General features: G+C 62.4%; 178 protein-coding genes, 7 tRNA genes and 1 other RNA gene (2 of these 186 only partly in view). 119 read left to right on the forward strand and 67 right to left on the reverse strand.

What is annotated here, in order from left to right; all coding sequences use genetic code 11:
• The 3 genes from JSS27_06675 to hemW all read left to right on the forward strand — a co-directional run.
• A protein-coding gene (locus JSS27_06675; protein ID MBS0208624.1) for a segregation/condensation protein A crosses the window boundary here: on the forward strand, positions 1-381 show its 3' portion. The gene continues 369 nt to the left of window position 1, outside the view; the window shows 381 of its 750 coding nt (coding positions 370-750); the start codon falls outside the window, past its left edge; the stop codon is at positions 379-381.
• A 228-nt stretch (positions 382-609) separates the two neighbouring features.
• On the forward strand, positions 610-1,449 hold the full coding sequence (locus tag JSS27_06680) for a metal-dependent hydrolase (protein ID MBS0208625.1): 840 nt from the start codon (positions 610-612) through the stop codon (positions 1,447-1,449).
• A gap of 15 nt (positions 1,450-1,464) precedes the next feature.
• Positions 1,465-2,631, forward strand: a complete 1,167-nt coding sequence (hemW, locus tag JSS27_06685) for a radical SAM family heme chaperone HemW (GenBank protein MBS0208626.1) — start codon at positions 1,465-1,467, stop codon at positions 2,629-2,631.
• Positions 2,632-2,649: 18 nt separating this feature from the next.
• On the opposite strand, the gene JSS27_06690 is transcribed toward hemW, so the two are convergent.
• Together JSS27_06690 and JSS27_06695 are read right to left on the reverse strand one after the other, a co-directional pair.
• Positions 2,650-2,868 carry a hypothetical protein gene (locus tag JSS27_06690; GenBank protein ID MBS0208627.1) on the reverse strand — a complete coding sequence of 73 codons (219 nt, stop codon included), beginning with the start codon at positions 2,866-2,868 and terminating at the stop codon, positions 2,650-2,652.
• A gap of 172 nt (positions 2,869-3,040) precedes the next feature.
• The gene (locus JSS27_06695; GenBank protein MBS0208628.1) at positions 3,041-3,484 is read right to left on the reverse strand and encodes a YjbQ family protein; all 444 of its coding nucleotides are present in this window, start codon (positions 3,482-3,484) and stop codon (positions 3,041-3,043) included.
• Positions 3,485-4,231: 747 nt separating this feature from the next.
• Between JSS27_06695 and JSS27_06700 the strand changes: the two genes are divergently transcribed.
• Complete coding sequence (locus JSS27_06700; GenBank protein MBS0208629.1) at positions 4,232-4,447, forward strand: hypothetical protein; 216 nt, start codon at positions 4,232-4,234, stop codon at positions 4,445-4,447.
• 112 nt (positions 4,448-4,559) lie between these two features.
• On the opposite strand, the gene JSS27_06705 is transcribed toward JSS27_06700, so the two are convergent.
• Entirely contained in the window at positions 4,560-5,036 is a 477-nt protein-coding gene (locus tag JSS27_06705) for a hypothetical protein (protein MBS0208630.1), read from the reverse strand.
• Positions 5,037-5,119: 83 nt separating this feature from the next.
• Entirely contained in the window at positions 5,120-6,997 is a 1,878-nt protein-coding gene (locus JSS27_06710) for a hypothetical protein (GenBank protein MBS0208631.1), read from the reverse strand.
• A gap of 516 nt (positions 6,998-7,513) precedes the next feature.
• Between JSS27_06710 and JSS27_06715 the strand changes: the two genes are divergently transcribed.
• A complete protein-coding gene (locus tag JSS27_06715; GenBank protein ID MBS0208632.1) occupies positions 7,514-8,410 on the forward strand; it encodes a hypothetical protein in 897 nt (298 codons plus the stop codon).
• A 145-nt stretch (positions 8,411-8,555) separates the two neighbouring features.
• Here the strand turns inward: JSS27_06715 and JSS27_06720 are convergent, their stop codons facing one another.
• Positions 8,556-9,146: a hypothetical protein gene (locus tag JSS27_06720; GenBank protein MBS0208633.1), complete on the reverse strand. Its 591-nt coding sequence runs from the start codon at positions 9,144-9,146 to the stop codon at positions 8,556-8,558.
• Between the two features lie 218 nt (positions 9,147-9,364).
• Between JSS27_06720 and JSS27_06725 the strand changes: the two genes are divergently transcribed.
• The 3 genes from JSS27_06725 to JSS27_06735 are packed head-to-tail and all read left to right on the forward strand — an operon-like array spanning position 9,365 to position 14,598.
• Positions 9,365-10,057, forward strand: coding sequence for a TetR/AcrR family transcriptional regulator (locus tag JSS27_06725; GenBank protein ID MBS0208634.1), 693 nt, complete (start codon positions 9,365-9,367; stop codon positions 10,055-10,057).
• A gap of 4 nt (positions 10,058-10,061) precedes the next feature.
• Positions 10,062-11,330 carry an efflux RND transporter periplasmic adaptor subunit gene (locus JSS27_06730; GenBank protein MBS0208635.1) on the forward strand — a complete coding sequence of 423 codons (1,269 nt, stop codon included), beginning with the start codon at positions 10,062-10,064 and terminating at the stop codon, positions 11,328-11,330.
• A 28-nt stretch (positions 11,331-11,358) separates the two neighbouring features.
• Complete coding sequence (locus JSS27_06735; GenBank protein ID MBS0208636.1) at positions 11,359-14,598, forward strand: efflux RND transporter permease subunit; 3,240 nt, start codon at positions 11,359-11,361, stop codon at positions 14,596-14,598.
• 13 nt (positions 14,599-14,611) lie between these two features.
• On the opposite strand, the gene larC is transcribed toward JSS27_06735, so the two are convergent.
• Complete coding sequence (gene larC, locus JSS27_06740; protein ID MBS0208637.1) at positions 14,612-15,799, reverse strand: nickel pincer cofactor biosynthesis protein LarC; 1,188 nt, start codon at positions 15,797-15,799, stop codon at positions 14,612-14,614.
• 319 nt (positions 15,800-16,118) lie between these two features.
• Between larC and JSS27_06745 the strand changes: the two genes are divergently transcribed.
• The 3 genes from JSS27_06745 (at position 16,119) to JSS27_06755 (ending at position 20,143) form a co-directional block, all read left to right on the forward strand.
• Positions 16,119-17,141, forward strand: a complete 1,023-nt coding sequence (locus JSS27_06745) for a hypothetical protein (GenBank protein ID MBS0208638.1) — start codon at positions 16,119-16,121, stop codon at positions 17,139-17,141.
• A 153-nt stretch (positions 17,142-17,294) separates the two neighbouring features.
• On the forward strand, positions 17,295-18,587 hold the full coding sequence (locus tag JSS27_06750) for a hypothetical protein (GenBank protein MBS0208639.1): 1,293 nt from the start codon (positions 17,295-17,297) through the stop codon (positions 18,585-18,587).
• A gap of 230 nt (positions 18,588-18,817) precedes the next feature.
• Positions 18,818-20,143: a beta-ketoacyl-[acyl-carrier-protein] synthase family protein gene (locus JSS27_06755; GenBank protein MBS0208640.1), complete on the forward strand. Its 1,326-nt coding sequence runs from the start codon at positions 18,818-18,820 to the stop codon at positions 20,141-20,143.
• Positions 20,144-20,155: 12 nt separating this feature from the next.
• On the opposite strand, the gene JSS27_06760 is transcribed toward JSS27_06755, so the two are convergent.
• Positions 20,156-21,265, reverse strand: coding sequence for a Gfo/Idh/MocA family oxidoreductase (locus JSS27_06760; protein ID MBS0208641.1), 1,110 nt, complete (start codon positions 21,263-21,265; stop codon positions 20,156-20,158).
• A 273-nt stretch (positions 21,266-21,538) separates the two neighbouring features.
• Entirely contained in the window at positions 21,539-22,855 is a 1,317-nt protein-coding gene (locus JSS27_06765; protein ID MBS0208642.1) for a hypothetical protein, read from the reverse strand.
• A 713-nt stretch (positions 22,856-23,568) separates the two neighbouring features.
• Between JSS27_06765 and JSS27_06770 the strand changes: the two genes are divergently transcribed.
• The 4 genes from JSS27_06770 (at position 23,569) to JSS27_06785 (ending at position 27,073) form a co-directional block, all read left to right on the forward strand.
• A tRNA-Leu gene (locus tag JSS27_06770) sits at positions 23,569-23,654 on the forward strand.
• Positions 23,655-23,786: 132 nt separating this feature from the next.
• Positions 23,787-24,950, forward strand: a complete 1,164-nt coding sequence (locus JSS27_06775; GenBank protein ID MBS0208643.1) for an exo-alpha-sialidase — start codon at positions 23,787-23,789, stop codon at positions 24,948-24,950.
• 178 nt (positions 24,951-25,128) lie between these two features.
• Positions 25,129-25,698, forward strand: a complete 570-nt coding sequence (locus tag JSS27_06780; protein ID MBS0208644.1) for a sugar O-acetyltransferase — start codon at positions 25,129-25,131, stop codon at positions 25,696-25,698.
• 298 nt (positions 25,699-25,996) lie between these two features.
• On the forward strand, positions 25,997-27,073 hold the full coding sequence (locus JSS27_06785; protein MBS0208645.1) for an efflux RND transporter periplasmic adaptor subunit: 1,077 nt from the start codon (positions 25,997-25,999) through the stop codon (positions 27,071-27,073).
• On the opposite strand, the gene JSS27_06790 is transcribed toward JSS27_06785, so the two are convergent.
• Together JSS27_06790 and JSS27_06795 are read right to left on the reverse strand one after the other, a co-directional pair.
• Positions 27,070-28,620, reverse strand: a complete 1,551-nt coding sequence (locus tag JSS27_06790; protein ID MBS0208646.1) for a TolC family protein — start codon at positions 28,618-28,620, stop codon at positions 27,070-27,072. The two genes, JSS27_06785 and JSS27_06790, sit on opposite strands and share 4 nt — an antisense overlap.
• A gap of 245 nt (positions 28,621-28,865) precedes the next feature.
• Positions 28,866-30,236, reverse strand: a complete 1,371-nt coding sequence (locus tag JSS27_06795; GenBank protein ID MBS0208647.1) for a DUF1501 domain-containing protein — start codon at positions 30,234-30,236, stop codon at positions 28,866-28,868.
• Positions 30,237-30,588: 352 nt separating this feature from the next.
• Between JSS27_06795 and JSS27_06800 the strand changes: the two genes are divergently transcribed.
• The gene (locus tag JSS27_06800) at positions 30,589-30,774 is read left to right on the forward strand and encodes a Flp family type IVb pilin (protein MBS0208648.1); all 186 of its coding nucleotides are present in this window, start codon (positions 30,589-30,591) and stop codon (positions 30,772-30,774) included.
• Positions 30,775-30,810: 36 nt separating this feature from the next.
• Here JSS27_06800 and JSS27_06805 read toward each other — a convergent pair whose 3' ends face one another.
• On the reverse strand, positions 30,811-32,103 hold the full coding sequence (locus JSS27_06805; protein ID MBS0208649.1) for a Gfo/Idh/MocA family oxidoreductase: 1,293 nt from the start codon (positions 32,101-32,103) through the stop codon (positions 30,811-30,813).
• A gap of 318 nt (positions 32,104-32,421) precedes the next feature.
• Here JSS27_06805 and JSS27_06810 point away from each other — a divergent pair, with 318 nt between their 5' ends.
• The 5 genes from JSS27_06810 (at position 32,422) to JSS27_06830 (ending at position 37,866) form a co-directional block, all read left to right on the forward strand.
• A complete protein-coding gene (locus tag JSS27_06810) occupies positions 32,422-33,522 on the forward strand; it encodes a metallophosphoesterase (GenBank protein MBS0208650.1) in 1,101 nt (366 codons plus the stop codon).
• Between the two features lie 188 nt (positions 33,523-33,710).
• Positions 33,711-34,814: a substrate-binding domain-containing protein gene (locus JSS27_06815; GenBank protein MBS0208651.1), complete on the forward strand. Its 1,104-nt coding sequence runs from the start codon at positions 33,711-33,713 to the stop codon at positions 34,812-34,814.
• Between the two features lie 106 nt (positions 34,815-34,920).
• A complete protein-coding gene (locus JSS27_06820; GenBank protein ID MBS0208652.1) occupies positions 34,921-35,487 on the forward strand; it encodes a DJ-1/PfpI family protein in 567 nt (188 codons plus the stop codon).
• A 65-nt stretch (positions 35,488-35,552) separates the two neighbouring features.
• The gene (locus tag JSS27_06825) at positions 35,553-36,878 is read left to right on the forward strand and encodes a Gfo/Idh/MocA family oxidoreductase (GenBank protein MBS0208653.1); all 1,326 of its coding nucleotides are present in this window, start codon (positions 35,553-35,555) and stop codon (positions 36,876-36,878) included.
• A 103-nt stretch (positions 36,879-36,981) separates the two neighbouring features.
• Entirely contained in the window at positions 36,982-37,866 is an 885-nt protein-coding gene (locus JSS27_06830; GenBank protein MBS0208654.1) for a cysteine hydrolase family protein, read from the forward strand.
• Positions 37,867-38,062: 196 nt separating this feature from the next.
• Here the strand turns inward: JSS27_06830 and JSS27_06835 are convergent, their stop codons facing one another.
• On the reverse strand, positions 38,063-39,856 hold the full coding sequence (locus tag JSS27_06835) for an ABC-F family ATP-binding cassette domain-containing protein (protein ID MBS0208655.1): 1,794 nt from the start codon (positions 39,854-39,856) through the stop codon (positions 38,063-38,065).
• A gap of 255 nt (positions 39,857-40,111) precedes the next feature.
• Here JSS27_06835 and JSS27_06840 point away from each other — a divergent pair, with 255 nt between their 5' ends.
• From JSS27_06840 to JSS27_06850, 3 genes are all read left to right on the forward strand, one after another.
• Positions 40,112-40,957, forward strand: coding sequence for an amidohydrolase (locus JSS27_06840; protein ID MBS0208656.1), 846 nt, complete (start codon positions 40,112-40,114; stop codon positions 40,955-40,957).
• A gap of 395 nt (positions 40,958-41,352) precedes the next feature.
• The gene (locus JSS27_06845; GenBank protein ID MBS0208657.1) at positions 41,353-41,649 is read left to right on the forward strand and encodes a hypothetical protein; all 297 of its coding nucleotides are present in this window, start codon (positions 41,353-41,355) and stop codon (positions 41,647-41,649) included.
• A gap of 121 nt (positions 41,650-41,770) precedes the next feature.
• Complete coding sequence (locus tag JSS27_06850) at positions 41,771-42,469, forward strand: DUF1080 domain-containing protein (GenBank protein MBS0208658.1); 699 nt, start codon at positions 41,771-41,773, stop codon at positions 42,467-42,469.
• 731 nt (positions 42,470-43,200) lie between these two features.
• Here JSS27_06850 and JSS27_06855 read toward each other — a convergent pair.
• Genes JSS27_06855 through JSS27_06875 form a run of 5 tightly spaced genes read right to left on the reverse strand, consistent with a single transcriptional unit; the run spans position 43,201 to position 48,836 of the window.
• Positions 43,201-43,824 carry a hypothetical protein gene (locus tag JSS27_06855; GenBank protein ID MBS0208659.1) on the reverse strand — a complete coding sequence of 208 codons (624 nt, stop codon included), beginning with the start codon at positions 43,822-43,824 and terminating at the stop codon, positions 43,201-43,203.
• Positions 43,825-43,858: 34 nt separating this feature from the next.
• Positions 43,859-46,108 (reverse strand): urea transporter, encoded by a 2,250-nt coding sequence (locus JSS27_06860; GenBank protein MBS0208660.1) that lies wholly within the window; start codon positions 46,106-46,108, stop codon positions 43,859-43,861.
• 30 nt (positions 46,109-46,138) lie between these two features.
• A complete protein-coding gene (locus JSS27_06865; GenBank protein MBS0208661.1) occupies positions 46,139-47,521 on the reverse strand; it encodes an alanine racemase in 1,383 nt (460 codons plus the stop codon).
• Positions 47,518-48,564, reverse strand: coding sequence for an ATP-grasp domain-containing protein (locus JSS27_06870; protein ID MBS0208662.1), 1,047 nt, complete (start codon positions 48,562-48,564; stop codon positions 47,518-47,520). The genes JSS27_06865 and JSS27_06870 overlap by 4 nt, the downstream gene beginning before the upstream one ends.
• A gap of 26 nt (positions 48,565-48,590) precedes the next feature.
• Complete coding sequence (locus JSS27_06875; protein ID MBS0208663.1) at positions 48,591-48,836, reverse strand: PqqD family protein; 246 nt, start codon at positions 48,834-48,836, stop codon at positions 48,591-48,593.
• A 364-nt stretch (positions 48,837-49,200) separates the two neighbouring features.
• Between JSS27_06875 and JSS27_06880 the strand changes: the two genes are divergently transcribed.
• The 3 genes from JSS27_06880 to JSS27_06890 all read left to right on the forward strand — a co-directional run bounded on the left by JSS27_06880 (position 49,201) and on the right by JSS27_06890 (position 54,975).
• Positions 49,201-50,691: an MFS transporter gene (locus tag JSS27_06880; GenBank protein ID MBS0208664.1), complete on the forward strand. Its 1,491-nt coding sequence runs from the start codon at positions 49,201-49,203 to the stop codon at positions 50,689-50,691.
• 290 nt (positions 50,692-50,981) lie between these two features.
• The gene (locus JSS27_06885) at positions 50,982-53,756 is read left to right on the forward strand and encodes an MMPL family transporter (GenBank protein MBS0208665.1); all 2,775 of its coding nucleotides are present in this window, start codon (positions 50,982-50,984) and stop codon (positions 53,754-53,756) included.
• A 205-nt stretch (positions 53,757-53,961) separates the two neighbouring features.
• Positions 53,962-54,975 (forward strand): sugar phosphate isomerase/epimerase, encoded by a 1,014-nt coding sequence (locus JSS27_06890; GenBank protein MBS0208666.1) that lies wholly within the window; start codon positions 53,962-53,964, stop codon positions 54,973-54,975.
• Here JSS27_06890 and JSS27_06895 read toward each other — a convergent pair.
• Positions 54,972-58,406 (reverse strand): hypothetical protein, encoded by a 3,435-nt coding sequence (locus JSS27_06895; protein MBS0208667.1) that lies wholly within the window; start codon positions 58,404-58,406, stop codon positions 54,972-54,974. The two genes, JSS27_06890 and JSS27_06895, sit on opposite strands and share 4 nt — an antisense overlap.
• 742 nt (positions 58,407-59,148) lie before the next feature.
• On the opposite strand from JSS27_06895, the gene JSS27_06900 reads away from it, so the two are divergent.
• Both JSS27_06900 and JSS27_06905 read left to right on the forward strand, forming a co-directional pair.
• A complete protein-coding gene (locus tag JSS27_06900) occupies positions 59,149-59,595 on the forward strand; it encodes a TraR/DksA family transcriptional regulator (GenBank protein MBS0208668.1) in 447 nt (148 codons plus the stop codon).
• A 259-nt stretch (positions 59,596-59,854) separates the two neighbouring features.
• On the forward strand, positions 59,855-61,021 hold the full coding sequence (locus JSS27_06905; protein MBS0208669.1) for a trypsin-like peptidase domain-containing protein: 1,167 nt from the start codon (positions 59,855-59,857) through the stop codon (positions 61,019-61,021).
• A 21-nt stretch (positions 61,022-61,042) separates the two neighbouring features.
• Here the strand turns inward: JSS27_06905 and JSS27_06910 are convergent, their stop codons facing one another.
• Positions 61,043-61,978 carry a nucleoside hydrolase gene (locus JSS27_06910; protein ID MBS0208670.1) on the reverse strand — a complete coding sequence of 312 codons (936 nt, stop codon included), beginning with the start codon at positions 61,976-61,978 and terminating at the stop codon, positions 61,043-61,045.
• A gap of 260 nt (positions 61,979-62,238) precedes the next feature.
• Between JSS27_06910 and trpD the strand changes: the two genes are divergently transcribed.
• The 4 genes from trpD to JSS27_06930 all read left to right on the forward strand — a co-directional run bounded on the left by trpD (position 62,239) and on the right by JSS27_06930 (position 67,123).
• Positions 62,239-63,261, forward strand: a complete 1,023-nt coding sequence (gene trpD / locus JSS27_06915) for an anthranilate phosphoribosyltransferase (protein MBS0208671.1) — start codon at positions 62,239-62,241, stop codon at positions 63,259-63,261.
• A 47-nt stretch (positions 63,262-63,308) separates the two neighbouring features.
• Positions 63,309-63,953 (forward strand): bifunctional 2-keto-4-hydroxyglutarate aldolase/2-keto-3-deoxy-6-phosphogluconate aldolase, encoded by a 645-nt coding sequence (locus tag JSS27_06920; GenBank protein ID MBS0208672.1) that lies wholly within the window; start codon positions 63,309-63,311, stop codon positions 63,951-63,953.
• A gap of 198 nt (positions 63,954-64,151) precedes the next feature.
• Positions 64,152-65,900, forward strand: coding sequence for a hypothetical protein (locus JSS27_06925; GenBank protein MBS0208673.1), 1,749 nt, complete (start codon positions 64,152-64,154; stop codon positions 65,898-65,900).
• Between the two features lie 239 nt (positions 65,901-66,139).
• Positions 66,140-67,123 carry a hypothetical protein gene (locus JSS27_06930; protein MBS0208674.1) on the forward strand — a complete coding sequence of 328 codons (984 nt, stop codon included), beginning with the start codon at positions 66,140-66,142 and terminating at the stop codon, positions 67,121-67,123.
• 97 nt (positions 67,124-67,220) lie between these two features.
• Here the strand turns inward: JSS27_06930 and JSS27_06935 are convergent, their stop codons facing one another.
• The 9 genes from JSS27_06935 to JSS27_06975 all read right to left on the reverse strand — a co-directional run bounded on the left by JSS27_06935 (position 67,221) and on the right by JSS27_06975 (position 80,218).
• Positions 67,221-68,255 (reverse strand): hypothetical protein, encoded by a 1,035-nt coding sequence (locus tag JSS27_06935; GenBank protein ID MBS0208675.1) that lies wholly within the window; start codon positions 68,253-68,255, stop codon positions 67,221-67,223.
• Positions 68,256-68,571: 316 nt separating this feature from the next.
• Complete coding sequence (locus JSS27_06940) at positions 68,572-70,563, reverse strand: hypothetical protein (protein ID MBS0208676.1); 1,992 nt, start codon at positions 70,561-70,563, stop codon at positions 68,572-68,574.
• Positions 70,564-70,566: 3 nt separating this feature from the next.
• Entirely contained in the window at positions 70,567-70,986 is a 420-nt protein-coding gene (locus JSS27_06945; protein MBS0208677.1) for a biopolymer transporter ExbD, read from the reverse strand.
• 61 nt (positions 70,987-71,047) lie between these two features.
• Positions 71,048-71,887 (reverse strand): MotA/TolQ/ExbB proton channel family protein, encoded by an 840-nt coding sequence (locus tag JSS27_06950; protein MBS0208678.1) that lies wholly within the window; start codon positions 71,885-71,887, stop codon positions 71,048-71,050.
• Between the two features lie 51 nt (positions 71,888-71,938).
• Complete coding sequence (locus JSS27_06955; protein ID MBS0208679.1) at positions 71,939-74,971, reverse strand: tetratricopeptide repeat protein; 3,033 nt, start codon at positions 74,969-74,971, stop codon at positions 71,939-71,941.
• A gap of 121 nt (positions 74,972-75,092) precedes the next feature.
• Entirely contained in the window at positions 75,093-75,587 is a 495-nt protein-coding gene (locus tag JSS27_06960) for a hypothetical protein (protein ID MBS0208680.1), read from the reverse strand.
• 330 nt (positions 75,588-75,917) lie between these two features.
• On the reverse strand, positions 75,918-76,964 hold the full coding sequence (locus JSS27_06965; protein MBS0208681.1) for a BON domain-containing protein: 1,047 nt from the start codon (positions 76,962-76,964) through the stop codon (positions 75,918-75,920).
• A 655-nt stretch (positions 76,965-77,619) separates the two neighbouring features.
• Positions 77,620-77,895, reverse strand: a complete 276-nt coding sequence (locus tag JSS27_06970) for a hypothetical protein (protein MBS0208682.1) — start codon at positions 77,893-77,895, stop codon at positions 77,620-77,622.
• A 388-nt stretch (positions 77,896-78,283) separates the two neighbouring features.
• Positions 78,284-80,218, reverse strand: a complete 1,935-nt coding sequence (locus JSS27_06975; protein ID MBS0208683.1) for a redoxin family protein — start codon at positions 80,216-80,218, stop codon at positions 78,284-78,286.
• Positions 80,219-80,855: 637 nt separating this feature from the next.
• On the opposite strand from JSS27_06975, the gene JSS27_06980 reads away from it, so the two are divergent.
• Together JSS27_06980 and JSS27_06985 are read left to right on the forward strand one after the other, a co-directional pair.
• Positions 80,856-80,929 (forward strand) — tRNA-Ile (locus JSS27_06980).
• A gap of 133 nt (positions 80,930-81,062) precedes the next feature.
• Positions 81,063-81,135 (forward strand) — tRNA-Ala (locus JSS27_06985).
• 113 nt (positions 81,136-81,248) lie between these two features.
• On the opposite strand, the gene JSS27_06990 is transcribed toward JSS27_06985, so the two are convergent.
• Entirely contained in the window at positions 81,249-82,670 is a 1,422-nt protein-coding gene (locus JSS27_06990) for a glycosyltransferase family 39 protein (protein MBS0208684.1), read from the reverse strand.
• A 278-nt stretch (positions 82,671-82,948) separates the two neighbouring features.
• Entirely contained in the window at positions 82,949-84,121 is a 1,173-nt protein-coding gene (locus JSS27_06995; GenBank protein MBS0208685.1) for an ROK family transcriptional regulator, read from the reverse strand.
• A gap of 415 nt (positions 84,122-84,536) precedes the next feature.
• Here JSS27_06995 and JSS27_07000 point away from each other — a divergent pair, with 415 nt between their 5' ends.
• The 4 genes from JSS27_07000 (at position 84,537) to JSS27_07015 (ending at position 90,735) form a co-directional block, all read left to right on the forward strand.
• Complete coding sequence (locus JSS27_07000) at positions 84,537-88,244, forward strand: DUF1553 domain-containing protein (GenBank protein MBS0208686.1); 3,708 nt, start codon at positions 84,537-84,539, stop codon at positions 88,242-88,244.
• A gap of 70 nt (positions 88,245-88,314) precedes the next feature.
• Positions 88,315-88,725, forward strand: coding sequence for a four helix bundle protein (locus tag JSS27_07005; protein ID MBS0208687.1), 411 nt, complete (start codon positions 88,315-88,317; stop codon positions 88,723-88,725).
• Positions 88,722-90,254, forward strand: coding sequence for a DUF1501 domain-containing protein (locus JSS27_07010; protein ID MBS0208688.1), 1,533 nt, complete (start codon positions 88,722-88,724; stop codon positions 90,252-90,254). The genes JSS27_07005 and JSS27_07010 overlap by 4 nt, the downstream gene beginning before the upstream one ends.
• A 409-nt stretch (positions 90,255-90,663) precedes the next feature.
• Positions 90,664-90,735: transfer RNA gene (locus JSS27_07015), tRNA-Cys, on the forward strand.
• Positions 90,736-90,827: 92 nt separating this feature from the next.
• Here the strand turns inward: JSS27_07015 and JSS27_07020 are convergent.
• On the reverse strand, positions 90,828-91,730 hold the full coding sequence (locus JSS27_07020; protein MBS0208689.1) for a hypothetical protein: 903 nt from the start codon (positions 91,728-91,730) through the stop codon (positions 90,828-90,830).
• Between the two features lie 187 nt (positions 91,731-91,917).
• Between JSS27_07020 and JSS27_07025 the strand changes: the two genes are divergently transcribed.
• The gene (locus JSS27_07025) at positions 91,918-93,186 is read left to right on the forward strand and encodes a redoxin family protein (protein MBS0208690.1); all 1,269 of its coding nucleotides are present in this window, start codon (positions 91,918-91,920) and stop codon (positions 93,184-93,186) included.
• A gap of 43 nt (positions 93,187-93,229) precedes the next feature.
• On the opposite strand, the gene JSS27_07030 is transcribed toward JSS27_07025, so the two are convergent.
• Together JSS27_07030 and JSS27_07035 are read right to left on the reverse strand one after the other, a co-directional pair.
• Positions 93,230-93,442 carry a hypothetical protein gene (locus JSS27_07030; protein MBS0208691.1) on the reverse strand — a complete coding sequence of 71 codons (213 nt, stop codon included), beginning with the start codon at positions 93,440-93,442 and terminating at the stop codon, positions 93,230-93,232.
• 263 nt (positions 93,443-93,705) lie between these two features.
• A complete protein-coding gene (locus tag JSS27_07035; protein ID MBS0208692.1) occupies positions 93,706-94,308 on the reverse strand; it encodes a tetratricopeptide repeat protein in 603 nt (200 codons plus the stop codon).
• Positions 94,309-94,612: 304 nt separating this feature from the next.
• Here JSS27_07035 and JSS27_07040 point away from each other — a divergent pair, with 304 nt between their 5' ends.
• The 11 genes from JSS27_07040 (at position 94,613) to acpS (ending at position 103,625) form a co-directional block, all read left to right on the forward strand.
• Complete coding sequence (locus tag JSS27_07040; protein ID MBS0208693.1) at positions 94,613-94,954, forward strand: DMT family protein; 342 nt, start codon at positions 94,613-94,615, stop codon at positions 94,952-94,954.
• A gap of 262 nt (positions 94,955-95,216) precedes the next feature.
• Positions 95,217-95,462, forward strand: coding sequence for a MoaD/ThiS family protein (locus JSS27_07045; protein MBS0208694.1), 246 nt, complete (start codon positions 95,217-95,219; stop codon positions 95,460-95,462).
• 119 nt (positions 95,463-95,581) lie between these two features.
• Positions 95,582-96,025 carry a molybdenum cofactor biosynthesis protein MoaE gene (locus JSS27_07050; protein ID MBS0208695.1) on the forward strand — a complete coding sequence of 148 codons (444 nt, stop codon included), beginning with the start codon at positions 95,582-95,584 and terminating at the stop codon, positions 96,023-96,025.
• Entirely contained in the window at positions 96,022-97,176 is a 1,155-nt protein-coding gene (moaA, locus tag JSS27_07055) for a GTP 3',8-cyclase MoaA (protein ID MBS0208696.1), read from the forward strand. Before JSS27_07050 ends, moaA begins: the two co-directional genes overlap by 4 nt.
• A 4-nt stretch (positions 97,177-97,180) precedes the next feature.
• Positions 97,181-98,395, forward strand: coding sequence for an aminotransferase class V-fold PLP-dependent enzyme (locus JSS27_07060; GenBank protein MBS0208697.1), 1,215 nt, complete (start codon positions 97,181-97,183; stop codon positions 98,393-98,395).
• Positions 98,396-98,461: 66 nt separating this feature from the next.
• Positions 98,462-98,878 carry a YkgJ family cysteine cluster protein gene (locus JSS27_07065; GenBank protein ID MBS0208698.1) on the forward strand — a complete coding sequence of 139 codons (417 nt, stop codon included), beginning with the start codon at positions 98,462-98,464 and terminating at the stop codon, positions 98,876-98,878.
• 486 nt (positions 98,879-99,364) lie between these two features.
• Entirely contained in the window at positions 99,365-99,784 is a 420-nt protein-coding gene (locus JSS27_07070; GenBank protein MBS0208699.1) for an integration host factor subunit beta, read from the forward strand.
• 512 nt (positions 99,785-100,296) lie between these two features.
• Positions 100,297-100,515, forward strand: coding sequence for a hypothetical protein (locus JSS27_07075; protein ID MBS0208700.1), 219 nt, complete (start codon positions 100,297-100,299; stop codon positions 100,513-100,515).
• A gap of 235 nt (positions 100,516-100,750) precedes the next feature.
• Positions 100,751-101,689, forward strand: a complete 939-nt coding sequence (locus JSS27_07080; GenBank protein MBS0208701.1) for a dihydroorotate dehydrogenase — start codon at positions 100,751-100,753, stop codon at positions 101,687-101,689.
• Between the two features lie 310 nt (positions 101,690-101,999).
• A complete protein-coding gene (gene trpS / locus JSS27_07085; GenBank protein ID MBS0208702.1) occupies positions 102,000-102,959 on the forward strand; it encodes a tryptophan--tRNA ligase in 960 nt (319 codons plus the stop codon).
• A gap of 258 nt (positions 102,960-103,217) precedes the next feature.
• Positions 103,218-103,625: a holo-ACP synthase gene (acpS, locus tag JSS27_07090; protein ID MBS0208703.1), complete on the forward strand. Its 408-nt coding sequence runs from the start codon at positions 103,218-103,220 to the stop codon at positions 103,623-103,625.
• A gap of 91 nt (positions 103,626-103,716) precedes the next feature.
• On the opposite strand, the gene JSS27_07095 is transcribed toward acpS, so the two are convergent.
• Together JSS27_07095 and JSS27_07100 are read right to left on the reverse strand one after the other, a co-directional pair.
• A complete protein-coding gene (locus tag JSS27_07095; GenBank protein MBS0208704.1) occupies positions 103,717-104,001 on the reverse strand; it encodes a four helix bundle protein in 285 nt (94 codons plus the stop codon).
• Positions 104,002-104,149: 148 nt separating this feature from the next.
• Positions 104,150-104,223 (reverse strand) — tRNA-Met (locus JSS27_07100).
• A 36-nt stretch (positions 104,224-104,259) separates the two neighbouring features.
• On the opposite strand from JSS27_07100, the gene JSS27_07105 reads away from it, so the two are divergent.
• The 5 genes from JSS27_07105 (at position 104,260) to JSS27_07125 (ending at position 109,901) form a co-directional block, all read left to right on the forward strand.
• Entirely contained in the window at positions 104,260-104,412 is a 153-nt protein-coding gene (locus tag JSS27_07105) for a hypothetical protein (GenBank protein MBS0208705.1), read from the forward strand.
• Positions 104,413-105,113: 701 nt separating this feature from the next.
• On the forward strand, positions 105,114-106,934 hold the full coding sequence (locus JSS27_07110; GenBank protein MBS0208706.1) for a squalene--hopene cyclase: 1,821 nt from the start codon (positions 105,114-105,116) through the stop codon (positions 106,932-106,934).
• Positions 106,935-107,246: 312 nt separating this feature from the next.
• Entirely contained in the window at positions 107,247-107,789 is a 543-nt protein-coding gene (locus JSS27_07115; protein MBS0208707.1) for a TetR/AcrR family transcriptional regulator, read from the forward strand.
• A gap of 146 nt (positions 107,790-107,935) precedes the next feature.
• Positions 107,936-108,448, forward strand: coding sequence for a VOC family protein (locus JSS27_07120; protein MBS0208708.1), 513 nt, complete (start codon positions 107,936-107,938; stop codon positions 108,446-108,448).
• 19 nt (positions 108,449-108,467) lie between these two features.
• The gene (locus JSS27_07125) at positions 108,468-109,901 is read left to right on the forward strand and encodes a DUF1501 domain-containing protein (protein ID MBS0208709.1); all 1,434 of its coding nucleotides are present in this window, start codon (positions 108,468-108,470) and stop codon (positions 109,899-109,901) included.
• An 82-nt stretch (positions 109,902-109,983) separates the two neighbouring features.
• Here the strand turns inward: JSS27_07125 and JSS27_07130 are convergent, their stop codons facing one another.
• Positions 109,984-110,985, reverse strand: a complete 1,002-nt coding sequence (locus JSS27_07130) for a purine-nucleoside phosphorylase (protein MBS0208710.1) — start codon at positions 110,983-110,985, stop codon at positions 109,984-109,986.
• Here JSS27_07130 and ade point away from each other — a divergent pair.
• Complete coding sequence (ade, locus tag JSS27_07135) at positions 110,984-112,621, forward strand: adenine deaminase (protein MBS0208711.1); 1,638 nt, start codon at positions 110,984-110,986, stop codon at positions 112,619-112,621. The two genes, JSS27_07130 and ade, sit on opposite strands and share 2 nt — an antisense overlap.
• A gap of 36 nt (positions 112,622-112,657) precedes the next feature.
• On the opposite strand, the gene JSS27_07140 is transcribed toward ade, so the two are convergent.
• Positions 112,658-113,737: a hypothetical protein gene (locus JSS27_07140; protein ID MBS0208712.1), complete on the reverse strand. Its 1,080-nt coding sequence runs from the start codon at positions 113,735-113,737 to the stop codon at positions 112,658-112,660.
• Between the two features lie 690 nt (positions 113,738-114,427).
• Here JSS27_07140 and JSS27_07145 point away from each other — a divergent pair.
• The 5 genes from JSS27_07145 to JSS27_07165 all read left to right on the forward strand — a co-directional run bounded on the left by JSS27_07145 (position 114,428) and on the right by JSS27_07165 (position 121,027).
• Entirely contained in the window at positions 114,428-115,684 is a 1,257-nt protein-coding gene (locus JSS27_07145) for a PQQ-like beta-propeller repeat protein (GenBank protein MBS0208713.1), read from the forward strand.
• 50 nt (positions 115,685-115,734) lie between these two features.
• The gene (locus JSS27_07150) at positions 115,735-117,201 is read left to right on the forward strand and encodes a sulfatase (protein MBS0208714.1); all 1,467 of its coding nucleotides are present in this window, start codon (positions 115,735-115,737) and stop codon (positions 117,199-117,201) included.
• A gap of 425 nt (positions 117,202-117,626) precedes the next feature.
• Positions 117,627-117,872, forward strand: a complete 246-nt coding sequence (locus JSS27_07155; protein ID MBS0208715.1) for a hypothetical protein — start codon at positions 117,627-117,629, stop codon at positions 117,870-117,872.
• Between the two features lie 288 nt (positions 117,873-118,160).
• Positions 118,161-119,606: a neutral/alkaline non-lysosomal ceramidase N-terminal domain-containing protein gene (locus JSS27_07160; GenBank protein MBS0208716.1), complete on the forward strand. Its 1,446-nt coding sequence runs from the start codon at positions 118,161-118,163 to the stop codon at positions 119,604-119,606.
• 368 nt (positions 119,607-119,974) lie between these two features.
• Positions 119,975-121,027, forward strand: a complete 1,053-nt coding sequence (locus tag JSS27_07165) for a DUF1559 domain-containing protein (protein ID MBS0208717.1) — start codon at positions 119,975-119,977, stop codon at positions 121,025-121,027.
• Positions 121,028-121,071: 44 nt separating this feature from the next.
• On the opposite strand, the gene JSS27_07170 is transcribed toward JSS27_07165, so the two are convergent.
• Together JSS27_07170 and JSS27_07175 are read right to left on the reverse strand one after the other, a co-directional pair.
• Positions 121,072-123,228, reverse strand: a complete 2,157-nt coding sequence (locus JSS27_07170) for a protein kinase (protein MBS0208718.1) — start codon at positions 123,226-123,228, stop codon at positions 121,072-121,074.
• A 139-nt stretch (positions 123,229-123,367) separates the two neighbouring features.
• Positions 123,368-123,841 carry a hypothetical protein gene (locus JSS27_07175; GenBank protein ID MBS0208719.1) on the reverse strand — a complete coding sequence of 158 codons (474 nt, stop codon included), beginning with the start codon at positions 123,839-123,841 and terminating at the stop codon, positions 123,368-123,370.
• 420 nt (positions 123,842-124,261) lie between these two features.
• On the opposite strand from JSS27_07175, the gene JSS27_07180 reads away from it, so the two are divergent.
• The 10 genes from JSS27_07180 to JSS27_07225 all read left to right on the forward strand — a co-directional run bounded on the left by JSS27_07180 (position 124,262) and on the right by JSS27_07225 (position 132,478).
• Positions 124,262-124,696: a hypothetical protein gene (locus JSS27_07180; GenBank protein MBS0208720.1), complete on the forward strand. Its 435-nt coding sequence runs from the start codon at positions 124,262-124,264 to the stop codon at positions 124,694-124,696.
• Positions 124,697-124,849: 153 nt separating this feature from the next.
• Positions 124,850-125,125: a helix-turn-helix domain-containing protein gene (locus JSS27_07185; protein ID MBS0208721.1), complete on the forward strand. Its 276-nt coding sequence runs from the start codon at positions 124,850-124,852 to the stop codon at positions 125,123-125,125.
• A 576-nt stretch (positions 125,126-125,701) separates the two neighbouring features.
• Positions 125,702-126,184: a hypothetical protein gene (locus JSS27_07190; protein MBS0208722.1), complete on the forward strand. Its 483-nt coding sequence runs from the start codon at positions 125,702-125,704 to the stop codon at positions 126,182-126,184.
• A gap of 32 nt (positions 126,185-126,216) precedes the next feature.
• Complete coding sequence (locus tag JSS27_07195; protein ID MBS0208723.1) at positions 126,217-126,495, forward strand: hypothetical protein; 279 nt, start codon at positions 126,217-126,219, stop codon at positions 126,493-126,495.
• Positions 126,492-128,024 (forward strand): hypothetical protein, encoded by a 1,533-nt coding sequence (locus JSS27_07200; protein ID MBS0208724.1) that lies wholly within the window; start codon positions 126,492-126,494, stop codon positions 128,022-128,024. The genes JSS27_07195 and JSS27_07200 overlap by 4 nt, the downstream gene beginning before the upstream one ends.
• A 111-nt stretch (positions 128,025-128,135) precedes the next feature.
• Entirely contained in the window at positions 128,136-129,485 is a 1,350-nt protein-coding gene (locus JSS27_07205; protein MBS0208725.1) for a phage major capsid protein, read from the forward strand.
• Between the two features lie 10 nt (positions 129,486-129,495).
• Complete coding sequence (locus tag JSS27_07210; protein ID MBS0208726.1) at positions 129,496-129,999, forward strand: hypothetical protein; 504 nt, start codon at positions 129,496-129,498, stop codon at positions 129,997-129,999.
• 93 nt (positions 130,000-130,092) lie between these two features.
• On the forward strand, positions 130,093-130,341 hold the full coding sequence (locus JSS27_07215; GenBank protein ID MBS0208727.1) for a hypothetical protein: 249 nt from the start codon (positions 130,093-130,095) through the stop codon (positions 130,339-130,341).
• Positions 130,338-131,645, forward strand: a complete 1,308-nt coding sequence (locus JSS27_07220) for a phage portal protein (GenBank protein ID MBS0208728.1) — start codon at positions 130,338-130,340, stop codon at positions 131,643-131,645. The genes JSS27_07215 and JSS27_07220 overlap by 4 nt, the downstream gene beginning before the upstream one ends.
• A 20-nt stretch (positions 131,646-131,665) precedes the next feature.
• Positions 131,666-132,478 (forward strand): hypothetical protein, encoded by an 813-nt coding sequence (locus JSS27_07225; protein ID MBS0208729.1) that lies wholly within the window; start codon positions 131,666-131,668, stop codon positions 132,476-132,478.
• Between the two features lie 60 nt (positions 132,479-132,538).
• Here JSS27_07225 and JSS27_07230 read toward each other — a convergent pair whose 3' ends face one another.
• The gene (locus JSS27_07230) at positions 132,539-133,537 is read right to left on the reverse strand and encodes a toxin-antitoxin system HicB family antitoxin (protein ID MBS0208730.1); all 999 of its coding nucleotides are present in this window, start codon (positions 133,535-133,537) and stop codon (positions 132,539-132,541) included.
• Between the two features lie 139 nt (positions 133,538-133,676).
• Complete coding sequence (locus JSS27_07235; protein ID MBS0208731.1) at positions 133,677-134,072, reverse strand: hypothetical protein; 396 nt, start codon at positions 134,070-134,072, stop codon at positions 133,677-133,679.
• A gap of 192 nt (positions 134,073-134,264) precedes the next feature.
• On the opposite strand from JSS27_07235, the gene JSS27_07240 reads away from it, so the two are divergent.
• Complete coding sequence (locus tag JSS27_07240; protein MBS0208732.1) at positions 134,265-135,056, forward strand: DNA adenine methylase; 792 nt, start codon at positions 134,265-134,267, stop codon at positions 135,054-135,056.
• Between the two features lie 61 nt (positions 135,057-135,117).
• On the opposite strand, the gene JSS27_07245 is transcribed toward JSS27_07240, so the two are convergent.
• Positions 135,118-136,212, reverse strand: coding sequence for a hypothetical protein (locus tag JSS27_07245; protein ID MBS0208733.1), 1,095 nt, complete (start codon positions 136,210-136,212; stop codon positions 135,118-135,120).
• A 362-nt stretch (positions 136,213-136,574) separates the two neighbouring features.
• The gene (locus JSS27_07250; protein ID MBS0208734.1) at positions 136,575-136,922 is read right to left on the reverse strand and encodes a helix-turn-helix transcriptional regulator; all 348 of its coding nucleotides are present in this window, start codon (positions 136,920-136,922) and stop codon (positions 136,575-136,577) included.
• Positions 136,923-136,967: 45 nt separating this feature from the next.
• Between JSS27_07250 and JSS27_07255 the strand changes: the two genes are divergently transcribed.
• Positions 136,968-138,089, forward strand: coding sequence for a site-specific integrase (locus JSS27_07255; protein MBS0208735.1), 1,122 nt, complete (start codon positions 136,968-136,970; stop codon positions 138,087-138,089).
• A 75-nt stretch (positions 138,090-138,164) separates the two neighbouring features.
• On the opposite strand, the gene JSS27_07260 is transcribed toward JSS27_07255, so the two are convergent.
• Both JSS27_07260 and JSS27_07265 read right to left on the reverse strand, forming a co-directional pair.
• A tRNA-Phe gene (locus JSS27_07260) sits at positions 138,165-138,237 on the reverse strand.
• Between the two features lie 389 nt (positions 138,238-138,626).
• On the reverse strand, positions 138,627-138,974 hold the full coding sequence (locus tag JSS27_07265; GenBank protein ID MBS0208736.1) for a rhodanese: 348 nt from the start codon (positions 138,972-138,974) through the stop codon (positions 138,627-138,629).
• Positions 138,975-139,087: 113 nt separating this feature from the next.
• Between JSS27_07265 and JSS27_07270 the strand changes: the two genes are divergently transcribed.
• Together JSS27_07270 and JSS27_07275 are read left to right on the forward strand one after the other, a co-directional pair.
• Positions 139,088-140,362, forward strand: coding sequence for a CCA tRNA nucleotidyltransferase (locus JSS27_07270; protein MBS0208737.1), 1,275 nt, complete (start codon positions 139,088-139,090; stop codon positions 140,360-140,362).
• Between the two features lie 270 nt (positions 140,363-140,632).
• Entirely contained in the window at positions 140,633-141,799 is a 1,167-nt protein-coding gene (locus JSS27_07275) for a hypothetical protein (GenBank protein ID MBS0208738.1), read from the forward strand.
• Positions 141,800-141,827: 28 nt separating this feature from the next.
• On the opposite strand, the gene JSS27_07280 is transcribed toward JSS27_07275, so the two are convergent.
• The 6 genes from JSS27_07280 to JSS27_07305 all read right to left on the reverse strand — a co-directional run bounded on the left by JSS27_07280 (position 141,828) and on the right by JSS27_07305 (position 151,138).
• The gene (locus tag JSS27_07280) at positions 141,828-142,547 is read right to left on the reverse strand and encodes a YHYH protein (protein MBS0208739.1); all 720 of its coding nucleotides are present in this window, start codon (positions 142,545-142,547) and stop codon (positions 141,828-141,830) included.
• A 1,173-nt stretch (positions 142,548-143,720) separates the two neighbouring features.
• Positions 143,721-146,498, reverse strand: coding sequence for a protein kinase (locus JSS27_07285; GenBank protein MBS0208740.1), 2,778 nt, complete (start codon positions 146,496-146,498; stop codon positions 143,721-143,723).
• A gap of 6 nt (positions 146,499-146,504) precedes the next feature.
• Entirely contained in the window at positions 146,505-147,191 is a 687-nt protein-coding gene (locus tag JSS27_07290; GenBank protein ID MBS0208741.1) for a sigma-70 family RNA polymerase sigma factor, read from the reverse strand.
• Positions 147,192-147,555: 364 nt separating this feature from the next.
• A complete protein-coding gene (locus JSS27_07295; GenBank protein ID MBS0208742.1) occupies positions 147,556-147,873 on the reverse strand; it encodes a helix-turn-helix transcriptional regulator in 318 nt (105 codons plus the stop codon).
• 369 nt (positions 147,874-148,242) lie between these two features.
• Entirely contained in the window at positions 148,243-149,940 is a 1,698-nt protein-coding gene (locus tag JSS27_07300) for an AMP-binding protein (protein ID MBS0208743.1), read from the reverse strand.
• Between the two features lie 61 nt (positions 149,941-150,001).
• Positions 150,002-151,138 carry an LptF/LptG family permease gene (locus JSS27_07305; GenBank protein ID MBS0208744.1) on the reverse strand — a complete coding sequence of 379 codons (1,137 nt, stop codon included), beginning with the start codon at positions 151,136-151,138 and terminating at the stop codon, positions 150,002-150,004.
• 292 nt (positions 151,139-151,430) lie between these two features.
• On the opposite strand from JSS27_07305, the gene JSS27_07310 reads away from it, so the two are divergent.
• From JSS27_07310 to JSS27_07325, 4 genes are all read left to right on the forward strand, one after another.
• Positions 151,431-152,396 (forward strand): zinc ABC transporter substrate-binding protein, encoded by a 966-nt coding sequence (locus JSS27_07310; GenBank protein ID MBS0208745.1) that lies wholly within the window; start codon positions 151,431-151,433, stop codon positions 152,394-152,396.
• A gap of 33 nt (positions 152,397-152,429) precedes the next feature.
• Positions 152,430-153,191, forward strand: coding sequence for a metal ABC transporter ATP-binding protein (locus JSS27_07315; protein MBS0208746.1), 762 nt, complete (start codon positions 152,430-152,432; stop codon positions 153,189-153,191).
• A 162-nt stretch (positions 153,192-153,353) separates the two neighbouring features.
• Positions 153,354-154,625 (forward strand): metal ABC transporter permease, encoded by a 1,272-nt coding sequence (locus JSS27_07320; protein ID MBS0208747.1) that lies wholly within the window; start codon positions 153,354-153,356, stop codon positions 154,623-154,625.
• Entirely contained in the window at positions 154,622-155,965 is a 1,344-nt protein-coding gene (locus JSS27_07325; GenBank protein MBS0208748.1) for a metal ABC transporter permease, read from the forward strand. The genes JSS27_07320 and JSS27_07325 overlap by 4 nt, the downstream gene beginning before the upstream one ends.
• 52 nt (positions 155,966-156,017) lie before the next feature.
• Here JSS27_07325 and JSS27_07330 read toward each other — a convergent pair whose 3' ends face one another.
• The 3 genes from JSS27_07330 to JSS27_07340 form a co-directional block, all read right to left on the reverse strand.
• A complete protein-coding gene (locus JSS27_07330) occupies positions 156,018-158,447 on the reverse strand; it encodes a DUF1736 domain-containing protein (GenBank protein MBS0208749.1) in 2,430 nt (809 codons plus the stop codon).
• A gap of 127 nt (positions 158,448-158,574) precedes the next feature.
• Complete coding sequence (locus JSS27_07335) at positions 158,575-159,843, reverse strand: amidohydrolase family protein (GenBank protein MBS0208750.1); 1,269 nt, start codon at positions 159,841-159,843, stop codon at positions 158,575-158,577.
• 354 nt (positions 159,844-160,197) lie between these two features.
• On the reverse strand, positions 160,198-162,363 hold the full coding sequence (locus tag JSS27_07340) for a hypothetical protein (GenBank protein MBS0208751.1): 2,166 nt from the start codon (positions 162,361-162,363) through the stop codon (positions 160,198-160,200).
• Between the two features lie 580 nt (positions 162,364-162,943).
• On the opposite strand from JSS27_07340, the gene JSS27_07345 reads away from it, so the two are divergent.
• From JSS27_07345 to JSS27_07355, 3 genes are all read left to right on the forward strand, one after another.
• Positions 162,944-163,525 (forward strand): thioredoxin family protein, encoded by a 582-nt coding sequence (locus JSS27_07345; protein MBS0208752.1) that lies wholly within the window; start codon positions 162,944-162,946, stop codon positions 163,523-163,525.
• Positions 163,526-163,841: 316 nt separating this feature from the next.
• Positions 163,842-163,914, forward strand: a tRNA-Ala gene (locus JSS27_07350).
• 249 nt (positions 163,915-164,163) lie between these two features.
• A complete protein-coding gene (locus JSS27_07355; protein MBS0208753.1) occupies positions 164,164-166,623 on the forward strand; it encodes a CehA/McbA family metallohydrolase in 2,460 nt (819 codons plus the stop codon).
• A 204-nt stretch (positions 166,624-166,827) separates the two neighbouring features.
• On the opposite strand, the gene JSS27_07360 is transcribed toward JSS27_07355, so the two are convergent.
• Together JSS27_07360 and JSS27_07365 are read right to left on the reverse strand one after the other, a co-directional pair.
• Positions 166,828-168,642 carry an arylsulfatase gene (locus JSS27_07360; GenBank protein MBS0208754.1) on the reverse strand — a complete coding sequence of 605 codons (1,815 nt, stop codon included), beginning with the start codon at positions 168,640-168,642 and terminating at the stop codon, positions 166,828-166,830.
• Between the two features lie 67 nt (positions 168,643-168,709).
• A complete protein-coding gene (locus JSS27_07365; GenBank protein MBS0208755.1) occupies positions 168,710-170,185 on the reverse strand; it encodes a PQQ-like beta-propeller repeat protein in 1,476 nt (491 codons plus the stop codon).
• Positions 170,186-170,277: 92 nt separating this feature from the next.
• Between JSS27_07365 and arfB the strand changes: the two genes are divergently transcribed.
• The 8 genes from arfB to nrdR all read left to right on the forward strand — a co-directional run bounded on the left by arfB (position 170,278) and on the right by nrdR (position 179,607).
• On the forward strand, positions 170,278-170,706 hold the full coding sequence (gene arfB / locus JSS27_07370; GenBank protein ID MBS0208756.1) for an aminoacyl-tRNA hydrolase: 429 nt from the start codon (positions 170,278-170,280) through the stop codon (positions 170,704-170,706).
• Positions 170,707-171,395: 689 nt separating this feature from the next.
• A complete protein-coding gene (gene recA / locus JSS27_07375; GenBank protein ID MBS0208757.1) occupies positions 171,396-172,493 on the forward strand; it encodes a recombinase RecA in 1,098 nt (365 codons plus the stop codon).
• Between the two features lie 452 nt (positions 172,494-172,945).
• Positions 172,946-174,379, forward strand: a complete 1,434-nt coding sequence (locus JSS27_07380; protein MBS0208758.1) for a trypsin-like peptidase domain-containing protein — start codon at positions 172,946-172,948, stop codon at positions 174,377-174,379.
• A 200-nt stretch (positions 174,380-174,579) separates the two neighbouring features.
• An RNA gene (gene ffs / locus JSS27_07385) (signal recognition particle sRNA small type) lies at positions 174,580-174,678 on the forward strand.
• 166 nt (positions 174,679-174,844) lie between these two features.
• Positions 174,845-176,692 (forward strand): DNA polymerase III subunit gamma/tau, encoded by a 1,848-nt coding sequence (gene dnaX / locus JSS27_07390; GenBank protein MBS0208759.1) that lies wholly within the window; start codon positions 174,845-174,847, stop codon positions 176,690-176,692.
• A 246-nt stretch (positions 176,693-176,938) separates the two neighbouring features.
• Positions 176,939-177,541, forward strand: coding sequence for a recombination protein RecR (gene recR, locus JSS27_07395; protein MBS0208760.1), 603 nt, complete (start codon positions 176,939-176,941; stop codon positions 177,539-177,541).
• A 72-nt stretch (positions 177,542-177,613) separates the two neighbouring features.
• Positions 177,614-179,089: an RNA polymerase factor sigma-54 gene (gene rpoN, locus JSS27_07400; protein ID MBS0208761.1), complete on the forward strand. Its 1,476-nt coding sequence runs from the start codon at positions 177,614-177,616 to the stop codon at positions 179,087-179,089.
• A gap of 47 nt (positions 179,090-179,136) precedes the next feature.
• Complete coding sequence (gene nrdR / locus JSS27_07405) at positions 179,137-179,607, forward strand: transcriptional repressor NrdR (GenBank protein MBS0208762.1); 471 nt, start codon at positions 179,137-179,139, stop codon at positions 179,605-179,607.
• Between the two features lie 136 nt (positions 179,608-179,743).
• On the opposite strand, the gene moaC is transcribed toward nrdR, so the two are convergent.
• Positions 179,744-180,223, reverse strand: a complete 480-nt coding sequence (gene moaC / locus JSS27_07410; protein ID MBS0208763.1) for a cyclic pyranopterin monophosphate synthase MoaC — start codon at positions 180,221-180,223, stop codon at positions 179,744-179,746.
• Positions 180,224-180,361: 138 nt separating this feature from the next.
• Here moaC and JSS27_07415 point away from each other — a divergent pair, with 138 nt between their 5' ends.
• The gene (locus JSS27_07415; protein MBS0208764.1) at positions 180,362-182,092 is read left to right on the forward strand and encodes a hypothetical protein; all 1,731 of its coding nucleotides are present in this window, start codon (positions 180,362-180,364) and stop codon (positions 182,090-182,092) included.
• A gap of 289 nt (positions 182,093-182,381) precedes the next feature.
• Here the strand turns inward: JSS27_07415 and JSS27_07420 are convergent, their stop codons facing one another.
• The 7 genes from JSS27_07420 to JSS27_07450 all read right to left on the reverse strand — a co-directional run bounded on the left by JSS27_07420 (position 182,382) and on the right by JSS27_07450 (position 191,615).
• Positions 182,382-182,957 (reverse strand): helix-turn-helix domain-containing protein, encoded by a 576-nt coding sequence (locus JSS27_07420; protein ID MBS0208765.1) that lies wholly within the window; start codon positions 182,955-182,957, stop codon positions 182,382-182,384.
• A 900-nt stretch (positions 182,958-183,857) separates the two neighbouring features.
• Complete coding sequence (gene smc / locus JSS27_07425; GenBank protein MBS0208766.1) at positions 183,858-187,472, reverse strand: chromosome segregation protein SMC; 3,615 nt, start codon at positions 187,470-187,472, stop codon at positions 183,858-183,860.
• A gap of 86 nt (positions 187,473-187,558) precedes the next feature.
• Complete coding sequence (locus JSS27_07430) at positions 187,559-189,424, reverse strand: flagellar basal body P-ring protein FlgI (GenBank protein MBS0208767.1); 1,866 nt, start codon at positions 189,422-189,424, stop codon at positions 187,559-187,561.
• Positions 189,425-189,648: 224 nt separating this feature from the next.
• A complete protein-coding gene (gene yidD, locus JSS27_07435) occupies positions 189,649-189,888 on the reverse strand; it encodes a membrane protein insertion efficiency factor YidD (protein ID MBS0208768.1) in 240 nt (79 codons plus the stop codon).
• A complete protein-coding gene (gene rnpA / locus JSS27_07440; protein ID MBS0208769.1) occupies positions 189,885-190,247 on the reverse strand; it encodes a ribonuclease P protein component in 363 nt (120 codons plus the stop codon). The genes yidD and rnpA overlap by 4 nt, the downstream gene beginning before the upstream one ends.
• Positions 190,248-190,299: 52 nt before the next feature.
• Positions 190,300-190,650, reverse strand: coding sequence for a hypothetical protein (locus JSS27_07445; protein ID MBS0208770.1), 351 nt, complete (start codon positions 190,648-190,650; stop codon positions 190,300-190,302).
• On the reverse strand, positions 190,644-191,615 hold the full coding sequence (locus JSS27_07450) for a DnaJ domain-containing protein (GenBank protein ID MBS0208771.1): 972 nt from the start codon (positions 191,613-191,615) through the stop codon (positions 190,644-190,646). Before JSS27_07450 ends, JSS27_07445 begins: the two co-directional genes overlap by 7 nt.
• 188 nt (positions 191,616-191,803) lie before the next feature.
• Here JSS27_07450 and JSS27_07455 point away from each other — a divergent pair, with 188 nt between their 5' ends.
• Positions 191,804-193,330: a hypothetical protein gene (locus JSS27_07455; GenBank protein ID MBS0208772.1), complete on the forward strand. Its 1,527-nt coding sequence runs from the start codon at positions 191,804-191,806 to the stop codon at positions 193,328-193,330.
• Between the two features lie 13 nt (positions 193,331-193,343).
• Here JSS27_07455 and ppk1 read toward each other — a convergent pair whose 3' ends face one another.
• On the reverse strand, positions 193,344-195,572 hold the full coding sequence (gene ppk1 / locus JSS27_07460; GenBank protein MBS0208773.1) for a polyphosphate kinase 1: 2,229 nt from the start codon (positions 195,570-195,572) through the stop codon (positions 193,344-193,346).
• Positions 195,573-195,753: 181 nt separating this feature from the next.
• On the opposite strand from ppk1, the gene JSS27_07465 reads away from it, so the two are divergent.
• From JSS27_07465 to JSS27_07585, 25 genes are all read left to right on the forward strand, one after another.
• Positions 195,754-196,779, forward strand: a complete 1,026-nt coding sequence (locus JSS27_07465) for an alpha/beta fold hydrolase (GenBank protein MBS0208774.1) — start codon at positions 195,754-195,756, stop codon at positions 196,777-196,779.
• Between the two features lie 19 nt (positions 196,780-196,798).
• Positions 196,799-197,659, forward strand: a complete 861-nt coding sequence (locus JSS27_07470) for a triphosphoribosyl-dephospho-CoA synthase (GenBank protein ID MBS0208775.1) — start codon at positions 196,799-196,801, stop codon at positions 197,657-197,659.
• 46 nt (positions 197,660-197,705) lie between these two features.
• Positions 197,706-198,200, forward strand: a complete 495-nt coding sequence (locus tag JSS27_07475) for a 6-pyruvoyl tetrahydropterin synthase family protein (GenBank protein MBS0208776.1) — start codon at positions 197,706-197,708, stop codon at positions 198,198-198,200.
• A 474-nt stretch (positions 198,201-198,674) separates the two neighbouring features.
• Complete coding sequence (locus tag JSS27_07480; protein MBS0208777.1) at positions 198,675-199,097, forward strand: hypothetical protein; 423 nt, start codon at positions 198,675-198,677, stop codon at positions 199,095-199,097.
• 285 nt (positions 199,098-199,382) lie between these two features.
• The gene (gene fliG / locus JSS27_07485) at positions 199,383-200,378 is read left to right on the forward strand and encodes a flagellar motor switch protein FliG (GenBank protein MBS0208778.1); all 996 of its coding nucleotides are present in this window, start codon (positions 199,383-199,385) and stop codon (positions 200,376-200,378) included.
• Between the two features lie 233 nt (positions 200,379-200,611).
• Positions 200,612-203,239: a DNA mismatch repair protein MutS gene (gene mutS / locus JSS27_07490; protein MBS0208779.1), complete on the forward strand. Its 2,628-nt coding sequence runs from the start codon at positions 200,612-200,614 to the stop codon at positions 203,237-203,239.
• A gap of 30 nt (positions 203,240-203,269) precedes the next feature.
• Positions 203,270-204,085: a ComF family protein gene (locus JSS27_07495; GenBank protein MBS0208780.1), complete on the forward strand. Its 816-nt coding sequence runs from the start codon at positions 203,270-203,272 to the stop codon at positions 204,083-204,085.
• 74 nt (positions 204,086-204,159) lie between these two features.
• The gene (locus JSS27_07500; protein MBS0208781.1) at positions 204,160-204,483 is read left to right on the forward strand and encodes a hypothetical protein; all 324 of its coding nucleotides are present in this window, start codon (positions 204,160-204,162) and stop codon (positions 204,481-204,483) included.
• A gap of 43 nt (positions 204,484-204,526) precedes the next feature.
• Complete coding sequence (gene hemC, locus JSS27_07505) at positions 204,527-205,444, forward strand: hydroxymethylbilane synthase (GenBank protein MBS0208782.1); 918 nt, start codon at positions 204,527-204,529, stop codon at positions 205,442-205,444.
• A 292-nt stretch (positions 205,445-205,736) separates the two neighbouring features.
• Positions 205,737-206,492, forward strand: coding sequence for a flagellar hook basal-body protein (locus JSS27_07510; GenBank protein ID MBS0208783.1), 756 nt, complete (start codon positions 205,737-205,739; stop codon positions 206,490-206,492).
• 57 nt (positions 206,493-206,549) lie between these two features.
• Positions 206,550-207,356, forward strand: coding sequence for a flagellar basal-body rod protein FlgG (flgG, locus tag JSS27_07515; GenBank protein MBS0208784.1), 807 nt, complete (start codon positions 206,550-206,552; stop codon positions 207,354-207,356).
• Between the two features lie 15 nt (positions 207,357-207,371).
• Positions 207,372-208,463: a flagellar basal body P-ring formation protein FlgA gene (gene flgA / locus JSS27_07520; GenBank protein ID MBS0208785.1), complete on the forward strand. Its 1,092-nt coding sequence runs from the start codon at positions 207,372-207,374 to the stop codon at positions 208,461-208,463.
• Positions 208,460-209,125, forward strand: coding sequence for a flagellar basal body L-ring protein FlgH (locus JSS27_07525; protein ID MBS0208786.1), 666 nt, complete (start codon positions 208,460-208,462; stop codon positions 209,123-209,125). The genes flgA and JSS27_07525 overlap by 4 nt, the downstream gene beginning before the upstream one ends.
• Positions 209,126-209,163: 38 nt before the next feature.
• On the forward strand, positions 209,164-210,225 hold the full coding sequence (locus JSS27_07530; GenBank protein ID MBS0208787.1) for a flagellar basal body P-ring protein FlgI: 1,062 nt from the start codon (positions 209,164-209,166) through the stop codon (positions 210,223-210,225).
• 39 nt (positions 210,226-210,264) lie between these two features.
• A complete protein-coding gene (locus JSS27_07535) occupies positions 210,265-210,564 on the forward strand; it encodes a rod-binding protein (GenBank protein ID MBS0208788.1) in 300 nt (99 codons plus the stop codon).
• Positions 210,565-210,649: 85 nt separating this feature from the next.
• A complete protein-coding gene (gene flgN / locus JSS27_07540; GenBank protein ID MBS0208789.1) occupies positions 210,650-211,135 on the forward strand; it encodes a flagellar export chaperone FlgN in 486 nt (161 codons plus the stop codon).
• A gap of 96 nt (positions 211,136-211,231) precedes the next feature.
• Complete coding sequence (gene flgK / locus JSS27_07545) at positions 211,232-212,932, forward strand: flagellar hook-associated protein FlgK (protein MBS0208790.1); 1,701 nt, start codon at positions 211,232-211,234, stop codon at positions 212,930-212,932.
• Positions 212,933-212,945: 13 nt separating this feature from the next.
• Entirely contained in the window at positions 212,946-215,951 is a 3,006-nt protein-coding gene (gene flgL / locus JSS27_07550) for a flagellar hook-associated protein FlgL (GenBank protein MBS0208791.1), read from the forward strand.
• A gap of 205 nt (positions 215,952-216,156) precedes the next feature.
• Positions 216,157-216,597 (forward strand): flagellar assembly protein FliW, encoded by a 441-nt coding sequence (locus JSS27_07555; protein MBS0208792.1) that lies wholly within the window; start codon positions 216,157-216,159, stop codon positions 216,595-216,597.
• A gap of 125 nt (positions 216,598-216,722) precedes the next feature.
• Positions 216,723-216,989, forward strand: coding sequence for a carbon storage regulator CsrA (gene csrA / locus JSS27_07560; GenBank protein MBS0208793.1), 267 nt, complete (start codon positions 216,723-216,725; stop codon positions 216,987-216,989).
• 669 nt (positions 216,990-217,658) lie between these two features.
• Positions 217,659-220,712 (forward strand): hypothetical protein, encoded by a 3,054-nt coding sequence (locus tag JSS27_07565; protein ID MBS0208794.1) that lies wholly within the window; start codon positions 217,659-217,661, stop codon positions 220,710-220,712.
• 266 nt (positions 220,713-220,978) lie between these two features.
• Positions 220,979-223,774 carry a flagellar filament capping protein FliD gene (gene fliD, locus JSS27_07570; GenBank protein MBS0208795.1) on the forward strand — a complete coding sequence of 932 codons (2,796 nt, stop codon included), beginning with the start codon at positions 220,979-220,981 and terminating at the stop codon, positions 223,772-223,774.
• Positions 223,775-223,992: 218 nt separating this feature from the next.
• Positions 223,993-224,433 (forward strand): flagellar protein FliS, encoded by a 441-nt coding sequence (locus tag JSS27_07575; GenBank protein ID MBS0208796.1) that lies wholly within the window; start codon positions 223,993-223,995, stop codon positions 224,431-224,433.
• 227 nt (positions 224,434-224,660) lie between these two features.
• Positions 224,661-225,524 (forward strand): ABC transporter substrate-binding protein, encoded by an 864-nt coding sequence (locus JSS27_07580; GenBank protein ID MBS0208797.1) that lies wholly within the window; start codon positions 224,661-224,663, stop codon positions 225,522-225,524.
• A gap of 184 nt (positions 225,525-225,708) precedes the next feature.
• A complete protein-coding gene (locus JSS27_07585; GenBank protein MBS0208798.1) occupies positions 225,709-225,945 on the forward strand; it encodes a hypothetical protein in 237 nt (78 codons plus the stop codon).
• A gap of 207 nt (positions 225,946-226,152) precedes the next feature.
• Here JSS27_07585 and JSS27_07590 read toward each other — a convergent pair whose 3' ends face one another.
• A complete protein-coding gene (locus JSS27_07590) occupies positions 226,153-227,844 on the reverse strand; it encodes a sigma-70 family RNA polymerase sigma factor (GenBank protein MBS0208799.1) in 1,692 nt (563 codons plus the stop codon).
• Between the two features lie 118 nt (positions 227,845-227,962).
• The gene (dnaG, locus tag JSS27_07595) at positions 227,963-229,834 is read right to left on the reverse strand and encodes a DNA primase (GenBank protein ID MBS0208800.1); all 1,872 of its coding nucleotides are present in this window, start codon (positions 229,832-229,834) and stop codon (positions 227,963-227,965) included.
• 664 nt (positions 229,835-230,498) lie between these two features.
• On the opposite strand from dnaG, the gene JSS27_07600 reads away from it, so the two are divergent.
• Positions 230,499-230,686, forward strand: partial view of a leucyl/phenylalanyl-tRNA--protein transferase gene (locus JSS27_07600; protein ID MBS0208801.1) — the beginning only. It continues 508 nt past the right edge of the window; the window shows 188 of its 696 coding nt (coding positions 1-188); its start codon is at positions 230,499-230,501; the stop codon falls past the right edge of the window.

A 230,686-nucleotide genomic window follows, 5' to 3' on the forward strand; every position in this document is an offset into this window, starting at 1 on the left:
GGCGCCGCCGGGGCGCCGGGGCCGGCCAAGGAAACCCAGCCGATTCACGAGGTGGAGCTGTGGGATCTGGTCAGCGCGTTCGGCCGGATCATGAAGCAACACGAGCCGAGCCGGGCCACCAGCATTGTTTACGACGACACGCCGATCCATGTCTTCATGGAGCGGATTCACGAGCGGCTCGTCGCGCAAGGACACCTGGCGCTGGGCGACTTGTTCCAGCCTGGCATGCACAAGTCGACGATGGTGGGCATTGTGCTGGCCGTGCTGGAACTGGTCCGGCACCACTCGGTGCTAGCCGAGCAAGACGCCTTATTCGGCGAAGTCACCCTCTTTCCACCGACAGCGACGGAGCCAGCGCCGCCGGAAGCCAAGCAAGAGTGATGCAACGGCAGGCTTCTGGCCCTCCATTCATCACTCATCACTCCGCATTCATCATTTCCTGGCGTCGTGCCGTTGTGTCGTCGTGGTTGGTCTTCCCCTGATGCGGTTCATGCCACGGCTGGCTGGGTTGTCTCGGGCCAAATCAAGCGTAAACTGAGTGACTTGCGCCGCTGGGCCAGGCTGTGAATCGGCTGGCGGTTTTACCACGGGCCCGATGACTTCCGTCCGATGCTGCACAATGTTCCAGTCCGCACCCACGTTCACAAAAGCCTGACCATCGAAGGCTACTCGCGGGCGGCCGTGCAAAGTTACTGGCGGATTCCCGAGTTGAAGCTCGGCTTCGATCTGGGGGCGCAGCCTTGGACCTTTCTGGGCACTGGCAACTGGTTCGTCACGCATACCCACTTGGACCACGTGGCGGCGTTGCCGGTCTATGTGGCCCGACGACGGCTGATGAAGATGGAGCCGCCGACGATCTATCTGCCCGAGCATGCCGTCGAGACGGTTGAGAAGATTCTCAAGCTGTTCACGAAGCTCGATCGGGGGCGAATGCCCTGCACGTTGGTGCCGACCAAGCCCGGGGACGAGATCGAGCTGTCGCGCGAGCACGTGGTCACGGTGTCACAGACTTACCACACGATCCCGTCGCTGGGCTTCGTGGTTTGGGAGCGACGCCGGAAACTGAAGGCCGAGTATCAGCACCTGGGCGGCGCGCAGATTCGCGACTTGCGACTGGCCGGGACCGAAGTGACCGAGGAACGCCGGATGCCGCTGGTGGCGTACGTCGGCGACAGCACCGCCCAGGGGCTCGACGCCTGCCCGGCCATGTACGAGGCCCAGGTGTTGATCACCGAAATGACGTTCGTAGCGCCGACCCATCGAAAGGAAAAGATTCGCAAGTTCGGGCACATGCACCTGGACGACATTCTGGAGCGACGCGACAAGTTCAAGAACGAACTGATCATCGCCGGTCACTTGAGCACGCGGTACAATTCCAAGCAGGTCCGGCACTATGTCGAACGGGCCTGCCCCGATATGTTCGACGGCCGGTTGTTGCTGTGGCTCTAGCCGCGGCGCGGGCCGATGCTTGTTGATCGCGAGCCGACACCGGTGACCGTTACGACTCAGCCCCGCGCCGCCTACATTCACGTGCCGTTCTGCGCGCACCGATGCGGCTATTGCAACTTTACGCTAGTCGCGCGGCGCGACGATCTGATCGAGACGTACCTTGCCGCGCTCGCATGTGAATTGCAGGCGCTGGGCCAGCCGCGCGAGGTCGAGACGCTGTTCATCGGGGGCGGCACGCCGACTCATTTGGAGCCGGCGCAGCTCGAGCGGCTGTTGATGCTGGTGCGACAGTGGTTCCCGCTGGCCGCGGGATACGAGTTTTCGGTCGAGGCCAATCCGATCGACATCACGTCCGAGCGTGTGGGCGTCTTGAAAGCGCACGGTGTGAATCGGGTCAGCTTGGGGGCCCAGTCGTTCTCGCCTGACAAGTTGAGGCTCTTGGAGCGTGATCACACGCCCGAGCAGATTCGGACGGCGATTGAGTTATTGCGCCCGGTCGTCCATTCGGTGTCGCTCGATTTGATCTTTGCCGCGCCGGGTGAAACATTGCCCGAGTGGCAGGCCGACGTGGAACAGGCGTTGGCGTTGCGGCCTGACCATCTGTCGACGTATGGACTCACCTTTGAACGCGGCACGACGTTCTATGGCCGAAAGCTGCGGCACGAGTTGCTGGCGGTCGACGAAGAGACCGAAGCGGCCATGTACGAGTTCGCGCTGGAGCGTCTGCCGGCGGCGGGGCTTGCTCAGTACGAGGTGTCAAACTTCGCACGGCCGGGATATGAATGCCGGCACAACGAGGTGTACTGGGCGGCCGATGAATACTTCGCCGCCGGGCCAGGGGCGGCGCGTTATGTGGCCGGCACGCGGCAAGTGAACCACCGGAGCGTGAGCACTTGGATCAAGCGCGTGCTCGAAGGGCATTCACCAGTGGCCGAGGAAGAAACGCTCGACGCCGAGGATCGCGCCCGCGAGGCACTGGCGATTGGCCTGCGGCGCGTGGCGGGGGTGGATGTCGCCCGGTTCGCCGAGCGCTTCGGATTCAACGTAGAGGCGCTGATGGCGCGCGACTTGGCTCGCTATCGCGACCTGGGGCTGTTGGCGATCGAACATGGCGCGCTGCGACTCACACGGCGCGGCTTGCTGCTGGCCGACACCGTGTGCGGCAGTATTGTTCGCCAGTGAGTGCTATGAGCGCGTCGTTTAGCGCGTTTGGCCGGCCGGTTGGTTGCCGGCGTTTTGCAGATTCTTCTCGGCCTGCTCCAGCAAGTTGCCGCCGATCTGAGCAGCTTGTTTTTCGACTTGTTGCAGGCGGTTCTGGTCGACGTGAATGTTGATGTTGTCGCCGCTCTTTTGAACGGTCAACACGCCGGCCACGACCAGGCCGACGACAATCAACGCCAAGAAAAACAACGTGCGCATGGGACAGTCCTCCGTAACGTGGTTCGCATACTCTGCCGCATGTCGAGCGACCATGTGGCAGCGATGATTTGGGGCCGGGATGGTACGCCGCCCCGCGGGGCGCGGTCAACGCCAACCGTGCGGCGATAGCACAACGCGGTAGCGATACCATGACCGCACACCAAAGCCCGAGTCAATCGGCGAAGTCCCCTTGCAAAGTCAGGACGATCCGCCGGCTGCCGCCGCGATTGCGATGCTCGCACAAGTAGATCCCCTGCCAGGTGCCGAGGCAAAGTTTCCCTTCGTTCACCGGAATAGTGAGCGAGCAGCCCAGCAGCGCCGTTTTGACGTGGGCCGGCATGTCGTCCGGCCCTTCGACCGTGTGCGTGTACGGAAAATCTTCCGGTGCCAGACGCTCGAACATACTCAACAAATCGGCCGGCACGTCGGGATCGGCGTTCTCGTTGATCATCAATGCCGCGCTGGTGTGTTGCAGAAACACGTGCAGCAGTCCCACGCGGCAACGAGCGAGGTCCGGCGTGTGTTGCTCGACGTGCGAAGTGATCAAATGCAGTCCGCGCGGCTGGGCGGGGAGGCTGACATTTTTTTGACGCCAAGCAAATTTATTTGCGCTCATGATGTTTGTGGTTCATTCTGGGGGTGTGTTGCGGCTAGCACGAGGGGCATGCACTGCGCGCTCGTGCCGCTGGCGATTCGCAAAAGGTTCGTAATTCCTAGGCTTTAACCGCAGTAGCGCGCGGGGCGTTAACCGATCGGTGTTAAATTATGCGGGTGTTTTCGTTTGATACTGACATTCCCAAGCTGAATGCCGCACAGTATTAAGATACCGAAAATTTCTTGACATTCTGAAGTGGACGAACACAATAAGGGCCTAAATCGCAGCCGCAGATGTCCTGCGAACCACCCTATGCATGGCGATAATCGCCAACGCGGCGAAGTTCGCAATCGACGAATCGCACGGCCTTGGTTGCCGTGCGACGGAACAGACAAGTGCGGCAGCAAAGCGAGTCACCATTTTGTCGCGACATCCTTAAGCGGAGGTCGTGGCAGGTTCGCGAGCCGGTTTCCGGTGGCGGGCCGCCGCTTTGCCAAGCCGTTTCGCCCTTGCGGCAAGCTGCTTCGATTGAACGCGTCACGTGCCCCTGACAGACGCGCTCGCACCTGCAGGTGCTGTCCACCGGACAGTTCCCTGGCGTGGGCGGCGGTCTAGACCGAGTTGGCTGTGATGCTGAGGGGACGGAAGCGATGCGAAAGGAACGGAAGCCGAAAGAACGACGCAAAAATGCTGCGTCGGCCTGAACCTGGCCGGCGCGATTGTGATCTATATCGAGTGAGAGAGTTTTAACGTAAGGGAGAATGAACGATGCGGAATGTGTTTGACTGTATTGTCGAATGTGGCCACGACGAAGACTACCGGCCGACGATCAACGAAAGTTTTGTCGCCACCGACGCCCCGGCTGGCAGCCCCGAAAAGTTGGCCATCATGGCCCGCCGGATCGAAATGGGCTTGCCGTTGTGGCACCCGGAAGATCGGGCCGACTACAGCGGCCTGACCGGCGCCGTCCGCCCGCGCGAGTAAGTCTTGCCCGGCAATAGGCGTCGCCAACTCGTGACGTAAACGATCAAGCCCAGGGGTTCACCCCCTGGGCTTTTTTATGCGCCCGTGGCTTCTGCGTGCTCGCTGCCACGCACTATAAATACATCCCCAGATAGCCGCCGTGCTTATCGGACTCGGCTTGCAGCTTTTCGATTCGCTCGACCGCTTTTCGCAAGTCGCCCGCGGAAATATAGCGGTCGAACTCGACCATCACGGCCCGCGGCACTGTCTCGGTGAACCAGTCGACGATCGGCTGCTTGAGCCAATCGCAGGTCTCGCGTTCGAGTTTGACAGTCAAGTGCTCGCGATCGGTGCGGGCGTCGGCGTCGTCGGTCGTGACCACCCCTTCAAAGCTGAAGTGCAGCATGCCCTGGTCGGGCTGATTGGTCAGGTGGAAGATGCACCGGGCATTGTGCAGATAGTACGTGTTGAAGGTGCCGTGCTCGTCGAGCGCATGTTTCAGTCGCTCGCAGAAGGCCCGGAATTTCGGCGACGCGTCGAGCGGAATGTCGAGCCGGCCGATGGTCCGCAAAGGCAAGCAATCGAACTGGATTTCGACAAATTGCGACATGAGTGGTGTTTCCCTCTGGCAACGACGATCCGCTCGGCAGAGCCGTCATTCTAGCAGCGATCCGTCGCGAGAAAACACCGCCGCTATTCGCTCTCGGCCGAGCGGCGCGGCTGATCCGGTTGCTGCCAGCCGATGGCCAGCCAACCATCGTCGGCCACCAACTGATTGGCCGGCAAGGGATCGTACTGTTCCCAGTTGCCCTTCAACTCGAGCCCGTCCGAGACGATCGATTCGCGGAAAATGCGCGAGAACCGCTTTTGCAACATCCGCTTCAGAATCACCTGGCGCGTGCTCAACTTGTCGCCCGTATTGGGCTTGAAATCGGGCGGGTAGATTTCCAGGTCGCCCTGGCGCAGGGCTTCGATCCGACCCTTGTCGCGGGCCAGTTTGTACCGTGCCGTGATGTTCATCGCTTCAAACGGCTTGTGGTCTGATGTGTACTTGGCGCCGCGGATGGTGATGACCATCACATTGTCGTCCACGAACATCGTCACCGGTTCGTCGTCGGCAAAGGTGATCGACCAGGGTTTTTGAATCTCGTCGTCGCCGATCTCGGGAAGCTTGCCCGTCATGTCGAGCGACAATCGATCCATCTGTTCCTTGTCGAGCGTGCGGCCGGCCAGCATTCCCAGCGCCGTATTGTTAACCATCGATTCATGCAGCCGGAACGAGAAATCGGTTCCGGCGGCGATGGCCGGCGCCGGCGTGTTCGCGGCCAAAGTATGCTCGGGAGTTTGCTTGCTGACAACATTCAGCACTTCCTGCGTCGTGCTGAAGTGCAGATGCTCGGGGAACACGCCCATCCGGACCAGCGGGTTGCGAAAGCGGTTCTGGAAGCGGTCGTTGGCGTTCGTGATCAGTGGCTCGGCCTGGGCGTTAAAGCGACGCGCGAACATGGCTCGCGCGTGCTGCTGGGCCACGGCCTCGCCTTGCGCCTTGCGCTTGGGAACTTGCTTGGCGGCGATCTTCTTGACCAGACAATCGGCGACCCCCTTCTTGGTCGAGCCGATGCCGGTGATCTGGGTACGCGTCTTGACCACCGCTTCGGTCGGCAAGCCGCGCAGGCCTTCCGAGTCGAGAATCAGTTGCTTCTTGGCCGAAAGTTGCGACTCGCCGCGGCTGTAGATCAGGGCTGGGCCGTTGCGCCCGACGGTGCGGGCATGATTCACGCCGGTCATCACGGTTTGAATCACGGCGCGATTATCATCGGCAACCAACTCGCCGGTGACCTGGCCCACGGTGTGGCCAGTGCCGCTGATTTGCGTGCCCATGATGTTGTCGCGCAGCGGAGCGGTTTCATCGACAGGGCGCGACAGCCCGGTCGAGACAAGCTTGTTCGACACTTCGACCAGCATGTTCGGATGCGAGAACTGCTGACGCAGCGCCGCGACCAACTGGGGGGCATAGCCGTCCCGGTCGAGTTCAGCCGCCGCTTCGTTCAGCCGGCGACGATCTTCGTGCTTGGGATTGCCAAGAGTCTCCTCGATTGTCTTCAGGTTGGCCTGATAGTTCGATTCGGCCTGGGGGTCGCGGGCTGATTCGAGCGCGAACAGGTAGTCGCGAATCTCCTCGGCCACATCGACAAAGCGATGCCACTCGAGACCTTCCTCGGGGGCGGTAAGCTTGTGCAACAAGCCGCGCAGGACGGCGGTGTCGGCGGTTTCGACCGACAGGGTCTGAGTAACCAGCTTGTCCCAGTCCAGGTATTCGCGCCAGGCCTTGCCGCTTTTGGAGCGGCCCAGCGGCTTGTCGAGGGCCACCACGGCCACACGCAGTTCGGCCAAGCGTTCCTCAAGCGTTTCCTTGCTGACTGGGTGAAAGTCCTTTTTCGCCTCGGCTACCAGCTCGACCAGCGCGGGAGCCGGCGCCGGCTTGACGTCTGCTGCTAGGGCCAGCGACGTTTCGGCAGGCTCGGCAACCTGCGCAACCGGTGCGGGGGAGTCGGCACGATTTTTTTCCAAATCAGCCGCATTTTGCGCGTAAGCCAAGACCGCAAATACGGTTAGACCACAACATGGCCCCGCGAGCAGCATCCCTTTCAATCGCATAGTTTCCGCCTCCTTGGCAAACAGCAAGTGCCTATGGTCACGGTCGTTGGGTTTCCTTAATACCACCAAACCCCCGGTTTGAATAGCGAATTCCGGGTAGGCAACCGTATTTCACGCCGCCACCCCGGGTGGTTGCTTTCGAGACAGCTAGCTGTTAAATCGGGTCCAACTGCCGTCAAAGTCGGCCTAATCAGAACCGTCGACTTAGACCGCCAAGACGCCCTTTTCGACTTCAGGGTTGCCGCACGCCCGGCGGACCCAGAGGCAACGGACTGACTCGCACGCCGCGTCTTGGCAGGCGGGATGGAACCATCGGGCTGGCCCTCGCTTGGCCAGCCCGGATTTTTGCATCAATGCTGTGGCACCCTGCCAGTCTCTGGCGGGCGCATCGCCAGCCATCAGCAGATGCGCACTTATCAGGAGAGGCGAATGCCACGACAAGGAATCTGTCTGACACTATTGTTGTTGCTTGCTCCGGCCGGCTGGGTGGCAGCCGCCGACGCGGGGCACGAAGGTCGCACGGTTCGTCAGTTGAACTGGATGGCCGACTATGGCGACGCCATGGAATTGGCGCAAAAACACAGCAAGATGCTGCTGGTTCAGTTCTATGGGACTGATGAAAATACCGTCCGGGACCAGTTCGAGAATCAAGCCCTCGACCAAGACGACATCGGCGAAAAACTCGCCGACTATGTGCTGGTCCGGGTGCCGGCCGACGCCACGATTACCGCCGGTGGCAAAGAGGTCAACCTGCTCGATCACGAGTCGTTCCAGGATCTGCACGGCAAGGAAGGGCTGGCGATCATCGACTATGTGCATGTCGACGCTCAGTACTACGACCGGGTCGTCAATGTCTTTCCGCTGGTGGCGGGCAAGTTCTACCGCTACGAGCCCAGCCATTTATCGGTGATTCTCGACCTGCCGCCGGGGACGTTGACCCAACGGACCATGGTCTTTGCCGTCCGGATTCACCCCGAAGCCCCGGCCAGCACCCAAGGCCAGTGGTGTAACGTCCTGCGCGACGAGGCCACCAGCCATAGCGACCACCAAGCCGAAATCCGTGTCCAAGGCCACCACAACTGGGGGAGCCGCTTCCAGCGGATCCTGGGACGCATGCCGTCAGGCCTTCGGGCGCAAGAGGTTGTGGCCGAAAGCTGGCCGCACGAGAGCCTGGTCGACGCCGCAGTCGACTGTGTGGGCTGCTGGCGGCAGTCGCCCGGCCACTGGAGCGCTGTTCGCGCAAGTCAGCCCAGATTCGGCTACGATATGCGTCGCGGCACGAATGGAATCTGGTATGCTACAGGCCTGTTCGGCAACCGCCACTAAGCACTTGTTTGGCTGCCGGAACGAGTGAATCCAAGGCCAGCGTCAAGCCTCTGTCCGAGTCAGCAATGACTTGGGCGGGGGCTTTTTTATGCGCTGAGCAGCCCGAGGGCTGGGCCGATGCGAAGTCAAGCGGCACGACGGTCGCTCAATCGATTTCGCGGCGACGACGCAAGCCGAGAATCAACTCAACTTCGCCCAGCGGCGTGTCGGTCTCGGCAGCAATCGCCTCGGGCCGGGTGCCCCGGTCGGCCAGCGCGTAGATGTCGTCAAACGGTCGCGCGCCTTGCTTGGCCGTCGCCGTGGCGACCGCCGGTTCCATTGCCGTGACGGCGCGGCGGCTTTCGGAAACGGGCTGTTCGACATTCCGTCGTGATTCAGCGCCGAGCGGCGAAACGTCGCGAGATTCCTCGGTATTTTGCAGCTTTTCAAGCTGCATGATTCGCTCGTCGGCCATTCGCATCAACTGTTGCAGCGCGACCATCTTGCTGTCGAGCTGAGCCGACAGGTCACGGGCCAATTCGTGCATACCGACTTCCCAGCGGCGCACCTCGCCCGAGGCTTCGCCGACCATCTTGCCGGCAGCCTGGGCGGTTTGCTTGGTCGACGAACGCTTGGCCCAGGGGTCGCGCGTATCGGCGGCTGGCCGGCGCATTTTCATCAGCACCAGAAACACCACGCCGACCACCAGGATCAGGAAGAACGGCGTGCTGTTGGTTCCCTCGGCCAGTAGCCACATAGCGCAAGCACCTTGAACGTCGCCACGGGCGACAAATCTCGCGCGGCATTTCAACGCAAAACCGGTGAGAGGGCCAGAGCAGATTGGCCGCCCGGCGCGGTCGCCGCGCCGGGTGTCCGCCAGCCCCCTGAAACTGGCATTGCTGGGCCTGGGGAAGCTCCCTACTATTCGCGGACCATTTGGTCCGAAAAGTCAGCCGAGGCAGGCGGAGGTGGCTTATGTCAATACAGCAAAAGCGGTTAGGACGACCGCCCAATCGCGAGCTGCAAAGCCGACGGCGCGAGGAAATCCTCGACGGGGCCGCGTTGTTGTTCGCTGAGCGGGGCTACGACCACTCGGACACGCAATCGCTCGTGGCGGCTTTGGGCGTCGGCAAAGGAACCCTCTACCGGTATTTCGACAGCAAGCAGGAGCTGTTCCTGGCCGTCGTGAATCGGGCCATGGACCGTTTAGACGAGTGCATCGAGCAAGCCCTGGCCGCCGTGGCCGACCCGATCGATCGCTTTGAATCCGCCATCACCGCGTACCTGAAGTTCTTTGCCGAGAGCCCTGCCGTGGTCGAGTTGCTGATTCAAGAGCGGGCGATCTTTCGCGACACGCAGCGCCCGGTCTACTTCGAGCGCAAGGCCGCCAAGGCCGAACGCCGGCACCAGATGTTGGCCGAATTGATCGCCGCCGGTCGCCTGCGCCAGATGCCCGTCGACTGCATCGGCGAAGTGCTGGGCAATCAGCTCTACGGCACGATGTTCACCAATCACTTTGCCGGCCGCCGGCAATCGTTCGAAGCCCAGGTGCAAGACATTCTCGACATTGTGTTCCACGGCATCCTGACCGATGCCGAGCGCGAGCGCCGCGCCGGGCGTGCCGCGTCGCCCCGTCACGAAACAACCTCACCATCAGTTGACGAGTAACCTTATGCGTCTCGGTTTGTTCTTGCTGTTCACCGGTGTCGGCCTGCTGGCCGGCTGCTCGCATCCCAAGTCCGAGCCTGCCGCCGCGGCGCAGACACCGGCCGCCCCCAAGCCCGTCGCGGTCACGGTCGCGCCGGTCAGCGTGCGCCCGGTGCAGCGCACGGTCGAAGTGGTTGGCACCTTCCGCGGCATGGAAGAAGTCACCGTCGGTTCCAAGTCAGCCGGCCGCGTGGTCCGTGTGCATCACGACGTCGGTGACGTGGTGAAGCCGGGGGACTTGCTGCTGGAGATCGACGACACCGATTATCGGCTGGCCGTCGAGGAAGCGTCACGGCAGCTCGATTCCGAGTTGGCCAAGCTGGGCCTGAGTAAGCTTCCATCACAAGATGCGTCGGTGAACGAGTTGCCCACGGTGATCCGCGCGCGCCTACTGGCCGACAACGCCTTACGGCGGTTTCAGCGGAGCGAGAGCTTGTTTCAGCGCAAAGTGATTACTGACGACGAATTCGAAACAGCCAAGACCGATTACCAGGTCGCCGAGGCTGACTTCCAGCAAGCGGTGATCGACGCCCGCACCATTCTGAGCAGCGCCCGGCATCGCAACGCCACGCTGCTGACCACGATGCAAAAGCTGCAAGACACGCGGATCGTCGTGCCAACTCCGTCCGAAGCAGTGGCTGGCTCACAATTTGTCGTGGCGCGGCGCATGGTCTCGGCCGGCGAAATGGCGCAAAGCTCGCCACCGACCGAGGTGTTCAAGCTGGTGATGGACAACCCCCTGAAGCTCAAGGCCACTGTGCCCGAGCGGCACATCGGCGAGGTCCAGCAAAACCTGGCGGCTCAGATCGCCGTCGACGCTTATCCGGGGCAGAAGTTCTCGGGACACGTGTCGCGGATCAGCCCCACGGTCGATTCGGTGAACCGGACCTTTGAGATCGAAATGCTAGTCCCCAACCCCAAGGGGCAATTGCGGCCGGGCAGCTTTGCCAAGGCCTGGGTGCTGGTCAGTCAATCGGCCCAGGCGCTAACCGTGCCCCAAGACGCCTTGGTCACGTTCGCCGGCGTGCAGAAAGTCTTCGTCGTGCGAGGCGAACGCGCCGTGCCGATCGAAGTCCAACTGGGCGTGCGCGGCGAGGGCTGGCTCGAAGTCTTTGGCGCACTCGATCCGAATGACCAGGTCGTAACCTCGGGCTACACGCAACTGGCCGAAGGCACGGCGGTTCGCATTCGCACGGTGGAAACAGCCGAAGCCTCGTCGCCCGCGTCGCGATAAATCAGATCCTCTCCTCGGGAAGTTACGCATGTCGATCTGGGATATCTGCATCCGCCGGCCGGTCTTCACCGCCATGTTGGTGACGGCGCCCATTGTGCTGGGGCTGGCGTCATACTTTCGACTGGGGGTCGACCTGTTTCCGAACGTCGACCTGCCCGTGGTGACGATCTCGACCACCCTGCGCGGCGCCAGCGTCGAGGAAATGGAAACCCAGGTTACCAAGCCGATCGAAGAAATCGTCAACACGGTCTCGGGCATCGACGAGTTGCGGTCGACCACACGCGAAGGGATTTCGCAGGTTACGATCCAATTTGTCCTGGAAAAGAACGGCGACGTCGCGGCCCAGGAAGTGCGTGACAAGATTTCGACCATCATGGCCCAGTTGCCGCAAGGGACCGATCAGCCGATCATCGACAAGTTCGATATCGATGCCGCCCCGGTGATGACGATCGCCGTCTCGGGACGCCGCAATTTTCGCGAAGTGACCGAGATCGCCAAAAAGCAAATCAAAGAGGCGCTCGAATCGACCAGCGGCGTCGGGGCGATTGTCTTGGTGGGTGGACGTCAACGGGCGATCAATGTCTCGATTGACCCGGGTAAGTTGCTGAAATACGAAGACCTGTCGATCGAGAACGTGCGTCAGGCGCTGGTGCGCGAGAACCAGGAACAGCCCGGCGGCCGGCTCGATCAAGGTTCGCAAGAGCGCGTCGTCCGCACGATGGGACGCGTGGAAAGGCCCGCCGACTTCGGCAAGCTGATCGTCGCCAATCGTGGCGGCCAGCCGATTCGCATCGAGGACATCGGCCGCGTCGAGGACTCGTTTGAAGAACCTCGCGGGCTCAGTCGCCTTTGGTCGCGCGCCGTGGCCGAGGCCAACGGCGACACGCAACTCGCCGCCGCCGGTGACAACGCCGTGAGTTTGATCGTCCAAAAGCAATCGGGCACCAACACGGTGGCCGTGGTCGACGCGGTTCGTCGTCGGCTCAAGAACATCGAGGCCACGCTCCCCGGCGACATTCACACCGAAGTAATCCGTGACCAGTCCCGCTTCATTCGCAACTCGATCGAAGAAGTAAAGCTGCACCTGATTCTGGCCGCGGTGTTGGTCAGCGCCACGATCTTGATGTTCATTCGCGATTGGCGGACCACGCTGATTGCTACCTTGGCCATTCCGACGTCGATGGTGGCCACGTTCGCCTTCATGGATTTCATGGGCTTCACGCTCAATAACATCACGATGTTGGGATTGATCCTGGCCGTGGGCATCGTCGTCGACGACGCGGTCGTGATCCATGAAAACATCTTCCGCCACATGGAAGAATACGGCACCGGTCCCATGGAAGCCGCCAGCGCCGCCACGCGCGAAATCGCCCTGGCCGTCGTGGCCACCACACTGTCGCTGCTGGTGATCTTCGCGCCGATCGCGTTCATGCCCGGCCGCGTGGGACGATTCTTCAGCAGCTTTGGCATGGTCGTCGGCTTTTCGGTGCTGATGAGCATGTTCATCTCGTTCACCATGACGCCGGTCCTGTGCTCGCGATTCCTCAAGGTCGAAGACGGGCACAAGAAGAGCAAGGACGGCTGGATCTACCGCTTGGTAGATCGGAGCTATGGTGGCATTCTGGCGTTGTCGCTTCGGCATCGCTGGGCGATCGTCCTAATGACCGTCGGCCTGGTGTTTAGCATCCCCGTCACGCTGGCCATGGTGGGCAAGGACTTCGTGCCGCGCGACGATCAGAGCGAGTTTGAAGTGGCGGTTCGCTTGCCCGAAGGCTACACGCTGGCTCGGGCCGATCGCGTGCTGGGCGAGATCGAGCAGCGTCTGCGCCAGTTGCGCGGCGTGACGCATACGTTCCTAGTGGTCGGCGACACGACCGGTCGCGTGACCAAAGGGCAAGGGGACGTCACGACGGCCACGATCTACACTCGGCTGGTCGACTTGCGGCAGCGCGAGTACACGCAGTTCGCCGTGATGACCGAGGCGCGGCAGATTCTGGCTGACTATCCCGACCTGCGGGCCGCGGTGCAGGACGTTTCGGCTTTCCAGGGGACCGGCTTTCGCCAGGTGATGGTCGACTTGAATCTGCGCGGCCCCGACATGGAAAAGCTCCAGCAATACTCGACCGAAATCGCCAACTGGATGCGCAGCCAAAGCGTCTACGTCGACGTTGATACCAGTTTGTCGCTGCGCAAGCCCGAGTTGCGCATCCGCCCCGATCGCGAACGGGCCAGCGACTTGGGCATTTCGATCGAAACCATTTCGTCCACGGCGGGCGTGCTGTTGGGGGGCGAACCGGTCAGCAAGTACAAGGAGTTCGACGAGCAATACGACGTTTGGTTGCGGGCCGATCGGAGCTTTCGCGCTGACATTGGCGCCGTCGATCTGCTGACGGTCCCTTCGGCCAAGCCGGGCATCGGCGAGGTGCGACTGGCCAGCGTCGTGAAGCTGGAAGAAGCGCAAGGGCCGAACAGCATCGATCGTTTTGGTCGCCAGCGTCAGGTGGTGATCTCGGCCAACCTACAGAACGTGGCGCTCGGCGAGGGGATTCAACGCTTGAACGACTATGTCCTGTCGCTCGGCTTGCCCGCGTCGTACCAGTTCGAGTTCATCGGCCAGGCCAAGACCCTGAAGGAATCGAACAGCGCGTTTGCCGTGATCTTTGGCCTGAGCTTCTTGTTCATGTACATGGTGCTGGCCGCCCAGTTTGAAAGCTTTGTGCATCCACTTACCATCTTGCTCGCCCTGCCGCTGACGGTGCCGTTTGCGCTGCTGTCCCTGTTCTTCCTGCGGACGAACTTGGATATTTATGCGGTGTTCGGGCTGTTCATGCTGTTCGGCATCGTGAAGAAGAACGGCATCTTGCAGATCGACTACACGAACGTCCTCCGCGCTCGGGGCCTGCCCCGGGACCAGGCGATTCTCGAAGCCAATCACACTCGTTTGCGGCCGATTCTGATGACCACCGTGATGCTCGTGGCGGCCATGGTCCCGATGGCCATGGGGCAAGGCCCCGGCGCCGCGTCGCGCGCCGGCATGGCCAAGGTGATTATCGGCGGCCAGGTGTTGTCGCTGCTGCTCACCCTGCTGGTGACGCCGGTGGCCTACTCGCTGTGGGACGATGTGACGCAACTCGTCGCACGCTTGTTCCGCCGCGGCGGCAAGAAGAAAGAAGCAGTGGCAGCACACGACGAGAAGCCCACGGTGCTGCCGCTCGAGATCCCGCCGACGCATCGCCGCCCCGCGTCGGCCCACGCGGCTGGCTCGTAACGCCGCGGGACTATTACTTCGCCGCGTCTTTTGTTGCCTGCGCCACGAAGGCTTGCTGGGCGACTTCATAGACTTGGCGCAGCGGCACGTTGTGCTGCTGGGCCACGCGCTGGCAGCTTTCATACTCGGGCGAAAAGTTCGGCTCCTCGCCGGCGATCCAACCGAGCTTGCCGTCGACCGGTCCCCAAGGCGTTTCGACCTGCCAGGGTTTGCGCTCCATCTTGTGGCGCGCGGCCAGCCAACGGCGGATGCCCAGCGTGCCTGTCTCGCGAAACAGAATCCGCTCGACTTTGGCCAGCAACTCGGGCGCGCAGAGCACGGTGACCACCACGCCGGGACGGTTCTTCTTCATCTGCACGCCGGTATGATAGACGTCGAGTGCGCCCGCCTCGAACAGCTTGGCGGTCGCGTGGCCGATCACCTCGCCCGAGACGTCGTCGAGCGTCGTCTCGACAACCCACACCTGATCATCAACCGTGGCATCGGCGCTTTCGCCGACGAACAGCCGCAGCACGTTGGGTTGTTCGGCCATGTCGCGAGTGCCGGCCCCATACCCAATTTGCTGAACGGTCATCGTCGGCAGCGGCCCAAACTGATCGACCACCGTAGCCAGCAGGGCCGCTCCGGTCGGCGTGGTCAACTCGGCGTTCACGGCGCTGTGAACGATCGGAATCCCACGCAGCAACTCGGCCGTGGCCGGCGCTGGAATGCTGCAGCGACCGTGGGCGATATCGACGGTCCCCTGGCCGGTGGGAACGGGGGATGCCACGATTCGATCGACTCCCAGCAAGTCGAGCCCGATGGCCGCGCCGCAGATGTCGGCGATCGAGTCGACCGCGCCGACTTCGTGAAAATGAACCTTCTCGATGGTCGTGCCGTGGACCTTGGCTTCGGCTTCGCCCAGACGCTGAAAGATTCGCTTGGCCAGATCCTTCTGCCGCGGCGTCAGCGCGCCCCGGTCGATCATGGCCGTGATGTGGTGCAGGTGCCGATGCGCGTGCTCGGGCGGGTGTTCGACCTTGATGTGCCGGGCGCGAAAGCCGCGTCGCTTGACCTCCGACGGCACCAGCCGGCACTCGGCCAGCCCCATCGACGTGATGCCAGCCTGAATCGGTTCCAGCGGCACGCCAGCATCGACCAAAGCCGCCAGGGTCATGTCGCCGCTGATGCCGCTGGCGCAGTCAAAATAGGCAATCTTCACGCGATGCTCGTTTCTAACGGTGCAAAAGCAGAGTGATGCAACTGCTGGTGAATCTAGCAGATCGAGAAGCGCGATACAGCGGTTCGGGGGGTTAACACGATGCGTAGAAGTAAGAAATTCGACCACGACGACACAACGGGCACGACGCCGGAGAAGAACAGTTCAACTTTGGCCTTACGTCGTGTTCGTTGTGTCGTCGTGGTCGGTTTCCTGCATTTGATTGGGAATTGACGTGTTTTTCAGGGTTCGATACAGTACCGCCCCGCAAATCACACGTTCGCTGCTTGCGAATCGGTTCTGGCAAGGATGCCCTCTTTAGATGACCACGGTCGCTACCGCTTCTGATTGGAGTCGCGCCTTTGTCGGCTACGGCGCGTTGCCGCCGAAGTTGCGCGTGCTGCATGTCACGACGCTCGACCGAACCGGCGGCTGGCTGGCCGAAGCCCTGTCGGCGGACAGCGCCATGGTCGTGCTGTTGGACGAAGCGATGGGCATCGCCGCAGGCATGTCGCGACTGCGCGACGAAGCCTTCGACGCGATCCTGGTCAGTCACGACCCGCCCGGACTCGACGCCTTGGAATTGGTCGAGGGGCTGCGCGGCGCTGGGGCCGACGAGCCGATCATCGTCTTGGGCCAGGCGAGCGAGGCCGAGCTATTGCCGTTGTGCTACGAAGTCGGCGCCGACGCTTATGTGTGCGTTCACTCGGCGACGACGCGGCTCTTGATCTGGCAGGCCGCCCGCGCCGTCCAGCGCGCTCAGCTCGAACGCGACCACCGCCGGATGATGCAAGCCGAGCAGACTCGCCTGCGTCTCGAGCACGAAGAGGCAGAGCGGTTGCTGCAAGAGCAGCGTCACCTGTTGGCCGACCTGGAAACGCTGTATCGCGAGCATGGCGGCGACCCCGAAGGGGCCAGCGCGTGTCTATTGAACCAAGCGCTCCATTCGTCGACCGCGTGTGACAGTAGGCCCGACCTGCCCGAGCCGCTGGTGGCGATGTACCGCGAGATGCTGCGGACCTACGTGATCATGGGCTCGGGCAATCTGGCGACCGAAATGAATGCGCTGGCGAACTTCCTGGTTGACGCCGGCATCAGTACGCGCGAAACGCTGCAGCTTCACCTGCACGTGCTGGCCGAGCAGGTCCGCGGCCTGGGCGCTCGCAGCGCGCGGCACGTGATGACGCGGGCCGAGTTGTTGCTGCTGGAAGTGATGGTCCACGTTGGCGAAGGCTACCGGCTGCGGTACGTCGCGCGCCAGCATCCGCCGCGCCAGCAGATGCTCCCCGGTTTCGAGGATGTGGTGCCATCGGAGAAGCCGGTGGAGGAAGCAATTAGCGATTAGCGGTTAGCAATTAGCGGGAAACCGCTGATTGCTTTATCTAATCGCTAGCAGCTAATCGCTAATCGCTAGCTGGTCTTCCGCCAGCGGAAGACCAGCGCTATACTCCTGCACCATTTTTCGAGCCGGTGTCCGGCGCTTGCAGGAGTCTCTCGCATGTCCAGCCGATGCATTGCCGCGCTGCTGTTGTCGATCGTCATTGCTACGGGCGCGACCAGCGCGCTGGCCCAAGCGCCGCTTGACGATCGATCGTTTCCGCCGCCGGCTGCTCCCTTCGTTAGTCCTCCCGTGTCGCGCGGGCCGGTCGAGAATCCTCCGTCAGGTTACGTGCCGTCCACTAACAAGTCGGCCGAGGCCGATCCAGCCCGGGCGAACGACGACACTCACCCGCTGCTCGAACCAAGCCGGCCACTGAATCGCGAAGCCCGTCCGCCGGTAGCCGAGGTCAAGCACGGCTTGCCGCAATTGCCCGAGGAACATGGCCAGGTTTGGCGCGAATACAACTTGACGCCGTACACGGTTCGCGTCACCAGCACCAATCGGCCCGAACAAGCGGTGGTCGATTGGATTCTCCGCGAGACCGGCTATGAAGTCTGGCACGGCGAGCCGCTGGGCATCTTGAGCGCCAACAGCCGCACCTTGCGCGTCTATCACACGCCCGAAATCCAAGCGATCGTCCACGATGTGGTCGACCGGTTTGTCAACAGCGAAGCCGAGTCGTACGCCTTTGGTCTGCGCGTGGTCACGGTCGATAGCCCCAACTGGCGGGCGCGGGTCCATCCGATGTTGCGACCCGTCGCGGTTCAGGCCCAGGGTGTGCAAGCCTGGCTATTGGCCAAGGAAGACGCCGCGGTGCTGTTGGCCGACCTGCGCAAGCGCGGCGACTTTCGCGAACACAGCTCCCCTCATATGCTGGTCAACAACGGACAATCGTCCAGCGTGTCGGTCGTTCGCCCCAAGCAGTACATTCGCGACGTGATCGCCCGCCCCGAAGTCTGGCCCGGGTTCGAGAATCAGGCGGCCCAGTTCGACGAGGGGTTCACGTTGGAACTGAGTCCGCTGTTGTCGCTTGACGGCCGGACGGTCGACGCGGTGATCAAGTGCAACATCGACCAGCTCGAAAAGCTGGTGCCGGTGATGCTCGACGTGCCGACCGCCAACGCGCCGCGGCAGCGAACCAAGATCGAAGTGCCCCAGGCGACCCATTGCCGGCTGCACGAGCGCTTCCGCTGGCCGGCCGATCAACTGCTGGTGATCGACCTGGGCGTGGTGCCGCCGCCGATGCCGACCGATGCCAATCCGCTGAGCGGTTTGCCGCTGGTGGGCTCGCCATCCCGATCGAACTTGCTGGTCTTTGTCGAAAGCAAGGGCCGCGTGGCCGCGTCGCCCCAGCCGACAGCCACACCAGGCGGTGTCCGCGAAGCCAAGACCTATCGCGGCCGGTACTAAAGCGCTGCTCGATTCGATGTCGCATTGGCATTTCTGCCAAGCCGGCGGCTCTGCCACCGAGATCGGCGGCAGAGCCGCCGGCTTGGGGCGTCCACCCGGCAGCGAAATCGACGTTAAAATGCGTCAAACGCAGCCTTTGCTCCCCCTGTCCGACGCTTGGCTGGTGACGTACAATCGTCGGTTCCTGCTCCTGTTCAGTTCTCGTAACGGGTTTCCCCGGCAACGGTTACATGAGTTCCGATCGCAGCACACGCCGAGTCGTCATCACGGGCCTGGGGCTGGTTTCGCCGTTGGGCAACACGCCTGACGCGCTGTGGGAAGCCCTGACCACGGGGCGCAGCGGCGTGATCGCGCTGGCCCAGAATCCGGTGACGCCGGTCTCGCGATTCGGCTCCGAGGCCCATCCCTGGAACGGCGAGATCGACGATTTTGGCCCCTTGGAAGGGGAAAAGAAGAAGGCGATCCGCAAAGGGCTGAAGGTCATGTGCCGCGAGTCGCAAATGGGCGTCGCGGCCGCCCAGCGGGCGTTGCACGACGCGGGCTTGGGCACGTGCGGGCACGTGCCCGAACGAACCGGTGTGGTGTTCGGCTCGGACTACATGCTCTCGCCCCCCGAAGAGCTGCAAGCCGGCATCATGTCCTGCGTCGACCCCGAGCGGAAGTTTCACTTTGAACAATGGGGCGGGCATGGCATGACCCAGATGCAGCCCCTCTGGCTGCTCAAGTTTCTGCCGAACATGCCGGCGGCGCACATCACCTTTTACAACGATTTTCGCGGGCCGAGCAACTCGCTGACCCAGCGCGAAGCGTCGAGCAACCTGGCGATCGGCGAAGCGTTCCGCGTCATCCAGCGCGGCCATGCCGATATCATGATCGCCGGCGCGACGGGCACGCGCTTGCACGTGATGAAAGCGGTCCACGCCCTGCAAACTGAACCGGTGGCCGAGTTCAATCCCGACGCGCCCGAGAAGGCGTCGCGGCCCTTCGATCGCGATCGCACGGGGACGGTGTTGGGCGAAGGGGCTGGTTCCGTGATCCTCGAGTCACTCGAGTCGGCCCGGGCGCGCGGCGCGAAGATCTATGGCGAAGTCCTCGGCGCTGGCGCGGCGAGTGTCGCCACGCGGCGGCTGATCGCCGACCGGCGACAGGCATTCGTCAACGCGCTACGCATGGCCCTACGCGACGCGGGCTTGAAGCCCGAGCAGATTGGCCACCTCCAGGCACACGGCCTGGGGACGATCAGTTGCGACCAGGACGAAGCGGCGGCCATCAAGGAAGTGTTTGGTGCATACGCCAAGCAGCTTCCCGTCACGGCCGTGAAGAGTTACTCGGGGAACATCGGCGCCGCGAGCGGAATGGTCGAAATGATCGCCGGCTTGTTGGCTCTGGACAAGCAAAAGCTGTTCCCGGTGTTGAACCTGGCGCATCCCGACCCGGAAATCGCGTTGAATCTGGTTCGCAATGGCGCAGCCCAGCCGGGCGACACGTTCGTCAACCAGAGCGTCACGCCCCAAGGCCAGGCCGCCACGCTGGTCATCGCCCGCTGGCGCGAGTAAGTGGCGGTATGCTTATGCCTCAAGCAGCGTCAGCGGATTCTGCCGCGTCTTGAGCGGCAAAGTCACCGGGCCGCCCACGCGGTGCGACTCGAACACCGCCACGATCATCTCGGTCGCGCCGCGGGCCTGGTAGATGTTCCCCTTGGGGTCGCGGTTTTCTTTGATCGCCGCCAGCAAGTCCTCGATCGCCATCACGTTTAGCACGTGCAGGCCGCCGTCCTTCACCGGCTCGGGCTCGCCGATGCCCGCGGTCGAGACCTCGACCCATTGTTTCTTGCTGCGCGCGGGGGACCAGCCACTGTCGACCAATAGCTTGATCGTCGGTTGCACATGCCCGGTGATGATTTCGATCACGCCTTCGCTGCCATAGATTTGCAGGCCGAACCGCGACGTACGCCCCGTGGCGTTGCGGCGTGACGCGAAATACCCGGTCGTGCCGTCGGCCAGCCCGTACATCGCCCGCACGTCGTCACCGGCCAGCGGGCCGAGGCCTTCGTTCCCTTCAGCGACATCGCTCTTGGTGATCGGTCGGCCGTTCTGGTTGACTCGGGCAAAACACCACTCGGCGCCCCCCGAGAAGTTGCGGATCAGGTCCATGATGTGCGTGCCGAGCACCCACAGGTCTTCGCCGCCGCCGCGCTGATCGTCCTTGCCTCGGCCGCGATACTCGAGCACCTTGCCGATCTTGCCATTGGCGATCAGTTGCTTGGCGATCTCGATCCGCGGGCTGTAGCGCGTCTGGTGGGCGATGGCCAGCTTGGCGTGCGTGCGCTCGGCGGCCGCCACCAACTGGTCGGCTTCGGCCAGCGTGCGGCAAAACGGCTTTTCGGAATAGACGTGAATCCCGCGCTCCAGGCAGGCGAGCAGCATTTCATGATGCCGGTCGATCCAGCGTTGGCAGACGCTGACCACCTCGGGCTTCACCTCGTCGAGCAGCTTGCGATAGTCGGTGAACGCTTGCTCAACCTTCAGCTTCTTGGCCTCAGCCGCCAGTCCGGTCGGGTTGTCGTCGGCTACGGCCACCAATTCGACGTTGGGGACATCGAGCCAGGCGACGTCGAGCCCGTGACCATAGTTGCCGCGTCCGGTCGAGCCGATGACTGCTGCACGAACTTTGCTCATGGCGGCGTGACCTTGTTTGAGGATGAGTTGCGCGATTCGTCAAAGGCTCGGCGCGGCTAACAACGTACGAGGCGTGCGCGACAAACACCCCTCCCTGTCAGGGAGGGGCAGGGGGGAGGGTAAACGCGCCGCGGGCCGATACGCTTGGGGTTGGTGACTGTCCGTTGTAAGCCGGAGTCGATAGGCCTGCAACGCTTTTACCCTCACCCGCTTCGCTGCGCTCAGCGACCTCTCCCTTAAAGGGAGAGGTGAATGCCAGGACCGAACTTGCGCTCAGCCGTCGGCGACCGCGCCGGGGCCAGCGTCGGTCGGCTCGGCGACTTCGACCTGGCCCTTGTCATTCTTGCGCAAGGGGGGCAGGCCGTAGGCGTTCGGCCCTTCGTCGGTGTAGACGTCGTCCAACTCGGTGCCGTCGACGTCGCGCCGCAACAGGAAATAGATCGCCGTGGCCGAGGTCCAGAACGTGGCATAGACCGCGCCAGTCGCCAACAGCCGCACCAGCGAATTCCAGAACCAGGTGATTCGCTTTCCCCATTCGCCGACAGGCGTCAGCTCGCTGGGGCCGCCGCCGGTTCCCCAACTGGCTGCCCAAGTTGACAGATAGATCACCATCTCGGAAAAGAACAACGCCGCGATCCCCGCCAACAGATTGAACACCACCGCGACGGCTACGTAACCAAGGAGCGTTACCGAGCGCTGAAAGACATACGAGAACGATCGGCTCAGGCCGTCGAAGCTGTCGCTCGATTCGGTGCTGATGGCGGCAATCATCAACGGCCAGCCGAACCACAGCCCGATCACAAAGATCGCCAGCAAGAAACCGGCCAGTAGATAAACCGGCCACACGATCGCCAACAGCAACCCACCGATGTTCGTCCGCCCCAGCAACCCAACCACCGCCATCGGCAGCGCGAACAACAGCACGCCGACCAGCGGGAACAACGGCGCGGCAAACAGCGAACGCCAGCGGCCCAGGGCATGCCCCATGGCCTGGCCCCAGGAGATTTTTTCTTCGCGTGCGAGTTCCAGCGCCGCCATGCGGCAGATCGCGCCGCCGACCAGCGCCCAGACCGCGCTGGCCCAGGCCAGGGCCAGAATGCTAAACGCCAGGGTCTGAAAACCGGCTTGCAGGCTGAACGCGTCGCGCACTGGCCGCGACAGGGTGGCCCACACGTTCGGCGCGTTGGTAATCGTGGTCAGGCGCATCGACGGAGTGAATGCGCCATTGGATTGCATATCACGGGCCAGTTCGCGCTGGAACTGATCGGCAAGCACCTGGTTCATGGTGCGTGTGTCGATCGGCTCTTGCACCATGCAACCGCTGCTGAGCGGGCAATGGGCATAGGGCTGCAGCGCCGCTTTCAAATACGGGTCATCGGTCCCCGAGAACATCCAGGCGATGCACCACCAGCCCAGGAACGTCAGGAACACTCCCGCCGCCGCCGGCATGAACAGCCGCGACCGCAGCCCCAGCCGGGCCGCCCGTCCGATCAGCAGCACCGACGCCCAGCAGCGGCTGCCGCACGAGCCTTCGGCCTCGGCCGATGTTTCCTGGGGGGCGATGGATTGGGGCTCGCCGGACTCGGACATCATCGAAATTTCCTCGCTGCCCCGCGGAGACCCCGTGGTGCGTAAATTGCCTCGTTTAACTCACGGCGGCATTATACGTCGCCACCCCCCGGTTGCAACGCGGTGGAGCGGCGTGCAACGGCGATTTGGCGGACGATTCTCGCGGTGCGGGCAAAGCGATTAGAGCGTCGCAAGTGCCCGATGTTCGAAGGCCCCCGGTCATTGACCGGGGGCTAAAGTGAAATGAGCGTGCTCGACGCAAGAGGGTAGCACCGACAACTGGTTGTCGGTGTCGCGCAGCGACAAGAGGTCGAAGGGTAAATATCCCAGTCCCTCTTGCGGCTGCGCCGCCCAGACAAGCAAGTTGTCTGGGCCACCCCATGCAATCGCATGGCAGTGTTGACGGCCATTCAAGTTACAGCGAGTCGCGTTGTTTTCTTCAACAATGCGCGCCACGCCATTAGCCCCCGGTCAACGACCGGGGGCCATCGAGCCAGCGCGCCGAACAAGGTCGACAATCATCACAGAATCAGCGCCGATAAATCGTCGCTGTCACGCATCACTTGACGCCAGGAAACCACCGCCGGACACTAATGCGGGCGGAAATGAACCACGCGGAGTCTTAGTTCTTCGTGCAGAGACTTCATTTTCCGGGTACGCACCCGTGCGTACCATGAACGAAGGCGGCGCATCAGGCGCGCTCCGCGTGTGCGATTAGATTGATCGAATAATCAGGCCGAGTGGCGGAACAGGCAGACGCACGGGACTTAAAATCCCGTGTCCCGTAAGGGACGTGCGGGTTCGATCCCCGCCTCGGCCAATTGATTTATGAAGAGGCTGCGAGAAGAGGTTACCTCACCTGGGCAATGCACTATGAATGAACCGCTGCAACGTCTTCGATGAGTAAGATCGTGCCAGTGATCCGATAAACCACCGCAAGCAGAGCCACACTATGCTTGTCCTGCCTCGCCATACATCGTCGCGAATCGCTTTAGCTTGCGTACTTACTTGTTGCACAGCCCGATTCGCCGTCGCCGCCGAGCCCGGCTACACGATTCCGTTGGCTGATTTGGCCGACGAGCCCCAGCGGCGGGTGATCGTCGATCGTGAACCGGGGCAGTATCTCGGGCACCCGACGACCGTGTTGCTGGAAGACAACCGCACGATGCTGATTGTCTATCCCAAGGGGCACGGGCGCGGCCCGATCGTTCTGAAACGATCCACCGATGCCGGCCTGACCTGGTCGGCGCGACAACCCACGCCCGCCAGTTGGGATACCTCGCTGGAAACTCCCACCATCCACCGTGTGGTGGATCGCCAGGGCACCAAACGATTGATCATGTTCTCGGGCTTGTATCCGATCCGCATGGCGGTGTCGGAAAACGATGGCGTGAGTTGGAGCGAACTCAAGCCGGTTGGCGACTTTGGCGGGATCGTGGCGATGGGGGCTGTCGAACGATTGCAATTGGGCGACTACCTGGCCCTGTTTCACGACGATGGTCGCTATTTTGTCGCCGGTGGTAAGGCGAAATCGCCGCCCGTGTTTACGGTCTATGCGACGACCTCGTCCGACGGTGGCTTGACCTGGAGCGCGCCACGCGCGATTGCCACGCATGCCTCGGCCCACCTCTGCGAGCCGGGCATCATCCGTTCGCCCGATGGCAAACAGCTCGCGGTTCTGCTGCGTGAAAACAGTCGGCAGTACAACTCGTTTGTGATCGTGTCCGACGACGAAGGCCAGTCTTGGTCCCCGCCGAGAGAACTGCCGGCGGCACTGACCGGCGATCGCCATGTCGGCCGATACACCGCCGACGGTCGGCTGTTTGTCACCTTTCGCGACACGACCCGAGCGAGCACCACGAAGGGGGACTGGGTGGCGTGGGTGGGCCGGTACGAAGACATCACCGCCGGCCGTGAGGGAACGTGTCGCGTGCGGCTGATGAAGAATCACAAAACGGTGGATTGTGCGTACCCTGGCCTCGAAGTTCTGCCTGACGATACGATCGTCACGACGACCTATGGGCACTGGACCGCCGGGGAATCGCCGTACATTGTCAGCGTGCGGCTGAAACTGGCGGAGATCGACAAGAAGTTGGTGGCGCTGCCACGACATTGATTGCTTTCTTGCTGGCAAAGCCGGGAATGCCAAGGTAAGCAGCCCGCGACGAGTTCTTCGTCGAAATAGCTCCTCCCGTCATTCGTGTTCGTGGCGGTGATTCATTGGTCGCCGCAGGGGCGTAGAATGACGGCAGGGCCGCGCAGCTTGCCGGCCAATGCTTAATCAGCGGTGCGTTATGGCGACCGAGCGGGAAAAGATGCTGGCCGGCGAAATGTACGATTCGCTCGACGCCGAGCTTTGCGCCATGCGCGAGCGGGCACGCGATCTTTGCCAGTCCTTGAACGCCTCGCACGAGCGCGACCAGGCCGTCCGCCGCCAGATTCTGATCGAGCTGTTCGGCCAGGGTGGCGAGTCGGTCTATATGCAGCCGCCGTTCTATTGCGACTATGGCACGCATATCGAGCTTGGCGAGCGGGTCTTCTTCAACTTCAATTGCATCGTGCTCGATGTCTGCTCGGTGCAGATCGGCGACTACACCAAGTTCGGGCCGGCCGTGCAGCTTTACACCGCCATGCACCCGATGAACGCCGAGTTGCGCCGCAAGCAAGAGTACGGCAAGCCGATCGCAATTGGGGCCAATGTTTGGGTCGGCGGCGGCGCGATCGTCTGCCCTGGCGTGACGATTGGCGACAAGTCGGTAATCGGTGCCGGCAGCGTCGTGACGCGATCGATTCCGTCGGGCGTCTTTGCCGCCGGCAACCCGTGCCGCGTGATTCGCGAGTTAGGTGAGGAAGATTTACGATAGGGCGTCATGCCCGCCTGCGCGGGAATGACGGAAAGTGAGCGGTTCCGCACTCTCCAAGCTGGGGACGTAGCATTCTTCACCGGCTTCTCGCCTGGCTAGCTCGATGCCAGCAGCCGTCGAGGCGGAGACTTTCGGCGAGCCCATTCGATTGACGCAAGTTGAATTGCCAAAATCTATTAAGTGATCGTGCAAAAACAAGATTTTGAATGTTCAAAAATATTGATTGCATTAGTCATAAAAGCTGGCACAATGACGACGATTCGTGGCAATTCCTGGGTGTTTTCGTCGAAGTGTTATCATGCGTCGGGCGACTTGGCTGGTGGGGCTACTGTTCATCGCGGCTGGGTGTGGGCGGCAGTCGGCGGAGTGGTCGCTGGTGGCAAGCGCGGCCGCCGCCGAACCCGGGGCCGCCACACCCGCCCCGTCGGCCCAGACGTTGATTGTCTCGGGGACCAGTCTGCCAGCGCCGGGGCGCGTCTCGGAAATCGCCGCCACGGTTATGCACCCGGTAACCAAGGTTTACGTCAAGCCAGGCGACCAGGTTCGCGTCGGCGACCCGCTGGTGGAACTCGACGCCGATGAGCCCGAGGCCGATGTCCGCGCCCATCGGGCCGAGGTGACGGAACTGACGGCGGCGCTGGCCCGCTTGCGCGCCATGCCCCGCGGCGAAGAGCGCGCACAAGCCAAGGCCGAACTGGAAAGCGCGCAGATTCACACCCGCGCTTCGCAGGCCTATCTCGAGCGGCTGACCACCCTGCGCTCGCAAGAAGCGATCAGCGAGCGGCAACTCATCGAGCAACAGACGACAACCTTGCGGGCCATCGCTGATCAGCAAGCGGCTCAAGCCCGGCTTGATTACCTGCTCAAGCAGCCGATTGAGCTGGAAATCGCCGAAGCCGCGGCCAGTCTCAAAGCCGCCGAAGCCGAGCTCGAAGCGGTCGAAGCCGAGTTGGAACACTACGTTGTTTATGCGTCGATCGATGGCATCGTCTGCTGGCTCGATGTAACCCCTGGCACGGTCAGCCGGGCCGGCACCAAGGTCTGGGGCGAACTGGTCGATCTGCGTGAAGTCGACGTGCAGGTCGAACTGACGCCCAAGCAATTGAGCCAGGTCGATCTGAGCCAGCCGATCGAAGTGCGACTTGGCGAGTTGGGCACCGTGTGGCCGGCTCAATTCGTCTTTGCCGCGCCGGCGGCCAATCGCACGTCGGGCAAGATTCCCGTCACGCTGCGGGTGAAGAACAGCGGCGAGCCGCTGCGTTGTCACTTGCCGGTGACGGTCGAGTTTCGCCGGTTAGCGGAGAATCGTCCCGTCGAGCGCCCCTCGCAGGCGTCGCTGGCGGCGCAACCCGCCGGCGGCGCCGACGGCCGCTAGGGGAGCATGCGCTGTCCGACGACGGTGTTCAGCGTTAGCATGCTGCGGCGATGGGCCACCAGTGCATCGCGGTACTGGCGCACCAGCTCGTTGTACTCGCGCTGAGCGGCCAGATAGTTGAACATGCTCGTCTCGCCTTGCTGGTAAAGCTGCAAGTTCGCGTCGAGCACCTGCCGCGCCGCGGGGAGCAGTGCCTGTTCCAGCCGTTCGATCGTCGTTTGTGTGGTCTGGAAGTTCTGGAATGCTTGCTCGACTTCCAAGGTCACTTGCCGCTCGAGGGCCCGCAGCTCGATGACCGATTGGGTCTGGTTGATTTGCGCGCGGCGGATGTTCCCTTGGTTCCGATCGAACAGCGGCACGTTCATCGTCACGCCCGCCGCCCAACTAGTGGTGTTCGGCGTGCCGTTACCGTATTGGCGATTGTCCTGCACGGTGAACGGCTGGTAGACGACATAGACGTCTTGCATCCGATTGGCTCGGGCCAATTGGGCGTCGGCCGCGGCGCGACCCAGGCCCAATCGATAGGCCGCCAAATCGGGTCGCACCGTCGTGGCCAGCGACACCAGCTCTTCGCGCACCAGCGGCGTCGGCGATTTCAGGTGCAGATTGCCGCGCACTTCGAGCGCCGCTGCGTCGAGCGTGACCGCGTTCAGTTGCAGCGCCAGCGCACGTTTGGCGTTCTGCAAAGCTGCTTCGGCTTCGAGCAGTCCCAAGCCGGCGGCGTCGCGCTGGATGAGCAGTTGGTTGACTTCGGTGCGCGACTTGATGGTCTGCCGCTCCTGGGCCTTGGCCGCGGCCAGCAGTTTGTCCAGCCCGGTGATGCTGGCTTGGGCAAAGCGAACCGTCTCGCGGGCCGCCAGCACATCGACATAGGCGGTGTACAGGTTATCGATCGCCAAGCGGACGGCGTCTTGATACTGAGCGTGCAGCACTCGTTTGGCCTGGACGGCGACCACCGTTCGCGCGCGGCGCTTTTGGGTGACGTCGAGCGGCAGCGAAAGGTTCACGTCATATTGCGTCTGGCCGCCGGGGCGCTCGACCGGATCGAACGAACCGTAGGGAACCAGTTGCGCGTCGGCGAACATCAACGGGTTGGCCCGCAGACTGGCCGTCAGGATGTCAGCATCAGCTTGGGGAAGTTCGAGCTGCTTGGCCCGCAGATCCAGGTTCTCGCGGACCAGAATCTCAATCGCTTCGTCCAGGGTCAGCCCGCCGGCTGGGCCTTCGTCCCCCGTTTGAGTCGGAATCTCCAGCGGGCCGTAAGCCGGAGCCTCGGCGGCGCGCAAGCTGGGGGCTGGCAGGACTTCGGCTTGCGACTGCGAGATGCGATTCCAGCCACCTGGCTGGGCCACGGTCATCGGTACTCGACCGACGGCCGAGCCCACGCGGCCGCCGACCATGCCAGCGCCGGGCTCGAGGGCGCTGGTGCCCGAAGCGCCAATTTCGGGGCCGAGCGACGACGCAGGACGTTCGAACAATTCCAGCTCGGTGGGAGGCTGCGCGCAAAGACTCGCGCCGCGCGCCAACAGCGCGAGCGCGACAGCCAAGCTGATTTTCCATCGTGCCGCGCGGTTCAGCATCAACGATTGATCCGAGAGAAGGACTCTTCATTACGTCCCTCTTTCGACATCGACCGCTCACCAATTTGTAATTAACGAAACTAAAGGTTTTGATGGCTCAAAGATTCTCTGCGCGAAGCGCGGCGGCAAGCTTGCGCCGCTAGCGGGTGATAACAGCGAGCGGCGAATCGAAGTCGTCGAGCGCGCTCGCGCAAAAGAGCAGGCAAGCCCACTCACGCCAGCAAGGCTGGTATCACTTCCCCTTCGGGGACCAGGCGGTGCGGTCGTCCGAGGCGATCGTGAATTACTTCGGCGGGCGAAATGCCTAGCAGGTGATAAAGCGTGGCAATCACGTCGCCAGGGCGCGTGGGGTTCTGCGCCGGTAGTGCGCCGGTTGAATCGCTCGCGCCGTACACGACACCTTTGCCAAAGCCGCCCCCGGCCAAGAGGACACTATAACAGTTGTTCCAGTGGTCGCGGCCAGCAGCCTTGTTAACCCGCGGCGAGCGGCCAAAGTCGCCAAGCACCGCCACGATCGTGCGGTCCAGCAAATGGCGCTCGACCAAGTCGGTCAACAGCGAGGCAAAGGCCCGATCGAACTGCGGCAGCAGCGTTTCCTTGAGCTTAACGAAGTTGTTGCCGTGCGTATCCCACGTGGCGTTGGCGTCAGGGGCCCACGAGATGGTGGCCAGCCGCGTGCCGGCCTCGATCAGTCGGCGAGCTAGCAGCACGCTTTGCCCGTAGATGTTGCGGCCGTAGCGCTCGCGGACCTCGGGCGTCTCGGCGGCAATATCAAGCGCATGCTGCGCGGCATTGGAAGTCAGCAGATCAAACGCCCGCTGCTGAAAGCCCGAGACGTTTTCCAGGGCCGCATTGCGCCGCGGTTCGACGAACGACTCGGCCAGCGACGCCAGCAAATGGCGGCGGTCGTTCAAACGCGGCTGAGTCACATCGTCGCGCAGTGCCAGCTCGGGGACCGAGAAGCCGTCGGCGTTCGGATCGTTCAAGATGAACAGCGGATCGTATGACTTGCCCAACAGCCCGCCATAAAACCCTGGTTGCGGCGGCCCCTTGGCCCCTTCCTTGGTGATGTAGGGCAGACAGACGTGCGGTACCCGCCCGTTCGCCGGTGGCCGCAGATAGGTGAGCGCCGAGCCGATCGTGGGCTGGTCGTCCGATTCGGCCCCGACTAGCCGGTTGGCGTCGCCGCGGTCGTGACCGGTGATGCTGGTGTAGACGGCCGCGGCGTGCGAGTTGTTCACGCTGTGGTGCATCGAGCGAATCAGCGTGCAGCGGTGCATGTGCCGCGCCGAAAGCGGCAGATGCTCGCTGATCGGCGCGCCCGCGAGCGACGACGCGATCGGCTGAAACTCGCCGCGAATCCCCTCGGTGGCCTGCGGCTTCATGTCCCACATGTCGAGATGACTGGGGCCGCCGTTCAGGAAGATCACAATGCAGGCGTCGGCTTGTTGCGCAGGGGCCGCCGCGTTGCGCTGCGCATCGGCAGCCAACAGCCGCGGCAACGACAGCCCCGCCACGCTCAAGCTACCGACCTGAAGCAATCGCCGCCGCGTCAGCCGACCGAGCAGTCCATCACCGTCCATGATTCACCCCTCAAGGCAAAACGATCGTTAGCCTACTCGATTTGCCCGAGACGTGCCAACTTGTCCACGGCCGTCTCGCCCCGAGACCGGGGCGTATCGATTAAGAGGGCTGAACGAATTCCGAAATACACGAATGACGGTGTGGTGCCATCGATGGGGAGTGAAGCGTGTGACAGAATGTCCAATCGCACGGAATGTTTGGACTTTGCCAAGTCGTAATCTACCGTTGCGTGTCAACTGAGCACGTAAGGATCGCTCGGCCGAAGGCGGTTCGTCGCGAGTGGCGAATGTTGTGGGGGCCCAACGTAATCGACCTTCCAAGCCTTCTAGTTTTTGCTTTGGGAAACCGAACATGAAAGCGCTGTGGCAAAAGGGTTGGCAGTTCTTGCGCCGTGATGACGGCCCCACGGCCGTCGAGTACGCGGTGATGCTGGCCTTGATCGTCGTCGTCTGCATGACCGCGGTTCGGTCGATTGGCACCAGGTCCAAAAGCACGTTCCAGAAGGTCGCCAAGCAGTTGCATACGTCGTCGAGTTAGGCGACACACCCCGCTTCATTCGCCGCGATCGATGCGCTAGCCAATCTTCGGCAGCTCAAACCCCGCGCGGCGTTCGCGAACCAGCATGGCGTCGGCCTGGGGATCGCCGACGAACTTCTCGGCTTTCGCGTCCCACTGGAGTCGACGCCCCGCCTCGCGGGCGATGTTCGCCAGGTGGCACGTCGTGATCGAGCGATGGCCGATTTCGACGTCGGCCACCGGCAACTTGCGACTGCAGATACAGTCGAGCCAATCTTGCAGGTGCGCCCGGGCCTGCCAGAGGGCTGTCTGGTCACTCCACTTCTTTTCTTCCGCGGCGACGTCGACCGATTTGAGGATTTCCGCGGCGATCTCGGGCGGGTTCGAGACGACCTTGTTGCGGTTGATTTCCAGCTTGCCGCGCTCGCCGACGAAAACCGCGCCCCCCATCGGCCCGCGATCGAGGATAAACTTCACCTCGACGTCGTTGGCATAGCGCATGGCCACTTGCCCGTGTGAGCCTTCGCTCAGAGGCCAGATTTCCACCGGGCCAGCGCCGTCGGCGCCGAGCGCCCATTGAATCTGGTCGACGCCGTGCGCGCCCCAGTTGGTCATTTGGCCTCCCGAGAAATCACGCCAGGCCATCCAGCCCAGCCACTTCTTGTTGAACGGACGCATGACCGACTGGTTGAGCCACATGCTCCAGTCGAGCCCGGCCGTGACGGGCTCCTCGGCCGGCGCCGGCTCGGGCGCGGCGGCCGGCCCTGGGTAATTCACCGCACGAACTTCCAGCAGCTTGCCCAAGCCACCGTTACGGACAAATTCACAGGCCAACCGGTTGATGGCCATCGAGCGCTGCTGCGAGCCGACTTGCAGCACGCGGCCATAGTGCCGCACGGCGTCGGCCAGCGCGCGCCCTTCTTGCACGTACAGCGACAGGGGCTTCTCGGCGTAGACATCCTTGCCGGCCTGCAGGGCGTGAATGCACGGCAGCACGCGCTGGAACTCGCCGGTGCCGACGATCACGGCGTCGATATCCTGGCGGTCGAGCAATTGGCGATAGTCGGCCACGATGGGCCAGTCGCCTTGCTTGGCCGCTTTGAACGCCTCGGCCCGCGGCACGTTGCAATCAGACAACGCGACGATTTGGGCTCCCTCGGGCAACTGTTCAAGCAGCAACTTGGCGCGATTGCCAACGCCGATCGCGCCGACGCGAATCCGCTCGCTGGCCGGGCCGGCCTTCTCGGCCGCGCGCAACGTCGCGGGGCGGAGCGCGGCTGCGGCCAGTGCCGCGCCAGCCGAGGCCTGCAAGAAACTACGACGGTGAAGCGTGGCGGCGCGTCGTGGCATGGGGGTACTCCCGTGAAAGAGTCTGACTCGTTCCGAGTGGGTTGTTGTTTGACGAACGAAGTGTCGTGAATCCGCGGAAGCAGCGCAACCAAGCTTACACGTGATTTACCGGGCCTCAAAACTTGCTATTGAATCACAATTGGCTGTGCTGCCGGGCGAGAGGCGTAAGGTCGGGCGGGTACCATCGCGCCATGGCGCCGCCGATTTGGGCAACATGCATACTTGCTCCTCACAGACGTGGTCGTTAATGTCCAATCATACCAGGCCTGCGCACCTCGGTTAACGACTCGCCATTCTCCCTTCCTGAGGAGCTTTGTCATGTTTCGACCCACTCGTCGGCAAGTGCTGCGGTATGGCGCTGGTCTGGCCCTGGCGCCATCGCTGGGTGCGCTCGACGCGAATGTACTACGCGGGGCCGAACCGGCGGCCAAGCCGAAGATTGATCCCTACGCCGATGCCGTGCTGATTCCGGGCGAGCCTCCCGCGCTGACGGAAGGTTCGTTTACCGTCGCGGTGCTGCCCGACACCCAGCACTACAGCGAGAAGTATCCCGAGCAGTTCCATGCCCAGACCGAGTGGATCGTCGCGAACCGCCAGCGGCGAAACATCGCCTGTGTGCTGCATCTGGGTGACGTGACCAATCACAATACTGCGCCCGAGTGGGAAGTGGCTGCCAGCGCCATGAGCAAGCTGGACGGCGCCGTGCCCTATTTCATGACGCTCGGCAATCACGATTACGGCGAGCAAGGAAAGTGCGACCAGCGCTCAACCCAGTTTCAGCAGTATTTCCCCGCGGACAAACTCCGCGCGCAGCGCGGCTTTGGCGGCATCTATGACCGTGCGGCCGAGCGGCTGGATAACAGCTATTACTTGTTCTCGGCCGGCGGGCGCGATTTCCTGGTCTTGTCGCTGGAATTCGGCCCGCGCGGCGACGTCATCCGGTGGGCCAACGAAGTGGCTGCCCGACATCGCGATCGGCAGGCCATCCTGATCACGCACGCCTATATGTATTATGACGAGACGCGCTACGATTGGGTCCAGCGCGGCAAGGATCAAAAGTGGAATCCGCACTCGTATCCGCTGGCCGCGCATTCGACGGACATCAACGACGGAGAAGAGTTGTGGCAAAAGCTGGTGGGCAAGCAGGAGAACTTCATCCTCACGCTCAACGGTCACGTGCTGAATGACGGACTGGGGCGAACCGTCACGCCGACCGCCGCGGGACGCAACGTGCATCAATGTCTGGTCAATTTCCAGATGAAGCCCAACGGCGGCGATGGTTGGCTGCGGCTGCTCGAGTTCCGGCCCGATGGCACGACCGTCGAGGTTTACGACTACTCTCCCACTCGTGGCGAGCGGAATGAATCGAGCCAGAATCGCTTCACCATGAATATCGCCGCGCTAAAGAAGACGGTCTAGGCCAGCGTGCCGCATACCCCGACGTTGAGTCATGAGGTCGTCCCGGCGATTCGCGAGGGGGCAAGCTTCGCCTTCCGGCTGGCGAAAACCGCACGCAGAAAGCAGCGAGCGTGGCACGCGCCAAGAAAACCAAGTCGTTGCCCCACGTGGCGCTGCTGATCGAAACCTCGCGCTCATTCGCACGCGACATGCTGCGCGGCATTCATCAGTACATTGCCGAGCACGGTCCCTGGTCGGTGTTCATGGAACTGCGGTCGCTCGAATCGCGGCCGCCGTCATGGCTGGCCGGGTGGCGCGGCGATGGCATCATCACCCGCACGGTTAGCCAGTCGGTGGCCAACGCCATCGAAGCCACCGGCGTGCCGGCGGTCGAACTGCGGGCCACTCGGCTGCGCCACCGCTTTCCGTTCGTGGGCGTCGGCAATCGCGCCATTGGCCGGCTGATCGCTGAACACCTACTCGAACGCGGCTTCCGCCAGTTCGGCCTCTACGCGCTGAACACCGAATCGTACTTCGTCGAACGGAACGAGAACTTCATCGCCACGTTGCGCGCGGCCGGCTTTCCGTGCCAGGTGTTCCAGGCCGGCAGCCGCGAGCAGCCTGCCCAGTGGGAGCGCCAGCAAGACGCCCTGGTCCGCTGGGTGGCCGGGCTCGACAAGCCGGTCGGCATCATGGCCTGTACCGATCAATTGGGCTTTTGGCTATTGGATGCCTGTCAGCGCGCCAGCGTCTCGGTGCCGGAACAAGCGGCGGTGGTCGGCGTCGAAAACGATGAGTCGCTCTGCTCGATGGCGACGCCGCCGTTGTCGAGCATGGCGTTCGATGCCGTCCGCAATGGCTATACGGCGGCCCAGGCGTTGCATCGCCTGATGCGCGGCCAGCGCGTGCCGCGCACCCAGTTGATTCCGCCGCTGGGGGTGCGGGTCCGCGCTTCGAGTGACATTGTGGCGATGGACGACGCGGAACTGGCGGCGGCTTTGCGCTGGATTCGCGAGCACGCCTGCCAGGGGCTGGGCGTGCCCGAGTTGTTGCGCGCGGTGCCGGTGTCGCGCAGCCGATTGGAGCGTGGCCTGCGCGCGGCGCTGGGACGCTCGCCGCATGACGAGGTGCTGAGGATTCGCCTCGACCACGCGCGGCGGCTGCTCATTGAGACGGAGCTGTCGCTCGTCGAAATCTCGCGGCGGTCGGGCTTTTCGCGGGCTTCGTACTTCAACGAGGCGTTCAAGCGGCAATTCCAGACGCCGCCGGGGGGCTATCGGGCTGCCGCTCGCCGTGACAAAATATCGGAATGAGTTTCCGCAATATCGGAATGTCCTTCCGAGTGTTTCGCGATAGCCTAGATCGAAACGCCATCGAGCGCGCCAGTCACGCTACTTCATCCACGCGAGCCCTTCAGTCATGGAAAAAGTTCTGATCATCGTCGGCGATGCGACCGAAACGGTCGACACGCTGTATCCGTACTACCGTCTACAGGAAGCTGGCTTCGAGCCGGTCGTCGCCGGCCCCGAGGCCCGCAAGTTCCAAATGGTGATGCACGAGGTCCGGCCCGGTTGGACCATCACCCGCGAGTGGGAAGGCTATCAGATCGAAGCCAAGATCGCCTTCAAGGACATCCGCCCCGAACAGTACGCCGGCATCTTCTTCTCGGGCGGCCGCGCGCCGGAATACATTCGCGAAGACGAAGATCTGTTGCGGGTCACCCGGTACTTCTTCGAGCATAACCTGCCGATCGCCAGCGTCTGTCACGGCGTGGAAATCCCCGCCCGGGCCGGCTGTGTGAAGGGGCGGCGAATGGCCACCGTGCCCAAGTGCAAGTTCGACCTGGAAGTTTGCGGCGGCACGTTTGTGAATGAAGCGTGCGTCGTCGATGGCAATCTGGTCAGCGGCCGCACGTTTCACGACCACGGGTACTACATGGGGCCGTGGATCAAGCTGCTCGAAGCCGCCCGCGCCAAGAAGAAATAGCCGCGCCGAATCCCGCCCGTAACCCTTCCCCCGATATTCATCCTCCGCTGTAGGAGTCACGTCCCATGACCAAGCACTCGCCCGCCAATCGTCGCCAATTTCTCGGTTCCACGTTGGCCGCGGCCGCCGGCGCGGCGACGCCCTACTTCATGAGTTGGCCCGCCTTTGGCGCCGACGCCAGCTTGCCCAAGTCGAAAAATGACCGCTTTGGCATTGGCTCGATTGGCCTGCGCTATCAAGGTTCGGTGATCACGCGCCAGTCGTTGCCCCACGGGGACGTGGTCTGCATTGCCGACGTCGATAAGGACATCGGCGGCCAGGCGATCGCCTCGTTCGGCGGCACGCTGGTCGAGGATTATCGCAAGCTACTGGACCGGAAAGATGTCGACGTGGTGCTGATCGCCACGCCTGACCATTGGCACACCAAGATGGTTATCGACGCCTGCCGCGCCGGCAAAGACGTCTATTGCGAAAAGCCGATCACGCTGACGGTTGACGAAGGGAAGCTGCTGCGTAAGGTCGTCAAGGAAACGGGGCGCGTGGTGCAGGTCGGCACGTGGCAGCGGAGCGATTGGAAGTTCCGCCTGGCTTGCGAGCTGGTCCGCGCCGGTCGCGTCGGCAAGTTGCACACCGTGACCGTCACGACCAGCCCAAACCCAGTCGGGGGGCCGTTCGAGGTGACCAAGCCCTACGCGAACCTGAACTGGGACATGTGGCAGGGTCAGACGCCCGACGTCCCGTACATTCGCGAGCGCTGCCACTACACCTTCCGCTGGTGGTATGAATACTCCGGCGGCCAGCTTACCGACTGGGGCGCGCACGGCATCGACATCGCCCACTGGGGGATCGGTTGCGACTCGTCCGGGCCACTCGAGATCAACGGCTATGCCGACGTGTTGCCCAACGATCCAAACAGCTACAACGTGCCGCCGACGTTCCAGGTCGACTACAAGTACGCTGGCGATGTGACCTTGAAGATTCGCTGCGACGGGCGGGCGGGCATCTTGTTCGAAGGGGACCAGGGGCGAATCTTCGTCAACCGCGGCACCGTGGCCGGCAAGGCCGTTGACGAGTTGAAAGACAACCCGCTGCCGCACGAGCAGTTCAAGCTCTACGGCTTTGACAACCGCGAACGTCCCGAGCGGACGGGCAAGCTCGACGCCATTGTCAATCACATGGGGAACTTCTTCGACTGCGTGAAGGCCCGCAAGACGCCCATTTCGGACCTGGAAAGCCAGCACCGGGTGGCGACGACGTGTCATCTGGGGAATATTTCCATTCGGCTCCGTCGTCCGCTAAAGTGGAACCCGGAAACCGAGCTGTTCGTCGGCGACGACGAGGCGAACGGCTGGCTGCGCCGCGAGCAGCGGAAGAAGTACGCGATTACGTAATCGCCGCCGGCGTTGCAGCGGTTTCCTAACTGACAACCACAAGCCCAGGGGTTTCGCCCCCTGGGTTTTGCATTTCCCGTTGGACTTGGTAGAGAGAGCTATCATGCGCGCCGCGATCTACTCGTTGGGATTTATGCTCGCCTTCACGTCACTTGCCACGGCACAGGATCCCGCCATGTTGAATCTGCATCTGCGCTCGCGCACCGGCGGGATGAACGCCGAGGCCAAGTCGGAAATCGTCGAGAAGAAGGTCGTCTGGGATCCGTTGAAGACGGCGTTCATTGTCTGCGATATGTGGGACGCCCACTGGTGCCAGGGAGCGGCCGATCGCGTGGTCGAGTTGGCCGGGCCGATGAACCGGATGATCGGCAAAGCCCGCGATAAGGGCTGCCTGATCATTCACGCGCCGAGCTCGTGCATGGACTTCTACAAGGACTCGCCGGCGCGGTTGATCGCGCTGTCGGCGCCGTACAGCAAGCCGCCGATCGAGCTGTCGAAGCTCGAGCGTTGGGGAACCGCCTGGTGCTATCCCGATCCGCAGCGCGAGCCGGCCATTCCGATCGACGATTCTGACATGGGTTGCGACTGTGCCAAAAAGTGCGCGCAGGGGCATCCTTGGAAACGCGAGATCGACACGCTCAAGATCGACACCGGCGACGCGCTGACCGACAACGGGCAAGAGACTTGGAACCTGCTGACGGCGCAAGGCATCGACAACGTGGTGCTCTGCGGCGTCCATTTGAACATGTGCGTCCTGGGGCGGCCGTTCGCCATTCGCCAGATGGTCAAGCTGGGCAAGAACGTGGCCCTGGTCCGCGACATGACCGACACGATGTACAACCACGAAATGTCGCCGCACGTCAGCCACTTTGAAGGGACCGACCTGATGATCGGCCACGTCGAGCGCTACTGGTGCCCAACATTCACGAGCAGCGACCTGACCGGCGACCCGCCGTTCCGGTTCAAGGAAGACCCGCGCGGGAAATAGCAAGCTAGAGCGCTTCTTGCCACGTTCTAGCCTCTGGGTGGCACGCCCGTCCTTCGGGCGTGGGGAAGCACGTACCGGTCCCGATATTTGATTAACGATACCCCACGCCCTGCGCTGCGCTTGGGACGTGCCACCCCCGCTTCAGTCCCCTGAGAGCTGCTCTAACTCGCGCTGTCCTGCGCTTTGGCGGACTTGCCTATTCGTTCCCCTCGACTTCGGCTTGCAGTTCCAGCCAGCGTTCCTCGGCGGTCGACAATTGCTGGCCGATGGCGGTCAGCTCTTGATGCAGCCGGAGCGCTTCGGCGGCGTCGGTCGAGTTCATCAGCCGGGCGTTGATGTCTTTCTTCTGCTCGTCCAGTTTGGCGATGTTCCGCTCGAGGTTCGTGATTTCCTTGCGCACGTCGCGCTCGCTGCGGCGCGGCTTGCCGGCCGGCTTGGCGGCGCTCTTCGGCGCGGTGGCTGGCTTGGACTTGGCTTTGGCGGCGGCTGCCTCGCGCTCGCCGGCTTCGATTTCCTGGTTGACCGAGTAGAGATACGCCTCGTAGTCGCCCCGGTAATTGGTCACATGGCCATCGCGGACTTCGACGATGCACGTGGCCACGCGCTTCATGAAGTGCCGATCGTGGCTCGTAAACACCACCGTCCCTTGGTAATCGAGCAGGGCGTTGGCCAGCGCCTCGACCGTTTCGACGTCGAGATGGTTTCCTGGCTCGTCAAGGACCAGGACGTTGTAGCTGCCGAGTAGCAGGCCCGCGAGACATAGCCGAGCCCGCTCGCCACCCGAGAGGACCGAAATCGGCTTATTCACATGATCGCCGCGGAACAGCAGCGCCGCCGCCATGTTCAAGATCACCTGGTCCTTGGTGCCCGAGGTGGCCATCCGTTCCAGGTAGCTGAGGACCGTGTGATTCTCGGGCAGACTGGTATACACGTGCTGGGCATAGACGCCGATCTGGCAGCCGTACCCCCAGCGAACTTCGCCGGCCAGCGGCGCCAGCGAGTCAACCACGGTACGCAGGAACGTCGTTTTCCCCTGGCCGTTGTCGCCCACCACGGCGGCGCGCCAGCCGTGGTCGAGTTCCAGGTCGATGTCGCGGGCGACTTCCCGCTCGGCGTAACCAATCGCCACTCCGCGGCAGCGCAGGGCGGGGCCTTTGCGGGGTTCGACCTGCGGAGCGCGAATCACCGCCGTCGGGTCGTCGACTTCGACCTCAGCGAATTCAAGTTTCTCTAGCTCTTTGCTCTTCGAGCGGGCGCGGGCGGCGGTGCTGGCCCGGGCGCGATTGCGGGCGATGAAGTCTTCAAGATGCCGCTTCCGCGCCATGACCGACGCGTTGCTCCGCTCGTCGTGTTCGCGCTGGCCTTGGACATAGTCGATGAACGCACTCACCTTGCCGGGGAACATCGTCAACTTACCGCGGGCCAGCCCCAGCGTGTGGGTGCAGGTCGCTTCCAGGAAAGCGCGATCGTGCGAGACGATCAAACAGGCCTCCTGAAAGTGCCGCAGGAAGTGCTCGAGCAGAATCTGGGTGCGCAAGTCAAGAAAGTTGGTCGGCTCGTCCAACAGCAACAGGTTTGGATCGTGCAGCAGTAAGGCCGCCAGCTTGACGCGCGTTTGCCAGCCCCCCGAGAGTTTGGCGACCGGACCTTCGAGCAGCGAACCTTTCAACTCGAACTCGCCGGCCACCTCGCCACAGCGCCAGTCGGGCTGGCCGCTGTCGCGGATCAGGAAATCGAGCGCCGATTCACCGGGCAAGAACGGGTCGTGCTGTCGGAGGTAGCCCAGTCGCAGCTTGGGGTGGCGAATCACCTCGCCGGTGTCGAGTTCCTCTTCTCCCAGCAAAACGCGGAGCAGGGTGCTCTTGCCGGCGCCGTTGCGACCGACAAAGCCGACTTTCACGTCGTCGACGATCGTAGTTTCAGCGCCGTCGAGCAGCACTTGCTCGCCGTAGCTTTTGTGAGCGTCTTTGATTTGCAGCAGGACAGCCATCGTGTGTTCCGTTCCTCTCGTGACGTCATGTTAGACGCCGAGAGTTATTTATCCCAGGGGGCTAGAGGTAGTCGCGTCGTGCGGCGTGCTTGCTAAAGCAGTTCTCAGAAGCATGTATCGTTTGCTTACCCAAGCCGGCGGCTCTGCCGCCGATTTTCGGTGGCAAAGCCACCGGCTTGGTAGATACGCACGCTACAATGAATCGAGAGTCGCTCTAGAATGGCGAGCACCACTTCACACAATGATGACACCACCATGACCGTTGACGTTCACTCCCACACGTGGCAGTACCCCCAGCACTTTACCGACGATTTTCGCCGGCAGGCTCAGCGTGCGCGCGCCGGTCGCGAAGTCGATCTGTCGGTGCGCTATGACGAATATCAAAAGACCGTGCCCCCCGGCACACGCACCGTGGTCTTCGGCGGCAAGGCCCGGCTGAGCGGCGTGTGGGTCGACGACGCCTACGTGGCCAGCTACGTCGCGGCGCACCCCGACACGCTGACTGGCTTTCTCTCGGTCGATCCGACCCAATCGGGCTGGCAAGAGGAAATGTGGCACGGGCACGAAACGCTCGGCCTGCGCGGCATCAAGCTGCTGCCGATGTACGCCGGGTTTCGCCCCGACGAAGCCCGGCTTGATCCGCTGTGGCAATACGCCACCGAGCATCGCTTGCCGGTGCTGCTGCACACCGGGACGACGTTCGTGGCGCAGGCCCCGCTCGAATGCACCCTGCCGCGCCACCTCGACGCGGTCGCCATCCGCTGGCCCGAGGTGCGGATCATCATGGCCCACCTGGGGCATCCGTACGAGGCCGAGTGCGTGGTGACGATTCGCAAGCACCCGAACGTCTATGCCGACATCAGCGCGCTTCACTATCGGCCGTTCCAGCTCTATCACAGCCTGATGCTGGTGCAAGAGTATGGCGTGTGGGACAAGCTGCTGTTCGGCAGCGACTATCCGTTCACGACGGTCAACGCTTCGATCGACGGGCTGAGGGCGCTCAACCAGATGACCGTCGGCACCGGCCTGCCGCGATTGAACGAAGCGGCGATCGAAGCGCTAATCAACCGCGACGCGCTCAAGATTCTGGGGATTGAGTAGAGGATTCCAAGCCCAGGGGCCGCATCTGCGCAAGAAGGTAGAATGTCCCGGTTATCCCCCCCCATAATCCCCTTCGGTAACGATGATATGAAACTAGATTTGGATTGGGGGACAGCAACTCCCGAAGGATACGATTGCGAAAACGGGGTAGCATTGCATGTCCTGAACGTGAATTTCATCGGGGAAGAAAATAGAAACCGAGTGGTGAAATTTGTAGTTGCTAGGGTATTGCACTTTCACAAGCACTTACCCAAAGGCAGTTCTCAGCGGGTCAGATTCGATTTGAGAGGGCAATTGGTCAGCAATAAGAATTTGGATTCTGCGCGGCAAACAATACTTCGCGAAGCTGCTAAACATAGTGTCAGCGTATCAATCGAATTCTTGACGAACTAGCAATGGCGTACAATTTTTCCGCTGAGAAACGTGGTCGCGAGGATCTGCAAGTCCTCCATCAAGCACTAAGGCACTTCGACTTATTCGAATTCTTTCCCATCGAAGTCAGCGACGAACTTTTGACTCTTGGCATTTCGATTCCGTTTAAGTCAATGGGCGACCCTCGATTTGAAGATGAACTGCAAGAAGTGATGACATACTTGGTTTTGAAGCATGAATTCAACATTACCGACCTTTTTACTGGAAATCCGATACTCGCTAGTAACATATCCGGTCTTGCCAAGCAGATTTCACGCTGATCGCGCGGCAAGAGGATAGACTGAGGGAACGTGTTAGTTTTTTGCGAGTCTGAAGCGACACTACGCTTGTTAACTGGCAAATTCATCGTCCGTAAACCGCACGCCCTGGGGAGAATCATTCATGTTCAACTTGCTGCACCGGTTTCTGATTATCGCATTGATCGTGTTGTCACAAAGCCAGGCGGTTCGGGCGGAAGACAAGGCCGCTCCCGAAGTGGCGCCGCGCGCAGAAACGAGCGAAACGATTGAGCTATTCAACGGGCGTGACCTGAAGGGCTGGGTCGGCCACGAGAAGTATTGGTCGGTCCAGGGCGGCGTGATCGTGGGTAAGAACACCGACCCGATTGCCGTCAGCACCTACCTGCTCACCGAGCGCAAGTTCACCGACTTCCGACTGGTGTTCGACTTCAAATTGGTCGAGTCGGAAATGCACTCCGGCATTTCGCTGTGGGGACGCGTGGCGCCCGAACGGGGCGATCCGTACACCTATGCGGGGCATCTGGTGATGTTCCCGTCGGGCTATGGCTTTTGGGATTTGTACGGCCGCTCGATGATTCACAAGAACGCCGAAGTGGCCAAGCCGTTGGGCAAACAGCACGACTGGAACCACATGGAGATTCTGGCCCAGGGCAACCGGATTCGCTTTGCGCTGAACGGCAAGCTGGTTTCTGACTGGCGCGAGCCCGAGCCTGACCGGATCAAGGAAGCGCCGATTGGTTTGCAGCTTCACTCGAACAAAGTGCCGCAAGAAGTGCAGTTCAAGAACCTGACGCTCGAGACGTTCCCGGCGGACAAGCTGCTGACCGTTGAAGGAAAATAGAGCGCTCTTCAAATTTCGTTGTAGTCGTCGATCTAGTGATCGATGTCAGGAAGTGAGTATTCTTTTCCGTAGCCCAGGCGTTCACGCCTGGGATTGCCGCGCCGAAAAATGCCGGTAGCCCGGTTCACCGGGCTTTCACGTACCCCAGCGGTGCGGTCACCGATAAGCCCCGTAGAACGGGGCTGAAATGCTGAAAACTCTTGCGTTCGCCCCAGGCGTAAACGCCTGGGCTACGGAAAAGTGTCAGCGTCATATCGTCACTCACACGTGTCACTGCACAGATGGCATCGATGGATAGATCGACCGGAAATGTGCCAATCTCGGCCGTTATTCCCGTGCAGGCCAGAACCCAGTTGGATCGTCGCACGCCTAGATTCCCGCCTGCGCGGGAATGACGGAACCTGGGCTAGTGCGCGTCTCACCACGTTATCGTGTCTGAGGTGGCACCGATGGCTTGGCCATCGGTGTTGCGCAGCAACAAGAAACTCGATGGGCACGCGCAACCCAAATGGAAACTCGCCACCGGCTCGGGCCGGCGCTCGAGGTTTCTTGTGGCCTTCGGCCACCCAGGTGCAAGCACCTGGGCCACCCACGCAGGCCGTCATTCCCGCGCAGGCGGGAATCTAGTGGTTGCGGTTACCCTCTAGATTCCCGCCTGCGCGGGAATGACGGAAGAAAGATGGGCTCCGGGCAACTGACAACCAACCACGGACAACGGACAACTGACCAAGTCACTTGGCGACCGTATTCGTCGCGGGCGTCAAATAGTACTTGGCGTTCGCGTTGTTCGGGTCGAGCGTCAGAATGCGCTCGGCAAAGGCCCGCACGTCGTTCTGGTTCGACGCCACGCTGACGAACATCTGCTCGGTCAGGATGGCGATGTCGGTGGGGTAATACTCCAGCAGTTGCGTGTTCAATTCCCGCGCCTGGCGGAATTTGCCCTGCATCCGCAGGGTGTACGTCAGCCGCACGCGGGCCGTGTAGTTGCTCGGGTCGATGGCCAGGATGGCGCGGACCGCCATTTCGGTCTCGTCGTACTTGCCCAGCGCCAGCGTCGGCAAGGTGAAGCCCAGCCGCGGCTCGATGGCCTTGGGCGAGATGCGCATCGCGTTCTGGTAATGACGCCGGGCTTCCTGGTAATCGGCGGCCTGGTACTTAAGCCAGCCGCGCCGCACCTCGGCCAGGTAAGTGGGTTTCTTGCCGTCGACGCCGTTCAAAACATCGAATGCCTTGGCATAGTCGCCGGCCCGTTCCGCCTCGTATGACTCCGAGAACGCGGCCATTTCCTTTTCCGACGCCCAGGCCGGCGCGACGGCCAGCAACGTGAGCGCCAGGGTCAGCAGCGTGGCTTTCATCGGTGGTTTCCTTGCGAGTGGTTGACGCATTGGATTATTCGGTGGCGATGGCCGATTCGTCGTGGGCCGAGTCGGCGACTGACACGACGTTGCCAGTGTCACGGCTCGCAGCGGGGCGGCTGCTCGGCTGAGCCGATCGGCTGACAACGTCGGTGTCATCGACAGGGCTTTCCTCGGTGAGCGTGTCGGCGGTGCGGACCAGTTCCAGCCCGCCGGTTTCAATCCACATCAAGCCGTCTAACTCGTCGACTTCGGCCGTGGCTTTCTGGGCGATACCCCACATGGCCGACGTGGCGACGGTTTCGATCACCCCTTCGGCCACGTAACGGTGCGAAGTGTGGGCCAGTGCCGCGCCGCCGAAGAATGGCGCGACCAGGTGGGCCAACGCCCGCCGCCAGCCCGAGGCGACCAGCCCAATGGGCACGACGTCGTTCCATTGCCAGCGCCCGGCGCGGACCAACGGCAAGCTTGGCAGTGCGCGATACATGGCCGCCAGCCAGCGGTCCGATCCATCGAGCCGGTAGCAGTAGAACGTCCCGTTGTGCTTGCCAAAGTACAACCGCCCGCCGGCCGATGACTCGAAGTACAGCGTCCCGTCGACGGCCATTTTGACAGCCAATTCCAGCTTGCCCGCTGGACGATCGTGCTCGAACAGATCGAAACAGAGCGTCTGGTTCAGCAGGTAGTCGGTCGCCGCGTCCAACGTCGGCAGCACGGCGGCCGGCTCGACACGCTCGCCGCATTGCGGCCGGGCGTCGGCAAAGAACGTCTGCTCGGTGGCGTAACGGACGAAGCTGAATGGGACCGTCGGGCTCCCGAGCGGCTCGGCCAGTTGCACGTGAATATGCAAGTGCGGCTGCGGCGAGTAGCCCGAGTTGCCGCACAGGCCGAGCAGATGCCCCGGCTCGACCCGATCGCCGACGCGGACCTTGATCGACTGATAGGCAAAGTGGGACAGCTCGACGTAGAAACCGCGATCGTCCAGGAGCAGCACATAGTTGCCCCAGTTGTGCGTCTTGTTGACCCGATTGATCGGATTGTCGGGCAGGTCGTCAACCACGGCCACCACTCGGGCGCGACACGGCGAGAGGACCGGCTTGCGGAAGCAGTAGTAGTCCTTTAGCTCGGTTCCGTCATCGGCGTGGGTGTTCCCCTCGTGATCGGTGATGACAAAGTCGAAAGCGTGCTGCCAGGGGCCCTTGTGCGTCCAGGGGCCGTCGCAACCTTGCCAGACGCTCCACGCGCCATGGAACGGCAACGCCAGTCCGCGGCCGGCATGGTCGAACCGCGCGCGACGGACCAGGTCGTTTTCCAAGGTTTCTTCCGGCGTCGCGCCAAAGTAGCGCGTCATTCCCTGGTACTGGCAGATTGTCAAGGCATAGACCACGCCCAGCGTCACCAGATTGAACGGCAGCGTATAGAACGGCACGGCAAAGGCGTAGCTAAAGACTTGCACCGCGTCGACCAGCACCATCGACACCGCCACGCCGACGGCAGCGATCAGAAACGACGACCAGCTTGGGACCAGGAATACGCCGCCGAGGGCCATCGCCACGAGCATGAAGTTGAAGTTCATCATGTCGCCGGCCGCTTGCTCGTACGAACCTACCAGCGAGCCGCGCAAGAGTACGCCGAACGCATAGCCCCCCACGGCCAGGAAGAACAAAATGCGCGAGCGCACCCAGAGGATGAGGCTGAAGACCATGCCGATCGGGACGCTGGGGACAAAGAAAATGCAGCCCAGTGTTTTGAAGAACGCCGGGATCAACAGGGGCAGTCCGAAATCACCCGCCAGGTACGGCGCCACGGCCCGGGGTTCGACCGGCAAGCTCGAATAATGGAGCGCCGCCACATGGGCCACGGCGCCGGCCAGCACGAACGGCAGCGTCAGCACCGGCAGGCTGAAATAATAGCGCAGCACGTGTACCGCCGCGGCGGTCAGCATGAACGTCATCATGCCAGCAATGGCGATCAGCACCGCCGTCAGCGGCGTGAGCGACAGCTTGGCCCCCAGCGACAAGCCGACGAGCAACGGGTTGTAAGTGTAAAAGCCGGATTCGAGCAGCCGGCTTCCCATGCCCACCAGCCGGGCGAACAAGCAAGCCGCCGCCACGGCGATCAACCCGCACACGCCGACGTTCCAGTTCAGCAACGTCCCGACCAGCAGCACCAGCCCGACGGTCGCGCGGCTGAGGAAGAAGACTTCGGCATAAGCGCGGACCAGCCCGCTGGCCAAGCGCCAGAGACGAACGAACGGCTCGGTAGCAAGCGAAACGAGAGGCATGGCGAACGATCACCGCAAGGAGAACAGTTTTCAGACGGCCCGCAATTGACGCGATGGCGACAGCTCGGGCGTTAATCGCTCGGGCAGCAGCTCGCGCCGCTCGATGTCGGACAAATCTTCGTGATGGCGGATCAACTCGACATCGCCATTTTCCATGACCATCACCACGTTGGGGCGATACTCGATGAACTGCAACCACTGGGTGTTGTTGTAGGCGCCGACTGGCGAGAAGACGAGCCGGTGGCCGCGGTCCAGCGGGGGCAGGCTGATCCCTTCGTCGATGGCGTCGATGTTCATGCACATGGGGCCGTAGACGACGCTGGTTTCCTGGGGGCCGGAAACTTCGCGATCGACCTCGACGTGGAACTTGTACCAGAACGACGTGAAGAGCAGATTGATTCCGGCGTCGGCCACATAGGCGCGCGTGCCGTCGGCCAACCGCTTCGAGGCCTGGATCGTCGTGACCAGGTAGCCCGCCTCGTCGACCAGCGTGCGGCCGGCTTCGACGATCAACCGCGGTCGGTGCCCCGGAGCCAGCGAATTGGCCAGCGCGTCGCAGACCTGCTCGGCATAGTCGTCGATCGAGGGGACCGACACATCCGGAGCCAGGTACGTCCCCTTCAGCTTGCTCCGCGAGGGGAAGCCGCCGCCGATGTCGAGATATTCAAGTTCGAAGCCGAACAGGTCACGTACCTCGTAACCAAAGCGGACCATCTTCTCGACCTGGCGCGCGTAGGCCGTTTCGTCCATCACGAACGTGCCTAGATGACAGTGCAGGCCATTGAGCCGCAGGCGGCCGCTGCGCGCGATGCGCTTGACGGCATCCATCGCCTGGCCCGATTCCAGATTGAAGCCAAACCGGGACCATTGCGGATAGATGCCGACGTCCATGTTCAGCCGAATGCCCACCGAAATCGTCCGTCCCAGCCGCGTGGCAATGCGATCGAGATCGTCGATCTCGTCCAGGTGGTCGACGTTGATCGTGGCCCGTTCGGCCACGGCGCGCATTAATACATCGGCCGGCTTGTAAGGGCCGTTGAAGATGATCTGCTCGCCTGGCACGCCGAGTGCCTTGGCCTTTTCGTACTCCATCTTCGAGACGATCTCGGCGTGGGCCCCTTCCTGGTGCATCAGGCCGCAGATCGCCTTAAGGTAGTTCGTCTTGTACGACCAGCCGAAGGTGACGTTCGGATAGCGGGTAGTGAAGGCGCTGTGCAATTGACGGTAGCGGCGGCGCAAGGCCCGTTCGCTGTAGACGAACAGCGGGGAGCCGTACTTTTCGACCAGCTCGGAGATCGCCACCCCTTCGATCGCTTTGCGCACGCGCTGGTTGCTGCGGCGCTGGGTGCCGAACTTGTTCATCAGCCGGCTTTGCAGCTTCATGATGAACGGTTTTTCGTACGTGGCTTTCATAGGGAACCTCCGCGCATCATCAGGCTTTGCAACCGCTGCATATCGGTGACCATTTCGTAGGTGTAACGCATGAACAACTGGCCCGCTTCGTAGTCGGGCAACTCGGCCACGGGCATGCCGCTGGCGTGGCGGATCATCCGACCGGGCAAGTTGATCCCCACGCCGGTGGCAAAGTACGACCAGGCCGGAAAGCGAGGATTGATTTCGATCAGGTACAACTCGTCGTCCGACGGATCGAGCATACATTCCAGCTCGAACGGCCCGCGCCAATTCAGCGCCGCGACCAACCGTTCGGCGGCTTGCTGCAGCGCGGCATTCTTCAAGGTGACCGCCGACCAGACTTTGCCTAGCGACGTGAGCGAAACCTTTTTCATCGCCACCGAGCCGAGCAGACCGCCGCGTCCGTCGCCGACGCCGACCAGGTTCACCTCTTCGCCGGTGATCACCTGTTGCACAATGACCGGGTAGCCCCACTCGGCGGCGATAGCGCGGAACTTGGCCACGGCCTCGAGCGCGGTGTACGCCCGGAACGCCTGGTAATAGGCCCCTTTGACCATCACCGGATAGCCGATCTTTTCGCAGGCCTCGTACAACATCTCTTCGCTCGACACGACAGCCGTCTTGGGAACGGCCATATCAATGCGGGCGGCGATCTCGGGCAACTTGTCCTTGCCGCGCAGACGGAACTGCGACATGGTCGGCAAGAAGGTTTGAATGCCGTTCCGCGCCAGCTCGTCGGCGTACTTGATGTAAAGGGGCAGTTCCACGTCGAGATTTGGAATCACCCAGTCGAGCCCTTCGCCGGCTTGGATTTCGAGCAACCGATCGAGGAACTCGCGTCCCTCGGTCGAAGGGTAGGGAAGCGTGAACGAGCGGTCGAACAGCCAGTCCATGTAAATGCCGGGCTCGAGCGCGTCGTACGCCAGCCCGATCAGCTCGACGTTCAGCTCGCGATCTTCTTTCAGGCTGCGGGCGATGCCGGTCCCTGGCCCCGGGTTGTCGGCGGCGTTGATGCCCGAGACGCCGATTCGCAACGTGCGCATGATGCGGACCTTTACAACGGGTGTGTTTACAGCAGGTGGAGCGAACGGAGCCGGACCATCAGGTCGGCGACGTCGCGGGTGGCTTCGGTCTCGGAAACTTCAAACCGGGTGGTCAGCGCGGCCACGGCGTCGGCTTCGTCGCCGCCGTCGCGCAGCGATTCGAGGACCGCGACCGCCACCGGGTTGGCGACAAAGCTGTCCCCCGAAGTCGGGTCAAACAGGAACCCATCGGGGTTGATCGTCAGATGCGAAAGTCGCGTCGGGTTGCTCATGGTTCAGTTCCTGGTTCTGTCGCCATTTATCCACCCGGGGTGCCAACGGGCATTCACCAAGCCGGCGACTCCGTCGCCACTTTTCGGCGGCATAGCCGCCGGCTTGGAAGAAAAGTTGGGGATGAACCCGGCGCAACCCCTCAGGGTGGGAAACGGGGGTGGCCGCCGGTTGTCTACTGGCGGGGCAGACTTTTCCGGCCAGGATGGCGGAACTTAAAGAATTGGGGTCATTCGTCCGGTTTTGGTCGGTCGCCCGAGGTCCGTTGGGCGGACTCTTGACCGGCCCCCAGTGGTGTGGTCAGATTCTCGCTCCGCACACGTTTTCCTGCCCCACATCGCCCGTCTTACATAGGTTCAACTGCTGATGGCCACCGCGATCGAACGTCCCTGGTACAAAGAACTTACCGGCTATCACTGGTTCGTGTTCGTGGTGGCCGCCCTGGGTTGGCTATTCGACTGCTTGGATCAGCAGTTGTTTGTCCTGGCACGACCGGCCGCCATGGCGGAGTTGGTCACGGGGATCGACGATCCGAAGTTACTGGAAATAGCGCGACGCGACGCGGGCAACTGGGCGACAAGTCTGTTTTTGATTGGCTGGGCGTCGGGTGGATTGTTCTTTGGCGTGCTCGGCGACCGGATCGGCCGCGCCAAGACCATGATGTGGACCATCATCCTATATTCACTTTTTACCGGGTTGAACTCGTTTGCCACCGGGCCTTGGACGTTTTCCCTCTTTCGTTTTCTGACCGGACTCGGCGTCGGTGGTGAGTTTGCCGTCGGTGTCGCGCTGATTGCCGAAGTCATGCCGGCGCGCGCGCGACCCTATACGCTGGGATTATTGCAAGCGCTTTCCGCGCTCGGAAATGTGAGCGCGGCACTGATCAATATGGGGCTCGGCGTGGCCGAAGAAGAAGGTTTGGTGACCAGCCCGTGGCGGATCATGTTTCTGGTCGGCGCGGTCCCGGCGTTGTTGGCCTTGGTCATTCGCAGTAAGCTGAAAGAACCCGAGCAATGGCAGAAGGCTTCGCATGACCAGGCGGTTGCCAAGCAGCTTGGTTCGTACTCCGAACTGTTTACCAACCCACGCTGGCGCAAAAACGCGATCATTGGATTGTTGCTGGCGTGTTCCGGGGTCATCGGCTTGTGGGCGGTCGGCTTCTTTGCGCCCGACCTGACGCGGTATGTCCAGCGCAAACGCGTCGCCACCGAAGTCTATACCGAACTGGCCGCCAAGGCCGACGCTGGCGACAAGAAGGACGTCGCCGCGAAGTATCGGCAATTGATCGATCTGGAGCGGGCGGCGGCCACGTCGGGATACCAGGTGCCCGAGGAGTTAAAAGCGGCTCGGAACGACGCGGAGCCAATCGTGCAAGGACGCCTTTCGCGCTGGGCTAGCTACACCTCGATCATGATCAATATCGGCGCCTTTTGTGGGATGTTCGGGTTTACGGCCTTGTCCCAAAAGATCGGCCGCAAGCCGACGTTCGCGCTGGCGTTGGTGGCGGCGTTTGTCAGCACCGCTTCGGTGTTCTGGTTCCTCAGCGAGTTTTGGCAGATCTTTGTGCTGGTGCCGATCATGGGCTTTTGCCAGTTGTCGTTGTTCGGCGGTTACGCGGTCTATTTTCCGGAATTGTTCCCGACGCGACTGCGCAGCACCGGCACGTCGTTCTGCTACAACGTCGGTCGCTTTGTGGCCGCCGGTGGGCCGTTGGTTAAATCGCAGTTGGAAAGCGCCTTTCGCGACACGCCCGAGCCGCTCCGGTATGCCGGCGTGGCGATGTGCGCCGTATTCCTGATCGGCTTGTTCGTCCTGCCATTCGCTCCGGAAACGAAGGGACAACCGCTGCCGGAGTAATGGGTTCATTCTCTACAGCATCGAAAGAGTGGCACTGACGGCAAGCCACCAGTGGCACTCCCGTCACTGTTCGATTTGCACACAAACTGATTCGCACTAAGGACTTGTTTCCTGGTGTGATCGCCCTCAACTCGTCTTGTCCCAGCCTGGGGGGGCCAGTAGAATCCGCCCCCTAGCTGCCAACCCGCCGGGTGTTGGCACTGCGTAGGAAATGGATTTCCTCGTAAGGGTCGGACATGTCGGCTGATAACTCTGGGCCGCACAAGGGCTCGTTCCTGACGGCGCCCTTGATGCTCTTCACGCGCCTCGCGCTGCGCTATCCCGTCGCTACTATTGCGCTCTCGATTGGCTTGGCGCTGGTTTGCACAGTCTATAGCGGCACTCGTCTGGGCTACCGGACCAGCCGCATCGACCTGATGAACCCCAACAGCGACTACAACCGGCTCTGGAACGAATACATCAACGAGTTCGGCGACGAAGACGACGCCGTCATCGTGGTCGAAGGCAAGAACCGCGATGCCGTGGTGCCAGTGCTGCAGGAAGTGTCGCAGCGGCTGTCGCGCGAGCAGCGGTTGTTCCATGCCGTGTTGCATGGCGTTGACCTGGAGAAAATACGCTCCAAGGGCTTGCATTATCTGTCGGCCGAAGACTTGGCTGGCATCGAACGCTTCTTGGACCAGTCGGGACCGATCATCGACGGCAACTGGGCCCAGTTAAACCTGGGCAACCTGGCGCAAGGCCTGGCGATGAAGCTCAATATGCTGTCGGCCAAACCCGACTCGCCCGAGCTAGCCGCCACGCAAGAAGAAGTCTCGCGCTTGGTCGACAGCCTGCAGACCATGCTCGCGCAGCGCAAGAATTACATCAGCCCCTGGCCCGGCATGCCTTCGAGCTTTGCCACCCTCAGCGAGTTGAGCGCTGAATACCTGCTGACCAACGAGGGGAAGCTCGGTTTCGTACTGTTGCGTCTGGCACGCAACGAAGACGGCTTTGCCCGCAATGACGAAGCCATCGACGAACTGCGCCGCTTGATCACCCAGATTGAAGCTCACCATCCCGGCACGCGCCTCGGTCTGACCGGCTTGCCCGTGATGGAAAACGACGAGATGCGGTCGAGCCAGTCGTCGATGATGTGGGCCAGCTTGGTCTCGCTGGCCGGCGTGGCCATTCTGTTCATCGCCGGTTTCGGCGGCATTCGGCATGCGTTGTTGGCCAACCTGATTCTATTGATCGGCATGGCCTGGACGTTTGGCTATGTGACGTTGTTCGTCGGGCACTTGAACATCCTCAGCGTGTCGTTCACCTCGACGCTGATCGGCATTGGCATCGACTATGGCGTGCATTACGTCGCGCGCTATTTGCAGTTGGCCGGCCGCTTGCGCGATCCGAAGAGCACGCTGCTCGAAACCAGTCACGGCGTCGGGCCGGCGATTCTGACCGGCGCGTTGACCACGGCGGTGTCGTTCTTTGCCGCCGGTTTCACCAGCTTTACCGGCGTGGCCGAACTGGGCATCATCGCCGGTGGCGGCGTGTTGATCTGTTGCGTGGCCGAGCTGTTGATCCTGCCGGCGGCGATCAGCCTGGTCGATCGCTCGGGTATCGGCCGTAAAATGCCCGAGCCCCTCGAAGTCCATCGCTGGATCGAGCCGGTAGTCCGCAACCCGCGGTTCGTGCTCGTGGCGACTGTCGCCTTCACGGGGCTGCTGGCATGTGGCATCACACGACTCTGGTACGATCACAATTTGTTGAACATGCAGGCCGAAGGGCTCGAAAGCGTCGAGCTCGAACGCCGCCTGCTGGAAGAATGCAATCAAAGCGTCTGGTTCGCCGTGTCGATCGCCGACAGCCGCGAAGAGTTGCTGGCTCGCAAGGAGCAACTGCTCAAGTTGCCCAGCGTCGAGCGGACCGAGGAAATCGTCTCGCTGTTGCCCAGCGATCGGGACGTAAAGCGCCCATTGATTGCGGGCATTCAGAAGCGGCTGGCGTCGCTCCCCGAGCGGCCGCCGTTGATTCCCGTCGATCATCCCGAGGAGTTGGGACGCGGCCTGGCTCGCCTGCAGCAATGGTTCGCCGATCATCGCGAGCCGCGCGCGGCCCGACAACTCGAACAGGTCCGCGACTCGCTCCGCAAGTTGCCGCTTAACGATTGCTACAATGTTCTTTCACAGTTCCAGCAGCACATGGCGGGCGATCTGCTCAGCCGGCTGTACGTGCTGCGAAGCATGTCGAATCCCGAGCCGCCGCAACTGAGCGACCTGCCGCAAAGCCTGGTCCACCGCTTTGTCGGCCAGCACGATCGCTACCTGCTCAAGATTTTCGGCCGCGGCAATATCTGGGACTTCGAGGCGTTGCAACGCTTTGTCCAGGATGTGCGGAGCGTCGATCCGCGCGTGACGGGCAATCCGCTGCAAGCCTACGAAGGCACGCTCGAGATGAAGGGAAGCTACGAGCGGGCGGCCATGTTTGCCCTGGTGATCATTTTGATCGTGTTGTGGATCGACTTCCGCAACGTGGGCTATACGTTGCTGGCCGCGCTGCCGTTGACGATTGGCGTGCTGCAGATGTTCGGCATCATGGGCTTGCTGAACGTGCCGTTGAACCCGGCTAATACGATCGCCCTGCCGCTGATCTTGGGCATTGGCGTTGATTATGGCGTCCATCTGATTCACGACTACCGCGAACAGACCGGGCGATTCCGCATGTCGCCGTCGACGGCGGTGGCGGTGCTGGTCGATTCGCTGACTACGATCGTCGGGTTTGGCGCGATGATGATCGCCACGCACCGCGGGCTGCAAAGCCTGGGGCGCGTGTTGACCATCGGCGTCACCTGCTGCCTGTTCACGTCGCTGGTGATGTTGCCGGCGCTATTGAGCTGGATGAGCTGGAAGCGCGGCGGCGAGGACGAGGCTCAGCCAACGCCCGAGCCGAAGCGATTGCGGCACGGATACGCCACCGGCGATCAACACCCCGGCGAACATGCCGACGAGCACGGCCATCCGATCGTGGCCGACGGACGCGTGGTGGGGCGCGAAATCAGCTTTCCCGAGCGCGAAAGCAAAGTCTAATCGCGAGCGCGGGCAGAATAAATACGCGCTTTAATCGTTGATTCGCCCGGATCGACTGCAATCAACGGCCAGAGGAAAGATGCTATGCCCCTTGCGACTGCGCTGGCGGCAAAGCACAATGCCTTTCCCGTGAATGCACTTTACGGCGCATCGCCCTTGATGAGCACGAGGGCCGCATCCATCCTTCTGACCAGCGGAAGTTCCCATGGCTGACAAGACCGGCGTGATCCTCAGCGGCCTGGCCGACGAAGCGGCAAACCAGAAAACGGCCGTGCAACAGTTCGCAGCCTTTGCCGCGCTGGGGTTGCAATACTACAGCTTGCGCTGGATCGACGTCGGCGAAGGCATCAAGAACGTGATGCAACTGACGACCAAGGAAATCACGCAGCTCCGCCACCTGGAAGATGAGTACGGCCTGAACGTGGCGTCGATCGCTTCGCCGATCGGCAAGATCAAGCTCGTCGACAAGGAAGATGGCACCAAGAACACGTTCGTGCCGTTCAAGAAGTATCTGGCCAAGGACGTCAAGCGCGTGTGCGAGTTGTCGCACGCCTTTGAGACGAAATTGATCCGCGGCTTTTCGTTCTATCCACCTAAGAATGAAGATCCCTGGAAGTACGTCGAGCAAGCGGCCGACTATCTGGGACAAATTGCCGAAGTCTGCCATCGTAGCGACCTGACCTTTGGTTTGGAAATCGAAGCCAACCTGGTCGGGCAGACCGCCGAGTTGCTCGTGGCGCTGCAAAAGAAGGTGAACCATCCGGCGATGGTGATGATCTTCGATGCGGCTAATGTCCTGTGCCAGGGCTACACCACGGCCCAGACATTTGAACAGTACACGTTGCTCAAGCCGTATATTGGCTGGCTGCACATCAAGGACTACAAACACCCCAAGCCGCCGGAGCGCGTGGGGCACGTCGACGAGGACGCGATCAAGAACTTTGTGCCGGCCGACCGTGGGCACGCAGGCCACGAGTTGATCTTGCGCGACTTTGCCGAGCTGGTTCCCAAGCTGCACGCCAAACTGCATCGCCGCGGGATTCCCGGCGTGTTCCTGGACTTGGAGCCACACGTCAAGGGTGGCGGCCAGTTCGGCGGCTTCAGCGGCCCCGATGGTTTTGGCGTGGCGCTGCGCGGTCTGTGCCGGGTGCTCGACTTTGTCGGCCTGGACTACCACCTGCGCGATTTCGGCGACATTCAGGACGCGCGCGGGTTCTAGGCCTTCTGATCGCGCTTCAGCTTCAGCGCCATGTTGAAGTACTTGCCGCCCCACAGCAGCGTGACGACCAGTCCGGCCAGCATGCCGTACAAGGCCATCGGGTGTTCCAGCACAAAGTGAATTCCCGCGGCGGCCGTCGTACACAAGCCGCCGACCAGCGCCAACAGCAGCGTGCCTGATTTCTTGCTGGTGATCTGTTGCTTGCGGTGAGCGCTGATCGCGTTCTGGGCGTTCATATTGGCCAGTTCGCGCATCGCCGACAGGTTAGCCGACATTTCGGGCGGCAGGGAACGGGGGGCCATCGCCCGCGGCGTCAGCGGCGCGTCGTTGTCGACGTTCGCTTCGGCCACGTCGGCAGGTTCGGGCAGTCGGGTGCGCGGCGCCGGCTTGGGCTCGGTAGGCTTGCTGCTGGGCTCTGATTTAGCGGCCGATTCCGACTTGCTGGCAGGCTCCGGCTTGCTGGCGGGAGCGGTGCTCGCAGCCGGTTGCGTTGAGCGTCCCCCATTGCGCGCCAACAACTGGGCCATGTAATTGCCGATGTCGTCTTCTTCGTTCTCGACAAGTGCAGCCGGAGCGGGCGCGACGGCTGCGGGTTCAACCGGCATATTGCGTTCGCTGGCCGAGCGGCGTGCGCTGCTGATCGATTCGAGCGACACTTGCCGCTGACGCGACGGCTTGGGTTCAGAGACCGCCTCGTCGTCGAAGTTGACGCCGTATTTGGCTAACAACGCGGCGCTCGACAGCCCCGAGCATTGGCCAGATGTGTTTTCGTTCGCGGGTTCTTCCGCGGATGGTTCGCTGGTCTCGTCGGCTTCGCTCGTCGACGGCTCCTCGTCGGTTTGCGCTGTGGCGGACTCTTGTTCATCAACAACACTCTCGGTCGCGGGTTCGTAACCGCTCGACGTGTCGTCGCCGAGCGTCTCTTCGTTCGCCACGTCGGCTGCCGCAGGCTGCTCATCGTCGAAACCCTGCGGCAATTGGACATCGTCCGTATGGTGGGACGATTCGCGCAATTGGCGGATGATCCGCTCGACGTCGGCCGCCGGGTCGTAGCCTCGCTCCGCCGATTGGCCGACAGCATCCCCTTCGGAGCGAGCGATCTGCACGCCGCGGTCCTCGATTGTCTTCTCACGCGCGGCCAATTCGGTGTCGAGCCGTTGGCGGCGTTCCTCGAGCGTCTGCTGCAACGATTCGAGCTGCCGTGTCTGGTCGGCTAGTTGTTGCGATTGGGCGCTCAGTTGCTGTTGGCGCAGCTCCACGTCGGCCCGCTCGATGGCCAGTTTTTGCTGTGTGTCGGCGAGCTCTTGCTCCTTGGCCGCCAGCGCCGTCGTGTCGACTGGTGTGCTGGCGCGCTCGGCCAATTGCTGGCTCCAATGTTCACGCTCAAGCTGAAGCGTCTCTTGCGCCGTTAACAGCTCGGCCGCGTCCCGCGCATAGGCTTCCTCGCGTCGGTTCAATAGTTGCTGCTGCTCGTCCAGCGTGGCTTCCATTCGTGTCAGTTCGGCCTGGCGGGCTTCAATCGCAGTTTGGCGTTCGGCCAACTCTCGCTGTTCGGTGGCCAGAGTTTCGTGAGCGGCGGCCAGTCGCGACTGTGCCTGTTCAATTTCGGTACGGTTGTTGGCCAGTTGCGTACGTTCGGCCACTAGCGCCTGTTGCTCGGCTTCGAGCGCGCCACGGTCAGCGGCCAGTTGTTGTTGCTGCTCGGCTAGCAGCCATTGCTGATCGGTTTTGCCCACCTGCTCTTCGGCGAGTAACTGACGATCGGCCTCTAAGGCAGCCCCTTGGCTTTGCAATGCAGCTTCCCGTGCGGTCAATTCCTGCTCGGTTGCCGCACACGCCTGTTGACGCGATTCGAATTCGGCCACTTGGGCAGCCAACGAACGCTCGCGCTCGGCCAAGGCCGCTTCGCGTTGTTGTGAGGCCAGCGTCCGCTCCACGTAGTCGTGCTCGGCCTGTTGCAACGAGCCTTGCCGCTCGGCCAGCGGCGCCATGAAGGCCGACTGCTGGGCCAGCAGTTCGTTGCGCTGGGCTTCCAGCTGTTGCTTGGCTTGCTCAAGACTCGCCGTGTCGCGCTCGTGCTGCTGGTGACGCTCGTCGATCTCGCGGGACCAGCCGTCGAGCTGGCGCTGGCGCTGCGCGACGTCTCGTTCCATCCCGGTCAGCTTGTCCTGCTGCTGGCGCAGGGTTTCGTCCCGCTCCAATGTTTGGACCGTCCAGGCAGCGCGTTCTTGTTCCCACTTGAGCCGCGCTGAGTCAAGTTCGGCCCGCAGGCGCGCGACGTCGGAACTCAGCGCCAATTGCGCTCCCTGGGCTTGTTGCTGGTTGGCCAGCGCCGCTTCGCGACGCGCCAATTCAGCTTCATGCTTGTCGAGCTCTTGACGCAGCGTGTCGCACTCGGCGCGGCGCTGTTCCACCTCGAGCTGCTGCGCATACCAGCCGGCGTTAAGCCGTTCACGCTCCGCCAACCATTGCAAGTGGTCCTGCTCCCAGACGCGTCGTGTGGCTTCCAACTCAGTGGACTGGCAGCGTAAATGTTCGGCTTGCTGGTTCAGGTCGTCCTCGCGGCGTGTCAATTCACGCCACGTCAACTCGGCTTCGGTTTGTCGGCGCGAGATGGCGGCCTGTTGTTCGCCCAGAGTCCGCTCGAATTGCTGACGATCGGAGGAGATGGTCGTCTGGGCCATCGCCAACGCGGCGAACTCGGCGTCGAGCTGCGTGTGGCGCGCCACAAGCTGCTGATGCCGGGCGTCGAGTTCGGTCTCGCGGACAGTCAATTGTTGTGCTTGCGCGGTGGTCCGCTCGGTTAATTGCGCCGCGTCCTGTTGCAACTGCCTCCGATGGGCGTCAAGGTCGACCCGGTGCAAGGCCAACTCGGCCTTCTGGTCGGCCAGCGCCGCGCGCTCGGCTTGCAACGCGGCCATTTCCTGGGCAATCTGCTGGCGGCGCGCGTCCCAGTCGGCCTGACGATGTTTCAACTTGCGCATCCGGTCCAGCAGCCGGCGCATCCGCCCGCGGGCCTGTCGGCGGGTCGTTTGCACGACTTCGGCCAATTGGGCCACCTGCCGCCGCGCGGATTCGGGATGAAAGGCCTCGTGGGCGTCGCTGGTCACCACTTCGAGTTCAACCGCGCCGAGTCCGATCCGGTCGCCAAGTTGCAACAGCCCGTCGCCGAGCGGCCGCTGGTTGAGCCGCGTGCTCCCCTGCCAGTTGCGAATCACCGTCCGTTGCTCGCCGCGCAGGATGACGCACTGCAACCGTTCGAGGCCGGCGCCGCGCAGGCGCAGCGTGCATTCTGGCCCCGAGCCGACCGTGCATTTGGCGGCGCTCAGTTGCACCGTCTTGCCGCGCTGCGAACCGTTCATCACGCGCAGCGCCAGTGGCGCCGGAGGGGCGCCAAGCATCGAAACCATCGACGTGTTCGATTGGACCATGGACTTTTGCCTTTGTCGGACCTGGACTCGGCTGGCCGCGCGCGAGCACGGCTACCTATTTGGGGGTCGCTGCGATGCCGAGCGGCCGAGGGCCTTTGCAGGCCCAAGGTTTACGCCGTCACCGCAGATTGGCCGAACCGCCTGCCCGAAGCTTGTCGGGCGCACCTTCCGGCCTGGGGCATGTACCTTACGCCAATGGCAAAGTCAAAACCGGAATGGCATAAGCACTTGCGCATGGCCTGCAACGACGTTTTGCTCGCTGACGAGCACCCCCGGCGGGAGCCCTTTGATCAAGAATGGCAAAATCGGCTGCATAACTAGGCGGATTTTGCCGATTATCCCAAAGCCAACGATGAACCAAGCTGTAGCGTGGGCCAGCAATGGCCTCAAGCAGCTTTGTTCAGCGGGCACAAGTGTCCAGTCGTGCGGTCGACATTGTGACAACCGTTACAAGCGTCGCGGCAGCCGACGCAACTTGCCTCGCGACAAGCGATTGGCTCGTTTGCCAGGCGACGCTGGCGTGCGCTGACGGACTGTCCCACCGGTGAGAACCGGCAGGGCTGGAACTGCGTAGTATATTTGCTCTGCGGATTGCACCAGGCGAAACGCCGTGGGCAGTTTGCCAGAGGTTGCGGAACTTTACAGGTCACCGTTTTCTCTCAAGGAATGTTCGAGGCAGGCAGATGCGGCAGGGGGGGCAATCCCTGACAGTCGGCCAGATCGGACAGAATCAGGACCAGGTATGGCACGCAAAGACGCGATCATGAACATGCGCGAAATCCTGCTAATGCGCCGCGATGCGCTGCGACAAGCTTTGGCCGGCGACCTTAGCCTGCTCAACCAGTTGCGCGAGCAAACCGCTGGCGACGTGATCGACTTCGCGCTTGACTGTGCCCAGGACGAAATCAACTCGCAGCTCGCCGAAGTGGAAAGCCGCGAATTGGCCTACATCGAAAACGCGCTCGAGCGGATGCGCACGGGCCAATATGGCGTCTGCGAAGGCTGCTCGACCAAGATTCCGGTGGCGCGGCTCAACGCGCTGCCCTATGCCACGACCTGCATCAAGTGCCAGCGCGAAGCCGAAGAGCGCGGCGAATCGGACCAGGACGGTCGCGACTGGGGCCGTGTTTCGGACGGCGGTGGCGACAACGATGTCTCGGTCAACGACCTGGAAATCGATGTGTCGTAACGCCGACCGGCAGTTGTAATCTTTCTCCGGTCTGTGGCGATATTCCCGAGCCGGCGAGCGGTCTGCCATGATTTGGCGTACCGGTTGCCGGCTCGAACTTTTGGTGGCGACCGGCGATAACAGCCCCCTCCGGGCCACCTCACCCTCGATTCACGCGGGTTTTGGTGTATGCTTATCGCAGCTAGCCGTTCCTGGCCGGCGGTTGCGCCGTGCCCCAAGTCACCAGTCAAGCGGCTGCCCAAGCTGCGGAGAGTATTTCATGGTTGGGCTTCCCCGTGTCGTGGTTCAAGCGATTGCGCGCCCGGCGGTCTTTGCCGCGGCCCTGGCCGCCTCGCTGTTGGCCAGCGCCAAGTCGCCGGCTCAGGCGATCCCGGCCACACCGGTCGCCGAACCCAACACAACCCTCACGCCGCAACAGCGCGAGGCCATGTTCGCCAAGCTAGCCAAGGAAGTCGATGAGTTCGAGCGGCAGCAGAACATCCTCAAGACGGTCGTCAAGCTCGTGTCACCTAACGTCGTGCATATCGACGCCGAAGTCCGCGAGGCCCCCAACCGATCGTACCAGCGGACCCTCCAGGAGACTGGCTCGGGCGTGATCATTGAACTCAAGGGAAGCTTCTACGTGCTGACCAATCGGCACGTGGTCCGCAACGCCAAGCTCGAAAACATTGTCATCCGCTTCGACGATGGCCGCTCGGCTCACCCGACCAAGGTTTGGACCGACGCCGACACCGACATTGGCGTGCTGGCGATCGAGTTCAAGAGCCTGATCCCCGCGCGCATCGGCAACAGCGACATCCTGGAAATTGGCGACACCGTCGTCGCCGTTGGCAGCCCGTTCGGCCTCAGCCATTCGGTCACCACCGGGATCATCAGCGCCAAAGGCCGCCGCGACCTTGAACTAGGCGAAGGGGGCGTCCGATTCCAGGATTTCATTCAGACCGACGCCGCGATCAACCCTGGAAATAGCGGCGGGCCGCTGTTGAATCTGCGCGGCGAGTTGGTGGGCATCAATACCGCCATCGCCAGCAGCTCGGGCCATTTCGAGGGAATCGGCTTCTCGATCCCCGTGAACATGGCCATGATCGTGGCCCGGCAATTGACCGAACACGGCGTCGTCTCGCGGGCTTACCTGGGCGTGCGACTCGATTCCAAGTTCAACGCCAACGACGCCGCCAAGATCGGCCTGCCGCGACTGCAAGGGGCTCGGTTGCTGCGGATCGAGCCAGGTTCCCCGGCCGAGGCCGTCGGTCTGCAAGAAGGGGACGTGATTATGACGTTCAACGGCATCCGCGTGGAAAGCGACACTCACCTGGTCAACCTGGTCGGGCTGACGGCGGTGGGCACCGAAGTGCCGATCGCCGTCTTTCGCGATCGGAAGCAGTTGAACATGAAGGTCCGTGTCGGCAACGCGAACCCCCAATAGCCGGCGCGTAGGCCACGGTGTTTAAGCCACGGCGTTTAGTTGCCGCACCAGCGAGTCCAGCAGCCCGGTGGCGTCGACTTCGGTGGCGACGTCAAAGTTCACCCGCCATTCGCGCTGGGGCCGGCGATCAAAGACCGTCATGCCGCGGGTCAGCTCGCCGTGCAATTCAACATCGCCCGCCATTCGCTCAAAGGTGAACCGCTCGGGCTCAATCAGTGCCCACAGCGCCACCACCCCGGGCAGCCAGATGCTCTCCATCCCCTGGTCTTGCCGATAGGCGCGAAACGCCACGGGGAGCAGATTGCGCAGCACACGTCCCAAGTTCGTCGTCAAGTCGGGCAGTTGGTCCAGGCGGTCGAGCCCAAACGGCACGCGCGTGGTCACGTCGCGCGGCACCAGCAGCTTGGTCAGCCGAGCGTGGAACAGATCGCGGGCCGCGACGGGATCGAAGAAAATATTGAACTCGGCAGCCGGTGTCACGTTTCCCGGCGCGGCCAAGGCACCGCCGCCAACGACGGCCCGGTCGATCATGGCGGCCAGCGTGGTATCGCGGCGCAGCGCTTGCCACACATTGGTTAGCGGCCCCAAGCAGACCAGCGACACTTCGTCCGGCGCGCGGCGAATCTCCTCGGTGATCACCTTTTCGGCCGGGTGCCGATGATGCAAGTCGGCCACCGCCAGGTTCGCGCCACCGAGTCCATCGGGCCCGTACTGAGCGCTTAGCAAGCGAGCAGCCGGCGCGGCTTCCGGTTCGCTGGCGGCGCCGATGCGCGGCCAGCGGGGGGGATCCAACTGTTCGACCAGCGCCACTACATTGCGGGTCGCTTGCTCGGCGGAAAGACTTCCCGCCACGGCCGTCACGGCCACGACGTCCAAGCGCGGATCGGTCAGCGCCACGGTCAGCGCCAGCGCGCCGTCGACGTGGGGGTCGATATCGAGAATCACCTTCCTTCGCATCGTTCGGACGATCTCCGTATCACGATTCACCCCCGGCTGGGGCGGTTCGGCGCGTCTGGTGGCTCGGCATGCCCCCAGAAGGGCCGCCTGGGCTCGACGCATTGTATAAGAGGACACCGGCCCGTTGGAAGGAAACTTGCCCCGGTTTTCGCCCCCGACTTGACGTGCAAGATGGAACGCTTATTGTCGGTTGAGGGCCTTGGCTACCCACCTGCGGTTCCTCATCAACTGACCCCGCACCCGCCAGCGACCGAGCGCGCATGACCGTCAATTCACGGCAGATTTTAGATCGCGTCAACGCGGGAGGGCACCTTTCCCAGGCCGAAACGGCCGACGTGATCGACTCGATCATGCGTGGCCAGTGGCAGCCCGAGGCGATTGGCGCGTTGCTGCTGGGCCTGCGCCAAAATGGCGAGACGGCCGAGGAAGTGACCGGCGCGGCCGAGGCGATGCGCCGACACATGACCCCGCTGGAGTCGCGATTTCGCAACCTGGTCGATACTTGTGGCACGGGTGGCGATGGCTCGGCCACGTTCAACATCAGCACCGCCGCCGCCCTGGTCACCGCCGCCGCCGGCCAGCCGGTGGCCAAGCACGGCAACCGTCGCGTCACCAGCCGTAGCGGCTCGGCCGACGTGCTACAGCAATTGGGCCTGAACATCGAGGCCGGTGTGGCCGAGGTCGAGGGACTGTTAAACGAACTGGGCATTTGTTTCTGCTTTGCCCCGCTTTACCACGGCGCCATGAAGCAGGTGGGAGCGGTGCGCCAGAGTCTGGGCGTGCCGACGATCTTTAACATCCTGGGACCGCTGGCCAATCCAGCCCGGGCGCCGTTTCAGGTCGTGGGCGTGGGGCGCGAGGCATTGCGCCCGCTGGTGGCCCATGCGCTACGGAAGCTGGGCACGCAGCGGTCCCTGGTCGTCCGAGGCGAGGACGGGCTCGACGAGGTAACTTGCTCGGGCACGACCCGCGTTTCTGATGTTACGCCCGAGGGAATCAAGGAATTCGTCTGGCAGCCAGCCGATTTCGGCCTGACCGCCAGTCCGCTCGACGCCCTGCGCGTTGATGGACCGGAAGCCAGCGCGGCCATGATCGACCGTGTGCTGCGTGGTGAACGCGGCGCGCCGCGCGATGTGGTGGTGCTGAACTCGGCGGCGGCCCTGTGGGTGACTGGGGCCGAGCGGAGCTTGCCGGCCGCGGCTGAACGCGCCGCGGCGGCCATCGACACCGGCGCGGCCCACGCCTTGTTGACGCGGCTGGCCAACCGCTCGCATGGACGTTAAGCTCGGCGGCATTGCTTTTTTCATTCGCCCAAGGCAGGAACGACGACATGTCCAAGCCAACTATCCTCGATCGGCTGCTCGAATCGGGCATTGTCGCCATTCTGCGAGCGCCCGACGGAAACAAGCTGGCCGACGTGGCCGAGGCGCTGTACGCCGGCGGCGTGACGGGTATCGAAGTCACCTTCACCGTGCCACAGGCGCACCGCGTGCTCGAGCAAGTCGCAAGCCGACTTGGAGATAAAATTACGCTTGGCGCCGGCACGGTGCTCGATACCGAAACGGCGCGGATCGCGATCCTGTCAGGGGCACAGTTCATCGTCACGCCGGTCGTCCGTCCCGAAGTGATTACCATGTGTCGTCGCTACGACAAGCCGATCATGCCCGGCGCGATGACTCCGACCGAGATCCTGACCGCCTGGGAAGCCGGGGCCGACGTGGTGAAAGTCTTCCCGTGCGATAGCCTGGGACCAAGTTACGTCAAAAACATCCGCGGACCATTGCCCCAGGTGCGACTGATGCCGACCGGCGGCGTGACGCTGGAAAACATCGGGGCGTTCATCAAGGCGGGGGCCTGTGCCGTGGGGGTCGGCTCGTCGATGGTCGAGGCCGACGCGATCGCCCGGGGGGATTTCAAGCGGATCGAAACGGTGGCCCGCGAGTACGTGGACGCGGTTCGCAGCGCCCGGGGCTAATTGCCTTTCGACAACCGTTCGGTGCGCTGCTTCCGCCACACCCCATTGCCAGCAGCTATCACCATTCCGTAACACCCTACCCCAGCATGGTTTGCGCCGCCGGCAAACTTGCGTCAATCGCTTCCCTCGCCTCAAGACGCAGGCTTTTTACGTCCGATAAATAGAAGGAGATAGTATCGGCATTTTGGGGGTGAGTGTATGCGTCGGCGGGCGGCCCATTGGTTGGCTTTGGCGTGCGTGGCCGCGTGCTGCGCCAGCGCCCAGGCCAACGGCCCGGTGCCGATACGAACCCGGACGGTGCCGATCACCTTCAACTTCGACGCCGCCCGGCCGACCGCACTTCCGACCGAAGTGCAATTGGACGTCTCGGAAGACCGAGGCGCGACCTGGCGGTTTGTCGAGCGCGCCCGAGCCGACGCCCGGCGCTTCATTTTCCAAGCGCCACACGACGGCGAGTTCTGGTTCGCGGTTCGTTCGCTCGACGCCCAGGGGCGGTTGCATCCCGAAGGCCAGCCGCAACCGAGCTTGCAAGTTCAGATCGATACCGAACTGCCGCAGATCGAACTCGACGCGCGGCGCGGACCCGCCAACGAAATCGAAATCCGCTGGCGGATTGTCGACGCTGATTTGAAGCGCCAATCATTCAAGCTTTCCTATCAGGCGGCGGGCGCGGCCGGCGAAGGTTGGCAGCCGATCGCCGTTGACCCGAACCGCTATCAGAACACCGGCGACCGGTTTACCGGCGAGACGACGTTGTGGCCCGATCGGACCCAGTCGTTGTCGATTCGCGCCGAGATTACCGACGTGGCCGGCAACCGGGCGATTGCCCAAGCCGAGGTCCAAGCCGCCCCACGCCAGCCAACACAAGTCCCCTTGGCACGCAACGGCGAGCCGATACAAACCGGGCAGCGTCACGTCGCCAGCGGTGAACCAATCGCCGCGCCGCGACCGGAAATGGGCCCGCGCATCGACGGCGAAATGATCGGTCGCGGCGTTCCAACGAACAACGTGCCGCACCTGCCGCGGACGTTTCCCGTTTCAAATGGCAACGATCTGCCGACGCCGACAACCAGCCAGCGCCCGGCCAACGCGCCGCTCGCGATCACGCCGAACAATTCGGGCTGGTCGCCGATTCGCTCTGAGCGGGCTTCGCCCACGGGGGACTTGGGACCGATTCGGATGTTGCCTGCCGAGGCACAGGCCGATCGCGCGGTTGAACTGTTGCCCGAGCCGCCGGCCAACCTGGCTGGGCCACGATTGTCGGGCGCGCCGGCTGCTTCGCAAGGCTCACACCTGCCCGCCGGCGTTCACGCGCCGATGGTCAACAAGCGGCGTTTCGAACTGGCCTATGACATCGCCAGCGTCGGCCCCGAAGGCGTGTCGAAGGTCGAGTTGTGGATGACCCGCGATGGCGGACTGAATTGGGATCTATGGCAAGCCGACGACGACAATCGCTCGCCGATGGTCGTCAGCGTGCCCGAAGAGGGAACGTACGGATTCCGCATTGTCGTCGAGACCGCTTCGGGCTTGCGCAGCTCGCTGCCGCGTAGCGGCGATCTGCCCGAGATTTGGGTCGGCGTCGATACGACCCCGCCCGAGGCGCAATTGGACGTGGACGTGGCGTCGATGACGGCGCGCCCCGGTGAACTGACCATTCACTGGCACGCGGCCGATCAGCAATTTGCGGCGCGGCCGATCAGTCTGGCCTATGGCCCCACGGCTCAAGGCCCGTGGACGACGATTGCCGCCGGCCTGGAGAACACCGGCAAGTACGATTGGCGGCTCGACAGCCGGGTGGCCGACGAGGTGTTCATTCGCCTGGAAGTGCGCGACGAAGCCGGCAACACAACAACCGTAGTGACACCCAAGGCGGTGTCCATCGAACGGGTGCGGCCGCAAGCCCGGCTGCTGAACGTCCGCCCGGTGATCGACGCCACGGATAAGTAGTTCGCTGTGGCATCAAACGGCGGGCGTACGCTATCCTAAGGCATCCTGCGCCAATCGCTCGTTAATTAGCTGGCCCCCTGCTCAGGGCCTCTCTTCCGCGGGAACCACTCCAAGAATCGCGCTACCAAGTGTCACGTCCTCACAAACCTGCACCCTGCCCCCCCGCACCGCCGGTTGATTGGAACCTTTGGCTACCGCGAGGGGTTCGCTTTGCTGCCGTCTTGGGGCAGGTGGCCACGGTGGCCGTGACGTGGGACTTGTGGCAGGTGCGCGAGTTCCCGCCGATGTTGCCCCTGCTGCCCCTGCCGCAGGTCGGGTTTGCCTTGCTGATGATCGTCACGGCGCTGTGGGTTTTGGCGCAGCCGCGCTGGGGCATGGTGGCGCACCTGGCGACGATCGTGCTGGCGATTGTCTGCGACCAGACGCGCGAACAGCCCGAGATCATCTCGATGGCCCTGGTGATGCTCGGCACGCTCGAAGCTCCGTCGGCGCGCTTCGTCGGTCGGGCCCACCTGATGACCATGTGGCTGTGGGCCGGCGGGCACAAGCTGCTCAGCGCTGGCTTCTACGATAACGTCGTCCCCTACCTGATGGACCCTTGGCTTGGAGAAGTCTCGGACGACCAAACCCGACCGCTGGGCATCGCCATGGCGCTGCCCGAACTGCTGTTCGGCGTGTTGTTGTGGTGGCCGCGACTGCGACGACCGGTGGTCGTGGCGGCCACGCTGTTTCACCTGGGCATCTTTCTAACCTTATCACCAGTAGGCTTGTACTGGAACGAATCGGTGTGGGCCTGGAACCTGGTGCTCGCCGTGGCTGGCTGGGGATTGTTCTGGCCGTGGCACGAGCCTGTGATGGTCGACTGGCGGCATGTGGCGCGGTGGGCTCAAGTCGCCGCCGTGCTGCTGCTGGTCTCGCCGATCGGCTATTACTTTGGCGTGGTCGACGCTTACCTGTCCCACTGCCTGTATTCGGGTAACACGCTCCATGCCGAGACAGTAGGAGCTGAGCCGGGCTTCGTGTTGCCCGGTGCCACGTGGGAAAAGCTGGCCGTGCCGGTGTCGCCGAGTTACCGCAACTTTCGCACGTATTTCCAGCGGGCGGGCAAGCCGGGACAGACGCTGCGGATCACCGACCCACGCTACTTCGCCGATTGGTGGGGCGGGCGCGTGCAAGAAGTTCCGCTCGATGCGCCGTCGGAAAACAAAGACGCGATCAAGTGAGAGCGTAATCACTGGCAAACACAAAGCCCCCGATCATTGACCGGGGGCTAATGTTTTGGTGCTGAGTCGGCGAAAGGTTCTGCAACTCGCGAGCCGACTACTTCGACAAGATGCCCAGTCGCTTACGCTGGCTATCGGTTAGCAACTTCAGCGCCTGGTCGCGGGCTTGTTCCAAGCGCGAATTGGCTTCGACGAGCAACTTTGCCCGATTACCGCGGCGATCGACTTCGGCCTCGCGCTTCAGCGCTTCGGCGTCTTCCAGGGCCTTTTCCACCAGCGCTGGCAGTTGCCGCCGTTGCTCGGTCGTAAACTCCAGGCTGTCGGCCACGCGCGGCAGCGCCAAGGCCCCCATGCCCAGCCGGCGATACAACTCGGCCGAATCGGCCGTGGGCCAGCGGCTGGCATATTGATTCAACTTGGTCAGCGGGCTCGAGGCTGCGTCGAGAATCGTGTGCAACCTCAACTGCTGATCGACGCGGAGCAATTCGACTGCGTGATTAAACAATGTTTGCGCATCGTCCTTCGAGTCGCCGCTGGCCAACGCACCAATTGCCCCTTGCTGGGCGCTGGTCAGATCAAGTATCCGAACCATTTCGTCATTGAGCAGATTGACCACATCCGGACCTTGTCGCAATCGGGCCCGCAGTTCATCGCTCATGCCGTTGTAGGCCGGCAACGCTTGCTTGTCGCTTTCGTTTGACTTCGACGGCCCAACATATTGCTGATAGGCGAACACCACGGTCAGCGCCGCCAACATGCCCAGCGTGGCGATCGCCAGCCAGGTTCCCTTGCGACGGGCCACCGGGATGCGGTTCGAATCAGTGATGTCGAACGTGGTGCCGCGTTCGTCATAGCTCAGCTCGCGAACCAGTTCGAGCCCAATCCGTGTCCGTGAACCGTCGCGTCCAAAGCGGGCCACTCGCACTTCCAGCCGGCGGTCGCCGACCTGGAAGCGCAACACCTCGCCGACATTCATCTCGTTCAAGTGATCAGCGGCCACCAGAAAGCCCGTGGCCGATTCGTTAACGACACTGACCGGAATGGCCTCTTTGCCGCGAACCAGCGTGCCGTTCCGCTGATTCGGTGGCAGTGGCGATCGAAAGGCGCTGCGGCGATCGGGTTGGGTAGCCATGATCTTCTGCCCGGAGCTCGCGCTTCGGGCCTGAATCAACAAAGAATCCGTGGTCGTTTTCGTCCACTAGTCGACCTTGCTGTCTTCACGCAAGCTCGACTTTGGACAAACGTAGGTCACCACTGGCGCCGCATTCGACAAACCAGATGGGGTGGTTTGCTTTTGCCGGCGAGAAACCGCCGCCCGTCGCTAATGTCGGCACAACCGGCATCGGCGGCATGACACTTTGTCGTTGCTCGGTGTCTGGCGACACGCCAGCCTGCATTCTACCGACTGTTGGGCGGCAAGCGAGAATGCCCCGCCGCGCCAGGCGCGCTTAGCGCCGCGTGCGATCAGCGCCGGCTGCCTCGATATGCAGCGGCAAATACCGGTAATAGACCTCGAAGCAGAGCGCCCCCAAGGCCGTCGCATAGACCCGGCCGCCGTGAGCGCCCCAAGTCGGGTCAGGATCCCAACTGCCGGCCAACGATCCGTCGCGACGCTGCAGGTCGAGCAACCGTCCGGACAGAGCCTGATTCCAACGACCCCAGCGCGAATCTTGCAACTGATACAACCCTAGCGTCGCGTAGTACCAGTAATAGAAGTTGGCCGGCGACGTGCCCGGCACTTCCTCGATCACAAAGTCAGCCGCCTCGGCCAAGGACGCCGGGCTGTTGTGGGATCCCAGGAACACGCGGCAGACGAGTCCCTCGGCCGTCATGGTGCGGCTCACCTGTTCGCCGGCGCGATAACTGGCTAGTCCGCCATGCTTGCCGGTCGAAGCGCTGGCCAGGAATCGCTGCATCAATTCTCGCGTGCCTGCCCCCAATGGTATACCTGCGAGGTCCGCGCTCTTCAGAAACATCAACTGCCAGCCGAACTGGCTCATATCGCCCACGTCGCCGGCCCGGTAGCGCCAGCCGCCGGTGGCCCTATTCTGGCTAGCCACGGTGTAGGCCACGGCCCGCTGTACCGGCGCGGCCAGGCGTTTATCGCCGGTCATGGCGTACGCTTCGCTCAAGGCGAGCGCCGCCATGCCGTGACAGTACATGAACTCGTAAACCGCGGCGTGGCCGCCCAACTCGCCGCGTGGCCCTTGCATCGCGATCAAATAGTTCAGGCCGCGAGCAACTTGCGGCTGGTATTCGCCTTGGGTGTGGGTCTGGCCAGAACCCAGGAACGCCAGCAAAGCCAATCCCGTGATCCCGGTGTCGGCCTCGGCCCCCGCGCCGCGGCGGTCTTGCCCTAGCAAGTGCGGCTCTTGCCCCGCGCCAAACCGGTCGGCGTCCCAGCGGCCGTCGGGGCTTTGCGCCTTGGCCAACCAGCGCAATGCGGCGCGAACCGACGCCTCGGTGTCCTCGGAGCCGCCGCTCTGTTCGGCCGTGGCGGCGCGGTCGGGCGAGAAGCGCAGATCGTAGATGTGCGGCCGGGCGTGGTCCGGTGTGACCGGGCCAGCCGTGACTTTGGGCAGCGACGCCCCAGCCGCGCCGAGCATCTGTTTGACGAGCGGGTCGTTGGCCAGCGGCGCTGTCGGCTGCTGATTCGACGCGGTCTCAGTGGTCGGCGCTGTGGTCGTTTCAGTCGGCGCTGGTCCAGGGCGATCGTTCGGATCGATGGCCGGCGGCGGCGCGGCCGCGGTCATGGTGGGACGCAATTCCGGCGTCGTGGGGGCGGGGCCCAGGTCCGTCGGCGCAGGATCGGGCCGCGTCATCCGCGTGACGTCAGGCGCTGGCTGATCGCTCGCGGCACGCGGCAACTCGGCCGGAGTCGCCGTCGGTAAGTGGGCCGCCGTTTTTTCGGGCACCGCGGCAACGGCTGTGGCCGGCGGAGCGGGGGTACGTTCCGGAGCTTCTAGCGGCGGCAATGTAACCGTCGGCGCGGAGGTAGCAATCGCGGCAACCGATTCAACCGCCGGGCGGTGTGCCGCGGCCGGTAGTGCCAGGGCCGCGTCGGTCGTCGTCAGACGTTCGAGCGTTTGCTCCGCCAGGTGTGGAATCTCTTCGGTCGAGAATTGCTCCCAGGGTGCTTCAAGGTCGGCCCCATCAAGGCCCGATGGCTCTGATGTCCCGTGTAAAGCGACCGTGGTGTACGAAGTGCCCGTGCCGGGCGGGTTGGTGGCAATGTGAATCGTGGCGGCGTATAGCGCCAACATCAAGTGAACCAGCAGGGACAGGGCCACGCACTTGTGCAGCGGCTCGGAGTGTCCCCAGCGCGTGAGCATGAGGACGACCAGGCCCGCGGTCACCAGGCCCAAGACGCCCCACAGCGCCAGCCAACCCCAGCCCAGGTTGACGGCCAGCAAGCTCGAGATGTGCAGCGCGGTCGGCATCGGTTAACGTCGTTCCTGGCTCAGTCGAACCGAAATCGCCAGCTCGGAAATCCCCGCCCGCTTGCAGGCGTTGAGCACTTCGGCCACGTTCTGGAACTGTCCCTGGCCATCGCCGCGCACCAACACGCCCAGGTCGTGATATTGCGAACGGGCCGAAGCCAGCGTCGCCGTCAACTCGTCGAGCGTGACCGGCTGACGATCGATGACGATCTGGCCATCGCGATAGACGTTGACGACTTTCTTTTCGGGGGCCGGCGACAGCGCGGCATGGTCGCTCACCTGGGGCACGCGCAGCCCGAGCTTCCGCTCCAACTCGGTGAACTTGGTGCCAGCCATAAAGAAGATGATCAGCAGGAACATCACGTCGAGCATCGACGTCAGGTTCAAGCCGGGCGCTTCGTCGACATGAGTTTTCAGCGGCATGGTCGTAGGCTACCGACGCGGAGGATGGATATTCGGTTCAGTGCGGCGCGCGGCAATGTGCCTAGGCGGCTTCGCGGCGCGAGCGGCTGCTTTTGGGCGTGGGGGTGCTTTGCAGCCCTTCGGCCGAGATGATGTGGACCACGTCTTGTCCCAGCGAGTCGATCGCCATGACCAACTGGTCGACGCGGCTGATGAAGAACAGATAGCAAGCCAGGGCCGGAATCGCCACGCACAAACCAGCAGCCGTGGTAATCAGTGCTTCGCTGATACCGCCGGCCAGCAATTCGGGCCGTCCCATCGCGTCGGACGAGGCGATCTCGTTGAACGCGCGGATCATGCCAAATACCGTGCCTAGCAGACCCAAAAGCGGGCTGATGGTAGCCACGCCGTTGAATACGCGGACGTATTTGCGCAGCCCGTTGACCGTGCGTTCCCCTTGATCGAGGACCGCTTGTTCAACTTCCACACCTGGGCGACCCCACTTGCGAATCGCGGCGCCAAACACCTCGGACACCGGGCTGCGGTTTTCCTGACACAGTTCCAGGGCTTCGTCCCGGTCGAGCTGCCCTTCGCGCAATTGGTGCAACAGCCGCTTGACGAACGGGCCAGGAATGACCCGCGACCGGCGCAGGGCCAGTCCTCGTTCGAGCGTGAACACCATCGTCAGAATCGAACAGAAGAAGATCGGAATCATCAGCACGCCGCCGGCCTGGATGATCTCGAGCAGATTCTTCGATGGAATCGAGCCGCCTGGCGCACCGTCGGCGGCCGCGGCACCCGGCGCCCCGTCGGCCAGACCGATACCCGTGTTGGCCAGCAAGATCGCCAGCGTCAGCGCCAGCGCCACGCCGTAGCGAATCAGATCCGTGCGGCGGTTGCGCGTTGGTTGTCGTGATTTCATCGCAAGGCTTTCCTCGTTTTCAAACAGACGATGCAATTGGAGTAAAAGCGTTTAACGCTTCTCGCCGGGTTGCTGGCTCGATTGCAGCAGCCGGGCCGCATCGGCCTGGTAAGGTGTGTTCGGGTAGTGTTTCAACAGGCGGACATAGCTTTCGACAGCCTGGGCCGATTGGCCCAGAGCGGTGTAACATTTACCGGCTTCGAGCAGGGCGGCAGCCTGCCAGTTGGGGTAGGCGTAGAGGATTTCCACGCGCAGGTATTCGCGAAGCGCTGACTCGTAGTTCTTCTGATGAAAATAAGTCTCGCCGATCATCCATTGGGCCATGGCCGCCGTCTCGGTTCGCGCGCCCTGATCGGAACGGACTACTTGCTGAAAGGCGGTTCGGGCTTCGTCGAACTGGGCTGCCGCCGCCAGGCAGCGACCGCGCACGTAATCCAACTCGTAACGAGGCTCGAAGTCCGGGCGCTCGGCCAGCAAACGATCGGCCAGCTCGCGGGCGTCGTCCCAACGCTTTTCCTGGGCGGCGATTTGCGCGCGACGCAGCGCCGTCATGTCGGCCGACGTATCGTGGGCCGGCTCTTTGGCCAAGGTGTCGAAGGCTGACGCGGCAGCCTTGATATCTCCCCGGCGGTACGAACGCTCGGCCAGCCAGAATCGGGCTAGACGTGCCAGTTGTACATCGGCAGTCTGAGCGGCTAGTTGTTCGAGTGGCTCGGTTGCCTCGTCCCAGCGGCCAGCACGAATGGCGCACTGTACCAGGAGGTACTGCGCGTGACGGCGAACCGACTCGCTGGGGTTCGCGCCCAGCAACTCGCCCAGCAGTTGCGAGCTGCGCACTTCATCGCCGGCCTGCAAGGCGTGCTCAGCCAGGCGGTAGACCGCATCGTGCCAGTATTGGCTGTCGGGAAACTTGACGTGCAGTCGTTCGAGCGCGCTGTCGGCCCCCTTGGCATCTCCCGCCTGGCGACGCGCCCAGGCCAGGCCATACAGCGCCGTGTCATGCTGCGCGGCGGCCGCCGACAGATTCAGCAATTGCTCATAGAGTCGCGCCGCGCGCTCGCTGTGTTCGAGTTGTTCTTCCAGTCGCGCCGCCGCCAGCAAGGCCGCCGGAACCCGCGGACTCGCCGGATCACGAATCGGCACGTTCAGGTAATGCTCAATCGCGGCCGCATGTTGCGTTTGCTGCTGGGCAATGTAGCCGAGCATGAACTCGGCTTCGGCCGCCTGAGCCGCCGAACCAAGCTTGGCCGCTTCGATGAACAACGGCCGGGCTGCGTCAAGCTTGCCGGCGTGATAATGCTGCCAAGCCTGGCCCAATAGCCCCTTGCTTCGCGCACTCGGCGCGCGCTCGGGAGCGGCCAGCCAGGCGAGCCAGGTCGCGGCCTTGTCGGTTTGGTTTGTTTGTTGAGCCGCTTCGGCCAGCGCCTCGGCGGCCGGCGTCAGGCGCGCGCTTTCGACTTGCATTGCCTCCAGCGACTTCCACACCCGCTCGGCCTCGTCAAGCCGGCCGGCGTAAGCCAGCGCGACACAACACTGGATATCGATCGTCGCGCGGTCGGGAGTGTTGATCGCCCAGTCGGCGTCGAGCAGCTTGTGGCAAGCCGCCAGTTGTGCCAGAGCCTCGTCCCAGCGTCCCAGGTCCAAACAAGCCCCGGCCCACAGATTCAACGCCTGGGCCTGCAGGGCGCCGGCCGAATGACCGGCGACGTCGGCCGCGATTTCGCGCGCGGCCGAGGGATCGGATGGGCGCCAGATGTGGGCGGCCAAAAGCTGCCTCGCCGGCCACTGTGACACCGGCAGCGAGGGTGACTCGCCGATCTCCTGCAACCGAGCCAATGCTTCGTCGGGCCGGTGCCGTTGAATCAGGATTTGCACGTCGAGTTGATCGGCAATCGCCGTCAGGTTCGGATCGTTAACGGCGGCGCGCAATTCCTCGGCCAGCAGTTTTGTCGCGGCAAAGTCGCCGCGGCCGAGGGCCAGGTTCACGCGAGCCAGTGCCGCCGCGCAGGCTTCGGCGCTATTGGGCCAGTCGCGAGTGACCCGGGCAAAGTGCTTGTCGGCGGCGTCACGCTGGCCAGCGGCCAATAAGGCCTGGGCCGCGCCGTGGCACAAAGCCGGCGCCAAACGATGTGGCGTATGCTTTTCCAATGCGGCCAGCCAGGTGGCTGCCGCGGCCTCGGACTCCCCTTCAGCCAGCAGGATCGAACCGAGCCAGTATTGTGCGTCGACCGAAAGCGTGGACGTACCGGGAACCTCGGCCAGCGTCTGACGCGCGGTGTGGTACTTGTGCAACTGGTACAGCGATTGGGCCTGACCCAGCCGGGCGCGATCGACGCTCGAGCTGCGCGCGAAGCGTTGCACCACGTCGGCGTAAGCGCGCTCGGCCGCGGCAAAGTCCCCCGCCTGGTAAACCATGTCGGCCTGCATCACCGCGGCGTCGTCGATTAAGTGGGACGGACCATGCCTGGCAATGTCGGCGATGAACGTCCGAGCCTCGGCCAAATGCTGCTCTTGCGATGGCTGCTCGCGTACAAAGACTCGCGCCAGTCCCAAACGAGCGTCAGGTGCCAGCGCCCCCTTGGGAAAGCGCTCAATGGCCTGGCGATAATTTTGCTCGGCGTCCGTTAGCCGGTCGAGTTCGAGATTGGCGTCTCCCAGATAGACCAGGGCGTAAGCCGCCAGCGGGTCGTCATTCCAGCGTGCCAGCCAGGCCGACAGATCGCGTTCGGCGGCCGACCAGCGGCGGGCAAAGTAGTTCGATTCGCCGGCGCGGAACAACGCCTTGCGGGCAATCACATCGCTTTTGGTCGCGGCGGCCAACTCGTGAAACAGCTCGATCGCTTCGTCCCAGCGCCGTAGTTGCACCAAGGACTCGCCCGTGAAGAACCGGGCGTCATCGGCCAGCCGGTGCGCGGCGAACTGTTGGCTGAAGTCTTGAAACTCGGTCCAGGCCAACTGCCAGCGATGGGCCTCGTAGTGCCCGGCCGCCACGCGGTATTGATCCTCGGCCACGTCGGCGCGGGCCAGCGCGGCCAACAGCCAGCCGAGAATCGCGATCGCGATCGTGCGATGGTTGGCAGGCATGATCGGCAAACATCCGGTGATTAAACGACGAAACCATGCTCCACATTTCGCGGAGCATGGTATCGGTCGAAAGCTTTCGGCAAAAGGCCGAAGCGCGGCCCGCTAGCAACGAATTGCTGGCTTACATGCCGGCTCCCGGGCCTTCGTCGACGTTCCCCACCATGTGCAGGTGGTTGTGGTCGATGTAGATGACTTCGCGAGAATCTTCGTCGACGTGGGTGTTGGGCAAGGGCCAGCCCACGCGGGTGACTTGCGTGTAGTAGATGGTGCACTTGTAGTGTGCGTGGTGCTGCTGGGCCGGCCCGATCAGCGGGTACACCCGTGGCGGATCGATATAGTCGGCGATCGGCTCGATGGTCATGCGCACGTTGTTACGCTGGATTTCAAACAACAGCGGCGTGCCGCCTTGCAGCGGCTGGGCCTTTTCCAAAGCCCGCATCACTTCGTCCGGCGACGGCGGATCGAGCGCCACGGCAGGACCGCCAGCGGTGATCGGCCCCAGGATGGGCACGCGCTCGTAGCGTTCCTTGTTCCAAAATTTGTCTTCCGGAACCTTCTGCCAGTACGGGCTAACCGGGATCGGAAAGGGGAAATGGACGACCGGCGACGCCCCCAGGGTGTTGAACGGCCAGGTGCAACCACTCGAGGTGGTCAACGTAGCCGCCGCCAAGAGCAGCAAGGCGAAGGTGAATCGTTTCGACATGGGCAAGCCCTTGACTCGTGAGCGGTGTGGGGACGGTTGTTCGCTAACCCCTTCGGTCGGAGAACGCTCGTTCCGGTCAGGCGTAACTATCGGCGCTGGTGGTGACGATCTTGCGGATTATTCCGAAAAATCCGGCAAAACCTCCGGCGTTGACTGCTAGCGGCCTCGGGTCGAACAAAAAAGCCTCGGCCGATCTGGTGATTCGGCCGAGGCTTCCGTTCGTTTCACACGCGCTGACATCGTTTAGTGATGGCAGTGCTTGTCTTTGAAGTCCAGGAACCACCACCCGTCGTCCCATTCCAGCGTGACCTTGCGCCAGCCGAGCGGCACTTGCGGATACGGGTAGAACGGTCCGATGTACGGCCACGCGGCGGCCGAGTACTGGTTCGGATAAGTCACCGCGGCGTAGTTCGGGTACGCGGCATACGACGGCCAGGCGTAGTTCGGCATGTGGGCCTGGTCGGACATGGCGCCGGCGCCACCCATCGAGCCCGCGCCACCGTAGGCGCCGCCACCCATCCCGCCGCCAGCACCACCATTGCAGGTGGCACAGGGAACTGGACCGCCGCCCACGTAACCGTGGTGGCGAATGCCGGTCTGCTGGACGGGAACTTGCTGAGCCCCTTGCGGCACGCGACGAATCGCGTTGGTCGCCGGCGTGCTCACGGCTTGAATGTTGCTAGCGGTCTGTTGCACCTGGCCGTTCGCACGGCCTTGGCCGGCCGGTCCACGAGTGACCGGCGCGGTGGCAAAGCGGCGCGAGTTGGTCGGAGCAAACTGGGCGTTACCCGAGCCGGCCAACGGGTCGCGAGGCTCACTGTAGTTGCTTTCGGCGGCAGCCATGGTTGGCTGGCCAGCGGTGCGAGCACGCGATTCCTGGTGAGCAACGATCTGGCCAGTGGCTGGTTCGCTGATCGGCTGGGGCTGCTTGTTGTTCAGGCCCAGGAAACTCATCGTCGATTGCTTCAGCGAGCGCGGCTGGCTGGGTTGGCCAGCTTCAGCCACATTCTTGGTCGGCCGAATTTCCAAGGCCGGCACCACTTGCTTGACGTAGGGCAGTTCGCTGGCCAGCGAGACGGCCTGCTGCATTTGTTCCTGGCTGGCCACGCGGCCGCTGATCCAGGCCGTGCCGTCTTCGTATTGCACTCCAATGCTGTAATCCGAGAGCCGGCCACTGGAGCGCAGCGCTTGTGCAATACGCTGAGCTGTTTCCGGATCGGCTGCCATCGCACCACTTGGGGCGAGGCCGGCCAGAGCGCTGAGCGCCATGCCGAGGAACAAGCGTCGCATAACCCCCTCCTTGAACGAACGGTTAGTCGCCAAAATTGTCGAGCAACGCGGCCCGGACTCTCCGGGCTGCCGCCGGCGATTGGATTCAAATCGCGCGAGCGGCGACGGGTGTTCCCGGCGCTGGCCGTGTTGTTGCCTGTCTCGCCCTATGCGGTGATCCATGCGCCGTAACTCGGCGCGGACTATCGAGGCTGCGCGTCTGGCGCGGTGGCCGACGATCGACCGTAATCACTCGCCCTGCCATTGCAGACCCGTGCGGCCTGGCCCGGCATTCAATTCGCCGCGCGATCGAGTGCTCGCCGCGCGTCGTGTTATGCCGAACTTACCGCCTGTACGGGCTAATAATGGTTTTCGGTCGCGGCTTGGACGTTTGGGAATATTTTTTTCGGATTTACCGAGTCAGCGGGTTTTACCGTGCATGCTCGGTGCGTGTCGGTGCGCAAGAGACGACGGGGATTGAAGTTGGCTACGAAACGCCGCGCCGCATGAAACGGCAAACAGAGACGCTAGCAACCCGATGAGCGGGTCAAGAGGCAACGTGCTAGCGGCGTTAAACTAAACGCAAGTTTCCACGCCGCGTGCTGGCGCGCCGAGATGAAACGCGCATCAACGCCCGGCGATCAACGAAACACCGGGCGGTATCTCCGCCGTGATCTCAGCTCACGAATTGCTTCTGCTGCGAAAAGTCCCACGTGGCGGTGAGGACCATGACGCTCAGGGTGGCGCCACACGAAATGCAGGCCCCCGGCCCGAACGACAGTGACAGCACCGTCAACGTCGCGACCAGGCTCAGGCAGAGGAAAAACAGCCGCTGGGCGAAGCCCTGGACCGATGAGCCTTCGCTGACGCGGGCCCACCAACCGGCGAATAGGCCGGCGACTTGGATCAGGACAAAGCCGTACAAGTACGTCTGCGCGGAGAAGGTCGGCATGCGAATCATTCGCTCCGAGAGGCAGGCGGCGCGCCAGCGACCAGAACGGCCACCGAAACGCCATTTGAGGCGGGGACGACATCCATGTCGTCGTTCGCCGCCACAATAATGCAATGACTGTGCCAATGTCACTGCTGGCATGGCGCGGCGAGCAATGCCCAGCGCGCCTCGGTCGCTGAATGAACCGCGATTTCGCGAGCGCGCCAACTTGAGCGATTTGCGAAAAGTTTTTTGTTCCGCGAGCCGCGCCTTGTAAGAGTTACAAGAAATGACGCGGGCCGTTGCGTGAACTTTGCAAAACGCGCCGAGCGTAAATGACAACGATCCGCGAGGCGTTACCGCCTCGCGGATCGTGTGCTCCCCCTGGGCAAATCGGTAACCTGCGGATTTACCGCAGCAATGCCCCAACTTCCTTGTCGAGTTCACCGGCCGTCGCGGCCCGATTGGCGACCCGACCTTGCTTGTCGATGACCATGATGCTGGGCAGCGTCAAAATGCCCAAGGCATTGGCCAACGGGGCGTCCAAGCCCCCATCGTCGTAGATCTGCACCCACGCCAGCTTGTTCTTCTTCAGAAAGTCCTCGAGCGCCTTGCGATTGTCGTCCAGGCTGATGCCGACGATCGCGACATTCTTGCCATACTTGGCTTGCAATTGCTTGAGCGTTTCCAAGTCCCCCAGGCACGTCGGGCTGTTGCTGGCCCAATAGTGCAGGACGATGACCTTGTCGCGGAACTGGCCCAGGTTGACCGCTTGGCCCGTCAAGTTTTTGCCAGCCAGTTGGATCACCTTGCCGACCGAGTCAAGCCGCGCGATGGCGCCGGTCGCCTTTTTGGCGGGCTGGCTTTCGGGAAAGCCGGCCACGAGCTGGCCATAGACCTTCTTGGCGTCGTCTTCCTGGCCCGCGAACTCCTTGGCCACAGCCAATTGCAACAACGCATCGGCCGTGTCGGCGACCTTGGGATACTTGCTGATAAAGGCTTGCAGGCCATCGAGCCAGCGCTGCTGCGTTTTGACGAAGTCCATCTTCGGATCGCTGACGCGGACGCCGTAATCGGCCTGCAAAAAGCGGTATTCGACAAAGGCGGCCAGTTCGGCGTCGGCCGGGTTGGCCTCGAGCTTCTTGGCCGTCGCTTCCAGAATGGCGACTCCTTCGGGGAACTCGCCCATCTGGGCCGCGGCGCTGCAGGTGTCGGCCAGTTGGCGGACCCACAACGCCCGAGTTTCACCCGTGGTCTGACGAATCAGGTCGTCGAGGAGCTTGGCTCGCTGGGCGTGCAGCGCCGGCTTTTTGGCGGCCACGGCGGCGCCAAGTTCCTGATCGAGCTTTTCGACCTTGGCCATCAGATCGGTGACTTCGGCTGGCTGGCTACCGTCGGTGCCGCCAGGTCCAGCCGGCATCTCGGGGCGTGGCGTCGCCTCGCTCGAAAAGAAAAAGCCCGAGCCGGCGGCCAGTTCGTTCGAGTCGCTGGGGGCCGGCGGCGCATCGATCAAACGCCAGCTATCTCCCACGCGGACCAAGGTGCCGACCATGATTTGTTCGTGCTTGTCGTCCAGTTGGACCATGGCCGCCACGTTCTCGTAAGCGACGACGTCCTTGGTCGCGCCAGCAGTGCCAGCAGGAACCAGCCCCGGCAGCGTGCCGCCAAAGTGCGTCCAGCGCAGCTTGTTGCCCGCCGAGGCGAAACGCGTGGCCGATTCTTTCTTGGAACTGACAAAGGTGCGGAACTTGTCGCCGGCCGCTTGGACCTGCTTCTTCAGCGTTTCGGATTGTTCCGTACCAAGCCCGAGCGAGGCGATTTCGTCTTCGGTGATCAGCACGCGATTGAAGCGGGCCGAGTCCCGATCGCCGATGGCGCGGACCAACTCGGCCGAGACTTCTTCGGCCGAAATCAGCTTCCAGCTATCGATCTTGCCGTCTTCGTTCGCGTCGATCCCCCAGCGGGTGCCGGCCGAATTGAGCCAGCGCAGTTGGTCGGCCTTGCCGTTGAAATTCAGATCGATATCGCGGTAGACCTCGATGCCGTTCAGGTAATAGCACCACTGATCGACGACGTTGTCGTTGTTCGTATCGACAAAGCGGCGGAGTATCCGCGCTTCGGCGTCGCGCACCACCCACCCCGTGTGGCCGTTGATCTGCTCGGCTTTGATCGTGCATTTGGCCGCGACATCGGCCGCGGGGCGATCGTATTCCACATCGCGCTGCGTCGGCTGAAGCTGCAAGGCATCGGTGGCCGTCGGATTGGCGGCCCAGACCGAGTCGGCGTTCGAAGCGGCGGCCGCGACCAGGGCGGCGCGCAACCAGCGTTGACGATTGGGACTCATCGGTCGTGTTACCTCGCTAGGAAGGACAGATCGAGTCGGGCCGGACGTTTCCGTTTCGAGCGCGCGAGCGCCCGACGATACGTGGCCGGCGACGGGTTGGTTCAAGGGTTTTGTGCGTGTACCATTTGCGCACGCCACTGCTGGCTTGGGCGAACGCCGGCGGTAGCGGTGCTGGCGTTCGCAGGCCGAGCGCGTCTGGCGTGTAGGTGGAGCTAATCTTCGGAAGGCCGGGCTTGGCAACATAAGCCGTTTGTGCCGGTTTTTCCGGTCAGGCGACGTTTACCGCCGCTGGCAAGGCTATAGGTATTTGCAATCCCTGCTCGCTTTCCTTCGCCACCTGCAAACTGGGCTGACGCCGAACGACTTCCTCCGCCTGCCCGCCTCCCTCCGTGCAACCCTCCGCGTCTCCGTGCCACCGTGGCAAAACATTCCCGGTTTTCACCGTAAACCAGGGGCATTTGACAGCTTGGGTCTTGATTCTAAAATGATGGGCTCGCCCCGACCGGCTCCTTTTCGCTGGACGGAGCGAAGGCAGAAGGTAGCTTTGGACCACCGTACTCGGGGGCATGAGCCGGCAACGTAGGTCGCCGGCAAGCGTCGCCCAGGTGGTGGTCCGCTAGCAAGTTGGCAGTTCCGAGCGCGCGTAGCTCAGTTGGTTAGAGCGCAGCCCTGATAAGGCTGAGGTCCCAAGTTCGAGTCTTGGCGCGCGCATTTTCTGGCGTCGATCCGCGGAGGCGGAGCGACGCGACCGGCAGTAATCGTTCAAACACCGCGATCGTTCAACCGCCGCTCCTGTGCGGTGCTCGTTCCCAGGCGAGCGAAGGATCGATTCACGACCCACCTTGGGGATGTAGCTCAATTGGGAGAGCACCGCCTTTGCAAGGCGGGGGTTAGGGGTTCGAGCCCCCTCATCTCCACTGGCTTGTCAGTTGTCCGTGGTCAGTTGCACTCCAATGGAACGCCTTTCGCAACTGACAACTGGCCACGGACAACTGACAAAGGCGAGAAACTCTGCGCTCGTCCCTGATGGTCATTCCTCAGCGCAATACATCAGCAGATTCGTCGTCGTTTTCCAGAGCATGAATCTGGACTTCATGGCCGACGACACTGGCTCGGGCCAGACCCAGTTGGCCGGCGCGGGTCGCGACAGAATCAGCAGCTTGATCTTGCCGCGGTGAATGTCCTCGGCCAGCGGTTCGGCGTCGAGCGTGCCGTTGGCCGCTCGCAGGTAATACGCGAACGGATCGTTCACCCGCGGCTCGACACTGGCGGCCAGGGCCAGATCGACCAGTCGATCTTCGACAAGCAACTCGCCATCGCTCACGCCCAGTTGTTGAATGGCCGTACGGACGTGTTCGTATTCGATCGGCGCCTCGCGCCGGTCGTTCGGCAGGGCCATCATTTCACGCGCCGGGTGAACGGCCGCCGCGGCTGCCAAGACGCCAATGCCGATCAACGTGCGAAACCGGTTGATCGACGCCAGCGGCGCAAAGCCGTGCTCGACCACGACCACGGCCACCCAGCAGGATGGTTCGAGCAGATAGTTAACCGACGAGCCGAGCTTGCACCCCATCACGACCTGGTAAAGAAAACTCGTCACCAGGGCTACCGCCGGTAGCGACTGGCTGAGCCGGACGCCATTGAGCCGGGCATGTATCAGCACCGCCACGGCCGCCACGCCCAATGGCGAGATCACCAGCCGGGTGCCGAGTTTCAGTCCCTCGCTCACGCGCATGGCGGCCAGTTGCGAGTTGATGGCCGCGTCGAGCCAATAGCCGTGCGAACCAAAATGAAGCCCTCCCCAGGCCAGCGCGCCCAGCAGCCCGACCAGCGCCAGATACTTGCTGGCCCAGCGCGATTCCCCCTGACACCACCAATAGACCGCCACCGGCAAGGCCGAGCAGGCGGCGGTTTGTCGCGCCAGCGACGCAATCACAACCAGCACGGCCGACGCGACCATCGCCCGAGTGTCGGCTTTTTTTGCGGCGACGATCGTGGCGGCCGCCGTGAACAGCAGGGCCGTGGCATCGACGCGCGCGAAGGGAATCCACTCGGCCACCGGCACGCCGACCAGCACGAACAGCACGGTGACTAGCCCCAACTCAGGCAATCGCGTTCGCCGATAGACCCAAGCGCCCAATAGCGCCGCGGTTAACAACATAGCGACCAGACTGATCACACGCCCCGGCGTCAACGAAGGCCGCTCGGCGAACGAGCCTGCCCAGGCGACCGCCCGATAATACAGCGGACCGTAGGAGGCGATCGTGTACTCGGGGCCTTCGAACCAGGCGTGGGTCGGCGACTCGTGGCGCATCCGCGCGGCGACGGCCAGCAGCGGTCCTTCGCAGTTGTCGCGCCACTGCAGGTTGACCGTTCGCGCGGCATAGCACGTCGCCACGGTCGCCAGCGCGGCCAGCAAGACGATCGCAATCAAATAGCGAAGCGCGGCCATAGCCCCGAGCGCTCAAGGAACCGAGTTGCCCCCGCCTTGAAGATACCCGAACGCTCGCCGCAGGTCAGGTATCTTGTTCCTAACGAATGGAATTGGGCACCTCGCCACGAGGGCAATCCGAATCGAAGGGTGGCACGGCCGCTAGCCGGCCGTGTTGCGCAGCAACAAGAAGAATTAGCGACATCGCAGGTGTTTCTTGTCGCTGCGCGACCCAGCCGGCAAGCGGCTGGGCCATCCGTGTCGAACACTGGTGCATTGGCGACGTAAAACCGCGGCGACTATACCGAATCCTGGCTCCAGCCCTTGGTGGCCCCTTGAATGGCCGCGGCGATAGCGCCCAGACGTTTGTTCCCGCGGGCACGGATGATGCGACATTCGGCAAAGCTGGGGTTCAAGGCTCGGCGCTCGGTTCGGGCCGCGAAATCGGCGAACGATGCGTCGTCCAGGTCGAACATCCGGCCAAAAACGAACAAGTGGCTCGGATTGAAAATGTTGATCACCGCGGCCGCGCCAACCGCCAGATAGTCGAGTACGCGGTTGAGTTGCGCGCGGACGTCGACCTGGCCCGCCTGCACGGCGGCGCTCAACTCGTCGATCGTCCACTCGCGACCGGTTGCCTGGTTCACTGCGTTCAGCAGCGCCGTGTCGGTGGCTTCGGTTTCCAAACAGCCCTGATTGCCACAGCCACACTGCCAGCCGTCGAGCTTGACGGTGATGTGCCCGATCTCGCCTGCCAGCCCCCCTGCCCCGCGCAGCAGGCGGCCGGCGTGAATCACCCCCATGCCGAGCCCCGCCGAAATATCCAGCAGGGCAAAGTCGCTGGCCCGCCCCGCTTCACCGAACATCTGCTCGGCCAGGCACAAGGCATGACATTCTTGAAGCACCAGGGTATCGACCTGCAATCGCTCGCGCAGGTCGACCGCCAGGTTATGGCCATCGAGCTGGTGCAAGTTCGGCGAGACGATCGATGTCCCCTGCCGGCGGTCGATCAAGCCCGGCACGCTCAGACCGACGCCCAGCACGGTCGTGCCGCGGGCAGTCATCAACGCGCGGGCTTGCTGCACGCACTGGTGCAGCAGTTCGTGATAATCGGCGGGGGTCTCAAATCGCCGGATGTCGCGTTCGTCAATCGTACCATCGAGCCCCGCGGCAACTAGCTCGCACGACTGGGCGTCGATCACACAGCCAATCACACAGACATTCTTGGACGCCAGCCGGACGAGTTTCCCCGGCCGACCGACCGAGGCCTGCTTGGGGTACTGCTCTTCGAGCAATCGCGCAGCCAGCAACGTGCCGACCACGCGCGTGACCGTGGGCCCGCTAATACCGGTGCGGCGGGAGATGTCGGCGCGAGAGAGGGGGCCGTGCTCTTGCAACGTCGCCAGCACCTGCCGCTGGTTCAGTTCGCGCAACAGAGACGGGACAGCTTTCGACGAGGGAGCGCGGGGCATCAAGGTAGACCTGCCTTTTTGATAAACCTTGGTCGCTAGTGGATCGAAACGGTAGGCGTGAGCAGATGGCGGGAGTTGTCGACAATCGGGGCGGGCGAAGGCGGGCGGGCGAAAAAGCTGTTGCATTGTATCAGACCGAATATTAGATTCAAACCTTTAGAAATTATTTATTGCCCGAGTTTCCCGAGGTTTTGCTGCGGATTTGGCGGTTTTTCGCTCCTGCCTGATAAGCGATAGGCCGGGCGATCGCCACCGATCCACTGACCGAATTCGTGCCGTGTACGGATCGGCTGCCGTAACATGGAAGCATGTCGTCGAGGGCCGCGAGACCGAAAGCGACAGTGACCTTCCCGCCTGACAGCCGATTGCACCCGCCCCCACCGAGTCATTCGTTCCCCTCGCGCCGAGAGAGCTGATGAGCAAGCGCCACCAAGCAGATCGACGAGGCTTCGCGGTTCGCGCAACGACGGCGTTCGGCTTTTGTGCGTTGCTGCTCGGTGCGGTGTTGTTCAACGGAGTGGGGTTCGTAGTCCAGGCGGCCGAAGAGCCCGCCGCGCCGCCAGCCAATCCGCCGGTCGTACAGGCTCAAGAGAACACCTCCCCCGAGGCGCTGGCTCAAGCCGAGCGGTTTTTTGAAAGTAAGATTCGCCCGGCGCTGCATGAGCATTGTCTGAAGTGTCACGGCGCCGAGAAGCAAAAAGGTGGCCTGCGTCTCGACACGCTTGGCGCGATGCTTACGGGCGGCGACTCCGGCGCGGCCATCGTGCCGGGCGATGTAGCGCACAGCCCGCTGATTCAAGCAATCGAGTACGGCGAAGACTTCGTCCAGATGCCGCCGAGCAAGAAGCTCCCCGAGGGGGTGATCGCCGACTTCCGCACCTGGATCAAGTTGGGCGCTCCCTGGCCCGGAGCGGAAAAGGAAGCGGCCGCCGCCCGCCCGCAACCCAAATCGAAAGACATCACCGACGAAGATCGAAAGTATTGGGCCTATCAACCCGTCCGCCAGCCCAAGTTGCCGAAGAGCGCCCGCGCGGGCTGGGACACCAACCCGATCGACATGCTGATCGACGCGCGACTGCAAGCCAAAGGCCTCGCGCCGAACCCGCGGGCCAGCAAGGTCCAACTGATTCGCCGCGCGTATTTCGATCTGATCGGTTTGCCGCCGACGCCCGAGGAAGTGGCCAAGTTCGTGGCCGATGAATCTCCCGGGGCGTTTGCCCGCGTGATCGACGATTTGCTTGCCCGGCCGCAATACGGCGAGCGTTGGGCGCGCCACTGGCTTGACGTGGTTCGCTACGCCCAATCGAACGGCTATGAACGCGACAGCGAAAAACCCTTCGCCTGGCGCTATCGCGATTACGTGATTCGCTCGTTGAACGCCGACAAGCCTTACCATCAGTTCTTGCTCGAACAGTTGGCCGGTGACGAACTGGACGAAGTCACCGACGATAGCTTGATCGCCACCGGCTACTACCGGCTGGGCGTGTGGGACGATGAACCCGACGACGCGCGGATGGCCGAGTTCGACGCGCTGGACGATGTGATCGTGACGACCGGAGCGGCCATGCTGGGCATGACCGTCGGCTGTGCCCGCTGCCACGATCATCGGCTCGATCCAATTCCGCAAACCGATTACTACCGGCTGCTGGCGTTCTTTCGTAACGTGCGCCCCTTTGACGGCAACCGCGCGACCGAAGGGGCCTCGGGGTTCTTGCCTCTGGGAGATCGCGAGCGCGCGGCGCAACACTTTGCCGCCGTCAACGAGCGGATCAAGCCGCTGGAAGAGCAAATCAAAACGGCCAATGAGAAGACCAAGAAAGCGCTGCGCAAAGAGATCGACCGGCTGCGCAACGACGCCGGCGCTAAAGTCGAGTGGGCCCTTTGCGTGCGCGAGCGCGGCGATCAACCGACCCATGTTCTCATCCGCGGCAATTCCGGCTCGCCCGGCGAGGAAGTGCAGCCGGGCTTTCCCACGGTGCTGGGAAGCGCGACGCCCGAGATTAGCAAGCCGAAGTCCGGCGCATCGAGCGGTCGCCGATTGGCGCTGGCCCGCTGGATCACCGATCCGAGTCATCCGCTGACCGCTCGCGTGATGGCGAACCGCGTGTGGCACTATCACTTTGGCCGCGGTATCGTCAAAACGACGACCGATTTCGGCCACGGCGGGCAACTGCCCACTCATCCCGAGCTGCTCGATTGGCTGGCCAGCGAGTTCCAGCAGTCGGGCTGGTCGATCAAACGGCTGCATCGCTCGATCATGCTCAGCGAAGCGTACCAGATGTCGTCGCGAGCTGATCGCGCCGACGCGCTGGCCGCCGATCCGGCGAACGATCTGTTCTGGCGACAGAACCTGCGACGACTGGAAGCCGAGACGATTCGCGATTCGATCTTGGCCGTCAGTGGCCAATTGAAAGACGTGCCGGGAGGTCGCGGGTTCTTTCCGCACCTCGGGGGCGAAGTGCTGGCCGGTGGTTCGCGCCCCGGCGACGGCTGGGCCACGTCGACGCCGCGCGAGCAATCGCGGCGGAGCATCTACGCCTTTATCAAGCGCTCGATGGTGCCGCCGATCTTCGAAGGGTTCGACTACGCCAACACCGCGGCCCCGCTGGGCGAGCGCCCGACCACGACCGTCGCGCCCCAGGCGCTGATGCTGCTGAACGACCGTTTCGTCCAGGACCAGGCGACGGCCCTGGCGCGGCGCATTGTCGAGTCGAAGCCGGACACCGCCAGCAATGACCCCGATGTCCAGATTCAGCGCCTGTTTCAATTGACGCTCAATCGAGCACCGACCGAGCGCGAGCGGCAAGCGGCGCTCGAATACCTGGACCGCCAGACTGGCGCTTACGCGCTCCTGGAATCGCGGCTGACATTCGCTCCCGACGTGCCGTTGTCGCTGCACCGCAGCTACTTGGACAAGTTGCAGCCGGCCGACATTCTGATCGGTCCACGACAGGGGTGGAACTTTTATCGCGGCCGCTGGACCGGCGGCTATGAAGGGATCATGACCGTCGAACGCCAGCGCGGGCCGTTTGCCCTTTGGTTGGGGCCGGCGTTCGCCGATGGAACGATCACGGCAAATGTCACGCTGCAAAATGCCGTCGAGTTCGGCTCGTTGATCTTCCGCGCGGCCGCCGAAGGAGAAGTTTTCCGCGGCTATGAAGTCGAGCTGAACGCCCGCGAGCAGTCGATCGCCCTGCGGCGTCACGGGGCGGATGTGACGCTGCTGGCCAATGTCGACGCGGTGCTGCCGGTGGGCAAGCCGATGCCGGTGAAGATCGAGGTACGCGGCGCGCAGATTCGTGTTTTTGTCGCGCACGAGCGCGAACCGCTAGTCGAGGTGACCGATCCGCAGCCGTTGCGCGACAGTGGTCGCTTGGGCGCGCGGTCGTGGGGCGCCGCGATGCACTTGGATAATCTAAAGGTTCACGCCGACGGGCGCGTGTTGGACGTGGCGCGAATGACACCTGCGGCCGAGGCCGGCGCGCCGAGCACGACGCCACCGGCGGGTTGGCGACTGTACGGCGGTCGCTGGCAATTGCACGACGACAGCTACACGGCCGAACCGTCGCCAGGGGCCAAGGCTGTCTGGGACGGCGGCCCGCTGGCCGACGGTGTGATCGAGGCCGACTTCAAATTGCTTGCGCCGGGTGGCGACGCGGGGCTGGTGCTGCGTGTGTCGCAGCCGACCGACGGGGTCGACGCGCTGAATGCCTATAATATCAACTTTCAGCCCGGCGCGCTCCGGCTGGGCAAGCATCGCAACAACTGGAAACAGTTGGTGCGCGTGCCATTGGACCTGGGCGTCGATCGCTGGCACCACGTGCGCGTGGACCTGGCCGGCGACCGAATCAAGATCACGATCGACAGGGCCGAGAAGCCGCAAATCGATTACACCGACGAGCAGCCCTTGCCGCCGGGGAATGTCGGCTTGCGAACGATGAACGCGAAGTTCGTGACGAAGAACCTGACGGTGACGGCGGGTGGCAAAACGACACTCGCTGAGTTCAAGCCAACGAAGACCGAGCCTGTGGCCGTCGTCGCTGGCCCCACGCCGCGCGAGCGCGCCCTGGCGTCGTTGTGTTTGTTGATGTTTAACTTGAATGAGTTTGTCTACGTGGATTGATGGAAGAGGTGGGGGCGTGGGGGTGTTGGGGGGTGGGGGAGCAAAGGACTTGCTGTACTGAGGCACTACGATGAGCGACGAAGTGCGAAATGGAATTGGGAAGCCGGGGATAGTCAAGAAGCACACCGAGCTCGACGTCTATCGATTGGCTTTCGATGCAGCGATGCAGTTATTCGAGTTAACCAAGAACTTCCCACGTGAGGAAACGTATTCGCTGACAGATCAGGTGCGGCGATCGTCTCGCTCGGTTTGCGCAAACCTGGCCGAAGCGTGGCGGAAACGGCGCTATCCGGCAGCATTTACCAGCAAACTCTGCGAATGCGAGGCGGAAGCCGCTGAAACGCAAACCTGGCTCCAATTCGCCGTCGAATCGAATTACCTCGACCGCGATCAAGCCAGGCCGCTCTATCAGAATTACGACAGAATCATGGCGATGCTGGTGACAATGATCCAACACGCCGAGGATTGGAACGTCAAATGACTCACCCCCCCACTCCCCCACTCCCCCACTCCCCCACTTCAGCCTGCACCGGCAGTCGGCGGGAGTTTCTCTGGCAGATCGGCGCTGGCTTCGGCGGCGTGGCGCTGAGCGCCATGTTGCAACAGGACGGCTTCTTCGGCGCGCTTGGCTCGCGGGCCCAGGCCGCCGAGTTGGCCGCGGCCGGCGGTGCGCCGAATCTGTCGGCGGGACCGCTCGCGCCGCGGATCGCCCATTTCCCGGCCAAGGCCAAGTCGTGCATCTTCTTGTTCATGTATGGCGGCCCGTCGCAGATGGACTTGTTCGACTACAAGCCCGAACTGCAAAAGCGCGACGGCCAGGAAGTGCCGATGGAAATTCGCCGCCGCAGCGTCAAGCCGTCGAAGCTGTTGGCCAGCAAGCGCAAGTTCGCCCAACATGGCGAGTCGGGGCAGTGGTGCTCGGACGCGCTGCCGAACCTGTCGCAACACATGGACAAGCTGGCGGTGATCAAATCGCTATACTCCGACTCGTTCATTCACGGCTCGGCCATGTTGCAGATGAACTCGGGACGCATCTTGCAAGGCTACCCGTCGATGGGCTCTTGGCTGGGCTATGGCCTGGGGACGGTGAATCAGAACCTGCCGGGCTACGTGGTGATGTTGGACCCGCGCGGCGGGCCGATCAGCGGGGCGATGAACTGGTCGGCGGGGTTCATGCCGGCGGCTTACCAGGGGACCGTATTCCGCGCCAGCGGCCAGCCGATCCTAAACCTGGGCTCGACCGCCGGCGACACGGCCGCCATGCAGCGCGACCAGATCGACACACTGAACGCGATGAACCAGCAGCACCTCCTCGGCCGGCCGGGCTATAGCGAGCTGCAAGCGCGAATCGCCAGCTATGAGCTGGCGTTTCAGTTGCAGACGACCGCGCCCGAGGCGTTGGACCTGGCCGAGGAAAGCGAAGAGACCAAGACGATGTACGGCCTGTACGACGAGCCGGGGGACCACTCGTTGACGGTTGGGCCGGCGCCGTTTGGGCGGCAATGCCTGATCGCGCGGCGGCTGGTCGAGCGTGGCGTGCGGTTCGTCCAGATCTATCACGGCGGCGGGCATCAGCAGCAAAACTGGGACGCCCACTTCGGCGTGGAAGAGAACCTGAAAATCCATTGCCCCGAAATCGACAAGCCGATCTCGGGTTTGCTGGCTGACTTGGACCGGCGCGGCCTGCTGGACGAGACGTTGGTGATCTGGGGTGGCGAGTTCGGTCGCCAGCCGGTCGTGCAAGGTACCGGCGACGGTCGCGATCACAACCCCAAGGGGTTCACCTACTGGTTGGCTGGCGGCGGCGTGAAGCGCGGCTTCAGCTACGGCGAGACCGACGAGCTGGGGCACGAAGCGACGGTCAATCGGCACCATATCCGCGACCTGCACGCAACGATCTTGCACCTGTTGGGACTCGACCATCACAAGCTGACGTACTTCTACGGCGGGCTGAATCACAAGCTGACCGGCGTGGTCGAAGCCGAGGTAATTCGTGAGTTGCTAGCGTGAGAGTTGGTCCGTTGTCAGTTGTCCGTGGTCCGTTGTTGGGATGGAAGAGTTCACGCTCGGTGGCAACGGACCACTGACAACGGACATTTTTCGCGTGGAATGTTTAAGGCTGCGCAAGGCCAGACGCGAAAAAACCCTCAGTTCCGCTACCATCGTGCCGATACATACGATTGAACAAGTCGGTCGCGTCCGGTAGGATTCGCGTAATCGGCAAAATCGTTCAAGCTTGCCTGGTCGATTGCTCGATACCAGGGAAGCCTGCCGACCGGGCTGACACCGAAATGCCAGTCGCTAGCGGTCTTCGATCGCTGGCAGTATTCGGTCTCTGGCAGGTTTGCTTTGCCAGCAACGATCAACACGTATTCAACCGCGAAAAGTCCTGGAAAGGGCGATTCGCGTCCTTGAGCATGGCTCCGTAGCCAAGTGGCTAAGGCAGCGGATTGCAAATCCGCCATCGTGAGTTCGACTCTCACCGGAGCCTTTTGCTCTTTCTTCCGCAGCAATCGCGGCCAAAACGTGGCCCGGTTGCAACTTGCGTTCATCGCTCATTACCACTTGGGCCGCTTCCACTCGTCAATCGATTACGAACGAGCTGGCTATCAGGATCGCGAATAGCGCCTGGGTGATTGCCATCGCCAGCCAGAAGATCGCGTAGCCATATTGGCCGCTCCGCAGGAATCGCCAGGCCGCCTGGCAATTGACGGCCACATAGACGAGCATCCCCAGGCCGATCACGGCCATGGCAACACGCATGCCGACCAGCATCGTCCGGTTGGCAACCGCGGCCACGTCGGGAGGAAGTTCCCACTTCATCACTCCAGCCACGCCGGCCAGCGCGCACAACACCGCGACCACGACAAACAGCCCGACCAGCGTGCGCCGATTCTTCGTCCGCGTGGTCAGGTAGGCGGGCATTTGCGCATCGACGTCGGCGGCTAACTCGGGCGCGAATTGCCGCAGTTGCGCGAGCGCGTCGCCGCGACGGAACCAATAGGCGAAGCCCTTTAAGATCAGGTAGCGTTGCTGAGCGATTAAGGCTTGCTGCTCGGCATCGTAGAACTGCATGCCGTTGATCCGCACGCCAGCCCAGTTGCGCATATGCCGCGAGGCTGGGTCGGTCATTGGCTCGCGCAGGACGATTCCTTCCTTGCCCGGCTGCCACAGAATCCGCTCGATGCTCGACCAGGGAACCAGCTGGGACGAAAAGCCGAGCGTGCCGCGGAGCTTGATTCCGTCGGGCCTGATCCACATTCGCGATCCGAGCGCGGCCCAAAGAATGAACGCGACGGCCGGCGAGATGACCAGGGCCACGACGATGGCCGCCCCAAGCGTCGAGTTGTTCTCAGACATCACGGCCGCGACGGCGAGCCCGAGCGGCATCAGCAACAGCGCGCCGACAATCGCCAGGCAAGTCGCCACCAGCGCGGGACTGATCCCATAGCCACGTTCGCTGCCGCTTGTCGAAGTCGCCGTCATGAATGGGCCCGCCCGTTAGATTGCCAGCGCGGCCTCTTGCTCGTTCCCGCGTTTATCGTTAATTCTACTCGCGAAGGTCATCTTCGCCCCGGCAAAATTTGCTTTCTTCGCTTGGTTACTCCTACACTACTCGATTGGTTGCCTGGGACGACTAACGCGCTCGGCAGGAACCTCTGGGGGAAGAATCATGCGTCGGCATTCGTTGCGTGCGGTCTTAGCGGGTCGATTGTTGGCGGCGCTGCTGGCCTTGACGATCGGCTTTGGCGCCGCGGCCAACGTCGCCACGGCTGGCGAGGTCGACAAGCAGGCCGAGCCCGTCCTCAAAGCCCTGACTGACGCCAACTCCACGCTCAAGACCTTCCGCACCGAAATCACGGCCGCGTTCAAGGTGCAGCCGGCCTCGGGCGCGGCCAGTCGCGGGAATCTGGTTTACGCCGTCGTCGGCGCCGCGCCGAATAAGCTGGCCCTGACGCCGCGCTTGGGGGACGGTCCCACGATCATTGCCGACGGCGAGCAACTGTACACGTTCATGCCTTCGACTAGCCGTTATGTGCGCAGCGTCGCTCCCGATTCGATCGCCGACATCGCCAAGTCCAATGAAGTGCAGTCGACCGGGCCAGCCTGTGTCGTCGTTTCGGGAGCATTGCTCCTGTGCCAGCCCTACGAGCAACTGGTCAGCGCGATCGAAACCGTCACCTACGTCGGCGAAGAGAAAGCCGGCGCTGGCAAGGCGCACCACCTTAAGCTGACGCAAGCCGATTTTGTTTGGGACGTGTGGATCGACGCGGGCAAGAAGCCGGCGCTGCGCCGGGCCGAAGTCGACATCAGCCGTTGGCGCGACAAGCATCCCGACGCGCTGCCGGCCGAGGCCAAGGTCGAAACGCAGCTCACCTTCAAAACCGTAACTGGCACGCCGGCCGCCAAGGACAAGGATTTTGCGATTGTCCCACCGCCGACGGCCAAGGAAGTGGCCTCGTTCGCACCGGGCGAAAAGGAAGACTCGCCGCAACTGCTCAAGGACAAGCCAGCGCCGGCGTTTCAGGCCGCGCTGTTGAGCGGCGGCGCGGTCAGCTCATCGCAACTGCTGGGCAAGCAGGTGGTGATTCTCGATTTCTGGGCCACCTGGTGCCCGTATTGCGTCAAGTCGCTGCCGGGCGTGGCCGAGGTGGCCGCCGCGTATCGCTCGAAAGGGGTCTCGGTCGTGGCGGTCAACGTCAAGGAAGACGCGCCGACAGTGATGGCGTTCATGCGCGAGAAGCAGATCGACATACCCGTGGCCATGGACACCGATGGCGCATTGAGCAAGCGGTATCGCGCCAGCGGGCTGCCCCAGTTGGTCATCATCGACCGCGCGGGCAAGGTGCGCATCGTCCACCAGGGCGCACCGGCCGACGTGAAGGAAGTTCTTTCGCGCGAGCTTGATATGATTCTGGCCGTAAAGACCGCCAGCAACTGAAGGATCGCGCAATGGGTCGCGAAGTGCGCACCGCCAGCGGACGTCAACCTTTCCGCTTGGGCTTCTTCAGTTCTCTTTCCATCGCCTGCAAGCTGGACTTCAGCACCGTGGGCAGCAGGAACAGCGTCGGCGCGTAGAAGCCCTTGAGACAGCGATTGCAATGCGCCGGCCAGACCAGCCACACGAACATCCACTCGATCCCCTTCGGCCGATCGAGCCGCGTGGGCGATTTCGACATACAAACCAGACAGCGCATGGCGTCGTGAATCTCGGGATTTCGCGTGCCGGCTGCCAGGCAGAGGAAGCGGCCTAACGTCGCCCGTCGCGCTGATCAAAACCTGCCGCCATGACGAGCCACCGTAGAACATCGTACACCGAGGTGCCGCTTCTACAAGGCAACGGTTGTTGCGGCCACGAACATCAATGTGGCAGCAAAAAACAAAGGACGGGCGCCGCGGGGACGCCCGTCCTCTAGTCAATTCTATTCCGCCAATTCTGGGCCCGAGTTTGCGCCCTGGTTTACTTCCCCTTGGCGTCGGCCAGTTCTTTGGCCCGTTTGGTGTCGGCGGCGGCTTTGTCGGCGTCGCCCTTCTTGGTGTACTGGGCAGCCCGCGCGGTGTAGGCCTCTTCCATTTCGTCGTTCTGGGTGATGGCCGCGGTGAAGTCGGCGATCGCCTTGTCGGCGTCTCCCTTCAGGGCGTGCGCCTTGCCGCGCGAAAGGAATGCCTCGGAGTCATCAGGATTCAGCTTCAGCGCCTTGTCCAGGTCAGCGATCGCCTTGTCGGCGTCACCCATCGCCACGTACAACTCGCCCCGGTCGCCGTACGGCGCGTCGTAGTCGGGCTTCATCTTGATGGCGGTGGCAAAGTCAGCCTCGGCCTTGGCCTTGTCACCCTTGCGCGCGTACGCGTTGCCACGGGTGTTAAAGGCGACGACGTGATCGGGCTTCAACTCGATCACCCAGGTCAACGAGGCAATTGCCTTGTCGTAGTTCTTGGCTTCCATGGCCGCCACGCCTTCTTCCAGGGCCTGTTGCCACTCGGGCACCTTGGGAGGCTCGGCGCAGCCCACCAGCCCCAGGAACACCAACGCCACCATCAGAGAAACGCCACGATTTGCCATTCGCATAGTTGCTGTGCCCTTGTGTTGGTCGAAGAAGGACCGAATAGGTATTGCCGCTTACCGATCACGCCGCGTCGAAAGCTGGACGCGATCTCCCCGGCCCGCAATCGTAACCGATTGCCTAGGGCATTTCACCTGTCCGTCCGAACTTCGCACACTCCACGACCCGAACCTCGGGACCACTAGTGAATCGCCCTTAACGGCAGCGGTAGAACGCCGGTCGGCGACTCGTCAGCTTTCGCATAACCAATAGAATGATTTTGCCTCGTCGACTTCCGTACTATCCCGCTCAAGGAACTTGCGTATGCCTGTGATGGTTCAAACCGTCGGCTTGTTGATCTTGTCGAACGTGTTCATGACGTTCGCCTGGTATGCCCACTTGAAGAATCTAGCCGATCGCCCCTGGTACATCGCGGCCTTGTTGAGTTGGGGCGTGGCGCTGTTTGAGTACCTGGCCCAGGTGCCGGCCAACCGCATCGGCCACAGCGAGCTGAGCGTCGGCCAACTCAAAATCATCCAAGAGGTGATCACCCTGTCCGTGTTCGTGCCGTTCTCGGTCCTCTATTTGCAAGAGCCGATCAAGCTCAATTACTTGTGGGCGGCGCTGTGCATGTGTGGGGCGGTGTTCTTCGTCTTTCGCGGCTGATGGAGCATTTGAGTTGCCGACTGGCACAACGTCATTTCAAGCCGAGGGCCCGATCCACGAGAATTGATCGCATCATGGGCGATCTCCTGGATTGGGATGATGTTAAACGGCGATATCTCTTCGATGCCGCTCCGCGTCCCCCTCGCCCACCTGGGCAGGTCATTGCAGTTCTCGGTGGCTGGGATAGCATTATGGTCAACGCCTTCGCACTCGCCGACATTGATTCGTTCCGTTGCCCACTGGCCGTGATCTGGGACCGAAAATGATCGTTCGTGTGCAGTTGTTCGCCGTGGCGCGCGAAAAAGTCGGCGCTCAGGCTGTCGATCTCGAAGTGTCCGAGCCGGCCACGGTCGGAGCCTTGCGTCGTTCGCTGGCTCAGTACTTTCCCGCCCTCGGCCCGCTGGTCGGCAAGTTGATGTTCTCGGTCAACGCCGACTACGCCGACGACCGAACTCCGATCACCTCGGCCAGCGACATCGCCGCCATTCCGCCCGTAAGTGGCGGCTAGGCATGGGATTCCGCCCCCGGTGGGACGCTCGGCAGGCAACGTGTCGCTATAATCAATGGTGCGTTATCCAAGTGCGCCGCGCCCTCCATAAACGCTTCTCGCTCAGTTCGGCACGCCCCATGATCGCCATCACTACCCAGCCGATCGACACCCAACAAATCCTGGCCGACGTCGCCTCGCCGGCCGCCGGGGCGGTGGTGCTGTTCCTGGGGACGGTGCGCGAGATGACCGGCGAGCGGCGAACCGCGTCGCTGAACTATGAATGCTACCCCGAGATGGCTCAGCGCAAGCTGGCCGAACTCGAAGCCGAAGCTCGGCGGCGCTGGCCCCTGGTCGGTTGCGCAATCGTCCATCGTGTCGGCCACTTGGAACTCGGCGAGGCGAGCGTGGCCGTGGCCGTCAGCTCGCCGCATCGAGGCGAGTCGTTCGCCGCCGGCCAATGGTTGATTGACACGCTCAAGCAAATCGTGCCGATCTGGAAACAGGAACATTGGGCCGACGGCACAACCGAGTGGGTCCACCCCGGGCTGGACGCCAGCGCGCCGCAGAACAGTACGCCATGAGTACGCCTCCCGAAACTTTCGAGCAGACACAGCGCGTAGGCCCGCTAGGCGTCCCCGGACCAACGAGCGCGCTGCCGCTGCTGCCCGTGGTGAGCTTGCCGGCCGCAAGCAAAGCGGCAGCACACGACCCGCTCGCCCCGGTCGATGAATCGATCTGGGAGGGCTCGCTGGTCGACACGTTCGGCCGGGTCCACACCGACCTCCGGGTCAGCGTGACCGACCGGTGCAATATCCGCTGCGTCTATTGCATGCCGGCCGAGGCCGTGCAGTTCAAGCCCAAGCACGAGTTGCTGACGTTCGAGGAGATCGAACGGCTGGTCCGCGTGGCGGCGCGACTCGGCGTGAACAAGCTGCGGCTCACCGGTGGCGAGCCACTGGTCCGTCGCGAGTTGCCCAAGCTAGTCGCGCGGCTTAGTCGCATCTCAGGGATTCGTGACATCGCGCTGACGACCAATGGGATGCTGTTGGCCGAACAGGCAGCGCCGCTGCGTCGCGCGGGCTTGCACCGCCTGAACATTTCGCTCGACGCCCTTGATGCCGAAACCTTCCAACGAATCGCTCGACGCGAAGGCTTGGAACAAGTGCTGGCCGGCATTGCCGCCGCCAAGCGCGCTGGCTTTGGGCGCATTCGCCTCAACGCCGTCGCCCTGCGCGGCGTGACCGAGTCGCAGATTGTGCCGCTGGTCACGTTCGCGCGCGAGCAGGGGCTGGAAATGCGGTTCATCGAGTACATGCCGCTCGACGCCGATCACGGCTGGGACAATGCCCAAGTGCTATCGGGCCAGGAAATCCGCGCCATCATCGAACGCGAGATCGGCCGACTCGAACCCTTGCCGGTGACGGCACCGCATCAGCCGGCGACCGATTACCGCTTTGTTGACGGCTGCGGCACGCTCGGGTTCATTAACCCGGTGACCCAGCCGTTCTGCTCGGCGTGTAATCGCCTGCGGCTGACCGCCGAGGGGCAGTTGCGCAACTGCCTGTTCTCGCTGGAAGAATGGGATGCACGGCACGTGATCCGCGCCGGCGGCAGCGACGCGCAACTAGCCCGGCTGCTGCGCGATTGCGTAGCCCAAAAACGGGCCGGACATGGCATCAACAGCGACGAGTTCCGTCGACCCGAGCGCTCGATGTACGAGATTGGCGGTTAAGCCGATGCATTCGCCGCACCCAGGTTCCGAGCCGCTCGGCGAAGCAACACCTCAAGCGCCGACACGTTGCTACTTGGACAACGCCGCGACCAGTTGGCCCAAGCCGGATGCAGTCTACACTGCGATCGATGCTTACCAGCGGAACGTCGGCGCCGCGGCCGGGCGCGGCGTCTATTCCTCGGCCGACGAAGCGCGCCAAGTGGTTGATCGAGCGCGGCGCTCGGTAGCCCGGCTGCTCAACGCGGTCGATGCACGACAGATTATTTTCGCGCAGAACGGGACCGATGCGCTGAACCTGGCGTTGCATGGCCTGCTGCGCCGCACGCCAGGGCACGTGGTCACGACCGTGACCGAGCACAACTCGGTGCTGCGGCCATTGCGGGCGCTCTGCGACGCCGGCTTGGCACAGGTGACCTACGTTGGTTGCAACGCCAAGGGATACGTCGACCCCGGCGAGGTGGAACAAGCCATTCGGCCCGACACGCGGCTGGTGGTGATCTGTCACGCCTCGAACGTCACCGGGGCGCTGCAACCGCTGGCCGAGATCACGGCCGCGGCCCATCGTCACGGCATACCGGTGCTTGTGGACGCGGCCCAATCGGCGGGGGAGACGCTGATCGATGTCCAGGCGCTCGAGATCGATCTGCTGGCCGCGCCGGGACACAAGGGATTGCTCGGGCCGCTGGGGACCGGGGTGCTGTACATTCGCCCGGGATTGGAAACCCAACTCGAACCACTGCGCCAGGGTGGCACGGGAACCGACAGCGATGACGAGCGGCAACCGGCGACGATGCCCGAGCGGTTTGAAGCCGGCAATCTGAATGTGCCCGCTCTGGCCGGATTGGGCACGGGCGTTGAGTGGTTGCACAAGCGACTGATCGAGGGCGCGTTCGCGGAGCATCAAGCGATGCTCGCCCGATTTGTCGCGCACCTGGGTGCGATTCGCGGCGTGCGGTTGCTAGGGCCACGCACGATGGAACGACGCATGCCGGTGTTTAGCGTCGTTTCCGAGGTTTATACGCCGCAGGAACTTGCTGCCGCGCTCGATAGCGCCTATGGTGTGCAATTGCGCGCGGGATTGCATTGCGCCCCGCGGATGCACGCGGCGCTGGGGACATTGAACGCAGGCGGGACCGTCCGGCTCGGCCCCGGTCGATTTACCACGGAAGCGGAACTGGACACGGCGATTCGCGCGCTCGAAGAGTTGCACGCCGGGTGATGTTAACCGCCTGGCTCGCCAAGAAAAGCCGAGCTGATAAAAGCTTACTACGGAGGGTGACCCGCGATGAGTGACAAGCCCTGGTTCAAGGACGGCTTGCGGTTCGAATGCACCCAATGCGGCGATTGTTGCACCGGAGCGCCGGGCTTTGTCTGGGTCAACCAGGAAGAGATTTCGGCATTGGCCAAACAGATTGACCTGGACGTCGACGCCTTCGTCAAGAAGTATGTCCGCCGCGTCGGCTCGCGGCTGAGCCTGGTCGAATACCCGAACGGAGATTGCGTCTTCTTCGACAATCAAAAGCGTTGCTGCAGTGTCTATGAAGCGCGGCCACGCCAGTGCAAGACCTGGCCCTTTTGGAAGTCGAATCTCGAAACGCCGGACGACTGGAAAGAAACTCGCGAAGCCTGCCCTGGTTGTGGCAAGGGAAAGCTCTACACGGTCGAACAGATCGTCGAGCAAGTCCGCGTCGTCCGGGTGTAGTTGCTGACGCTCCTCACTTCGCTTATCGCTAGCACGCGCCGGCTTCCGGTTATGCCGGCTTTGCGAATTGTGACGATTAGCTGAAGTTTGCCGCGCGTGCGGTCGATTTAGCTCCACGTTCGTTGGGCTGCGCCCAGCGAGCATGCAGCGCAAGTCTGGCCCGACGTTCTCGTTTCTTGCCTAACTGTTTGTCAGGAAACGAGATAACCAAGGCTCGGACAAATCACGGCCCGACTGTGATCGCTGCAAGTTCTTTGACAATTAGCACTTCGTGACGACTGGCGTGTTCACCCTAGTCGCGACCTGATTTGGGGGTTGCCCCCTGAAAACGGCGGCGAAACGGCTGTAGCCAGCCCCCGACGACAGCACCTTTATGCTTGACACTAGTTGTTGCCGCTCCTACACTTGGAGCGTCCTTGGGGCTGCGATTGATGCCACGAAAAACGGTGGTGGCGAGCCCGACTTTGATCCGCCAGGAGTCTTAACGTGACCAAGAAAGAAATCGTTAAAACGATCTCGGACGAGATTGGGCTGACCCAACTTAAGACCAAAGAGATTGTTCAGAAGACGTTCGATGCCATTGTCGAGACGCTGGTCGCTGACAAGCGTATTGAGCTTCGCAACTTCGGTGTCTTCGAGGTGAAGAAGCGGGCGGCTCGCAAGGCCCGCAATCCTCGCACCGGCGACAAGGTATACGTGCCCGAGAAGTACGTCGTTACCTTCAAGCCCGGTAAGGAGATGGAAGAACGGGTTCGCGAGCTGGAACGCCAGGCGGCTGCTGCCGCTGCTGCCAAGGCAGCACAATCGTCCGATGGGGCTCGCCCCGCGGACAGTGCTCGTTCGACAGACAGTGGCCACCGACCGACAGACAGTGGCCACCGACCGGCTGAAACCATTGGCGGTTAAGCCACTTACGCAAATCAATGGGCCCCGCTCTGTTCCAGGCGCTCCTGAGTCTGGGGCCTTTCGAGTCACGCTTGGGTGATCGCCCCGCCAAGCCTTTGGCGGGCCGCCGATCCCCGGCGTTCGACGGCTGGTTGCCTGGGTTCTGCGACCCTTGGCAGCCAACGAGTTACGTGCGACGACTGCTCTCGACCCCTCGATTGGTTTCGAGTAGTCTTCCGCCCCCTGCCAATATCCCACCCCCGGGTGCCCCGCCTGGGATCTACTGCTTTTCAACACTTGTCTGACCGAAGCGTGGCCGTCCTGGCCCCGCCCGAAACACCTAGATCACATCGTAATGCTCACGGCTCGCCAGCCTTGCGCACGAGTTCGCACCAATGTTGGGTGCGCCGGCCGAGGACGAGTCAAAAACTGTTTCGTTCACGTTGTTTGCAAGGGAAACCGAGCCCGGCCACGCTCGCCTGACCAAGGCGCAACTGGGAAGGCGCGTCGCTCATTCCACGGAGGGTTGGTTCATGCGCAAGTTGATTCTCGGGATCGCGCTGGCGAGTACGCTCGCGCCGAACATTGGCTGCATTTTGCCGGCCTATTCGGGCGATCCGACACGCCGTACCCAACAGTTGATCTACACATCGGAAAACCTCCGCATGTTATTGGAAGATTGGGAACGGCTCTGGATGCTTGATCAGCCAAGCCATTTGTCGCCGTATAAGACGCACGGCGGCATTCTCTAAAACAATCGTCGGCATCACGGCCCGCGCGCGGCACATCTCTGGCCCGCGGGCCACGGGGCTGCGCGTTGCGCCGCGCAGCCGTCGGTGCATTTCTCGATCGTATTGCGAGTCTCTTGGCCCTTGTCGGCCGGTTGCCAGTTCGACGCTCGACGGTTAGATTCGAGCCACTGGGTTTTACGATCGTCGAGCGACGATCCATCAGGCAACCTCCACTCAACATCGGCCAACTCATCACGTGACTGCTGCTGGTGTTGATCTCGAAGTCCGGCTCGGCCGGTTGCGGCTGGCCAACCCTGTGCTAGTGGCTTCGGGCACTTTTGGCTACGCCCGCGAGATGGCCGGCCTGGTCGATATCGGCCGCCTCGGTGGCGTGATTCCCAAGACGATCACCCGGCTGGCCCGCCCTGGCAACTCGCCGTGGCGCACGGTTGAAACGACCGGTGGCTTACTCAATTCGATCGGCCTGGACAATGACGGCCTCGAAGCGTTCATCGAGCATCACCTTCCCTACCTGCGGACGCTGCCGACGGCGCTGATCGTCAGTATTGCCGGCCGCACGATCGACGACTTTGTCGAGTTGGCCGCGCGGCTCGACAAAGAGCCGGGCATTGCCGCGCTGGAACTGAATATCTCGTGCCCGAACGTCAGCGGCGGCGTCGACTTTGGCACCGATCCGCAGTTGTGTCGGCAGGTGGTGTCGGGCGTGCGCCGCGCGTGCTCGCACCCGATCCTGGCCAAGCTCACGCCCAACGTGACGAACATTACCCATATGGCCGCCGCCGCCGCCGAAGGTGGCGCCGACGCGGTCTCGGCCGTCAACACATGCCTGGGCATGGCGATCGACTGGCGGAAGCGCCGGCCGCTGCTGGGAAACGTGGTCGGCGGGCTCAGCGGCCCGGCCATCAAGCCGATCGCCCTGCGGTGCGTGTTTCAGATCGCGCGACACGTTCAGGTGCCGGTTGTCGGCATTGGCGGCATCGCCACGCTGGACGACGCCATGGAGTTCCTCGTGGCCGGGGCCAGCGCGGTGCAAGTCGGCACGGCGAATTACTATGACCCGCATGCCACGACCAAAATCCTGGACGGCCTGCCCGAGGCGGTGGCTTCGCTGGGGGCACGGTCAGTGCCAGACATCGTCGGCACCCTGACCACGCCGATCATCCCACCCAAGTAATGGGGCAATGCAGCGCTGGCCCATCCCTTAATGCGTGTGCCTGGGCTAAAATACAGCCGCGCGCCGCAATTCGACAGCGAAGCGCGTGCGGCAAACACCCCTCCCTTTCAGGGAGGGGCAGGGGGGAGGGTAAAGACGTTCCCAGCCAAAACAGATGACGTTCAGATACAAGACCCTGAACGCAACATCGTTTGGCATGCAGCGCGTTTACCCTCACCCGCTCACTTCGTTCGCGACCTCTCCCTTAAAGGGAGAGGTGTAGCATACAAAGTCGCGCACGATTGAACCTACAGGACAACCACCGATATCCATGCGTGTACTCTCTGGCATTCAACCGACCGGCCGGTTTCACTGGGGCAACTATTTCGGCGCCATCCGGCAGTACATCGACTTGCAGAACGGCCACGAAGCCTATTACTTCATCGCCAACCTGCACGCCCTGACCACGGTGCGCGAGGCGACCGTGCTGCAAGGCTACACGCTCGACGCCGCGCTCGACCTGTTGGCCCTTGGCCTCGATCCGCAGCGGGCGACGTTGTTCGTCCAGTCCGATGTGCCCGAGGTGAGCGAACTGTGCTGGCTGCTGATGACCGGCACGACCATGGGGCTGCTCGAACGCTGCCACGCCTACAAGGACAAGAAAGCCAAGGGGCTGCCAGCTGACGCGGGGCTGTTCACCTATCCGGTGCTGATGGCGGCGGACATCCTCAGCTATGACGCCGACCTGGTTCCCGTGGGGGAGGACCAGAACCAGCACATCGAAGTTTGCCGCGACATCGCCACCAGCTTCAACCATCACTTTGGCGACACGTTCGTCATTCCCAAGGCCCACATCGTCGCCTCGACGGCCAAGGTGCCGGGCATCGACGGCGAAAAAATGTCGAAAAGCTACGACAACACCATCGAGTTGTTCGAAGAACCCAAGGCGCTGCGCAAGAAGATCATGCGCATCGCCACCGACTCGCGGCCACTGGATCAGCCCAAGGAACCCGAGGGGGACCATCTGTTCCAGCTCTATTCGCTGTTCGCCAACGATCAACAGCGCGAGGAGATGGCGGCGTTGTATCGCCGCGGCGGGTTCGGCTATGGCGACATCAAAAAAGCGCTGGCCGATCTGGCCGAGAAGTTCTTTGCCGAGCCGCGCGCCCGCCGGGCCGAATTGGCGGCCAACCCGGGCGTGGTCCGCGAGGTGCTGGGCGACGGAGCGAGCCAAGCGCGGAAGAAAGCCTCGCAAGTTCTGATTCGAGCCAAGCGAGCCTGCGGTTTGTGAGTAGAATGGAACGAGTAATTGGGCGAGCGAGCCGGCGTCTCTACACCTCTCCCTCTCAGGGAGAGGTCGCGAACGCAGTGAGCGGGTGAGGGTAAACGCGCTGCCAGTCAAACAATCTCGCGTTCAGAATCCCGTTTCTGATCGTCATGCGATGCGGCTAGTAACGTCTTTACCCTCCCCCCTGCCCCTCCCTGAAAGGGAGGGGTGTTCTTCGCTCGCGTTTTGGGCCGCGATCCTAAGCGAAACTGTGCAAGTGCGATGAACGTCCTAGGTCTTGGCAGCGATATTGTTGAATGTCTGCGGATTGCGCGGATGATCGAACGGCATGGCGAGCTGTTCCTGAACCGCGTCTTCACGCCGCAGGAGATTCGCTTTTGCATGTCGCGCCGCCACGCCACCCAGGCCTATGCCGGCCGCTATGCCGCCAAGGAAGCGGTCTTCAAGGCGCTGGGCATTCAACGCGGGCCGGGCTTGCGCTGGCTGGACCTGGACTTGCGCGAGGACACGCCAGGCAAGATCGCCGTCGGTATGCGCGGCGGCGTGCGCGACGCGGTGATCGAGCGCGGCGCGCGCGAGATCATGGTCACTATCGCCCACTGCCGCAGCCACGCCACGGCCACGGCCATCGTGCTGGGGGGGGATCACACGCTGCCCGAGGAAGAATGAGCGGCGGAATGGAAAAAGCCCCTGGCCGATTGCGACCAGGGGCTTGTGAATAGCTTCCTCGATTCGATCTTTCACGATCGACGTTCACAACCTAGTGAGTGACCGCCGGCTGGTACTTGGCGTCGCCAAAGCCCAGGATCGGGAAGAAGATGAATCCCAGCAGCGCCAGCCCAATGCCGAAGAAGTTCTTTCGATCGGGCTTGGTGAATCGCCCGTTTCCCTCGGCAATGTTCGCGGCAATCGAGAGTGCCGCGCGATTCAGTTGGTCGACCAAGAAACCGTAGCCGCGAGGGAACTTTTCGCTCGCAGTACATACTCGATCAGCGAATGAAATTGCCTTCTGGTAGACTTCGAGCTTCTCGAAGGCGAAAGGCATAGTCGAGGCGCAAAAGAAGAGAGGAGAAAGTAGTGAGTAGACCGAGGAGGCTTACCCAATCGCTATCTCGCGCGACCTGGAAAACCTGCTCTTTTCTACTCTCTACTCTCCCCAATCTCCTCTCTAATTTTTCGCCGTGGGCGAAAAATTGCGGGGACAGGATTCGAACCTGTGACCTCGAGGTTATGAGCCTCGCGAGCTACCGGGCTGCTCCACCCCGCGTCATGTATTGATTGGGTGCCCGCCGTGACCAGTCGAATGACTCGATCGATCACCGGCGAGATTCGCAATTCTAACCGTTATCGGCTCGGCGTCGAGGTGGGGGAACTCAATTTCTCGGCCAGGCGTCAAAACAAGTACAACCGCGCCAAAGTACCGCGCGACAGCATCGCCCCCGGTTTCGGCACGTAAATCGCCGACTCGCGAGGGTTAAAAACACGACGTAAATGCCTTGCCGGTGAGGATTTGTTTTACAATTGGAAGCATGATCGTTTAGATTGAACCATAGCGCCGCCGGCCGGGTCATCGCGACACTCGCGTGCATGCTAGCCGGGCGGTGAAAAACTTTCGGAACAGAGTTCGCAATCGCTCGTCACAGGTCGCTTTGGGCTTTCGTCCTTGGCGCACGCGCTTAGCAATGCTGGCCCGCGTCGATCGCAATGTTCGACGTGGGCCGCTGGCGGTTCCACTGCCGGCGTCTATTGCTAACGCGGTCGCCCCGTCGGCGCGTTGGTCGCGCGTCGGCAGCCCGCGCGCCCACACACGGTGATTGTCGCGGCGGAGTTTTACCTATGCCGGGACCAGACCCTCGTCAGCCGCTGCATGGCGCTGGCCAGCCGCCGGGTTCCGTTCCGCCCGCGGGTCAGGGCGCGCCCCAGCCATACGGCGCTCAGCCCAGCTATCCTCAGCAACCAGCGCAGCCCCTGCGCCCGCAGCCCGTTCCCATGCCGCGCCCGGCCGGCGCATCGCCGTGGAGTCAGTCGCCTACGATGGGCGCGCCCGGCGCCGCGCCGCAACCAATACCACAATCGCCGCTTCCTCAGCAGCCCTATCCACAGCAACCGGCGCAGTACCCACCGTCGATGCTGCCACCGACGACAGCGCGACCTGCCATGCCTCAGCAGCCCGCCGCGCCGCGACCGCTCGGGCCACGGCCACTTGGTCCCACGCCACTCGGCGCGCCGCCACAGAATCCTCCGCCAGGCTATCCGCCCACGATGCCTAATGCCGCGCCGCCGAATGGCGCTGCGCCATATCTGCCGCCAGCCAGCGCGCCGCCGACCGGCGGAGCACAGCCTGGCTTGCTTCCCCCGGGCATGCCCGAGCCCGACGGCTATCGCATCTCTGATGGTCCCGCGCGGCCGGTGCTGTATCGCCCCGGCATGACGCCCGCCCCAGGGCCCGGCCCCGGTTTTCCCGGCGCCCCGGGCAGCGGCCGCGTGCGCGGCCCGACCGAGACGCGCGCCCCCACGGTTCGCACTCGCGACAACGAAGACGAATGGGTCGACCCCAAGCAACGGCTCGAAGAGCAGGCCAAACGATTCGCGCCGCCGGTGCTGATCAGCATGATCGTTCACATGGTGCTGGTGATCATCATGGGCCTGATTCATTTGCAAGTGCCCAACAATAAGAATCAGATCGCGCTGGTGGCCAGCACGACCGAGGAACTGGGCGAACAGGAACTCGACCCCACGCGGATGGAAGTTGAACGCAATCTGCTCGACAACCAAATGCTTCAATCGCTCGACATCCCCGTCGTCGAGAATCCGTTCAACGAAGCGCCGGCGATCACGGCGGACCATTTGATTGGCAATCAGCCGATCGGCACGGGCGTCCAGGTGAGCGTGTCGGTTCACCTGGCCGGTCGGCAGCGCGGCATGAAGAACGTCCTGCGCGGCAAGTACGGCGGCAAAGGAACCGAAGGAGTCGTGACGGCGGGCCTGCAATGGTTGGCCAACAATCAAGACAAGAAGGGCTCGTGGAGCCTGATGGGGCCGTACGCCCACGGTGCCGTCGCCGAGAATCGCGAAGCCGCCACCGCGATGGCGTTGCTGGCCTTCCAAGGTGACGGTCATACGCACCTGGCCAAAGGGCCGTTCCAGAAGAACGTGGCCGACGGCGTGAACTGGCTGCTCAAGTCACAGCGCAGCGACGGCGACTTCTTCGGCGGCGGCCAGCGCGACCAACATCTTTACACCCACGCCCAATGCACGATGGCGGTGTGCGAGTTGTACGCGCTGTCCAAGGACAGCGCGCTCAAGATCGCGGCCGAGCGCGCGGTCAACTTCATCGTCGAGGCGCAAAGCGACCTCGGCGGCTGGCGTTACACGCCCCGCAGCGACGCCGACGTTTCGGTCACCGGCTGGATGGTGATGGCGCTGCAAAGCGCGATGATGGCCGGCATTGAAGTCCCCCTGGACACGCTCAAGCACACGCAAGAGTTCCTCGACAAGTGTACGAGCGACGGCAGCCAGTACAGCTACCTGGCCAATCAGCAGAGCCCTACCCGGTCGATGACGGCCGAGGCGTTGCTGTGTCGGCAGTATCTGGGCTGGGCCCAGGACGACACGCGATTGACCACCGGGGCCAAAATGTTGATCGATCCCAAGAACAACGGCCTGCCCGACTGGAAGGATCGGGACCATTACTACTGGTACTACGCCACCCAGGTCATGCACCACATGGAAGGGGACTACTGGGAGACATGGAACCCGATCATGCGCGACTTGCTGGTCAACCATCAGGTGCAGCAAGGCAAGGAGCGCGGCAGTTGGGATCCAATGGGGGCCGATCCCGATCTGTGGTCGCAGCGCGGCACGGGCGGCCGCTTGTACGTGACCTGCTTGTCACTCTACATGCTCGAAGTCTATTACCGGCACATGCCGATCTACTCGGAGATGCGTCAGAAGCTGGAAGCGGCCGGCGCGAAGTGAGCGAAGGCAAGGACTCGATCGAACGAGTTTCGCCAAGGCCTTCATGTCGCGCTCATCACGCGGCATTTTCCCCAAGACATTCCGCTCTCGCCTGAAATGCTTGACTAGATTTAGGGTCTACCGTATCGTGCGGGAATGGACCACCGATCAATTAGCATCAATTCGACAAGAAACGACGATGCATTAACCGATTGCGCGGATGACGCAGCGTCACCGAGTGCCGGCAGGCCAGTCGCCAACCCCGCGTCCACAGCGATCGGCGCTCGCCAGAAGGCCACCGGCACGCGTCGCCGGCGCATTCTCGATGCCGCGTTGCGCTGTTTCCTCGAACAAGGCATCGCCGACACCACGATCGAGCAAATCCGACACGCTTCGGGTGCCAGCCACGGCAGCATTTACCATCACTTCGGCAGCAAAGAGGCCATTGCCTTGGCCTTGTACGTCGAAGGGATGACCGACTATCAGCAACGCGTCATCGCCCGGCTTCACGAGCACCAAACCGCCCGCGACGGCATTCGGGCGATGGTCCTCGAACACCTGGCGATCGTCGCCGAAGACCCGAACCTGTCGATGTATCTGACGCGCATCGGCACCGCCGACGTGTCGGACGAAGCGGCCCAGCAGATCGCGCTGGCCAATCAGGGGTTGTATCGCGAGGTTTACGCTTGGCTGCTGCCGTTCATCGACTCGGGCGAGATGGTGCGCGTCGCGCCGGCCTTGTACGTCTCGATGATTGTCGGTTCCGCCGCCCATTTTGCCCGGCACTGGCTCGCCAACCGCCTGACCCACGAATTGCCGGAAGTTGCCGAGCAACTGGCCGACGCCGCCTGGAAATCGCTCGCGCCCAGCGTGTAAGCACACCTCGCCCGAACGTCCGCAATCCCGCCCGCTGTCCTTCCACCTAATTGTTAACCGCCGCCAAGCGCGCAGCTCGATGAGCCAGCGGCTAAACGGCTGTCCCCACTAGCAACTCGCAACCAGCAACTAGCAACTTCATCCCCATGCCCTGGCGTCCGCACCATCTTGGCCTGACCGTGGCGAACCTCGATCGCTCGATCGCGTTCTATCGCGACGTGCTGGGGTTCAAGTTGCTGCGCCGCCGCACGACCAATGCCGACTACATCGGCCGCCAGACCGGCTATGACGGCGTGATGTTCGACGTGGCGTCGTTTCAACTGGGGGACGCCGAGGACTGTTCGCTCGAGCTGGTGCAATACCTGTCGCACGCCGGCGCGCCCCACGAGCCGGCCACGAACATTTCGGGCACGGCCCATCTTTGCTTCCAGGTCGACAACCTGGCCGCCACGTACGAGCGGCTGGCGTCGCGCGGCGTGACGTTCAAATCGCCGCCGGTGGCGATTACCTCGGGACCGAATCAAGGGGGCGGCGGTGTCTACCTGCGCGATCCCGACGGTTTCACCATCGAACTGTTCGAGCCGCCGCCGCAACTCAAGCGGGACGAATCGATCCAGGGCACGGTGCCCGCGGACATCACCTCAACAACGTCAGCCTAGCGGCCCAAGGAGTCAGCCCATGTCGAACGGCTTTACGACTCGCCCGACGTCGGCGGCGCCCGCGGCCTGGAACTCGTTGCTGGCGCGGCGCGATTTGTTGCGCACCAGCGCGCTCGGCGTCGGGGCGTCGCTGTTGCCGGCCGGGCTGCGGCAATCGCTCGCCGTCGAGGCCAAAACACGCGAGGCTCGGTCGGTAATCCTGCTCTGGATGGCGGGCGGTGTGACGCATATCGATTCATTCGATCCCAAGCCCGACGCGCCGGAAGAAATCCGCGGCACGCTCGGCGCCATCAGCACCTCTTTGCCCGGCGTGCAATTCAACGAAGCCCTGCCCTGTCTGGCCCAGCAAGCCCACCGGCTGGCCGTGGTTCGTAGCTTTTCGCACGACACGAACGATCACTTCCTCGGCCAGGCCTGGGCACTGTCCGGGCGGCGTGCCACACCGGCGCAGATTACCAGCGAACCAAACGTCGGCGCCATCGTCTCGAAGCTGCACGGCTCACGAGCCGGCTTTCCTGGCTACATCGCCGTCCCCGGCACCACGCGCCCCGGGCCGCCCCCCAAGAATCTGTTCACCGGCGGCTGGCTCGGAATGCAGTATGGGCCGTTCTCGTCGGGAGGGACACCGCGCAACGAAGATTTCACCGCCAAGGTGGCCGAGGCCGATGAGACCGAGTTCAACCAACAATCGTTGCGTCTGCAAGCCGATGTCGATGCCGGTCGGATGACGCGCCGCCGCTCGCTGCTGGCCCAACTGGAAGATCGCGCCCGGGCTGCCGAGAAGCAAGCCGAGTTGGGCGCATACGACGGCCAGTTCGACAGCGCCTATCACATGTTGACCGCGCCGGTGGTCCGCCGGGCGTTCGACCTTTCGCAAGAAAGCGACGCCACCCGCGAACGCTATGGCCGGACCAAGATCGGCCAGCGCTGCCTGCTGGCCCGCCGACTGGTCGAGGCCGACGCGCCATTCGTGATGGTCGACTACGGCTACGACCCCGAGTTCGGCAACCTATGGGACAATCACTGCGCCCCTGGCCAGAATCAGCCGCACATTTCCCAGATGAGCAAGCTGCCGTACCATCTGGGCGGTTTCGATCGGGGCGCGGCGGCGCTGGTGGCCGACCTGGACGAGCGCGGGCTGCTGGACCGGACGCTGGTGGTATTTCTGACCGAGTTCGGCCGCACGCCTAAGATCAACAAGCTAGGCGGCCGCGATCATTGGGGAATGGCCGGCTCGATTTTCTTTGCCGGCGGCGGAGTGCGTGGCGGCCAGGTGATCGGTGCCACTGATCGCCAAGCCGGCTCGCCCACCACATCACCCTACGGCCCGTGGGACGTGGCGGCCACGATCTATCACGCGCTGGGCATTGATCCAGAGACGATTCTCCACGACCAACAGCGACGCCCGATGGCCGTCTTGCCGCAAGGGAAGACGATTCCGATGTTTGGTTGATCGTCCGTGGCCAGTTGTCCGTTGTCAGTTGCAAAGAGGCTACCCACCTGAGTGCAACTGACAACTGACGGCAATTCAAGCCTTAAGCCGCTTCGAGGTTTCTGAGGACGCTGCATACGACGGCCGCCAGCCGATTCGCTGCTTTCTCGGCCACGGCCACCACTTCGGCTCCGGTCACTTTGCCCAGCGCCTCGGGGGTACACAGGTTCGTCACCACCGACAGCCCTAGCACGCGCATCCCGGCGTGTACCCCGACGATCACCTCGGGCACGGTTGACATGCCGACCAGGTCGGCGCCGATCTGCCGGTAGAAGCGATACTCGGCCCGCGGTTCATAGTTCGGCCCCCGCACCGCCAGATAGACGCCGCGATGCACCGGAAAGTCGGCGGCCCGACCGGCCTGTTGAGCAAGGGCGATCAAGCGCGGGCAATAGGGCTGGCACATATCGGGCCAGCGCGAGCCCAGCCGTTCGTCGTTGGGCCCGACCAGCGGGTTGTCGAACGTCATGTTGATATGATCGTCCAGCGCGACGACGTCCCCTTGCTCGTAATAAGGGTTGATGCCGCCGGCCGCGTTCGACACGATCAGGATCTCGGCCCCCAGCGCCCGCATCACGCGCACCGGAAACGTGACCTGCCGTTGCGTGTAGCCTTCGTAGCCGTGGTTGCGACCTTGCATGGCCACGACCTCGACACCTTCCAACCGGCCACAGACGAGCCGCCCCTGGTGGCCGATAACTGTCGCACGAATGAAATGGGGCAGCTCGTGATAGTCGAATCGAGTGGCGTCCTCGAACCGCTCGGCCAGTTGTCCCAGGCCGCTCCCCAGGACCAGCGCCACCCGGGGCCGCCGCGCATGGCGCGCGCGAATCACCGCGGCCGCCGCCTGAATCTGGTCGTAAAGTTCGTCGCTCACCGGGCCTTGCTCCGCTGCTTTGGGGAGCGACCAGCATATCACGCCAGCTTGACCACTCGAAGGCCCCGGCTTGGCAAGCAAGACGCCCAACGAGTAGGCTTTCCCAACAACGGACCACGGACAACTGACTACGGACGATCCAGTGATTAACACCACGCACAAGAACATGCTCGGCGGCGACTTCACCGTCTCGGGCAACATCGTCGATATTCCTGGTCGAAAGATTTATGGCGGCACGGTCGAAGTTCGCGCGGGCCGGATCGCCGTAATCACGCCGAGCGATGAGAAGTTCGACACCTATCTGTTGCCCGGCTTTGTCGACGCCCACGTCCACGTCGAAAGCTCGCTATTGATTCCCAGCGAGTTCGCCCGACTGGCGGTCGTGCATGGGACGGTGGCGACCGTTTCGGACCCGCACGAGATCGCCAACGTGGTCGGGACGGCCGGCGTCGACTACATGCTGGCCGACGCGCGCCGCGCCCCGCTGAAGATTTCGTTTGGCGCCCCGTCGTGCGTGCCGGCCACGCCGTTCGATCACGCCGGCGCGACGCTCGGGCCCGAGGCCGTCGCCCAGTTGCTCGACCGCCCCGAGATTCGCTACCTGAGCGAGATGATGAACTTTCCGGGCGTCGTGTCGGGGGTGCCCGACGTGCTGGCCAAGTGTGCGGCGGCCCGCCAGCGCAACAAGCCGATCGACGGCCACGCGCCGGGCTTGCGCGGCGACGGGCTGGTCAAGTACATCGCCCAGCGGATCCTGACCGATCACGAATGCGTCGCCATCGACGAAGCCCGCGAAAAGCTCGAACGGGGGATGAAGATTCTGATCCGCGAAGGTTCGGCGGCGCGGAACTTCGACGCCTTGTGGCCGCTGCTGAAGGAAGCGCCTGACCGCGTGATGCTCTGTAGCGACGACAAGCACTCCAACGACCTGGTGCTGGGGCACATTGACGTGTTGGTCCGCCGGGCGCTGGCCAACGGGGTGCCGCTGTTCAACGTGCTGCAAGCCGCGTGCGTCAATCCGGTATTGCATTACGGCTTGCCGGTGGGGCTGTTGCGTGTTAGCGACCCGGCCGATCTGATCGAGGTTGACAGCCTGGAACAGTTCGCCGTGCTGCGAACCTGGATCGACGGGACGCTGGTGGCCGAGCGGGGCAGTTCATTGTTGCCCCATCGCCCCGGCGCGCCGATCAACCAATTTGCCGCCCGGCCTAAGTCGCCCGCCGATTTCGCCCTCAAAGCCGAGGGACGCGTGGCCCGGGTGATTGAAGCGGTCGACGGGATGATTATCACCCGCCGCAGCCAGACAACCGTGAAATTCGAAAACGGCTTGGTCGTCGCCGACCCCGCCAACGACGTGCTGAAAATCGCCTCGGTCGATCGCTATGCCGACGGGCGTCCCTCGGTGGTGCTCGTGCGCAACTTTGGACTCCGACACGGAGCGATCGCCTCGACCGTGGCCCACGACTCGCACAATATCGTGGCCGTCGGGGCCGACGATGCGTCGTTGGCTCGGGCTGTGAACCTGCTGGTCGAGAACCAGGGTGGCATCTCGTGCGTCGGCCCGGGCGTCGAGGCGGTGTTGCCGTTGCCGGTCGCCGGCTTGATGAGCGGTGACGACGGCTACCGTGTGGCGGCCGAGTACGCGCGGCTGGACGAGTTGGCCAAGCAGCTCGGTTCGCAGTTGGCCGCGCCGTACATGACGCTGTCGTTCATGGCGCTGCTGGTGATTCCAACGCTCAAGCTCGGCCCCGAGGGGCTGTTCGACGTCGATCAATTCGCGCCGGTCAGCCTGTGGGTCGAGTGAAATCGCAGGAGTTGCTGTGCCATATAAGCACGACGCTTAGCCGCCGCTTTCAAGCGGCGGTAGTGACTGGCGGGTGAAGAATGTTTCGAGCAGCACTTCGCACCAATTGCGAGTTTCGTGATCGGCCGACTGTGGCAGCCGATCGAGCAGTTGCCGCAGCTCGCGCCCACCGGTCGGCCAGCGCAGACGCACCGCCAGGGCCACGTCGTTCAGGATTTGATACGCCCGGGCTCGCGACAGCCCGAGCGGGTGATGCACGCTGACGAGGCCCGGCTGAGCCAGGCGAATCGCCACCAGCTTCCGCGCCAACTCGGCGATGTGGCTTCCCAGGTCAATGGTGGTCTGCCGCAACAGCGCGTCGAGCAATGTCGCCTGCCAATTCGGCGGCAGCGACACTTCATCGTTGGCAGCCAATCGATCCTGCCATTGCTTGTGGACCTCTGTCACCGCTGGTACTGCCGGAGCGCTCGGCGACAACTTTGCCCCCGACGAAATCGCACGGTGCAGTTCGTGAAACACGCGAATAATCGCGGCCATGCGTTTGCGGCCGTGGGCCCGCAGCAGGCGAATCTCGGCCAGAGTCAGCCGCGTGTAATTGCCCAATGGCGTCCGCCACGACGTGCGGGGCAGATGCCGCAGCGAACGAACGAATTGACCCAACGGCGCGCTTTCCAGCTCGTGGGCCACGGCCTCGCGCCGCCATTGCTCCCAGGTGTGCTCGGCCACGGCCTGGGGATCAAACGCGCTGTTTGTGCGCTCGGCGGCAGTCGCGACAACGACATCGATCGACACGTTTGGCGTCGACTGCGACTCGGCACGCGATTGCTGCAGTGCTCGCGACAGCAACTGGACTAGCGTGGCAAGCTTGCGCGGGCCGATGCTCGGGATCTGCTGTACGTCGTGCCAGCTCAGCGCCAACACGTCGTCCAACGGCCGCTGGAGCAGCGGGCGCGGCAACCAGCGATCGACCGGCAGGCTCCAATAGGCCAGCGGCTTGTCGGCGTCCAACGATTCGCGATGCTGGGCAAGATGCTCGCGCAGTTGCTCGAAGCGCTGGGCAAAGGGATCACGTGAAGGACGTTCCAGGCCCTCGAAGTTCTTTACGGTGGCAATCATGATTCAACTCATGTGTATGAGTGTGCGTGGAGATCGACCCAAGTGCCGCGTGCTGCCGATCGTTGGTCGGCGCAGGCCCCTCGATGGAACGAGGCCCCGCGCCACGCAACCGGCAGCTAGGTACAGCGACAGGCACACTCGGCGCAAAGAATCGCGCGATGAATGTTCGGCGCGTGAAGGGGGTCCGACGCCACGACCGCCGCGCCGACAGCGGCGCGCCAGGCGTCAGCGAGGCCGGCGAGCTTCGAGAGCAATGGAATCCGTGACAGGCAGTGCATACGTCCACTCCGACGTTTGCGTGTGCCTCTGGTCGTTCCAGTCAGCATCGCGGGAGGAAAGGAAAAAGTTCGGGTTCTTGCTGGTCCGGTCGTCCGGCTCAGGTGCCAGGAATCGGCCATTTTTTGGACCGCCCAGGCATATTCGGCCAGCAGGTTCCGACCAGTAACTTCCGATGGGTAAGCAGCTTACAACTAAACATAATGTTTGTCAACATGGTGATCTATAAAATTAAGTTCGGCTCGCGGGCGTCTATTTCTTGAGGGCCTGGCGCCTAATCGCTAACTCTGCTGCGCAATTAAGCTTCAGGCTGCGCATGGAGTGGGATTGGCTGCTGGCTTGCGGTGGTCACGTTAGAATGTGCATTCAGTTTCTCCGATCGATCGACCGGGCTCTTTTTGCGGAGTTCGCGCTGTGCGACTGAGTATTACCGTGCGGCTGAACATCGTGGCTTCGATCTTCGCGCTTGTCTTCGTCACGGCGGGCGCCTTGCCGGCTGCTGAACTGAATTGGCCGCGCTGGCGCGGACCGCAAGAAAACGGTCACACCACCGAAACCGGCTTCCCCAAGCAGTTCACAACGGCCGACGTTGAATGGAAGCTGAAGTTGCCCGGCATCGGCCAATCGTCGCCGATCCTGTGGGGAGACCAAATCTTCTTGACCGCGTCGCTCGAACGTGGCAAGGAACGAATCGTCCTCTGCGCCGATCGCAACTCGCACCAGATCGTCTGGCAACACTCCGCCTGGACCGGCGCGCCCGAGGAGAGCCACAAAATGAACGGCTGGGCCTCGGCCACGTGCGTCACCGACGGCAACGTGGTCGTGGCGTTCTTTGGCCGCGGTGGCCTGCACGCCTATGCGCTCGATGGCAAGCCATTGTGGTCGCGCGACCTGGGCAAGTTCGAAAGCCCGTGGGGCGTGGCCTCCTGCCCGATCATCGTCGGCGATCTGGTAATTCAGAATTGCGACGCCGACGCCGACGCTCACATCATCGCGCTCAACAAGAAAACTGGTAAACAGGTGTGGCGCACGCCGCGACCTGAGCATCGGGGCTGGAGCACGCCGGTTGTCGTTCGCGCCGGCGACCACGATGAACTGGTGGTGAATGGCCATGCTGGCCCGATTGGTTATGATCCGAAGACCGGCAAAGAGCTTTGGAATTGCAAGAGCTTCAACGGTCGTGGTGAGCCGACCGTGACGCCGGCGGGCGACGTGCTGTGCGTGGTGAACGGACTGCCAGGCGACTTCTATGCGGTTCGGCCCGGTGGCAAAGGGGACGTGACGGCCACGCACATGGCCTGGCACACGCCGCGCAAGGGTGGCCGCGATTGCCCCTCGCCAATCGTGATTGGCAATTACGTGCTCGTCTGCGACATGAAGGGGGTCGCCACTTGCTACGAGACGACCAAGGGAAAGGAAGTCTGGAAGGAGAGGCTCGGCTCGAACTACTCGGCCTCGCCGATCGCGGCCGACGGGCTGGCCTACTTTGTCAGCGAAGATGGCGTAACCAAGGTCATTCGCCCAGGCCCCAGCTTTGACCTGGTCGGTGAAGGAAAGCTTGACCCTGCCGACGACGAGCTCTTCCGCGCGTCGATCACGCCCAGCCAGGGGCAGTTGTTCATCCGCTCGGACCAGGTGCTGTACTGCGTCGGCAAGCGAAGCGAAAAGTAGCATGCTCGCGGCCTTTTCGCTCACCCTCCCCCGCGATGAGGATTCGCGTCATGACTGGTTCGTTGAGCATCACAAGATTTCTACGCCGATGTGCGCTGGCGGCCGCGGCGCTGCTGGTGACAACGAGCAACCTCCAGGCCGCCAAGCAGCCGAACATTCTGTTCTTGCTCTCTGACGATCACAGCGCGCCGTACCTGGGCTGTTATGGTTGCCCCGATGTGCGGACGCCGAATCTCGACCAGTTCGCGGCCGAAGGGTTGCGCTGCGATCGGATGTTCGTCACCTGTCCGCAATGCGTGCCGTCGCGGGCTTCGCTGATGACGGGGCAATCGCCCGTGGCGGTGCGGATGGTCCGGTTCACGTCGCCGCTGCCGGCGGGCGTGGCGGCGCTGCCTGACCTGTTACGCGACAAGGCGGGCTACTTCACCGGTGTCGGCGGTCGCAGCTACCACCTCGACGGCCCACCGGCCAATGGTCTTCACGCCGCGCCGGTGACGAATGAAGTGATGGAACGGCATCACCTCCGCACCTTCACCGAGCGTGTCGACTATCACGAAGGCCCGCGCCCAGGCGGGTGGAAGAGTTTTGACGATCGGCTGACGGCGTTTCTCGATGCCGCGCCGGCCGACAAGCCTTGGTTCTTCTGGCTGGGGTTCAGCGATCCACACCATCCGTGGCAAGCCGAGGGGAAAGACAGCTCGCCCGACCCGGCCAAGATCACGTTGCCGCCACACTTGCCCGATTTGCCTGGCGTGCGCGGCGACTTGGCGCGTTACCTGGCCGAGATCGAGCACCTGGACGACGACGTGCAACGGGTGCTTGACGTGCTGGCGGCGCGCGGCTTTGCCGATAACACGCTGGTCGTGTTCATGGGTGACAATGGCATGGCCCTGCCTCGGGGTAAAGGAGCGCTGACCGATCCGGGCATCAACGTGCCGCTGTTGGTCCGCTGGCCGGGTGTGGTCAAGCCGAGCTCGAGTTCAAAAGAATTGATCTCGGGCGAGGACTTCGCACCGACAATCTTGCAAGCCGCCGGATTGACACCGCCCAAGGAGATGAGCGGTGTGAGTTACTTGCCCCTGTTGCGTGGCGAAGCGCACGAGCCACGGAAGTACGTCTTTGCCGAGCGCGGCCCGCACGGTGGCGACGGCGCGATGAAGCCCGATATCCTGGCGGCGACGTTCGACTTGGCGAGGTGCGTGCGTTCGGACAAGTACAAACTGATTTATAATTGCACACCGCACCAGGCCGTCGCCCCGGTCGACAGCCAACGCGACCCAGGCTGGCAAGAGATTCTAAAGGCGCACGCCGACAAGACATTGCCCGGGGTGTTCGAGCGCGTCTACTTCACATTGCCGCGAGCGACTTTCGAGTTGTACGACCTGGATGCCGACCCCGGCGAGCTGAGCAACCTGGCCGGCAACGCCGAAGTCCGCGAGGTGGAACTGGAACTAAAGCGCGCGCTGGCCGAGAAGATGATCCTCGACTGGGACTTCTTGCCGCTACCGGTTCGGTGAATAGGACTTTGCCACGGAGGCACTGTGACACGGAGGTTGGCACGGAGAGTGGATTGAGAAAGGGGGGCAGCCTTTTGAAGTGCGCTTACCGAAACAGATAGGTTCTTGCCGAACGCGATCACGTGGCGGCGTTATTTGGCGAGTTGGAAGGAGCCATTCTCCGGCGATTCGCATTAGCGGTGGCACTGCCAGCATTTCTCAGCGGAATTACAGCTCTTTGATTTCTTTCTGGCTAGGGCCACCCCCAGTTAGTGGCAAATCACTGCCAGGCAACCACTTAGATTACAAACGGGCGGTTTTCTCTTGTCGAAATAATTACAGATGCGTAATATTCAGGCTGGAAACTTACGATAATGTAATCATCGCCGGAGCGTCGATGGAACGCCGCTCATAGCCCGCACGCCATCTCGGAAAGGACCGCTGTCATGGAACGCCTGAAGCCATTTGAACTGTTGGAAGATTTGCAACCGGGCCGCTCGGCCAAGGCCGTGCTGTTGCAGTGGGACGGCCAGAAGTACGCCCGCTCGAACCAGAAAGTCGAGTTGCACGAGTTCGTCGGCACCCACGGCGACCGCGGCGACCGCGGTTACTGCTTCTACTCGGAAGACTCGGGACGCTGGGAAGCCGCCAGCGGCTTGTTCGAGCAAGTTGCTGGCTGGTTGCCGACCTAGCAGCCAAAAAGTTGCTGGTTGCCAGTTCCTAGTTGCGAATGATTTACGTCGCTCGTTAGCCGCTACGTTCCAGCGGCGTTTGAAGCGTGTTGGTGCAGGATGCTTCAAGCGGTGACCCATGTCACCGGCTAACGGGCGCTCATTTTGGTGCCGATTCGCTCTCCTCGTTCGGCAGTCGCGCGATTGGCTTGCGACCGATTGCATCGCGCGACGCGGCGGTTGATAATCGACGCGGTTCGACTTACCCGCGTCTCCATCCCGCCCCTTGCTCTCGCCGAAGGTCAATCGATGCGTTATCTCGTTGCCACGTACGTTGCCGCGCTCGTTACATGTTCGTTGCTCGCGTCAACCGCGATTGCCGCTGAACCAGCCCAGCAGTTCCGCGCCGGCGCCGCCACCAGCAACATCACACCATTGCTTGGCGAGCCGATTGTCGGCGGCTTTTCGCCGTTTCCGTCCAAGCACATTCACGACGAGCTGCACGCCCGCTGCCTGGTGCTGGACGACGGCGCGACGCGCATCGGGATCGTGGTCTGTGACAACCTGGGATTGAATCGCGAGATTTGCGATGCCGCGAAAAAGCTGGCGTCGACCGCGACGGGCATTCCGACGAATCGGATCCTGATCTCGGCCACTCACACGCACAGCGGCCCGCCCGCGCGCGGCTCGCGACTGCTCGAGCCGAATCAGCCGCTGACCGATTACCAGCAACTGTTGATTCGCCGCATTGCCGACGGACTGACGCGGGCGAACAACAACTTGGAGCCGGCCCGAGTCGGCTGGGGCGCTGGTAGTGAACCTTCGCAAGTGTTCAATCGGCGCTGGCGGATGAAGACGGCCAGCGACATGGAAAACCCATTCGGCGGCGTCGACCAGGTGCGAATGAACCCGCCCGGCGGCAGCCCGAACCTGATCGAACCGGCCGGGCCGACCGATCCCCAGATTTCGTTCTTGTCGGTGCAAAGCGTCGATGGCCGGCCGATCTCGCTGGTGGCGAACTATTCGCTGCATTACGTGGGCGGCGTCGGCGACGGCCACGTCTCGGCCGACTATTTCGGCGTGTTCGCCCAGCGGATGACCGAACTGTTCGACGCCGGACGACAAGGCCGACCGTTCGTCGCCATGCTGAGCAACGGGACCAGCGGCGATATCAACAACATCAACTTCCGCCAGCCGCGCGGCCGCCAGGCCCCCTATGAACAAATGCAGCGGGTGGCGAACATGGTGGCGGCCGAGACGTTCCGCGCGCACCAGGCGATTGAGTTCAAGCCGCAGGTCTCGATCTCGATGCTCCAGCGCGAGCTAACGCTGGCCACGCGGCGGCCGACGACCGAGCAACTGGAGCGGGCCAAAAAGCTGGTCAGCGGCGAGCAGAAGCCGAGCCACAAGCTCGACGTGGTCTACGCCAACCGGACGATCGATCTGGCCGACGCGCCGGCCGAAGTGACGATCGTGTTGCAGGCGATTCGGATCGGCGATCTGACCATCGTGACCAGCCCGTTCGAGACCTTCGCCGAAACCGGGCTGGAACTGAAGCAGCGCAGCCCCTTCCCGCGGACGTTCACGATCGAACTGGCCAACGGCAGTTACGGGTACTTGCCCACGCCCGAGCAGCACCGACTGGGCGGCTATGAAACGTGGCTCGGCACGAACCGGGTCGAAGTCAACGCTTCGCGCAAGCTGACCGATACGCTGGTGGGGATGCTTGAGGAACTGCGGTCGGAAGGAAAGTAGGAAATGATGAATGCTGAGTGATGAGTGATGAATCGGAATGCGGCAGGCAGCTTGCCGCCTTACTCATCATTCAGCACTCAGCATTTCCCTAGCCCCTCTTCCCATGCCCCTCCAACGCTTTCTCGACGCCCAGGCTTCCTCGTACGACACGGCGTTGTCCGCGCAACAAACACCAAAGTCTGACGACTTCGGCTACATTCGGCGCACAAGCGAACATCGCCACGACCCTGGTTGGCAATGGGTTCGCGGCGCCGCTAGAATGCCCGCGCGTGCCAATGGTCCGAGTCACTGTGACACACAACACCGGGGGGCAAATCATGTGGGTCTGGCGTCGTTCGCGTCGTCGCGGGAATGCCGCGGTTCAGCTAATGTTTGCGGTCGCCATCGTGGCCTTGCTGGTGACGATGGGCCTGCGCGGCGTGATGAAAGCCCGCGAAACGGCACGCAGGCTGCGCTGCTCGCAGCAAATGCGCGACTTGTCGATGGCAACATTGCAATATGAAATTGACCGGCGCTCGTTTCAGGGCTATCGCAATGTTCTGCTGATGACGAACAACGAGCCCTACCGAAACACGGCCGGTGAAGGGGGCGTCAGTTGGCTGGTGCCGCTATTGCCGTACCTGGACTTCGCAACCGTCTACGACACGTATCGCACGCCGGGCCAAGGGGCCGCGGCCGAGAAGATCGTGATCGAAAACCTGACCTGCCCCAGTGACGTGCCGAGCGAGTTGGGACGCCCTTGGCTGGCCTATGTGGTGAACACCGGCTGTATTGACGCCAAGGGCGTAGCGCGGAGCGAGAACTCGATGGGGCTGCCGCGCGACTGGCCGGCCAACGGCGTGTTCTTCGACCGCTACACGGGCAATCCAACGTCCCAGACCAGCAAGGAGCGCGAAGCCGGGGCCAAACTCGACAAGGTTCCCGTCGTCGCGCAGGCGACCGGTTGGATTAACGCGCGCGACGGCATAACTCAAACCTTGCTGTTCTCCGAGAACCTGGATCACGGGCTGATGACCGACGTTCACGAAGCGCCGCTGGGGATGATCTGGGACATTGCGTCCCAGGTAGCCGGAAATGTTGATGAAGTTCTCCCGGGCGGCCCACCACCGGTGGCAATTCCGAGCAAGAAGTCCTACCGGATCAATTCGCGCCATCTGGCCAAGCAGGTCCAGGCCGCCGCGAAACCAGAGATCAACAAGCCAACGTACGATTACAGCCGGCCGTCGTCCGTACACCAGGGAGGGGTGAACGTGGCGTTCTGCGACGGGCACGTCGGCTTCTTGAGCAACGATTTTGAATACTTCGTCTATTGCTTGCTGATGTCGGCCGACGGCAAGAACGTGCGCAAGCCCGGGGAAATCCAGAAGCGCGAGAACAACTGGTTCAAGCTGCCGATCGAGGATGCGTGGCTGGGAGAGTAACGATTATTTCCCCAAGCGTTGCCGTTCGGCAATCCACGCAATGACTACTTGCCGCCGACCGGGACCGGCGCAGGCGTGGCCCCTAGCGCTGGATCGTTCCACTCGATCTTGCAGTTCGGCAAGGCCTTGTGCAGCACGGCAACACTGGCGGCCGTGACTTGCGTGTTCACGATGCTCAGTCGTTTCAGGCTGGGCATGTTGGTCAGCAGCAAAATGTCGGATACCTGGGTGCCATTGCAAAGCAAAGCCGTCAATTCCATCCCCTGCAGCGGAGCAAGGTCCGTAACCTTCGTGTGGTAAACATGCAGATCGGTCAGCGGCATCCCTTGCAAAGGGGACAAGTCGGCAACACGATTGGCGCCACAATTCAAAAAGGTCAACCGCAATCCTTGCAGGGGGGACAGATCGGCCAGTCGCCCCCGGCCGGTCCTGCTGCCATAACAGCCGAGACCTTTCAGTTCGCGCAGCCCCCTCACCGGCGAAATGTCAGACACGTTGTCGGTCGAGAACCCGACCGCCGCGACCACGCCGTGCTCGATCACGGGAGGTCCAATGCCGTTGAGCCCTGTCAGCTTGCCATCAAAGCTGGGGTTCAATTCCATCAGCTTCTTGCTGACGGCTTCGATCTGCTGTTCGGGCGCTAGTTTCGCGGTCACGGCTTCCCAATTCTTGAAGGCTGGTGACTGGTAGGTGGTGATGCGATTGCCGGTTCCCTTCGCCACGTCAGCCACCAACTCGCAGGCCGGCGTGGGCTCCCCTTCGACAGGGCCGGGCTGAGCGGGTGCTTTTTCGCCGCTGTCGGGGGCGACACGTGCGACTTCGCTTCCCTGGTCGCCTTGATTGATCCGCCAGACGCCGAATGCAATGACCAGACATGCGGCCACACCGGCGGCGATCAACACCTTGGTGTTCTTCCCCGGGGAGGTATTGCCGCCAGCCGTAGCGACACACGACTGATCGCGCTGGACTGCGAACTGGCTGTGGGGGTCGGTATCCATCTCGGGCGAAAGATGCGAAACCGTCTTGTCGTGCGGGCTTTTGAGATCTTGCGACCCCGACGCCGTGCGCGCGCCGCTTTTCACGCCGCTGGCCGTCGTGGCGGACGTTGCCCCAACTGCGGAAGCACCCAGCGCCGACAAGCCGCCGTGCGAAAATGAGCCGCTGCCGCTCAGCGTAGCGTTCCCCTCCGGGTGACGAAACGCTTCAAATGCCGCCACTACTTCACCGGCCGTCTGAAACCGATCTTCGGGCCGCTTGGCGACCATCTTCTGGAACAGGCGATCCAACTCGACGGGTACATCCGCGCGCTTGGCACCCAAGGAAGGAATCGGATCGTTCGCGTGGCCCAGAATCTTCTGCACCGCCGACACGCCGCCATAAACACTTTCGCCTGTCAGCAAGCGGTAGAGCGAGCAACCCAGGCTGTAGATATCGCTGCGCGCGTCGGCGCGACGCGTATCGCTGGCCTGTTCCGGGGCCATATAGTCGACCGTCCCAATCACCGTGCCAGAGTTCGTCAGTTGATAGTCCGCAGCACTGGCCCCTTCGATGCGCGCCAGCCCCATGTCGAGAATCTTGACCGTCCCCTCGCGGTCGACCAGCAAGTTTGCCGGCTTGATGTCGCGGTGAACGATCCCCTTGCCGTGGGCATAAGCCAAGCCGCGGGCGGCTTGGATGATACAATCGACGGCTTCGTCCAGGGGAAATGGGCCGCGCTCCTTGGACGCCGCCGAGAGATCCTGTCCGTCGACGTACTCCATGACCAGGTAATGCACCCCCTTGCACTCGTCGGCATCGTCGGCATGCACGATGTTGGGATGCGCCAGCCGCGCGGCCGCTTCGACTTCGCGCTGGAAACGGCGAATGGCGTCTTTGTCTTTGCTCAGCGTGGCGGGCAGCAGCTTGATCGCGACCAGGCGCTTCAGCTTGCGATGACGCGCCTGGTAAACCTGCCCCATGCCGCCGGCGCCAATCTTGTCGAGCAGGACGTATTGATTGAGGACCAGCGACTGGGCACGGCCGGCCAGGATTTGCTGGGCCTGAAAATCGGTGAGGACGCCCCGTTCGACCAGCAGCCTGGCCAGCGTGTCGGCATCTCGCGGCGCGGCGACGAGCGAGTCCCAAATCGCCTGCGACTCATCGGCGGGCAGAATGCCCGAGTCAACAAAGGCCTTGCCCAGTTGTTCCGCCGTCAACGCCATCGCGCCTCCCCCTCTCGAGCAGTCATTCGATCATAGCCAACGGGGGTGGGCTTTGGAACCTTTGACGAAATAGGCGATTGCCCTTAGCGGGCGACGGATTAGCGACCTTTGTCAGGTACGGGTTATCTGACACCAGAGACTAACTCACGAGTATCGACTTCACTACACCCGCGAAAACAATCAACGCGAGAAGACCTACCATGAGCCACAGGAATACTCTGAACCAGTCGCGCGGCGGTGCCGGCCGCTTGTCGGCGCGAAGCCGGTTCATGTAAAGCTGCAGGTCTTCGCCCGTTTCTGTCCAGTTGCATTGGCCCAACGGAACATGCGTTTGGCATCCGCAGCAGTACGTGTTGTCCGACATATATAGAAACGGATTGGCGAGATAGCTGCGAACAATCTTCTCGGGCATGACGGTCTGCACACCGCAGCTTCGATGCACATACACGGTCGGGACGCCCGACAAATCACCTGCAACTTGCTCCTCATGGGGTAACGAAACGTAGTCGGTATGCTGTCCATCGGATCGCAACTTGAGGTGCTGTGCTTGATGAGCAGGAAACGCGGACTCATCAAAATCGAGGTGACAAAATGGACAACGGATGGTGGCCATGAGCGATCCTTAAGTTCTGGCAGGTGAGCAACCCTATCTGACTTCTGAAAAGAACTCGGCGCACAAAAAAAGCCGGCGTCGAGATTGTGCTCGACGCCGGCTTCTATTCTAAGTGGTTGGGGCCGGGATTGAACCGGCGACACATGGATTTTCAGTCTCGACTGAGGGCTACGCCATACGGCGCCAGGACTACGCTTACCGCTTTGGTCAGCCAACACTTGCGCCGTATGGCCGTAGTCGACTGAAGAGTTCATGTAACCCTCAAACGAGAGGGACCAATGCGGGAAGCATGCGGGACAGGATACCGCAAAGCTTTGGTCCCTATCTCTCTCTAAAACTTTCGCCCTTGCCTCTTTTTTCTCACTGCCTAGGGTTGGAATTGTGCGAATGATAATTTCGCAATGAGAACGAGGCGCGGTCGTGGCATTCATTCTTCCTGAAATCGCAAAGCTGGTCGACGTTCCTTACTCGACCTTGTACCGCTTGCTGCGGCAGTGGGCAATTCGCCCCTCGATCAAGCCAGCGGCTAATTCAGGGTCCGAAGGGCTGTATTCTGCCCGGGACGTACTCACGATTTCGGTTTGCTCTTACCTGTATCGTCGCGGCTTTGGAACGGAAACCATTTTGAAGGCGGTTCGCTTTCTTCAGCGTGCCAACCTGGAACGCCGCTTTGCGGCTGGGGAGCGTTACCTAATCGCGACGCCCAAGCAACTGTTCATTGCCCGGGGCGATGCCGTCTTTTCGACGCGCAAGCCCGGTAGCGTGGCCCTGGTATGCCTTGACCTGCCAGTGATTCAGCAAGCGATTACCAAACTGAAAACCCCGATTCAGGAGGAAATCGCCGCAGCATCCTAACAATTCGATCGGCCTCCCCAAGCCGCTACCCGGTAACAGATTCGCTAAAACCACCACCCGTCAAGGGATCAGGAGACAGCCGGGCCAGCACTTGGCCCAGTTGCGCTCTTGTGGTTGGCCAACCTATTACCGTGTTGCGGCTTTTTTTGCGCGATGGCCGAAATCAAAATAGATCAAAACGAGTTGCGACCGATCGTCGAATTGGTCACTCGCGAAGTCCTGGCTGGGCTCAAACTCAATCAGCCCGCCGTTGAACGCTTGGCCTACTCTGAGGCCGAAGCGGCTCGCCTCTTGGGAATCAATAGGCACGTGCTGCGCGACGAACGAAGGCGCAACCGCATTCAAGCATCAAGGATCGTCGGCAATCGCATTCGTTATTCGCACGACGACCTGACCGCGTACTTGGCAAAGAATCGAACCGGAACCTGAGTTGGTTCTATTAATAGAACGAAAAAAGCCCGCGTCGGGGTGGCATCCCAAACGCGGGCCAAAGTCTAAACACGACAACTGTAAATCTACCATGCTGCACAACGGCAAGAAAGTCCGCGAACGTCGGCGACCGGCAAACAATGCCGAGCAGACTACGTTGCTCCGACCGGACCCACGCGGCTTGGCGGCTGGAAGACTTGCAACGGAGCTTGGCCGATATGCCAAGCGTGGAAAGCGCCGCAGTACGGCGACCGTGAAGGGATTCGCAACCCCCGACGGCGATAACAGCGGTTCAAAACCGGGCAACGCCAACCCATGCACCCCGGTCGGGCACAACAGCCGCTGCGAATCGTCGGCCACGGATGGACAACACACCGTCCGCCGCTGAGTCGTGCTTAGACCTAATTCAAAAGCTGATCGGGCTAAGTGCCCGTGATTGGGTGCGGTATGGACCAGAAGAGTGATTGGCCGAGAGTGAACGAAAAACTTTCCAGAGAACCGACGATGCCGGATCGGCCATCAACGGATTGGGAATCCATTGTTCGGGCCACGCAACTGAACTAGCGGACTGAAGTTATGAAAGCCCTCGCGACAAACCCGCATCCGTCCCTCGATCAGGTGCCAAAGGGCAGTAGTAAAGGCGGTGCGCCCAAGGGTAACGGCAACAGCATTCGATCGGGCCTGACTGCCGCGTTAGCGACCGGGAACTTGCCCAGAGGCTGCGGTTGGGTGCGAGCGCTCGTTAAAGGGCTGAAGCGCGCTTTAGAGGCCGCTGTCGTGACCAATAAGGGCCAACTGTCGATTTACGATGCCGCGCTCATTCAAACCGCTTGCCGTTGGGAACAGCATGCTTTGTTAGCGCAACGCTGGTTGCGTTTGGAAGGCGTTGCAATGAACGCTGACCAGCGGCTTGCCTACAGCCGCGACGTGGCCCGGTCATCGGCCGAACGCGACAAGTGCCTGAAGGCGCTGGGGCTGGAAAAGCCGCTGAACGTGCTGGACGCGCTGTATAGCGACCCGCCCAGCGAAGGCGAACCGCAAGCGACCGAACCGAACTAGCGCGGTTCTATTAATAGAACGGAGTGCCAACGATGGCCGACGACGAATACGTGAAGCTTGCCCCGGAAGATTTAGCGATCATCAAAAAGTTTATCACTGCTGAAGTTACGGCGGCGGCGCTGGCCATTTGCGACAACCTGCATCGGCTGACCGAATGCTTTGCCGACGTACAGCAAGCCCAAACTTTGATTGTGCAGGGCCAGATTTCGTTGGAACGCAAGTTAGGACTGTTTGAAAAGCTGGTGGCCAAGCGTCTGACCGAAGATACCGACGACTGGTGGAAGCGTGGCGAAGGCGAAACCGACGAATGAACCTACTTGCCTTCCAAAACGATCCTGCGGCCTTCCGTGCCGCGTTGCTGATCGACGCCGACGACGGCCCGGTCAGGCTGGGCAACGCTTTGGATGCGTGGCAGTCGCGCGATTTTCTGGCGCTCGACCCCGCATGGCGGCGCGTGGTCGGGCACGATGTTTCGCCCCCCTGTTTACGGGCATGGCTGGAACGTCCGCGCGGTCATTCCAAAACGTCCGACTTGGCCACGATGATTAGTTGGGCGCTGTTTGCCAGCAGACGCCGCTTGGCGGGCGTCTGCGCCGCTGGCGATCAGGACCAGGCCCGCTTGCTGCGCGATGCCGTGGCCAAGCTGACGGCGCTCAATCCGTGGCTGGGCGAATTGCTGGACGTGCAACGCGACCGCATCGTCAACCGCCGCACTGGCAGCGAGTTAGCGATTCTGACCAGCGATGCCCCGACCAGCTATGGCTTGACGCCCGACTTTATCATCTGTGACGAACTGACCCATTGGGCCAATCGCGATCTATGGGACAGCTTGTTTTCGTCGGCCGCCAAGCGCGCGTCGTGTCTGTTGCTGGTCATTACGAACGCTGGTTGGGTAGACAGTTGGCAATTCGAGACACGCGAAGCCGTCCGCACCGATCCGCGTTGGCACTTCCATCGTCTCGACGGTCCTCAAGCCAGTTGGATCACGGCGGATCGTCTGGCGGAACAAGAGCGACTGTTGCCCGCCAAGGCGTATCGGCGCTTGTGGCTTAATCATTGGAGCGACGGCGCGGGAGATGCCCTGGACGATGGCGACGTGCGCGCGGCTTTGACTTTAAGTGGCCCGCCCAACGGCCCGCAACGCGGCTTTGCCTACGTTGCTGGCCTCGACTTGGGCTTGGCCCGCGATGCTTCGGCCCTGGTAGTGCTGGGCAAGCACGTCGGCTGGACCGAACGCCAGCCGCGACCCAAGCGGACGATACGGAACCGCGTGCTTCAGGCCCTAGACGACCTGGACGACACGCCCAGCGCGGTTCTTCCCGAGTTAGACGCCCATTACCACGAAGGAACAGGCCGCTTGCAACTGGCGGCGGTGCGCATTTGGCGGCCGATGCCCGGTCATCGGGTGCAACTCGAAGACGTGGAAGCCGAGTTGCTGCGCCTGCACAAGCAATTTCGACTGGTGACGCTCGCCGCCGATCCGTGGCAGGCCGAGTTCCTGTTACAGCGCTTGCACAAGGCGAACTTGCCGACGGAACCGATTCCGTTCAGCGGCTCGAATCTCATGGCGATGGCGCGGGCTACGCTCGATGCGTTTCGAGAACATCAGATTGATTTGTTTCGCCAAAGCGACTTGCTGGCCGACTTGAAAGCCCTGCGCGTCGTCGAACGCAATTATGGTTTTAGGCTTGACTGTGGAACGAGAAGTTCAGAGAGTGAAGGTGCTGGTACGCGGCATGCCGATGCCGCAACGGCATTCGCGCTCGCTTCTCTTGCAGCGAGCCGGGTACGTGGGGCGAACACCACGACCAATCACGGCCCACTTGTGTGGTGCCCGTAGTTCCCGCGATTTGACCACGTGGTCAATAGCGTGCCTCTGAACGTGCGCGTCGCGATTCATTCGCTTGATGCGCCCAGGGGATCACTGCGCGTCTCCCTTGCGAGAACTACCATGAAACTCACTCCAAGACTCAAGGCTTGGCTGGTGGAACACCACCCTGGCGTCACTACCCAATGCAGCGAAGAGCAATTCAAGAAAGCGGCGCTCACGGCTATCGAAGAGGGCCGCTTGCCGGTCACGACGTTGGCCGACTTGACGCGCGAAGGACCAGCCCCGGCCGACGTATTCAAGTCGTCGGGCAATGTCCGCGTGAAGGACGCCAGCGAAGCGTACTCCACGGTCAAGCACGTGGGCAAACACGCCAAAACTGGCTTGCCGGTCCTGAACGAACAAGGGCAGCACATCGAAACACCCAGCCAGCTCGAATACGCCAAGGCGGGCGCTTATCTCAAGTTCCTGGCCAATCGCGCCGGGGTCAGCGCGCCGCTGAACGAACATGAACGATCGTTGCTGGACGAATGTTTTGAGAAGGACGCCTGGTGCGGCCAACTCGGCAACGAATACGTGGCGTCACTGTCAGGCCAGCGGGTCAAAACGCTGATTAGCGACAACACCAGCGGCGGATTGGAATTGAACCCCGTTTGGTTTGACGAAATGGTCGTGCAGTTCCCCCTCTTGAACGGCGAACTCTTCCCGTTCATCGACCTGAAGGATATGCCGCGCGGCGTGAATGTTCAGGCCGCCAGCGTCGGCAATCCGACGGTCGCTTGGGGGACCGCCGAAGGAACCGCGATGAGCGAGTTCGATACCGATTCGATCGTCGGCGACTTGAATACGTCGGTGTTCCCGGTTTCCTGCGCGCTGGAGTTTGGCCGCGACTTAATGTCCGACTCGCCGGTGAACATCGGTCAAACGCTGGCCGAGAACATTGGCCAACGCATGCTGGCCGAACTGGACGGCGTGATTGTGTTGGGGGATGGCACGACCCAACCGCAAGGCTTGGCCAATGCTTCCGCGATTGCTTCGGTCGTATCGGTCAACGGCGCGGGTGGTCCGCCGACGGTCAGCGACTACGAATCGTTGATGTTCGCGGTCGGTAAGCAGTACCGCAACCCCGCCATGCGGTGCGCCTTTATCGGCAACGATCTCAGCTACCGTCGCGCCCGGGGCATCGCGGTCAGCCCGTCGGATCAACGCCGCGTCTTTGGCATGGATGAACAGAGCTACCAAATGCTCGAACACCCCTACCACGTGCAAAACGACATTCCCAATTCGACTGTCTTTTTTGGCGCGTTGTCGCGCTATCGCCTCTATCGGCGGATGGGACAGGAAGTGCGGTTTGTCACCGAAGGCAAGCAACTGGCGTTGAACAATACCGTCTTGCTGGTCGTGCGTGGCCGTTACGGCGGTCGCGGCATCGACGCCAACGCCTTCGCCAAGATGACCACGGCGCAAAGCTAAGGGGGAGCCAATGTCAAAAACCTGTGACCTGATTGAAGTCGAAGTGCTGCAACCGCTCCACTTTCAGCCGCTAGGCCGCAAGGTGCGGGGACACTTTGACATTCGCGAAGTGGCCCGGCACGACAAAGACGCGGCCGAGTTGTTCAACAAGTGGCCGGAACCGATTCCCGGCCAAGTGTTGGGCATCGACCTGGCCAAAGGGGAAGCCTACTTGGCCGAACCGTTACGCCAACCGCAGCACGCGCCGCTACGCGAGCGATTGGAACGGCTGGGCAAAATCGGCCCCGAACGCCAGACGTTCGCGGGCGCGAGCGCGGCGACGTGGCTGTTTTGGCTGCGCCGCATCGTCGAATCGGGCGCGGCCAAGCTGACCAGGGGGACGTTTCCCCAATCGCTTCCCGGGACGCCGCAGACCGATTTTCTGACCATCAAACAGCCAGACCCGATTGACCGACTCGCAGCGGCGCTAGAGCGCCAAAACGAGTTGATGCAAAAACTGTTGGAACATCGCTAGCCGAACAGTTAGGGGGCGGGAGTATCTCCTAAAGCGCCCGCCTCCTAACTCGGCCCGTTCTATTAATAGAACGGCGCGACGTGGGGAACGATCATGGCTTGGCTATTTGGGAAAGGAATGCCTTCGCGAGCGGTGCGCGCCTTGCTGGCCCAAGTGGCTGAGTTGCGCGGCCAGCTTGCCGACGCCCAGGCGGCGTTGGACGCCGAACGGCGCGTGGCCCGCGTGCAGCAAGCCGAAATCGACTCCCTGGCAGCGGTCATTGCCCGGGACCGGGAACGCATTCACGCCGAAACCGCCGCCTATGCCCGCGCCATAGCCGACGCCGAAGGGGGCCGCCGGTGAACGACTCCCTGACCCATGCGCTAAGCTTTGCAGACCGTCTGCGCGCTGGTTGCCGCAAGACCGCCAGCGCGTCGGCGGGTCAATTCCTGGTCAACCAGCCCAATGGTTCGGCCCTCTATCGGCCCGGCATCATGCAAGCGGCCGAACAATACCGGCACTTTCGCGGCTGGACTTATTGCGCCGTGCGGGCAATCGCCCAGCGCGTCGCGGGGCAATCGGTTTACGTGGCTCGCGTGACCGACGCCCCGGTGACTGGCCGCAAGGGCTTGGCGCTGCCACGCGGCCTGAAGGCGTTGGGGGACCGACTGGAACCGCTGGCCGCGCACCCGTTGCTAAGCGCGCTGGACGATCCGAACGAACTCATGGTCCGCTGGTCCCTGTTGTTTATCACTGTCGCCAGCCTGGAACTGACCGGCCGCGCCCATTGGTGGCTGGCCGCGTCACCCCGGGGAAACGAAATCTGGCCGATTCCCGCCCATTGGATCGAACCGGTCGACCCGATGCGCGGCGCGTGGTGCCTGCGCCCGTTCGGTGGCGCAAGCGAAGTCATTTTGCCCGGGGAAGACGTGGCCTACTTCAGCCTCCCCGATCCTGGCAACCCGTTTGGCTGGACCAGCCCCCTGCAAACGCAAGCTTTGGCGGTGTCGGCTGACGAAGAATTGCAGAACTCGCAATACCGCGCCTTCCGCAATGGCATCTTCCCTCAGTTCGCGATTACGGTCGGCAGTGTCACGGATGCGATCAGCGGCAAAGGGGTGCGCCCGGTCCTGGAACCCGAGCAACGCCAGCAAGTCACCGAAGCGATCAAGTCTTATTACCAGGGGGCCATGAACTACGGTTGGCCGCTGTTGCTGGACGGCATGATTGAAAAAATCGAGCCACTAACAACCGCGCCACGCGAGATGGACTTTCTGGACAGCGGCAAGCAAACGAAGTCGCGCATCATGCAGGCGTTTGGCGTCAATCCGTTGATCGTCGGCGAGATTGAAGGGGCCAACCGCGCCCAAGCTGTCGTCGCGGAACAAATCTTTTGCTCATCGACGATCAATCCTTTGCTGGAATTGATGGGGCAAACGCTGACCGGCTTTGTCGGTCACAAGTTCGCCGCGCCCGGTGAAAAGCTGGTGGCGTGGCTGGAACCGTGTCGGGCCGACGATCCGGAAGAGCGTCGCGCCGATTGGGAAGTGGCGTTGAAGTACGGCGCGGCCACGCTCAACGAATACCGGGTGCAAGTGTTGAACCTGGCGGCGGACAACCGATTCGACGTGGCGTTGTCCCCAGTGACGATGCAACCGTTGCCGTAGTCCGCGCGCTGGCTCTTAAAATGACCGCTACGCTGGCACGCCGCAGTATTCGGGAATCGCTTTGGCTTCGCGTCCACGGCGCGGGGGAGCGCAGCTTTGCGCGCGTGCTAGCCGACTACTTTGCCAGCCAAGCGGCCCGCATTGCCGATGCCGTCGCCCAGTTCCACGTTCCCGGCCCGAGCATCGTCCCCCAAGTCTTTCGCGAGCCTGAGGAACTGGCCGCGCTCATGCGGCTGGTCCATCCGCAATTGTTCCGCTTGACGACGACGGGCGCGGTGCTGGAATGGCAACTAGATGACGGGCACAAGTCAACGCAACAGAATCTCCCCTTCGGCCCCACGTTGGCTGTCGACTTGCCCGACTTTGTTGTGGCTGCAATTCGCCAGTTTGTGGCCGAGTTGGAACAGCAACCGTACTGGCGGGCCATCCAGACCGAAACGTCGGCCCGCTTGGCCACGATCCTGCGCCACGGCCTGGAAGACGGCTTCAGTCACCACCAGCTTCAGTTACAGATTCGGGAACAGCTTGGCGGCTTGCCCGCCCGCGCCCGGGCATTGACGATCGCGCGCACCGAAACGACGGGCGCTTTGAACGCAGGTCATCAAGCGGTTTACGAAGAGTTGCGGCGCGGCGGCTTGATTGCCGGGAAGGAATGGCTGGCCGTGCTGGACGGCCATACGCGGCTGGCCCATGAAACGATCAGCGGCACAACGGTCGACGTAAACGACACGTTCAACGTCGGGGGCTACCCGGCCCGCTGGCCCGGCGATTTTACCTTGCCGGGGGAACAGCGCATCAATTGCCGCTGCACAACGCTGGGAAGCTTCTGCTAGTTTCGTTCTCGGCTAACAAAGGCTGCACTACGGCAATACCGCAGTGCAGCCTCGAAATGATTAAGCCGCAATTTGATAATTCAAAAGCGGACGCTCAGCATTAATAAACGAAGTAAGCCACGACAACCGAATGTCCCTCTTGGCGGAAGGAAGGACTAGTGTTTTGAGGGTCAGTCCTTTTCCGCAATCGTCGTCTAGCCAGTCTGCCAACCCCGCCTGAGCATGGATCGCAATTCGCTTATGGAGATTCTCCGTTTCGCCAGCAAAAATGGGCCGTGAGTGGTCATAGAGCGCATATCCACCAGGCATAGCCGCAATCGTCGAAAGATCAACTCGCTTCAGGGGTCCTGCAGCTACCAGATCGTATTCTTTAATGCTACGGTCCACGGGCTTTAGACGGTGAGTTTTCCGCAGATTCAGGGCTGCACAAAGAAGCTTCAACGAGAACGTCCCTGGGGCAATTCTCACCGCAATTTGTTCGTACTGATCTCGCAATTGCGGATCACACAAGACCCTGTCCAGCGTTACCCCCTCTGTCCGCTGCAAGATGCGAATTGCGATTTCCGCAGCAAACGCATAGCCATCGTAATCGTCAAAGCCGCTTCGCTTTGTCGCCTTGTTTAGCCTTGCACTGTATTTGGCCGTCTTGCGAATGTTCATCAACGTGTGGTTCAGCACCCATGCATTCTCGGTCAGACCAAGCTGGCTGCACTTCGACAAGAAAGCATTATTAAGTGCGCGCTCAACTATGACCCAATCCGTTGAATATCCTCCGTGCACTGCATTGAAGGCATCAACTACCAGTTCTCGCTTTAATTCGCCGGAACTTCCAAACGGAATCGAAAGCTTGCAAGCGGCAAGCTGATTAAGACTCACGCCTTCGCGCTTTGCCTCAATATCAAGCTTGTAATGAACGGTCTTAGGAATACGAACGATGAACTTGCCACTTTTATCTGTTGGCTTGCTGCCCTTCACCACTCCTGTTTTGGAAATGACGCTGGCAAAAATCTGGTCAAGCTCCTTGCACTGCGGCGAGTCAATAAATGCCTGCCGTTGCATTTCGTCCGGAAATGCAATGACAAACACGCCGCCGGGCGCATAAAGCTCGTTAGAAAAATCAGCCCAAGACGTCGAGCGATCCGCAATCGCCTTGGCCGCTTGAATTACTTGGTTGGCTTTTGTTTCGAGTGACATCGTATTAACCTCCCTCCCCTGCTGCTCGTCGGTCCTCTGGCTCCTTTTGACTTCCAGATTCCTCGGATGGTTCATCGTCGCCGTGTTCGATGGGGAAGATTTCGACCGTCGGCAACGGGGCGTCAAAGTACATTGCTTTTTGCTTCAGTCGCTTGCCAATGGAGTAAACCAGTTCTTTCAGTTCCGGCACCCGCGCGATTGGGACTGCAATTTCAATCCACAGGGATGGCTCCGCCTGCCCTTCCCAGACCCCATCACGCTGGCCCAAAACCGTCCAGCCGCCAAACTGTCGCCGCATTGCGGCAAAGATGGCGACTAGATCGTTCTCTGGAGTTTCGCTGCCGTCGTTCAGAACCAGAGGAATCTGAAAACGACATGGGCAAAGTTTGTGGTCACTCATGCCCGATATGGTACTACTAGTGATACTATACGTCAAACATTGGTTCACGGCAACAGAAAAAAATCATCGGAACTTATTATAAATTAAGTGGTTGCGCGACAAGCCCTGGTATTGACGAATCGAGCGTTGAGCACAAGAATTAGCCATCGCTACCCGCAACACCTGCCAGCTAAACAATGGAGCACTGAACAAATGATCCGTTCGCCGGTCAAGTGGTACGGAGGAAAACGCTACCTTGCTGACAAGATCATTGGGCTATTTCCCACCCATCGCGTTTACCTAGAGCCCTTTGGCGGCGGGGCTTGGGTGTTGCTCAACAAGCGTCCCGTAGACGTTGAAACATACAACGACTTGGATCAGCGAATCACTCGGCTGTTTCGAGTGTTACGCGACGACGGCGATCAGTTCTTAGCCAAAGTACAACTCATGCCGTACTCGCAGGTCGAGTTCAACGACTCGAAGAGGTATCCCGAAGGAGCGACAGAACTCGATAAAGCCATCTGTGATTTTGTGCGATGGCGACAATCATTTGGTGGCAAAGGGCAATCGTGGAGCTACACCACTGGCAGAGCAAGAGGCGGAATGGCTGGCGACGTCAACGCTTGGTGGTCTGCGATCGAAGGGTTGCCGCAAGTTATCGAACGGTTAAGAAGGGTACAAATCGTCTGCCAGCCAGCTTGCGAAGCGATAAAGCGATTTGACCATGAAGAAGGGTTGATCTATTGCGATCCGCCCTACGTTCATTCGACTCGGGGCAAAGGTGGAACCGATGTTTACGGCGTGGAAATGAGCGATGAACAGCATCGCGAGTTGGCGTCAACACTGGCCAACTGCAAGTCGAAGGCAATTGTGAGCGGCTACCCTTCGCAACTCTACGATGAGCTATACGCCGAATGGAACCGTATCGACATCGACATCGCAAACCATGCTGCAGGCGGCAAGACCAAAGCCCGAGAGGTCGAATGCCTATGGAAGAACTACTAGGCTGCCAGGTGCATCGTCTGCGTCAGAGCTGAAGTGTTTCTTCCCAAGTGGCACTAGGGACTTACTCGCCGAGCAATGATCTTGCTTCGCTCGCCGCGTCGGTTTCGGGGTACTGCTTCACGATCTTGCGAAGCCAGCTTTTGTAGCTTTCGTTGTCCCCCTTTTCTTGGAACGACTTGGCAATCTTCAGATAGTTGGCCGCGATGACGGGCCGGTTTTTTTCGGCGGACGCTTTGCGGCGTTCGACCTCTGCTTGCATCGCCGCCTTTTTTGCTTCGGCTTCTTTGCGCTTGGCCGCTTCGCCTTCCCGCTTCTGCGCAGCCGCGTCGGGTTCATTGGCCTGCGGCGTGGCTGGCTCATTCCCCTCTAGCGACTCGGCAACTTTCGTCAGGGCCGCAAATAGGTCGGGGTCCATGTAGGCGCACTGATCTTCGATCATGCACAGGACCAGTTCCCAGCGTTCGTTGCGATAGTTGAGCGTCGTTTTCCAGGGGACGGTCAGCGACGCGCCCAAGGCATTCTTGGCTTTGACGTTCCCGCTCACGTTGTAAACGATCATCCCCTGGTTCTCCCCCTTTTCGACTGCGTAACCATTCGCCGATTCGCCGCCCCAAGGGAACTGCGCATCAAGCGGGTAGCGCAGGAACTTTTTTACGTAATCCTGAGAAGTTACGATGGCTTTGCTTTTCAGTTGGCCGACTGACTGTTGACTCTTAGCGGCAGCTTGTTGCCGCGCCGCTTCAGCGCGGCGATTCTCGCCATCCGCGACAATCTTTTTGTATCGCGCGTTGGCGTCCGCGCCGTCGAGTGACAGCCGCGCCCCGCGCTCGAATGCCGTGTTCATCCAGCGTTCGGCTTCTTGCGTACGCCCGTTGCTCAATTCGTGTTCGATGATGCGCTTGAGAATCAACGCCTGGTCGGGGGCTGCGGTATAGGCCGACTTATACTTGGCGACGGCCTCATCGCGTTTATTGTTGGCGTACAGCGCATTGGCGGTTTCAAGTTCGGACGCTTGCTTTTGGTGATCCAAAGCCATCCAAACCACGAGCGCGACCAGGGCCGCGACCACCACCCCCAAACAACCAACGGTTGCCAAACAGCCTTTGAGGAACGAACTCCCTTTGGAACGACCGTACTGCCCGCTTCGGTTTGCCATGTTCCGCTCGTCACTGGTGTTAATGAACGATTCCCAAAACGAAAGGAGCGTCGAACCAAGGCCGCTCCTGGAGCCCCCGCCAAGGGGCGTAGAGAACAGCACTTGGCCGACGCCCCCTTTCGGGAGCGCGGTCCAAGCACTGCTTCTCTACTTTCAAGGGCCTTGCGGCCCAGGTTGGCGGATTTCCAGAAAGCAGTAACTTGACGCTCGCGCGTCATTCAATTGTTTCGAGCTAAATTGTGCTAAGGCATAGTGCCTTGGGTTCCTGTTTGGTGGCTGAGTTGTTGGACTTCGTTAACGGGCAGTGTACCCGAGCCGGTGAACAATATAACTACCGATCAACGGGGCTACGGACGTTGGCCCTAGCGCCGGGCCGTCGCTTTCGGTTGAATCTCTAAACCGAAGTAATCGAGCAGCACAGCCGTCGTCTCGATTCGCAAGCTTGATCCATTCACAAATCGGCTCAATACCGGCTGTGGAATATGGGTATCACGGGCAATCTGGTTTTGCGACCGCCCGCAGTTTTGGATTAGGTTTCGCAACCCCGCCGTTAGCCCCGTGGCCAGCATCTCCGTTTCCTTTCGCGAATAGCTCTTGGCCTGGACGACGAAATCGCCAGCGGCAAAGTCGATTTTGGACGCAGCTTTCTTTCCCATAAGAATAATAGCGAAGTGTATTGATTGTGGGCAATAGCAATATGTATAACTCATGTAGCGGCGCACGTTGCGCCGCGCACTCACTTAGGAGACTAGACAATGAAGGCATGGGTTTCGCAAGACTCGAAACAGGTCAAGAAAAGGGGGTCCGACCAGGCGTCCTGGTACGTCGGCTGGATCGACCCCGACGGCAAGCGGCGTTGCCGTGGCTTTGGCCCGGGCGCACGGGGCAAGAATGCGGCGTTCAAGTTCAAAGAGAAGACGGAAGCCGAGTTGCTGACCGGCACGTATCAGACGGTCAGCCGCAAGACGTGGAAGGACTTCCGGGCCGATTACGATGCCAAGGTGCTGAACGTCATGGAACCCGGCACCAAACAGGCCACGGAATACGCGCTGAAGCATTTTGTCCGGATCATCAACCCGGTTCGCATGCAGGCCATCAATTCGCGGACGTTTGCCGAGTACGTCGCCCAGCGGCGTCAGGAAAAGCGATCCAAAGAAGGGGCCAACGTCTCGGCCGCGACGGTCAACAAGGAACTGCGGCACCTGCGGGCCGTCATCCGCAAGGCGTACCGCTGGGGCTACCTGCCACGGTTGCCCGAGTTTGAGTTCCTGCGGGAAGGGAAGAAACTCCCCACCTACGTCACGCCCGAAGACTTCGCCGCCATCTACAAGGCTTGCGACGCGGCCAAGCGTCCCGACGATGGCCCCTACCCTGCGGCCGAGTGGTGGCGTGGCTTGCTGGTCATGGCCTACATGACCGGCTGGCGGATCGGTTCGCTGTTGGCCCTCAAACGCCGCGACGTTGATTTAGAAGCGGGGACGGCCCTGTCCCTTGCCGAAGACAACAAAGGCAATCGGGACCAGCTTGTGGCGTTGCATCCGGTCGTGATTGACCACCTCTGCAAGCTGACCAGCTTTGACGCCCATTACTTCCCCTGGAACCACACTTGGGGAGCGCTCTATAAGCAGTTCCGACGGATTCAGCATGCGGCCGGGATCAAGCTGGCGGGGCCGAAGGGGGACTACACGTTTCACGACCTGCGGCGAGCGTTCGCCACGATGAACGCTGACCGACTGTCCCCCCAAGCCTTGCAAGAGTTGATGCAGCACAAGTCGTTCACCACGACCCAGCGCTATATCAACATGGCCCGCCAGTTGACTCCGACGGTTCAGAATCTGTTCACTCCGACCCTTCCCGCCGTCGCGACCGGGGGATGAGGGTTTTATGCGGGACGGTCATCCGTCCGCGCATAAAAAAAGCCACGACCTGTAATAAGTCGCGGCTTTCTTCAGTGGTTGGGGCCGGGATTGAACCGGCGACACATGGATTTTCAGTCCATTGCTCTACCAACTGAGCTACCCAACCAGGCAGCCCGCGAGCTCGTCCTTTGACCATCGTACGCGCTGCACTGCGTATGCAGCGACCGACTTACCATCGACGAACCTGGGCAAATCTGGAACTACAAAGCCTACCACGAAACCAGAGTTTCGCAAGCCCGGCCAAGTTCGCGCCAGCGGCTCACCCGGACCTCAAAAAAAGGAAGTGGAACCGCAAAGACGCAAAGAGCGCAAAGAAAATCCAGGGAAAACGAAACGCAGAGAGCGCTGAGGGGAAGAAGGGATACGTCCCTGCTCCGCGATTCTCTGCGCCCTCTGCGTTTCAAATTGCCTTCTTTCCCCTTCGCGTCCTTTGCGTCTTTGCGGTTCAAAATTTCGTGCCGCACAACTTGGTGTTGCTCAATACCGCGGCGCTGCTCAATACCTTGGCACTGTCGGATCGATCTCCTGGGACCAGCGGTCGATGCCGCCGGTCAGGTTCTGGGCCTGCTCGAACCCTTGCTGGCGCAGCCAATGGGTCACGCGCAGGCTCCGCCCGCCGTGGTGACAATGGACCACAATCGGACCCTGCTTGTGTGGCTGCAACTCTCCCAACCGCTGGGGAATCTGGCCCATCGGGATCAACACTGTTCCCGCGATTTGGGCCGTCCGCTGCTCATCCGGCTCGCGACAATCGAGGAACAAGAACTTTTCGCCACGGTCCAGCCGTTCTTTCACCGCGCGGCAGTCAATCTCCAAAGGGACACTGGCTTGGGGTACACTCATCGTTGCTTGACCTGGACTAAAGTAAAGGGATCGAAGCCGGTGGCGGCGGGGCGTGGTCGCCATTTTATCTGCTCGCCAAGCCGTCGCGAAGCCTGAGCCCGAGAAACTTTCCCATGCAGCCCGAGCCTGTAGCTCAGCGACAATTCGCCGTCGACATCGTGCGACGGCTGCGCGCGGCCGGCTTCGAGGCCCTGTGGGCCGGCGGTTGTGTGCGTGACCACTTATTGTCGCACACGCCTAAGGATTACGACGTGGCCACCAACGCCACGCCCGACGCGGTGCGCGGGGTATTCGGCCATCGCCGCACGCTGGCCATTGGAGCCTCGTTCGGCGTGATCGCGGTCGTCGGTTCGCGCGAGCAGGGGACCGTCGAGGTCACGACCTTTCGCCAGGACGAGTCGTACAGCGACGGCCGCCGACCCGACCGCGTGGTCTTCACCAACGCCGAGCAGGACGCCCAGCGGCGCGACTTCACGATCAACGGCCTGTTCTTCGATCCGCTCGCCGAGCGAGTGATTGACTATGTCGGCGGCATTGTCGACATCGGGCAGCGGCGCGTGCGGGCCATCGGCGACCCGTTGGCCCGGTTTACCGAAGACAAGTTGCGGATGCTGCGCGCCGTGCGAATGGCGGCGCGGTTCGACTTTGCCATCGACCCGACGACGGCCGAAGCCATTCGCGGCATGGCCACCGAAGTGCTGGTGGTCAGCGCCGAGCGCATCGCCCAAGAGATGCGGCAACTGCTGACGTTGCCGCGCCGGGTGCTGGGGCTCGAACTGCTGGCCAATGTCAAGCTGCTCGCGTCGCTGTTGCCCGAGGTGGCGGCCTATCGGCCCGAGGCGTGGCAGCAGTCGTTGCGCCTGATCGGTGAGTTGCAGATTCAGACGTTTCCGCTGGTCCTGGGGGTGTTACTTTCCGAAACGATCGTTGAAAGCGAAATCGTCACTTTGGCACAGGTCGACGCCGTGCGCCGGCGGTGGCGACTGTCGAACGAGGAACATGATCAGATGGCGTGGCTGGTCCGTCAGCGCCACGCGCTGGTTGGTGCCGACCGCCAGCCCTGGTCGCGCGTCCAGCGATTGTTCCTGCACCCGTGCATCGGAGCGTTGATCGAGTGGCATGCCGCGCGGCAGCGATTGCTCGGCGCGGTGCAAGATGACATCTTGTTCTGCCAGCGGCGGCTGGCCGAACCGATCGAGCTGTGGAACCCGGCCCCGCTGATCAGCGGCGACGACCTGATTAAGCTGGGGCTGCCCGGCGGCAAGCGGTTTGCGCAACTGCTGGAAACGGTTCGCAACGCCCAACTCGACGGCCAGGTCGCCACCCACTCCGAGGCGCTCGTGCTGGCCCAGCGCTGCTGGAACGAGCAGCAAGACGCCGCGGAATAAGTACCCCTTTCTCGGGTAGCCCGGACAACTTGTTGTCCGGGTCGCGTCAGCGACAAGAGGGACGAGGGCAAGGCTTGTACTCAGGGCGGCTGGCCCAGCCGCTCGCTGGCTGGGTCGCGGCAGCGACAAGAAGAATGCTCGCGGTCTTGCACTCGGCGTTCGTACCGTCCACGATGCCTCTTGTTGCTGCGCAACCCCGACAACGAGTTGTCGGGGCTACCCAGATCGTTTCCCATCGCTCACCTTCACGCACTCCAGAGTCACCACCCCATGAACTGCGCATCGCTTGTTTTGTATTGCAGCCTGGCGCTGGCCGCGCCGCCCGCCACGCAGGCGACCATCGACACCGTGGCCGGCAACGGCAAGCCGGGGAATAACGGCGCGACGGGGCCGGCGACCGAGATGTCGATCGACCAACCGTTCGGTGTCGAGGTCGGCCCCGACGGCGCGCTGTACGTCACCGAAGTCGGCACGCATCGCATCCGTCGCGTCGATCTCAAGACCGGTGCGCTGACGACCGTGGCGGGCAACGGCCGCAAGGGCTACACCGGCGACGGCGGGCCGGCCACCGAAGCCTCGTTGAACGAGCCGTACGAGGTCCGCTTCGACCGGGCCGGCAACATGATCTTCGTCGAAATGCAAAACCACATCGTCCGCCGCGTCGATGTTCAGACGGGCGTTATCACCACCGTGGCGGGGACCGGCCGCGCGGGCTTCGGCGGCGACGGCGGGCCGGCCACCAAGGCCCAGTTCAGCAGCCCGCACAGCATCGCGCTCGACCGCGAAGACAACATTTACATCGCCGACATCCTGAACCATCGCATTCGCCGCGTCGACGCCAAGACCGGTATCGTCGAAACGATCGCCGGCACGGGGGACAAGAAACTTCCCGACGAGTCCAAGCCGGCGCGCGGCCAGCCGATCTTTGGCCCGCGAGCGTTGTACATCGTCGGCGACACGTTGTGGATCGCCCTGCGTGAAGGGAACAGCGTGTGGTCGATGTCGTTGGTCGATGGCCAACTGAAGCGCGTGGCCGGCACCGGCAAGAAGGGTTTCACGGGCGACGGCGGCCCGCCGCTCGAAGCGACGTTCGATGGCCCGAAGGGAATCGCGGTTGATTCCCGGGAGATGGTCTATGTGGTCGATACCGAGAATCAGACGATCCGGTTGATCAACCCTCTCGCGGGCACCATCTCGACCTTTGCAGGAGTCGGACCCAAATCGCGTGGCTACGCCGGCGACGGTGGACCCGCGACGGCAGCGCACATGGATCGCCCGCACGGCATCTGTGTCAGCCAAAGTGGGGCTGTTTTCATTGGCGACACGAACAACCATCGTGTGCGGCACGTGCCGTCGCAGCCTTCTGTGACAATTGAGAAAGGCACTCGCAGTCTTCGCGTCCGAATCACGCCCGGCGATGGCCGCCCGGACGACTGATACATCATCGGCTGCTTTGACAACAATCTCACTGCACCGGCATGCGTACGCGCGGCCCGCGGCGAAAGTTCGAGGCCTCGGTCACACCCCAGAAGCCGCCGACAATGTACGGAAACTTGCCCGGCGTGGCGTGGTAGTGAAACCCGCGCACCGGGTCGGTGTGGCCGTTGAAGGCGTCCAACGGGTGTTCGCTGTCGTCCTTGGCCATCACACCGGCCCGCTCGTACGGTCCATAGACCGGAAAGCCGTCGAAGGCGAAACCGATGACCGGCGAGTGATCGTTCCCCTCGTCGGTCCACGGCGACTTCACGCAGACCGGGTATTTGTGATAGTGATACTCGTACATCGGGCTCGGGTGGCCGCAGCAGCGGTCCATCCGCGGCGAGGCGTCGATGCCGCCAGCGTCGAACGGGTTGAAGAAAACCACGCCATTCACGGCGATGCCGATCGCGCCCCCGGGGAGGGCGAAGTTCAGGTTGCCGGTGTTCATCGCCACATGGCTCGGATTCTCACGCGGCACCAGCGGCAAGTGCCAGGTGTCGTGCTTTTCCTGGATGTAACCCGGGTTGCCGTCGGCCGAGCGTGACCAGTCCGGGAAAAACGCGGTCGGATGGTTCGGCAAATTGTGCGAGTGGACGACCAGATGCGTCGGCGTGACGTCGATCGTGACGCAATCGGCGATGAACCGATCTTGCGCAACGAGCTTGCCCGACAGATCGAGATTCCCTTTTCGCAGCCAGGCGGACATGTTGTCGGCAAACGGCGTCTCGACGCGCGAGGTGAGATAGCAAAGCTGGTCGGCATTCGCATGATCGAAGCGCTTGGGAACCTCGCGCGAACCGCCCCGCGGATCGTAGTGCCAGCGCCCGCCAATCGGCACCAGGTCCGCGGCGGCCGACGGCGCGCCACGCGACGAGCGGCGCTCGTTGATAAAGACCGTATACTCGGCCGGGTCGGGAATTGGCTCCAGGTCGAACTCATCGATCCAGAAGTCGCTGTTCGGGCCGACGCCTTGTCCTTGCTCGAAACCGACGGTGAGTTTCAACGTGTCGATCTCACTGAATGGCAGACGGAATTCCAGCACATGGCTCCGCCACACGGCCCCTTCCTCGGGCTTGGCATTGCCGGTGGTGAAGTCGCGGCGGTCTTGCTCAAGCGTGCCGTACAATGATTTGGTCAGACCATCGAGCGCGTTTTTCCCCTGGTCGGCGAAGAAATCGACTTTTAGGTAGAGTTGATCCTTGGCGACCTTGAAACCCGATTGACCCAGCGCGCGGATGCGAAAGCGATACCAGCGTCCCGTGTGCGTGGCCAGCGGAGTCATCGTGCATGAGACCGAGCCGGCGTGCGAACTTCCGCCCCCGCTCGACAAGCCGGCCGAATGGAGCTTCACACCCCAGCCGGAAACGTCCTTCCCCGGCGTGCCCAGGTAGCCGTACGTGGCGTCCCCTTGCAGGGTAAAGCCGCGCGGCGATTTGCCGTCGGAAGCGGCCAGTTCCAAGTCGGCGTTAGCGATCAGCGCGTCGCCGGCCTTGGCCTCTTCGGCCGCGCTGCGGCGCGGCGGTGCCAGTTCGGCGTCGCTGGGCTTGGCTAACCGTGGCGGCCCGCCCCGGCCCGCGCCCGGTGGCCCCATGCCAGGACCGCGAGGTCCGCGCGGCCCCATCGGCCCGCCGGGTCCAGGAGCTTGCGCGAAAAGCGGCGTGCCAAGCAATGCTGCGAACAGCCACATGCAACATTGAACATAAGGTATGCGTTTCATGCGTAATCCATCCGCGTTCATGCGAAAGTGGCGGCCCGTCTGATCGGCAACGCGATCACCCTCCCCCCTGCCCCTCCCTGAAAGGGAGGGGTGTTCATCGCTCGTAGGGCTAGACTTGAGAACGCAAGAACGCGTCGCTCGTCTACTTGCTCAATAGAAAAATCAGCGTGGCGGGGGCGGCCGATCCAGGCGACGGCGGCGGTGGTCGAGCATGTCGCGCAGTTCGATCACCGTACTCGATGAATTGCCCGAGCCCAGATAAGGCTTCAGCGCCTGATTCGCTTCTTCGAGCACGCGCTTGGCTTCGTCGATCTTGCCCGCCTCGGCCAGAATGCCGACCTGCTCACCTTGAATCCTCACCAGCCACAACCCATAGGCTGTCACGGTCGGGAACTTCTTGACCAGCCCGCTTTGCAATTCGACTGCCTCGTAGCCGGCCCGCTCGGCTTCGTCGCGCTGGCCCAGCCGCATGGCCACGGTCATCAACCGGTGCAAGATATGCACTCGCGAGGCGGCATAAAGGGTGGTGTCGGGATAGACCGCGATCAGTTTTTCGGAAATCGCCGACGCATCGTGCAGCCGAACCAGCGCCGGCGGCAGTTCCGCCGGCTGGAGCGAGCCAGCTTGGAAATCGACGATCGTTTCGCTGAGTTCAAAGGCGAAGTCAGGTGTCTCGGGATGCTCCGCCACGAGCTCGCGCAGCAGCCGCTCGGCTGTGGCAAGGTTCTTGGCCTGCATCCGCGTCTCGCCCGCCGCAGGCGGATATTCACGATAGCATCGGGCCAAGTAGAGCAGCGTCTGTGCGTCCTTCGGCCGCTCGTCTTGTAACTGCTTGAGCAACGCCATCGCCTGGTCCAGATGCGCGATGTGCTCGCGCTCCTCGGGTCCGCCTGATGGCGGCGGGGCGGGAGGGCGACGACCATCGTGGCCGGGCGCTCCTGGCGGCGGGCCACGATGCTCACCGCGCGGCGGGCCATTGCGATCGGGCGGCCCTCCTGGCCCAGGTGGACCGCGGAATCCTGGCGGCCCTTCGTGCGGCGGGCGGCCTGGCCCGCGCTCGTGAGGTGGTCCATCGCGCCGCTGTCCTTCGCTACCGGGACCGTCTGTCGGCGCGGGCATGCCACGTTCGTGCGAGCCGAGCGCCAGATAAACGCGAGCCAACTCGCGCCGCGCCTCGAACGGCAGCTTGTCGACCGTGAGACCATCGAACGCCTTCAAGGCCCGCTGGTACGCGGCCTGAGCATCGTCAAAGCGATCGAGCATCCGCTCCCAGTCGCCCCGATCGCATTCCAGCGACGCCAGCGCCACGGCCAGATCGCTGCTTTGCGCCGGCTCGGGAGTTTGCTGCTTCAATTCGCTAAGCATGCTGGCGGCCTGTGGCCAAGTGAGCCGCGCTTCGTCCAGCCGACCCAAGCGAGCCTGGATCAAGCCAACCCGATACTTGGCCAACGCCGCCTGACGCAAAACCTGGGGATCGTTGCCACGCTGCTCGGCCAGCCGGTTGTAATACGGCAACAAACCTTCCAGCGCGGCGGCTACTTGGGGCGAGACCTGGCCCGCGGCCGCGGCCAAATCGCCCGACTTGTTGCCGTCTTGGTCGTTCGACGAGGCCGCCGAAATCGCCCCGGCCGGCGCGAGTTGTTGAAAGACCTTGTCGAGGGCTTCGAGCGCGGTGGACGAAGACTTTTCGGCCAAGGCGCGCGATTGACGCTCGCGTTCGAGCGATGACGTGAGCTGACTATTGAGCCGGGCGGTGCTGTAGTAACTGATCGACGCCACCAGCAGCAGCGTCGCCACCGACACCATGGCCATCGCCGACGCCGTGGCCAGCAGCTTATTGCGGCCACACCAGCGCCAACCGCGCTCGAACGCCGAAATGCGCCGCGCTCGGATCGGCATCCCTTCCAGATACCGCGTCAGATCCTCGGCCATCGCGCTGGCGGTGGGGTAACGATGTCGCGGGTCGCGGGCAGTCGCCTTCTGGACAATCACTTCCAGGTCGCGCGGCAACAGCGGGTTAACACTGCGCGGCGCCGGCGCGGGCCCTTCGGTAATCTGCTTCATCAAAGCCACGGCGGTGTCGGCATTGAACGGCGGCCGACCGCAAATCATTTCATAGAGCGTCAAGCCCAGGCCGTACACGTCCCCCCGCGCGTCGGACACGCCTTGAAAGCGCTCGGGGGGCAAGTAGCGCAGCGTGCCGGCCACGTGGGTCGAGACCGAGGCGTTGTTCTCCAGCGCCTGGGCCAAGCCAAAGTCGGCCAGCCAGACGCTCCCCTTGCGATCGATCAGTAGGTTGCTCGGCTTGACGTCGCGGTGCAGCGTTCCTTGCACGTGGGCATAGTGGAGCGCGCGGGCGGCGTCGCGAGCGATTTCGGCGGCTTGGCGCGTGGGCAATCGCTGGCCCGGCGACTCGGTAATCACGCGATCGACGCCGTGCCCGTCGATTAGTTGCATGACGTAATAGTGAAAACCCGAGGCGTGCCCCACGCCGAACACCGGGACAATGTTCGGGTGATAAAGGCGCGCGGCTAGGCGCGCTTCCTGGTCGAAGCGTTTGACGCGCTTTTCGTCGGTCAGCGCCTGGGCCGGCAAGATTTTCAAGGCCACGTGGCGACTCAACGATTCCTGCACCGCTTCGTAAACGACGCCCATCCCGCCGTGCCCCAGCACCCGCACAATGGTGAAGTCGCCCAGGCGTTCGGGCATTTTTTGCGGCAGCATGGCGCCGGCGCCGCTATTGACGGTCGACGCTTTCGAGCGTTCCACCGCTTCGATGGTCGGCAGCAGTTCGCGAAGTAAATCGGCCACTTCGGCGTAGCGGGCAATGTATTCTTCGACCGAGGGGTGCTCGCCGGCCCGGAGCCGCGCGGTGAACTCGGCCGCCGCGTGCTCGAACACGTCGTCCTCGTTGACCAGGGGTGGCGGCACGGGATTCACGGTTCGCTAGCCTCGCGAAGCGTTGTCAAAGAAACCGGGGACCGACTGCAACACTTCCTTCAGCCGCGCGAGCGCCCGAACGTAGCGGATGCTGGCCGCCTTGCGATCGAGCCCGAGCACTTCCGAGACTTCCTTGTTGGTCAGTTCCTCAAAGTGTCGCAGAGCCAGCACTTCGCGGTCGATTGGGTTCATCTCTTCGAGCGCTCGTGATACCAACTGCGACAACTCGGCCCGCACGGCCAGTTGGCTGGGCGTCGATAAATGTCCCATCAGGTGAAACGACATCGACATCGACGTGTCGCCCGACAGTCGGGCCTGGATCGACTGGTCGCGGTGAGCGTCGCGCTTTTGCACGCCCAGGTGGTGGCGATGCAGGTCGATCAACGTCTGGCCCAGAATCAACCGCAGCCAGACAAACATCGACATCGGCTGCGACGTGCGAAATGCGTCGAGCCGGCGAGCCGCGTCGACATAGGCGTCCTGGACCACATCTTCGGGGTCGATGCGGCCGCGCAGACGCGGATCGAGTCGGAAAGCCACCATGCGCAACAACCTGGGACGATACTCGGCGTAGAGGGCCGCAAAGACCGTCTGATCGCCGGCCAGTACACTTTGTACGCGGTCGTCCACTTCGCCGTCCGGCACCTCGGCCCCATCAGCGGGTTTGCCAGGTGGTAGAACGGAATCGCTCATGGTTTGTCTACATGGAACGTGGAAACGCCCCCCAACAGGGGCAACCTCCGATTATAGTCAGTCCTCGTGGGCCGTCGGGGAGCGATTTAGGCGTTTTGGAGGTAGTGCGCCCAAGGCAAATGAAGCTTTGGCAAGGATTGCGGCCGACCGATGGATAAACCTGGGGGCTCGCAACGCGCTAGCGTCTTGAGTGGGGCGATGGCTTGGCCATCGAGGTCGCGTGGCAACAAGAAACTCGATGGGTATGCGTAGCCCAAAAAAAGCTCGCCACCCGCGCGAGATGGCGGCCGAGGCTTCTTGCGGTCTTCGGCCACCCAGGTGCAAGTACCTGGGCCACCCATGCGGCAGCGCTCCAAGAGCTGCTCTAGGGAGTGATACCGTAATCGGCTGCCGCTTGCATGAGCTCTTGCCGCGAGCGTGAACGGGTCTTCTCGCGGACGCGCTGAATGTAGCTTCCCACGGTTTTCTGCGAAATCTTCAGTTCGCCGGCAATGGCCTCGTAGGTCATACCGCGAACCAGCAAACGCAGGACCGATTGTTCTCGTTCCGTCAATCCGCGGGTGCGGTCCACGGCGCGGACCCATTCGACGGGAACACGAGCCACGGTCAGGCCAGCGTCGCGCAACGCTTTGACACAATCGTTGGTGCGCTCGACAAGCAACAGGCCTGGCGAATCATTCATGAGCTTAGGTACTTTCTACGGACGAGCGAAAAATGCAGAACTTAGACGAGCCCTCCACGTCCAGCAACCAATCACGCCGCGGCAAGAATAGCCGGGTAGATTCATCTAGCTTGGCGCATTCGGTCACTGGCCGCTCAACATAACAACTTTGTAATCATAGTCGCCGTACCTGCCTTGCGACAATTAAAGTTGCTTTCTCCCGGGCAAAATACGGCGCATAGGAGATTTGCCTACTGTTGACGCTAACCCAAACGGCGTCAAGCCTTAGAGTTTACTACGCCACAAGGGGGGAGTCGCGCTGCTGTCACCGCACGGCACTGCGGCAAATTGACCGAGTAGGTCTGTAGGTAGGCTCGCATTTTTTGCGTTTTAAGCCGTCTCGGGCTCATCCAAATCAAGTTCAGCGATCATCTCGTCGCGGATTTTGAACTTCTGAATCTTGCCGGTCACCGTCTGGGGAAAGGCCGTGACAAATCGGACGTAGCGCGGCACTTTGAAGTGTGCCAATTCCTTGCGACAGAACTCCCGCACTTCGTCCACCGTGCAGGCGCAGCCCGAACGGAGCTTGATCCAAGCACACAGTTCCTCGCCGTACTTCGCGTCTGGCACGCCGACCACGGCGGCTTGCTCGACGCTGGGGTGCGTGTAGAGAAACTCTTCGATCTCGCGCGGGTAAATGTTCTCGCCCCCGCGAATCACCATGTCCTTCAATCGCCCGGTGATGTGGTAATAGCCGTCGGGGCGCCGCCGCGCCAGATCGCCCGTGTGCAGCCAGCCCTGCTGGTCGATCGCCGCCGCGGTCGCCTCGGGATTGCGATAGTAGCCCAGCATGACACAGTGCCCGCGCGTGCAAAGCTCGCCCGCCTGATCGGGTGGCGAGTCGACTCCCGTGACCGGGTCAACCAGTTTGACTTCCAGCCCCGGCAATGGTCGCCCCACGGTCTCGACGCGCAATTCGATGGGGTCGTGCGCCCACGTCTGGGTAATCACCGGCGACGCCTCGGTCTGGCCATAGGCGATCGTGATCTCCGGAATGTTCATCTGGTGGACCACTTGTCGCATGACTTCGATCGGACACGGGCTGCCCGACATAATACCCGTGCGCAGCGACGACAGATCGACTTCGCTCAGCGCCGAGTCTTGAAGCTGGGCGATGAACATGGTCGGCACGCCGTACAACGACGTCGCCTTATAACGGCTAATGGCGCCGAGCGTGGCGGTCGGGTTGAACGATTCGGCCGGGATCACCATGGCCGCGCCATGCACGATCGACGCGAGCGTTCCCAGCACACAGCCAAAGCAGTGGTAGAACGGCACGGGAATGCAAATGCGATCGGCGGCGGTGAACCGCTGGCACTGGCCAATGTAATAGGCGTTGAGCAGCAGATTCCGATGGCTCAGCATGGCCGCCTTGGGAAAGCCGGTCGTCCCCGAGGTGTATTGAATGTTGATCGGATCGCTGGGCGAAAAGGTCGACTGCAAGGCTTCGATGTCGACGTCCGAAGCGCGAGCTCGCTGGAGCATGTCGTCCCACGAAACCGCGCCGGCCGGCGTTTCGCCGCGCAGGGCCACCACCCAGCGCAGCCGCGGAAACTCGGCCAATTGCGGCTCGCCCAGCGGCGCGCTGGCCAACTGGGGACACACTTCGGTCAACATCGCGAAGTAGTCCGACGTCTTGAACGCATCAACCAGGAACAGCGCCACCACGTCGCTCTGTTGCAAGACGTACTTCAATTCGTGCGCGCGATACGCCGGGTTGATGGTCACCAACACCGCGCCGATCCGCGCCGTGGCCGCCTGCAGCAGCACCCATTGCGGCACATTGGTGGCCCACACGGCCACGTGTTCGCCGCGCTTGACTCCCAGCGTCAACAGCCCGCGCGCGACTTCGTCGACTTGCGTTAGAAACTCGCGCCAGTTGACGTGATAGTGGGCCACCGGGAACAGCGCGGCATCGTGGTCGGGATACCGCGCGGCCGTGGCGGCCAGCACCTGGCCGATGGTCAGGCCGTCGACCCACGGACGGGCCTGTTCGTCGAACGTGGCGTTGGCGTCTGCCTGGGGCATGACTGGCATCCTGCGGGCAAAGTGCGACTGGTTTGCCGCGCACCGTGCGCTGACAACAAACCTAGCGATCGACCCGATCGTACAGCGCCACGGCTCCCGGCACAAAGATCATGGCCGGCAACCAGGCGGCCAGCACCGGCCGCAATAGCAGCGCGGCCCCCAATTGCTGGCACCCCATCACCACGATCATAAAGCCGAACACCGCCAGGCTTGCCTTGCTGATCGAGACAAACATGTTCCGGGTCTCGCGCTGCAGGACCATCGGCAACCCCAGGAACAACAAGCAGACATCCAGGAACGGCTGCAGCACTCGACTGTGGATCGCCACTCGCACATCGGCGCCAAACTCGTCGGCGTGCTGGTGCAAGCCGCGAATCAATTGCCAAGTGGACGAATAGTGCTTCCACTGGTGCCCGCCGGTCAACAGGTCGAAGTTGACATCGCTGGCCACGAAGCACTCGTTGGGCTGGAGCCAGTCGGGAGCGTCGTGCGGGGTAATGACCACGGGGCGGCCGTTAAGCTTCAGCCCCGGCTCTTGCAACATGTCGAGCGGCTGGGTCACGCCGCGAAACAAGTAACCGCCGGGCCGACCGTTGGCGGGAGGCTGGTAATACGCATTCTGGCCCACCAGCTGTCGCCGCTCGGGGTCGAGCGCCGGGCACAACATGAAGTTTGGCTTCTCAATCCGCTTTTCATTGGCAAAGGCGTGCAGCCCGCGAAACAGAAACTCGTTCTTTGAATCATAGCGAGCTTGCATGTCGAGGCCGATCTGGCCGTCCAGATTGGTCGCTTCCTTGATCAGCTCGTCAGCCAGCCGGGGAATCACCAGTTCGCGGTTCAACATGGCCGCGCCGCTCACCGCCGCTGCCGCCACGACAACGGGCAACACGACACGCCGCCGCGAGATACCCGCCGCCATCAGGGCCGTCAGCTCATTGTGGCGCTGAATCCAGGTGACCGTGAACATGGCCGAGATCATCGCCAGAATGGCGCTGATCCGGTCAAAGAAGAAGATCGACCGGTACAGGTAGTACTCGCCCATCACCTTGAGCAGCCCGCCGTGCCGCTCGGCATGCCCCAGGAACTCGTCCAGGTTGCTAAAGGCGTCGAACACGACATACAGCCCCGTCAGGCTGAACCAGCAGATGAAGTACACCTGCACGAATTGACGGAGGATGTAGCGATCGAGAATGTGCATCGTAGTTCAGCGTGGACCGGGGAGGCGTGCGGCGAAGCATAAGTCGTTTGTCCGCAAAGGGTCAATCGCAGCTTCGAGCACCGCAGTGCTTTGCTTGATGAGCATCGTCTAAACCCTTGACAGGCCGTGATCTCGAAGCAAACGGCACCGATGGTTTTGCCCCGTTTCCGTGCTGAAATGCCACGTTTTTCGGGCATAAACTCCCGTTGCCGCCGAATCGCTCGCAAGCTACAATAGTTTTGATTACTCAAAATCACGCTTTTGCCCTTCCAGCAGAAACGTCCCGGGCCGCATGAATTCCCATCACCTGGCCGGTTTGATCTCTCGCTGGCTTGCAGCGCTCGTGCTCGTTGTCCTGGCGGCTGTCTCGGGCTGCGATGGCGCCGCTTCGGCCACGTTGTCGCGCGAGCCTTCCCCCGTACAAGGCCGGCCGCTGCGCGTCGTCTGTACCACGGGCATGGTCGCCGACCTGGTGCGGAACGTGGGAGGTCCGCAGGTCGAAGTCGATCAACTGATGGGCCCTGGCGTCGACCCGCACGTCTATAAACCTTCGACCGGCGATATCGCCCGGCTCGATCGGGCCGACTGCATTGTTTACTCGGGCCTGCACCTGGAAGGGAAGCTGGCCGAAGTCTTCGAGCGCATGGCCCGGCGCAAGCGGACGGTTGCCGTGACCGATGGAGTCCACCGCGCGCGATTGCTTGAACCGGCGTCGGGACAATACGATCCTCACCTGTGGTTCGACGTCGGGCTGTGGGCCCAGTGCCTGCCCGCCGTGCGCGACGCCTTGTCGGCCCAGGCGCCGCAGCACGCCGCCGAGTTTGCAAGTCGTAGCGCCGCGTACGAGCAAGAACTCAAGCAACTCGACAACGAGTGCCGGCGGCAACTGGCGACGGTTCCGGCGGCGCGACGCGTGCTGGTCACCGCGCACGATGCGTTTCATTACTTCGGTCGAGCCTATGACATCGAAGTCCGAGCCGTCCAAGGCGTCAGCACCGAAAGCGAAGCCGGCGTGCGCGACGTCAACGAGCTGGTCGCCTTTTTGGTCGAGCGCAAGATCAAGGCGCTGTTCGTCGAGTCAAGCGTCAGCTCGCGCAACATCGAAGCCCTGGTCGAAGGGTGCGCCGCGCACGGGCACACGATCGTGATCGGCGGCGAACTTTTTTCCGACGCCATGGGGGCCACGGGCACGCCCGAGGGAACTTACCCCGGCATGGTGCGGCACAACGTCGAGGCAATCGTCAAGGCGCTGCGCTAGACGCGGGCGAATCGAGTCCTCATGGCCACCGGCGTGCATCTGGTTGACGTTCACGACGTAACGGTCGCCTATCACCGCAAGCCGGTGTTGTGGGACATCGACCTGACGATCGACCACCCGGGCCTGACCTGCGTGGTCGGTCCCAACGGCGCTGGCAAAAGCACCCTGATCAAAGCCATGCTCGGGCTGGTGCCGCTGGCCAGTGGCGAGGTGCAATTCTTTGGCCAGCCGGTCGCCCGCGTGCGGCGGAGGATCGGCTATGTGCCGCAACGCGAAAGTGTCGACTGGGACTTTCCGGTCAGCGTGCTTGATGTGGTGCTGATGGGCACCTACAGCCGGCTGGGCTGGTTTCGCCGTCCCGGCCGACACGACCGGCAATGGGCACTCGAATGTCTGGCGCGCGTGGGCATGGCCGATCTGGCGACCCGGCAAATCGGCCAGCTTTCCGGCGGTCAACAGCAGCGGACGTTTCTGGCCCGGGCACTGGCGCAACAAGCCGACGTGTACTTGATGGACGAGCCGATGGCCGGCGTCGACGCCGCCACCGAAGCGGCTGTGTTCGAGCTGCTGGTCAAGCTGCGGGCCGAGGGAAAACTGGTGCTGGTGGTCCACCACGACCTGCGCACCGTGCCGAAATACTTTGACAACGTGGTGCTGTTGAACATGCGCCTGGTCGCCTCCGGCCCGACGGCGACAACCTTCACGCCCGAGAACTTGCGCCGCACTTACGGCGGCCGCCTGCGAGTGCTCGAAGCCGCCGGCGAAGCGATGCAAGCGCAACAGAAGAGCGGGTAGGAAAAGTTGCTGGTTGCTAGTTCCTAGTTGCTAGTGGGGAAAATACGTAGTCTCGATCGGTGTTGTCGCGGTGGTCTTTCACTAGCAACCAGCAACTAGGAACAAGCAACTTTTCAATTCCCTAGCAACTCGCAACCAGCAACTAGGAACTTCGCGCCCCCCATGCTCCCCGCTTACAACACCACGATTGTCCTGCTGGGGACCAGCTTGCTGGGGGCTTGCTGTGGCATCCTCGGGACGTTCGCCGTGTTGCGGCAGCGGGCGCTGCTGGGTGACGCACTGGCTCATTCGACGCCACTGGGCGTGGCCGTGGCGTTCTTGCTGATCGCCCAACGCGAAGTGTCGTGGCTGCTACTCGGCGCGCTGGCCAGCGGGCTGCTGGGCGTCGTCACGATCCTGGGTCTGACACGCTTCACGCGACTGAAAGAAGACGCCGCCATGGCGAGCGTGATGGGGGTCTTCTTCGCCGCTGGCATGGCCCTGATGACCAATATCGATCACCATTCGCCTACCGGTAATCAGGCGGGGCTCATGTCGGTCACGGTGGGGCAAACGGCCAGCATGCTCGGCCAGGACGTCTATTGGATTGCCGCCGTTTCGCTCTTGTCGCTGGTGACGCTGGCCTTGCTGTTCAAAGAGTTTAAGGTGGTCACGTTCGACGAAGCGTTCGCCAAGATCCAGGGCTGGCCCGCCGGTGCGCTCGAACTATTGCTCGCGTCGCTGGTCGCGCTGGCCGTCGTCATGGGCGTGTTCTTCGTCGGCGCTATCTTGATCACCGCGCTGCTGGTGTTTCCGGCCGTGATCGCCCGGTTCTGGACCAGCCGGCTGTCGATAATGTTGGTGATTGCCGGGCTGTGCGGCGCGGCCATGGGGGGCATCGGCACAGCCCTCAGCGCTCGCTACAGCTTCACCCCCGCCGCGCCGCTAATCGTCCTGGTCGGCACCGCCGGGTTCATGGTTTCGCTGCTGGCGGCGCCCGAGCGCGGGGCGCTCGCCAAGCTGTTTCACGCTCGTCGGTTATCTCGGCGGCTGGCCGAGCAGCGGTTGCTGGTCCACTTGTGGCAATCAGAATTCAATGGCGCTACGGCGGCAGCTTGGCGCGGCGGCGGTGGCGCAAGTGCAGCATCGACGAAAGCTGCAAGTCGGCTGGCGAGCATCGGCTTGTTACGCCCAGCACCACTGGCCGCCGACGGCCCTGTTTGGAAGTTGACCGACTTGGGACGTGAGCGCGCGGCGCGAGTGGCCCGCGGACGCGAGCTTTGGCGGCTGGCGCTGTTGCACTATCCAGAGTTGGCGCGTCAGGCGGCCGACCTGGACCTGGAAGCGGTCGATCGGTTGTTGCCCCCCGGAGTGATCGCGGAACTACAGGCCGAACTCGACACGCCGCGGTGCGCGACCTCGCCGCCAACGTCCCCCAGCGAGGCCTCGCCATGAACACGCTGGCCGACATGCTGGCCGGGCGCGAAATCGCCATGTGGACGATTGCCCTCTCGGCGTTGTCGAACGTGGCCTGCGCGCTGTTGGGTTGCTACTTGCTGCTGCGACGAATGAGCATGATGGGGGACGCCATCAGCCATTCGGTCCTGCCCGGGATCGTCGGCGTGTTTCTCTGGGCCGGTACACGCGACCCGCTGCCGATGTTCCTGGGCGCGGTCGCGATGGGGCTGGCCGTCGCCTGGGCCACCCAGACGCTGCATGATCGGGCGGCGATGGCCGAGGACGCCAGCATGGGCATCGTCTACACCTCGTGCTTCGCGCTGGGACTGGTCATGCTCTCGGCCGGCGCGCGACTGATCGATCTGGACCCGAGTTGCGTCCTGTACGGCAATCTGGAAACGCTGCCGCTCGATGTTGTCACCTGGCGTGGGCTGGAAGTTCCTCGCGCGCTGGGGACGTTGCTACCGGCCTGCATCTTGACGGTGTCGTTCGTCGTCGCCTTTTGGAAAGAGTTGAAGATTTCGTCGTTCGATCCGGCGCTGGCGTCGGCCATGGGCTTATCGGCGATGGTAATCCACTATGCGCTGATGTCGATGGTGGCGGTTGTCACCGTGGCCAGCTTTGAAGTGGCCGGCTCGCTGATCGTGGTGGCGATGCTCATTGTGCCGGCCGCCACGGCCCACCTGCTCAGCGATCGGCTGGGGAATATGCTGGTCATCGCGGCCGTCGTGGCCGTGCTGGCCTCGACCGTGGGCTACTTTGCCGCGGTGGCGTGCGACACGAACGTGGCGGGCATGACGGCCGTCGTGGCCGGTGGCGAGTTGGCGCTGGCCGTGGTGTTCAGCCCTCGGCATGGCCTGATCACCAAGGCGGCGCTGCGGCTGGGGCTGGCGGTGCGAATCGCGGGCGAGGACGTGATCGCCGCGCTGTACCGGGCCGAGGAAGCGGCCGCGACCGAGTCGCAGCCCGCCGCCGGTGCGAGCACGAATCGGTTGAACTGGCGGCAATGCGTCGCCACCGCCCCGGGTCGCGGCACCGGAACCTTGGCCATCTGGTCGCTGGTGCGCCGCGGCGCGCTGAGCAAGCAGCCCGATGGTTACGCGCTGACCGAGGCGGGCCGGAGCATGGCCCAATCGCTGGTCCGCTCGCACCGGTTGTGGGAAGCGTACTTGACCGAGAATTTCCAGTTGCCGCTCGATCACCTCCACGCGCCGGCGGAACGTGTGGAACACTTCATCGGTCCCGAGTTGCAACAGCAGTTGGCCGAGGAAGTGGTCACCACGCACGTTGACCCGCACGGCCGCACGATCCCCGAGGCCCAGCAACCGCCGAACTAAAGCCGCTCTGTAGCTGGCTATTTCTGTGTGGCACGTCCCAAGCGGAGCGCGCTCACGACCCCGCCGGCAATCCGCCCTGTAGCAGTTGCGGCGGCGGAGTTTCCAGCGGAATCCCACTGATCTTACTGGCGCGCGTCAACTCGGCCCGCATGTTTTCGAACACCTGGGGAGGAAGTCGATATTGATTGATCGCCAGATTATGGAGTTGAACGGCCAGCCCGAACCGCTTGCTGTGGAGCATGATGCGGATCGTTTCGCGAAACGCTTCCTGGAAGTGCCGGGCAGCCACCGGGTTATCCATATTCACGTGCCAATGCTGATCCTGCCCTTGAACGATTGCCGGCTGGTTCGGCGCGATCACCGCGAATAGGCCGCGCAGGTTCTCCCAGATGTTGGGAAACTCTTGCTGTCGAACGATCATCGCGGCCATCAGATAAACGGCCGACTTCGAATGCTGGTTCTTCTGTCGCAGCGCGGCGGCCATGTTCAAATAGCCCTCAGGCGCCGTTGGCTCGAGCTCCAACATGCGCTCTAGCGCCTTGATCGCGTCGTCCCAGCGCGTGACCCGCATATAGGCCACCGCCAGATTCAAGTAGATGCGGAAGTTGCCGACCGTGACGATCTTTTCCTCGGGCATGCCGCGGGCGCGGCGCGATTCAACCGACTTTTCGTTGACCGACTGGTCCATCTCGCGCGCACGTTCCAGAAAGAACGCCGCCCGCTCAAAGCAGTGAATCGCCGCCGGGGGAATGTGCTGCATGGTGGGGCTGACTTGGGTGATCAGCTTGTCCCCCTTGATGATGTAGTAGCGGGCCACGTCCTGGTAAATGCCGTTGGGCATATGCCACGGCGGCAGCGGCTTGGCTTCGAGGATCGTCGTGCCGCGTTCGGCGGTTTCGATCGCGCGATCCAAGACATTGATCGGCTTGGCCTCGGCGTGCGGGCCCACGATCGCGCCGGCCAGCCCTTTGTAGACCTTGAAGCTGTCGGGGCAAGTCTCGGCGGCGCTGGTCCACAGGCTCATTTCATCGAGCCAGTCGAAATTGCGGCAGTACGAGCGCACCCCCAGGGCAACGACCACCAAAGCCCCCAGCGGCACGAGGGCCGAGCGCCATTTGCGAGCCACCGCGTCATCGGTTTGCGTGGCCCGATCCAACAGCGACGAGGCCGCGACGGCCACCGCTCCCACCACACCGATCAGGGGCAGATACATGAACCGTTCCCCCATGATGCTGCCCACGCCGAACAACAAATTCGACGTGGGGCCAAACGCCAGCCAGAAGAACATCATGAAAAAGAACAGCGGCCGATTCCGGAATAGGGCGCGAAAGAACATGTAATACAGCGACGCGCCGACCAAGAGCAACGACACCCACGCGGCCACGTCGTTCGGATCGGTGAGCGTCCAACCGAACAGCGGAATCTGGTCGTAGGAATAATCGCACGACAGCGTCGCCGGACAGACGAACTTCCAAGCGTAATAGCCAATCACCTTGATGGCGGTCATCCGCCCGCACAGCCACGCGGTAACCAAATTGGAATTGAAAGCGAACGCCGCCACGATCGGGTTGTCGGCGCCAATTTCATCGAATACGGGCGATTCAGCCAACAGCAAGTGCCGCACGCCGAACAGCGCACATACCGCCGGCAGCACCGCGGCGTAGCTCACCCAGCCCGTTTGCCGGAAGCGCCGGCCGATGGCTTGCCATACGGTTTCCTGGCCGCGCTGCTTGAACATCGAACAGTCATAGACGATCAACAGCGGCAAGATGACGATGGCGCTTTCCTTGCAAAACACGCCTGCCAACGCCACGGCGAACATCATGGCCCGCAACCCCAGCCCTCCCGCGAACGAGGCCAGATACGCCAACCGGTGCAAGTGCAGGCAAACCAACACGACCAGCGCCACTAGCAAGTCGGCCCGACCGACGATGTTGGTCACGCTTTCGGTGTTCAGCGGATGCACGGCGAACAGGGCGGCCGCGCCGAACGACAGCCAATGCCGCCGCGTCACCGACAACATCAGCCCGTAAAGCAGCGTGGTATTCACCCAATGCAGGAACAAGTTGACCAGGTGATAGCCGTTCGGCACTTTCTCATTGGCGAACACCGAGTAGTTGACCATGTACGATAAGGTTGTCAGCGGCCGGAACAGATTGCTCTCCCACGTCGGCCACCAGTAGCCCTTATTGAAGATCAACTCGACATTTTCACGCTTGGGCGATTTAAGCCGAAAGTCGTTCCCGATAATCAGAAAGTTGTCGAGGACCAGGCCGCAATCGAACGAGTTGCTATAGACCAAAAAACAAATCACCCCCAGCACGAAGCCGACAATCAGCACGCCGGGATGCTTGAGGGTTCCCAATAGCGGATAAGCAATTGGCTCGACGACTGGCGCAATTTCGGTCGGCGATGCTTCCGCAGGCTGGGGCTTTTCCGGCGCCAGGCGTTCACGTCGAGTTGGTAGGCGGCGAGAGGGCATGCAGTTCGTCCGTGGTCCGTGGTCAGTTGCAGGATGATCGCTGGGCCGTTTCGACTAACAACGGACCACTGACAACTGACCAACAAGTCTAATGACTCGCAACAAAGCTCGAAATGCCATTCGCCTTTCAAGTGTGAACGGCAAACGCCTTGTCATGCCAATAGGCCACGTGGCCGCGGTAAATGGCGGCGGCAACTTGCGACTGACTGTGCAGCACATTCGCTAGCGGGTCGGCCTCGCCACCGGCGGCCAGTGGAACCACCGCTAGGTTTGCCCACCGGCCGGGGGTGAGCGAGCCGACCTCCGCCGCGGTCCCCAGCGCTCGCGCCCCGGCGATCGTCCCCAATTCGATCACGCGCGCCGCCAGCAGGCTTGGATAGTTGCGCGCGACGAAGCGCAACTCCGCCAGTAAGCTCAAATCGGGGTTCGACCCGCGCCCGTCGGTCCCCAGCGCCACCGTCGCGCCGGCATCGAGCAACGCTTCGAGCGGCCAGCGCTCGTGGCCAAAGAAGGCGTGCGTCCGCGGACAATAGACCACGGCCCAGCGATCGGCCCGCTCGGCCACGAACCGCCGCTCGTCCTCGTCCAGGTAATTGCCGTGAATCGCCAGTACGCGGGGCGCCGCATCGAGCAAACGCATCACGTCGAGCGGCCGTGCGCCATCGGGATAGGCATCGCGCGGCCAAGAGGCGCCAAGCGCCGCCAACCGCTCGGCCCAGGGACCAGTTCCATGCGCTAACAACTCGCGCTCGGCGCGCGACTCGGCCAGATGACACGCCAGCGGCCAGTTCTTCTCCCGCGCGAGCGTGGCCAATTCGGCGATCATCGCCGGCCCGACGGTGTAAGGAGCATGAGGGCTAAGCCCCGGTCGCCAGTCGGGCTGCTCGCGCGCAACCTGTTCGCTGAACTCGGCCACCTCGCGGCGGGCTTGTTCGGCCCGGGCCTCGCTGGGGGCGAGAACTTCGTGAAACACCGTCACGTCGGCGCGCGGGCGGCGCGTGGTCGGCCAACTGCCGGGCGTGGCGATCTCGCCGATGCTGGTTACGCCGTGGCGCGCCGATTCCTGCAAGCCGCGCTCGATGGCGCGATGGGCATCCTGCTTCGCGTCACGTCGCCAGGCAACGACCTCGCCGACCCAATCGGGCAACTCCATGCCGGCGCGCCCCAGCGGCGCGTGGAGCGCACTGAACTCCAAGTGCGTGTGCGCGTTGACCAGCCCCGGCAGCAGCAACACATGGCCCAGGTTCAGGCACGGCTGCGGCGCCGGCCCGACGCCAACGTCAACGATCCGTCCCGAGGCGATCGCCACCCAGGCGTTTTCGAGCGGCGGACGATCGACCGGCGCGATCCATCGGGCCGCCAGGGCATACCGCTCGGTGAAAGGAAAATCGAACACGGGCCACAAACTCTACACGATTGGAATCAACGCCAACACGAAGACGCCAGTCTAGCAAGCGTTTCACCGCTGCGCAGCTTCAATGCGTTGCAATTTTCACCGCAAAGACGCAAAGGGCGCAAAGGAATTGCGGAAGATTTCAGCGAAGGAGGCGCAGAGGGGCGCAGGTCAAAACCCTAATACCTCTTCTCTGCGATACCCAGCGTCCTCTGCGATTCCAAATGTCTTCTTTGCGCTCTTTGCGTCTTTGCGGTTCAATCTCCCTCCATGCTTCGTAGCGCACAAAGACAAAGCCCAGGGGAGCAGGCCCTCTGGGCTTGTGGAAGACAGCGTCACGACCTTTGCCGCGTGCGACTAGGTCGCATCCATCATCAGCATGAACTGATCGAGCGACACTTGCAGCTTTTGCAACTCCTCGCGCAGCTTGGTTTCGCTGATCCGCAACTGGGCGATCCGATCTTCCTGCTCGCTGAACATCTTTACGTACCGGGCATAGACCGGCGATTGACGGTCGAGCTGCTGCATGTTCTGGCGAATCCGCGACTGCTCGCTGCCAATCGTCTGAATCTCGCCCGACACCACTTGCAATTGGTGCGAGGCCTGGGCGATCGCTTGCTTCCGCTCGATCAACTCGGCCAGCTTCGCCTTGACGCTCTCGCTGATCACCTTGGCTTTCAAGTAGAACTGAATCGTGTTGTCATCGACGTTCGAGGCGGCGAAGTGCTGCTCCATGACCATTTCTTCGGTCACGGTCAGCTTGACAGGCACACCCGGCTCGGCCTTGACCGCGTACCGGTTCTTGTCCCGGGTCTGCTCGTCGGGCTTCGACGGAGTGATCAGCTTCCACTGATCGTCGCGCGGCTGCTCGATCAACACCGTCTTGGTGCGCGCGCCGCTGTTCTTCACGGTGTAGATTTGCGTCCGCACGTACTTGCGGCCGGCGATGATCGTCCCCTTCACCAGTCGCACGCTGACCAACGCCTCGGGCGTGGCGGGCGTGTCGATGGCCACTTCGGTGTCCAAATCCATCGCATAGCTGATCAGCCGCTCGCTGCCGGGGGCAATGTCGTCGATCTGCGCATCGCCGGCGTAGGCGTTGCCGTCGAACACGGTGATCGGCCCTTGCATCAAATGGAGCTTGGTCGAGTTCTTCAGCCGCAGGCCGTTGAGCGGGTGCTTGGGGTGTACGCCGGCGTTGTAGATCGAGACCTTTTCCCCTTGCACGTCCTCCTGCACGATCGGCAGCATGGCCGACTGCTGCCGCGGCAGATTGACCGGTGTGTCGATGACGTACTGGAACAACTCTCCGACATTGCCCGCCGATGCGGCCGAATTCACGCTGTCACCAAGGTATGCAAAATAGCCCTGGTCTGCATTCGGCTCGCGCCCTAAGGAATCGAGACTCAGTTCGCTGGCCGCACGCGCGTACGCTGGCGAAGCAGGTACCGCCCCCGCAGCCCCGGCGGGCTGTTTCTTCGCCGCCTGATTCTCGGCCAATCGTTCCATCCGCCGGCCATATGCGTCCTTATCTCGATTCCCGGCGTGCCGCGCCGCGAACTCCTGCTCGTTCTTCGCCAGATCCTGGCCATAGCGCTGCGGCCGGAGCGACGCGAACAGCTCTAGTTCCACGTTCGGCCGCGGCACGTACAGCGGCTGATACAGGTCCATCACAAACGAAATCGGCCGGCCGCTGACCAACGTCAGCGACACGTCCTTCCAGTCGGTCTCGGAGACGTTCTCGACCAGAGCCCAGCCTTGCAGGTAGGGCTTTTTCTGATCGTCGAGGACCAGCCGGTAGCTGGTCTTCCAAATGGGCGACTGCTGGATGTAGCCGACCCGGACGGCTCGTTTGCCTTCACCGACGAAGTTGAGCGTGACCGCCTTCTTGTCAGTCGAGTGTCCCATCGCCAGCACGACCAGCGCCTGGCGCAGTTCGCGATCGAGCGACTCGTTCAGCAACTTCACGCCGACGGCCGAGGCCAGGGGAAATGATTTCAGTCCCCGATCGGTAACCAGATTCAAATACTCGACTTCGATGACTTGTTTCTCTTGCGGCTGCTTGCGACGTTCGATGCCCAGGATCGTCCCTTGCACCGGCTCACCTCCGACGACTTCGATTTCGACCTTCTCGCCCCGGACCTGATCGAGCAGATTGGCCAACGTGGGGTTCGTGGTCAGGTCGATGGCAAACGTCTTCAACGTCCGTGTGATCGGATCGCGCGAGGCGTACGTGACGGTCGAAATCTTGCCGCCGTTCAGGTCGCGCAACACCAGGCTCTTGAGCAGATCGTTCACGTCGTCGACGTTGAACTTCAGCTCGACCTGCTTGGTCCCTTCGATCTGGCCGGCATGTTCATAGAAGCCGACGCCCGAGCTGAACATCACCACGCGCGACAGGGGCAGGGCCTCGGGCCCGGCCGGTTTGGGGTCGGCGGCGGTGACGGTTTGCGCAGCAAGCGCGCCCGTCACCGCGCCAATGGTGAGAATCTTGCGAAGCCGGGAGCCGAGTGTGGTGTTCATCCGCGCGAGCCCTTTGAGAAAGGAAGAATTGCGTGGGCGCGAAGCCATCGCGGCACAAAGCGACGCCGCCGACTGCGCGCTCGACTGAGGTTTTAACTGTTGAAGAGGCTTTCGCCTGTTCACGAACACGTTTGCGACGACCGCTTGCGACCTGCGCCCGGGAGACGCGGCCGCGGCAACCAGCGGTCGGTTACCCATTCGACGACGCCGGCCGCCGGTAAGTTCCCGCCGCCGGCCCGAAAAATTGCCGAGAACCCCGAGATTAGCTCACCCGCCGGCCGGGCTGAAACGCCCGTAGCGCTATGGTAACATGCCGGGCATCCGAACGACCACCACGCCCTCTAAGGTAAAAGCAGAAAGAATTTCACCGCAAAGACGCAAAGTTCGCAAAGGAAATGCCTTGAGAAGATGATTGGATCGCGAGCAGTAGGCTCGATAGTCGGCAACACTCATTTGGGAATTCCTTTGCCCTCTTCTTTGCGTCCTTTGCGTCTTTGCGGTGAAAAAACTTATTCCACGAGTTGCGATATTCGCGGGCTCAGAAGATTCACTGAACAAATAAGAATACAGGAGTTGCTTTATGGCTCGTACGCCAAGCACGATGTTGCCTTTGGGAACCGCGGCGCCCGATTTTGCGCTGCGCAATGTTGTCGACAACCAGACGGTCTCGCTGGCCGATTACAAGCAGTCGCCGGCTTTGCTGGTGATGTTCATTTGCAACCACTGCCCGTTCGTCAAGCACGTGGCCGCCGAGTTGGCCAAGCTGGGGCGCGATTACCAATCGCGCGGCGTGGCGGTCGTGGCCATTCAATCGAACGACACCGAGAAGCATCCGGACGATGGCCCTGACAAGATGGCCGCCGAAGCCCGCGAGCGCGGCTACACCTTCCCTTACCTGTTCGACGAGACGCAATCGGCTGCCAAGGCGTATCGCGCGGCCTGCACGCCCGACTTCTTCCTGTTCGACAAGCAGCACAAGTTGGTCTATCGCGGCCAGTTGGACAGCAGCCGACCCGACAACGGCCAGCCGGTGACGGGCGCCGATCTGCGCGCGGCGCTCGACGCGGTCTTGGCGGGCAAGACCGTGGCGGCCGAGCAGCGCGCCAGCCTGGGCTGCAACATCAAGTGGAAGCCGGGCCAAGAGCCGGACTATTTCAAATAAAGGCAGATTCGACCACGACGACACGACGGCCACGACGTAGGAGCGGAAGTGGGAATGTGGTGTGGCGACGTGAGGGATGCCTCGCGTATTCGCCGCTTGGCCATTGAGCTTTGGTTATCAGATCGTCGGCAATTCCTTCGTCATTCGGACTTCGTCATTTCCTACGTCGTGTCCGTCGTGTCGTCGTGGTCGGTTTACTCCGCCGGATTTGCCGCGACGCAGACACGTCGCAAGCGGGCTTTGACAACGCGCGGCATCGTTCTTAGAATCGATGGTTCGTCGGTCGCACACCACGTGTGATGTGACTGAACGGCAAGGGCCGGTAGCTCAGTTGGGAGAGCGCTGCGTTCGCAATGCAGAGGTCGAGGGTTCAACTCCCTTCCGGTCCACTCGAACAACGAGAAACGATGAACGCGAAACGATAATCGCCGTTTCGCGACGTGTTTCTCGATCGATCATCACAAGCCCAGGGGTTTCACCCCCTGGGTTTTTTGTTGCGCGTGCATGATTCGTGCTTCTCATGCGGTTCGCTTCGCGACTTTGCTTGCTCCGACGCGCTGAAACATTTACGCTCGTTGATGGATTGGAAATGCGCCGTTCCTGGTCAGCCGCGCGCATATCTCAGGCGGGAGCAAGCGATGCGAGGTCAACACTTCCTGGCATGGTTCCTGGCGACTTTCGCGCTTTGGCAAACATCGGCAAGCGCCCAAGACGTCCCCGCCACGCCGGTCGAGGGGCAGCCGCTGGCGGCTAATCTCGAACGATTGGCCCAGGCGCTCGATTACCTGGGCGCGCCGCTTGCGCCCGAAACAGCAATAGCACTTCGCGAAGCCGGCACCCAGCGCGACTCGCTTAAGCTGCAAAGCGCCATCGACCCGCACGTCTTGTTCGTCGTGCAGATCAATCCCGAGTCCCGGGTCAAGGTCGCCCGCGGCCCCGGCCCGGCCCGATTGCAACAGGCCGGTTATACGCCCGTGATCGTCAAGGTGATCAACCAGGGGGACATTACCAAGCGGCTGCGCGTTCACAGTCCGCAATCGGGCACGCCGTACACCGGCGAGTACCTGAGCACGCTCGAACGGCAGCAACAGACCGCACTCCGTTCGGACCCGGGCGCGGTCGATCGGCAAGGACGGTTTCTACACCTCGAGATGTTCACCGCTCCGCCAATGACCACGCACCTGAGCGGGTTGGAAGTCGAGTACGCCGTCGCCCTGATCCATGCCAGCGAAGCCGGCCGCCGCGAAGCGACGATCGCCTTTGACGTCGACCAGGGGACGCAAGACCTGGGCTTCCGGGGCGAGACGCCGGTGCTGTTCAACATCCGCCGCGCCACGACGGTTCGCTTGAGCGTGCGCGAAGCCGACGGCACGCCGTCAACGGCGCGACTGACCTTTCGCGATCACACCGGCCGCGTTTTTCCGCCCCAGGCCAAGCGACTGGCCCCCGACTTTTTCTTTCAGCCGCAAATCTATCGCGCCGATGGCGAGACGGTGACGCTGCCGCCGGGCGAGCTGACCATGCAATCGAGCCGCGGGCCGGAGTACCGCCTGGAAGAGCGAACCGTCACCATTCCCGACGCGCCCGAGGCGACGCTCGACGTACACCTGAAACGGTGGATCGATCCGCCGGCATTCGGCTACTTTGGCGGCGACCATCACATTCACTCGGCGGGCTGCGCGCACTACTCCTCGCCGACCGAAGGAGTCGTGGCGGCCGACATTTTTCGGCAAGTGAAGGGAGAAGGGCTCAACGTCGGCAACATCTTGAATTGGGGCTTCTGCTTCGAGTTCCAGCGGCAGTTTCACAGCCCCAAGGCCAGCGAAATCAGCGAGCCGCGCTGCGTCATTAAATACGACATCGAGATCAGCGGCTTTGGCTCGGCGGCGCTGGGGCACGTCTGTCTGTTGAACCTGACCGATCATGTCTACCCCGGCAGCGACGGCATCAAAGGTTGGCCCACTTGGGCCACACCGGCGCTGCGGTGGGCCAAGCAACAAGGGGCGTTCACCGGTTATCCCCACTCGGGCTCCGGCATGCAGATTGACCCGCCCGCCGCCAGCGCGCGGATGATGGCCGCGTATGACGCCGACAAGAACCAGGCGCTCTCGGTCGACGAAGCGGCCGCGGCCCTGCTTTCCGAGCCGTTCGCCAAGATCGACGTCAACCGCGACCAGGTCCTTAGCCTGGCGGAACTCGAGCGGAGCCTCGACCGGATCGCCGAACAGTTGCCCAACCTGGGCGTGCCCGAAGCGCCGCTGGAAATCTGCGCGGCCACGGCCCTGGGCGTGTGCGACTTTATCAGCGCCATGGACACCCCGCGTGGGCGCGAGTGGAACACCTGGTATCACTTGATGAATTGTGGCTTTCCGTTGAAGACGGCGGGCGAGACCGACTTCCCGTGTATGAGCGGCACGCGCGTCGGCCAGGGGCGCACCTACGTCCAGCTTGGCCCAGTCGAGCGGATTGACGTGCGCGACTGGTGCGCCGGCTTGGCCCAGGGGCGCTCGTACGTTTCGGACGGCTTTGCCCATGCCATCAACTTCGCGGTGAACGGCGTGCCTGCCGGGGGTGAAATCAAACTGGCGGCGCCAGGCAAAGTCGTTGCGACAGCCCGCGTGGCGTTCAGCTCGCAAACGCCGCGCGAAGTAGCCTATGGCTTGGCCACTCCGGCGGCCGGCAAGCCTTGGATCGGCGACACCGTCACGATCCACCCCTCGCAGCAGGTTCCTGATGAGGCCGTGCGCGAGCGGCTGGTCGAAGTGGTCGTCAACGGCCAGGTCGTGGCGCGGCAAAAGGTGCCAGCCGACGACCAGTTGCACGAGGTGAAGTTCAACGTCCCCATCGAGCGGAGCAGTTGGGTCACGCTGCGCCAGTTCCCCCAGTTGCACACCAACCCGGTGAACGTGTTGGTCGGCGAGCAGCCGATCCGCGCTTCGCGCGCGAGCGCTCGCTGGGGGGCCGAGGTGGTCGAACAACTCTGGCGCGCCCGCGAACGGAACATCGCCCCGGCCGAGCGCGAAGCAGCCAACCAGGCGTTCAACGAAGCGATCCAGGTCTTCCGCAGGATCGCGGAAGAATGCCCGGCAGGTACGTAAACCGAATTGCGTCGAGTTCAAACGCCTTGGGTGGCACCGATGGCCCGGCCATCGGTGTTGCGCAGCAACAAGAAACTCGATGAACACGCGTAGCCGAGTGGAAAGTCGCCATTCGTGCCAGACGGCGCCCGAGGTTTCTTGCGGCCTTCGGCCGCCCAGGTGCAAGCACCTGGGCCACCCACTGCACACCGCCTAAGACTCTTCCTACCGGCTCGGGTTGTCATCAATGCGCCGTACGGTCGCGTAATATGCCCCGCGGGTTGTGCCGTTCGGGCTGTGGAACCAGGTTTCCATTTTGGTCGAGCCGGCCGGCAGCTTGACCTGGAACGTGACACCCTTGGCGTCCTTGGCCACCGGCTGCTGTTCATCGAACGTGCCGATTTTCAGGCGGGCCGAGTCGATGGGGATCGCCTTGCCGCCGTCGACCGCGCCGGCAATTGGCGCGTCGACTTCGGCCGGCCAGCGTCGGAGCGTGATCTTGTACGTGCCGGCCCGTTCGACCAAGAGCGACCAATGGCCGTTCCCCTCGAAGCCGCGCTTCACGGCCGGCTGCCACCACTGGGGCGAGTTGTACCACTCGAAGCAAGTCAGCTCGGTCGGATTCTGACGCTCGCTGCCGATCACAATCTCGGCCGGCCGCGCAAAGTCGCGAGCCATCTCTATCCACCAATCGTCATACGCAAAAAGCAGCGTCACAAAGTCGTTATGGACTCCGGGCATGTTGCGATTCTGAGCAGGATCCTTCTGCACATCGTAAAGCTCAATAGTGTAACTTGGTGGCTCGGATTGATCGTTGCGCACAATCAAACGCCACGAACCTTGCATCACCGCGGCAAAGCGATACTTCTCGGGCTCGGCCAACTCTTGATGGTGCGTAATCAGAATCCGGTCGGCCGGCACTTTGGCCTCGCCACGAACCACCGCCGCCAGGTCGATGCCGTCGTACGCCACCTCGGCTTTCGGCTTCAGCCCACACAGATCAATCAACGTCGGCAACAAATCGAAATGAGCCGTCAGCCCGCCGACGTCGCGACCGCCGGCCAGCTTTCCGGCCGGCCAGTGAATGAAACACGGTACGCGGTGCCCCCCTTCATAGGGCGAACCCTTGCGTCCGCGCATTCCGGCGTTGTAGCCGCTGGACAGTGGCACATCGTTGCCGCGGAAGTCGGCCCCTTTGCCCACGCCGAACGTCGCCCCGCGGGCAGTGCCGTTGTCGGTCATGAAGATCAGGATCGTGTTCTCGGCCAGCCCCAGCTCGTCGAGCCGTCGCCGCAAGCGGCCGACGTTGTGATCGATGTTGGCGATCATGCCATAGAACTTGGCCAGTTCCTGGTCGCCGCCGACTTGCGACTCATACGGCGCGGACCATTCGTCGGCCACGCGGTATGGCCCGTGCGGCGCGTTGGTCGCCAGGTAGACAAAAAACGGCGTGTCGCGCTTCGACTCGATGTAGCGAATCGCTTCGCTGAAGAACACGTCGGTGCAATAGCCCGAGAACTTCTCGGCCTTGCCGTTGCGAAAATACGTGTCGTCGAAGTAGTCGTTGTCCCAAGCGTCGGGAATCTGACCCGACCCGCCGCCGCCGTGCATCAGCACGTCTTGAAAGCCACGATCCTGCGGGCGGAATGGATAGTTGTCCCCCAGGTGCCACTTGCCAAACATGGCCGTCGTGTAGCCGCTGTCGGCGAAGGCCTGGGGCATCATTCGTTCTTCGGCCCGCGGCATGTGCCGCCCCATGACCGTGTGCCAGACGCCGACGCGCGTCGAGTAGCGCCCGGTCATCAGGGCCGCTCGCGTGGGCGAGCAAGTCGGGTCGACGTGAAAGCTGGTCAGCCGCACGCTGTCGGCGTACAGCCGATCAATCTCGGGCGTTTTAAGGACCGGATTCCCCGTGCAGCCCAAGTCGCCGTACCCTTGGTCATCGGTGATGATCAGCACCACGTTGGGCGGGCGCTCCGCAGCCCGGGCGTTCAGCCCAATGAAAGCGAACAGCAATCCCGTGAGGATGGGCTGGATCAACGCGCGAGTCACAATGGGTGCCTCGAAGAATAGGCGACCGTAACCAGACACTGATTAAACGGCGATGTTACTTCGGGTCGGGAATCAGTTCCACGCACACCAGCCGGTCGGCGCCGCGAACGTACATCAGGCCGTGCGACAAGATCGGCGCACCCCAAGCCGGATAACGCAGCAGGCGCAGCTCTTCACCCGGTGGCTCGTCAGCCGGTGGCGTCTTCGCCTCGTCGGCAGCGCCCGATTTCACTTCGCTGGTTGCCGGGGCGCGCAACAAGGCGTGACTCACCAGGTCGAACTTCTCGGGATTCGCTTTCAGCAGCATCAGCTCCCCCGACTCGGCCAGGCAGACCAGGTGACCATCGACGTACATCAAGCTGCAGCGGGTCAGGTCCGGCCGGCTCCATTTCACCTCGCCGGTCTTCAACTCGATGCAACGCAGTTCGGCCGTCTGGGTGTGACGCCCGCTCGAACCATATAAAAAGCCTTCGTGATAGACGGCCGTATTCCAGTGGGTTTGCATCCGCCGAAACCGCGCACGGGGTTCATCCTTCCAGATCAGTTCGTATTCGCCCGGCTTTGCCCGCACCAGCGCGCTGCCGGGCCCGTAGGTCTCGGAGATGAAGACCAGGTCGTCGACCACGACCGGCGTGCTGGCGTTCACGCTTTCGAGCGTCGGGCTGCGCCACGGGAAGAAGAAGTCTTGCTTGCCGGTCTTCGGTTCAAAGCCAATCAAGCCGCCACGGGCCAGGACAAACCCCCAGCGCCGACCAGCGATCGTGGCCATCCGCGGCGAGGCGTAGCTGGCCAACTCGTCGCTGAACCGATAGGCCACTTGTCCGGTGCGCTTGTCGAACGCCACCACGCCCGAGCCGTTGCCGCTGACCCGGTCGAGCGCGCCCGGCGGGAGGGACCGATCGTCGGCGGGGCTGCCGCCGATGTTGGCGATGAGCAGATCCCCCTCGATCACCGGCGCGCCACCGACGCCGAAGAAATTTTGAATCACGCCGAACTGGGCCGCCGTGTCGACTTTCCACAGCAGCTTGCCGCTGGTGACGTCCAGGCAGTGGAGCATTCCCTCGGCGCCGAATGTGTAGACCCGGTCGTCGTCGACAATCGGCTGGCAACGCGGGCCGTTGTCATAGCCGTACATGTCGGCGTAGTCGCTGGCGTAGTCAAACGTCCACAAGGGCGCGCCGGTCTCGCTGCGCAAGCATTCCAGCCGCGTCTGGGCGCCAAAGCGAGAAAACTGGAACAGCCGGCCGCGGCTGATCGAGGGAATGCTATAGCCGGTGCCAACGCGCCGGTGCCAGACAACCCGCGGGCCGTTTTCAGGCCACGGCGCGGCGAGGCCCGTCTCGGACGATTTGCTATCGGCCGTGGGACCGAGAAAGGCGGGCCAATCGACGCCGACTTTGCGCGTGCCCAGGTCGGCGACCGCCGACGCCGGCTCGGCAGCCGCCACGCTCAGGCCATAGCCAAGTATCAAAGCGCCGCACATCGCGACAACCCGTCGAATCGCACAAGTTTTCGCCGCCAGCGTGAACATCCGGTACACCGCGAGTGTCGTTTGCTGTTCGAGCCCCGCCCCATCATACAATTTCTCCACCGCCCGGGGACATTCAGGATATACTGCCCCATATGGCCAGCGAATCATTGATTGTGAATGACCGTCTGTCGGTCCCGATGGAAGAGATTGAACTCAGCTTTGTGCGCAGCTCGGGCCCCGGCGGCCAGAACGTCAACAAGGTGAACAGCAAGGCGCAACTGCGCTGGTATCCGCGGGCCAATACCAGCTTGCCCCCGGACGTGCGCGACCGGTTCTTGGCGCGTTATGCCACCACGCTGACCGTCGAAGGGGCCGTCGTCCTTAGCAGCCAGCAACACCGGGACCAGCCGAGCAATACGGCCGATTGCCTGGAAAAACTGCGGGCTATGATCGCGGCCGTGGCCCTGCCTCCAAGGCGGCGCAAGAAGACACGTCCGGGTCGCGGAGCGATCGAACGCCGGCTGGAACGCAAACGCGCCACTTCCGACAGGAAACGCGACCGCCGCCGGTCGTACGATTGACGCAGCCGGGTAGTTTGCAGGGGCTTGTAGTTTTGTCGGGTGCATTCCATGCACCTTAGTTCGGCGGACCACATCTTAACGGTCTGGAAATACCGCCGATTCGAACGCCGAAGATATCCTGTATCGTTCTTTGAGCTACGCACAAATAAGATGCACGGAGTGCATCCTACAGGGTTACGAGCCACTTCGCATGAATCAGATTCTTGACGACCCAACTCGCTGGGGCCAAGACCGTTGGGAGCCGTTCCGACTCTCGACTGTTTTGATCTGCGTTGTCATCGCTCTGGCCCTGTTGATCGCCAAAGGCTGCTTTGGCATGTAGCTGCGGCACGTTGAAACGATTCTGCCGCCTCGTGTGTTTACCCCATGCGCCGGCCTGCCCTGTAGAAAATCGCTGGCCAGCGCGTTAAGGTGACGCCGCGCTGGGGGCGGGCCGAAAACTCGGCAAACTCCGGCTCTGCCAGCACGTGCTGGGCGTCATTTCTTACCCATCCTTTTTTCTGGCGAGGTGGCGGCAAAAAGTCAGAGAAATTCTGCTTGCTCGGCTTGGGTGAAACCGATATAGTGAACACGCATTCACTACCGTACGTAGATTCAGTATCGCCGGTTTTACGCTGCATTTCCCGGCCATTTTGAGCAAGAAGGATGGAACCATGACGGCTGTCGCTACCCCCAAGTTGAACCACCGTATGCCCAAGAAGGAAGCCGCTGCCCCAAAGCCGGCCAAGAACCAGTCGGCCGACGCCAAAGAGACGCTGCTGAGCGAAAATCCCGCGCTCAAGCACACCATCGCCCAAATCGAGAAGGAATTCGGCGAAGGGGCGATTATGCCCCTGGGCTCGGATCGGACGGCGCGGATCGAAGGTTTTTCGACCGGCTGTCTGTCGCTCGACCTGGCCCTGGGGGGCCAGGGGATCCCCAAGGGGCGCATCGCCGAAATCTACGGCCCCGAATCAAGCGGCAAGACGACGCTGGCCCTGCACGTGCTCGCTCGCGCCCAGAAGGCGGGTGGCATCTGCGCGTTTATCGACGCCGAACACGCCCTCGACCCGACTTGGGCCAAAAAACTGGGCGTCGAGCTCGAAACCCTGCTGGTCAGCCAGCCGAGCAGTGGCGAAGAAGCGCTGAACATCACGGAAATGCTTGTCAAATCGAACGCGGTCGACGTGATTGTGGTCGACTCGGTGGCCGCTTTGGTGCCGCAAAAGGAACTAGACGGGGAAATGGGGGATTCGCACGTCGGCTTGCAGGCCCGGCTGATGAGCCAAGCGCTCCGCAAGCTGACCAGCACCATCGCCAAAAGCAAGACGGCCCTGATCTTCATCAACCAGATTCGCGAAAAGATCGGCGTCATGTTCGGCAGCCCCGAAACGACCCCCGGCGGTCGCGCGTTGAAGTTCTATGCGAGTTGCCGCATCGATGTTCGCCGCATCGGGCAGTTGAAGGAAGGGGAAGTCGTCGTCGGCCAGCGGGTCCGGACCAAGGTGGTCAAGAACAAGGTCGCCCCGCCATTCCGCGTGGCCGAGTTCGACATGATGCACAGCAACGGCATCAGCTACGCCGGCGATGTTCTCGATCTGGCCACGGCCCAGCGGTTGGTGGCCCGGGTGGGGGCCTGGTTCCGCTATGGCGACGTGCAATTGGGCCAGGGACGGGAAAAGACCCGGGCCTATCTGGAGCAGAATCCTCAGTTGCTCGAAGAGCTGAAGGAAAAGGTGCTGGCAGCCGGAGCAACCATTCCGACCGGCGGCGGTGAAGGTGGCGGGGACAGCAGCAGCGACGAGTAGCCGGCAGTGCTGGGAAGTGGGCTTCAAAGTAACAGTTGGGTGGCCCCGACAACTTGTTGCCGGGGTTGCGAAGCAACAAGAAACCTCGAGCGCCGGACTGATTGCAGTGGCGACTCGCCACTTGCTGAAAGCGTCGATCGAGGTTTCTTGCGGGCTGTGCCCGCCCAGGTTGCTTTAGCAACCTGGGCCACCCGAGGCAGGCGTTAAAACTGGGCGAAAGTGGCCGATCGCCCTATTCCAACACCGGGTTTGCCTTCCGATCTGGTTTGTGCCGGGTAGAATAGTAAAGTTTCCCTGGCACTCACGTTCTGGGCCGATGGCGCGCTCGCTGCGCGGCCATCGTCGCAGGCGACCCGATCGGAGTTTTCTTAGTCATGGTTGGCTCCTTCCCTGCGCGGCAAGTGCGTTTCCGCCGATTCGCTCGACCGTTTGCCGTTTCATCAGGCGTCGCGTTGCTTATCTTTGGCTTTTTGGCCGCACGGCCAGCGGCGGCCCAGGAAGTCGACGGCCTGCAAGCCGCTGTGGCGATCGAAAAGGCGATGACCCAGGCGATTGCGTCGGCCGAACGCTCGGTCGTGGCGATCGCTCGCATCGGACCGCGCGACCAAGCGCCGGCAGTCGTGCAAAACGGCCCGCTGCAGTTCGGTCAGATCAACACGATCAAAGAAAACGATCCGACCAGCCCCGAGTTCGTGCCGACCGAGTTTGGCACCGGCGTGGTGATCGATGAAGCAGGGCTGATCCTCACCTGCCACCATGTGGTCGATCCGCAACCAACGGCAGATCATTACATCACGACGGTCGACCGGCGGACGTTCGTGGCGCGGCTGTTGGCCAGCGACGCGAAGTGCGATCTTGCTATCCTGAAGGTCGAAGGCAAGCCGTCCGATTACAAGTTCTCGCCGATCAAACTGGGCGACGCCAAGACCCTGAAGAAAGGGCAGATCGTCCTGGCCCTGGGGAATCCGTACGCCATCGCCCGCGACGGGCAGGTGAGCGCGAGTTGGGGAATCATCTCGAACCTGACGCGCAAGGTGGTCGGCAACAACGAGCCGTCCCCTCAGCAGAAGACCCTGTATCAATTTGGCTCGCTGATTCAGACGGACGCCAAGCTGAACCTGGGTACCAGCGGTGGGCCGCTGTTGAACCTGCGCGGCGAGATGATCGGGCTGACCACGGCTCTGGCCGCCTCGGTCGGGTTTGAACAGTCGGCGGGCTTCGCCATTCCGGTCGACGACACGTTCCGCCGCCTGCTCGAGCCATTGAAGCAAGGCCGCTCGGTTTCGTATGGCTACCTGGGCGTCCAGCCAAGCAATCTGGCTTATCAGCAGCGGATGCACGGCATGCAAGGAGTGGTCGTCGAGATGGTCTCGCCCCACACGCCGGCGGCGCGTTCGGACCTACGGCGTGGCGATCTGGTGACGGCCATCGACGGGGTGCCGGTTTACGACGCCGACGCCTTGCGATTGGCGATCGCCGCCCACGGCCCGCGGGCGGTGACATCGTTTCGGGTCAACCGTGACGGCCGGCAGATGGTGATCCCGATCCGGTTGTCCAAGTCGCCGAATCCGCTGCCCCAGGTGGTGACACAGCAAGAGCCATTGTGGCGCGGCATGCGGGTCGACTACCCGGTCTCGATCATGCAGTTGATTCCGTTGTTCGGCGAAGAGCACGACGACAGCGGCGTGCGCGTGATCGACGTCGAGGCGAACAGCCCCGCAGCCAAGGCGGGTATCGTGCGCGGCATGCTGGTAACGCGCGTCAACGATCTGCCCGTTTACGATCCGGAAGAGTTTCACGAGCGGGTCGACACGATGCAGGGAGCCGTCGAATTAACCGCGTCGATCAACACCCGGCCTCAGCAACATATCGTCGAGCAGCAGTAACATCGGCCTTCCCCAGGCGCGCAGGTACTGCTTCTCTCTGGTGGACAAGCCCGCCAGTGGCACCCTTGATGTGGGACAGTGGGCCAACAACCTGCGCCGGCGCAAGAACTTACCTGGTCCGTTGAACCTGACGCTTTGACGACGCCCCCTTGGCCGAGTACAACGGAGCAGTCGGCGACACCACGCTCGGCGCGGCCCCGCATGAGGGGCCCCCGCAAAGGGGACCTGTGAATCTGGTCAGGGGAGAAATCCAGCAGCCATAAACAGTCAGCTTCTTGTGCGGCGGGTCTCTCATTCGCGGCCGCGCCAGCCATTTTGTAGATCATTCGCCCTCTCAATTGGGGCGTCACTCGCCCCCGGTCATTGACCGGGGGCTAATGACGGATTGCAAGTCGCTCACCAATTGCGGCTCAACTAACCGACCACAACGCTCAGTCATCCCTCACGGCAACGGACGGCACGCAGATGGCTGAGACCTCGGGCGATTCGGACACCACGCAACACGACGCCTATGTGGTCGTCGCGCGTCGCTACCGGCCGCAAACCTTCTCGGAGTTGGTCGGCCAGGAACACATCGGCCAGGCCCTCGCCGGCGCCATCGCTTCGCAGCGCGTCGGACACGCTTATTTGTTCACCGGCGCCCGCGGCGTCGGCAAAACGTCGGCCGCGCGAATCTTTGCCAAAGCGCTGAACTGTGTCACGGGGCCAACGGCCACGCCTTGCAACCAGTGCGACATCTGCCGCAGCGTCAGCGCCGGCGACGACGTCGACGTGCTCGAAATCGACGGCGCCAGCAACCGCGGCATTGACGAGATTCGCCAACTGCGTCAGAACGTCAACATCCGGGCCAGCCGTTCGCGCTACAAGATTTACATCATCGACGAAGTTCACATGCTCACGCGCGAGGCGTTCAACGCCTTGCTAAAGACGCTGGAAGAGCCGCCGGAGCACGTGAAGTTCATCTTCTGCACGACCGAAGCGGAAAAGATTCCGATCACCATTCTGTCGCGCTGCCAGCGGTTCGATTTCGCCGGTATTCAGACGTCATCAATCGCCGGTCGTCTGAAACAGATCGTCGCGGCCGAAGGAGTCGAGGCCGAGCCCGAGGCGCTCGAAATGATCGCCCGCCGCGCGGCCGGTTCGATGCGCGACAGCCAGTCGCTGCTCGAACAATTGCTGGCCTGCTCGGGGCAAAAGCTGACGGCCGACGACGTGCATCGACTGCTCGGCACCGCGGCCGACAAGCGGCTGGCAGCCTTGATGGGTCACCTGGTGGCTGGCGATGCCGGCGCGGCGCTGGCCGAGTTCGACGGCGCGTTGAACGAAGGGGTCGACGTCGCCCAGCTGCTCGACCAGTTGCTCGGCTATCTGCGCGATCTGATGGTGGCCGCGGCCGGCTGCTCGCCCGATACGTTTTTGTACGTGGGGCGCAACGATCAGTCGCAAGTCATCGCCTCGGCCCAGCAATTGGGGCTGGAAACGATTCTGGCCTGTATGCAAATCGTCGACGGGGCATTGGCCCGGATGCGTCACTCGACGCGGCCGCGTACCTTGGCCGAACTGGCGCTGGTGCGGATTGCACGGCTGGGCAACCTGGAAGAACTCGCCGGGCTGCTGACGCAACTGCGGCAATCGTCGGGCGATTTGACGCTGCCTGCGGCGACGCGAACCGCCGCGCCGCAGATCACGGCGGCATCGACAACAAGAACCAACGTGTCCGCGCCGGTCGAAGCTAAAAAAAAAGAACTGAGTGACGACGCGCCGGCCGCCGCGTCACGATCACTGTCCGAAGCGCGCCCTACGTCCGAAGTTCGACCGGCGCCTGAAGGGCAAATCCTGCGTGTCGATACGCCGACAGCCGCGGCGCGACAAAGTGACGCGGTCGCTGAAGACGAACCATCAGCGCCCGCCCCCGACGCCATCGAAATCACCAGCGACAATGTCCTGGCTCTCTGGCAGCAAGCGATCGGCCAACTGGCCGGCATGGTCGTCGACCATGCCCTCTCGGCAGATCGTGTAGCAATTCTTGCGCCAAATCGACTGGCCGTTCACTTTCCGGCCGGATATACTACCTCGAAGTCGTTCTGCGAGCGTCCCGAGCAGTTGGCGCAAATCGAGCGATCGCTTCAAGCCATTACGGGCCAAGCGGTTCGCGTCGAGTTCTCGGTTTCGACGGCCACGGCCGAACCGAAGCCCGAGGTTGAGCGAGCTCGCATAGTTTCGCCGCGGGAACGAATGTACGAGAAGATGTCGAACCCGTTGGTCCAACGTGCGGCCGACTTGTTCGACATTCGCCCGTTACGCATCGACTGAGTTCGTCCCAAAGTGGCAGGTGGGCGACGGATCAGTCCGCGTGGCGCTCGTCAGTTAGATAGACGCTTTTCTGCAAGTGGTCCACGCAGCTTACGCACTGGTTACATCCAGGCGGCTTGTCCCAGCGGCGCTTGTCACCGCAGCTACAAGGTTAGTACGGCGGACGGTCCAAGGGACTGGGGGCGATTGGCCCGAGATTGAACCAGGCGGCGTTTGAACGCTTGCCGACCTGTGAGGATTGAGCCCGTGCCCGGCGTTACCGAATCGGTATCACAACTGATCGAACAGTTTTCCCGTCTGCCGGGAATCGGCAAGAAATCTGCCGAGCGTCTGACGTACCACGTGTTGCGCCAGAGCAAGACCGAGGCGCTGGCCTTGGCCGAGGCGATTCGCGGCGTCAAGGAAAACGTGCGCTACTGCAAGGTCTGCTACAACCTGGCCGAGGCCGAGTTGTGCGGCATTTGCACCGATCCACGCCGCGACCAGGCGGTGTTGTGCATTGTCGAACAGCCGCGCGATCTGATTGCGCTGGAAAATGCCGGCAACTACCGCGGGCTGTTTCACGTGCTGTTGGGTCGGATTGCGCCGTTGGAAGGAGTGGGGCCGGACCAACTGACGATCGACGCCCTGGTTGAACGGGTCCGCAATGGCTCGTTCCAGGAAGTGATCATGGCCACGAATCCGACCCTGGAAGGGGACGGAACCGCGCTATATATCTCCAATCGGCTGGCCGAGTTACCGGTCTCGATCAGCCGACTGGCCCGCGGGATTACCACGGGCAGTGTGCTAGAATTCGCTAACCGGGAAATCCTGGCCGACGCGATCGCCGGCCGTCAGAAGTTTAACTGAGGCCGGGGCTGAACCAAGTTCGACTGGCCAGACAACTAAGACCAGTCGAACCGAGCAGAACGAGCAAGAGTCATGCGACTTTCCTTCGGACAAGAAATGCGAATGGCGCAAAAGCAGGTGCTTGCGCCGCGCATGATTCAGTCGATGGAAATCTTGCAGTTGCCGCTGCTGGCCCTGCAAGAGCGGATCGAGCAGGAACTGCAAGAGAACCCCGTGCTCGAAATGCAAGAGACCGATCCGGATCTGCCCGAAGAGTCGGAAGAGCGCGAAGACCCCGACGCGCCGACCTCGGAAGAGCGCGAGCTGGTCATTGAGAACAACAAGAACAACGAAGCCGACTTTGAACGGCTGATGAACCTGGACCAGAACGAGTGGCCCGACTATGAAGAGCGGCCACGGATGTCGAGTTCTCGGCTGGAAGAAGAAGGGGACCGCAAGCACGACGCCATGGCCAACATGGAGTCGCGCCCGCCGACGCTGCACGATTACCTGATCGAACAGTTGGGCTGGTGGGCGCCCGATCCCGCGCTGCGGGCAATGGCCGAACGGATTATCTACAGCCTGGACGACGGCGGCTTCCTGCCGAACCGGCTCGAAGACCTGATCGACCCGAACGCTCCTCCCGAGGAGTTGGAGTTGGCCCGCAAGGCGTTGGCCTTGGTCCAAAAACTCGACCCGCCGGGCGTTGGTTCGCGCGATTTGAAAGAATGCCTGCTGCTGCAGTTGATGCCGGGCATGCTTTACTATGACGAGATCAAGACGCTGATCGTCAACCATCTGGAAGACCTCGAACACAATCGCTTGCCGGTGATCGAAAAGAAGACCGGCTTCTCGATCGACCACATCCGCGAACTGCTCAGCGAGATGCGGAAGCTGAACCTGAAGCCCGGCGCACTGTTCACCGAGCAGCACGCGCCGACCGTTTCGCCCGACGTCTACCTGGACGTGGCCGAAGGGGGCAAGTACAAGGTCCGCCTCGAGGACGGCCGCACGCCGAGCCTGTTCATCAGCCCCTACTATCGCAAGCTATTGCAAGAAGGGCGGGCCAGCGAGCAGGAAAAGGAATGGATCAAGCGCAAGCTGACGTCGGCCCAATGGCTGATGGATTCGATCGAGCAGCGGCGAAGCACGCTGACCCGGGTGTCCCAGGCGATTGTCGATCACCAGACCGAGTTCCTGAACAAGGGGCCCGAGTTCATCGAGCCCCTCAAGATGCAGCAAATCGCCGACAAAGTCGGCGTTCACGTCACCACGGTCAGCCGGGCCGTGGACGACAAGTGGATTCAGACGCCGCGAGGCATCTTCCCGCTGAAGCGGTTCTTTGGCGGCGGCACCGTCAGCGCCGACGGCGAGGAAGTGGCCTGGGACGCCGTGCGATTGAAGCTACAGGAAATCGTCGACCACGAGGACAAACAGAATCCATTGAGCGACGACGAACTGGTCAAGGAACTAGATAAGCACGGGCTGACCGTGGCCCGTCGCACCGTGACCAAGTATCGCAAGGCGATGAACATTCTTAGCTCGCGGCAGCGTCGGGTTTGGAAGTAACATTCGACTCTTACCCTGGCGCGCCGGCGCCTGGGGAGTGACCGCCCATGAATTGTCCGTTCTGCCGATTTGACAACGACCGTGTGATCGACTCGCGAGCCAGCGAAGACGGCTTTGCGATCCGGCGGCGGCGCGAGTGCTTGAACTGCAAGCGGCGGTACACCACCTACGAACGCCTGGAAGAGCCGGCGATTAAGGTCGTCAAGAAGGACGGTACCCGCACCCCGTTCGAGCGCGAAAAGATCAAGCGCGGACTGGAAAAGGCTTGTTGGAAGCGCCCGATCTCGGACGAGCAAATCGAATCGGTCGTCGCGGCCGTCGAAGCCGACGTCCATCAGAACTTCGAGACCGAAGTCCAAAGTGAATACCTGGGCGAGCTGGTGATGCAGCACCTCCGGCAGCTTGACCAGGTGGCCTTTGTTCGGTTCGCCAGCGTCTATCGCGAATTCAAGGACGTGCGCGACTTCGTCGACGAGCTGGAACCGATGCTCGAAGAACGCCCGCCGCAGCGGCCGTAAGGTTTCTCGATGTCGCCTGCCAACATCAGCGGGTGCCATGCTCAAGTCAGCAGACTTGAGCATGTTCGTACGCAATTCGCATGCTCAAGCTTGGGGGCTTGAGCATGGCACCCGATACTCGACTTGTCGTTACGCCCTAGGTAGCGTCTCGCACGTAGTGCCCGCTCTTGCCACCTTGTTTCTCTTCGAGGTGGATCTGCTCGACGGTCATGCCGCGATCGATGGCCTTGCACATGTCATAGACTGTCAGGGCGGCGACGCTGGCGGCGGTGAGGGCTTCCATCTCGACGCCGGTGCGTGCCGTGGCCCGGGCCGTGGCTGCGATGAACAGGGTCGTGTCGTCCAGCGGGCGCAGCTCGAGCTCGACCGCGTCGAGTGGCAAGGGATGACACAGCGGGATCAGCTCCCAGGTCCGCTTGGCCGCCATGATGCCGGCCAGCCGGGCTACTTCGAGCACGTCGCCCTTGCTGATCTGGCGATCCAGAATCGCCCGCAACGTCTCGGGGAGCATCCGCACCCGAGCGCTGGCCCGCGCCGACCGGGCAGTGACGTCCTTGGCGCCGACGTCAACCATCCGGCTGCGCCCTTGCTCGTCGAAATGAGAAAGGTCTGGCATAAAGAGTAATCGCGGCCTATTGCGTGAAATGATAACCTATGCGTGATGCTATCGCTAACTTAGCCTACTTGCTCTATGACGGTCAGCATCAGGCGCAGGTTTTTTGGGTCCCGCTGTGAATCTTGCGATGCCTTGGGCATGTTAACTGACTCGATCATTGTCAAAATCACCTGGCAAGCGATGAGGCACAATATCGCCGGTGCGCGAGTTGTGCTTAGAAAAATACCGCTTACTTGCTTTGCGATCCTTCTCGCCGTGATCGTATCCGCACTTTGGGTCTGGGAGACCGCTTCAGGCTGGTATTGGCGACCCATCGTCTTTGAAGCGCTCTTCGCGACTGCAATCATGTTGCCAAAGCTGCTACAGCGAGTCAGCTTGCGATCGCTTCTGCTTGTACCGATCGGCGCCATTTCTGCCTTGGCGATGTACCACGCTTGGAACTTTATCAACCTTGAAAGCTTGTTTCCTCTAACACTTTGGTTACGTCCATTCTCGTTAATGCTCATGGTAGGGCTTTACGATTGGCTTTCCGTCCCCTATCGGAGCAATCGTCGTTTGTTTTTGCTTTGCACTGCTTTGGCAACGGGAGCAGCGATATTTGCAATTGTCCACGGTTCGCTGAATTACAGCGAAACACGGGTCACGATAGGCGACACGACGATGGGCTTGGCCTACCGTATGTTGTGGCCGCTGCTGATCATCGTAACTTGGTCAGCGATACCTGCGTCTAAAGCCATTGCAACTCGTTTCCATCGTATTTCCGGATCGAAATGCGCATTCGTCGCCGGTCTTTCGATTGCGGTGGTCTGGGCTTATTTCGGCCCATTCGCCACCGTACCCGCCAATTGGTCGTTGCGGGGGAATGGCCCGTTTTCTCGGAACTATGGAGTTTTGTTCTTGGACGAACACAACTCCGATTCAAATCGCGACCGCATTTGGCAAGCTGTGGAAGAGGCCGATTGGAAAGTAAAACCAACACTCGATTTTGACAGACGTGATTACCGCCAACTCTGCATCGTAATTCTGGAGAATCGAGAGGGTGCTCGAGCTGCCGAAAAACTGGCCGATCAACTATCGGCAAAGCCAAGCTACATGCTTGCCGAATACTCCGCCCGCGTGTTTTCCAAACACCAGCTAGTTCGGATTTCACCAGTTCTGCTCAAATACGCGTTACTCGACTCCGAGCCGTGCTGCAGTGCATTGGTTGACTTGGATATTCCTCAAGCGGCCTTAGCGGTTCTGCAGATCGAGCGGCACCACATGCAAATGGGAGACGATTTCGCCTCACGGAGCAGCCTGGGAATCAGCGATCGCCCGCTTGCCGATGCGTGCCAGAAAACGCTCGCGAAGCTGCTAGGGCCATGCGATGGAGTGAGTTACAACGACTGGGCAGCGCAGTATGACCTTGTTATCGACCAGCGTAGTGAACACTTACCCAAAGAGACAAACGAGCAACTCAATCGCACGGTGGTGCTGTTTCTCAATCACTGGCTAGAAACACGCAATGCGAATCGCGTTACGATTCTTCGTGGAAGCCGGCAAGCTCGACTTGACGCATTAGCTGCGGGGCGAGTTAATTTGGCCGGGCAATTGCAAAGCTTCTCGGAACGCTACAAAACGGCTGTCATCAACGGAGATCAATACTTGCCCGAATGGCAAGCCGTCATCTATCCCGCAGGCCAACTTGAACTTTGGAACAATGCCGTAAACAGATTCAAAGAAGCGCGTCCTGATTACGACGCGCCAACACTGCAACTCCTCGAACAGCGATTCGATGAATTCCAAGAGCGAATCGAGCGGATTTACGACGAGGAGTTCCCGGGGGCGTTGGAGGAGCCTTTGCGGCAACGCCCGCTTCGAGCCATCTAGAAGCGAGGGAGCAATAAGTAGACCGCGTTGAGTGCAACGGGCCAGATGCCCCTGCGGGTCGAAGGCCGCCGGCACGATTGCCGGGCGGCATGAGTCATGGGAGGCCTGGTGGGCCGCGGCTGGGTCACCGGGAGTTCACTACCCCCAGCCGCTGTCGGTTGCACCGGAGCAACCGACGGCCCAGTTGAATGATCGTCACCGCGGGGGTCTGCCGCGGTTGACGTTAGGCACTAACCGGCGAACTGGTTAACCACTTACCGACGCTGATCGCGCTGCGTCGGGGCTGGTCCTAGCGGACCAGCTCCTTGCGGGCGCCAATCAACGTCTTCAGGCGTTCGGCCAACAAGGCGGCGTCGAACGGCTTCTTGAACGTCTCGTTGATGCTCGAGCGATCGAAGCTCGTCGTGTTGCCGTCATCCGGCAGCAAGGCGATCAGGATCGTTTCGGCGAACTCGACATTGCGGCGCAGGTTCTGGCAAATCTGCAGCGCTTCGGTCCGGCCGATCGAGAAGTCGACGATGATGCAGTCCGGGTGGAAGCTTTCGGCCTGGATACCAGCTTCGAAGCCGCTCGAGGCAACCGACAGCTTGAACGACCGTTCCAGCGGTAGTTCGCGCTTCAGGTTCTCGATCAGCACCTGGTCCTGGCCCACGACCAGCACCTTGGCCATTGCTTCATCTTCGAGATCGCCCAGCGGCATCCCGTGTTCCTTGAGGAACTTGATCAGGTATTCGCGAGGAATACGACGATCCTGCGAGCCAGGGATGCGATAACCCTTCAGCCGGCCGGAATCGAACCATTTACTTACGGTGCGGGGGGCCACCTTACAAATCTTGGCGACCTGTCCCGTTGTGAAAACCTTCATTGCAGGCTCTCCCATTCAATACGCTTGGTTTGACGTCTTACGTAGGCTGTGTCCGATCCGGTGAATCGGTCCCAGTCACGCGTTGTGTAGTTCCTTGTTGGGACGTCGCGGCTTTCGTCCTGGTCTGGCCGGCTGTGGGCGGGGTTAAGCCAGCGCGTCCGCAAACATCTGGGTCGGAACTAGTGGCAAAAATTGCTTCGTTACTCACGGCGTTGGTAACAGCTCCCTCTGTTCCACCACCGCTTTAACGCTCATCGGCTTCCCGATTCATTGGAAGTCAGCGAAAATCCGCATTCTTGGGAGCCTCCGCTCCCAGCCTTGCCGCGGACACGCGCCGACTGCCAAGAAAAACGGTCCAGACGCCACGGTCCAGACCGGCAGGAAAGATACGCGCTCACGGACCATCCCCCGCGGCTTGCGCCGAAGAGCATGGCTGCGCGTGGCGCCAACGGCAGATACCGTCGGCTAGCTCGTTTCCCCCCTGCGGCCAATCGTCCGTCGCGTTTTCCGCAAAGATCACGCGCCGACCGACTAACCTTCCGAAAGTTAGTTTCGAGTTTCCCTGGGGGATGACTTTAGAAAGTTTTTCCGCTCGTAGCGGCCAGACGCGTCGCAAGGCTCGCTCCGCGCTGGTAAGGTTGCGCGTCGACACCAGTTGCCCGGCCGCGCATTCGATACATTTGCCACGGTCGGAATCGCGCCGTGTCGACTTAAGTTTCACCTTGAGTAACGTGCGTCCCGACGCTGAAAACGCGGCAATTGCCGCGTCAGGCTGACCGCTAGCGAAATCACGCTGGCGCAATGCGCCGCGGCGTGTTTCGGGCCGCGCGGCATCGATCTGCTGTCACTCCCCCAAGGCAATCGTACGCCAGCGATGCCGGCAGTGAAGGCGCGCGGAAATTATGCCGCTTGCGTCGTGTCGGTGGAACCCGACTCTTGGATGTGGCCGCCTTCGCTCACATCTTCAAAGCGAACCGAGACCCGCTTGCTGACCCCGGACTCCTGCATGGTCACGCCATACAGCGTGGTGGCGCAAGTCATCGTCTTCTTCGAGTGGGTGACGACGATAAACTGGGTCCAGGTCAAAAACTCTTGCAGCACCGCGACAAACCGCTCGATGTTCGCTTCGTCCAGCGCCGCGTCGACTTCGTCGAGCACACAGAATGGGCTCGGCCGGTACTGGAAGATCGCTAGCAGCAGCGCCACGCAGGTCATCGTCTTTTCGCCGCCGCTCAACAGCGAAATGTTGCGCGGCTCTTTGCCCGGCGGTCGAGCGACGATCTCGATGCCACTTTCGAGCATGTCGACCCCTTCTTCCAGCACGATGTCCGCCTGGCCGCCGCCGAACAGCTTGCGGAACAAGGTCTGGAAGTAGACCCGCACCTGGTCCAACGTGGCGGCAAATAGCCGCCGACTGTCGGCGTTGATCTTTTCGATGATTTGCGCCAGCGAACGTCGGGCCTCGTCCATGTCCTCGTACTGAGCTTTTAGTCCCGTGTACCGGACTTCCAGCTCGTCGAGCTCGCCGAGCGCCTCAAGGTTGACGTTTCCTAGCTGGCTTAACTTGCGGCGCAGGTCGGCGATTTCCTGATCGACCGCCTCGCGTTCCTTCAACTCGTCCTCGCTCGGCGTGTGCTCGAGCGTCGCCAGATCGATGCCGTAATCATCTCGCAGTCGGTCGGCCAGTGATTGCCGTTGCAGTTCGATCTGGCTGGCTTCGAGTTGGCGGGCGTGTAAATGTTCTTCCAACTTGCGCACTTCCGCGCGGGCGGCCTGGGCGTCGGCGGTGCCTTGGGCGCGGCGCCAGCGGGCGTCGTCACGCGCCGCTTGCATGGCCACGATCTCCGCCACCAGTCCATCGAGCGCCAGATACAACTCGGCCAGTTCCGACTCGGCTTCCAGAATGGCCAACTCGCCGCTGGTGTGCCGGTTGGCAATCTGAACCAACTGATTGCGCAGCGTTTCAAGCGTATGTTGGCGTTCGTGCCGGTCTTGCTCGAACTGTTGCTGGCGCGCGCGCAGGGCGTTGAATCGCTCCTCGCTGGCGGCCAATTCCACACGTGCCAGCGTCGCTTGCCGCTGCACTTCCAGCCGTTGCTCGGCGATCTGGGCCGATTTGTTCAGTGCGCGGCTTGCCGCTTGCTCGGCCTCGACCGCGATCCCTTCGGCCTCGACCAGGGCGCGACGCTGGGCTTCAAGGCGCCGATCCGCCTCGGTCAACTGGGCCAGCGTGCTATTCAACTCGGTGTTCGCGCCCGCGACCTGCGCGTTCAGTTTTTCCAGTTGAGCTTGGACGGCTTGCAGCCGCGCCCGATGTTCCCCCAGCGTGGCGATGGCCTGGGCCCGCTCGGCCGACAGAGCCTCGGTTCGCCGATCTTCGGCGGCAATCCGCAATTCCATCGCCTGCTGGGCCGCGGAGGTCGCTTCGATTTCCCGTTCCAGGTCCAGCAGCACCAGCCGCAACGAACGGAGCTCGCTCCGCCGCGATAGCAACCCGCTGCCGGCATGACGCGGCCCGACCGTGATCGTCCCGTCGGCGGCGACATATTCCGCGGCCAACGTCACGAACGACGCCGCCCCCTGGGCCGTCTTTGCCAGCCGCTGGGCATCGGCAAGCTGGCGAACGATCCACGTCTGGCCCAGTAGCCGCTCGGCCAGTTCAGCAAAGGCCGGATCAGTTTCGACGTGCCGATCGGCGCGGCCGACGACGCCCGGCTCGTGGGAAAAGTCGATTGCAGCCGGCGATGGCGGGACGCTCGCGTCACCCAGTCGGAGGAAGCTAACGCGGCCTTTAAACCGGTATGGCTCCTCGGCCAGGTAGTTCCACAAGGACTGACCATCGGACACGACCAGGTGCTGAGCCCGATCCCCCAGCGCCGCGTCGATCACCGGGGCGGTTTCGACGTTCACCCGTAGCAGGTCCGCCACCATGCCGCGCACGCCCTTCAACGGCGCGTCGGCCCCGCGGGCAGCCATCAGCACCGCCTTGACGCCGGCGCCGACCCCTTCGAGCCGGCTTTCCAGTTCGTCGAGCAATGCCGCCCGCTCGCGGGCGCCGCTGTGACGCTGCTGCAATTGGTTCAAGTCGGCGATGTGGGCGCTTAGTTGCTGACGCAATTCGACTAGCCGAGCGCTCGCGCGCGATAGCTCGGCCTGCTTTTGCTCGGCCGCTTCGCCGGCGGCGCGAAAGGATGATTGATCTTGTGCCCGTCGCTGTTCGATCGCTTGTCGCTCGGCTTCCAGTTCGGACAATCGCTGGCGGTGGCGAATCTCGGTCTGTTGAGTTGCGGCCTGCAGCGACTCGATCGAACCGATGTCGCCAGCCACCGCGGCGGCCTGGCGCAGCGTCGTGACGTGGGCCGCGCGCAGGCGTTCCGCCTCGGCGCGGGCTTGCTCGAGCACCTGCCCCAGCCGGGTCAGTTCGTCGTCGAACTGGGAGACTTGCGATTGATTCTCGCGAAAGCGCCGCTCGGCGTCGGCCGTGGCGGCGGCGGTTTCGTCGATCAATTGGCGCAGGTCGTCGGTTCGCGTACCCATCGCCAGCAATTGCGCCCGGACGCGCTCGGCTTCGCCGTCGAGTTCCACGAGCCGCAGGCGTTGATGGTCGATGCCGGCTTCGAGCGCCGCCATCCGTTGCCGATTCTGGGTCAGTCGGCCTTCGCGCTGACGGAACTCCTGTTCGGAGTTGGCGAGCAGTTCTTCCAACTGAGTTGCTTCGGCTTCCAACGCCTCGGTCTTGGCCAGCCAGCCGTCGCGCGCCTCGCGCCGCGTCGCGACGTCGGCTTCGATCGCGTGCAGCCGCGCGGTCAGATCGCGCCAATCGGCCGCCGCGATGTTCGTGCGCAACTGTTGCAGTCGATCGGCCAGTTCCTGGTAGCGCCGCGCCTTGGTGGCTTGTAGCCGGATCGACTTCAACCGGCTTTCGACCTCGTTGACGATGTCCGACAGCCGCAGCAGGTTTTGCTCGACGCGCTCGAGCCGGCGGAGCGATTCGATCTTCTTGGCCTTGAAGCGGCTGATGCCGGCCGCCTCTTCAAAGATCATCCGGCGGTCACGCGCCGACGATTGCAACAGCACGTCGACTTTGCCTTGCTCGATGATCCCATAGGCTTCCGAACCGACCCCCGTGCCCGAGAACAAGTCGCGAATGTCGCGCAGCCGGGCGGGCTGATGATTGATCAGGTATTCCCCCTCGCCGCTCCGGTAGACCCGGCGCGTGATGGCGACCTCGGGGGTGTCGATGGCCAGACGGCGCTGCGAATTGTCGAACACCAGCGTCGTCTCGGCGGTGTTCACGGCCGACCGCGTAGCCGAGCCATTGAAGATGCAGTCGGCCATTTCCTTGCCGCGCAGGCTCTTCACGCTCTGCTCGCCGAGCACCCACTTGATGGCGTCGACGACGTTCGACTTGCCCGAGCCGTTGGGGCCGACGACGGCCGTGATCCCGCGCGGAAACTCAAAGCGCGTCCGGTCGGCGAAGCTCTTGAAACCGACGAGTTCGAGCGCTTTAAGCATGGTGGGCCGGGATAGATCAACACACGTCCGATTCGGTTGCGGCGACTCGCGGCGATTGCCAGCGAGCTCGTGTTTTCGCCGGCGTCTCAATCGTCGCGCGAACCCGAGTCGTTACTAACCATTTTACCAAGTCGAGCGGGCCACCAACGGGCTTTTTCTTCGGTCTTTTCCGACTTTTTGACCTCGGGGCGGTGCTTGCGCGCCGGTTCGAGCGCCTGGACTTCGCGCTTCGAGAACAAGTCGGGCAACGGGTTTCCGACGACCACGTCGGAGCCCTTTTCCACCTCTTCGCCGGCCTCGGGGTCATCGGGCGTTTCGTCACTCTTGCGCTGATAAGTCCGGCCCCCTTGCGGCAGGGCGTCAATCTGGAACCGGCCGACCAGCGCGCCGCTCCGCTTGGCTTGCTGCAGGGCTTGCACCACGTCGGGGTAAGTGCCACTCAGGTCGACGATCGCGCGAATCAATTCATCGAGGCTGTTCGAGACGACTCGCTTCTGGTCCGGCTCGTCGATGCTGAACCGCGCCACCGTCAACCGCTCGTCATCCAACGTGGTCACGACGATGTTCTTGCCGGCTTCCAAGGTGACGGGTAGCTTCAGCCGCTGGTCGCGCCCGAACAGCACCACTTCGGGTCGGAAGCAGCGCGTGACGTGAACCATGTCGCTGCCCGTCGTGTCGAGCACGTGGTAGCTGAATTGATTGCCAAGCATCTCGCCGCGGACTAGTGGATCGCGCGCGTTCATTGCCCACAAGGCGCGGAAGGCGCCATAGCGCGTCTCGGCGCTGCTGGTGTGAAGCAGTTCGCGCAGCGCCTCGTAAGCCGCGTAGTCGTCCATGGCGCTCAAGGCCGTCAAGGCATAGGCCCGGAACGCCGGCACGTCGCGCGCCAACTGTCCCAGTGGTTCGGCCGCCGAGCGGTCGTCCAGGTAGGCCAGCCCTTCGGCGGCGTAGAACTTTACTTCCTCGGTCGGCGATTGCAGTCCCTTGCGCAGAATCTCGACGGCCGTTGGGCCGATGGCTTCCAGTCGCAAGGACGCCTGGGCCGCCGTAATCGGGTCGAGCAGTTGTCGCTCGAGCAATTGCATCCGGGCTTGTTGCTGGACCGGCGATTCGCGCAGGGCCAGCGATCGAATCACGCGGGTGTAGCGCTCGGCGTTGTCCTTGTAGCGGGGATGGAGTTTTAGTTCGACGAACTCGTCGGTCTTGGGCTTGGCGACCCCTTGTTTGAGGCCACCTTCGTAGATGTGGAAGCGGCGGTTGATGACGTTGCCGATCTGCGTCGAGTTCAACACGTTGCGAGCGTCGGGCTTGAGCACCAGGCCCATCTGCCGCGAGACCTGAGAGACGCCGCCACTCAGCACGCGGCCGCGGCACTGCAACACTTTGTCGTCGCTGGTGGCCGAAGGGTCGACCAGAATCGCCCCTTCGGCCAAGGCCATCATCGAACCTTCGCGGACGGCGTTGCCCAACACGGCCATCTCGCGCAGCCGGCATTCCATCAACCAACCGTCGCGCAAACTCTGGCATTCGCTCTTGCCGAGCACGCGAACCTCGATGTCGAACGGATCTCCTTTTTGAATGCCCGGACGCAAGAAGCCGCGGACCATCACCATTTCGGTGTTGGGCGAAGAGAGCAGTTGATGCGGGCTTTGCACGCCGCGGGTTTGCATATCGGCCAACAACGCCGCTCGTTGCGGCGACGGCGCCGGATCGCTGCCCGTGCCGGGCAGTCCCGTAACCAGGCCCACCGACTCGATGGCGATGTAGCTCATGCCGAACGGCACCGCCAGGTCGCCCACCAACTTCACCTGCGAACCTAGCGTCTCGACCGGATCTTCGGGACTTTGCGAGCGCACGGCGAAGCCGGTGCAGCCCGTGAGCAGCGCACCGCCCAGCGGCCAGCCGAGCGACATCAGGAACGCGCGACGCGAAACGAAATCCAGCGGCTTCATGCCTCACGACTCCGAACTGGTCTGCACGCTCGGCAAGCCAGTGACCCTGCCGGCGAGACGAAACTCGCGGCAGTCAAAACGAATCCGGGGAAGAGCGAACGAAAAAGATTGCCACGGAAGGGGATGAGACCGTAGCTGGGCCAGTGATAGTGGTCAAGGTCAGTTGGCCGTCGGCGGTACTAGCACGTGCGCTAATCGCAGATTAGGCAATTAGCCGCTAGCACTCATGGCGGGTCGTAGCCACCGGGGTTCCAAGGGTGACAGCGGCAGATGCGCCCCACGCCCCGAAACGCCCCGCGTACCGGCCCGTACTTGTTGACGGCCCCGATGAAGTATTCGCTGCACCCGGGCTGAAACCGGCACAGCGGCGGCAACAGCGGTCGAATGGTCCACTGGTACGTTCGGACCAGACCGATCAGCACCAGCGACAGGCTGCGCCGCGGATAATAGAGGAATCGTTTCATCGTCGACTCGACCGGCGGGGCGTGACTGCTTGCGCCGCTAGCGTGAGCAGCACCGCCTGCATCACGCCCAGACTCGGCGGCTCGGGCGCGCGCGGCACCAGCACATAATCATATCCTGCCGGCAGCCGATCGCGACCGGTTCGGAACGCTTCGCGGGCGACGCGCTTCCAGCGGTTCCGCGCCACCGCGCCACCCACGCGGCGCGAAACACTGACGCCCAGTCGCGAACGGTTCGATTCATTGGCCACCAGGTACAGCTTCATCTGCCCGTCACTGGCCGAACGGCCGCGACGATAGGCGCGTTGATAGTCGGCCGGGGCGCGGACTCGATCCTGGGGGCCAAATCGCTGGTCTGTCATGGTCTGAATCAATTGCCCATCCGGCCCGGTTCAGGCTCGCGATGCGAGTTGGTCATTCTTCGGCGGTTTCGTCCGTCTCGGCGCTCTTGGCCCGGCGATAGCGATCAAACTTCAAAAAGCGCTTGGCGGCCCAGTTATCCGGTCCCATCCGACTGGGCGAGGGGCGCGGCCCAATTCGTTTGCGCGTGAATCGAGCCCCCCAATCAACAAGCCAGATCAACAACCCGAACAGCACGCCCACACACACCAACACGATCAACAAGCGTTTTCGTTCGTGGTTCCAGCCGTCGGCCGCGGGCTCGGCTTGCTCTTGAGCCCAGGCCACGGCGGGCGACGCAACGCTTGACACGACGGTGGTCGTGCTGCCTAGCCAGCGCCGCAAGCCACGGCCAAACCTTACCATCTTAGGTTCTCGCGCGGATTGGGCGTGGGCTGGTGTTCATCGAACTTACGAACCAGCGACACCGCTTCGTCATCAAGCTGCTTGGGCAACACAATCTGCACTTCGGCCAGCAGATCCCCGGCCGGCTTCCCCTTGGGCGACACGCCGTGACCTTTGACGCGCAGCTTGGCGCCGCTCGATGTTCTCGGCGGCACACGCAGCGAAACCGTGCCGTTGGGGGTCGGCACGTCGACCTTGGACCCTTCGACCGCTTCGCGCAGCGTCACTGGTAAGCGGACGATCAGGTCGTTGCCGCGCCGCGAGAAGGACGGATGCTGGGCAACATGCACCCGCAGGAACAAATCACCCGCTGGCCCTCCGCTTGGCGAAGGTTCCCCCTGGCCGCGGAGTCGAATCTTGGCCCCGTCGGTCACGCCGGCGGGAATCTTGACGGTCAAGGTTTCGAGCTGGTCGCCGGGGCGCTGCAATCGCAGTTGCACCTCGCCGCCGGCCACCGCCACCTGGAAAGGAATCTCGGTCTCGGACTCGACATCGCCGCCGGGCTGCGCCGCCGCGCGACGGCCGCGTCGGCCGCGCCCCGACGAGGTGTGCGACGCGCCAAATTGCTTGAATAGGTCCGCGAACCCGCCGTCGCCATCTTCGGCTCCGCCGTAGCGCTCGCCGAAGAATTGCGAGAAGTCGAAATCCTCGGCCCCGGCCGTGCCGCCGGCTCCCCGCTGCGGCCCGTGCGCGCCGGCCGCGCTTCCCTGGAACGAACTGCCGTAGCGGTCGTACAACTCGCGTTTGCTGGCGTCGCCCAAGACATCGAACGCCGACTGGACCTCTTGAAACTTCTTCTTGGCCGTCTTGTCGTCAGGGTTCATGTCGGGGTGGTACTTGCGCGCCAGGGCCCGATAGGCCTTTTGAATCTCCTCCTGGGTGGCGTTCCGTTCGACCCCCAGAATCTTGTAATAGTCGTCAGCCATCTGCCTTTGCCACGCAATACGAGCCTGGATGCAACCTCAAGCCAGCGTTCATTGTACGGGCGTTTGAGCCGACGCTTCAAGCGGCAACCGCACGGCCTGGAAAAAGCTAAGCTTAACTGCCGTGCGTACTGGACTGGTGCGACCTCCCGTGCGGCCCGACGTCGCCCTACCATTGGGAGCCAACCGCAGTGCAGCGAGCAGCCTGGCAACAATTCGCGCTAGCCGTGACGGCGGCCCTGGCGTTCACCACTTCGGCAGCGGCCCAAAAGGCGACCGAGGGGAAGCTGATGCTCGTCGTCACCGACGGTGACGGCGGCAAGCCGATGCCCTGTCGCGTACACATCAAGAACCAGGCCGGCGTGCCCCAGAAGCTCGTCAAGATGCCCTTCTGGGGCGACCACTTCGTCACGCCAGGCGAGGCCGAGTTGGTGTACCGCAAAGGGAACTACACGTTCACAATCGAACGCGGCCCCGAGTACTCGTTCCAGTCGGGCTACTTCATCATGCAGGCGTTCTCAAAGGACACCAAGACCGTCCCGTTGCACCGGGCGGTGAACATGGCGGGCGAAAACTGGTGGTCGGGCGATTTGCATGTCGTGCGGTTCGAGCGCGACATCGAACCGGCCATGCTGGCCGACGACCTGCACGTGGCCCCGCTGGTGATGTGGAACTATCGTCCGGGTGGGATAAAGGCGAACGAGCCAGTCGACGCCCATCGCAAAGACAAGCAAGTCTCCTTCGACGACAATCGCGTCTATGATCGGATGTGTGCGCGAATTGCAGGTCCGGCCGGCACGCTGTTGATGTTCAATCTTGAGAAGCAGCTTGACCTACCCGTCGACGCGAAAGAGCTGACATCGCTCGACGCCTTGCGCGCCGCTCGGCAACAACAGGGCGCCTGGGTTGACGGCGAGAAGATCTATGCCTGGGATTTGCCGGTCTGGCTGGCCGCGGGCATCGATTCGGTCGAGGTGATTCATTCGCAATTTGGTCGCGAGAAGCTGCTCGGCGGCAAGCTCGACGGGCGCGCCCCCCCCAAGTCGTCGATTGCCGACGTGGCGAAATCGGCCGGTGAAGTGGGCGAATGGTCGCAGCGCATCTATTGGCAACTGTTGAACTGTGGCCTGCGCGTGCCCCCGTCGGCGGGTAGCGGCACGGGGGACTCGGCGAATCCGCTCGGCTACAACCGGCTCTACGCCTGGGTCGACAAAGGGGAGTTCAGCTACCCGAACTGGCTCGGCGCCATCCGCGCCGGTCGAGTCACGGTCACCAACGGCCCGCTGCTGCAACCGCTGGCCAACGGCGAGCCACCCGGCGAAGTGTTTCAACTGGGAAGCGATGGCACGCTGGAGATCGACATGGCCATGAATCTGGCCGTGCGCGAGAAGGTGAGCTACATGGAAGTGATTCGCAACGGGCAACTGGCCCAGAGCATCCGCTTGGACGAATGGGCCAAGACCGGTCGCTTCCCGCCACTGCGGATCAAGGAGCCCGGTTGGTTCCTCGTGCGCGTGGTGACCGACACGCCGGACAATTACCGCTTTGGCATGACCGCCCCCTGGTTCGTCGAGACGGCCGACGGCCACAGCTACATCAGCCGCAAGAGCGTGCAGTTTTTTCTCGACTGGCTGGCCGACCGCGAGCAGAAGTTTCACGTCGTGCCCGAGGCCAACGCCTTTTGGCATGCGCTGCTTGAAAAGGCGAATGCTGAGTGAGCAGCGCCGGCGACTACGGCAACGTCATTCCGCCCGCGGCGCCGGTGGCATAACTGCCGATGCTGGCGTTTCCGTTGCTGCCGTTGCCGTTGTGAGTCGATGCCAACTCGCCATTGGCGGGCGTGGCTTCGGCCGTCGCCGTGGCGGTGACCGGCCGCAGGGCCAGCAATTCTTCCTGGCAACGATGGCGCACACCGTCCGGACCAATCTGGGCCCGCACGTCGGTCCCGTCGGCCTGCAGAATGCGGGCCTTGACGTTGTCTTCCAGGTAACGCGGAATGACCTCACGCAGAATCCGCCGCCGCAGGTCCGGCGCTTCGACCGGGAACATCACCTCGACACGGCGATAGAAGTTGCGTGGCATCCAGTCGGCGCTGGCCAAGTAGATTTCCGCCTCTTCGTCGGGGCTGAAGACATAAATGCGCGAGTGCTCCAAGAACCGGTCGACAATGCTGCGGACGCGGATGTTTTCCGAGATGCCCGGCAGCCCGGGGCGCAGGCAGCAAATACCACGGATGATCAGATCGATCGGCACGCCGGCCTGGCTGGCGCGGTACAGAGCCTCGATCACCCGGTAGTCAACCAATGCGTTCAGCTTGGCGAAGATGCGCGCGGGACGTCCCTGGCGGGCACGCTCGGCCTGGGCGTCGATCATCTCGACGACGCGGCGATGCATGTCGGCCGGCGCCACGATCAGCTTCCGCCACAGGTGCCCTTGCGAGTAACCGGTCAACAGATTGAACAACGCCGAGGCGTCGGCCACGACGTCCTCGTTGGCCGTGAACAACCCCATGTCAGTGTAGATCAGCGCCGTGTTCGGGTTGTAGTTGCCCGTCCCCAAGTGAACATAGCGGCGGACGACCCCCTGCTCTTGTCGCATCACCAGCGACACCTTGCAGTGAGTCTTCAGGTCCAAAAAGCCGAACACCACGTGAACGCCGGCCCTTTCCAGTTGCCGCGCCCAACTGACGTTGTTCTCTTCATCGAAGCGAGCCTTCAACTCGACCAGCGCCGTGACGTGCTTGCCGTTTTCGGCGGCTTGAATCAGCGCGCGGGTGATCGGCGAGTCGAGGCTGGTGCGATACAGCGTCTGCTTGATGGCCAACACGTGCGGGTCTTTGGCCGCCCGGCTGATGAACTCGACCACCGGGTCGAACGAATCGTACGGGTGGTGCAGCAGCAAGTCCTGACGCCGGATGGCGGCGAACAAGTCCTCGGTGCCGCGCTGGCCGCGGCCACGCAACGGCTGGGGAATGAACGGCGCGTCGCGGAGCATTTCGCGCCCCGGAATCTTCAACAGCTCCATCATCGACGTCAGGTCGACCGGCCCGTTGACCCGGTAGATTTCACTGTACGAATCCGCCGAATCGTCGCCGACGTGCAACCCTTCGGTCTCGATGATTTCCTCGACCAGGCTGTCATCGCCATAGGCCGCAATCTCCAGTCGGACGGCCTGGCCGCGCTGGCGGGCCTTGAGCCGGTCTTCAATGACCTGGAGCATGTCGTCCGATTCTTGTTCCAACAGCTCGATGTCGCTGTCGCGCGTAATACGAAAGCAGGTCCGGCCGATCACCTCGAAGCCGCCAAACAAGTCTGGCAGGCGATCCGCGACGACGTCCTCGAGCAGGACAAAGTTCTGTTCATCGGCCGGCCCCACCGGTACCAATCGCGGCAACACCGGCGGCAACTGCACCACGGCGAACATCGTCTTGGGCCCCAGGCCGTGCTGCCGACGCAAGGTCGTGGCCAGGTATAGCGCGCGATTGTGATAACGCGGGCTCGGGTGGGCCGGGTCGATGGCCATCGGCGTCAGAATCGGGAACGCCCGCTGCATGAAGAACTTGTCGAGCACTTCACGCTGCTCGGGCGAGAGTTGTTCCGGCGCGAGGATGCGAATCTTCTGCTCGGCAAGCTGCGGAACGACGTGCTCGTTCCAGCAGCGGTACTGGGCCGCGACCAGTTCCTTGGTGCGGGCGGCCACGCGTTGCAACTGGGTGAGCGGACGCATGCCGTCGGGCGAATAATCCTGGGGCGCGCCGTCCTCGAAGGCCTGCTCGCGCAAGCCCGAGACGCGAACCATGAAGAACTCGTCCAGGTTCGAACTGAAGATCGCCAGGAACTTCACGCGGTCGAGCAACGGGGTGGTCGGATCAACGGCTTCTTCCAACACCCGATTGTTGAACTGCAACCAGCTCAACTCGCGATTGAAAAAATGTTCGGCTTGGAAAAATTGCTCCGTCACCGGTGCGCCTTTCGCTTCGAAGAGTCCGCCGCGTTCGTGCCTGGCCTGTTTGCCTGAAATGGCTGAGCGCCGTCTGGGCAGACGGATACCGCCCCCGCCGCGCTGGCCATCCATCTACTATTCTGCCCCCTAACTAGGCCAAGGGAAAGTCAGGATTCAATTAGACTTAACGCAACCATTGATGGGCGGCCAGCTTATCGGCGACAAAGCCGGTACGACTTGCGCGACCGCCCGGGGACCGGTACACTGCGACAAGTTCCACCAATCACGTGAAAAAAGTCGACCGCTCAACACGCTTGTGACCCAGCCCCCTGATTCCACCGACTGGCGAGCCCTTTATCCGTTCGAGTCCCATTGGCTCGACCTGGGGGGCGTGCGCTACCATTACCTGGACGAAGGCTCGGGGCCGCCGCTGCTGCTGGTCCACGGCAACCCGACCTGGTCGTTCTACTGGCGCGAGTTGGTGACCGCGCTGCGCGGGCAGTACCGGCTGATTGTGCCGGACCATGTGGGCTGCGGCCTTTCGGACAAGCCGGCTGATTACCGATACCAACTCGCGCAACATGTTCAAAACTTGCGTCAGTTGATCGGCGCGCTCGATCTGCGTGACGTGACACTATTGGCGCACGATTGGGGCGGAGCGATCGGACTGGGGGCGGCCGTGGCCGAGCCCGAGCGCTTTGCCCGGCTGGTGTTGTTCAACACCGGGGCGTTCCGCGCGCCGACGATACCGCTGAGGATTCGTGTCTGTCGCACGCCCGTGTTGGGTCCGTTGGCGGTGCGTGGAGCGAATGCTTTTGCCAGGGCGGCGCTGTTCATGGCCTCAGAACATCGCGAGCGGCTGACGCCGGCTGTCCAGGCCGGTTTGCTCGCACCCTATGACAATTGGGAGCATCGGGTTGCGATCCAGCGCTTTGTCGAAGACATCCCGATGACGCCGGCTCATCCCAGCTACGCGACGCTGGCCGAAATCGAGCAAGGGCTGTCGCGGCTGCGGGACCGGCCGACGATGTTCTGTTGGGGAATGCGCGACTGGTGTTTTACCCCCTGGTTCCTGGAACGATTCTTGGAGTTCTTTCCAGGGGCCGAAGTCCACCGCTACGACGACGCGGGACACTACGTCGTCATTGACGCGATCGAACGCATCGTCCCGGCGGTCGAACAGTTTCTCAGCCGGCATCCGCTGCCGGCTCACGCCGGCGCTTAACTCACAAGGGCTGCCGCCGATGGCTAACGCTCCGCTTTCGATCGGTCAGTGCGCCACGCTGGCTTGCTTGCTCGAAGCCACGGCCGCGAAGCCAGGCAACGTCCATCGCGGCGCCGATTTCGATGACGTGACGTTTGCCGATTTCGCACTCAGCGCGGTGGCCATTGGCCCCGTGTTCGATCGGGCGGGCGAGTTGCGACTGGGGCAGCTTGTCTTGTCGGCCGTGCAGGCAACCCGGCAGTTTGTATCGACCAATACAAACCTGGGGATGCTGCTACTGCTGGGCCCGCTGGCCTTGGCGCCGCGCGATTTGCCATGGCCCGACGGAGTTGGCGCGGTGCTCGACGGCCTGACCACTAACGATGCGCGCGACGTGTACGAGGCGATTCGGCTGGTCCAGCCCGGCGGCATGGGACACGTCAACGAAGCCGACGTTGCCGGCCCGGCCCCAGAGAGCCTAATGGCGGCCATGCAACTGGCTGCTGATCGCGACCTGGTGGCGCGGCAATACACCAATCGATTTAAGCAAGTCCTCGATCAAGTCGTGCCGGCGCTGATGATCGGCGTGAATCAAGATTGGCCGCTGCAACGGACGATCGTTTACGCCTTCTTGAAGACACTGGCCGCTCATCCCGATAGTTTGATCGTCCGCAAATGTGGCACCGCGCTGGCGGATCGGGCCTCGGATATGGCGGGGCAAATCCTGGCCGAGTTCGACCCGGCCGAGGAGGCCTACGCCGACGCGCTGGCCGAGTTCGACTTTTGGCTCCGCAGCGACGGCCACCGGCGCAACCCGGGCACGACGGCCGATCTGGTGACCGCCGGTTTGTTTGTGTTGCTCCGCGACGGCATAATCAAGGGACCATTCAAGTTTTATTAATTCTGACGCCCCCACTCCCCCACCCCGCAACTCCCCCACCTCTGCTATGTCCGAGTCATACAGCGTCCGCGTCACGAAAGATTACCTGGTCTTCAGCGCGGCCCACTTCATCACGTTTGGCGACGACATTTGCGAACGGCTGCACGGGCACAACTACCGTGTCACGGCCGAGGTCGTGGGGCCGCTGAACCATCAGCACTACGTCGTCGATTTCATCCTGCTGCGCGATACGCTGCAGAAGCTCTGCCTGGAACTCGACCACTATGTGCTGTTGCCGACCCAGCATCCCAGGATTCGCGTCGCGCCCAACGACCAGGAAGTGGTCGCCACGTTCGACGAGCGTCGCTGGGTATTTCCGCGGGGCGATTGCGTGTTGCTGCCGGTGCCGAATACCACGGCCGAGTTGCTAGCCCGGCATCTCGCCGGCCGGCTGGTGGCCGAGTTACAACGGGCCAAGGACGTCCGCCTTACTTCGGTGTCGGTCGAAGTCGACGAGTGCAACGGCCAGGCCGGCCGCTTTGTGCAGACCTTCCCGGCCTGACCCCGCCACCCCGCCGTGCATATCAGAACGGCAAAGAAACAATGCTAGTTGGAAACAGCGGGCTTACTGGACGCATGATTACTTGGCCGGGAACGACGGGAAGACAGGTAAAGGTAGAAGCGGATTCCACGCTTTGGAATCCATCGCTGTACACGGAACGGACGTGGGGATCGAAGAAGTGAACCTTTTAATAGAGTTTTTCAACGAAAGCTGAGTGTCGTGAAGAGAGGCACAAACAAGAATTGTCGTCGGGGTTCTCAAGCAAAGGGACGCGTTCCAGTTCTAGCTATTTTTTTCACATTTCTTCCGGTTCTACATGGGAGTATTGGGTGCCAACAGTCGACTGCAACCCAGGCTTCTGTTGATAAGAACGACCGCGCTCAGAAGCTTCTGGTCCACCTCGCGAAAGCGCACTGCGGTATTGATTTCGACGAAACCATTCCTTCGCGAGCGAACTCGACTGAGACTGTTCATTTGCCTGATGACTGGCCACTCCATGTGGTAGGCATTCAGTTCTCGGGCATAGGCTTGACGCCCTTGACCGACGATGACCTTGATGGCATTGAAGAGTTCAAAAACTTGAAGATGCTCCGGCTACGTCATTCAGCGATTACCGATAAGACGCTCGCATCTCTTTCCAGATTAAAACATCTTGAAAACATAAGTCTCTTTAATTCACGCGTTTCAAATCGGGGTATGCAGTATTTGGCACAATGCCACTCTTTGGAGTCGATAAACCTTCAAAAAACATCCGTAACCGACGAAGGACTCCTGCAATTGATCGAATTACCGCAACTCAAATATGTTGCTGTCGATCAAGGGCAGGTGTCAGATACAGCACGTGACAGCATTCTTGAAAAACTGGGAAAAGGAGCTCTGAAGGAAATGGCGAGGTAAATGCGGCGTGCGATAGACCAACACTTTCGGATAGTGGCGAGGACCGGATGGTGGTTCTCCACGATGTTTGAACGATGAGCGATCCGAAGCCCGAGGCGCCTGGCGATATGAGGTACCAGCAGACACCTCGTTTTTCGACGACTGAACCGGTGCTAGCGCAAGCGATTCAAGTTCCCTAACCGTCACGGCCGATGACGATCGATACAGGGGAACATTCTTGCCCGGCCCGGACGGCCTGCGCAGCGGCGCGGAGCGTGGGGTCGACCTTGCCACGCTGGTTGCACCATGGCCGGAAACGACATTCGCAAAGCGGCGCTGCTGCTGCTGAGTCTGCCCGAGGAGGAAGCGGCTAAGCTGCTCTCCAAGTTGGGGCCCAAGCAGGTCGAATCGGTCAGCGTCGAGATCGCCAAGATCGGCAACGTGGCGGCCGACGAGCAAGAACAGGCCATCAAGGAATTCGCCGACGTCAATCCAACGTCGCTGTCGGTGGGCGCCGGCGGGTTGGACCTGGCCAAGAATCTGGTCGAAAAGGCCTTCGGCAAAGGGGGCGCGAGCACCCTCGAAGTCGTCCGCCAGCAGATCGAAGCCCTGCCGTTCGGCTTCCTGCAGCGCATCGACAGCCAGCACCTGCTGACATTCATCATCGACGAACATCCCCAGACCATCGCGCTGATCCTGTCGCATCTGCCTTCGCAAAAGGCGGCTGAAGTGATCGGCGGCTTGCCCAGCGAGCGGCAGTTGGCCGTGATCCGTCGCGTGGCCCACATGGGTCAAACCAATCCTGAGATCATTCAGGAAGTCGAGCGCGGGCTCAGCCACCGCATGTCGAGCGTGATGAGCCAGCAGTTCGAAACCGCCGGCGGCGTCGAAACCGTGGCCGAAATCCTGAACGTGACCGATCGGGCGACCGAGCGCTCGCTGCTCGAGAACCTGGCCCAGGAAGATCCGGACCTGGTCGAGGACATTCGCCGCCTGATGTTCGTCTTTGAAGACATCTCGAAGTTCTCGAACAAGGACATCCAGATGGTCCTCAAGAACGTGGAAAGCTCGCAATGGGCGATGGCCTTGAAGACGGCCAGCGAAGACTTGAAGCAGAAGGTCATGAGCAACATGTCGACGCGCGCCGCCGAATTGTTGCGCGAGGAGATGGAATACCTGGGCCCCGTTCGCCGCAGCGCCGTCGAGCAGACGCAACAGCAAATCGTCGACGTGGTCCGCCGTCTGGAGGACAGCGGCGAAATCACCATCTCGAACAACGACGAAGCGGAAGAGCTGGTCTAAGGATTTGCCACGGAGGCACGGAGACACGGAGGTTAACACGGAGGGGAACCAGGAATGACCAAGCGTTACTGACCAATGTCCAATGCTGAACCGCCGCGTATCTCCGTCCCCCCCTGCCCCGTCGTTGCCCCACTTAGTTTTTTTCTCCGTGCAAATCTCCGCGCCTCCGTGACTCCGTGGCAAATCATGCCCGGCACTTGGGAGAGCGCCGCAAAACTGCTAGCATGGGCCGCATGAACGTCAGCCCCATGATGCAGCAGTATTTCGACGCCAAGGCCGCCTGTCCCGACGCGCTGCTGCTGTTCCGGATGGGGGACTTTTACGAGCTGTTTCACGACGACGCGAAAGCGGCGTCGCAGCTCTTGGGCCTTACGCTGACCAGCCGCGACAAAGGGGAAAACCCGGTCCCCATGGCCGGCTTTCCCTATCATCAGCTCGACGGTTACCTGGCCAAGATTGTGTCGTCGGGCCTGCGTGCCGCCATCTGTGAACAGGTCGAAGACCCGCGCCAGGCCAAAGGAATCGTCAAGCGCGAAGTGACTCGAATCGTCACCCCCGGCACGGTCACCGACGACGCGCTGTTGGACCCGTGCCAGAGCAACTACCTGGCCGCCTTGGTGCCGACCGGCCCCAGCGACGGCGACACGGTCGGACTCGCTTGGGTCGAGCTATCGACCGGCCAGTTTTATGCCGCCCAGTTCGCCGCCGCGCGCTTGCCCGACGAGCTGGCCCGTATTACGCCGGTCGAGTGCCTCTTGCCCGACGAGGTGACGATGCCGCCGGCGGTGTTCACCTCGATGCTGCATACGCGCCGCCCGGTCTGGGCGTTTGGCGAGCGCTCGTCCCGCGAACTGCTGGCCAAGCATTTCGGCAGCCACGCGGTCGAAGGGTTTGGCTTCGGCGAGGCCGACGGCCCGAGCTTGCGCGCGGCCGGCGCGCTGCTCGAATACCTGACCGAGACGCAAAAAAGTTCGCTCGCCCACATCGATCGACTGGTCCCCTACCGCACCGGGGCGACGCTAGAAATCGACGAAGCGACCCGCCGCAGTTTGGAAGTCAGCCGAACCTTGCGCGACGGGCGGCGCGACGGCTCGGTGCTGGGTGTACTCGACCGAACGGCAACGGCCCTCGGCGCGCGATTGCTCGCCGAATGGTTGGTGAACCCGCTGACCGATGTAGTGGCGATCGACCAGCGCTTGGACGCCGTCGAAGAGTTCCGTTCTGGCGCAACTTGGTGCGAGGATGTGCGCGAGCTGTTGCGCGGGGTGCATGACCTGGAACGCTTGCTCGCCCGTGTGACGACCTGCCGGGCGACGCCGCGCGACTTGGGGGGCGTGGTCCGCACGTTGCGATTGTTGCCCGCCTTGAAGGCCAAGTTGACCGCGCGGCGCAGTGCGCTGTTGAACGGACTCGAAGCGCGGCTTGACCTATGCGAAGATTTGCGCGCCAAGCTTGACAAGGCCCTGGTCGATGAATGCCCGCTGGTGTCGAACGAAGGGGGAATCATCCAGCCTGGCTATCATACCGAGCTGGACAATCTGCGCGATCTGGCCAGTGGCGGCAAGCAGTGGATCGCCCAGTATCAGACTGACGAAGCGGCCCGCACCGGTATTCCCAGCCTGAAGGTCGGCTTCAACTCGGTCTTTGGCTACTTCCTCGAAGTCACGCACACGCATCGGGACAAGGTGCCGGCCCATTATCACCGCAAGCAGACGGTGAAGAACGCCGAGCGGTACATCACGCCCGAGTTGAAGGAATACGAAGAGCGGGTGCTGAAAGCCGACGAGCAGGCGCGCGGGCTGGAACAGTCGCTGTTCTTCGAGCTGCGCAACGAGGTGGCGAGCGCGGCGCGGCGGTTGCGCGCGACGGCCGATGTGTTGGCCCATGTCGACGTGCTGGCTGGCTTGGCGCAATTGGCGCGCGAGCGGAACTATTGCCGGCCCAAGCTGGTCGAGGAATCGGTGCTCGAACTGGTCGGCAGCCGGCATCCGGTGCTCGACGCGCTGAGGCCCGACGGCACGATCGTTCCCAACGACATTCGGGCCGACGCTGAACATGGCACGATGCTCCTGATCACCGGCCCGAACATGGCCGGCAAAAGCACCTACATTCGCCAAGCGGCGCTGCTGGTGCTGATGGCCCAGATCGGCAGCTTTGTTCCGGCCGAGTCGGCCACCGTCGGAATCGCCGACCGGATATTCGCGCGCGTCGGCGCGAGCGACGAACTGGCCCGCGGCCAAAGCACGTTCATGGTCGAAATGATCGAGACGTCGCGGATCTTGAACACCGCGACGCCGCGCAGCCTGGTGATCCTCGACGAAATCGGGCGCGGCACGAGCACCTATGACGGCGTATCGTTGGCCTGGGCGATTGTCGAATACCTGCACGACCAGATCGGCTGCCGGACGCTGTTTGCCACGCACTACCATGAATTGACCGACCTGCAGACGACACTCCCCCGATTGCGAAATCTGAACGTGGCGGTTCGCGAATGGAAAGACGAGTTGGTCTTCCTGCACAAGATCGTCGAAGGGGCGGCCGACAAAAGCTACGGCATTCACGTGGCGCGCTTGGCCGGGGTGCCGCGCGAAGTATTGACCCGCGCTCGCAAGATTCTCGGTCAACTCGAACAGGACCATCTCGACGAGCAAGGGCGTCCCAAGTGGACCAAGGCGAAACCGGCGGCCGGTGGGCAAATGCAACTGACGCTATTCGGCCCTCCGGAACACCCCGTGGCCGATGAGCTGGCCCAGTTGGATGTCGACCAGTTGACACCGTTGGCGGCATTGACGTTGATGGCCGAGTGGAAGCGTCGCTTCGACCGAACCGGTAACGAGGAAGCGTCGCCCCATCCCCGCTAAGGTTTTCCCGCGTCAGTGCGAGAGGCTCGCATGTCAGCCCTGGTGGACCGCACGATCTCGGCCGGCTCGCTGATGAACTTCTTGACCGGCACCTGGTCGCGGGCACGCGCGGCCACGCGGCGCGCGATGAGTGGCGGTATCGATCTGGTATTTCCGCCTGAATGCGCGTTATGCCAAGCGCCGTTCGAGGCGGCTCGGTCGCCGATGTTGTGCGGCGACTGCCTGGTTTCGCTTCTGGGACGCGCGGTGCCGCGGTGTGGTCGCTGTGGCGCGCAAACGGCGATCGCCACGCCCGTCGAACTGGGGTGTGGCAAATGCCAGCGGCCGCTGTTGCACTTTGACGGAGCGGTGGTCCTGGGGAGCTACGAAGCGGCGCTGCGCGATGCTGTCCTGCGTTGCAAAGGGAAACACCACCAGTTGCTGGCCCGGGCGCTCGGCGAGCTGCTGGCCGAGCAACAGTTGGCCGAGTTTTCGTATTGGCGACTCGGCGCGGTCGTGCCGATCCCCATGCACTGGCGACGTCGGCTGGTGCGCGGCGCGAATAGCCCTGACTCCTTGGCCGAAGCGGTCTCGCGCCGGCTCGGCACGCGGTGTATCGTCCACGGCGTATCGCGCCGGCGGGCCACGCTGCCTCAGTCGCGCGTCAACGCCGACCAGCGGCGTAAGAATGTCCAAGGAGCCTTTCGCGCGAGCGCGTCGTACGATTGGCGCGGCGCGCGGGTGCTATTGGTCGATGACATTCTGACCACCGGGCACACCTGCAACGAAGTGGGCCGCGTGCTGCGCGACGCCGGCGCCGAGGCGATCTTCGTCGCGATCATGGCTCGCGCGCAGGGAAACGTCTAACGCCATTTGCGTATCAGATCGAGTGCTAATACACTCGATGTTTTCCGGCTTGCCTAAACGCGAGGGGCTTTCCTTTGTTCGGTCTGATCACGACTATTGTCGGGATAGTTTTGTACGCCTGCTTCGCTAAGGGATTCTTAGGACAGGACGGACCGAACTGGGCTCATATGTTTCTCGTAAGCGCGGCCATTGCCGTTGCAAATGTGATCTGTGGTATCGTAGTTTTTCCCTTTTTGGGAGGTTGGACATTTTTCGTCATTGCACCGCTCGATATTGCGATCCTCAAATATGGCTGTCGCGTCGTGTGGTGGCGTGCAGCCGTAGTTTTTGTCGGTGTCTTGATTTGCCAGATTCTGTTGATGGTCTTGCTTGCATGGATGAATGGGACTCCCTTCTGACCCCACCATTTGCCTTGACCTCTTGCGAGGCGGTTGGATTTGAATGGCATTGAAAATTGGCACGCGCGGCAGCCCTTTGGCCCGCTGGCAATCCGACTGGGTCGCCGATCAACTTCGCGCCGCCGGGCACGAGGTCGAGTTGGTGGTCATCGCCACTCGCGGCGACAAGGCGCAAGCCGGCCCCATCTCGGCCATTGCCGGCGGCGACGGAGTGTTTACCAAGGAATTGCAACGGGCCTTGCTCGACCACGAAATCGACCTGGCGGTCCACAGCCTCAAGGATTTGCCAACCGCGCCGGTCGCGGGCCTGGCCCTGATGGCCGTGCCACCGCGGGCGTCATCTTGCGATGCCTTGCTATCGCGGGAAAGTTTGCCCTTCGATCAGTTGCCACAAGGAGCGACCATCGGCACCGGCAGCCTGCGTCGCCGGGCGCAACTGTTGAACGCTCGGCCCGATTTGAAAATGGCTGACCTGCGCGGCAACATCGACACGCGGCTTCGCAAGTTGCGCGAGGGGCAATACGACGCTATCTGCCTGGCCGAAGCGGGGCTTGATCGGCTGAGACTGGCGGAACATGTCACGCAAGTCTTCCCGCGCAGCTTGATGCTCCCCGCCGTCGGGCAAGGGGCGCTGGGCGTCGAAGGTCGCGGCGACGACGAAGCGACGCGACGCGCGGTCTCGACGCTCGACGACCTGGTGACCCATGCCGCCGTGCTAGCGGAACGAAGCATGCTGGCCACGTTGTGCGGCGGCTGTTTGGCGCCAATTGGAGCCTGGGGACGTGTCAGCGGCGATCAACTGAAACTCGACGGGGTCGTGCTATCGGCCGACGGGCGCAGACGACTGTATGCCGCTGGGCAGGCCGACACGTCCGATCCCAAGAAGCTCGGTAAGCAGGTGGCCGAGCAACTACTGGCCCAAGGCGCGGCTGAGCTGATCGAGCAATGCCGAGCGAGTTGACGCTTGGGCTGACTTGATGCTGTCAGCGGAGATTGCGCTCGTCGACCGGCAAACTCTGCCGGTTGCGCAAACTTTGCCGCGCGGCACGCATCTGCAATTTCCCACGGCGCGACCATTCGTAACTCGCGATTTCTTCGCATCTTGCGCGCCGCAACGTAATTCGATTTCGCTTCTCCACGCGTCTTGGCACATCGGTTGCTAAGAGAGGCGTCACGCAATAGCTCGTCGCTACCGGCGCGTTAAATCCAACGCGCCGCGCGACGAGCCCAATGAACAATGGATAGCGTTCGCGATGCCCTACGGGTTGTACATCTCGGCCGAAGGCGCCCAGGCGCAAAGCACGCGGCTCGAAGTGTTGAGCAATAACATTGCCAACGCCTCGACGCCCGGCTTCAAGCGCACGCTAGCGATCTTCCAGGCGCGCTACGCCGAGGAGACGCAACGGGGCCAGGACGTGCCCGGCTCGCGCTCGATCAACGACATGGGCGGCGGCGTGATCGGCTTTGAGACCAGCACCGACTACTCGACTGGGCCGCTGAAAGAGACTGGTCAGTTAAACGATCTGGCCATTCCTGGCGAGGGCTTCTTCATGGTCCGCCGCGGCGAACAGGATCTGCTGACGCGAGCCGGTAACTTCAGAATCAATCCCGAGGGCTTTTTGCAAACGCCCGAGGGGGACTTGCTGCTGGCGTCGGACACGCGGCCCATGTTCGTCAATCCGAATGGTCCGCCGTATTCGTTCAATCAGCGGGGCGAATTGACGCAAGACGGCGTCACGACCCAATTGGCGATCGTTCGTCCCAATTCGCTGGGCGATCTGGCCAAGATGGGCGACAACTTGTTCCGACCACTGGCGCCGGTCGAGCCCGTGCCCGTCGAGGATCGAAACGTCCTGACGGGTCACTTGGAACTGTCCACGGTGCGGCCGGCCGAGGAAATGATGGAACTGATTGAAGCCTCGCGCGTGTTCGAGGCCAATACGAACATGGTCCGTTTTCAAGATCAGATGATGGGCAGCTTGCTCGATCGGTTGATGAAAGTCAGCTAAGCGGGCGACCCACGAAACAATGTTGATTCCCTAACGCAAGTAATTGGTTGAGAAACGATGAGCGTACAAACACTGTACACCGCCGCGACGGGCATGCGGGCGCTGGAAACCAAATTGGACGTGATCGCCAACAATCTGGCCAACGTCAACACCACGTCCTACAAGCGTGATCGCTGCAACTTTGAAGACTTGTTCTACAAAGAGATCAAGTTGCCTGGCACGATCGACGCCCAGCAGAACTACACCCCCGTCGGCATCCAAGTGGGCCTGGGCACACGCGTGCAGGGGATTCAGACCGACTACAGCCAAGGCGCATTCTCGACCACCAACAATCCGACGGACGTGGCCATTAACGGCCCCGGCTTTTTCGTCGTGGTTGATCCGGCTTCGGGGCAACAGGTCTTTACTCGAGCCGGCAACTTCTCGGTCAACTCGCAGAATCAGATGGTGATCGGCTCGGCCCAAACCGGCCGGCAGTTGTTCCCCGCCATTCAGTTGCCCCAGGACTGGATGAATATGACCATCGGTCCCGATGGCACCGTCCAGGTGCAACAAGCCAACAACACGCAATTCACCACGGCCGGCCAGATTCAGTTGGCCCGTTTTTTCAACCCGCAAGGCTTGCTGAAGAACGGCGAGAACCTGTACTCGGACACGTTGTCGAGCGGGCCGGCGCAGATCGCCACGCCCGGCACCATTGGCCTGGGCTCGCTGGTGCAGAACACGTTGGAATTGTCGAACGTCGACCCGGTGAACGAACTGGTCGACCTGATCACCACGCAGCGGTCGTTCGAGTTGAACTCCCAAGTCGTGCAAGCCGGCGACCAGATGTTGCAGCTGATCAGCAATTTGCGCCGATTCTAATCGCGAGCGTTTAACATGAAGCAACTCCACAACATTCTCGCTCGTTGCGTCGTGCTGCTGACCGCCTTGGTCATCGGCGCCGCGGTCGTCACACCGGCCGACGCTGCCGAGTTGGTTCTGCGCGGCTCGATCAAAACCACCGACGTGCTGGTCCACCTGGGGGACGTGGCCGACATTTACACCGACGATGCGCAACTGCTGCACGCCCTGCGCGGCGTCGAGCTGTTCCCGGCGCCGCAACCTGGCGCCAAGCGGCAACTGCGGATTCGCGAGTTGCAAGACCTGCTGGTGCAGCGCGGCGTGAACATGCTCGAGCACCGTCTGGCCGGCGCTAGCCAAATTGAAATCATCAACGCCACCGTCGATGAAGCGTCCCAGGCCGTTGCCCCGCCCAATCCGGCGCAACTCCGCCGCGCGAACGATGCCGTCCGCGCAGCCGTGGCGGGCTACCTAAATGGCCGGGCCGGGCATGAAGAACAATGGAACTTGGAACTGAACCTGACCGGCGACCAGGGCAATGTGGTGCTGGCGGCCAACACGCAAGTGCAAATCAGCGGTGGCAAGGCCCCGTGGCTGGGCGCCCAGAAAATGACTGTCGCGCCGCGCAGCCCGAATGCCTCGACGTTTGAAATCGAAGTTCGCGTGTCGCTGCCGCCAGCGGTGGTAATGTTGAACAAAGCCTTGCCTCGCGGGGGAGTGATTCGCTCAGGCGATGTGACCCTGGAACGAGGCGTGAAGTTTGACTCCAAAGGGGCCGCGCCGTTCACGCGATTGGAAGACGTGATCGGCATGGAAACCACTCAAGTGCTGGCCGCCGGTCAGTACCTCGACGCCGACGACGTGCGAGCGCCGATCGTGATTCGCCGCGGCGACGTGGTGACGGTTTATGTGCGGAGCGCTGGCCTCTTGGTGCGAACGACGGGCCGGGCCCGCGAGGACGCCAGCCAGGGGGACTTGATTTCGATCGAGTCGCTGCTGAATCGCCAGACGTTCTTTGCCCGCTGCACGGGGATTCAAGAAGTCGAAGTGTTCGCCCACGCGGCCGGCGGAGGCATGGCCCCGGCCGGCGCAGTGGCGGCGGCCCAGGGTGAGGGAGGTTCACGATGAAACGACGTTTGATCGCCTGTGCCACGGTCGGCTGTCTGGCCTGGTGCGTGGAAAGCAAAGTGTTCGCCCAAAGCAGCAGCTTGTACGGAGCGCCCGAGGCTCGCGCGCCGCTGTCGCTGGAAGGGAACTCCTGGACCTACTTGAAGGTCGACGCGCCGCGCGAAATGCAACTGAACGACATCATTACCGTCATCGTTAGCGAAAACTCGCAAGTGTTGGCCGAAGGAGCGGTGCAACGTCGAGCCCAAAACAACGCCGACTTGAATCTGCAAAACTGGATCGGGCTCGACGGCTTCGGCATCTTTGGCACCACGCCAGCCAATGACCCGCGCGTCCGCGGCCAGGTAAACAGCCAATACCGGACCACGATGTCGATGGACACCAAGGAATCGGTCAAGTTCACCATCGCGGCCCGCGTGGTCGACGTGCGTCCGAACGGCACGTTGGTGATCGAGGCTCACGATCGGTACCAAAGCAACCACGAAGTCTGGGAGCAATCGTTGTCGGGCATCATCCGCCGCGAAGACATCCTGCCCAACAACACCGTGATGAGCGAAGACATCAACGAGTTGAGCATTTACAAGCGCGAGAAAGGGCACGTCCGCGACGCTTATCGCCGCGGCTGGCTGCTGAAGATTCTGGACCAGGTCAAGCCGTTCTAGTCGCGTCGCCGGTTGGCAAGCTCATCGAGACGCAGCATATGAAGATTCATCAACAAATCATCGCCGCGGTTGCCGTCGCCTGGCTCGGGCTCGCTGCCTCGCCAGCTTTCGCGACCACGCGGCTCAAAGACATCTGCCGGGTCAAGGGTCAGGAATCCAACACCTTGCACGGTCTGGGCATTGTCGTGGGGTTGCCGGGGACTGGGGACGGCGGCACGTTCTTGCCGACGATTCGCAGTCTGGCCACCGCAATGGACCTGATGAAGAACCCCATTGGCAAGTCGGGCGCGGCCGAATTGAAAGAATCGCGGAACGTCGCGTTGGTGACGGTCACCGCCACGATTCCCCCCGGCGGCGCTCGCCAGGGTGACGAGTTGGACTGCGTCGTCAGCTCGATCGGCGCGGCCAAGAGTCTGGCTGGCGGCGAGTTGTTCCTGACCGCCATGCAAGGTCCGCAGGTCGACAGCGAGCGCGTCTTTGCCTTCGCCCAAGGCCAACTGCACGTCGACGATCCCAAAATGGCCACGCGAGCCAAGGTGCATCGCGGGTGCCGCTTGGAAGAAGATTTCATCAACGTCTTCGCCAAGGACAACAAGATCACGCTGGTGCTCGACGAACATCACGCCGATTTTGAAGTGGCCCAGGAAGTCGCCGACGTCATCAACAGCCAGCTCAGCATTCAGAGCAACGACGGCCCGTTGGCCCGGGCACAGACGGCGGTCAACGTCGAAGTGCGAGTGCCGGCTCAGTATCAATCGGAACCGGTGGCGTTCATTAGCCAGGTGCTGGCCCTGACGATCCAGGAACCCCAGACCGAGGCCCGCGTCGTCGTCAATGAAAAGACCGGCAGCATCGTGATCGGCGCCGACGTGACCATGGGGGCGGTCGTCGTCACCCACAAGAACGTGGTCGTCGAAACCGGCGACAACCTGCCGGCCAATCGCTTTGTGCCGATCGACACCGAACGGGGCCAGACCACCAAGCTCAAGGCCCTGGTCGAGGCGCTCAACGCCTTGAAGGTGCCGCAACCCGACGTGATTGACATCATCAAGAGCCTGGAACGGAACGGCAAGCTGCACGGCAAACTGATCGTTGAGTAATCGTCCACCGGATCGAACCCTTCTCACGGAATCAACGCGATGAACATCAGCTCGATCATGTCGAACCCATCGATGCCAGCGGCCAGCGTGGCCCCGCGGGCCGCCAAGCAGCCCGAGTTGCGCGAGGCGTTCGACAACTTTGTCGGCGAAACATTCTTCAGCCAGATGCTGTCGTCGATGCGGACCTCGGTGGGCAAGCCGGCCTACTTTCACGGCGGCCGCGCCGAGGAGATTTTCCAGGGGCAGCTCGACCAGATCTTGTCCCAAGAATTCACCAAGGCCGATGGCCATTCGCTGACCGGCGACATGTTCCAACTGTTCAACGCGCCGCGGCGATAACCGACGCAGCCACGATCGATAGCCCGACTTCAACGAGTAACCACCGCCGCACCGATTTGCAAATCACCCCCTGGCACAGGCCACTATGAACGACTCCTGGGAACCGGAACTGGTCGAACTGCTCAACAATCTGTCGTCGACTCAGGACGAGTTGTTCGCGGCGCTGACGCGCAAGCGCGATTGTCTGGCCCAGAGCGATCTGGCCGGGCTGGCCGAGGTGCAAGCCGTGGAACAGTCGCTGATCGAGCGATTGCAGCGCTGCCACGAACAGCGCCAGCAACTACTGGCACGCGCCTCGCGCCAAGGATTGCCGAGCGACAGCATCCGCACGCTGGTGACAGCAGCGCCAGGCATCGACCGCCAGCAGCTATCGCAGCGCGTCGCCGAAACGACTCAGCGGACACGCTTGCTACACCAGCAGAATCTGGCCAACTGGGTGGTAGCACAGCGGACGCTGATACATCTGTCACAATTGCTAGAAATTATCGCGACCCGAGGTCGCATGCGGCCGACGTATGAAAAAGGAGACGTCGCGGGCGATCAAGGCGCATTGGTCGACCAGGCCGCCTAGCGACAACGCACAGCTAGCTGCGCGGCGATCGCTCTTCTGTTTTCGATCGCCCTCCACTGTCGATTTCCCGCCTCGCGTCGAGTCCTCGGTGCGCTGATGAGTTTGTTCGGCTCAATCCAGGTCGCCAACAATGCGCTGATGGCGGCGCAGCTTGGATTACAGGTCGTCGGCGAAAACGTCGCCAACGCCAACACACCGGGCTATAGCCGCGCGCAGCTGGTCCAGGTTCCCGCCACCACGGAAAAGGTGGGGAACGTGTTGATGGGCCTGGGCGTCGAGGTCACCGGCGTCAGGCAGCAGATTGACCAGTTCCTGAATCAACGCTTGCGAACCGCGAACGGCGACCAGGCCAGCGCGCAAACTCAGCTAACCACGTATCAAAACCTGGAAGGGGCGCTCAACAGCCTGGGCTCGACCAACATCACCTCGTCGCTGACCAAATTCTTTGGCAGCCTGCAGGATGTCGTCAATCAGCCTGAGGATGTTTCGGTTCGCAACACGGCGGTTCTCAATGGCCAGGCGTTGACGCGGACGATCAACAGCCTGGCGCAACAAGTCACCCAGATGCGTTCTGACGCCGACTCACAGCTCAAAGGGGACGTGCAACAAGCCAATAGCCTGGTCCACCAGATCGCCGGCCTGAACCTCCAGGTCAGCAACTTGACGGGATCGCAAGGGGGGAGCAGCAGCGCCGTCGGCCTGGTCGATCAGCGCAACGCGGCGCTCGACAGCTTGTCGAAGCTGGTCAACGTCAAAGTGAACTTCGACCAGCAAGGCAATGCCAACGTCTTTGTCGGCAACGACTATTTGGTCTATCAGGGAACCGAGCGCCAACTCGACACGACCAACGGCGCCGACCGGGGACAGGTGGTCACGAACATCGTGCTCAAGGACACCCAGGCCCCATTGGACATGAGCGGCGGCGAGATGTACGGCCTGGTCCAATCGCGCGACACGATTCTGGGGGGCTTCACCGACCAACTGAACGGCGTCGCCTCGACGCTGGCCAGCGAGTTCAACAAGATTTACACCAGCGGCCAGGGACAGACGGGCTATTCGACGCTAACCAGCTTGAACAGCGTGTCGAGCAACAGCCGGCCTTTGGACGCCGCCGGCCTGAGCGTGACGCCGACCAGCGGTTCGTTCCAGGTGCAGGTCTACAACACCCAGACCCAGCAGACAACGACCTCGGTCGTCAACGTCGACTTGTCGGGGCTGAACAATCACGACACAACCCTGTCGAGCCTGGCATCGCAGTTAAACGGCATCTCGGGCATCTCGGCGTCGGTCAACGGTCAAGGGCAATTGACGATCAATAGCGCCTCGCCGAACTTGCAATTCACCTTCGGCAACGACACCAGCGGCGCGCTCTCGGCGCTGGGGCTCAACACGTTCTTCACCGGCAGCGACGCCTCGACCATCGGCGTCAACTCGACCGTGTTGAATGATCCGACCAAGTTCGCGGCCAGCACCGCAGGCATCGGCAACGATGTCAGCAATGCCGTAACGATGTCGGGTTTTCTTGACCAGCCGCTCGATTCGCACCCGGGCCAGACGTTCAGCCAGTTGAACGCCGCGCTGACGACCGACACGGCCCAAGCATCCGCCAATTCCCAAGCGGTCTCGGATGGCGCCACCTCGTACCAAAGCACGCTAGCCGCCCAGCAAAACGCCGTCAGCGGCGTGAACGTGGACGAGGAAGCGGTCAACATGATTACCTACCAGCGAGCCTACCAGGCCTCGGCCAAGATCATCTCGACGATCAACGAGATGCTTAACACGTTGATGCAGATCTAGCGAGCTATTGGCCATGTCGCGCATCAATTCCATTCCGATCCCGCGCATCAGCAACGACTACGAGCGCACCCAGCTCTTGGCGCAGCTGCAGAACAATCAGCTGCAACTGGCCAAGCTCGAAACTCAGGTCAGCACTGGCCAGAAATACGCGCTGCCTAGCGACGATCCCAACGCGGCGCTGCGCGGCATTGCCATGCAGACGGCCCTGTCACGGAACGGCCAACTGCAGACGAATATCAACATGACGAACGCATTCCTGGGGGCCACGGACAGCGCGCTGTCGAGCGTCAGCGACGCCTTGAACCAGGCCCTGACCCAGGCGCTGCAGGCCACCGGTTCAACGGCCAGCGACAGCCAGCGCGCGATCGCCGCCCAGTCGGTTAGCCAACTGTTGAACCAGGTGCTGGCTTCGGCGAATCAAACCTTCAACGGCCGGTCCCTGTTCGCCGGCACGGCCACCGGGACCACGGCCTTCACGCGCACCACCGCCGGCGTGGTCTACAACGGCAACGATCAATCGCTGCAAACTTTCCAGTCGCTCAATGCCCTGATGCCAACGAACATTGACGGCAACACGGCATTTGGCGCAATGACGTCGGCGTTGAGCAGCGGCGCGTTTACCCCGTCGCTGTCGCTGACCACGCAGTTGTCCCAGCTCAACAGCGGCCAAGGTGTGAGCCCGGGAAGCATCATCGTCTCGGACGGCACGCACTCGAGCACGATCGATCTGAGCAGCGCTTCGACCCTGGGGGACGTGGCGCAATTGATCGAGCGCAACCCTCCGGCGGGTCGCACGGTGACCGCCCATGTGACGCCTACGGGGCTGACGATTCAACTCGACTCGGCTGGCGGCGGCAATCTTAGCATTACCGACGTCGGCAGCGGCCACACGGCCGAACAGCTCGGTATTGCCAACACGGCGGCCATCGGTACCGGCCCGCTGGTGGGATTGCCCCTGCAGCCGGCGCTGCTGGCGACCACGCCGTTGGCCGACTTGCTGGGCACGCGAGCCAGCGCCAACATGTCGTCCCAAGGGCCGAACAATGATTTGTTGATCACCGCGCCGCAAAACGGAACGGACTACAACGGCGTGACGGTCAGGTATGTCGATAGCTCGCACCTGCAAGCGGGCCCCGGTTTGACCGCTGGGCACGAGCGCGCATTCTACTCGGCGGCCCCGTTGTCGGCCACGGCGGCCTTGATGCTGCCCGGCGCGGCAAACGATCTCGTCCTTACAGCCACGACGGCCGGTACGGCGTACAACAACGCCCACATCAATATTGTGAATGGCGGCGCCATCGGCGACAACGCCACCGCCTCTTGGAATGCCGGCACCAACACGCTCACGCTATCGGTCGATAGCACGGGCCAGACCTCAACGCAGACGCTGATTAACGCCATCAATGCCGAGGGGCATTTCAATGCCGCCCGCGATTCCAGCGGCGAAGCCAACAGCAGCGGCGGCGTGATTCCCGCCTCGGCCATCGGACTGTCCGGCAGCACTTACAACACCGGCGCCGACGCCAACACGCTGACCGTGATCATTCAATCAGGAAGCTCGACAGCCAACCAGATTGCCGCGGCGATCAATTCACAGACTTCGTTTACTGCTCAGCTTGACCCGGCTGAACTCAACAACGACGGCACCGGGGCGGTGCAAGATTCATACGGCCAGCCGTTGAACGTAGCGGTCACCGCGAATGGCAGCGGCACGATTCTGGACCAGGTCTCGGGCCTGCAAGTGACCAACGGCGGGCAGAGTTCGGTGATCGACCTGAGCGGCGCCAAAACGGTGCAGGATCTGCTCAATTCGATCAACGGCAGCGGCGCTTACCTGTACGCGCGCATCAACAGCGCCGGCACCGGCATTGAAGTTCAATCGCGGCTCAGCGGTTCAGCGCTGTCGATCGGCGAAAACGGCGGCACCACGGCTACCCAGTTGGGCATTCGCACGTTTACGGACACCACGCCGTTGTCCGCACTGAACAATGGCAACGGGATCACCGTCACGCCGGGCACTTCGTTTTCCATCACACGCATGGATGGTGTTTCGTTCAACGTCGATGTGAACAGCGCCACGACCATCGGCGACGTGCTGGGCGCCATTAACAACAACGCCACCAACCTGGGGAGCGGCATCCCGGTGGTCGCGTCGCTAAACAAGTATGGCAACGGCATCCAACTGAGCGAGGACGGCCCGCCGAATCCTGGCTCGGGCTCGATTCAGGTCACGCCTGGCACCGCCGGCGCACTGGTGACGCAACTGGGGCTGGTTCCGGTCGGCGCTACCATCAGCGCGACGCCCAACGCCGGCGCGACCGCTTCGGCCACGGTCGCGAGCGCCGGGGCGAACAATGACCTGCTCTTTAACGCAACAGGCGTCGGTTCGGCGGTGAACGGCGCGACGATTAGCTTTGTCGACACCGGCGCCAACCCGCCGTCGGTCAATTATAACCCGGCAACCAAGCAACTGGTGTTCGGCGTCCAGTCGGGCGTCACGACCGCCAATACCATCATCAGCACGCTGGCGGCCGACCCGACGGCCAGTCAGTACTTCACCGCCAGCTTGGACCCGGCGGACGGCTCGCCCAATGACGGCACGGGCGCGGTCGACGTAACGGCCACCGCCACCGCCAACGGCGGCGCGCCGCAGACCCTGTCGGGCGACGACGTCAACCCGCAACAGACCGCGGGCGTGTTCACCGCGCTATTGAACTTGCAGTCGGCGCTAGAAAGCAACGACACCGCGGCAATTGGCTCGGCGACGGACATGCTGAAGTCCAGCATTGTCTCGGTGAACGCGGCCCGAGCCGAAATCGGCGTCTGGCAGCAGGGGATGGACGCGCTGCAGACCCAGTTGAACTCGACGAATACCAATCTGCAGACCGGCATCTCGAACACGATGGACATCGACATGGCGGCGGTGATTTCGCAGTTGATGTCCCAGCAGACCGCCTATGAAGCGACGTTGCGGACGGCCGGCTCGATCTCGCAGTTGACGCTGCTGAACTTCATTTAGCAGGCGGCGTCCGAGCGCCAGTCGCTGTCATTGGTAGCAATCCGCCTTCGCTGACAGCGGCGCTCACTGTTGGCCGCGCGGCGACTGACAGTTCCACGCCCAACTTTTTTGTTGTGCGCAATTCTCCGTTTGTACCGATAGTTCCAAAGAAGCGCCCTCGGTGCGCCCGGAAACTGCTCGATACCTAGCGGAAGGCAGAGATTCCATGCTGTTGAAAACGACACGATTTGGCTCGGTATCGGTCGAACCAGGGGACGTGCTGACGTTCAACAGCGGCCTGCTGGGGCTGGAAGCCTGCCGGCAATGGGTGCTCTTGGCCGATGCGCACAACGACGCGCTGGGCTGGCTGCAATGTCTTTCACAGCCCGAGGTCGCGCTGGCGCTGGTCAGCCCGCGGCGATTCGTGCCCGATTACCAGTTTCGGGTCTATCGCAGCGAGCTCGCCCCGCTGGAGTTGGAACAAGTGAGCGCGGCCCAGGTGCTGGTCATCTTGGGTCGCAACGAATCGGGTTTGACGCTTAATCTGAAGGCGCCGATCGTGATCAACTTGCCGCGCCGGCTGGGACGCCAGGTGATCGCCAACGGCGAATTGGCCGTGCAACACCTGCTGGACGGCGCGACGACCAAATTGCGGAAGTCGGCTTAGATTTTTTCGGCACGGCACAAAACACGTGTCACACTTGAGAGTGTCGAACCAGACCGGAACATCCCAGCAAACGGCCGCTGCACGGAATCAAACGCGGCAGGCCTTAACGAACCAAGGAGCAGAAGATGCTTGTATTGTCGAGGCAACGCGACGAAAGCATCATCATTGGTGATAACATTGTGATCACGATTGTTGATATTCGTGGTGACAAAGTGCGATTGGGTATCGAGGCGCCGACCGAGATTCCCGTCCATCGCCAAGAGGTTTACGAGGCGATTCAGCGTGAGAATCTGAAGGCCAGCCAATTGGACCCGAACGTGGCGCGAACGGTGGGCCGCCCGCAAGGCCCCCGCCCAAGTGCGGGCAAGAACACGCCTCCCGATCGCCGCTAGACTGGCCGCCGCCAGAACCCGCTCAGTCGCGCGGCTGCCAGCGCCTTCAAAGCACTGAAGTTCCGATGGGCGGGCTGCCAATCGTGAGTTTCTCGCCATTTTCTCCCGCCAGGCGTCGGTTGCGTGACACCGCGCGCTGGCAGTTCGCCCCGCGCCGGTCATTGACGCTGACATCTATATCCTGCGCGATTCGTGAAGCACCCATTGGGGCCACCGGTCGCTAGCGGCTTGCCCCGCGCCGCGGATTGCGCGAATCCGATGCGCCTCGCCGGAAAGCCCTCTCAACAAGTTCATGTTTAACGACTGTACGTGCTCTGTCGATCGCGCAGTTCAAGGCAGCCTTGGCAAGAGATTTCTTTAGTCAAAGCTTCCGGGGCCACCTGAGTTTTTCTCAAGCGTATAAAAATGGGGCGACGATAACGCCTGCATTGTGATAGCGAGGCGTCGCAGGTCGGATCGATTGGTCCGTGGCGAAGCGAAAAAAACATTCCACCTGCACCCCGCGCTCACAAAACACAACCTACAGTTCAACGTTCCAGACACTACGAGCCAAAGCGTTCGGAACAAACTAGCGTCGCACGCAACAGCGTTGGCCGGTAAGCAGAACTTCCTGCGGGTCCGGTGAAGCTGAACCAGATTTGGACCCAAACTTGAGAAGGGGTTTCGCGAATGACCCGCATTAACACGAACCTGACCTCGCTCACCGCTCAGATCAATCTGACGCAATCGCAGTCGAAGTTGCAGCAAGCCTTGACGCGGTTGTCAACCGGTTTGCAAATCAACAGCGGCAAGGACAACCCGGGTGGTTTGATTGCCAGCCAGATTCTGGGCTCGGAAATCACCTCGGTTAACGCCTCGATCAGCAACAGCCAGCAAGCCAACAACATGCTGGCCACCGCTGATTCGGCGTTGTCGCAAGTCAGCTCGTTGTTGAACGACGTGCGTGGTCTGGTTCAACAATCGGCCAACAGCGGGGCCATCACCCCGGCCCAGATTTCGGCCAACCAGGTCCAGGTCGACTCGGACCTGCAAAGCATCCTGCGTATCGGCCAGACCACGGTGTTCGGTGGCAGCTACCTGTTGAACGGCAGCAAGGCCTTTAACGTCACCAGCAGCAGCATCGCCGGTCTGTTCAGCAGCACCTCGGACATCAACGTCTCGTCGTTCAACCCCAGCGCCAAGCAAGCCGGCGCCAGCAACGACGTGACCCTCAATCTGACTCAATCGGCTACTCAGAAGACCGTCAGCCTAGCGGGCGACAGCCAAGTGGTCGGTGGCAGCTCCAGCTTGCGTAACCTTTCGCTGGGCAGCAGCACTCGCACCACCACGACCATCAACGGCACCGCCCTGCAAAGCTTGTCGTCGAACACGCGCGCCTCGCGCACGATCACGATGGCCAGCCTGAGCGGTTTGACCGGCGGCGCGGCGACCGTCACGCTCAATGTCACCGGCAACGCCGGCAGCCAGAGCGTCACCGCCACCCAATCGTCGCTGCTGGCTGGCAGCGGCGCGGGTGCGACCTATCTGGCCGGTCTAGTCAACGGCACGACCGCCAGCACGGGCGTCACCGCCAGCGTGGTCTCGGGCAACGTCGTACTGAACTCGGTTGGCAGTGGCACGGGCGCCCTGGCGAGTGTCACCGCGACGGCCGCTTCGACCGACTCGACGAAGTCGACGTTGGCCGCCACCAGCGGCACCACGACCGACGCCGGCAAGACGGTGACCTTCTCGATCACCAATAGCGGCGGCACCGACAACTTCACGGTTGACACCTCGACTTTCGCCACCGCCTCCGACGTCGCGACGGCGATTGTCACCGCAATTACCGGCAACGCCACCAACACGGGCGTCACGGCCGCGGTGGGCGCCGGCAACACGGTGGTCATCACCAATGCCGCGGGGAACAGCAGCGCGATCAGCTATGGCGCCGCGGGCGGCACCAGCACCGTCGGCAACAAGGCCGCCGTGCAGACCGTCCTGACTGGCGCCACCGCCGGTACGGCCTCGCCGGACAGCACGGCCTTTGCCGCGGGTGTCGGCTCGCTAACCGCGGGCACCAACGGCACCTCGGGCAATCTGAGCGGCCGCACCACCACCTTCACCATCACTGGCAACAAGGGTTCGGCCACGATTTCGACCGCCGAGTTGAACGACGGCACCCTGACCGGCAACGACGTGATCACCACCGATGGCGCGTCGGGCCTGAACGCCCTGCGTGACCTGATCAACTCGCGAACCGGCACCACGGGTGTCTCGGCCGCGGTCTCGTCGGGGAACATCGTGTTGACTTCGGGCGGCGTCGGCTCGACCTCGCTGGCCACCTTCGGTGGCGCGGCGGGAAATGCCTCGGGTGACAATACCCTGATCGGCGCCACGACCACCCAGTCCACGGCCACGGGCGTGGACGGCACGTCGAACCAGGTCACGCTGCAAATCACCGGCAGCCTGGGCAGCGCGACGATCACGGTCAACAATGATCAGATCATCAACGACAGCTCGACGCTGTCGTCGGCCATCAACCGCGTCTCGGCCCAGACGGGTGTCACCGCTTCGACCAACGGCGGCAACCTGGCCGACGTGAGCTTGAAGACGAACGACTACGGCTCGGCCGCCGTGCTGACCGTCAGCGCCATCTCGGCCACCAACGCGGCTGACGTGACCTTGCTGAACGGCACTGGCACCCAGTCGTCGATCGCTGGCAAGGACGTGGCTGGCACGGTCTCCACGAGTTTGGGCACCGACAGCTTCACCGGCACGGGCGCCATGATCAACTACAACGGCTCGGCCATCACCTTCACCGCCAACACCAACGCCCCGAGCACCCAGCCGACCCAGGCCACCACCACCCTCGTCGGCACCAGCTCGACCGCGGGCGCTGGCATCAACCACTTGACCGGCGCGGGGAGCGACACGATCGCCTTCACGCTGCATGGCAACTTGGGTGGTGTCGCCACTTCGACCTCGATCACGGGGGTCAACGTGGCGGCCCTGCAAGGCGACAGCCGCGTGTTGGTCGACGCGATCAACAAGACATCGCAGACCAGCGGCGTGCATGCCGCGATCGATCCGGCCGCCGTCTCGAACGCCGGCGCGAATATCATCCTGACCTCGACAACGCCAGGCTCGGTCGGCTCGGCCAGCCTGGTCGCGGTTTCGTCGGGCACGACCCAGGCGGGCGACGTTGGCGTCTTCAACGCCGCCGGCAGCTCCACCAGCACGAACCCGGGCCTGAACGCTCCGGCGTCGGCCACGTCGAGCTTCGATGTCAGCGGTGGCGCGTTGTTCCAGATTGGACCGACCGTCAACTTCACCAACCAGGTGACCGCCAACATCCAGGGTCTGGACCTGACGACCTTGGGCCGCAACGTGCTGACCACCGGCCAGTCGGGCATCAGCTCGCTGCTGACCGGTGGCTCCAACTCGCTGAGCGCTTCGGACCTGAGCACGGCGGCCACGCTGGTCGACCAGGCCATTAGCCAGATCGCCACGCTCCGCGGTACGCTGGGCGCCTTGCAGAAGAACGTGCTGGACAGCAACATCACCGCCCAGCAATCGACCTTGGAACAGTTGACGCAAACTCAGAGCGACATCCAGGACGCCGACTTCGCCGCTGAAACCGCGAACTTGACCCGGGCACAAATTCTGGTGCAAGCCGGTACCTCGGTGCTGTCGATTGCGAACAGCCAGCCCCAGCAAGTGCTGGCGCTGCTGCCGCACGGCTAATAAACTCTGACTAAGCTACCCAATATCGCCCGGCCAGATGACCTCTGGCCGGGCGATTGCATTTTGGTGGGTAGGTCCAGTCGGTCCTGCCGATAGAAGCTATTAGAGAAACTCTGCGTGCGCGCCCGCGCATGCCGTGCTGCAGCGCCGCTCGCGTTCTCGCCGCGGACAGTTCGCCACCTGGGCATTCCGACGCTGATCGCCAGCGAGGATCCAGCGCGCTGCCAACAGGACCAGGCAGTCGTCCACGACTGCGGAGGCGATTCGTGGCTCGTATCTCATCCAGCGTCGGTCTGATCAGCGGGATCAACACCAGCCAGTTGATCTCGTCGATGCTGCAAATTGAAGGGCAGCCGATCACCGATCTGCAGAACAGGGTCACGACGGAACAGAAGCAAAAATCGGCGCTGTCGACGCTGCAGACCCAGATCCAGGCGCTGAACAGCACCGCCAGTCAACTCAAAAGCTTCGACACGATTTCGGCACGCACGGTCAACAGCTCGAATGCCAGCCTGGTGACCGCTACCGCGTCGACTGGCGCGGCGCTGGGCACCTATAACGTCACGCCGGTTCGATTGGCCTCCACCCAGCAATCGATCTCGAACGGCTTTGCCGACGCCAGCACCGCCAAGGTCGGCGCCGGTACCTTGGTGATCAAGCAAGGGGGCTACCTGGCCGCCGATACCTCGCTGGCCCAATTAAATGGCGGCGCGGGGGTCTCGCGCGGACGGATCAGCATCACCGACCGGAGCGGCGCTTCGGCCACGATCGATCTGACCGCGGCCCAGACCACCACCGACGTTGTCAGCGCGATTAACAACACCTCAAGCATCCGCGTCCACGCCACGCTGCAGGACGACCGGATCGTGCTGACCGATCAGACGGGGCTGACGACCGGCACCTTCTCGGTACAAGACCTGGGGACCGGTTCGACGGCCAAAGACTTGGGCATTGTCCAGTCGGTCAGCAATTCGACCATCACGGGGAGCAACATCAACCGACTGGCCCCCAACCTGCAACTGAGCTACCTGAACGACGGGCTGGGCGTGCAACGCCAAGGTTCGGTGGCCGACTTCCGCGTGACGGCCAAGGACGGCTCGACGTTCGACGTGACCTTGGGCTCGGCCAGCACCGTGCAGAACGTGCTCGACGCCGTCAACAACGCGACGGGCAACTCGGGCAAAGTCACCGCCTCGATCGCGGCCAATGGCAACAGCCTGGTGCTCACCGACAATTCCGGCGGCGGAGGCACGCTGAATGTCAGCGCGCTCAACGCCAGCCAGGCTGCCAACGATCTGGGCATTGCCGGCGATGAACAAGGCTCGGGGATCCTGACGGGCCAGCGCGTGCTGGCCGGCATGGGGAGCACGCTGCTCAAGGATTTGAACGGCGGCACGGGAGCCTGCACGCTGGGGAACGTGCAGTTGACCGATCGCGCGGGTGCCTCGGCGACGATCGATCTATCCGGCGCTACCTCGGTAGCCGACGTCATCAACGCGATCAATGGCGCGGGCATTGGCCTGACGGCCTCGGTCAATGCGGCCGGCGACGGCATTTCGGTCACCGACACCACGACCGGCACCAGCAACCTGCAGATCTCCGACGTCACGGGCAACGCGGCTAGCACGCTGGGTCTGGCCGTGAACTCGGCGACTAACTCGGTCGACTCGGGCGATTTGAAGCTGCGCTACATCAGCACCAATACCACGCTGGCCTCGCTGAACAGCGGCCAGGGAATTCCAGCCGGTAAGTTCACGATCATCAACACAGCCGGCAACTCGGCCACGGTCGACCTGTCGGGCTCGAACATCAAAACGATCGGCGACGTGATCCAGGCGATCAACACCACGGGCATTCACGTCACCGCCAGCATCAACAGCACCGGCGACGGCATCCTACTCAGCGATAGCGCCGGCGGCAGCAGCCAGGTGCAGGTCGTCGACCTGAGCGGCGGCGCCACCGCGGCTAAGCTGCACCTGGCCGGCAGCGGCACGACGCAAATCGACGGCTCGCTCGGCTACAAGATCTCAATCGGCGCCAACGACACGCTGAACACGGTCATGGCGGCGATCAAGGCGTCGGGCGCGCCGGTCTCGGCCAATCTGGTTAACGACGGTTCGGCCAATCCCTATCGGCTGGTGCTGACCAGCTCGCAATCGGGCGCCCAGGGAAAGATGCTGATCGACACCGGGGTCAGCGGCCTGCAACTGCAACAAGTGGCCCAGGCGTCGGACGCGGTGCTGGGGCTGGGCACCAATACGAACAACGCGCCTGCTTTGTTGTTCAGCTCGTCGACCAACACGTTCACGCAAGTCGCGTCGGGCGTCAGCGTGACGATCTCGGGGACCAGTACCGCGACGGTCTCGCTGAGCGTCGTCGGCGACAACTCGCAACTGGTCAATCAAATCAGCAACTTCGTCTCGCAGTTCAACGCGGCGAGCAGCTCGCTGACGACCGACCTGGCCTATGATCCGTCGGGCACGAACACCGGGCCGCTGCAAGGGGACGTAACCACGATCCAGGTGCAGGAAGCCCTGAACGGCCTGTTCGGCTATGTGACCGGCAATCCTGACAACTCGGTGCAAACGCTGGCCAACCTGGGCATCACCTTCCAACAGGGCCAACTTTCACTCGACCAAAACGTGCTCAGCCAGCAGCTCAACGCGAACGCCGGCAACGTCCAGGATTTTTTCAGCAACGTCAACGTCGGCTTCGCCAAGAAGCTGCAAACCGTCTCGGACCAGTTGGCCAACAACCTGACGGGCACGATCACGTACCAGATGTCGTCCATCGACACGCGCGTGGCCGATCAGCAAGCCACGATCGCGTCGCTGCAGGCTCACCTGGCCAATCGACAGCAACAATTGCAAACCGAGTTCGCTAATATGGAATCGGCCTTGTCCACGCTGCAGTCGAACAGCAATCAATTGTCCCAACTGGCCAATCTGGCGGTTCTGTCGCAGTTGGGCTTCAACAGCGGCGGTGGCTCCAGTTCGTCGGGGGGGTCGTCTTCATCGAAGTCATCGAGTCCCTCTTCGTCGTCGGGCTCGTCTTCGGGATAGCAACAGGCTGGCGAGCGTTGGGGTGCTGGATCAGCCAAAGCCTGGCTCACCGCGCTGCGCGATTCAGCCACTTGCTATCACCCAGCCGGTGCGGTTGCGTCGACCTGGAGGGGAAGCCAAGTTTTTTCGGGCCGCGGTTCGCTGGACGGTCGAATTAGCTGATAGCGTCGAAGCCGCACGTCGCACGGAATGTTTTTCCCAATCGAGGCGAACCACCGATGGCCACTTCAGCACGCTCGTACCTCGAAACCCAGGTCAACACCGCCACACCGCAACGGCTGCGGCTGATGCTGATCGACGGGGCGTTGCGGCTGGCCACGCGAGCTCGCGAGTCGCTGCGCGCGGGCAAACTGGGGGAAGCGACCGAAGCGATCGTGCGCTGCCAGGCCGTCGTCGGCGAACTGGGCGGTTCGCCCGACGCGAACAAAGCGCCAGAGCTGGCGCGGCAGATCGGCGACCTGTACCGCTTTGTCCATCGTTCGCTGAACGATGGGCAGCTTGAGCGGAGCGAGCAGCGTCTGACCGACGCGATCACCGTGCTTGAGATCGAACGCGAGACCTGGCAGTTGGTGTGCCAAGAGCTCGAACATCGCCCCATGCCACACTTGAACATGGGCGTCTCGACCGAGACGCTCGAAGGGTTGTCGCTCGAGGCGTAGTCGCGGACTTGCTCGCTCCTCCCTCGCCGCGTCATCTCGCATGCCCCCGGTCATTGACCGGGGGCTAACGCTCTGTCGATAGCGACAACTTGCGCCGCTGGCGTTAATTCGACGCCGTTTTCGCGGTTCTCGTCTTGGGTGGTCCTTGACCGCGCCAAGGTCATGGGCCAAACTGCCCTGTGCCGCATTTTTCGCCGGCTTTCCCCGCAAGTTCCCGGAGCTTTCGAGTGAGCATTACCAAGCAGATTATTCGCGTGGGGCACAGCCCTGACCCCGACGATGCATTCATGTTCCACGCCCTGGCCAATGGCAAAATCGACACCGGCGACTTGGAATTCCGGCACGAACTGGTCGACATCGAAACCCTGAACCAGCGGGCCAAAACCGGCGAGCTAGAGCTAACTGCGGTCAGCCTGCACGGCTATGCCTATCTGACAGACATCTACGCCTTGTGTCCCTGCGGCGCAAGCATGGGGGACAAGTACGGCCCGATGGTCATCGCCCAGCAGCCCGTGCCATTGAGCAAGTTGCGCGACAAGACGATCGCCGTCCCCGGCACATTGACCTCGGCGTTTCTGGCGCTGCGACTTTGTCTGGGGAATGATTTCAACTACGTCGTCGTGCCGTTCGATCAGATCATCGATGCCGTCGTGGCCGGCGAGTTCCAGGGCCAGCGCCTCGACGCCGGGCTGATCATTCACGAAGGTCAACTCACCTACGCCAACAAGAACCTGCACCTGATCGTCGACCTGGGGGCTTGGTGGTACGCCAAGACCGGCTTGCCGCTGCCGCTGGGGGCCAACGCCATCCGCAAGGATCTGGGGCCCGAGACGATGCGCGAGGTGAATCGGCTGCTCAAGGCAAGCATCCAGTACGCGCTCGACCATCGGCAAGAGGCACTTGATTACGCGCTGCAATACGGCCGCGACTTGGACCGCTCGAAGGCTGACCAGTTTGTCGGCATGTACGTCAACGATTGGACACTCGACTTTGGCCCGGTGGGTCGCAAGGCGGTCACCGATTTCCTGGCCCAAGGGCACCAGGCTGGCGTGATCCCGCACTTGGTCGTGCCCGAGTTTATTGACGACTAGAGCTTTCGACTCACACGTCAACGAACCCAACACCAGCCCAGGGGTCGCGCCCCCTGGGCTTTTTCATCGCAATCAACCGCGAACACGCACCGTGGCGAACGTCCCCCCACTCCCCCCGCGTCCCAGCCCGCAGCCACCGCCGAAAGGTTCGTGGATATCGATTGGATTTGCGGCGCTCGGGTTCATGTTGGCGTGCGTGGCGCTGACGTTTTTGACGATGGGCTACTTCTTGCTGATAGTCGTCCTGGCCGTGGTCATGTTCCTGGTCGTTGGCTTCCAGTACCTGTTCTTTGGCCGGGCCTTGGCGCGCGTGATGCAAGAGGCCAAGGAAGAAGAAGCTCGCGCCGCCGCCGCCGAGGAACGGCAAACCTTGGACGTCGAGTTCAACAAAAAAGCCCCCGGCGATGACGCCGAGGGCTGAGTGAAACGTCTACACCTCTCCCTCTCAGGGAGAGGTCGCGAACGCAGTGAGCGGGTGAGGGTAAAGACGTCGACAGTCAAACAACATTGCGCTCAGTGATACTTCCTGTGCGCTAAGCTTGTTGACCAGTAACGGCTCTACCCTCCCCCCTGCCCCTCCCTGAAAGGGAGGGGTGTTTACCGCGCGTCATGGAAAATCGAAGGCGGCTTAGCTTGCCAACCCTTCCAAGAAGCCTTCCAATTGTTTGCTGCGCACCGGGTGCTGTAGCTTGCGGACGGCTTTGGCTTCGATCTGGCGCACGCGCTCGCGCGTGACTTTGAAGATGCGGCCGACTTCTTCGAGGGTGTAAGTATACCCATCGCCGAGGCCGTACCGCAGCTTGATAATCTCGCGCTCGCGGAAGGTCAGCGTCTTGAGCAGCCCGTCGATCTTGTCGCGCAGCATTCCCTGCGCGGCTGAGCTTATCGGGCTTTCGGTGCCGCCGTCTTCGATGAACTCACCAAACGCGGTGTCTTCGCTTTCGCCGACCGGACGGTCCAAGCTGACCGGCTGACGACCGATGTTTAACACGCGGCGAACTTCCTCGATCGGCAAGTCCGCGGCCCGGGCGGTCTCTTCGGTCGTCGGCTCGCGACCCAATTGCTGCAACAGGTTCTTCGACACGTTGCGCAACTTCGACAACACGTCGATCATGTGGACCGGAATGCGAATCGTCCGGGCCTGGTCGGCGATGGCGCGAGTAATCGCCTGGCGAATCCACCAGGTGGCGTACGTCGAGAACTTGTAACCGCGACGGTACTCGTACTTGTCGACAGCCCGCATCAAGCCGGTATTCCCTTCCTGGATCAGGTCCAGGAAGCTCAGCCCGCGGTTGCGGTACTTCTTGGCAATCGAGACGACCAGCCGCAGGTTGCCGCCGGACAGCTCGCGCTTGGCGTACTCGTATTCGCGGAATTGGACCTGCATCTTCTCGCAGCGGCGTCGCAAATTGGCCGGGCTTTCCTGCGTCAGCAGCATCAAATCCAGCAGCTCTTTCCGCAGGTTGGCCCGTTCGTCCTTCAGGGCCGAGTTGCCGTCCAACTGGGTGATCTTGGTCGACAATTGATCCATCCGCCGTGACGCTTCGCACAGTTGCTTGATCATCGGCTGGATGCGCCGCGTCCGCAGGCTCAATTCCTCGACCAGCGTCAGCGCCTTGCGACGGCGCGACTTGAACCGCAAGGCGGCTGCCCGGCGTTCTTCCATCGGCCGGCTACGGCTGATCACCACGCGGAAGTCGCGGCGATTGTCCTTGAGCAGGTTTTCGAGCGTCCGCAGATTGTGCGGCATCCGCTGCGTGATCTGTTCCTTGGTCAACTGCTCGGTCAGCGAGACCTTGATCGTGCGGTCGAACGGCAGCGCGCCGTTGTGGACCTTTTTTAAGGTTTCGATCGTGGTCCGCATGGCCAAATCGCACGACAGCAGCGTGCGACGGAAACGCTTGCGCGTAACTTCGATCTTCTTGGCCAACGAGATTTCCTGTTCCCGCGTCAGCAGCGGAATCTCGGCCATCTGGCTCAGATAAAGTCGGATCGGGTCGTCGCTCCAGCGCGACTCTTCGACCAGTCGCAGCCGCGGCGCGTCGGCGTCGTTGGCTTCCGATTGCGCGAGCATTTCCCGCGCGCGTTGTTCGATGGCAAAGCCGTCGCCGTTTTCTTCGCCCGCCGCGTTCAACTCGGGCTCGGGAGCTTCACTGACCAGCTCGATCCCCTGCTCTTCGAGCGCGATCAGCAAGCTGTCGAGCTTATCAGGGTTGACCGCTTCGTCGGGCAAATACTCGTTGACCTGGTCATAGGTCAAGTAGCCTTGCGACTTCCCTGTTGCGACGAGTTCCGTCAGGTCTTTGTCGGCTAGTTCCACGTGTCTCCCTCCGGCGCCGAACGGCGCTGCAAGACATCACCAATTATGGTCAGTCGGCGCGGCGCGAATCAAGCGATTCGGCGGCCACCTGCCAACAGACCAACCGCACAAGGCATCCCTACCCATCCGTGGGCACGGAAATACCTTGCCGGACTCGCTGCTTGTCGACCAGCGCGCGAAGCGCCGCGGCCGGATCGGCCTCGGCATCCACGCTCTTCGCCCGGGCGGACGCTTCGGTCGTTGTCGACCGACTCGTTCGTTCCTCCCGCTCGGTGCGAAACATGGTCAACAAATCACGAATTTCGCGGGCGACGTTGTCCTCGGCGCTGCCACTGCGGCCGAGTTGCGAGCGTTCCTCGTCCAATTCCACCAGGGCGCTCTTCAGCGCGGGGTCATCGAACAAGAGCATCAGCAGGTCAAACGTCGGGCTTTTTCCTTCGGTCAACAGCCGCAGCATTGCGCCATAGATGGTGCGCCGCTGAGGACAACTGAAATCGTCGAGCGTCATCTCGTCCATCACCTGGGCCAGCCAGCGCGGATCTTCCAGGACGATGTGCAACAGCCAACGCTCGGCCAGGACTTGTTTCGATTTAACCTGAACCGGCAGGGCAGGTTCGGGCGTCGGCGCCGCCTGCTCGACGCGCTTGTTCGGTCGCCGCAACTCGGCCAGCCGCTGTCGCAGCCGAGCGTCTTGCAACCCCGATCGCTGGGCCAACCGGTGCAGAATCTGATCTTCGCGCAGCTTTACCGCCGCGTCGGTGGCCGACGCCAGCCGGGGGGCCTTGGCCAGCGTGGCCAACACGTTTTCCACCGCCTGGGCCACGGCATGAATGCCCGCGTCGGGCGGCAAGCCGGCGGTCGCCATGCGGAACTTGTGCTCCAAGGCATCGACCGCGTTGTCCAGTTCGCGTTGCAGAGCAGGAGCCCCCCGCTCGAGCAGCAAGTCGGCCGGGTCCAATTCGTCGGGCAGCGTCAGGATGCGGACGTCCATCTGCTCGGCCACGAACAATTCGAGCACCTGGTCGGCGCGCCTTCGGCCCGCCTCGTCTCCATCGAGCACCAGGTAAACTCGATCGACAAATCGCTTGAGCAAGCGCAGGTGACGCTCGCCCAATGCCGTCCCCAGCACCGCCACGGCGTTGGCAAAGCCAAACTGCCGGGCGATCAGGCAATCGGTATAACCTTCCATCACCAGCACCTGGCGTGACTGGCTCAAGGCGTCCTTCGCCGAGTCCAGGCCATAGAGCAGGCTGCTTTTGCTGAACAGCGGCGTCTCGGGGGAATTGACGTACTTGGCGGGGTTGTCGGCGCTGGCCGTGCCGGGAACCACGCGCCCGCCGAGCGCCACGGGGCGTCCTTGCGGGTCGCGAATCGGGAACAACACCCGGCCGCGGAACCGATCGTAATAGCCCGAGCCGCTTTGCCGCGGGCTGACCAGGCCGACTGCTTCGAGCACCTTGGCGTTGAAGGGCGTTTCGTGGGCTTGCTCCGCAAGCCAACTCCATTGTTCCGGCGCAAAGCCCAGCCGATACTTGGCAATCGTCTCGGAGGTCAGTCCCCGGTCGAGCAGATAGTCGCGAGCGACTTGAGCATCAGACGACTTGAGCAGGTAATCGTGATATTGCTGTTCGGCCCAGGCCATGGCCCGGAAATAGAGCCGCTTGAGGTCGTCCCCTTGCGGATTGGAAGATCGGGTGTTGATCGAGATGCCGGCCCGATCGGCCAGCATTTGCAGCGCCTCGGGGAAGCTGACTCCCTCCATGCGCATGATAAAGCTGAACACGTCGCCGCCGATATCACAGACCCAGCAGCGGAACGACTGGCGCGTGGGGTTCACCTGCAGGCTGGGACGCGAGTCGTTGTGCCAGGGGCAAAGGGCTTTGTAGCCCGAGCCTTCGCGCCGCAGGGGGAGATAGTCGCCGACCAGATCGACAATGTCGACCGCTTCGCGCACCTGTTGTTTGGCATCGAGTGGCGAAGCCAACGACATCGCCTTCTCCTGAATCGTGCGCGCACGAGCTAAGGTAGCAACCGACACAATGCGTCCTTGCAGCAATCTTTTGACGGTCGGCACGTATCCACACTGCCGGCGAACCCACACTGTCAGCAGCCGATCGATCCTTCAATCAGCCGCGAGATCATCGCCACGACCGAACGGCCCGGCGATTTTTTCTCAAACCGTCACCAACTTCCGACAAGCTCCGCTTGACACCCCACGCGCTGCGAGGGGTGCAAGGCGGGGCGATTATATGTCCATAGCAAAAACGGGTCAAATCCAAACGCGGGGCCGCCCAACCCGGCGCAAAGCGTGATATTTCAACGGATTACAACGTCTCGCAAGCGAGCGCAGAGCGACCAACACGGGGCCTCGGACAACGTGCGGCTGTCCGACATTCGTTTGGGTCTGCGCGAGCGATTCCGATATTATAAGGCTGGTTGGCGTCACCGCGACGGTTGATTGGTTGTCGGTAGTGGATCAGTTTGAAGAATCAGGGTGGCGGGGTCAGAACGCAGTGATGGCCCCGAACCGCAATCACAGGGCCATCGCTGCGCTCTGACCCTGCCACCCAACGCCTTTGGATTCAAACTGACCCACTACCTGGTGGTCAGACGTCGAATTGACGTTTTTGTGATTCGCGCCGCTGGTTTGCCCGATGCATCAACCGTCGCGCTATTTCCCCCCCGTCGAGAAGGCCGACCGTTACGGCGTGCTGGCCGTCGGGGGAGCGTTGACGCCCGACCGCCTGCTCGACGCCTATACGCACAGCATTTTTCCCTGGCCCGATGCGCACGGCCGGATCGAATGGTGCTCGCCGCCGGTGCGGGCGATTTTCGAGTTTCA

The sequence above is a fragment of the Planctomycetota bacterium genome (assembly GCA_018242585.1).
Lineage (GTDB): Bacteria > Planctomycetota > Planctomycetia > Pirellulales > PNKZ01 > JAFEBQ01.

Bases quoted from the DNA above. Each gene is read 5' to 3' on its own strand.
- JSS27_06680 (MBS0208625.1), top strand. From the start codon at position 610: ATGCTGCACAATGTTCCAGTCCGCACCCACGTTCACAAAAGCCTGACC.
- hemW (MBS0208626.1), top strand. From the start codon at position 1,465: ATGCTTGTTGATCGCGAGCCGACACCGGTGACCGTTACGACTCAGCCC.
- JSS27_06690 (MBS0208627.1), bottom strand. From the start codon at position 2,868: ATGCGCACGTTGTTTTTCTTGGCGTTGATTGTCGTCGGCCTGGTCGTG.
- JSS27_06695 (MBS0208628.1), bottom strand. From the start codon at position 3,484: ATGAGCGCAAATAAATTTGCTTGGCGTCAAAAAAATGTCAGCCTCCCC.
- JSS27_06700 (MBS0208629.1), top strand. From the start codon at position 4,232: ATGCGGAATGTGTTTGACTGTATTGTCGAATGTGGCCACGACGAAGAC.
- JSS27_06705 (MBS0208630.1), bottom strand. From the start codon at position 5,036: ATGTCGCAATTTGTCGAAATCCAGTTCGATTGCTTGCCTTTGCGGACC.
- JSS27_06715 (MBS0208632.1), top strand. From the start codon at position 7,514: ATGCCACGACAAGGAATCTGTCTGACACTATTGTTGTTGCTTGCTCCG.
- JSS27_06720 (MBS0208633.1), bottom strand. From the start codon at position 9,146: ATGTGGCTACTGGCCGAGGGAACCAACAGCACGCCGTTCTTCCTGATC.
- JSS27_06725 (MBS0208634.1), top strand. From the start codon at position 9,365: ATGTCAATACAGCAAAAGCGGTTAGGACGACCGCCCAATCGCGAGCTG.
- JSS27_06730 (MBS0208635.1), top strand. From the start codon at position 10,062: ATGCGTCTCGGTTTGTTCTTGCTGTTCACCGGTGTCGGCCTGCTGGCC.
- JSS27_06735 (MBS0208636.1), top strand. From the start codon at position 11,359: ATGTCGATCTGGGATATCTGCATCCGCCGGCCGGTCTTCACCGCCATG.
- JSS27_06745 (MBS0208638.1), top strand. From the start codon at position 16,119: ATGACCACGGTCGCTACCGCTTCTGATTGGAGTCGCGCCTTTGTCGGC.
- JSS27_06750 (MBS0208639.1), top strand. From the start codon at position 17,295: ATGTCCAGCCGATGCATTGCCGCGCTGCTGTTGTCGATCGTCATTGCT.
- JSS27_06755 (MBS0208640.1), top strand. From the start codon at position 18,818: ATGAGTTCCGATCGCAGCACACGCCGAGTCGTCATCACGGGCCTGGGG.
- JSS27_06760 (MBS0208641.1), bottom strand. From the start codon at position 21,265: ATGAGCAAAGTTCGTGCAGCAGTCATCGGCTCGACCGGACGCGGCAAC.
- JSS27_06765 (MBS0208642.1), bottom strand. From the start codon at position 22,855: ATGTCCGAGTCCGGCGAGCCCCAATCCATCGCCCCCCAGGAAACATCG.
- JSS27_06775 (MBS0208643.1), top strand. From the start codon at position 23,787: ATGCTTGTCCTGCCTCGCCATACATCGTCGCGAATCGCTTTAGCTTGC.
- JSS27_06780 (MBS0208644.1), top strand. From the start codon at position 25,129: ATGGCGACCGAGCGGGAAAAGATGCTGGCCGGCGAAATGTACGATTCG.
- JSS27_06785 (MBS0208645.1), top strand. From the start codon at position 25,997: ATGCGTCGGGCGACTTGGCTGGTGGGGCTACTGTTCATCGCGGCTGGG.
- JSS27_06795 (MBS0208647.1), bottom strand. From the start codon at position 30,236: ATGGACGGTGATGGACTGCTCGGTCGGCTGACGCGGCGGCGATTGCTT.
- JSS27_06800 (MBS0208648.1), top strand. From the start codon at position 30,589: ATGAAAGCGCTGTGGCAAAAGGGTTGGCAGTTCTTGCGCCGTGATGAC.
- JSS27_06805 (MBS0208649.1), bottom strand. From the start codon at position 32,103: ATGCCACGACGCGCCGCCACGCTTCACCGTCGTAGTTTCTTGCAGGCC.
- JSS27_06810 (MBS0208650.1), top strand. From the start codon at position 32,422: ATGTTTCGACCCACTCGTCGGCAAGTGCTGCGGTATGGCGCTGGTCTG.
- JSS27_06815 (MBS0208651.1), top strand. From the start codon at position 33,711: ATGCTGCGCGGCATTCATCAGTACATTGCCGAGCACGGTCCCTGGTCG.
- JSS27_06820 (MBS0208652.1), top strand. From the start codon at position 34,921: ATGGAAAAAGTTCTGATCATCGTCGGCGATGCGACCGAAACGGTCGAC.
- JSS27_06825 (MBS0208653.1), top strand. From the start codon at position 35,553: ATGACCAAGCACTCGCCCGCCAATCGTCGCCAATTTCTCGGTTCCACG.
- JSS27_06830 (MBS0208654.1), top strand. From the start codon at position 36,982: ATGCGCGCCGCGATCTACTCGTTGGGATTTATGCTCGCCTTCACGTCA.
- JSS27_06835 (MBS0208655.1), bottom strand. From the start codon at position 39,856: ATGGCTGTCCTGCTGCAAATCAAAGACGCTCACAAAAGCTACGGCGAG.
- JSS27_06840 (MBS0208656.1), top strand. From the start codon at position 40,112: ATGACCGTTGACGTTCACTCCCACACGTGGCAGTACCCCCAGCACTTT.
- JSS27_06845 (MBS0208657.1), top strand. From the start codon at position 41,353: ATGGCGTACAATTTTTCCGCTGAGAAACGTGGTCGCGAGGATCTGCAA.
- JSS27_06850 (MBS0208658.1), top strand. From the start codon at position 41,771: ATGTTCAACTTGCTGCACCGGTTTCTGATTATCGCATTGATCGTGTTG.
- JSS27_06855 (MBS0208659.1), bottom strand. From the start codon at position 43,824: ATGAAAGCCACGCTGCTGACCCTGGCGCTCACGTTGCTGGCCGTCGCG.
- JSS27_06860 (MBS0208660.1), bottom strand. From the start codon at position 46,108: ATGCCTCTCGTTTCGCTTGCTACCGAGCCGTTCGTTCGTCTCTGGCGC.
- JSS27_06865 (MBS0208661.1), bottom strand. From the start codon at position 47,521: ATGAAAGCCACGTACGAAAAACCGTTCATCATGAAGCTGCAAAGCCGG.
- JSS27_06870 (MBS0208662.1), bottom strand. From the start codon at position 48,564: ATGCGCACGTTGCGAATCGGCGTCTCGGGCATCAACGCCGCCGACAAC.
- JSS27_06875 (MBS0208663.1), bottom strand. From the start codon at position 48,836: ATGAGCAACCCGACGCGACTTTCGCATCTGACGATCAACCCCGATGGG.
- JSS27_06880 (MBS0208664.1), top strand. From the start codon at position 49,201: ATGGCCACCGCGATCGAACGTCCCTGGTACAAAGAACTTACCGGCTAT.
- JSS27_06885 (MBS0208665.1), top strand. From the start codon at position 50,982: ATGCTCTTCACGCGCCTCGCGCTGCGCTATCCCGTCGCTACTATTGCG.
- JSS27_06890 (MBS0208666.1), top strand. From the start codon at position 53,962: ATGGCTGACAAGACCGGCGTGATCCTCAGCGGCCTGGCCGACGAAGCG.
- JSS27_06895 (MBS0208667.1), bottom strand. From the start codon at position 58,406: ATGGTCCAATCGAACACGTCGATGGTTTCGATGCTTGGCGCCCCTCCG.
- JSS27_06900 (MBS0208668.1), top strand. From the start codon at position 59,149: ATGGCACGCAAAGACGCGATCATGAACATGCGCGAAATCCTGCTAATG.
- JSS27_06905 (MBS0208669.1), top strand. From the start codon at position 59,855: ATGGTTGGGCTTCCCCGTGTCGTGGTTCAAGCGATTGCGCGCCCGGCG.
- JSS27_06910 (MBS0208670.1), bottom strand. From the start codon at position 61,978: ATGCGAAGGAAGGTGATTCTCGATATCGACCCCCACGTCGACGGCGCG.
- trpD (MBS0208671.1), top strand. From the start codon at position 62,239: ATGACCGTCAATTCACGGCAGATTTTAGATCGCGTCAACGCGGGAGGG.
- JSS27_06920 (MBS0208672.1), top strand. From the start codon at position 63,309: ATGTCCAAGCCAACTATCCTCGATCGGCTGCTCGAATCGGGCATTGTC.
- JSS27_06925 (MBS0208673.1), top strand. From the start codon at position 64,152: ATGCGTCGGCGGGCGGCCCATTGGTTGGCTTTGGCGTGCGTGGCCGCG.
- JSS27_06935 (MBS0208675.1), bottom strand. From the start codon at position 68,255: ATGGCTACCCAACCCGATCGCCGCAGCGCCTTTCGATCGCCACTGCCA.
- JSS27_06940 (MBS0208676.1), bottom strand. From the start codon at position 70,563: ATGCCGACCGCGCTGCACATCTCGAGCTTGCTGGCCGTCAACCTGGGC.
- JSS27_06945 (MBS0208677.1), bottom strand. From the start codon at position 70,986: ATGCCGCTGAAAACTCATGTCGACGAAGCGCCCGGCTTGAACCTGACG.
- JSS27_06950 (MBS0208678.1), bottom strand. From the start codon at position 71,887: ATGAAATCACGACAACCAACGCGCAACCGCCGCACGGATCTGATTCGC.
- JSS27_06955 (MBS0208679.1), bottom strand. From the start codon at position 74,971: ATGCCTGCCAACCATCGCACGATCGCGATCGCGATTCTCGGCTGGCTG.
- JSS27_06965 (MBS0208681.1), bottom strand. From the start codon at position 76,964: ATGCGACGCTTGTTCCTCGGCATGGCGCTCAGCGCTCTGGCCGGCCTC.
- JSS27_06970 (MBS0208682.1), bottom strand. From the start codon at position 77,895: ATGCCGACCTTCTCCGCGCAGACGTACTTGTACGGCTTTGTCCTGATC.
- JSS27_06975 (MBS0208683.1), bottom strand. From the start codon at position 80,218: ATGAGTCCCAATCGTCAACGCTGGTTGCGCGCCGCCCTGGTCGCGGCC.
- JSS27_06990 (MBS0208684.1), bottom strand. From the start codon at position 82,670: ATGGCCGCGCTTCGCTATTTGATTGCGATCGTCTTGCTGGCCGCGCTG.
- JSS27_06995 (MBS0208685.1), bottom strand. From the start codon at position 84,121: ATGCCCCGCGCTCCCTCGTCGAAAGCTGTCCCGTCTCTGTTGCGCGAA.
- JSS27_07000 (MBS0208686.1), top strand. From the start codon at position 84,537: ATGAGCAAGCGCCACCAAGCAGATCGACGAGGCTTCGCGGTTCGCGCA.
- JSS27_07005 (MBS0208687.1), top strand. From the start codon at position 88,315: ATGAGCGACGAAGTGCGAAATGGAATTGGGAAGCCGGGGATAGTCAAG.
- JSS27_07010 (MBS0208688.1), top strand. From the start codon at position 88,722: ATGACTCACCCCCCCACTCCCCCACTCCCCCACTCCCCCACTTCAGCC.
- JSS27_07020 (MBS0208689.1), bottom strand. From the start codon at position 91,730: ATGACGGCGACTTCGACAAGCGGCAGCGAACGTGGCTATGGGATCAGT.
- JSS27_07025 (MBS0208690.1), top strand. From the start codon at position 91,918: ATGCGTCGGCATTCGTTGCGTGCGGTCTTAGCGGGTCGATTGTTGGCG.
- JSS27_07030 (MBS0208691.1), bottom strand. From the start codon at position 93,442: ATGCGCTGTCTGGTTTGTATGTCGAAATCGCCCACGCGGCTCGATCGG.
- JSS27_07035 (MBS0208692.1), bottom strand. From the start codon at position 94,308: ATGGCAAATCGTGGCGTTTCTCTGATGGTGGCGTTGGTGTTCCTGGGG.
- JSS27_07040 (MBS0208693.1), top strand. From the start codon at position 94,613: ATGCCTGTGATGGTTCAAACCGTCGGCTTGTTGATCTTGTCGAACGTG.
- JSS27_07045 (MBS0208694.1), top strand. From the start codon at position 95,217: ATGATCGTTCGTGTGCAGTTGTTCGCCGTGGCGCGCGAAAAAGTCGGC.
- JSS27_07050 (MBS0208695.1), top strand. From the start codon at position 95,582: ATGATCGCCATCACTACCCAGCCGATCGACACCCAACAAATCCTGGCC.
- moaA (MBS0208696.1), top strand. From the start codon at position 96,022: ATGAGTACGCCTCCCGAAACTTTCGAGCAGACACAGCGCGTAGGCCCG.
- JSS27_07060 (MBS0208697.1), top strand. From the start codon at position 97,181: ATGCATTCGCCGCACCCAGGTTCCGAGCCGCTCGGCGAAGCAACACCT.
- JSS27_07065 (MBS0208698.1), top strand. From the start codon at position 98,462: ATGAGTGACAAGCCCTGGTTCAAGGACGGCTTGCGGTTCGAATGCACC.
- JSS27_07075 (MBS0208700.1), top strand. From the start codon at position 100,297: ATGCGCAAGTTGATTCTCGGGATCGCGCTGGCGAGTACGCTCGCGCCG.
- trpS (MBS0208702.1), top strand. From the start codon at position 102,000: ATGCGTGTACTCTCTGGCATTCAACCGACCGGCCGGTTTCACTGGGGC.
- acpS (MBS0208703.1), top strand. From the start codon at position 103,218: ATGAACGTCCTAGGTCTTGGCAGCGATATTGTTGAATGTCTGCGGATT.
- JSS27_07095 (MBS0208704.1), bottom strand. From the start codon at position 104,001: ATGCCTTTCGCCTTCGAGAAGCTCGAAGTCTACCAGAAGGCAATTTCA.
- JSS27_07105 (MBS0208705.1), top strand. From the start codon at position 104,260: ATGACTCGATCGATCACCGGCGAGATTCGCAATTCTAACCGTTATCGG.
- JSS27_07110 (MBS0208706.1), top strand. From the start codon at position 105,114: ATGCCTCAGCAGCCCGCCGCGCCGCGACCGCTCGGGCCACGGCCACTT.
- JSS27_07120 (MBS0208708.1), top strand. From the start codon at position 107,936: ATGCCCTGGCGTCCGCACCATCTTGGCCTGACCGTGGCGAACCTCGAT.
- JSS27_07125 (MBS0208709.1), top strand. From the start codon at position 108,468: ATGTCGAACGGCTTTACGACTCGCCCGACGTCGGCGGCGCCCGCGGCC.
- ade (MBS0208711.1), top strand. From the start codon at position 110,984: ATGCTCGGCGGCGACTTCACCGTCTCGGGCAACATCGTCGATATTCCT.
- JSS27_07130 (MBS0208710.1), bottom strand. From the start codon at position 110,985: ATGTTCTTGTGCGTGGTGTTAATCACTGGATCGTCCGTAGTCAGTTGT.
- JSS27_07140 (MBS0208712.1), bottom strand. From the start codon at position 113,737: ATGATTGCCACCGTAAAGAACTTCGAGGGCCTGGAACGTCCTTCACGT.
- JSS27_07150 (MBS0208714.1), top strand. From the start codon at position 115,735: ATGACTGGTTCGTTGAGCATCACAAGATTTCTACGCCGATGTGCGCTG.
- JSS27_07155 (MBS0208715.1), top strand. From the start codon at position 117,627: ATGGAACGCCTGAAGCCATTTGAACTGTTGGAAGATTTGCAACCGGGC.
- JSS27_07160 (MBS0208716.1), top strand. From the start codon at position 118,161: ATGCGTTATCTCGTTGCCACGTACGTTGCCGCGCTCGTTACATGTTCG.
- JSS27_07165 (MBS0208717.1), top strand. From the start codon at position 119,975: ATGTTTGCGGTCGCCATCGTGGCCTTGCTGGTGACGATGGGCCTGCGC.
- JSS27_07170 (MBS0208718.1), bottom strand. From the start codon at position 123,228: ATGGCGTTGACGGCGGAACAACTGGGCAAGGCCTTTGTTGACTCGGGC.
- JSS27_07175 (MBS0208719.1), bottom strand. From the start codon at position 123,841: ATGGCCACCATCCGTTGTCCATTTTGTCACCTCGATTTTGATGAGTCC.
- JSS27_07185 (MBS0208721.1), top strand. From the start codon at position 124,850: ATGGCCGAAATCAAAATAGATCAAAACGAGTTGCGACCGATCGTCGAA.
- JSS27_07190 (MBS0208722.1), top strand. From the start codon at position 125,702: ATGAAAGCCCTCGCGACAAACCCGCATCCGTCCCTCGATCAGGTGCCA.
- JSS27_07195 (MBS0208723.1), top strand. From the start codon at position 126,217: ATGGCCGACGACGAATACGTGAAGCTTGCCCCGGAAGATTTAGCGATC.
- JSS27_07200 (MBS0208724.1), top strand. From the start codon at position 126,492: ATGAACCTACTTGCCTTCCAAAACGATCCTGCGGCCTTCCGTGCCGCG.
- JSS27_07205 (MBS0208725.1), top strand. From the start codon at position 128,136: ATGAAACTCACTCCAAGACTCAAGGCTTGGCTGGTGGAACACCACCCT.
- JSS27_07210 (MBS0208726.1), top strand. From the start codon at position 129,496: ATGTCAAAAACCTGTGACCTGATTGAAGTCGAAGTGCTGCAACCGCTC.
- JSS27_07215 (MBS0208727.1), top strand. From the start codon at position 130,093: ATGGCTTGGCTATTTGGGAAAGGAATGCCTTCGCGAGCGGTGCGCGCC.
- JSS27_07225 (MBS0208729.1), top strand. From the start codon at position 131,666: ATGACCGCTACGCTGGCACGCCGCAGTATTCGGGAATCGCTTTGGCTT.
- JSS27_07230 (MBS0208730.1), bottom strand. From the start codon at position 133,537: ATGCAACGGCAGGCATTTATTGACTCGCCGCAGTGCAAGGAGCTTGAC.
- JSS27_07235 (MBS0208731.1), bottom strand. From the start codon at position 134,072: ATGAGTGACCACAAACTTTGCCCATGTCGTTTTCAGATTCCTCTGGTT.
- JSS27_07240 (MBS0208732.1), top strand. From the start codon at position 134,265: ATGATCCGTTCGCCGGTCAAGTGGTACGGAGGAAAACGCTACCTTGCT.
- JSS27_07245 (MBS0208733.1), bottom strand. From the start codon at position 136,212: ATGGCAAACCGAAGCGGGCAGTACGGTCGTTCCAAAGGGAGTTCGTTC.
- JSS27_07250 (MBS0208734.1), bottom strand. From the start codon at position 136,922: ATGAGTTATACATATTGCTATTGCCCACAATCAATACACTTCGCTATT.
- JSS27_07255 (MBS0208735.1), top strand. From the start codon at position 136,968: ATGAAGGCATGGGTTTCGCAAGACTCGAAACAGGTCAAGAAAAGGGGG.
- JSS27_07265 (MBS0208736.1), bottom strand. From the start codon at position 138,974: ATGAGTGTACCCCAAGCCAGTGTCCCTTTGGAGATTGACTGCCGCGCG.
- JSS27_07270 (MBS0208737.1), top strand. From the start codon at position 139,088: ATGCAGCCCGAGCCTGTAGCTCAGCGACAATTCGCCGTCGACATCGTG.
- JSS27_07275 (MBS0208738.1), top strand. From the start codon at position 140,633: ATGAACTGCGCATCGCTTGTTTTGTATTGCAGCCTGGCGCTGGCCGCG.
- JSS27_07280 (MBS0208739.1), bottom strand. From the start codon at position 142,547: ATGTCCGCCTGGCTGCGAAAAGGGAATCTCGATCTGTCGGGCAAGCTC.
- JSS27_07290 (MBS0208741.1), bottom strand. From the start codon at position 147,191: ATGAGCGATTCCGTTCTACCACCTGGCAAACCCGCTGATGGGGCCGAG.
- JSS27_07295 (MBS0208742.1), bottom strand. From the start codon at position 147,873: ATGAATGATTCGCCAGGCCTGTTGCTTGTCGAGCGCACCAACGATTGT.
- JSS27_07300 (MBS0208743.1), bottom strand. From the start codon at position 149,940: ATGCCCCAGGCAGACGCCAACGCCACGTTCGACGAACAGGCCCGTCCG.
- JSS27_07305 (MBS0208744.1), bottom strand. From the start codon at position 151,138: ATGCACATTCTCGATCGCTACATCCTCCGTCAATTCGTGCAGGTGTAC.
- JSS27_07310 (MBS0208745.1), top strand. From the start codon at position 151,431: ATGAATTCCCATCACCTGGCCGGTTTGATCTCTCGCTGGCTTGCAGCG.
- JSS27_07320 (MBS0208747.1), top strand. From the start codon at position 153,354: ATGCTCCCCGCTTACAACACCACGATTGTCCTGCTGGGGACCAGCTTG.
- JSS27_07325 (MBS0208748.1), top strand. From the start codon at position 154,622: ATGAACACGCTGGCCGACATGCTGGCCGGGCGCGAAATCGCCATGTGG.
- JSS27_07330 (MBS0208749.1), bottom strand. From the start codon at position 158,447: ATGCCCTCTCGCCGCCTACCAACTCGACGTGAACGCCTGGCGCCGGAA.
- JSS27_07340 (MBS0208751.1), bottom strand. From the start codon at position 162,363: ATGAACACCACACTCGGCTCCCGGCTTCGCAAGATTCTCACCATTGGC.
- JSS27_07345 (MBS0208752.1), top strand. From the start codon at position 162,944: ATGGCTCGTACGCCAAGCACGATGTTGCCTTTGGGAACCGCGGCGCCC.
- JSS27_07355 (MBS0208753.1), top strand. From the start codon at position 164,164: ATGCGAGGTCAACACTTCCTGGCATGGTTCCTGGCGACTTTCGCGCTT.
- JSS27_07365 (MBS0208755.1), bottom strand. From the start codon at position 170,185: ATGTTCACGCTGGCGGCGAAAACTTGTGCGATTCGACGGGTTGTCGCG.
- arfB (MBS0208756.1), top strand. From the start codon at position 170,278: ATGGCCAGCGAATCATTGATTGTGAATGACCGTCTGTCGGTCCCGATG.
- recA (MBS0208757.1), top strand. From the start codon at position 171,396: ATGCCCAAGAAGGAAGCCGCTGCCCCAAAGCCGGCCAAGAACCAGTCG.
- dnaX (MBS0208759.1), top strand. From the start codon at position 174,845: ATGGCTGAGACCTCGGGCGATTCGGACACCACGCAACACGACGCCTAT.
- rpoN (MBS0208761.1), top strand. From the start codon at position 177,614: ATGCGACTTTCCTTCGGACAAGAAATGCGAATGGCGCAAAAGCAGGTG.
- nrdR (MBS0208762.1), top strand. From the start codon at position 179,137: ATGAATTGTCCGTTCTGCCGATTTGACAACGACCGTGTGATCGACTCG.
- moaC (MBS0208763.1), bottom strand. From the start codon at position 180,223: ATGCCAGACCTTTCTCATTTCGACGAGCAAGGGCGCAGCCGGATGGTT.
- JSS27_07415 (MBS0208764.1), top strand. From the start codon at position 180,362: ATGTTAACTGACTCGATCATTGTCAAAATCACCTGGCAAGCGATGAGG.
- JSS27_07420 (MBS0208765.1), bottom strand. From the start codon at position 182,957: ATGAAGGTTTTCACAACGGGACAGGTCGCCAAGATTTGTAAGGTGGCC.
- smc (MBS0208766.1), bottom strand. From the start codon at position 187,472: ATGCTTAAAGCGCTCGAACTCGTCGGTTTCAAGAGCTTCGCCGACCGG.
- JSS27_07430 (MBS0208767.1), bottom strand. From the start codon at position 189,424: ATGAAGCCGCTGGATTTCGTTTCGCGTCGCGCGTTCCTGATGTCGCTC.
- yidD (MBS0208768.1), bottom strand. From the start codon at position 189,888: ATGAAACGATTCCTCTATTATCCGCGGCGCAGCCTGTCGCTGGTGCTG.
- rnpA (MBS0208769.1), bottom strand. From the start codon at position 190,247: ATGACAGACCAGCGATTTGGCCCCCAGGATCGAGTCCGCGCCCCGGCC.
- JSS27_07445 (MBS0208770.1), bottom strand. From the start codon at position 190,650: ATGGTAAGGTTTGGCCGTGGCTTGCGGCGCTGGCTAGGCAGCACGACC.
- JSS27_07450 (MBS0208771.1), bottom strand. From the start codon at position 191,615: ATGGCTGACGACTATTACAAGATTCTGGGGGTCGAACGGAACGCCACC.
- JSS27_07465 (MBS0208774.1), top strand. From the start codon at position 195,754: ATGGGCGGCCAGCTTATCGGCGACAAAGCCGGTACGACTTGCGCGACC.
- JSS27_07470 (MBS0208775.1), top strand. From the start codon at position 196,799: ATGGCTAACGCTCCGCTTTCGATCGGTCAGTGCGCCACGCTGGCTTGC.
- JSS27_07475 (MBS0208776.1), top strand. From the start codon at position 197,706: ATGTCCGAGTCATACAGCGTCCGCGTCACGAAAGATTACCTGGTCTTC.
- fliG (MBS0208778.1), top strand. From the start codon at position 199,383: ATGGCCGGAAACGACATTCGCAAAGCGGCGCTGCTGCTGCTGAGTCTG.
- mutS (MBS0208779.1), top strand. From the start codon at position 200,612: ATGAACGTCAGCCCCATGATGCAGCAGTATTTCGACGCCAAGGCCGCC.
- JSS27_07495 (MBS0208780.1), top strand. From the start codon at position 203,270: ATGTCAGCCCTGGTGGACCGCACGATCTCGGCCGGCTCGCTGATGAAC.
- hemC (MBS0208782.1), top strand. From the start codon at position 204,527: ATGGCATTGAAAATTGGCACGCGCGGCAGCCCTTTGGCCCGCTGGCAA.
- JSS27_07510 (MBS0208783.1), top strand. From the start codon at position 205,737: ATGCCCTACGGGTTGTACATCTCGGCCGAAGGCGCCCAGGCGCAAAGC.
- flgG (MBS0208784.1), top strand. From the start codon at position 206,550: ATGAGCGTACAAACACTGTACACCGCCGCGACGGGCATGCGGGCGCTG.
- flgA (MBS0208785.1), top strand. From the start codon at position 207,372: ATGAAGCAACTCCACAACATTCTCGCTCGTTGCGTCGTGCTGCTGACC.
- JSS27_07525 (MBS0208786.1), top strand. From the start codon at position 208,460: ATGAAACGACGTTTGATCGCCTGTGCCACGGTCGGCTGTCTGGCCTGG.
- JSS27_07530 (MBS0208787.1), top strand. From the start codon at position 209,164: ATGAAGATTCATCAACAAATCATCGCCGCGGTTGCCGTCGCCTGGCTC.
- JSS27_07535 (MBS0208788.1), top strand. From the start codon at position 210,265: ATGAACATCAGCTCGATCATGTCGAACCCATCGATGCCAGCGGCCAGC.
- flgN (MBS0208789.1), top strand. From the start codon at position 210,650: ATGAACGACTCCTGGGAACCGGAACTGGTCGAACTGCTCAACAATCTG.
- flgK (MBS0208790.1), top strand. From the start codon at position 211,232: ATGAGTTTGTTCGGCTCAATCCAGGTCGCCAACAATGCGCTGATGGCG.
- flgL (MBS0208791.1), top strand. From the start codon at position 212,946: ATGTCGCGCATCAATTCCATTCCGATCCCGCGCATCAGCAACGACTAC.
- JSS27_07555 (MBS0208792.1), top strand. From the start codon at position 216,157: ATGCTGTTGAAAACGACACGATTTGGCTCGGTATCGGTCGAACCAGGG.
- csrA (MBS0208793.1), top strand. From the start codon at position 216,723: ATGCTTGTATTGTCGAGGCAACGCGACGAAAGCATCATCATTGGTGAT.
- JSS27_07565 (MBS0208794.1), top strand. From the start codon at position 217,659: ATGACCCGCATTAACACGAACCTGACCTCGCTCACCGCTCAGATCAAT.
- JSS27_07575 (MBS0208796.1), top strand. From the start codon at position 223,993: ATGGCCACTTCAGCACGCTCGTACCTCGAAACCCAGGTCAACACCGCC.
- JSS27_07585 (MBS0208798.1), top strand. From the start codon at position 225,709: ATGTTGGCGTGCGTGGCGCTGACGTTTTTGACGATGGGCTACTTCTTG.
- dnaG (MBS0208800.1), bottom strand. From the start codon at position 229,834: ATGTCGTTGGCTTCGCCACTCGATGCCAAACAACAGGTGCGCGAAGCG.